Below are 227,197 nucleotides of genomic sequence, written 5' to 3' on the forward strand. Positions count from 1 at the left end.
CCTGGGCCACAGCCAGCAAAACATGTTGCTGGGCAGTGCGTTGCTGCTGTGCAGTGCGCTGGTTGGGGTGATCGGCTTGCTGCGCTACCGCCGCGCGCTCATGCGCCTCAACGGCAGGCTGCTGCAACGCCTGGGCGTGGCCGCGCCGCGCAAGCGCCGCTGGGCCCGCAAACTGCTGCACTTCATCGCCGCACTGGCGCAGACCTGGCAGTTGCCCAAGCGCACGCTGGCGCTGGTGTTTACCCTCACCTGCATCCACTGGGGGCTGCGCTACAGCGTGTTGTACCTGGTATTGCGCGGGTTGGGCGGGGAGCTGGCATGGATCCCCAGCTTTCTGGTGCAGATGCTGTCGCTCAGTGCCGGGCAATTCAGCCTGCTACCGGGCGGGGCAGGTGCGGCCGAGCTGACGTCTGCAAGCCTGCTGACGCCGCTGGTGGGCAGCTCCACCGCCGCCGCGGCGATCCTCATCTGGCGGGCAGTCACTTATTACTTTTACCTGCTGGCAGGCGGGCCGGTGTTCGTGTGCCTGCTGGCGCGTCCGTTGCTGACGCGCTGGCGGCGCCAGGCGGGTTGAGCCGCTGCCACAGTTCGGCGGCGCCGGGGAAATCGGTGCCGTCGGTGTCGGCCAGCGCTTGCGGGTCATAGCGCGCCAGGCAGCCTTCACCTACGGTGGGCGGGGCCGTGGCGGTGGGTTGGTTGCGCCGTTTGGCCATCGGTATGTTCCTCAAGCGTAGCGATAGGGCTGCCGAGCAGCCCCAAAGGCTTGCAGGCAACCCAACGGTATCAGTCGAAGACCACCGTCTTGTTGCCATGCACAAGCACGCGGTCTTCGAGGTGATAACGCAGGCCACGTGCCAGCACCATCTTTTCCACATCACGGCCAAAGCGAACCATGTCTTCGATGCTGTCGGCGTGGCTCACGCGCACCACGTCCTGCTCGATGATCGGGCCGGCATCCAGTTCTTCGGTGACGTAGTGGCACGTTGCACCGATCAGCTTCACCCCACGCAGCGCGGCCTGGTGGTAAGGCTTGGCACCCACGAACGACGGCAGGAAACTGTGGTGAATGTTGATGACCTTCTCCGCGTAGTCCCGGCACAGTTGCGGCGGCAGGATTTGCATGTAGCGGGCCAGCACCACGACATCGGCCGCGTGTTCTTCGACCAGGCGCGACACTTCGGCAAAGGCCGGGGCCTTGTCCTTGGGGTCGACCGGTACATGGAAGAACGGTATGCCGTGCCACTCGACCATGCTGCGCAGGTCGTCGTGGTTGGAAATGACACACGGGATCTCGCAGTCCAGTTCATCGGTATGCCAGCGGTGCAACAGGTCAGCCAGGCAATGCGACTCGCGGCTGGCCATCAGCACCACGCGCTTTTTCTGCGCCGAGTCGGTTATCCGCCAGGTCATGGAGAACTCTTCGGCAATCGGCGCAAACGCCTCACGGAAGGCTTCGATACCGAAGGGCAATGATTCGGCGCGGATTTCATGACGCATGAAGAACCAGCCGCTCTGCTCATCGGAATGATGGCTGGCTTCGTTGATCCAGCCATTGTACAAGGCCAGGAAATTACTGACTTTCGCCACGATCCCTACACGGTCGGGGCAGGCGATCACCAGACGATAGGTGCGCATGAATGAGACTCCAGAACTTCGCAAAGGCGCTTATTCTAGCGGCACGCAAGGAAAAGCGCAGTATTGATTGCAGCGGCCGCGGCCACTGTAGCAACCACGCTGGCAATGTGGACACTATCTGACACAGCCGGCGAAATGGCACACGCTAATGTAAATTTTTGTTCACCTGAGAAATATTGTCACAGCTTAATCAACAGTTAATTGCCCAACATTATGTTTACTTGCGAGTATCGGCTGTCTATTATTGCCCCACACATTTCTGAACACGCATTAAGGAACACTCCATGTCCCTGATCAACGAGTACCGCGCCACCGAAGAAGCCATCAAAGAACTTCAGGCTCGCCTGGCCAACCTGTCGCAGGACGACAAGCTGAAGAAAGAGCTGGAGTTCGAAGGCAAACTGCGCAACCTGATGGGCGAGTACTCCAAGTCCCTGCGCGACGTGATTGCCCTGCTCGACCCAGAGTCGAAACTGAGCAAAGCACCGCGTGGCACCGTCAAGGCTGTTGCTACCAAGCGTGCCCGCAAGGTCAAGCAATACAAGAACCCGCACAACGGTGAAGTGATCGAAACCAAAGGCGGCAACCACAAGACCCTGAAAGAGTGGAAAGCCAAGTGGGGCGGCGACGTGGTCGAGAGCTGGGCTACCCTGCTGGACTGATTGTTCAGCCCGGGCCTTTGCTTATCGCAAACAAAAACGCCGGCACATTGCCGGCGTTTTTGTTTGTCTGCCCTTCAGTCAATTGCAAACTGTTGTTGCAAGTTCCGGGCATGTAGTTGCCATGCCTCCAGCACCCGCCGCCCGGCCTCGTCGGCGCGCTCCCAGGCTTGCAGGCGCGCCTGCTCGAAATCACCCAATGTGTTCGGCGCCCCCCACTGCGGCTGGCTAAGGCGCTGCTGGCAGAACGCATACCACCGCTGGCGCTCCTCGGGGGTCAAGGTGTCCGGAAAGTTGCGCGCCCGGTAACGGAACAACAGCTCAGGCAAGCGCGGGTCATCGAACAGCCACTGCCCCCGGCCCAATTGCGCCGGCTCCAGCGCACGAACTTGCTCGCATAGACGCCGGTCACGGTCACCAATAAAACCGTTATACAACTGCTGCTCCGGGTCCTCACTCGGCGCGAAATCGTCCTTGCCGTAAATGTGCTCCAGCTTGTCCTGCCATTGCGCCTGTTGATCGGCCAACTGTTCACCGCGCGATTGTAACAACGTCAAGTCGATACCCAGCCGCTGTTGATCGGCAGGGCGTAATACCGACAGTGGCGCAAGTACCGGGCAGCGATTGATCTGTACCAGTTTAAGCGGCACCGGTAGTTCGCCCTCGGCCAAATCCTCGTGCCGGGTGTACAAGCGCTGACGCAATACTTCAGCACTTTCCCTGAGTAATGGCAGGGTTTCCTGATGCAGGTCGCAGACAATCAGTGCATTGCGATTGTGCGGGTGCCAGGCCAATGGCAAGACCACCCCCAGGTAATTACGCGCTGCTGAAAAACGCCCGGATACATGCACCAGCGGTTGTAGCAAGCGGATCTGTTCCATGACTTTATGCTTGCTGCGCAACTGGAACAGCCAGTCATACAACTTGGGCTGTTTTTGCCGGATCAGTCGCGCCAGGGCAATGGTTGCCCGCACGTCGGAAAGCGCTTCATGCGCATGCCCGTGATCAATGCCGTTGGCCTTGCTCAACAGCTCCAGACGCAGGCTGGTGCGCCCGTCCTGCTGCGGCCACTCGATGCCCTCCGGGCGCAGGGCGTAGGCCGTGCGCACGATGTCGATCAGGTCCCAGCGGCTGTTGCCGCCCTGCCATTCACGGGCATAGGGGTCGAAAAAATTCCGGTACAGGCTGTAGCGGGTCACTTCGTCATCGAAACGCAGGGTGTTGTAGCCCGCCCCACAGGTGCCTGGTTGGGCCAGCTGCGCATGCACGCGGGTCATGAATTCGGCTTCGCACAGGCCCTGCTCGGCCAGTAACTGCGGGGTGATGCCAGTCACCAGGCACGCAGCCGGGTGCGGCAGAATATCGTCGGCGGGGCGGCAGTAAAGGCTGATCGGCTCGTCGATCTCGTTGAGGTCGAAGTCGGTGCGCAGGCCGGCGACCTGCAGCGGCCGGTCACAGCGCGGGTTGATGCCGGTGGTTTCGTAGTCGTGCCAGAAAATGCTGGGGGTCACGGGGTCGTCCTGTCTTGCGAGGTCGACCCGATTCTAACGCGATTCCAGGGCGCCAAGGCTCAGGCAGAGGCGTTGGCCGGGCGGAAGCTGAAATAGTCGCGCAGCGAGCGCACGAAATCGTCGTACTCGCGCGGGGCCTGCAGCAGCATGAAGCCCGAATCGTAATGCCCAGGGGTCTGGTCCTCACTGCACCACAGGCAACTGGCGGTCAAGTTGACGAACTGGAACCCGCCGCCGGCCAGCGGCATGCGAAGTTGCAGTTCATAATCGGGCCCTATCAGCACGGGCAGTTGGCTGATGACCATCAGGCCGTCTTCCGAGGCGTTGCCGAGCAGGCCGATTTCCTGGTCGGTAAAGCGGTTGAACACCTTGAGGGCACAAGGGAGCTGATGGCGTTCGATGCGGCGTTTGTTGAACATGATGGCGAGTGTATTCCGTACCTGATGCCAGGAATACAAGGTACTGGCGGTTGTTGTAACAGCTGGGTTACAGATTAGCGCAGCACGCGCCGCGAATCCCGTGAAATAAACCACACCTTTGTATTAGCGCCAAGGTGCAGTAGTCGCCGGCCGGGCCACGGCCGCTTCGGTACCGCGCAAATGGCCGAGCTTCTCCAGCGTCTGCAGGCGGGCCTGGGCGCGATAGGCGTACTCGTTGCGCGGGTATTGCTGGATCAGGTACTGGTAGGTCTGGGCGGCGTCCACGTACAACGCCTGGCGCTCCAGGCACTGGCCGCGCAGCAGCGACACTTCGGGGTGGATGAACGGGCGCGCGCGGCTGGTACGGTCTACTTGTGACAGCTCCAGCATCACCCGCGCGCAATCACCCCGGTCATAGGCGCGATAGGCATTGTTCAGGTGGTGGTCCATGGACCAGCGGGTACAGCCGACAGCACTGGCGGCGAGGGCGAAAACGATCAGGGCTCGCATGGCAATCTCCTTTGATAGCAAACCTATCGGCCGCTGTCGGGTTTTCTTCAGCGGCGAGCGACAAGTGCCAGGCCGCCACGAGGGGCATGAATGCCGCACGCGCTTTTCTCTGTAGCTTACTGCTTGTAGCTTGCAGCTGCCCTACCCCGGAAGTCACAGGTAGTGCAACGGAACAATGACTACAGCGAGATTCAGGAGTAGCCTTTCGCTGCGCTTCACTATAGGAGTCTGTGCATGAGCATCCGCCGTACCAAAATCGTCGCCACCCTTGGCCCCGCCAGCAACTCGCCGGAAGTGATCGAACAGCTGATCCTCGCCGGTCTCGACGTGGCACGCCTGAACTTCTCCCACGGCACGCCGGACGAGCACAAGGCCCGCGCGCGCCTGATCCGCGACATCGCTGCCAAGAACGGCCGCCATGTTGCACTGCTGGGCGACCTGCAGGGTCCGAAGATCCGCATCGCGAAGTTCGCCAACAAGCGCATCGAACTGAAGATCGGTGACAAGTTCACCTTCTCCACCGCCCACCCGCTGACCGAAGGCAACCAGGATATCGTCGGCATCGACTACCCGGACCTGGTCAAGGACTGCGGTGTCGGTGACGAACTGCTGCTCGACGATGGCCGCGTGGTCATGCGCGTCGAAACCGCCACCGCCGATGCCCTGCACTGCGTGGTGATCATCGGTGGCCCGCTGTCGGACCACAAGGGCATCAACCGTAAAGGTGGCGGCCTGACCGCACCGGCCCTGACCGAAAAGGACAAGGCCGACATCAAGCTGGCTGCGGAAATGGACCTGGACTACCTGGCCGTGTCGTTCCCGCGGGACGCCAGCGACATGGAATACGCGCGCAAGCTGCGTGACGAGTCCGGTGGCAGCGCCTGGCTGGTGGCCAAGATCGAGCGCGCCGAAGCCGTTGCCGACGACGAGACCCTGGACAAGCTGATCCTCGCTTCTGATGCCGTCATGGTCGCCCGCGGTGACCTGGGCGTGGAAATCGGCGACGCCGAGCTGATCGCCATTCAGAAAAAGATCATCCAGCACGCTCGCCGCAACAACAAGGCAGTGATCGTGGCGACCCAGATGATGGAGTCGATGATCCAGAACCCGATGCCGACCCGTGCCGAAGTGTCCGACGTGGCCAACGCCGTGCTCGACAACACCGACGCGGTCATGCTGTCGGCGGAAAGTGCTGCCGGTTCGTACCCGATCGAAGCCGTACAGGCCATGGCCCGCATCTGCTCCGGTGCCGAGAAGCACCCGACCAGCCAGCGCTCCAGCCACCGCCTGCACACCACCTTCGAGCGCTGCGACGAAAGCATCGCCCTGGCGGCGATGTACACGGCCAACCACTTCCCGGGCGTGAAGGCGATCATCGCCTTGACTGAAAGCGGCTACACCCCGCTGATCATGTCGCGCCTGCGCTCGCACGTGCCGATCTTCGCGCTCTCGCCGCACCGCGCGACCCAGGCACGGGCCAACATGTTCCGTGGCGTCTACCCGATTGCCTTCGACCCCGCTTCGCTGCCCGCCGACAAAGTCAGCCAGGCAGCTGTCGACGAACTGCTCAAGCGTGGCTTGGTAGAACAAGGCGACTGGGTGATCCTGACCAAAGGGGACAGCTACCACACCATCGGTGGCACCAATGGCATGAAGATCCTGCATGTGGGTGATCCGCTGGTCGGCTGAGCCTGCCTCAAAGAGGGGCCGCTCTGCGGCCCTTCGCGGGCATGCCCGCTCCTACAGGTACAGCGTCAGCCTCACCCCTGTGGGAGCGGGCGAGCCCGCGAATAGGCCGGCACAGTCAACCTGGCTGCCTCAGGCATGTTCAACGAAGACGTCAGTAAATACTTGCCCCCGCGGCACGCCGGCAATGAACAGCCGCCGCGCAAACCGATCCACACTCCCCGCTGCCCCACACACCAGCGCCACCGTCTGCCGCGAAGGCGGGCGCAACCGCGCCAGCGCTTCATCCATCTGCGCTTCCAGCACCAGCTCGACCTGCACGCCTTGCAGCTGCATCAGGGGTTCAGCCAGATAGTGCCCGGCGCTGTTGCGCGCCACATGCAGCACCCGAATCTCGCCGCGATGCCCCTGCCGCACAGCCTCACGCAAGATCCCCCACAACGGCGCAAGCCCGGTTCCGGCTGCCAGCAGCCAGAGCGGCCGATCCTGCCAATCCAGGTCGTAGTGCAACGCCCCCCCCCTGAATTCGCCCAGGCGCAGCACATCTGCTACCTGCAAACCACGAGCCTTGTCGCAAAAGGCGCCGGGGCGCCGGCAATCGATGTGAAACTCCAGGAAGTCATCTTCCCCCGGCAGGCTGGCCAGTGAATAAGGCCGCGCTACCGAACCATTCCACAGCACCACATGCTGCCCCGCCTGGTAACGCACCGCCCGCTCGGGCCGTAGCCGTACACGCAACACGTCACCGTACCAGTCCAGCGCACAGACGTGCGCCGGCACACCATCGCGCTGCGGGTCGAACAGCGCCACATTCAAGTCCTCGATCACCCTGCACTGGCAAGCCAGGCGCCAGCCCAGGGCGTGCTGGTCCAGGGCCAGGGCCTCAGGCATGGCGTCCAGCGGCTGCCCGGCCTGGCAGTGCACCAGGCAGGCGTGGCAGCTTCCGGCGCGGCAGCTGTAGGGCACGTTGAGCCCGGCCTCGTTCAGGGCATCGAGCAGGTTGCTGCCGGTCGGCACCGCCCAGCGGTGCTCGCCTACGCAAAGTTCGGGCATCTTCAGGTATCTCTTCCCGCTTCAGGTTGTGGGGGGCGCTCTGCGCGCCCGTCGATAGTAAGGCCAACCACAGGCGTCAGCAGCAAAAAGGATGCCCAGCCCCAACCGACCAAGGTCCAGACCACTCGCAGGTGTGTCACGCGGTGAGGCACGCTATACTGCCGCGCCCTTTTGCGTCGGCCATGCTGCCGGCGCGCCTTTGCAAGGCGTCTCGACATGCTGGTCGGCACCGTCGAGCGTCTCTATGAATGTTCCCGTCTTTAAGAGGAGCGCGCTGCATGACCGTGATCAAGCAAGACGACCTGATTCAGAGCGTCGCCGACGCCCTGCAATTCATCTCGTACTACCACCCCGTCGATTTCATCCAGGCCATGCACGAGGCCTATCTGCGCGAAGAGTCGCCTGCTGCCCGCGACTCCATCGCCCAGATCCTGATCAACTCGCGCATGTGCGCCACCGGCCACCGCCCGATCTGCCAGGACACCGGTATCGTCACCGTGTTCGTGCGCGTGGGTATGGATGTGCGCTGGGACGGTGCCACCCTGAGCGTCGACGACATGATCAACGAAGGTGTGCGTCGCGCCTACAACCTGCCTGAAAACGTCCTGCGTGCCTCGATCCTGGCCGACCCGGCCGGTGCCCGCAAGAACACCAAGGACAACACCCCGGCCGTTATCCACTATTCCATCGTGCCTGGCGACAAGGTCGAGGTCGATGTCGCCGCCAAGGGCGGCGGCTCGGAGAACAAGTCGAAGATGGCCATGCTCAACCCGTCCGACTCGATCGTCGACTGGGTGCTCAAGACCGTACCGACCATGGGTGCTGGCTGGTGCCCGCCTGGCATGCTCGGCATCGGCATTGGCGGTACCGCCGAGAAGGCCGCGGTCATGGCCAAGGAAGTGTTGATGGAGTCCATCGACATTCATGAGCTCAAAGCCCGTGGCCCGCAGAACCGCCTGGAAGAAATCCGCCTGGAGCTGTTCGAGAAGGTCAACCAACTGGGCATCGGTGCCCAGGGCCTGGGTGGCCTGACCACCGTGCTCGACGTGAAGATCATGGACTACCCGACCCACGCCGCTTCGCTGCCGGTGTGCATGATCCCCAACTGCGCCGCCACCCGCCACGCGCACTTCGTGCTCGATGGCTCCGGCCCGGCCGAGCTGGAAGCGCCATCGCTGGACGCCTACCCGGAAATCGTCTGGGAAGCCGGCCCAAGCGCACGTCGCGTCAACCTCGACGATATCACCCCGGAAGAAGTCGCCAGCTGGAAGCCGGGCGAAACCATCCTGCTCAACGGCAAGATGCTGACCGGCCGCGACGCCGCGCACAAGCGCATGGTGGAAATGCTCAACCGTGGCGAAGCGCTGCCAGTGGACCTCAAAGGCCGCTTCATCTACTACGTTGGCCCGGTCGACCCAGTCGGTGACGAAGTGGTTGGCCCTGCCGGCCCGACCACCGCGACCCGCATGGACAAGTTCACCCGCCAGATCCTCGAGCAGACGGGCCTGCTGGGCATGATCGGCAAGTCCGAACGTGGCCCCACCGCGATCGAAGCGATCAAGGACAACAAGGCCGTATACCTGATGGCTGTGGGCGGCGCTGCCTATCTGGTAGCCCAGGCTATCCGCAAGTCCAAGGTACTGGCCTTCGCCGAACTGGGCATGGAAGCGATCTACGAGTTCGAGGTCAAGGACATGCCAGTTACTGTTGCCGTAGACAGCAACGGTGAGTCGGTGCACATCACTGGCCCTGCCCTGTGGCAGAGCAAGATTGCCCAGAGCCTGGCAGTCGAAGTCAAGTAAGCCTGATGTAACAGCGGCGCCGGCTTCGCGGGTGAACCCGCTCCTACAGGGACCTCATGTCCCCGGTGGGAGCGGGTTCACCCGCGAAGCAGGCGCCTCTGCTTTCAACGCACTCTGTCAAACTGCTCTGGCCAGTCCCTGCGGGTAAACACCTGCCCTTCCCGCCGCACCCGCCGTACTTCCTCAAGGTCCACGTCACACACCAGCCACTGGCTTCTGCCCGGCTCCAGCGCTGCGCTCAAGGCAACCACACCGTCCCCCGGCATGCCATGGTCCGGCGGTACGAACAACCCTGCCCGGCCAATATTCTCATCCAGCGCCGGCGACCAGGCCGCCAGCCCTACCGTCGGGCTCTGCAACACCGCTATCTGGTTCTCCAGCGCCCGTGCCTGGGCACCGATGCGCACCCGGTGATAGCCCGCCTCGGTGTCGGTGCAGCTCGGTGCCAGGATCAGGTCGGCACCCAACTCGGCCAACTGCCGGGCCAGCATCGGGAACTCATTGTCGTAGCAGATCAGAATGCCCACACGCCCCAGTGCAGTATCGAACACCCGCAGCCCCTGGCCTGCGCTGATGCCCCACTGCTCTCGCTCGAAGCGGGTCATCATCAGTTTGTCCTGGTAGCCCAGCGGCCCCTCGGGACCGAACAGCCAGGCGCGGTTGCGGTAGGCACCGTCATTGTCCAGCACCGGCACGCTCCCCGGCTGCAGGTAGATGCCCCAGCGCCTGGCCATGCTTTCACACAAGGCTGCCCAGGCGCCGATCAGCGGTTGGATCCCGGCAATCGAACCCAGCAGGTCGCCCCGCTGTTCACCTCTCAACTGGCCGCTGAGTACCAGCCCGGCATACTCGGGCAGCAACAGCAAACGGGCGCCCGCCGCCACCGCTTCGGCGCACAGGCCCTGCAGGTGGTCGGCGTAGGCGTCCCAGGTTTCATGCAGTTCGATGGCGTACTGGCAGGCCGCCAGGCGGATCATACCGGCAGTGCCTTCAGCCAGAACGACATCAGCTTGTCGGAGCTTTCCTGCTCGTCCAGGTCACGCCAGGCATAGCGGGTGCGCAGCGACGGGTCGTGCAGGAAGCCGCGGTTACGCCAGAAGCCATGCAACGGCTTGTAGTCTGCAGGCCGGCGCGGGTGTACACCGGGCCGCTCGACCGCACAGAACGCGCAGTAGTCGAACTCGGCCAGTTTGTGGGCATAAGACTCGCGCTCAATGAAGAAACGCACGCCCAAGCCTTGGCCGCGGTACTCCGGCAACACCAGCGACTCACCAAAGTAATAAACGCTGGCCGGGTCCCGCCCCTGGGCCAGGAACGGCTGCTGGAACTCCGGCGCCACGTCCACCAGCGGCAGGCCGGTAGATGCACCCACAACCTTGCCTTGGTCCAGCGCCAGCACCACCAGGCTGCGCCCGGAACGGGCATAGTTGGCCAGGTAGTCGGCTTCGTACTCCGGGGTGCCGTCGTACAGGTAGGGGAACTCGCGGAATACGGTAAGGCGCAAGCGAGCGAGGTCATCGATATAGGGCGCGATAGCGGCGCCGTGCAACAGGCGTATTTCCATGCTTGGCGGTCGTTTTGTCGATGTGGATGACGCGCTCGGCTAAGCCGGGCTTGAGGGGGAACCGTATCATCCGGGGCAACGACCCGCCTTTTCCCTACACGACAGGTATTGTTCCATGACCGCTACCGAACTGGTAAATGCGTACTACGCCGCCTTCAACGCCGGCGACATGCCGGGCTTTCTGGCACTGCTCAGCGAAGACGTGATCCACGACATCAACCAGGGCGAGCGGCAGATGGGCAAGGCCAGGTTTGCAGCGTTCATGGACAAGATGAACCGCTGCTACCGCGAGCGCCTGGCCGACATCGTGGTCATGCAGAACGCCGACGGCAGCCGTGCGGCGGCGGAGTTCACCGTGCATGGCCAGTACCTGGCCAATGACGATGGGTTGCCGCCGGCGAACGGGCAGACCTACGTGCTGCCGGCCGGGGCCTTCTTCTACATCCATTGCGGCAAGATTGCCCGCGTGACCAACTACTACAACCTCAGTGACTGGGTTGAACAGGTAGGTTGAGCCTGTACGGGCCTGTTCGCGGGTTCACCTGCGAACACGCCTGTCAGGCGATGCGGGTGCCCAGCACCTTGAGGAAGGCCGCCAGCCACGCCGGGTGCGCCGGCCAGGCCGGGGCGGTTACCAGGTTGCCATCCACATGGGCCTGGTCCACGGCGATGTCGATGAACGTCCCACCCGCCAGCCGCACCTCCGGCGCACACGCCGGGTAGGCGCTGCATTCGCGCCCTTCCAGCACCCCGGCCGCTGCCAGCAACTGCGCACCATGGCACACTGCTGCAATTGGCTTGCCAGCCTGGTCGAACGCCCGCACCAGCTCCAGCACCTTCTCATCCAGGCGCAGGTACTCCGGCGCCCGGCCACCCGGGATCAGCAGCGCGTCGTAGCGCTCGGGCCGCACCCGCACGAAATCGAAGTTCAGGGCAAAGTTGTGCCCGGGTTTTTCGCTGTAGGTCTGCTCACCCTCGAAATCATGAATCGCGGTACGCACGGTCTGCCCCGCCAGCTTCTCCGGGCACACCGCGTGCACCGTGTGGCCGACCATGCTCAGTGCCTGGAACGGCACCATTGCTTCGTAATCCTCGACGTAATCGCCGACCAGCATCAGAATTTTTTTCGCCGTCATCGCACACACTCCTTCGCTCGCCCGTGAACAGTCATTGCACGATAGCCGCTATCAGTCGCGGCGGTCGAGCAGGTTCACCACCAGCCGGTCGAGCCAGCCCCAGATGCGCTGCTTAACCCGCCGCCACAGCGGCCGGGCGTGCCAATGGGCCAGGTCGACTTCCTCGCTCAGGGCAAAATCGCGCTCGAAGCTGGCGACCACGGCCGCCGTCAGCGGTGGGTCCAGTGCCTCGATGTTGGCTTCCAGGTTGAAGCGCAGGTTCCAATGGTCGAAGTTGCAGGAGCCAACGCTGACCCAGTCGTCCACCACGGCCATCTTCAGGTGCAGGAAGCACGGCTGGTACTCGAAAATGCGTACACCGGCGCGCAGCAGGCGCGGGTAGTAGCGGTGCCCGGCATACCGGACCGAGGGGTGGTCGGTGCGCGGCCCGGTCAGCAGCAGCCGCACGTCCAGGCCCTTGCTGGCAGCCCGGCGCAAGGAACGGCGGACACTCCAGGTTGGCAAGAAGTAGGGTGTGGCCAGCCATACCCGTTGCTTGCCGCTGTTCAAAGCGCGCACCAACGCGTGCAGGATGTCCTGGTGCTGACGGGCGTCGGCGTAGGCAACCCGGCCCATGCCCTGCCCCTGCGCCGGCACCTTGGGCAGGCGCGGCAAGCCAAAGCCCTCGGCGGGGCGCCATGCGGTGCGGCGGTTGTTGGCATGCCACTGGCGGTCGAACAGCAATTGCCAGTCGGCCACCACCGGGCCTTGCATCTGCACCATCACCTCGTGCCAGTCACTGCGCGCCTGGCCGGGTGTCCAGAACTCATCGGTTACGCCCGTGCCGCCGACCACGGCCCAGCGCTCGTCCACCAACAGCAGCTTGCGGTGGTCGCGGTACAAGTTGCGCAGGCCGCGCTTCCAGCGCAGGGGGTTGTACCAGCGCAGCTCCACCCCCGCCGCCAGCAAGCGCTGGCGTAGCATGCTGTTGAAGGCCAGCGAACCGTAGTCGTCGAACAGGCAGCGCACTCGCACACCCCGCCGGGCCGTGTGCTCCAGCGCTTCGACCACCGCCTCGGCACAGGCCCCAGCCTCGACCAGGTAGAGTTCCAGGTCTACCTGCGATTCGGCGCGCTCGATCGCCGCAAGCATGCGCGGAAAGAACTCGGGGCCGTCGATCAGCAGCTCGAACTGGTTACCCTCACGCCAGGGAAATACCGGCCCCGGCATGTCAGCGCGCGGTGAAAATCAGCACCGCATTGACCGGCACCGACGGGTTGATGGATTTGAGCTTGGCAAACTTGCGCAGGTTTTCCAGCCCCGGCAGCAGGCCAAAGTCCTCGGCACGCAGCAGCAGTGGCTCGAGGGTGACCACCTGGAACCGTCGAGCATCCAGGCGGGTTGCCAGCAACAAGGCGTTGTAGCGGTGCGACTGCCCGTGCAAGGTGACCGTCAGCGGCAGGCGCAGCTCGATCTGGGCACCATCGGCCAGGTCATTGATCGGGCGCAGGTCGATTTGCGCCTTCACCGTGGCCTCGGCAAAGCGGCCGACCTCGAACAGCTGGTCACGCATCTGCTCGTCACGCAGGGGGATGCCACTGCTGACCGAATCCATCTCGATGCGCAAGCCCGCCACGCCCTTGTTGTCGACCGAACCATGCAGCACCAGGAAGCGATGCACTTCGGCGGTATCGCCGTTCTTGCCGGTAATGAACGACAAGCGCGAAGACTCGCCATCGAGGTGCCAGTTGGCATGGGCGGGCAGGCAAACAGCCAGCAACAGGGCGAAGAGCGCGGAGGGCAACTTGAACATGACAAATCTCAGAAAACCAAGCCGCCAACCTTACCCGCCCGCTTTACCGGCAGCAAGCGGCGTGCCCTGCTGGGGCTTGCGCACTCATGCAGAGCCCACAGCAGCCCAAGCCTTGTGCAGCCGTTTCTCCCGCGCCGCCGCGTCTACCTGCGGCCGCAGGGCCTGGAATGGCACGTACAAGCCCCAGGGGGTTGTCACGCAAGCATCACCAAAGCTTCACCGGGGTGACACCGCGTCTGCCTAGGCTGACTTTGCACAACAAAGCCGACCGGCCGCAACCCTTCATGGCTGGCTTATGGAGACTCGCAATGACTCGGATCGCTCACGCTGGCGACAACAGCACTGAACGCCGTCTGCAAGCCGAACGCCTGGTTGGCGCCAAGGCGCTGCAAGAAGCCCAAGCCTTGCGTTACCAAGTGTTCAGCGCAGAATTCAAGGCCAAACTCAAAGGTGCCGAGCACGGCCTGGACATGGACGACTACGACGTGCACTGCCGCCATATTGGTGTACGCGACCTGAGTACCGGCAAGCTGGTGGCCACTACCCGGCTGCTTGACCACCAGGCCGCCAGCAGCCTGGGGCGGTTCTACAGCGAAGAAGAATTCCGCCTGCACGGCCTGTTGCAGCTGCAAGGGCCGATCCTTGAACTGGGGCGCACCTGCGTAGCCCCCGCCTACCGCAACGGCGGCACCATTGCCGTGCTCTGGGGCGAGCTGGCCGAGGTCCTCAACGAAGGCCGCTACCGTTACCTGATGGGCTGCGCCAGCATCCCCATGCAGGACGGTGGCGTACAGGCCCAGGCCGTGATGCAGCGACTGCGCGAGCGCTACCTGTGCACCGAGCACTTGCGCGCCGAACCGAAGAAGCCGCTGCCGAACCTGGCGCTGCCCAACAACGTCATCGCCGAACTGCCACCGCTGCTCAAAGCCTACATGCGCCTGGGTGCAAAGATCTGCGGCGAGCCGTGCTGGGACGAAGACTTCCAGGTCGCCGACGTGTTCATCCTGCTCAAGCGCGACGACCTGTGCCCGCGCTACGCCCGCCACTTCAAGGCGGCAGTCTGATGCCCAGGCTGCGGGTGCTGGCCCGCGTCTGCAGGCTGCTGCTGGTCGTGCTGCTCGGCGTGCTGATGGCCAGCGTGATCGCCGTGGGGCAGCGGCTAGGCCTGAAGGCCTCGCTCGAAAGGCGCCAGCGCTGGACCTGCCTGTTCATGAAGCGCCTGGTCGCAGCCCTGCCCTTCGACGTGCAGGTGCGCGGGGCGCTGCCGCAGCGGCCGATGTTGTGGGTCAGCAACCATGTGTCGTGGACCGACATCCCCCTGCTGGGCATGCTGATGCCCCTGTCATTCCTGTCCAAGGCCGAAGTGCGCCAGTGGCCGCTGGCAGGTTGGCTGGCGGAACAGGCCGGCACCCTGTTCATTCGTCGTGGGGGCGGCGACAGCGAACGGCTGCGCGAGCAGATGGCCAGGCAACTGGGCCTGGCCAGGCCGCTGCTGATCTTTCCTGAAGGCACCACCACCAGCGGTCACGCCTTGCGCACTTTCCATGGCCGCCTGCTGGCAGCGGCCATCGACCGTGGCGTAGCGGTGCAGCCAGTGGCTGTCCAGTACCTGCGTGACGGTCAGATCGACCCGGTTGCGCCCTTTGTTGGTGACGATGACCTGGTGGCGCACCTGCTGCGCCTGTTCGCCCAGCCACGTGCGCAGGTGTGCATTCACCTGTTGCCGCCGATCGGGACCGTGGGCAAGGAACGTGCGCTGCTGGCAATGCAGGCACAGCAGGCGATTCACCTGGCGTTGTATGGGTTCGAAAACGTCGAGGCGGCGCCACGGCGGCCGGCGCGGGCTGCCTGATCTCTATCCCATGTTGCGGCACTATCGCCGGCAAGCCGGCTTTACAGGTACTGCATTGGCTTGCAAACCTGCAGTGAACTTGTGGGAGATTCTATGGTTTCTGGCAAGGGTAGCCGGAGCATCTTCAGCGCCTGTGAGATCGAGCGCCGCCCGCGCGGCGCAATCGCGAGCTGCGCTCGCTCCTACGTTTGTTTCGGGCCAGTAACGCCTGTGACAGGCGCGCGCGGCCGCCTTGTTTGTACGGCGAGATATTGAGGCATGCACCAAGGCGTTCGCGCGCAAATCCCACAGGAATAATTGGCCCGAAACAAACGTAGGAGCGAGCGCAGCTCGCGATTGCGCCGCGCGGGCGGCGCTCGCTCTAACAGGCGCTGCATAACTTGTGGCAAACACCGACAGCCCTGACGCGATCCCTGTGGGAGCTGGCTTGCCGGCGATAGGGCCGCAACAGGCAACCAACATCAGCCGCCTGACACCCGCCCCGCCGCTGCAAACGCCTGCAATTGCGGGTAGAACGCGCGAAAGTCCGCCAGCAGCGGCTCGTACAGCCGCTCCAGCTCCACCATCACCCCCGCCATCGCGTCTGGCCGCGACAGCCGCCGGCCGATGCCGTTGAACACCTGTTCCAGCGTGGCGAAGTCGCCATAAGCGCCCAACCAGTCATCGGCAGCCATGAACGGCGCAATGCGCGCCAGCCGCCCCGGCAGTTCAGGCTCCGCCAGCAATACCCGATAAAACGCGCCCGTGAACTGCGCCAAGGGCTGCTCGGCATAGTCGTGCCAATGCCGCGCCAGGCAGTGGTCGAAAAACACGTCCAGCACGATGCCGGCGAAGCGCCGCCGCTCACGCGGGAACCGCGCCAGCGCCGCCAGTACCAAGGGGTGCCGGTCGGTATAGCTGTCGATATGCCGGTGCAACCGGATAGCCGCCTCCAAGGCAGGCGGGAAGCGCCCGTGCAGCGAGCCTTTGACGAAATCGCCGTACAGGCTGCCCAGCAGTTGTTGCGGGGCCGGCCCGCCCAGGTGCAAATGTGCAAGGTAGTTCATGAGCGCAGTCTACCACCGCGGCGCCCAATATCGTTATAACGCGATATAGCGATTTGAACTCAGCTAAGCACCACTGGATATTTGGATATCGGCATTCAGCGATTTATATTTCGCCCTATCGCGATATACCGCTACAACGAGCCTCACGCCATGCCACTCGATCTCGACGAAATCATAAAAGCGCTGGCCCACCCGGTCAGGCGAGAAATTCTCAGCTGGCTGAAAGACCCGGCAAACCAGTTCCCGGATCAGTACCACAGCACCGAAAACGGTGTGTGTGCCGGGCAGATCGACCAACGCTGCGGCCTTTCGCAGTCGACCGTCTCCGCCCACCTGGCCACCTTGCAGCGTGCCGGGCTGATCAGCAGCCAGAAGATCGGCCAATGGCATTTCTTCAAACGCAACGAAGCCACCATCCAGGCGTTCCTGGAACAACTGCGCCAAGCGCTTTGACCAGCAGGTAACCGACATGACCACGCTTTTCGATCCGATCACCCTGGGCGACCTGCAGTTGCCCAACCGCATCATCATGGCCCCACTCACTCGCTGCCGTGCAGACGAGGGTCGCGTGCCCAATGCCCTGATGGCCGAGTACTACGTCCAACGCGCCAGCGCCGGGCTGATTCTCAGCGAGGCAACCTCGGTCACCGCCATGGGCGTCGGCTACCCGGATACGCCCGGTATCTGGAACGATGAGCAAGTCCGCGGCTGGACCAATGTCACCAAGGCCGTGCATGGCGCGGGCGGGCGCATATTCCTGCAGCTGTGGCACGTGGGGCGTATCTCGCACCCCAGCTACCTGAACGGCGAACTGCCGGTGGCCCCCAGCGCGATCCAGGCCAAGGGGCATGTCAGCCTGGTACGCCCGCTGAGTGACTACCCCACCCCGCGCGCACTGGAAACCGAAGAAATCAGCGACATCGTCGAGGCCTACCGCAGCGGTGCGGAAAACGCCAAGGCCGCCGGTTTCGATGGTGTGGAAATTCACGGCGCCAATGGCTACCTGCTCGACCAGTTCCTGCAAAGCAGTACCAACCAGCGCACCGACCGCTACGGCGGCTCGCTGGAAAACCGCGCGCGCCTGCTGCTGGAGGTGACCGATGCAGCCATCGAGGTGTGGGGGGCCAACCGGGTCGGCGTGCACCTGGCACCACGTGCCGACGCCCACGACATGGGTGACGCCGACCGTGCCGAGACGTTCACGTACGTTGCCCGCGAACTGGGCAAACGCGGCATCGCCTTCATCTGCTCGCGGGAGCGTGAAGCCGACGACAGCATCGGGCCGTTGATCAAGGCGGCGTTTGGTGGGCCATACATCGTCAACGAGCGTTTCGACAAGGCAAGTGCCAATGCAGCCCTGGCCGATGGCAAGGCCGATGCGGTGGCATTCGGGGTGCCGTTCATTGCCAACCCGGACCTGCCGGCACGCCTGGCAGCAGATGCACCGTTGAACGAGGCGCACCCCGAAACGTTCTATAGCAAGGGGCCGGTGGGGTATATCGATTACCCGCGCCTGTAACCCAGCGAACCCGCTGCTACCGTGCACCTGTAGCAGCGGGTTCAGGCCATTTCAGGGCCGAGCGTTGATTTGCTGCTGCAGGTTCTGGATCTGGCTCTGTAGGGTGTTGAGGTTGCGCGTGGTCTGCCCGCGGAACGCATCGAACTCCTGCACCGATGCGCCACTCGAGCCCGACGAGCCGCGGTTTTCCATTTGCGTCTTGAGCACCAGCACGTCCTGCTCCAGGCTTTCGATCGCCGCACTCGGGTTGCCCTGCTTCTTCAGCGCAGCCACCTCTTCGCTCAGGTTTTTGAGCTGCCCATCAAGCTTGCCACCGTCTACCTGGCCCGACTTCAACGCCGCCAGCTCGGCATTCACCGCCTTCAACTGCGCCTGCAGCTGGCCCTGCAATTCGGTCACGGCTTTCTGCTGCTCACGGGTATCGGCCAGCACCTGCTCCAGGCGCTTGCCCAGGTCGCCGGCCTGGCCAGCCACGCCTTGCTGCTGCTTGCTCTGCTCGGCCAGGCTGGCCTGCAACTGGCGGATCTGCAGCTTGAGCGCCTCGCTGCCGGTGTTGACCGACGATTCGCTGGCAGCGACCTTGCCACTGATTGCCTGCAAGCGCCCCGCTGCATCTTCGCTGATGCGGGCAAAGCTTTCCTGGGTGGCCACCAGTTGCTGCTCCATCAGCGAGATCTGCTGGAAGCTCCACCAGCCCAGCCCGGCCAGGGCTATGAACGAGGCCCCCAGCAGCACCCACAAAGGCCCGGTGCTGGCCGGCCTGGCCGCCTTCTGGCGGCTACGGGCCACGTGCGCCGGCAACAGTTCGTCATCATCAGGGGTGCCGGCCCGCAGGGTTGGCACATCATCGAAATCGTCGTGAGCATGGTTGCGCATGGGTGAGTTCAACCGCGGTAATAGCAAAGAAACAGGAGTATAAACCGCTCGCGCGGCGCACTGCTGACCCTAATCGGCGCGCCGCGTTCACTGCCCCGGGGGCTGATGTTTCCACCAGGCGCAGAATTCATCCAGCGCCGTCCACAGGCTGACCTTCGGCTGATAGTCCAGGTACTGCCTGGCGCGGCTGATGTCGAGGGTGAAATCACGGCTCATGACCTGCATTCCCAACCGCGACAAGGTCGGTTGCGGGCGCCCCGGCCATAGCATGCAGGCGGCTTCGTTGAGCGCAGCCAGGCTGTAGGCCAGGCCGTAGGAACGGTAGCGGGTCACCTGCGGCAACTGCATCTGGCGCATCACGTAGTTGACCACGTCCCACAACGGCAGCGGCTGGCCGTTGCTGATGTTGTAGGCCTGGCCCAATGCCCGGTCATCGGCGAACAGGGCGCTGAGCAGTGCCTCGTTGAGGTTGTGCACACTGGTGAAATCAACCTTGTTCAGGCCATTGCCGATGATCGCGACCCGGCCCTTGCGCTGCATCTGCATCAGCCGCGGGAAGATGCTGGCATCGCCGGCCCCGGTGACGAAGCGGGGGCGCAGTGCCAACACCTCGAGGCCGAACTCCTGCGCGCCGAACACTTTCTGCTCGGCCAGGTACTTGGTTTTCCCATAATGGTCATGGAACCGGCGCGGCAGCTGGTCTTCCCGGATGTCGAGGCGCGAGCGGCCGTTGAAGTACATGGACGGCGACGACAGGTGTACCAGGCGCCGCACGTGCTCCTTGAGGCACCCTTCGACCACGTTCTCGGTGACCACCACATTGGCTTGGTGGAAATCCTGATAACGCCCCCAGTGCCCCACCGCGCCGGCACAGTGCACCACCGCTTCGACGCCCTGGCAAAGGCGCCGGGCCAGCTCGGCATCGTTCAGGTCGCCGGGGATGAACTGGGCACCGCGCTTGACCAGGTGCTCCACCCCCTCCGCACGGCGGCCGCTGACCCGCACGTCCAGGCCCTGCTCCAGGGCGAAACGCGCAAAGCGCCCGCCAATGAAGCCACTCGCGCCGGTGACCAGAATTCGCATGTAACACTCCGTCTTGCCAGATTTCAGATGCAACTGACGCCAGCCGCGGCTACAACGGCACCAGCCATTGCCCTGCCGTATGCCGCAGATGCTCGGTCAGTTGCGCGAGCAATTGCCCGCCATTGCGCCAATGATGCCAGTACAGCGGCACATCGATGGGGGTATCGCTGCAAATTTCCACCAACTGCCCACCGGCCAGTTGCTCGCGGGCCTGCAATTCGGGCACCAGCCCCCAGCCCAGGCCCGCCTCGGTCATGCGCAGGAAGCCTTCGGATGACGGGCACAGGTGGTGCAGGAAACCATCCTCCATGCCCAGCGACGCCAGGTAGCGGTGCTGCAGGAAGTCGTCCGGGCCGTACACGATGGCCGGGGTGCGGGCCAGGCGGCTGGCGACAAAGCCTTGGGGAAAATGGCGCGCCATGAACCCGGGGCTGGCCAACGCCCGATAACGCATTGCCCCCAACGGCAGGCTGCGTGCCCCGGCCACAGGCCGTTCACTGCCACACAGGCAGGCCGCCACCTCACCCGCACGCATGCGCTTCAGGCCCACTTCCTGGTCTTCCACCACCAGGTCGGTCAGCACGTCCTGCTGCGCACAGAAGTTGCCCACCGCGCCAGCCCACCAGGTGGCCAGGCTGTCGGCGTTGAGGGCGATGCGCAGGCGCTCTGGCATGCCTTCTTCGTCCAGCGCCGGCACCTGGCGCTGCAGGTCACGTTCAAGCAGGCGTACCTGCTGCACATGGTTGAGCAACTGGCGGCCGACCTCTGTCGGGCTGGGCGGGGTAGCGCGCACCAGCACGGGCTGGCCGACCCGCGCCTCGAGCAGTTTGATGCGCTGGGAAATGGCCGATTGCGACAGGCCCAGCACTTGCGCGGCACGCTCGAAACCACCCTGTTCGATCACGGCCGCCAGGGCGGCAAGCAGCTTGTAGTCGAACATCGATTTTCCTAATGAGGGATCAGCTTTATTTGTTTTTCTTATACCGCCCTAACCCACACAATGGCCAGCATCTTTTATGACCTTTTCGGAGAGCCTGGCCATGTGGCAAAGCTATCTCAACGGCATGCTGGTGGCCTTCGGCCTGATCATGGCCATCGGCGCCCAGAACGCCTTCGTACTTGCTCAAAGCCTGCGCCGCGAGCACCACCTGCCGGTGGCAGCGCTGTGCATCGTCTGCGATGCCATCCTGGTGGCGGCCGGTGTGTTTGGCCTGGCCACCGTACTGGCACACAACCCGACCTTGCTGGCGATCGCCCGCTGGGGCGGTGCGGTGTTCCTCATCTGGTACGGGGCCAAGGCCTTGCGCAGTGCCTGTTCGAAACAAAGCCTGCAGCACCAGCAAGGCCAAGGCACACGTTCACGTCGTGCGGTACTGCTCAGTGCCTTGGCGGTGACGTTGCTGAACCCGCACGTGTACCTCGACACGGTGTTGCTGATCGGCTCGCTGGGCGCCCAGCAGACCGAGCCCGGGGCTTATGTGGCCGGGGCCGCCAGCGCTTCACTGCTGTGGTTCTCGACCCTGGCGCTCGGCGCGGCCTGGCTGGCCCCGTGGCTGGCGCGGCCGGCAACCTGGCGCATGCTCGACCTGATGGTGGCGGTCATGATGTTTGCGGTGGCGGCGCAGTTGATCTTCAACTGATCCCAAGGGCCCTGGCAGGCAGAGCCCGAGACCACCGGTCGGCATGGCTCGACCGCCGCGGAACCTCTATTCCCTATGTTTGTTGCGTGGTTATGCGCCGGACCCGGTGCTATGATCCAGCCCTTGCGTCGCAAAGAGTAAAAACTCGCCGACGCTGATCGGGCCGCCCGTGATCGGCCTTGCGCAAACCGCAAACAGACCTGAATCAGGAGATCCACCATGGCTTTTGAATTGCCGCCGCTGCCGTACGCCCACGATGCCCTGCAGCCGCACATCTCCAAGGAAACCCTGGAGTATCACCACGACAAGCACCACAACACCTATGTCGTGAACCTGAACAACCTGGTCCCAGGCACCGAATTCGAAGGCAAGTCCCTCGAAGAAATCGTCAAGGCCTCTTCGGGCGGCATCTTCAACAACGCCGCTCAAGTCTGGAACCACACCTTCTACTGGAACTGCCTGTCGCCAAACGGCGGCGGCCAGCCAACCGGCGCCCTGGCCGATGCCATCAACGCGGCCTTCGGTTCCTTCGACAAATTCAAGGAAGAGTTCACCAAGACTTCGGTCGGCACCTTCGGTTCCGGCTGGGGCTGGCTGGTGAAGAAAGCCGACGGCTCCCTGGCCCTGGCCAGCACCATTGGCGCCGGCTGCCCGCTGACCAGCGGCGACACCCCGCTGCTGACCTGCGACGTCTGGGAACACGCCTACTACATCGACTACCGCAACCTGCGTCCGAAGTACGTCGAGGCGTTCTGGAACCTGGTCAACTGGGCCTTCGTTGCCGAGCAGTTCGAAGGCAAGACCTTCAAGGCCTGAGTCACCCAGCCTTGAACAGAAAACCCGGCCATGTGCCGGGTTTTTTTGTGCCTGCCAGGGGCCGCCGCGCCGGTACACCGAGCCGCACGGTTTTGCTTGCTCAGGCGGCAGAGCGCGCTAACATCAAATCTTTGGAAGATTGAGACAGCGCACTCAAGTTGCAGGGGCAGGCAACCGATACACTGCTCATGGTAGGCCGATAGTGTATCGTCATCGTTGATGGCAAAATGATGCCATGCGCATGGATTAAGGAAACCCCATTGAAGCTGGAATTGCGGAACAGCTTGTCGGTCAAGTTGCTCAGGGTCGTGCTGCTGTCGGCGCTGGCGGTCGGCGTACTGCTCAGCTGTGCGCAAATTGTCTACGACACCTACAAGACCCGCCAGACCGTGAACAACGATGCCCAGCGCATCCTCGACATGTTCCGCGACCCGTCGACCCAGGCGGTGTACAGCCTCGACCGTGAAATGGGCATGCAGGTGATGGAGGGCCTGTTCCAGGACGAATCGGTACGCATGGCGTCCATCGGCCACCCCAATGAAACCATGCTGGCAGAAAAGTCCAGGCCGCTGCGGGACACCTCCATGCGCTGGCTGACCGACCTGATTCTCGGCCAGGAACGTACCTACACCACGCAACTGGTCGGCCGCGGCCCCTACAGCGAATACTACGGCGACCTCAGCATCACCCTCGACACCTCTTCGTATGGTGAAGATTTCCTGATCAACGCGGTCATCATCTTCATCTCCGGCGTACTGCGCGCCCTGGCCATGGGCCTGGTGCTGTACCTGGTCTACCACTGGCTGCTGACCAAGCCGCTGTCGAAGATCATCGAGCACCTCACGCAGATCAACCCCGACCGCCCCAGCCAGCACCAGATCCCGCTGCTGAAGGGGCACGAAAAGAACGAACTGGGCCTTTGGGTCAACACGGCCAACCAGTTGCTGGCTTCGATCGAGCGCAACACCCACCTGCGTCACGAAGCGGAAAACAGCCTGCAGCGCATGGCCCAATACGACTTCCTGACCGGCCTGCCCAACCGCCAGCAGCTGCAACAGCAACTGGACAAGATCCTGGTCGACGGTGGCCGCCTGCAACATCGGGTGGCGGTACTGTGCGTGGGCCTGGACGACTTCAAGGGCATCAACGAACAATTCAGTTACCAGGTGGGTGACCAACTGTTACTGGCCCTGGCCGACCGCCTGCGGGCGCATAGCGGCCGCCTGGGTGCCCTGGCGCGGCTGGGCGGCGACCAGTTTGCCCTGGTGCAAGCCAACATCGAGCAGCCCTACGAAGCTGCCGAACTGGCGCAAAGCATCCTGGATGACCTGGAGGTGCCATTCGACCTCGATCACCAGCAGATCCGCCTGCGCGCCACCATCGGCATCACCCTGTTCCCGGAAGACGGCGACAGCACGGAAAAGCTACTGCAGAAAGCCGAGCAGACCATGACCCTGGCCAAGGCCCGCTCGCGCAACCGCTACCAGTTCTACATTGCCAGCGTCGACAGTGAAATGCGCCGCCGCCGCGAGTTGGAGAAGGACCTGCGTGAAGCCCTGCCGCGTAACCAGCTGTACCTGGTGTACCAGCCACAGATCAGCTACCGCGACCACCGCGTGGTCGGCGTGGAGGCCCTGCTGCGCTGGCAGCACCCGGAGCTGGGCATGGTGCCGCCCGACCAGTTCATCCCGCTGGCCGAACAGAACGGCAGCATCATCAGCATCGGCGAATGGGTACTCGACCAGGCCTGCCGGCAATTGCGCGAATGGCACGACCTGGGCTTCAGCGACCTGCGCATGGCGGTCAACCTGTCTACCGTGCAGTTGCACCACAGCGAGCTGCCGCGGGTAGTCAACAACCTGTTGCAGGCCTACCGCCTGCCACCGCGCAGCCTGGAGCTGGAGGTCACCGAAACCGGCCTGATGGAAGACATCAGCACCGCCGCCCAGCACCTGCTGAGCCTGCGCCGTTCCGGGGCGCTGATTGCGATCGACGACTTCGGCACCGGTTACTCGTCGCTCAGCTACCTGAAGTCATTGCCGCTGGACAAGATCAAGATCGACAAGAGCTTCGTCCAGGACCTGCTTGACGACGATGACGACGCTACCATCGTTCGCGCCATCATCCAGCTGGGCAAGAGCCTGGGCATGCAGGTCATCGCCGAAGGCGTGGAAACCGCCGAGCAGGAAACCTACATCATTGCCCAGGGCTGCCACGAGGGCCAGGGCTATCACTACAGCAAGCCGCTGTCGGCGCGTGAACTGACTCACTTCCTCAAGCAAGCCCAACGTAATCAAGTCTCGATGCTCTGAACCTGCTCGCCCGGCCAAGCCAGCGACCTGGATTTGCATGAAATGCGCCCCCGCCCCTTTACAGCAAATGCAAATCTTTCGCATGATGTTGCCGTTTCGCATGCCTAGGCGCACTGTCCAACCACACGACGCAGGAAACCCATAATGATTCGAATGCCTCTGGCCTCCGCCAGTCTGCTGGCCATGGCCATCGCCCTCGCCGGTTGCGGCGAAAAAGACGACAAGGCTGCCGCTGCGCAAGCGCAGGCACCCGCTGCCGCCAGCACCACCGCTGCAGCGCCAGGGGCTGTCGACGAAGCCGCTGGCAAAGCCGTGGTCAAGCATTACGCAGAAATGGTCTATGCCGTGTACAGCGACTCGCTGAGCACCGCAAAAACCCTGCAGACCGCTGTCGACGCCTTCCTTGCCAAGCCAGACGATGAAACCCTGAAGGCTGCTAAGCAAGCCTGGGTTGCTGCACGCGTGCCTTACCTGCAGAGCGAAGCCTTCCGCTTCGGCAACACCATCATCGACGACTGGGAAGGCCAGGTGAACGCGTGGCCGTTGGACGAAGGCCTGATCGACTATGTCGACAAGAGCTACGAGCATGCCCTGGGCAACCCCGCCGCCAGCGCCAACATCATCGCCAACACCGAGATCCAGGTCGGCGAAGAAAAGATCGACGTCAAGGACATCACCCCCGAGAAGCTGGCCAGCCTGAACGAACTGGCAGGGTCCGAAGCCAACGTCGCCACGGGCTACCACGCCATCGAATTCCTGCTGTGGGGCCAGGACCTCAACGGTACCGGCCCAGGCGCCGGCGCCCGCCCGGCGTCGGACTACCTGGAAGGCCAGGGTGCTACCGGCGGCCACAACGAGCGCCGCCGCGCCTACCTCAAAGCCGTGACCCAGTTGCTGGTCACCGACCTTGAAGAGATGGTCGGCAACTGGGCTCCGAACGTCGCCGACAACTACCGCGCCAAGCTCGAAGCCGAGCCGGTCAACGATGGCCTGCGCAAGATGCTGTTCGGCATGGGCAGCCTGTCGCTGGGCGAACTGGCCGGTGAACGCATGAAGGTTTCCCTGGAAGCCAACTCGCCGGAAGACGAGCAGGACTGCTTCAGCGACAACACCCACTACTCGCACTTCTACGATGCCAAGGGTATCCGCAATGTCTACCTGGGCGAGTACACCCGCCCGGACGGCACCAAGGTCAGCGGCCCGAGCCTGTCGTCGCTGGTAGCCAAGGTTGACCCGGCGGCCGACGCCACCCTCAAGGCCGACCTGGAGGCCACCGAGGCCAAGATCCAGGTCATGGTCGACCATGCGCAGAAAGGCGAGCACTACGACCAGTTGATCGCCCCCGACAACGCTGCCGGCAACCAGATCGTTCGCGATGCCATTGCCGCCCTGGTCAAGCAGACCGGTGCGATCGAACAGGCTGCGGGCAAGCTCGGTATTGCCAACCTGAACCCGGATACCGCAGACCACGAGTTCTGATTCGGTAACGGCGCCTCACCCCGAACGCCCGGCCTTGTGCCGGGCGTTTGCGTTTGTGCTGCAGGTGCTGTGGTTCCAGATGCCTGTCCTGCCTTTCGCCCTTCATTCTGGCCCCATTCACGGGATCACCAGGCCGGAGGGCGCAGTGCTACAGATTCTTGATGTTTGGGGGGAAGGCCGAATCGTTCAGCGCGTGGGGGGCAAGGACATCATTACCGGCTTCACCCACGCCTATAACCTGAATAAAGTCGGCCAGCGCATTTCCAACGGGCCGCGCACAGGCGAGCGCATCCCCCACCTGTATCAGGTCGATGAATACGATGCGCCCCGTTTCCCGCTGGACACCCGCGCCATACCCCACCTAACCCTGATGGGCGCCCCCATCACTTACCACGTGGCCCTGGAGATGTGCAGGGTGCTTGCCCACTCCGGCAAGATCTACCTGTACGACCCCAACGAACCCGACCGCAAGATGTTCGAGGCTGTCGCCTTTGCCCAGGGCCTGCAGCTGCTGGGGCGCTTCGACCCCGCCGAACTGGACCCGCCTTTCAACGAGATCACCTTGCTTGGCGTTTACGTCTACCGCAGCCCGAGCAGCCCGCTACCCCGCCCAGAAACCCGACCGTAAAAGGACCTTCACATGGCCAGCGTCACCTACCTGTGCTCCATCGCCAACAACACCCCCTACACCCTGACCGTGGTCGACGGTGAGAACCGCAGCAAAAGCGTTGCAGTCGGCGCCCAGCACGCCTGGAACGGCGAACTGGCCGTACCGTGGATCGGCAATACCAATGAAAACCACAAAGCCTTGCGCCTCATTCTCGGCCCCGCTGCCGAAGCCAGCATCTGGGTCTTCCAGGATTACTGGAAACCGGCCCACGAGAATGCCATCAAACAGCTCGCTGCCCACACCATGGACTATGACAGTGACGAGGTCATCGAAGTGGCCGGCAACAATCGCAATGGTGGCCACAAGAACCTGATCGTCAGCCTGGTGAACCGCCAGTTCAAGCTGCATATCGCCTGAGGGCCACAAGCAACGACGATTTCATCGAGCAAACGCAAATTGCTCTTATTCAATGATCCTGGGCCTGCTAAGCTTGCACGCCGGTTTTTTGCTCAAGCCCAGGATTCTCGATGTCCTTGTCGCTGTTTCGACTCAGCCCCTTGCTGCTGGCCTTTGCCCTCGCTGCCTGTGACGACGCCCCGCGCTTCACCCAGGCCGAGCCCGGCGAAGCCTTGTCGGCTGGCCTGGCCACCGTACAGCGCAGTGACCGCAACGCCTACGCCCAGCCCTCGGCCAACCTTTCGCCGGAACGGCGGCTGGACTTCGCCGTAGGCAACAGCTTCTTCCGCAGCCCCTGGGTGATCGCCCCCTCTACCACGACTGCACGCGATGGCCTGGGCCCGCTGTTCAACACCAATGCCTGCCAGAACTGCCATGTGCGCGACGGCCGTGGTCATCCCCCAGCCGCCAATGACAGCAACGCCGTCGGCATGCTGGTGCGCCTGTCTATCCCCGACCAACCCTACCTGGCCAAGGTGATCGAGCGCATCGGCGTGGTGCCGGAACCGGTCTATGGCACCCAGTTGCAAGACATGGCCATCCCCGGCGTGGCCCCGGAAGGCAAGGTGCGGGTGAGCTATGCCCAGCACACGGTGACGTTCGAGGATGGCCATCAGGTGCAACTGCGCAAGCCAAGCCTGCAAATCACTCAGTTGGGCTACGGCGTGATGCACCCCGACACCCGGTTTTCCGCACGGGTGGCCCCGCCGATGATCGGCCTGGGCCTGCTCGAAGCCATCCCCGAAGCCGCCCTGCTGGCCAACGAAGACCCCGACGACCGTAACCACGACGGCATTCGCGGGCGAGCCAACCGGGTATGGGATGACGCCCAGGGCAAGACCGTGGTCGGGCGCTTCGGCTGGAAGGCCGGCCAACCCAACGTCAACCAGCAGAACGTGCACGCCTTCGCCGGCGACATGGGCCTGACCAGTACCCTGCAGCCCAAGGACGACTGCACGGCGGCACAAGCCGCGTGCCTGGCTGCGCCCAATGGCGATGGCGCCGATGGCGAGAAGGAAGTCAGCGACAACATTCTGCGCCTGGTCACCTTCTATACCCGCAACCTGGCCGTGCCGGCACGCCGCGACGTGGGCGCGCCACAGGTGCTGGCGGGCAAGAACCTGTTCTACCAGGCCGGCTGCCAGGGTTGCCATACACCGCAGTTCACCACCGCCGCCGATGCAACCGAACCAGAGCTGGCCAACCAGGTCATCCGCCCCTACAGCGACCTGCTGCTGCACGACATGGGGCCGGGCCTGGCCGACGAGCGCACCGAATTCGCCGCCAACGGCCAGGACTGGCGTACCGCGCCGCTGTGGGGCATCGGCCTGAGCGAAACGGTCAGTGGCCACAGCCAGTTCCTGCACGATGGCCGCGCGCGCAACCTGCTCGAAGCCGTGCTTTGGCATGGCGGCGAAGCCGAAGCGGCACGCAATTTCGTTCTCACCTTCAATGCCGAGCAGCGCGCCGCGCTGCTGGCGTTCCTGAATTCCCTTTAAACGCGCAAAGGAGCCGGCATGTTCCGACCCAAATTGTTGTTCACCAGCCTCGCCGCACTCGCCCTTGGCGCCTGCTCGCCGCAGGACCCGCAAGCAGTGACCTCCGCCGCCATCGCCAAACAGGTGATCCTGCCCACCTACAGCCGCTGGGTCGAAGCCGACCGTACCCTGGCCGCCAGCGCCTTGGCCTACTGCGAAGGCAAGGAAGACCTGGAAAAGGCCCGTGCCGACTTCCTCAACGCACAAAAAGCCTGGGCTGAACTGCAACCGCTGCTGGTGGGCCCTCTGGCCGAAGGCAACCGCGCCTGGCAGGTGCAGTTCTGGCCCGACAAGAAAAACCTGGTCGGCCGCCAGGTAGAGCAATTGGTCAACGGCGACAAGCCAGTCGATGTGGCCGCCCTGGGCAAGGCCAGCGTGGTGGTGCGTGGGCTGTCGGCCTATGAATACATTCTGTTCGACAGCAAGCCGGACATCGCCACAGCCGAACAGAAGGCCCGTTATTGCCCGCTGCTGGTCGCCATCAGCGAGCACCAGAAGCTGTTGGCCGAGGACATCCTCAAGAGCTGGAACAGCACCGACGGCATGCTCTCGCAGATGACCAAGTTCCCCAACCAGCGCTACGCCGATTCCCACGAGGCCATTGCCGACCTGCTGCGCTCCCAGGTGACCGCACTGGATACGCTGAAGAAAAAACTCGGCGCCCCCATGGGCCGCCAGAGCAAGGGCATCGCGCAGCCGCTGCAGGCCGAGGCCTGGCGCAGCCACAGCTCACTGAAAAGCCTGGAGGCCACCCTCAAGGCTGCCCAGACCGTGTGGGTTGGGGTCGACAACCAGGGTTTGCGCGGCCTGCTGCCCAGCGATCAGAAAGCGCTGGCAGACAAGATCGACGCCGCCTACGCTACCTCGCTCAAACTGCTGGCCGACAACCAGAAGACCCTTGGCGAGTTGCTGGCCGACGACGCCGGCCAACAAACCCTCAACCAGCTCTATGACAGCCTCAACGTGGTCCACCGCCTGCACGAAGGCGACCTGGCCAAGGCGTTGAACATACAGCTGGGCTTCAATGCCAACGACGGTGACTGATCATGCTGCGACGCCAGGCAATCAAACTCGGTAGCGTAATGCTCAGCGCCCTTACCCTGGGTGGCTGGAGCCTGTTCCGCAACAAAGGCAGCGAACCCTTGCTGCTCTCGGCGCGTGACGACGGCGACGGCAAGCACTATGCCGTGGGGTTCCGCCTGGACGGCACCCAGGTGTTCAGCACCCAGGTTGCCCAGCGTTGCCATGCCATCATCCATCATCCTGAACAGCCGATCGCCCTGTTCGTCGCTCGCCGCCCCGGTACCGAAAGCTACCTGGTCGACTTGCGCGACGGGCGCTTGCTGCAAACGGTGGTTTCGCAAGCGGACCGGCACTTCTACGGCCATGCGGTGGTGCACAAAAGCGGCGAATGGCTGTACGCCACCGAGAACGACACCCGTGACCCGGGGCGGGGCGTGCTAGGCGTCTACCGCTTCGAAGGTGCGCGCCTGGTACACACCGGCGAGCTCCCCACCCACGGCATTGGCCCGCACGAGGTGGCCTGGCTACCCGACGGCGAGACCCTGGTGGTGGCCAACGGCGGGATCCGCACCGAGGCCGAAAGCCGGGTCGAGATGAACCTCGATGCCATGGAGCCGAGCCTGGTGCTGATGCAGCGTGACGGCACCTTGTTGAGCAAGGAAACCCTCGCCCAGCAGATGAACAGCGTGCGCCACCTGGCAGTGGGCAGCGATGGCACCATTGCCGCCTGCCAGCAGTTCATGGGCGACGCCGATGAAACGGCCGAGTTGCTGGCCATCAAGCGCCCGAGCGAGCCGTTCAAGGCCTTTCCGGTGCCCGAGCAGCAACTGCAGGCCATGGCCCAGTACACCGCCAGTGTGGCTATCCACAGCGAGCTGCGGCTGGTGGCGCTGACCGCGCCACGGGCCAACCGCCTGTTCGTCTGGGACCTGGACAGCGGCGCTGTGCGGCTCGACGCCCCTATGCCCGACTGTGCCGGGGTCGGTGCCGTCAAGGACGGTTTTGTCGTGACCTCCGGGCAGGGCCGCTGCCGCTTCTACGATTGCACCAAGGCACAACTGGTCGGGCAACCGATGAGCCTGCCGTCCGGGTTCTGGGACAACCACCTGCATCTGGTCTGATTGATCCGTGACCTTCACCGGCCCAATCGCCGGCAAGCCGGCTCCCACATGGATTGCATCAGGGCTGGCAGATGTTCGTCAGAAGATATGCAGCGCCTGTGAGAGCGAGCGCCGCCCGCGCGGCGCATCGCGAGCTGCGCTCGCTCCTACGTTTGTTTCGGGCCAGTAACCCCTGTGCCAGGTGCGCGCGACCGCCTGGTTCATACGACGCGACATTGAGGCATGCGCCAAGGCGTTCGCGCGCAAATTCCACAGGCATAATTGGCTCGAAACAGCGTAGGAGCGAGCGCAGCTCGCGATGCGCCGCGCGGGCGGCGCTCGATCTCACAGGCGCTGAAGATACTGCGGCTACCCTTGCCAGCTGCTCGCCACAGCATCTATCAGCCCTGCGGCGATCCCTGTGGGAGCCGGCTTGCCGGCGATAGGGCCGGTGCAGACAATTTACTCCCCTTCAGACAAAAAACAGTCAATACTTCCCCCATCCACACGTGGGCAGGATCGCCCGTTGTCGTGCCAGAACGAATAACAACTGCATCCAAGGAACCGGACCTATGCTGCGCCGCCGCATGCTCATCATGTTGGCCGTGGTTCTGCTGATCGTGCTGGCCCTGGGGGGCTACAAGGCTTTCTCGATCTACCAGCAGATCCAGATGTTCACTGCCCCCAAGCCGCCTATCACCGTGGCGGCAGCCTTGGCCGAACAACGCCAGTGGCAACAGCGCCTGCCCGCGGTCGGCAGCCTCAAGGCGCTGCAGGGTGTCGAGCTGAGCCTGGAGGTAGAAGGCATCGTCAAGGCCCTGTATTTCGACTCTGGGCAAACGGTCAAGGCCGGGCAGCTGCTGCTGCGGCTCAACGATGACCAGGAAACCGCATTGCTAGGCACCGCCGTGGCCGACCTGGGCCTGGCCAAGGTCGACTTCGGCCGCGGGCGGCAACTGGTGGGTGACTCGGCGATCTCCCGTGGCGAATATGACCGCCTCAATGCCCAGTACCAGCGCAACCAGGCGGTGGTCGAGCAGCTCAAGGCTTCGAAGAACAAGAAAAGCATCAGCGCGCCCTTCAGTGGCACCCTGGGCATCCGCCAGGTGGATGTAGGCGATTATCTGGCGCCAGGCACCGTCATCGCGACCCTGCAGGACACCTCCGGCCTGTACGTAGACTTCAACGTGCCGGAACAGGCCTTGCCCCAGCTGAACCTCGGCCAGCAGGTGCTGGTGCAAGTGGCTGCCTACCCGGACCAGACCTTCCCCGCCCGCCTCAGCGCCATCAACCCCAAGGTCGATGAAACCACGCGAAACCTGCTGGTGCGCGCGACCCTGGCCAACCCCGACGGCAAATTGCTGCCGGGCATGTTCGCCAGCCTGCAGGTACTGCTGCCCGATCCGCAGTTGCAGGTGGTGGTGCCGGAAAGTGCCATTACCTACACCCTGTACGGCAACTCGGTATATGTCGCCACCGCGAAAAAGGACCAGCACGGCAAGCCGCAGCACGATGAACAGGGCCAACCCCAATGGGTCGCCGAACAGCGCACCGTGCAGACCGGCGAGCGCCGTGACGGCGTGGTGGTGGTCAGCAAAGGGTTGCAGGCCGGGGAACAGGTAGTCACTGCCGGGCAGCTGAAGCTGACCCCCGGCGCCGCAATCCGAATCGGCCAGGACCAGGCCGTCAAGCCCGCCCCGGGCGCCGCGACCAAGGACTGACTGGAGGCTGGCATGGCGTTCACCGACCCGTTCATCCGTCGCCCGGTGCTGGCCAGCGTGGTCAGCCTGCTGATCCTGTTGCTGGGTATCCAGGCCTGGCACACGCTGCAGATCCGCCAGTACCCGCGCATGGAAAACGCCCTGATCACCGTCACCACGGCCTACCCCGGGGCCAACGCCGAAACCATCCAGGGCTACATCACCCAGCCGCTGCAGCAAAGCCTGGCCAGCGCCGAAGGTATCGACTACATGACCTCGGTGAGCCGGCAGAATTTTTCCGTCATATCCATCTACGCGCGCATCGGTGCCGACAGCGACAGGCTGTTCACCGAACTGCTGGCCAAGGCCAACGAAGTGCGCAACAAGCTGCCGCAGAACGCCGAAGACCCGGTACTCAGCAAGGAAGCCGCCGATGCTTCGGCGCTGATGTACATCAGCTTCTACAGCGAACAGATGAGCAACCCGCAAATCACCGACTACCTGTCACGGGTGATCCAGCCCAAGCTGGCCACGCTACCCGGCATGGCCGAGGCAGAAATCCTCGGTAACCAGGTATTTGCCATGCGTCTGTGGCTGGACCCAGTGAAACTGGCCGGTTTCGGCCTGGCGGCCAGCGACGTGACCGACGCCGTGCGCCGCTACAACTTCCTGTCCGCTGCCGGCGAAGTCAAAGGCGAATACGTGGTCACCAGCATCAACGCCAGCACCGAGCTGAAGTCAGCCGAGGCGTTCGCCGCCCTGCCGGTCAAGACCAGTGGCGACAGCCGCGTACTGCTGGGTGACGTGGCGCGTGTGGAGATGGGGGCAGAGAACTACGACACCGTCAGCTCATTCGACGGCACGCCCTCGGTGTACATCGGCATCAAGGCCACGCCCGCCGCCAACCCGCTGGAGGTGATCAAGGAAGTGCGGCGGGTCATGCCCGACCTGGAAAGCCAGTTGCCCTCGGCGCTGAAGGTGTCTATCGCCTACGACGCCACGCTGTTCATCCAGGCCTCCATCGACGAAGTGATCAAGACCCTCGGCGAAGCGGTGCTGATCGTCATCCTAGTGGTGTTCCTGTTCCTTGGCGCCCTGCGCTCGGTGCTGATCCCTGTGGTGACCATTCCGCTGTCGATGATTGGCGTGTTGTTCTTCATGCAGATGATGGGCTACTCGCTGAACTTGCTCACACTGCTCGCCATGGTCCTGGCCATCGGGCTGGTGGTGGACGATGCGATCGTGGTGGTGGAAAACATTCACCGGCATATCGAAGAAGGCAAGTCGCCGTTCGATGCAGCCTTGGAAGGCGCGCGCGAGATCGCCATGCCGGTGGTGTCGATGACCATCACCCTGGCAGCGGTGTATGCGCCCATCGGCTTTCTCAGCGGGCTCACCGGGGCACTGTTCAAGGAGTTCGCCCTGACCCTGGCCGGCGCAGTGGTCATTTCCGGTATCGTCGCCCTGACCCTGTCACCGATGATGTGCGCCCTGCTGCTACGCCGCGAGCAGAATTCCAGCGGCCTGGCCCACTGGCTCGATCGGCAGTTCGCGCGCCTGAAGGTACGCTACCAGCGCCTGCTGCACGGCACGCTCGACAGCCGGCCGGTGGTACTGGTGTTTGCCGTGATCATCCTGTGCCTGATTCCGCTACTGCTGAAGTTCACCCAGAACGAACTGGCCCCCAACGAGGACCAGGGGGTGATCTTCATGATCAGCAGTTCCCCGCAGCCAGCCAACCTTGACTACCTCAACGCCTACACCAACCAGTTCACCCCTCTGTTCAAGACCTTCCCCGAATACTATTCGTCGTTCCAGATCAACGGTTTCAATGGTGTGCAGAGCGGCATCGGTGGCTTCCTGCTCAAGCCCTGGAACGAGCGCGAGCGTACGCAAATGGAGCTGCTGCCACTGGTACAGGCCAAGCTGGAAGAGGTCGCCGGCCTGCAGATCTTCGGCTTCAACCTGCCGTCGCTGCCCGGCACCGGCGAAGGCCTGCCGTTCCAGTTCGTGATCAACACCGCAGGCGACTACCCGGCACTGCTGGAGGTGGCCCAACGCATCAAGGCTCGGGCCCAGGCATCGGGCAAGTTCGCCTTCCTCGACATCGACCTGGCCTTTGACAAACCCGAGGTGGTGGTCGATATCGACCGGGCCAAGGCGGCGCAAATGGGGGTATCGATGGACGTTCTCGGCAGTACCCTGGCCACCTTGCTGGGTGAAGCCGAAATCAACCGTTTCACCCTCGAGGGGCGCAGCTACAAGGTCATTGCCCAAGCCGAGCGCGCATACCGCGACAACCCCGGCTGGCTGAACAACTACTATGTGAAGAACGACCAGGGCAAGCTGCTGCCGCTGGCGACCCTGGTCACCCTCACCGACCGCGCTCGCCCGCGGCAGCTCAACCAGTTCCAGCAGTTGAACTCGGCCATCATTCAAGGCGTACCGATGGTCAGCCTGGGCGAAGCGCTGAAGACCGTGCAGGACATCGCCCGCGAAGAGGCACCGGAAGGTTACGCCTTCGACTATGCCGGCGTGGCCCGCCAGTACGTGCAGGAAGGCAGCGCACTGTGGGTGACCTTTGGCCTGGCACTGGCGATCATCTTCCTGGTCCTGGCGGCCCAGTTCGAAAGTTTCCGGGATCCGCTGGTGATCCTGGTTACGGTACCGTTGTCGATCTGCGGGGCGCTGTTGCCACTGTTCCTGGGCCTGTCGAGCATGAACATCTACACCCAGGTCGGGCTGGTGACATTGATCGGGCTGATCAGCAAACACGGCATCCTGATCGTCGAGTTCGCCAACCAGTTACGTGATGAGCTTGGCCTGGGCGCGCGCGAGGCAATCGAAGAAGCGGCGGCGATTCGCCTGCGGCCGGTGCTGATGACCACGGCGGCAATGGTATTCGGCATAGTGCCGCTGATCCTCGCGACCGGGGCCGGGGCGGTAAGCCGCTTCGACATCGGTGCCGTGATCGCGACCGGCATGTCGATCGGCACGTTGTTCACCCTGTTCGTGCTGCCTTGTATCTACACCCTGCTGGCGCACAAGACGGTGGCCAAGGAACCTGCTGCCGCCTGAAACCCGCCCACCGAGGGCCACCTGCAGAAACGCCAGAGGCCTCGCGCTTGCGAGGCCTCTGGCATGTACAGCTCCACCGGTTTCAACCAAATGGCCGCAACCCTTGGCGCAGGCCGAACAGCAACAGCAACAGATCCTGATCCGGCTCTACCCTGGCCTTCTGCTGCGGTTTCACGTCCCGCGGCAGTGCGCACTGGGCGGCCATCTCAGCCTTGCTGAATACCGTCGGCCTCGGCTCTTCCCAGGCAGCCACCGCTACAGTGGTCACCGCCAGGCCCGCTACCAGGAACAAAGCTCGAGCTATTTCTAGTTTCATTACCCTAACCCTTTGACAGCGCTGCCAAACGCCACCTTGTAAAAGTAGAGTAGCGTCTGCCATTCCGCCTCGTTGAGCGACGAATGGCGGCGCAATTGGCGCAGGTCGTTACCCGCCGCGCGCTGGCAACTGAAACGTCGCCGACACTTCTCGAGGTCGAGCAGCGCCACTTCGACACGGGCTTGCTCGCCCTCGCCCAGCACCTTGACGAACACATGCTTGCCGTACAGGCAGCCGTGCTGCCAATGGCCCAGGTGCATGCGCGCCAGGTTTTCGGCAAGGTCCTTGAGCATGCGCTCGTGGACCACCTGTGGATAACGGTCTCGGGCACCTTGGGCATGCCAGGTGTCCAGCTCCACAAACCCGTCCAGTGCTTCGCTGACCAGCAGCGCCCGCCACTGGTGGTCGGCATCGCGCTGGGCACCACAGAACACCAGGCGCGGTACACGCACCCCGAGTTGCTCGAAGCTGTTCAGCGCATCGAGTTCACGCAGCACGGTTGGCCGGCCGAAGGGGTGCAACAGGCTGCGATAAATATGCCCGACCTGACGCTTTGCATACAGCAGTTTGCCGTTGGCATCGTTGAGCCGTTGCACACCACTTTCGCCACCCCGGCGCTGGTTAGGCTCCTCTACCCACTCGCCTTGCTGGCGCCAGTAAAAATCGAAGCGCGACTCCCCATTCTGGGCTACAGCCATCAAACACTACCCCTTACGCAATACATAAACCCGCCACATGGCATAGAACGGCAGGAAGTCGAGGCGTTCCTGGATCCTGAAACCGGCGGCGCGGAATTCTTCTTCGACCGTGTCGGCCGGTAACACAAACCGGTTCTGGTAATGGTTCTGCTCGGCTTTGGTGCTGCGGCGCTGTTCCAGTTTCCTGCGCCGCCAAGCCTTGAAGTTGCCGTCCACCCACAGTGACAAGATCACACTATCACGGCTAACTCGTTGAAATTCAGAAAGAATTTTCTTTCTGTGGGCTGCCTCGCCAATATGGTGAAACAGCCGCATGCAAAAAATGCTGTCGACGGAGTTGTCTGGCAAGTCGATGTCGAATGCCGATGTCTGCAAAGGCCGTACCCGCGCGACCACTTCTGGCGGTTGCGCAGCACAGGCGGTGTCGATCATCGCCTGGGAATTATCGGCACCGATGATGACCCGGTTGTTCTTTTCTGCCAGCAGCGGCCAGAAACGACCAGCGCCGCAGGGCAAGTCTAGGACCAGGCCAGGCTCACCCGCCAGCGCCAGTGCGCGGCGGGCCAGCTGCTCATCTCGCTTGTGAGACAGCCGGCGGGCCAAGCCATCCTGGTGCTTGAGAAAATACTCTCGGGCATGGTCTTTGTCGTACTTCTCGGAAAATTCAAGCTTGATAGGGCTACGCATTGAGCATCTCCTGATTCCATTGCGCTCACATTAGGTAAATGCGCGTAGGAATCAGGTCATGCTGATGTGAAAAAAGTGTTGGCCACGGTAACACGTGTAACAACACATTACCCAGCCACGACGTCCGGCTCTTCTTTCACCCGCGTATTGCTCAAGTCGACATGGAAACGGCAGCCATGGGGTACAGAAGAGGTCAAGGTCACCCGCCAGCCCTGGTCGTCGCAGATGCGCTGCACCAGCGACAAGCCCAGCCCAAGGCCCTCGCCGCGCCGCTCGTCACCGCGCACGAACGGCTTGAACATGGCTTCGCGCTGTTCTTCTGGTATGCCCACGCCACTGTCTTCCACGCTGAAGCCATGGCTTTCCAGGCTCAGGCGGATGTAGCCGGCATCGGTGTAGTGCGCCGCATTGCGCAGCAGGTTGCCCATCACCGACTGCAGGAAGGTCGCGTTGTACAGCACTGCGCTGGCACTGGCCTGGCCATCGAAATACAGGGTCAGGCCCTTCTGTTCGATGGTGTCGCGCCACACCCCGATCAGCTCGTTGGCCACTTCGCGCAGGGTCGCCCGGGAGGCTACTGCGCCTTCATCACGTTGCGCCCTGGCCAGCATCAGGAAGGTCTTGACCAGCTCGCGCATCTCTTCGGTTGCCCGCGCCACGCGCTCCACCTGGCTGCGCGCGCGGGTGTCGAGGTTGGGGTTTTCCTGCAGCAGCTCGCAGGACGTGGCCAGCACCATCAATGGGGTGCGCAACTCATGGCTGACGTCACTGGTGAACAGCCGTTCACGGGTCAGCGCATCGCGCAGGCGGCCCAGCGTGTCATCGAACGCCACCGCCAGCTGGCCAACTTCATCCGCCGCATAGTCCGGCGCCAACGGCGGCGCCAGGCCCAGCAGCTGGTCACGGTGGCGAACTTGCCGCGCCAGGCGGATCACCGGTGCCATCACCCGCCGCGCCACCAGCCAGCCCAGGATCACCGCCAGCACCAGGCTGAGCACGAAGCCCACCAGCACCACCGCGAACAGCACACGCTCGCGCTCCTCGAAGTCGCTTTGGTCCTGCAGCAATACATAGCGGCGGCCATCGACGATCTCGACCATCGCGTGGTAGGAAAGCTGGTCGCGGAATACTTCGTGGAAGCCACGGTCCAGATGGCGCAGGTCTTTGGGCAGCTCAAAGTCGTCCCGCCCGCCGCTGAAGTAGAACAACTGGTCGGGGCGCGGGCGGTGGCTCCAGTCGCTGACGCTGTCCATGCGCAGCAGGCGCTGCAAGTCACCGCCCAGTACCGATGAAATCAGCCGCTCTTCGACCAGGTGCACGGTGCCGACGATACCGAAGGCGAAGGCCCCGGCCACCAGCGCGCTCATCAGGGCAAAGGCGATGATGATGCGCTGGGCAAGGCTTTGCTTAAACTCCATCACGACCCTCGGCGAGGCGATAGCCGACGCCATGGACGGTATGCAGCAGCGGTTTTTCGAACGGTTTGTCGATCACCTGGCGCAGTTGGTGCACATGGCTGCGCAGGCTGTCACTGTCGGGGCAGTCGTCCCCCCACAGGGCTTCTTCCAGCACTTCGCGGCGCAGTACATGAGGGCTCTTCTGCATCAACACGGCCAACAGCTTGAGGCCGACCGGGTTGAGCTTGAGCATGCGGCCCTGGCGGGTGACCTCCAGGGTGTCGAGGTCATAGCTCAGATCAGCCACCTGCAGGCTGCGCCGCCCGCCGCCCTGGGCCCGGCGCAACACGGCTTCGATGCGTGCCGCCAGCTCGGACAGGGCGAAAGGCTTGAGCAGGTAGTCGTCGGCCCCGGAACGGAAGCCTTGCAGGCGGTCGTCCAACTGGTCGCGAGCGGTAAGCATGATCACCGGCGTGTCGCGGCGGGCGTCTTCGCGCAGGCGCTTGCACAGCGTGTAGCCATCGATACCGGGCAACATGATGTCGAGCACGATCAGGTCATAGTGCTCGGTGGCAGCCAGGTGCAGCCCGGACAGGCCATCCTGGGCGCAGTCGACGGTATAGCCCTTCATGCCCAGGTAATCGGCCAGGTTGGCCAGGATATCGCGGTTGTCTTCAACCAAAAGAATGCGCATCGGTTTCTCCTGTGCGGCGCTTCTCGCTGTGGTGCGCGGCAGGCGCAGCTTACGGCCTATGCCTGCAGGGTGCCAGCCCCCGGAAAAATTCACCGCACTTGACGGTTTTTTCACTGATCCTTCACGGACACAGGATAGCGGGCCGACGACAATGGCCGATCTTTTTTCCGCCCTGGAGCCGCCATGCAGCAAGCAACCCGCCCTCGCCCGATCAATTACTGGCTGTACCTGGGTATTCCGTTGGCGACCGCGTTGGCCCTGATTCTGCTGGAGCTGACGTCGATCGACATGGATCTCGCCAAGCTGTTCTTCGACCCTGTAGCCGGGCAGTTCATTGGCCGCCACAGTTATTGGCTGGAAAACATCCTGCATGACCGGGTCAAACAGGGGGTCATCCTGCTGGGGCTGATAGCGCTGCTGACCTTCGCCGCCAGCTTTTTCGTAAAGCGCCTATTTGGCTGGCGCCGCGAGCTGGGCTGCCTGGTGTTGGCGCTGGGTTTGTCCACCGCGTTTGTCACGCCCCTGAAGAAGGTGACGCAGGTGCAGTGCCCCTGGAGCCTCACCCAGTTTGGCGGTACCGAAACCTACAGCAAGCTGCTGCAACCACGGCCGGCCACCGACAAGCCCGGGCTGTGCTGGCCGGGCGGGCATGCCGCGACCGGGTTCTGCCTGTTCGGCCTGTTCTTCATGTTGCGTGACCGCAAGCCGCGCCTGGCGCGGGCGGCATTCGTGGTGGCCTTGCTGGCAGGTTCGCTGCTTGGCGTTGGGCGCATGCTGCAAGGGGCGCACTTCCTGTCGCACAACGTGTGGACGGCGGTGTTCTGCTGGTTGATCGGGTTGGGGTCGTATTATCTGGTGCTGTATCGCCGGGGCATGGCAGAAGTGCCCGCGGTCAAAAACAGCGTTGCCTGAAGCCGGGGCCGCTTAGCGGCCCAATGGCGCCCACAGGAGAATAAAAAAAGCCCCGGTTCTCGCGAACCGGGGCTTTCTCATGGTGCAGGGGGTAAGGCTGGCTTACATCATGCCGCCCATGCCACCCATGCCGCCCATGTCAGGCATGCCAGCAGCTGGCTTGTCTTCTGGCAGGTCGGCAACCATGGCTTCGGTGGTGATCATCAGACCGCCGATCGAAGCAGCAGCTTGCAGCGCCGAACGGGTGACCTTGGCTGGGTCCAGGATACCCATCTCGATCATATCGCCGTACTCGCCGGAGGCAGCGTTGTAACCGAAGTTACCCGAACCTTGCTTGACCTTGTCAGCGACAACGCTTGGCTCGTCGCCGGCGTTGGCAGTGATCTGGCGCAGCGGCGCTTCGACAGCGCGGCGCAGCAGGGCGATACCGACGTTCTGGTCTTCGTTGTCGCCTTTGAGGTCGATAATGGCTGCCAGGGCGCGAACCAGGGCAACACCACCGCCAGGCACCACGCCTTCCTCAACGGCTGCACGGGTAGCGTGCAGGGCGTCTTCAACGCGGGCTTTCTTCTCTTTCATTTCAACTTCGGTACCAGCACCGACCTTGATCACGGCAACACCGCCGGCCAGCTTGGCCAGACGCTCTTGCAGCTTCTCACGGTCGTAGTCCGAAGAGGTTTCTTCGATCTGGGCACGGATCTGCTTGACGCGTGCTTCGATCTCGGTGTCAGCGCCAGCACCATCGATGATGGTGGTGTTTTCCTTGGACAGGATCACGCGCTTGGCGTTACCCAGGTGCTCCAGGGTAGCGGTTTCCAGCGACAGGCCGATTTCCTCGGAGATGACCTGGCCACCGGTCAGAACGGCGATGTCCTGCAGCATGGCCTTGCGGCGGTCGCCGAAGCCAGGTGCCTTGACCGCAGCAACCTTGACGATGCCGCGCATGTTGTTGACTACCAGGGTAGCCAGCGCTTCGCCTTCGACGTCTTCGGCAACGATCAGCAGTGGGCGGCCGGCCTTGGCAACGGCTTCCAGCACTGGCAGCAGCTCGCGGATGTTGGAGATTTTCTTGTCAACCAGCAGCAGCAGCGGGCTTTCCAGCTCGGCAACCATGGTGTCTGGCTTGTTGACGAAGTAAGGCGACAGGTAGCCGCGGTCGAACTGCATGCCTTCTACGACGGACAGTTCGTTTTCCAGGCCCGAGCCTTCTTCAACGGTGATCACGCCTTCTTTACCGACTTTTTCCATGGCTTCGGCGATGATTTCACCGATGGAGCTGTCGGAGTTGGCGGAGATGGTACCGACCTGAGCGATGGCCTTGGAATCGGCGCATGGCTTGGACAGGCTCTTCAGCTCGGCGACAACGGCAGCAGTGGCCTTGTCGATACCGCGCTTCAGGTCCATCGGGTTCATGCCGGCAGCGACGGCTTTCAGGCCTTCGTTGACGATGGCCTGGGCCAGTACGGTAGCGGTGGTGGTGCCGTCACCGGCGGCGTCGTTGGCTTTGGAAGCGACTTCCTTGACCAGCTGGGCGCCCATGTTCTCGAAGGCGTCTTTCAGCTCGATTTCTTTGGCGACGGAAACGCCGTCCTTGGTGATGGTTGGCGCGCCGAAGCTCTTGGCCAGAACCACGTTACGACCTTTCGGGCCGAGGGTAGCTTTTACCGCGTCAGCCAGAACGTTGACACCAACCAGCATTTTTTTACGAGCGGAGTCGCCGAATTTTACGTCTTTAGCAGCCATGATCGTTTAATCCTTGGAAATTCTTTGGAGTAACGGGAAGTCGGGGAAATCAGCCTTCGATAACGGCGAGGATTTCATTCTCGGCCATGACCAGCAGGTCTTCGCCATCGACTTTCACGGTGTTGCTGCCCGAGTAAGGGCCGAAAACCACTTTGTCACCGACCTTGACGGCCAGTGCACGGACTTCGCCGTTTTCCAGAACGCGACCGGTGCCAACAGCAACGACTTCGCCGCGGTTAGGTTTTTCAGCGGCCGAACCCGGCAGGACGATACCGCCAGCGGTTTTCGATTCTTCTTCGCTGCGACGGATGACTACGCGGTCATGCAGAGGACGAAGCTTCATTGTCGATCTCTCCCAAATTGTGGTTTTCATCGGCCGGTATCGAAACCGGCGGGTTGAGGCTGTCCGGCGTTGCCGGAAGGTAGCCCGCCAAGGGCAAGCCACCTGAGTAATGTCTGGCGTTAATGCCAGAAACCTTGCGGTGACCACATACATGAGGCCGCCATATCCAATTACAAGGCTTGCCCTACAAAATTTTTCAGCTCCCGGAAAAAACGCGGGGCCGCATGTGCGGCCCCGTAGTGGAAAGCGGTGGTTACTTGTCGCGGCGCTCGTACTCGCCCTCGATCACGTTCGGCCGGTGGCCGCCATCGCGCGGCTGGGCCTGGAACGGGTCGTCCTGGAACGCGCGCTGGCGCATGGCCTGGGCCTCGGCGCGTTCGCGCAGCTTGCGCGCGGCCAGATGGCGGGTGAACGGCAGCAGGCACAGCAGGCCCAGCACGTCGCTGATAAAGCCCGGCAGCAGCAGCAAACCACCGCCCACCGCCAGCATCATGCCCTGGAACATGTCCTCGGCGGGCAGCTCACCGCGCTGCAGGCTTTCCCGGGCGCGCAGGGCGGTGGCCAGGCCAGCCACGCGCATGACCAGCACACCCAAGGCGGAACCGGCAATGATCAGCAACAGCGCCGGGAAGAAACCGATGGCCGCGCTGACCTTGACGAATACGAACAGCTCCAGCACTGGAAACAGCAGAAGCAACAGTAGAAAAGCACGCATCAAAGCATTCCTCGTCGGAAGAGAACCTTCCTTTAAGACCATCAAGTGGATGCAAGTGCACGCTTTTTCAACCCTCGCCCCCTGCCGGCATGGGCCACTGGTCGGCCCGCGCCAGCAAAACCAGGGCTTCGCGGACTTGTGTCGGCGTATTGCAAATATGCGGGAAGGGTAACCAGTACACCCCCTGGCCGATGCGCAGGTGCATACCTTCGCTGTCCACCCCGGCCAGTTGCGCTGTGGCATCGTTCGGCAGGCCGGTCAGTTGCACATAGTGGGCTATGGCATTGGCGTGGTCGCTGTTCATGTGTTCGACCATGCTGGCCTCGGCCGTGCCGGCGAACGGGTTGGCCAGGGTGACCTGGTCGAGCCAGTGGATCGCGCCGAAGCCGCCGATGTAACGGTGGCGTACCGGCTGCAGCACCCAGAAGTCGAAATCGTGAGCCTTATGGTAGCCGGCAGCGTCCGGGAAGTAGCGGTAGTAACGCTCGGCGGCAGCCTCGATGGCGTCTGCCTCGACCAGCTTGTGCGCTTCGGCCATTACCGTAAGGCGCCCCACCGCCTGCACATCCTCAGCTTCGCGCTCACCTACCAGCAGCGAGCACTTGGGATCTTTTTGCAGGTTGTGGGTATGCTGGGCAATGCGGCTGATGAGGATCAGCGGGTTGCCGTGAGCGTCCAGGCAGTACGGCACCACCGAGCCGAACGGGTAGCCGGGCATCGACTTGGAATGCGTCGAGAGCACGCCGCGGTATTCCTTGAGCAGCAGTTCCCGGGCTGGGCGAATGGCGTTGGTACTCACTGGGTGCGGCTCCTGGTGGCAAACGGGATGGGTGACAAGATAAGCATTATCACACCGGGTGCCAATGGGGCCGCGGTGCGGCCCGGCGGTTTACCAGGTCACGCCAAAGCCCGCGGTATAGCGCGTCTTCTCCAGATCACTTTCACTCGTGCCGCTGATGATGTCGCGCTCCGCCTTGAGGTTGAGCGAAGCCCATTCGGTAACCTTGTAGCGCAGCCCCACCTCGGCATCCAGCGAATAGTCGGCCACCCCACCCAGCGGTTTGGCGAGCTCGCCGTTGGTGAACAGCTGCACGTTCTTGCCGATCAGGTAACGGGTGTAGTCCCACTTCACGGCAGCGGAATAGAAGTTGTCTTTGCTGCCGTCCTGGTACTCGAAGTCGGTGCGGTTGATCAGCGACCCCAGCGAGAATGCGCCAAGTTCATTGTCCCAGAACTGGTAACCCGGGCCGGTACCGACGGTGCGCTGGCGGGCAAGGTCTTCGATGCGGTCACGCTTGTATTCCGCCCGCCCCTGCCAGAACCACTTCTCGGTAATGAAGCGGTCCAGCGCGTATTCGGCACTCCAGTTGTCGGTGGTGGTGACGTCGTCCTTGGTTTCGCGGTTGTACTCGCCTTCGGCGTTGTGCCGCCAGCGGCCGTGGCGGGCCGTGGTCTTGAAGCTGACATCGTAGTCGTCGGTATCGTTTTCGGCGCGCTTGTAGTCCAGCGCCACATCCACGTTGCCTTTCCACACGAAGTCTTCGACCAGGGGCTTGGGCTTAATGATTTGCTCGATGCTGGCCAGCTCCACGGTCTTGGGTGCCTCGCCGTTGGCCAAGGTCACCTTGCCCGGTTCAGCGGCCTTCAGCGACTTGGCCTTCTCGCCCGTGTAGGCATCCTGCTTGACCAGCAGTTCCTGGTCGCTTTCCAGGGTCTGCACCTGTTTCCAGTCCAGGGCAATGGAGCCGCCGTAGGGCGTTTCCAGCAGCAGCTTGCCGCCATCGAAAACTTTGATCTTGCCACTGAGCCGGTCACCGTTCTTCATCCACACGGTATCGGCCAACGCCGGTGAGGCGCACAGGGAAGCAGCGAGCAGGCACAACAGGGATCTAGAATGCATAGATGTAATACGGTTCGATTCGAAGAAAAAAGCCGGGCATTATCCAGCTACCGCCGACCAGAGCAAGCACAGACCGGCAGCCTGGCATTGAGTTCAATACGCATTTACCTGACCATTTGTCCGGTTTCATCCACAGCCCAAGGGGGGCGCCATGTCTGGGGGACCTGAGCACATGCCGGAATCGGCCGAAGGTCGACGAACGGCATTGTATTCGGTGCTTGGCCAAGTACCGGCGGGCAAAGTCGTGAGCTATGGCCAGCTCGCAGCGCTGGCCGGGCTTGGCCGCGCAGCCCGCTGGGTAGGGCGCACCCTCGGGCAACTGCCTGCGCAAACCCGCCTGCCATGGCACCGGGTGCTGGGCGCAGGGGGCCGCCTGAGCCTGGCGCTGGGCACACCGGCCGGGGATGAACAACGGGCGCGGCTGCGTGCAGAAGGCGTGAATGTGACCAACAATCGTGTGGATATGACGCGCCATGGCTGGCGCCCGACAGATCACAGCGGTTAGAGTGCGCGCTTTGTTTTCGAAAACTTGAGGCAGATGTTGGCCCATGCCCCGTAAAACCTGGCGCGCTGCGCTCGCTGCCTATGCCAGCCCGTCAACCCTGGTACTTTTGCTGCTCGGTTTCGCCGCCGGCCTGCCCTACATGTTGGTGTTCTCGACCCTGTCGGTGTGGCTGCGCGAAGCTGGGGTGGCCCGCGAAACCATTGGTTACGCCAGCCTGATCGGCCTGGCCTACGCCTTCAAGTGGGTGTGGTCACCGTTGCTCGACCAATGGCGCCTGCCGCTGCTCGGCGGCCTGGGGCGCCGGCGCTCGTGGCTGCTGCTGTCGCAGGCACTGGTGGTGATCGGCCTGGTCGGCATGAGCCTGTGCGACCCGCAACAACATCTATCCTGGTTGATCGCCATGGCCGTGCTGGTGGCTTTTGCCTCGGCCACCCAGGACATCGCGGTGGATGCCTACCGCCTGGAAATCGCCGACGACCAGCGCCAGGCCGCCCTGGCCGCCAGCTACATGGCCGGCTATCGGGTCGCCGCCCTGCTCGCCACCGCCGGCGCGCTGTTCTTCGCCGAGTGGTTCGGGTCTACCGGCTTCAGTTACCTGCATAAAGCCTGGGCCGGCACCTACGTGATGTTCGGGGTGATGATGCTGCCCGCGCTGTTCACGACCCTGGTCATGCGCGAACCGCCGGTGCCGCTGCGCACCCAGCTGTCGGCTGCGCGCTACGGCCTGGTGCACCAGATGGCCTCGGTGTTCGTGCTGATCATCCTGCTGGTGTCGGTGCCCGCCAGTTTCACCCAGATGTTCAATACCGGCTGGTCCACGGTCATCTCCGGGGATGCCACGCCGCTCGACCTGTTGCTCGAAGACCGCGCCTTCCTGCGCCTGATCCTCTATGTGCTGCTGACCTGGGCATGCCTGTCGAGCCTGGGCCGCCGCGGCCTGGCCCCGGTGCTGACCCCGGTCAACGACTTCATTGCCCGCTACCGCTGGCAGGCTTTGCTATTGCTAGGCCTGATCGCCACCTACCGCATGTCGGACACGGTCATGGGCGTGATGGCCAACGTGTTCTATATCGACATGGGCTTCACCAAAGACCAGATCGCCAGTGTCAGCAAGATCTTCGGCCTGATCATGACCTTGGTCGGTGCCGGTATCGGCGGGCTGCTGATCGTGCGCTTCGGCATCATGCCCATCCTGTTCATTGGTGGCGCGGCATCGGCGGGCACCAACATCCTGTTCCTGATGCTGGCGGACATGGGGCCTAACCTGGAAATGCTGGTGGTCACCATCTCGCTGGACAACTTCAGTTCCGGCATGGCCACTTCTGCGTTCGTGGCGTACCTGTCGAGCCTGACCAACCTGAAGTTCTCGGCCACCCAGTACGCGCTGCTCAGCTCGATCATGCTGTTGCTGCCGCGGTTGATCGGGGGGTACTCGGGGGTGATGGTGGAGAAGTTCGGTTACCACGACTTCTTCCTGATTACCGCCCTGCTGGGCGTGCCTACGCTGATCCTGATCGCCTTGCAGTGGCGCCACGAGGCTGGCCGCGGTAAACCGCTGGCAGAGCCAGGCGCGGCGGCCTGATGGGCAACGCGGGTAAAAAGCCACATTGCGATTGTGTGTGGCTGTCACAGCGTCAGTACGCCCGCCAGCCCCGCCTGTAGGAGCAACTGTCTTTCTCAGAATTTGAAAAGCCTGCGCGATTCATTGTGGGAGCGGGCTTGCCCGCGAAGCAGGCGACGCGGTGTCTGGCACCGGCTGCGCCGGTGTTCGCGGGCACGCCCGCTCCCACAGGAACCGTGAAATCTTCTAGTCCTGCATTTTAGCTGTTGATCTACCCCCTCTTCGGCTGAGGCAACACCAGATCCAGCCAAGGCTCGCCAGTCCTGAGCATGGCATTGAGTCGGACCAGGAAGACCCGCATGCAGGCCACGGTAGCGACATTGGCAAGTTACAGATCGACAAGGCACAGGTACTGCAGGTCAGTCAGCCACGGCCCCTTGCCCCGGCCGGCCGCCCACCACAAACCACAACGGCCACAGCGCCAGCGCGCCCGCCAGCCCCGCCGCCAGTGCGAAATGCAGCAAGCTGGCACCGGCGCCGATCATGGCCAGCAACGCCCCACCCAGCCCCAACAGGGCGATGGTGATCATCCCCAGCATGGCCGAGACCAGGCCTTTGCTTTGCTCGCTGGAAAACAGCGTCATGCGGTACAGCACCGCGTTGGCCACACCCAGGCCCAGTGCATACAACGACATGCCTGCCACCAGGCTGGTCACGCTCGGCCAATACCATGTCGCCAGCACCATCACGCTCAACCCTGCCAGGTACGGCCACAGGGCACCACGGACCAAGGCCGGCAGCGGGTAGCGGTCGGCAATACGGTTGATGATCAGGTTGCCCAGGATCACCCCCCCAAACACCGGCAGCTGCCACAGCGCATATTCCAGGGTCGTCAGGCCCTCATCGTGAATGAGCAATACCGGTGACAGGCCAATCCAGCCAATCAGCGGCAACCCGACCAGGCCCAGGGCGGCGCTGCCCGCGACAAAGCGGCGGTTGCCGAGCAATTGGCCGTAGCCTGCCAACAATGGCAACAGGTGGATCGGCGTGAACGCCAGGCGGGAACCGTCGCGACGCTCTACACCTAGGGTTTCGGGCATGAGCCGGTACAGCAGCCCCCAGCACACCACGGCCCCCACGGCGAAAGCCACGAACAGCCAACGCCAGTCCAGCCACTGCAACAGCAAGGCCCCGACCAGCGGGCCAAGCAGCGGCGACAGCAGGGCGATGTTGGCCAGCAGCGCCATCATCCGCACGGCATCCGCCTCGCTGAATGCCTCATTCAGCGCCGGGTAGCTGACCGTGACCACAAAGCCCAGGCCTATCCCCTGCAACAGACGCAGCAGGTTGAACAGGCCAATATCATGGGCCCAGAAGGTCGCCAGGCAGGCCAGGCCGAAGAACGCGCAGCCGGCCAGCAGCAACGGGCGCCGACCATAGCGGTCTGCCAGCGGGCCGATCAGCCACTGCAGCACAACGCCACCGAGCAAGTACAGGTTGAGGGCATGGGGGATGTATTCAGGGCTGGCGTTCAGGTCGCCGACCACGACCGGCATGGCCGGCATCACCGCGTCACTGGCCAGGTAGGTCAGCAGTTCGAACAGGGCCAGGGTCAGGCCAAACAGCAAGGCCCGCAGGGGGGTGATGTACAGCAGTGGTTTCATGATGGCATATGAGGGGGTGACAGGCAGGAACAGGGTATATGCCAGAAATTGCAGGGGTTTGCTGTGAACAAGTGTAATCGGGGCAAAAAAAGCGGGGCCGCTGTGCAGCCCCGGCGCTGATGCGCTGTTACTGGGCAGCAGTTTCCTGCACGACCCGAATGACCCGCTGCGGGAACGGAATGTCGATCCCTTCGGCCTTCAGGCGGTCACGCGCCTGCTCGTTGAGCATGAACATCACATCCCAGTAATCGGCGGTCTTGGTCCACAAGCGCAGCGACACGGTGATCGAACTGTCACCCAGCGTCGCCACCACCGCTTGCGGAGCGGGGTCGGCCAGCACGCGAGGGTCCTGGGCCAGCTCCAGCAACACATTGCGGGCCTTCTGCAAATCGGCCTCGTAATCCACGCCCACATCGAACACCACCTTGCGCGTGGGCTGGCGGTTGGTGTTGGTGATGATGCCATTGGACAGGCTGCCGTTGGGCATGATCACCGTCTTGTTATCACCGGTGCGCAGCACGGTGTGGAAGATCTGGATGCTGTCGACAGTGCCGGCAACGCCTTGTGCCTCGATCCAATCGCCGATGCGAAACGGGCGGAACATCAGGATCAGCACGCCGCCAGCGAAGTTGGCCAGGCTACCCTGCAGCGCCAGGCCGATGGCCAGGCCGGCGGCACCGATAGCCGCGACGAACGAGGTGGTCTCGATGCCGATCATCGACGCCACGCTGACCAGCAGCAGCACCTTCAGCACGATGTTGGCCAGGGTGCTGATGAAGCCCTGCAACGCCAGGTCGGCATTGCGCAGGCCGACCAGCTTGCCCAGGCGGGCGCTGACCTTGTTGATGATCCACCAGCCGACCGCCAGGGTCACCAGCGCCAGCAGCACACGGCTGCCGTATTGCATGATCAAGGGGATCCAGGTTTGCGACTGGCGAACCAGCTGATCGACTTCAGCGTTCAAATCCATATTCATCTCCTGATGCCGAACGGCAAGTACTCGGTAGAACAGACCGCGCTAACACACGGCCCCGGCCCCCATGGACATCATTGAGCCATGGGGGTTCCTGGCCAAACCCGCATCAGTCGCGGAAGTTGTTGAACTGCAGCGGCATCTCGAATTCCTTGGTCCGCAGCAAGGCAATGGCCTCCTGCAGGTCGTCGCGTTTCTTGCCGGTTACCCGTACCTGCTCACCCTGGATGGCGGCCTGCACCTTCAGCTTGCCGTCCTTGATGGTGGCGACGATCTTCTTGGCCAGGTCCTTGTCGATACCCTCGCGGAACTTGGCTTCCTGTTTCTTTTCCTTGCCGGACGCATACGGGTCCTTGGTTTCCAGGCATTTCACGTCGATCTTGCGCTTGACCAGCGCCAGGCGCAGGATTTCCAGCATGGCTTCGAGCTGGAACTCTTCCTCGGCGGTGAGCATCACGGTCTGCTCTTTGTCCTTGAACTCGAAGGAGCCCTTGCCTTTGAGGTCGTAACGGCGGTCCAGGTCCTTGATGGCGTTGTCCACCGCGTTCTGCACTTCGTGCTTGTCCAGTTCCGATACCACGTCGAACGAAGGCATGGTTGTTCTCCCAAAATAAAAGCGCGCTCAGGCTGACGATGGAGCGCGCCGGGTTTGACGGTTAAAATGCGGGCTCATTATAACGGGTTGCGAAACGCATATGAGCAGCACCTGGCATATTCTCGGCGCCGGCAGCCTCGGCAGCCTGTGGGCTTGCCGCCTGGCACGCGCGGGCAAGGCAGTGCGCCTGGTGCTGCGCGATCGGCAACGGCTGCAGGCCTATGAGCAGGCTGGCGGCCTGACGTTGATCGAGCAAGAACAGCCCCGGCACTACGCCATACCCGCCGAAACCGCCCAGGCTGACGGGCCGATCCATCGCCTGCTGGTGGCCTGCAAGGCCTACGACGCGGCCCCGGCGATTGCCGGCCTGGTACCACGCCTGGCCGAGGGCGCAGACGTGCTACTGCTACAGAACGGCCTGGGCAGCCAGGACGCGGTGGCAGACCTGCTGCCACAGGCGCGCTGCGTTTTCGCCTCCAGCACCGAAGGCGCCTTCCGCGAAGGCGACTGGCAGGTGCGTTTTGCCGGGCATGGCTTCAACTGGCTGGGCGACCCGCGCAACCCGGCGCTGCCGGCCTGGTTCGATGACCTGCACGAAGCAGGCATCCCTGCCGAATGGACGGTGGATATTCTCACCCGCCTGTGGCGCAAGCTGGCCCTCAACTGCGCGATCAACCCGCTGACCGTGCTGCACGCTTGCCAGAACGGCGGCTTGCTGGGCCACCTGGCGGAAGTACATGGCCTGTGCACCGAACTGGCCGCACTGCTGCGCCGCTGTGGCCAGCCGCAAGCGGCCGAGGGCCTGGACGAAGAAGTGCAACGGGTGATCGTGGCCACCGCAGCCAACTACTCTTCCATGTACCAGGACGTGCACGCAGGCCGACGCACCGAGGTGCATTACCTGCTCGGCCATGCCTGCCGGGTTGCCGCGCGGCACGGCCTGCAGCTGCCGCAACTGGAACACCTGCTGCAACGCCTGGTCGAACACCTGCGCTTACGTGGCTTGCCCTGCGACTGACGCAGCCCTATTACCTGGATACGGACACTGCCTAGCCCATGACCTTGCGCCATCGCCTGGAAAACCTCCCGGTCGGGCAGAAGCTGCTGGCGGCCCTGCTGGTATTGCTGGTGACCATCCTGCTGGTGGCCAACCTCACCTTCATCAGCGCGGCTTACTGGATCACCCAGGAGAGCATGGCACCCCAGGCCCTGCAGACCATCGGCCGGCTGGTGGCCAACCCGCAACTGGCCGAGCGCGCTGGCGACACCCCAGACACCGCCAGTGCCCTGCTCAAGGAGCTGGACAGCTACACCCCGCTGCGCGCGGCAGCCGTGTACGGGGGGGACGGTCGCATGCTGGCGCAACTCCAGCATGGCGACCCGTTGACCTTGCCCAAGCGCTTTCGCAACATCGACGGCTGGCGCCTGATGGAGTTTCGCAGCACCCAACTGATCCGCATCCCGCGCGAGGCCAACCCGCCGGCCCACCTGTTGCTGGTGGCCAGCAGCGAGCTGCCCACCGCGTTCTACACCGGCACGCTCAGTGCCAGCCTGGCTATCCTGGTGTTCAGCATCCTGCTGTGGATCTTCATCGCCCGCCAGATCAAACGCCTGATCACCCAACCGATCAACCAGCTTGAAGAACTCAGCCGCCAGGTCACCCGCGAAGAGAGCTACGCCCTGCGCGCCCGGCGTGGCAACGACGATGAGATCGGCAGCCTGGCCGACGCCTTCAACACCATGCTTTCGCGCATCGAGGCCCGTGAGCAGCAACTCAAACGCGCCCGTGACGAGTTCCAGGATGCCTATGACCAGGCCCAGGGTCTGGCCGAGGAAACCCGCCATACCAACCGCAAGCTGGAACTGGAAGTGCAGGTGCGCAGCAAGATCGAGAAAAAACTCACCGGTTTCCAGAACTACCTCAACAGTATCATCGACTCGATGCCTTCGGCATTGATCGCCCTGGACGAACAGCTCTATGTCACCCAGTGGAATCACGAAGCCACGGTCCTCTCCGGCACGCCGTTGCATGAGGCGCTGAACCAGCCGGTGTTCATCGCCTTCGAGCCGCTGAAGCCGTTCCTGCCGCAACTGAAGGAAACCGTGGAAAAGCACCGGGTGGCCAAGATCGAGCGGGTCACCTGGCCCAAGGGCGACGAGCTGCGCCATTACGCCCTCACCTTCTACCCGCTCACCGGCGGCGGCGGGCGCGGCGTGGTGATCCGCATCGACGACATCACCCAGCGCCTGTCGCTGGAAGAAATGATGGTCCAGTCGGAAAAAATGCTCTCGGTCGGCGGCCTGGCGGCGGGCATGGCTCACGAAATCAACAACCCGCTGGGCGCCATCCTGCACAACGTACAGAACATCCGCCGACGCCTGTCGGCAGACCTGCCCCGCAACCAGGAACAGGCCAGCGAGCTTGGCCTCGACCTGGCCATGATCAACCGCTACCTGGCCAGCCGCGAAGTGCCGCAACTGCTCGATGGCATTCAGCAGGCCGGGGCCCGCGCGGCGAAGATCGTCACCCACATGCTCAGCTTCAGCCGCCGCAGCAACCGACAGCTGGAGCCTTGCGAGTTGCCGGCGCTGATCGACCAGGCGGTGGAAATTGCCGGCAACGACTTCGACCTGGCGATCGGTTTCGACTTCAAGGGGCAGGCCATCGTGCGGCAGTTCGACCCTGAACTGGGTCCTGTGCCGTGCACTGCCAACGAACTGGAACAGGTACTGTTGAACTTGTTGAAGAACGCCGCCCAGGCCATCCACCTGCGCCCGCAACCGAGCGAGCCGGGGCGGATCACCCTGCGCACCCGGCTGAACCCGCCGTGGGCGGAGATCCAGGTCGAGGACAATGGCGTCGGCATGCCAGAGGCCGTGCGCAAGCGCACCTTCGAGCCGTTCTTCACCACCAAGGAAATCGGCCAGGGCACCGGGCTGGGCCTGTCGGTTTCGTACTTCATCATCACCAACAACCACAAGGGGCAGATGGAGGTGCACTCCACGCCTGGCCAGGGTACGTGCTTCACCCTGCGCCTGCCCCTCGGCCAGCCGGCAGCAGCGGTGCCGACCTTACCGGAGCAATGACATGGGCAACCGCCTATCGAAGATCTACACCCGTACCGGCGACCAGGGCGAAACCGGCCTGGGCGACGGCCGGCGGGTGCCGAAGAGCCACCCGCGCATAGAAGCCATTGGCGAGGTAGACAGCCTCAACAGCCAGCTTGGCGTGCTTTTGGCAGGCCTGGCCGAGCAAGGCCTGGAAGAGGTCACTACGGTGCTCGCGCCGTGTCAGCACCGCTTGTTCGACCTGGGTGGCGAGCTGGCCATGCCCAGCTACCAGGCCTTGAACCAGGCAGAAGTGGAGCGCCTGGAGGCGGTCATCGATGTGTGGAACGAAGAGCTGGGGCCGCTGAAGAACTTCATCCTGCCCAGTGGTTCGATGCTGGTGGCGCAGGCCCATGTGTGCCGCAGCCTGGCGCGCAGCGCCGAGCGGCGCTGCCAGCAGCTGCATGCGCTGGAACCACTGGAAGGGGTAGGTCTGGCGTACATCAACCGCCTGTCCGACCTGCTGTTCGTGGCGGCGCGGATCATCGGTCGGCGACAGGGGGTGGCCGAGGTGTTGTGGCAGCCTGCTGAAAAGCCGCAGGGCTGACAGGTTCGGGGCGGCCTGCGCGGTGTCGCGCAGGGCCGCCCCAATGGCTCAGGCCTCGGGCCAGAATGCCCGGATGCCGGCCACACCCTGGGCCCCGGCTTCCCAGGCTCGCTCGCGCTCACCCGGCCCTACCCCGCCCAGCAAGTACACCGGCTTGCTGAACCCGACCAGCAAACGTCGAGCTTCGTCCCAGCCCAACGGCGTCGCCTCGGGGTGGGTCTGGGTTGCCTGGACCGGCGACAGGGTGACGAAGTCGACGCCCATCTGCTCGGCCAGTGCCAGCTCTTCGGCGCAGTGGCAGGAAGCCGCCAACCACCGCTCGCGGGGAAACGGCCGACCTTTGGCGGCGTACTTGCGCAACTGCGCCGCGGTCAGGTGCCAGCCGGCCGAAGGGAAATCGCCCAGCCATTCCAGCGGCCCCTTGAGCATCAACTGCGCCTTGCCCGCACACAGCCCAACCGCATCCACCGCCACGTCGCGGTACTTGGGGTCGTACATGTCCGGGGCGCGCAACTGAATCAGGCGAATGCCACTGGCAACCGCCTTCTGTATGCCCTTGAGCAGTTGCGGCACTTCCAGGCCATCGGGGGTAATCAGGTACTGGTCCGGCAGGCGCGCGGCAGCCACGATCGGCTGGTTGGCCTCGGGAAATTCGTACTGCGGCAAATCGCGCGGGGCAACCCACGCCAGCGGCTGACCCTCGGCGCCATGCGCTTCGCCGGTAAAGGCCTGCACTTCACGCACGTCCAGCAACACCTGCTTGTCCGGGTAGTCGTGGCTGACCTTGATCAGCGCACGCGAACGGCTTACCTCGATACCCAGCTCTTCGCGCAGCTCGCGGGCCAGTGCCGCATCCACGCTTTCACCGGCTTCGACCTTGCCGCCGGGAAACTCCCACAGGCCACCCTGGTGCTGGGTGGCGGCCCGCCGCGCGATCAGAATGCGGCCATCGGCGCCACGAATGACTGCTGCTACAACATGAATCCGTTTCACACTTCACGCTCCGCCAAGCCAGCCTGCAACAAGGCGCGCAACGTGTCGCCGAAGTTCAGGTGATCGCTCATGGTTCGTCTCCTGGTTCTGGAATTGTGGGGCCGTTGCCCGACCCCATCACTGCATCAGGTACGGTATTCGGCGTTGATCTTCACATACTCGTGCGACAGGTCGGTGGTCCAGATGGTTTCGCTGCACTGGCCACGCCCCAGTTCGATCCGGATCGTGATCTCTTCCTGGGCCATCACTGCCGAGCCCTGGGCTTCGGTGTAGCTGGGGCTGCGGCCGCCCTGGCTGGCGATGCACACGTTATCCAGGTAGACGTCGATCAGGCTCACGTCCAGCTCCGGCACACCGGCACGGCCCACCGCGGCGAGAATACGGCCCCAGTTGGGGTCCGACGCGAACAGGGCGGTCTTGATCAGCGGCGAGTGGGCCACTGCGTAACCCACGTCCAGGCATTCCTGGTGGTTGCCACCGCCGTTGACCTGCACGGTCACGAACTTGGTCGCACCTTCGCCGTCACGCACGATGGCCTGGGCCACGTCCATGCACACTTCGAACACGGCTTTTTTCAGGGCCTCGAACAGCGCACCACGGGCTTCGGTGACTTCTGGCAGGTTGGCCTTGCCGGTGGCGATCAGCATGCAGCAATCGTTGGTCGAGGTGTCGCCATCGATGGTGATGCGGTTGAACGACTTGTTGGCGCCGTCCAGCATCAGGTCCTTGAGCACCGCCGGGGCAACCTTGGCGTCGGTGGCGATGTAGCCAAGCATGGTGGCCATGTTCGGGCGGATCATGCCGGCGCCCTTGCTGATACCGGTCACGGTCACGGTCACGCCATCGTGCTGGAACTGGCGGCTGGCGCCCTTGGGCAAGGTATCGGTGGTCATGATGCCGGTGGCCGCTTCGGCCCAGTTGTTCTCCGACAGGTTATCGAGGGCGGCCTGCAGCGCGCCTTCGATCTTTTCGACCGGCAGTGGCTCGCCGATCACCCCGGTGGAGAACGGCAGTACCGATTCGGCGGGTACGCCGGCCAGTTCAGCCAGCTTGGCGCAGGTGCGTTCGGCGGCTGCCAGCCCAGGGGCGCCGGTACCGGCGTTGGCATTACCGGTGTTGGTCAACAGGTAGCGCACGGTGCCCTGTACACGCTGCTTGGAGAGGATCACCGGTGCCGCGCAGAACGCGTTGAGGGTGAACACGCCCGCCACCCTGGAGCCTTCGGCGCAGCGCATGACCACCACATCCTTGCGCCCAGGACGCTTGATGCCGGCAGAAGCGATGCCGAGTTCAAAACCCGCAACCGGGTGCAGGGTGGGCAAAGGACCAAGACCAACAGCCATTAGAGCGCTCCTAGAAAATTCGGTGGATGTACAAAAAACGGGGCCGCAAAGCGGCCCCAGGATGTATCAGGTTACAACACCCAGCTCAGATCATTCGATCTGCCCGTGGCAATGCTTGAACTTCTTGCCCGAACCACACCAGCAAGGCTCGTTGCGGCCCAGCTTCTGCTCGTTGCGCACCGGCGCCGAGGCAACGGCCACTTCGGCCTCCTCCTCGCTCAGCTGCTCGCCTTCCAGGCCAGGGGCTGGGGCGTGCTCGAACTGCATGCGGCTGGCCAGCTCCTCGGCCTCGCGGCGCAGGCGGGCTTCCTCTTCGACCGGGTCTTCGCGGCGTACCTGAACGTGCGACAGCACGCGGATGGTATCGCGCTTGATCGACTCCAGCAGTTCCTGGAACAGGCTGAACGACTCGCGCTTGTACTCCTGCTTGGGGTTCTTCTGCGCATAGCCACGCAGGTGAATACCGTGGCGCAAGTGGTCCATGGTCGACAGGTGGTCTTTCCACAGGTCGTCCAGCACACGCAGCAGAATCTGCTTCTCGAAGGTACGCAGGGCTTCGAGGCCGGCCTGGTCTTCTTTCTCGGTGTAGGCCGTGGTGATCTCGTTCAGCAGCTTCTCGCGCAGCGTCTCCTCGTAGAGGTGATCGTCTTCGTCGAGCCATTGCTGGATCGGCAGCTTGATGGCGAAGTCGCTGGCCAGCGATGCCTCCAGGCCGGCCACGTCCCACTGCTCGGGCAGCGACTGCGGCGGAATGTGCTGGCTGATGGTAGCGTCCAGGACTTCCTTGCGGAATTCGACGATGGTGTCGCCAATGTTCTCGGCCGCCAGCAGGCTGTTGCGCATGTGGTAGATCACCTTGCGCTGCTCGTTGGCCACGTCGTCGTATTCAAGCAACTGCTTGCGGATGTCGAAGTTGCGGCCTTCGACCTTGCGCTGCGCCTTCTCGATGGCATTGGTGACCATGCGGTGTTCGATGGCCTCGCCCGCCTGCATGCCCAGGGCCTTCATGAAGTTCTTCACTCGGTCGGAGGCGAAGATACGCATCAGGCTGTCTTCCAGCGACAGGTAGAAGCGGCTGGAGCCCGGGTCGCCCTGACGGCCGGAACGGCCACGCAACTGGTTGTCGATACGGCGCGACTCGTGGCGCTCGGAGGCGATCACGTGCAGGCCACCGGCCTCGATCACCTGCTGGTGACGCTTCTGCCAGTCGGCCTTGATCTGGGCGATCTGCTCGGCGGTCGGGTTTTCCAGGGCGGCCACTTCGGCTTCCCAGTTACCGCCCAGCAGGATGTCGGTACCACGGCCGGCCATGTTGGTGGCGATGGTCAGGGCACCCGGCGCACCTGCCTGGGCGATGATTTCGGCTTCTTTCTCGTGGTACTTGGCGTTCAGTACCTTGTGGTCGATACCTTCTTTCTTCAGCAGGTTCGACATGTGTTCGGACGTTTCGATGGTCGCGGTACCAACCAGAATCGGCCGGCCCTGCTTCATGCTTTCCTTGATGTCGGCAATGATCGCGGCGTACTTCTCGTCGGCGGTCAGGTACACCAGGTCGTTGAAGTCCTTGCGCGCCAGCGGCTTGTTCGGCGGGATGACCATCACGTTCAGCGCGTAGATCGACTGGAACTCGAAGGCTTCGGTGTCGGCGGTACCGGTCATGCCGGACAGCTTGGTGTACAGGCGGAAGTAGTTCTGGAAGGTGGTCGAGGCCAGGGTCTGGCTCTCGGCCTGGATGTTCAGGTTTTCCTTGGCCTCGATGGCCTGGTGCAGACCTTCGGACAGGCGCCGGCCCGGCATGGTCCGGCCGGTGTGCTCGTCGATCAGCAGTACCTGGCCGTCCTGGACGATGTACTCGATGTTGCGGTGGAACAGCTTGTGCGCGCGCAGGCCGGCATACACGTGGGTCAGCAGGCCCAGGTTATGCGCCGAGTACAGGCTCTCGCCTTCAGCCAGCAACCCGGCCTGGGTCAGCATCTCTTCGATGAACTGGTGACCGGCCTCGTTGAGCTCGACCTGGCGGCTCTTCTCGTCGATGGTGAAGTGGCCTTCCTGAGTGACCTGGCCTTCGACTTCTTCGATGTGCTGGGTCAGGCGCGGGATCAGGCGGTTGATCTCGATGTACAGCTTGGAGCTGTCTTCGGCCTGGCCGGAGATGATCAGCGGGGTACGCGCTTCGTCGATGAGAATGGAGTCCACTTCGTCGATCACGGCGAAGTTCAGTTCACGCTGGAACTTCTCGTCCTGGCTGAACGCCATGTTGTCGCGCAGGTAGTCGAAACCGAATTCGTTGTTGGTGCCGTAGGTGATGTCGGCCGCATAGGCAGCACGCTTTTCTTCCGGCGGCTGGAAGGCCGATACGATACCGACCGACAGGCCGAGAAACTCGTACAGAGGGCGCATCCAGTTGGCGTCGCGGCGGGCCAGGTAGTCGTTGACGGTAACCACATGCACGCCCTTGCCGGACAGTGCGTTGAGGTACACGGCCAGGGTACCGACCAAGGTCTTGCCTTCACCGGTACGCATTTCTGCGATCATGCCTTCGTGCAGGGTCATGCCGCCAATCAACTGAACGTCGAAGTGGCGCATGCCCATCACGCGCTTGCCGGCCTCGCGGGCCACGGCAAAGGCTTCGGGCAACAATTGGTCCAGTGTCTCGCCTTTGGCCAGGCGCTCCTTGAACTCTGCAGTCTTGCCCCGCAGTTGCTCGTCGGAGAGGGCCACCATCTTCTCTTCGAAGGCATTGACGATACTCACCGTCTTGAGCATGCGTTTTACTTCACGCTCGTTCTTGCTTCCAAAAAGTTTTTTTAACAAAGGCGCAAACATATCGGCAGGATCTTCCACACGTAGGGATGGAGGGCGGCCCCATGAGTCGCCCGTGCAGCCCTGAGGCCGCATGCGAACGAGCATTCTACCCGGAAACGATGGTGAGGAAAGTGGTGGATTTCCACGATGCTGGCACAGCGCTTTGGCAGGGGCTTGGTTTAGATAGGGGCATTTTCCCTGAGTTCAAGGTTTGGCAACATGAAAGGTATCGAGAACCAGTCTTATCTTGCGTTGCCTGTGCTGGCCTCTTCGCGGGCACGCCCGCTCCCACAGGATCACTACAGGCCTGAGTGTTGCGCAATCCCTGTGGGAGCGGGCGTGCCCGCGAAGCGGCCAGCACAGGTTCTACAGGTGTTAAACTGCCGATCTTGTAACCTCATGCGTACCCCCATGGCCTACAAACCCTCCCCCGCCCAGCCACCCTCGGCCCTGCTGCGCCAGGTGCGCCCGCTGCGCCTGCTGCTGAACCACGCCGAACGCCTGGAACACCTGCAGCGCCTGCTGGAAAGCCAGCTGCAACCGGCTGCCCGCGAGCATTGCCACGTGGCCTCATGGCGCGATGGCACCTTGTTGCTGGTGGTGACCGATGGCCATTGGGCTACCCGCCTGCGCTACCAGCAGAAGCGCCTGCTGGCCGCATTGCAGGCCATGGAAGCCTTTGGCAACCTCCGGCGCATCCTCTACAAGGTGCAGCCGCCCCTGGTACCGGCCAAACGCGGCGGGCATGCTGCCGAGCTGTCCACCAGCGCCGCGGCAAGCCTGCGTGACACCGCCGAGGGCATCGCCGACCCCAAGCTGCGCGCTGCACTGGAGCGCTTGGCCGCCCACGCTGGCGACAAGCAATAAAAAAGGCCACCCGAAGGTGGCCTTGATTACAACACTAGAGAGAGTGTTCGAACTTACACGGCCGCAACAGGGCGCATGTACGAGATCGGTGCCGTACTGGCATCTTCGAACGTGACCACTTCCCAGGCATCGGTTTCGGCAATCAGCTTGCGCAACAGCTGGTTGTTCAGCGCATGGCCGGACTTGTAGCCCTTGAACTCGCCGATCAGGCTGTTGCCCAGCAGGTAGAGGTCGCCAATGGCGTCGAGGATCTTGTGCTTGACGAATTCGTCATCGGAACGAAGGCCGTCTTCGTTGAGCACACCTGTCTCGTCGACCACGATGGCATTCTCGACACTGCCACCCAACGCAAGGTTGTGCTTGCGCAGGTACTCGATGTCACGCATGAAACCGAACGTGCGGGCGCGGCTGACTTCCTTCACGAACGAGGTGCTGGAGAAGTCGACAACCGCGCTCTGGGTCTGGCCCTTGAGGACCGGGTGATCGAAGTCGATCTCGAAGCTCACCTTGAAACCGTCGAAAGGCAGGAAAGTGGCGCGCTTGTCGCCCTCTTCCACAGTCACCTCACGCAGGATGCGGATGAACTTCTTGGCTGCGTCCTGTTCTTCCAGGCCGGCAGACTGAATCAGGAATACGAAGGGACCGGCGCTGCCATCCATGATCGGCACTTCCGAGGCGGAGAGCTCGACGTAGGCGTTATCGATGCCCAGGCCCGCCATGGCGGAGAGCAGGTGCTCGACCGTATCGACCTTGACGTCACCGTTGACCAGCGTCGTCGACATGGTGGTCTCGCCGACGTTGGCCGCACGCGCAGGGATCTCGACCACAGGGTCGAGGTCGGCGCGGCGGAAGACGATGCCGGTGTCAACAGGTGCAGGCTTGAGGGTCAGGTAAACCTTCTCCCCGGAGTGCAGGCCGACACCTGTGGCACGGATGGTATTCTTCAGGGTGCGTTGTTTAATCATGGCATTGGCCGCTTCAGCGCAAATTGCGAACAGGTATCAACAAAGGCTGGGGATGATAACAGACCCAACCTTTGATGAATACCAATCACCTTTATACCCCTGATAAATTCCATTAATCAGCCTGACGACGCAGGAATGCCGGGATATCCAGGTAATCCAGGTCATCCTGAGGGTTCATTTTCGCGGCTGCCGCAGCACCGGCGTGGGCCTGGTTGCGCATTACGGTCGGGCGCTCCAGGTCACGGTAGTTCACGGCTGGCTGCTCCTGACGAACTGGCGCCGGGTTGGACGCTTCGTACGCCTGCTGGGCAGTCTGCAGGGTGTTGTCGACCACTTTCACAGGCTTCTCGATACGCGCGCCCAGGCCGGTGGCCACAACGGTCACGTGCAGTTCGTCACGCATGTCCGGATCGATCACGGTACCGACCTTGACCATGGCGTGGTCAGAGGCGAAGGCTTCGATGATGCTACCCACGTCGGAGTATTCACCCAGCGACAGGTCCGGGCCAGCGGTGATGTTCACCAGGATGCCGCGGGCGCCCTGCAGGTTGACATCTTCCAGCAGCGGGTTGCGGATGGCTGCTTCGGTGGCTTCGCGTGCACGGTTCGGGCCGCTGGCGCAACCAGTACCCATCATCGCCATGCCCATTTCACCCATGACGGTGCGCACGTCGGCGAAGTCGACGTTGATCATGCCCGGGCGCTTGATGATGTCGGAGATACCGCGCACGGCACCGGCCAGTACATCATCGGCTTTGGCGAAGGCGGACAGCAGGCTGGCATCCTTGCCCAGGATGGTCAGCAGTTTCTCGTTGGGGATGGTGATCAACGAGTCGACGCTTTCAGCCAGCATGCGGATGCCTTCATCGGCGATCTGCATGCGCTTGCGGCCCTCGAACGGGAACGGACGGGTCACCACGGCTACGGTGAGGATGCCCATTTCCTTGGCCACTTCGGCGATGATCGGTGCAGCACCGGTACCGGTACCGCCGCCCATGCCAGTGGTGATGAACACCATGTTGGTGCCTTGCAGTACTTCGGCGATGCGCTCACGGTCTTCCAGTGCGGCCTGACGGCCGACTTCCGGATTGGCGCCAGCACCCAGGCCCTTGGTCACGCCAGTGCCCAATTGCAGGATGGTGCGTGCACCAATGTTTTTCAGGGCCTGAGCATCCGTGTTGGCGCAGATGAATTCCACGCCTTCGATGCTGCTCTTGACCATGTGGTTGACGGCGTTGCCGCCACCACCACCAACGCCGATCACTTTGATGACCGGGCTTTGCGGGACGTTGTCTACGAGCTCGAACATTTTCCCTCTCCTTACAGTTCTCTAGTTGTTGCGCCTACCACTACTGCTTTGAAACTTAGAAGTTGCCCTGTACCCAGCGCTTGAAGCGTTCAAGCACTGGGGCCTTCGGTTCATCGCCATAGCTGTTGTTGCTGCTGTTGCTGCTGCCGGTCAGGACCATGTCCTCGGACTGCTTGAGCAGGCCGTAGGTGAGCAAGCCCACGCCGGTGGAATAAATGGGGTTGCGAACCACGTCGCTCAGGCCCCGAACGCTGTGCGGTACGCCCAGGCGTACCGGCATGTGGAAGATTTCCTCGGCCAGTTCCACGGCACCTTCCATCTTCGCGGTACCGCCGGTGAGGACGATGCCCGCTGGCACCAGGTCCTCGTACCCGCTGCGGCGCAGTTCGGCCTGGATCAGGGTGAAGAGCTCGTCGTAACGCGGCTCCACCACCTCGGCCAGGGCCTGACGCGACAGCTCGCGCGGTGGGCGGTCGCCCACGCTCGGCACCTTGATGGTCTCGCCAGCGCCCGCCAGTTTGGCCAGGGCGCAGGCGTAGCGGATCTTGATTTCTTCGGCGTACTGGGTCGGGGTACGCAGGGCCATGGCGATGTCGTTGGTCACCTGGTCGCCGGCAATCGGAATGACAGCGGTGTGGCGGATCGCGCCTTCGGTGAAGATGGCGATGTCGGTGGTACCGCCACCGATATCGACCAGGCACACGCCCAGTTCCTTTTCATCGTCGGTGAGCACCGAATAGGCCGAAGCCAACTGCTCGAGGATGATGTCGTCGATTTCCAGGCCGCAGCGGCGCACGCACTTTTCGATGTTCTGTGCCGCGTTGACCGCGCAGGTCACCACGTGAACCTTGGCTTCCAGACGCACGCCAGACATGCCCAGCGGCTCGCGGACGCCTTCCTGGTTGTCGATCACGTAGTCCTGCGGCAGGGTGTGCAGCACGCGCTGGTCTGCCGGAATGGCCACCGCCTGGGCCGCGTCCAGTACCCGCTCCAGGTCGGCCAGGCTGACCTCGCGGTCACGGATGGCGACGATGCCGTGGGAGTTCAGGCTGCGGATATGGTTACCGGCGACGCCCACGAACGCCGAGTGGATGCGGCAGCCGGCCATCAGCTGCGCTTCTTCGACGGCGCGCTGGATCGATTGCACGGTCGACTCGATGTTCACCACCACGCCTTTTTTCAGGCCGCGGGACGGGTGTGTGCCGATACCGACGATCTCCAGGGTGCCGTCTTCGCCCACTTCGCCGACCAGCGCCACCACCTTGGAGGTGCCAATATCCAGCCCGACGATCATTTTGCCGCTATGCGCGTTTGCCATGGTCCTGCCTCTCTCTAATTCTTCGCAACGGCGGGTTGGGCCGTCGTCGGTGCAATCGGTTCCCGCCAACCAACGGCAAGTCCGTTGGAATAACGCAGATCAATGCGGGCGATAGTGCTGATCTGGTCTTTGAGTGTCTTGTCGTAAATGGCAATGAAACGGCGCATCTTCTCCACCAGATGGTCGCGCCCCAGCAGCAGCTCGATGCCCGGCCCGGCGCTGCTCGCGCCAGTGGTCAGGAACCAGCTGCCTCGCTCGCGCAGCTCCAGGCGAGCGATGGAAAAGCCCAAGGGGCGCAGCATCTGGCTCAATACCTGATACTGCTGCATGACTTGTTGCTGGGCACGCTGCGGCCCGGCAAGCTGCGGCAGGTGCTCATAGTTGGCCAGCTCACGCGGGGTGAATGCCTGGCCCTGGTTGTTGAGCAAGGCTTCGTCGCCCCAGCGCGCCACCGGCAGCTGTTCTTCCAGGCGGATGACCACCTCGTCAGGCCACACCCGGCGCACTTCGGCGTGGGCGATCCAGGGCATCTGTTCGAGCTCCGTACGCATCGCCGGCAGGTCGACACTGAAGAAGCTCGCGGCCACGTAAGGGGCGATACGCTGCTGCACCGACTGCTGGCTGATGTAGGTGAGGTCGCCCTGCACATCGATCTTGGCGATGGGCCGGTCGGCATAAGGCATCAGGCGGATGGCCCCTTCGTAGGCACCGAAGCCTGCTGCCACCAGCAATACCGGCCACAGCAGGCGCTTCAGGCCGCCGAGGCTGGGCCGCGGCAGGCGCGCCGATACGGGCTCGTCGGCCACCAGCCTGCTGGCACCACGCGGCACCGGCTTGCTACGGCCGGTTACGGGTTGCTGCTGACGTATCATTGCGCCTTGCATGATGATTAACCTCGCGTCGCCACGCTTTCGGCCAGGATTGCCAGCACCAGTTGCTGGAAGTCCAGGCCAGCCGCGCGGGCCGCCATGGGCACCAGGCTATGATCGGTCATGCCGGGTGCGGTGTTTACTTCGAGCAGCCAGAACCGGCCTTGCTCGTCCTGCATCACGTCCAGCCGCCCCCAGCCCTCGATGCCAACGGCATCACAGGCACGGGCGGTCAGGTCGATCAGTTCCTGTTCCTTGGCGCTATCCAGGCCGCACGGAATGCGGTACTGGGTATCGTTGGCGATGTACTTGGCGTCGTAGTCGTAGAACACGTGCGGTGTACCCAGGGCGATCGGCGGCAGCACCTGGCCGCGCAGCACCGCAATGGTGAACTCCGGGCCGTGGATCCACTGCTCTACCAGTACCTGGGAATCGTACTGGGCAGCGTCTTGCCAGGCGGCGATCAGTTCCTCGGCGCTGTTCACCTTGGCCATGCCGATGCTAGAGCCTTCATGGGCGGGTTTGACGATCAGCGGGAAGCCCAGTTCCGTACTGGCCTGCAAACAATCGCTTTCACTCGCCAGCACCGCGTGGCGCGGGGTAGGAATGCCCAGGCTCTGCCACACCTGCTTGGTACGCAGCTTGTCCATGGCCAGGGCCGAAGCGAGGATGCCGCTACCGGTATAAGGGATGCCCAGGCACTCCAGCAGCCCCTGCATGCTGCCATCCTCACCGCCACGGCCGTGGAGGATGATGAAGGCGCGGTCGATCTTCTCGTTCTGCAGGCGGTCGAGCAGGTCGTCACCGACGTCGATGGCAACGACGTCCACACCGGCGGAGGTCAGCGCATCGATCACGGCGGCGCCGGACTTGAGCGACACTTCGCGCTCGGCACTCTTGCCGCCGTACAGCACGGCAACGCGGCCAAACGCTTTCACGTCGAGGGTAGAGTGCAGCTTGTCGTAGGCGCTGGTCATTTCGACTTCTCCTGCTTGGCGCCAGCGAACAGCGGGCTTTTCATCAGTTGCGGGGCCAGGCCGCCAACGTCACCGGCACCCTGGCAGAGCAGGATGTCGCCAGCGCGCAGCAACGGCTTGACCAGTGGCGCCAGCTCGGCGCCGCGTTCGATGTAGATCGGGTCGAGCTTGCCGCGCTGGCGAATGCTGTGGCACAGCTGCCGGCTGTCGGCACCGGGGATTGGCTCTTCGCCAGCCGGGTACACCTCCATCAGCAGCAGCACGTTGGCATCGCCCAGCACCTGAACGAAATCGTCGTACAGGTCGCGGGTGCGGCTATAGCGGTGCGGCTGGTAGACGATCACCAGGCGGCGGCTTGGCCAGCCACCACGCACAGCCTTGATCACGGCGGCCACTTCGGTCGGGTGGTGGCCGTAGTCATCGACCAGCATCACGCTGCCGTCTTCGACCGGCAGCTCGCCGTAAACCTGGAAGCGACGGCCAACGCCCTGGAAGCCGGAAAGGCCCTGCACGATGGCTTCGTCAGCGATGCCTTCGTCAGTGGCAATGGCGATGGTGGCCAGGGCATTGAGCACGTTGTGGTTGCCCGGCATGTTCACCGACACGTCCAGCGGCTCGCAGTCGCGGCGCAGCACGGTGAAATGGGTCTGCATACCCTGCTGGCGCACATTGATGGCGCGGATGTCGGCCTCTTCGCTGAAACCGTAGGTCACGGTCGGGCGCTTCACCTGCGGCAGAATCTCGCGTACCACCGGGTCGTCCAGGCACATCACCGCCAGGCCATAGAACGGCAGGTTGTGCAGGAATTCGACGAAGGTTTTCTTCAGTTTGTTGAAGTCGCCTTCATAGGTCGCCATGTGGTCGGCGTCGATGTTGGTGACCACAGCCACCATCGGCTGCAGGTGCAGGAAGCTGGCATCGCTTTCATCGGCTTCGGCGATCAGGTAGCGGCTGGTGCCCAGCTGGGCATTGGTGCCGGCCGCGGTCAGGCGACCACCGATGACGAAGGTCGGGTCCAGACCGCCTGCGGCGAATACCGAGGCCAGCAGGCTGGTGGTGGTGGTCTTGCCGTGTGTACCGGCGACTGCCACACCATGGCGGTAGCGCATCAGTTCGGCGAGCATCTCGGCACGCGGTACCACCGGAATGCGCCGCTCGAGGGCGGTGGCCACTTCCGGGTTGGCCGGGTTGATGGCGCTGGAAACCACCAGCACATCGGCAGTGGCAGCGTTCTCGGCACGGTGACCGACGAAGATCTCGGCACCGAATGACTCCAGGCGCTCGGTGACCGGCGAGGCTTTCAGGTCGGAACCGGACACTTCATAGCCCAGGTTCAGCAACACTTCGGCAATGCCGCACATACCCACGCCGCCGATACCGACGAAGTGAATGCGACGGATACGACCCATTTTCGGCTGGGGCATGGCTTTCTGGCTCTCAACCATGGGCCACCTCCAGGCAGATATCGACCACGGTGCTGGTTGCTGCAGGTTTGGCCAGGCGCCGAGCGGTACCTGCCATGACATTGAGTTTCTCGGGTTGCATCAGCACCTCATTCAGGCGTTCAGCGAGCTGCGCTGCGCCAGTTGTCGCTTGTGGCATCAGGAAGGCAGCACCTTCGCGAGCCAGATATTGGGCGTTGTGGGTCTGGTGATCGTCGATTGCGTGAGGCAACGGCACCAGCACCGAAGGCAGGCCTGCCGCCGCCAGCTCGCTGACGGTTAGCGCACCCGCCCGACACACCACCATGTCGGCCCAGCCATAGGCTTGGGCCATGTCCTTGATGAAAGGCTCGACCTGAGCCTCGACGCCGGCCTCGTGATAACGCTCGGCGGTGATCTGCGCGTGCTGCTTGCCGGCCTGGTGAAACACCTCGGGCCGCACGGCAGCAGGCACTTCGGACAGGGCCTTAGGCAACAATTTGTTCAATGGTTCCGCCCCCAGGCTGCCGCCCAGCACCAACAGCCGTGCCCGGCGTTCGGCCAGGGGCGCGCGCGGCGCATCCAGGAACAACTCGGGGCGCACCGGGTTGCCGGTGGTGCGGCGCTTGTCGCTGGCCTCGAAGGTGTTCGGGAACGCCTCGCAAACCCGCGCAGACAGCGGCACCAGCAAGCGGTTGGCGGTACCGGCGCGGGCGTTCTGCTCATGGATCACCAGCGGCACGCCACACAGCCGCGCGGCCACGCCGCCGGGGCCGGTCACATAACCACCAAAGCCAAGCACGCACACCGGCTTGAGCTGGCGAATGATCCGCCTTGCCTGGAGAACGGCCTTGACCAGGGTCAAGGGTGCCTTGAGCAACGACAGCTTGCCTTTGCCGCGCAGGCCGCTGACCTGGATCAGGTGCAGCGGCAGGCCGGCCTGGGGCACCAGTTCATTCTCGATGCCGCGCGGGGTGCCCAGCCAGTGCACGCTGTACCCGCGCGCCTGGAACTCACGGGCGCAGGCCAGGGCCGGGAACACGTGCCCGCCGGTACCGCCGGCCATGATCAGTACGTTCTTGCCGTCAGCGGCCATGACTGGTCTCCTCGGCAAAATCGCTTTCGCTGAATTCGTGCTCCTCGCTGCCCAGGTGCGTACGGCTTTCCCACTCGATACGCAACAACAAGCCCACGCAAGCACAACAGATGACCAGCGAGCTGCCCCCGTAGCTGAGGAACGGCAGGGTCAGGCCTTTGGTCGGCAGCAAGCCGACATTCACCCCGATGTTGATCAGGAACTGGCCGATCCACAGGAAGGCCAGGCCGAACGCCATGTACGCGGCGAAGAACTGCTTGGCCTTCTCCGCCCACAGGCCGATGTACAGGGCGCGGACGGTCACGAACACGAACAGGGCGATGGTCACCAGCGAGCCGACCACGCCCAGCTCTTCGGCCAGTACCGAGAACACGAAGTCGGTGTGCGCTTCAGGCAGGTAGAACTGCTTCTGCACGCTGTTGCCCAGGCCAACGCCCAGCCACTCGCCACGGCCGAACGCGATCAACGCCTGGGTCAACTGGTAACCGGAGCCGAACTGGTCGGACCATGGGTCAGTAAAGGTGATCAGGCGCGCCATGCGGTAAGGCTGCGCCTGCACCAGAACGAACACCGCCAACACTGCCAGCAGCACCATGAGGCTGAAGCGGAACAGCCCGACACCGCCAAGGAACAACATGGCCGCGGCCGCGCCCATCATCACCACGGTGGCGCCGAAGTCCGGTTCCATCAGCAGCAGCGCAGCCATTGGCAGCAACACGATGAAGGGTTTGAAGAAGCCCATCCAGGTCTCGCGGACTTCGGTCTGGCGGCGCACCAGGTACCCGGCAAGGTAGACCACCACGAACACCTTGGCGATTTCCGAAGGCTGCACGTTGAAGAAGCTGAAGCCGATCCAGCGCATGGAGCCGTTCACTTCGCGGCCGATCCCCGGCACCAGCACCAGCACCAGCAAGCCGAAGGCGCCCAGCAACATGAGGAAGCCCATGCGCTGCCAGGTGGCGATCGGGATCATCAGGGTCGCACCACAAGCCACCAGGCCCAGGAACACGTACACCAGGTGGCGGAACATGTGGTACAGCGGGTTGCCCGACTGCGCTGCAGCCACTTCCGAGGAGGCCGAGGTGATCATCACCAGGCCCAGGCCGAGCAAGGCCAGGCAGCCGGCCAGCATCGCGAAGTCGAGGTCGATGCCACGGCCGCTGATCAGCGGCGACGGATACGGCTTGAGCACACCGAAGATCATGCCAGGGCCCCCGCTGCCTGGGCGAACAGCCGCCCGCGTTCTTCGAAGTTCCGGAACATGTCGAGGCTGGCGCAGGCTGGCGACAACAGCACGGCATCTCCGGCCCGGGCCAGGTCGGCGCACTGTTGCACGGCGTCGTCGAGGGTTTTTACCCGCACCAGCGGCACGTCATCACCCAAGGCTTGGGCAAGGCGCTCGGCATCACGGCCCAGCAACACCACGGCGCGGCAAAACCGCTTGACCGGTTCACGCAGGGCGCCGAACTCGGCGCCTTTGCCGTCGCCACCTGCGATCAACACCAGCTTGCCCTCGATATCGGCCCCCAGGCCTTCGATGGCGGCCAATGCAGCACCGACATTGGTGGCCTTGGAATCGTCGTACCAGTTCACGCCGTCACGCTCGCGCACCCACTGGCAACGGTGGGCCAGGCCCGCGAATTCGCGCAGCGCTTCGAGCATCGGCTCGAACGGCAACCCGGCAGCATGGCCCAAGGCCAACGCCGCCAGTGCATTGCTCTGGTTATGGGCGCCGCGAATCTTCAGCTCGCGCACCGGCAGCAATGCCTGGAATTCGAACGCCAGGTATTTCTCGCCATCCACTTCGCGCAGGCCGAATGCCTTGAAGTCTGGTTGGTTGAGGCCGAAGGACCAGCAAGGTCGGCCTTCTACCGGCAGTGGCCGGCTCAGGGCGTCCTGGCGGTTCACGACCACCTGCCTGGCACCGCGGAAGATGCGGTGCTTGGCCAGGTGATAGGCCGGCAGGCCGCTGTAGCGGTCCATGTGGTCTTCGCTGATGTTCAGCACGGTGGCCACTTCGGCATTGAGCTGGTCGGTGGTTTCCAGCTGGAAGCTCGACAGCTCCAGCACGTACAGCTCGACGTCGTCGGCCAGCAGGTCCAGTGCCGGGGTCCCCAGGTTACCGCCCACGGCCACGCGCTTGCCGGCTTTGGCTGCCATTTCACCCACCAGCGTGGTCACGGTGCTCTTGGCGTTGGAACCGCTGATGGCGATGATCGGCGCCTTGGCATGGCGGGCGAACAGCTCGATATCCCCCGACAGCTGCACGCCCCGCGCTGCGGCCTGCTGCAGGGCCGGGGTAGCCAGGGCCAGGCCAGGGCTCACGTACAGCTCGTTGGCGCGGCACAGGAAGTCCACGTCCAGTTCACCACAACGCACTTCCACCTGCGGGTAATCACGGCGCAGGGTGTCCAGTTCCGGCGGTTGCTCGCGGGTGTCGGCGACCGCAAAGGCAATGCCCCGGCTCGCCAGGAAGCGAACCAGGGACATGCCGCTCTTGCCGAGGCCGACAACGATGCGGAATTGGTCGGAAGCGATCAAAGACACGCTCATCTACCTCAGTTTCAGGGTGGCAAGGCCGATCAGCACCAGGATCACGGTGATGATCCAGAAGCGGACGATCACGCGTGGCTCTGGCCAGCCCTTGAGTTCAAAGTGGTGGTGGATCGGTGCCATGCGGAACACCCGTTTGCCGGTCAGCTTGAACGAGGCGACTTGAATCACCACCGACAGGGTTTCCACGACAAAGATGCCGCCCATGATGAACAGCACGATTTCCTGGCGCACGATCACCGCGATGGTGCCCAGGGCAGCGCCCAGCGCCAGCGCGCCGACGTCACCCATGAAGACTTGTGCCGGGTAGGTGTTGAACCACAAAAAGCCCAGGCCGGCACCGATCAAGGCGCCACAGAACACGATCAATTCGCCCGAGCCAGGCACGTAGGGAATCAGCAGGTACTCGGCGAATTTCACGTTACCCGACAGGTAGCAGAAGATGCCCAGCGCGCCGCCGACCATCACCGTGGGCATGATCGCCAGGCCGTCGAGGCCGTCGGTGAGGTTGACCGCGTTGCTGGAGCCGACGATGACGAAGTAGGTCAGCACCACGAAGCCGACGCCCAGCGGAATGGTGACGTCCTTGATGAAGGGCAGGATCAGCGTGGTTTCGACGCTGGTCGGTGCGGTCTTGTACAGGAACACCGCCGCCGCCAGGCCGAACACCGACTGCCAGAAGTACTTCCAGCGGCTTGGCAGGCCCCGCGAATTCTTTTCGATCACCTTGCGGTAGTCGTCGACCCAGCCGATGGCACCGAAGGCCAGGGTGACGATCAGCACCACCCAGACGTAGCGGTTGCTCAGGTCGGCCCACAGCAGGGTGCTGACAGCGATGGCCGACAGGATCAGTGCGCCGCCCATGGTCGGGGTGCCGGACTTGGACAGGTGCGATTGCGGGCCGTCGTTACGTACGGCCTGGCCGATCTGGCGAATTTGCAGCGTACGGATCATCCACGGCCCCAGCCACAGCGCCAGGGACAACGCGGTCAGTACACCCAGAATCCCGCGCAGGGACAGGTACTGAAAGACCGCGAAGCCTTTGTGGAACTGTTGCAGATACTCGGCCAACAGCAGCAGCATTAATGTTTCTCCCCGCTGGCACCGCACAAAGCCGCCACGACGTTTTCCATCGCAGCGCTGCGCGAGCCCTTGATCAAAATAGTGGTGTCGCTGGCGTTTTCGGCACTAACCGCGTCGATCAGCTCAGCTTGAGTAGCGAAATGACGGCCATTGGCGCCGAACGCCTCGACCGCATGTTTCATGTTGGAACCCACTGCGTACAGGGCGTCGACCTTGCCGCGCGCGTAGTCACCCACCTGCCGGTGGCCTTCTTCCGCCCACTGCCCCAGTTCGCCGATATCCCCAAGCACCAGGACGGTGCGGCCGGAGAAGCCGGCGAGTATATCAATGGCCGCGCACATCGAGGTGGGATTTGCGTTGTAACTGTCGTCGATCACACGCACGCCACTGGGCGCGATCTGCGCCACGGTGCGGCCCTTGACCGGCTGCACCGCCGCAAGGCCAGCTGCAATGCCAGCCAGGCTCAGACCAACGGCATGGGCAGCGGCGGCAGCGGCCAGGGCGTTGCTGACATTGTGCTCACCGAGCACATTGAGCTGCACCTGGGCCACCTCGCCGGCGCCATGCAGCTGGAATGACGGGCAACCACGGGCGTCGCGCCCAATGGCGCTGGCATGGAAGTCGGCACGGGCGTCGCTGCGGGCGAAGCTGATGACCTTGTGCGCCCCGGCACGGGCCTTCCAAGTCGCGAAGGCCTTGTCGTCCAGGTTGAGAATGGCGATACCGCCCTCGCCCAGGCCTTCAAGGATCTCGCCTTTGGCTTCGACGATTTTCTCCGGGCCGCCGAACTCGCCAACATGGGCGGTACCGGCGTTGTTGATGACGACCACCTGCGGCCGGGTCAGGCCGACGGTGTAGCGAATTTCACCGATGCGCGAAGCGCCCAGCTCGATCACCGCAGCACTGTGCTGCGCAGCGATTTCCAGCAGTGTCAGCGGCGCACCGAGGTCGTTGTTGAGGTTGCCACGGGTGGCGTGCACAAGACCACGGGTGCGCAGGATGCTGGCAAGCATTTCCTTGACTGTGGTCTTGCCGCTGGAACCGGTAATGGCCACCACTGGCTTGTCATAGGCAGCACGGTTCAGTGCCCCGAGCTGGCCCAGGGCCAGGCGGCAGTAAGCCACGCGCAATTGCGGCAGGTCGACATCGGCCACCTCGCGCTCGACCAGCGCCGCGACGGCACCCTTGGCTTTGACATCGGCCAGGTAGTCGTGGCCGTCGAAACGCGGGCCGGTCAAGGCGACGAACAGTTGCCCGGCACTGACACTGCGGCTGTCGATGCTGACGCCGGTGAACGCCGCATCGGCGCCGATCTGCTGACCGTTCAGCAGCGGGACCAGCTGGCTGAGTGACATGGGCTTAAGCATGTGGAGCCTCCCAGGCTGCAAGTGCCTTTTCGGCTTCGATCAAGTCGGAGAAATCATGGCGCTCGCCGTTGATCTCCTGGTAATCCTCGTGCCCCTTGCCAGCCAACACGATCACGTCGTCGGCAGCAGCGGTAGCAATCAGGTGCGCAATGGCCGCGCCGCGGCCAGCGATGAATTCCACCTCGGCAGGCTTGGCAAAACCGGGGCGAATGTCGTCGAAGATACGCAGCGGGTCTTCGCTACGCGGGTTGTCGTCGGTAACCAGGACGCGGTCCGCCAGGCGCTCGGCCACTTCGGCCATCAGTGGGCGCTTGCCGCGATCACGGTCGCCACCGCAGCCGAACAGGCACAGCAGCTGGCCGTGAGCATGCGGGCGCAGGGCTTCCAGAACCTTCTCCAGCGCATCTGGCGTATGTGCGTAGTCGACCACCACCAGTGGCTTGGCGCCGCCACCCAGGCGCTGCATGCGGCCTACCGGCCCTTGCAGTTTGGGGATGACGCCGAGGATCTCGTCAAGGGCAAAGTCCATTGCCAGCAGGGTTGCCACCGCCGCCAGCATGTTGCTCAGGTTGAAACGGCCGAGCAACTGGCTGCGCAGAATGCGCTCACCCTGGGCAGTGACCAATGTGGCGCGCACGCCATCGTCATCGAACTTGGCCTTGGTGCAGAACAGCGCCGCGTCCGGGTTTTCCAGGCTATAGCTGAGCAGCCGTGACTCGATAGGATCTGCCGGCGCCCTATCCTCGAAAGCTTGAGCCAGGCGCCGACCGAACTCGTCGTCCAGGTTCACCACCTGGCAGCGCAGGCTCGGCCAGGCGAACAGCTTGGCCTTGGCCGCTTCGTACGCCTGCATGCTGCCGTGATAGTCGAGGTGATCGCGGGACAGGTTGGTCATCACCGCAATGTCGAAAGCCAGTGCAGCCACGCGGCCTTGTTCCAGGGCATGGGAGGACACCTCCATGGCCACGGCTTTGGCGCCAGCCTTTTTCAGGCCATACAGCGTCGACTGCACGGCAATCGGGTCAGGGGTGGTCAGGCGGCCACTTTGCAGTTCACCGTAGAACCCGGTACCGAGGGTGCCGATCAGGCCGCAGCGCTTGCCGAGCAGCTCCAACGCCTGCGCCAGCAACTGGGTGACACTGGTCTTGCCGTTGGTACCGGTCACGCCGACCAGGTCCAGCTGCCGGCTGGGCTCGCCATAGAAGCGGCCGGCAATATCCGACAGCTGAGCGATCAGGCCTTTGACCGGGATCAGCGGCACATCGGTCAACGGCAGCACGTTGGCGCCCTGCTCTTCATAAGCCACGGCGGCAGCACCACGGGCCAAGGCATCGGCAATGTGCCCACGGCCATCGACCTTGGCCCCCGGCACTGCCAGGAACAAGTCACCCGGGCGCACGTTGCGGCTGTCCAGGGTCAGTTCGCGGATCATCGGATCGCGGCTGGCGTGTGCGAACAGTTTGCTCAATGGCATTGTCATCACCCACGCCCTCCCTTGGCAGCGGCAGCATTGACTTGGGGTTGCCCGGCAGGTGCAACAGCAGCTGGCGGCGGCAGGTTGTCTGGCGGCACGTTCATCAGGCGCAGGGTGCCGGACATGACCTTGCTGAACACCGGTGCCGAAACCAGGCCACCGAAGTAGCCACCCTTGCCCGGTTCGTCGATCACCACGACGATGGCGTAACGCGGATCGCTCATCGGGCCGAAGCCTGCGAACAGCGAGCGGTAGGCATTTTCGGTGTACCCCTTGGAACCCACCGTGGCTTTACGTGCAGTACCGGACTTGCCGGCCACGTGGTAGAACGGCACCTGGGCGCGGAATACCCCACGCGGCGCCTCGATCACCTGCTGCAACATGCCCTGGATGGTTTCCGCGGTTTCCTTCGGAATGGCCTGCACGGCCTCGGGCGCCTTGTCCACCTTGAGGATCGACAGCGGGACCATCTTGCCGTCGTTGGCCAATGCCGCGTAGGCATGCACCAGCTGCAGGGCGGTCACCGACACGCCGTAGCCGTAAGACAGGGTGGCCGTCTCGGCCTTGCGCCACTCGCGGTGGTTCGGCAGGTTGCCGACACGCTCACCCGGGAAGCCAAGGCCGGTGTACTGGCCCAGGCCGACCTGGGACATCACGCGGTAGATGGCCTCGCCACCGATGTCGAAGGCGATCTTGCTCATGCCCACGTTACTGGAGTTGATCAGGATGCCGGTCAGGTCGAGGATCGGACCCTCGCTGCGCGACACGTCCTTGATGGTGTAGCGGCCGATCTGCAGGCTGCCGGGGTATACCTCGACCTTGTCGGTAGGTTTCCAGCGGCCGCTTTCCAGCGCTGCGCTCATGGAGATCGGCTTCACCGTCGAACCTGGCTCGAACACGTCGATGATCGCCCGGTTACGCATGGCCGCCGGGAACATGCTGCGGCGGTTGTTGGGGTTGTAGGTCGGCTGGTTGACCATGGCCAGGACCTCACCGGTCTTGACGTCCATGATCACCAGGCTGCCGGCCTTGGCGTTCTGTTCGGCAATGGCGTTGCGCAGCTCGCGTGTAGCCAGGTATTGCAGACGCAGGTCAATCGACAACGCCAAGGTCTTCCCGGCCTTGGCGTTCTTGGTGACCTGAATATCCTTGATCAGCCGGCCGCGCCGGTCCTTGATGACCTGGCGCTTGCCAGGCACGCCGGCCAGCCACTCGTCATAGGCCAGCTCGACCCCTTCGCGCCCGTGATCGTCCAGGTCTGTGAAGCCGACCATATGCGCAGTGACATCACCGGCCGGGTAGAACCGGCGGAATTCTTCCAGCCCGTACACGCCGGGCACTTTCAGGTCGAGCACATGCTGGCCCTGCTCCGGGGTCAGGCCGCGGACCAGGTAGATGAACTCTTTGTTGGCCTGCTGGGTCAGGCGCTCGTTCAGCTGCTGCGGGTTTTGCCCCAACGCTGCTGCCAATTGCGGCCAGCGCTCTTTGGAGGCCTGCATTTCCTTGGGGTTGGCCCACAGGGTCGTGACCGGGGTACTGACCGCCAATGGCTCACCGTTGCGGTCGGTAATCAGCCCACGGTGGGCCGGGATCGAGATATGGCGCAGGCTGCGCGCGTCGCCCTGGCCCTTGAGGAAGTCACGGTCGACCACCTGCAGGTCGATGATGCGCCAGCAGATGGCGCCGACCATGAGTGCCAGCAGGCCGATGACCACGCGGAAACGCCATGGGTACAGTGCGCCTTCGAGTTTCATCATGGCGCCACCATCCGCACTTCGTCAGCCGCAGGCACGCGCATCTTCAATTGCTCGGACGCAAGGTTTTCGATACGGCTGGCCGCGGTCCAGGTGCTCTGCTCGAGGATCAACCGGCCCCACTCGGCCTGGGCCTTGTCACGCTCGTTCAGCTCACCGTACAGGGTATTGAGCAACTGGCGGTTCCAGTGCGCGCTGTAGGACACCGCAATGGCCGAAACCAGCACGGCAACGAACAGCAGGAGCATCAGGAAGCTCCCGCCTGGCAAGGGCTTGGCGAACAGCCTGCTCACCGCAACTTCTCCGCCACACGCATCACGGCGCTGCGCGACCGCGGGTTGGCCTTGAGCTCGGCTTCGGAGGCGAACTGGGCCTTGCCGATGAGCTTGACCTTGGGCTCGAAGACCTTGTGCTGTACCGGCAGGTTGCGTGGCAGGTTGTCGGCCTCGCCCTTGACCAGCTTGCGCATGAACAGTTTGACGATGCGGTCTTCCAGCGAGTGGAAGCTGATGACCGCCAGCCGACCGCCAACTTCAAGTGCGTCGAGCGCGGCCTCGAGCCCCGCCTCCAGGTCACCCAGTTCATTGTTGACGTGAATGCGCAAGCCCTGGAAGGCGCGGGTAGCCGGGTTCTTGCCCTTTTCCCAGGCCGGGTTGGCCACCTTGAGCACCTCTGCCAGGTCGGCAGTGCGGGTGAACGGCTGCTTTTCGCGGCGCTCGACCACGGCACGCGCCATGCGCCCGGCAAAGCGCTCTTCGCCGTATTCCTTGAACACGCGGGCAATTTCTTCCACCGGTGCGGTGGCAATGAATTCGGCAGCGCTGACGCCCTGATCGGGGTTCATGCGCATGTCCAGCGGGCCATCATTGAGAAAGCTGAAGCCCCGCTCGGGGTCGTCCAGTTGCGGCGAGGACACGCCAAGGTCCAGCAACACGCCGCTGACCTTGCCATGCAGGCCGCGCTCGGCCACTTCTGCGCCCAGCTCGGCAAAGCTGCGCTGCACAATGACAAAGCGGCCGTCTTCGGCCGCCAGCGCTTGCCCTGTGGCAATCGCTTGTGGGTCTTTGTCGAAGCCCAGCAGCCGCCCTTGCGGCCCGAGCTTGCTGAGGATCAGGCGGCTGTGTCCGCCACGGCCAAACGTGCCGTCCAGATAGCAACCGTCGGCGCGCAAGGCCAATGCCTCGACAGCTTCGTCGAGCAGGACGGTAATGTGGTTGAAGCCGCTATCTATGGTCACAGGATCAGGTCACGCAATTCGTCGGGCATGGCGCCCGGTTGTTGAATAGCTGCAAGGTCGGCTGCCGAAACCGCGTTCCAGGCATCTTCATCCCACAGCTGGAATTTGTTCAGTTGCCCCACCAGCATCGCCTTCTTGTCGAGCTTGGCGTACTCACGCAAACGGGGCGGCACCAGGAAACGCCCACTGCCGTCTAGTTCCAGGTCTACCGCATTGCCAATCAGCAATCGCTGCAGGCGGCGGTTTTCCTCACGCAACGATGGCAAGGCACGCAACTTGGCTTCTATCTGTTCCCACTCATCGAGGGGATAAACACACAAACACGGGTCCACGGCGTCGATGGTCACGATCAGCTGACCGTTGCAACGCGAATCGAGCTCGTCACGGTACCGGCTCGGCATGGCGAGACGGCCCTTGGCATCGAGACTGACGGCGTTGGCTCCGCGGAACACGGCTGCGATTCCCCACAATGTTATCTTTTTTGTGCCAGAAAACCCACTTCATCCCACTTTCTGCCACTTGCGCACACTATAGGAATCCGCCGGAGGCACCGTCAAGGCACGTTCGGAAGGAAAAGCCTTACAGGACCGAGATTTAGCGCGTTAAAGGATTGTGAAAGGTATTTCACAATGAAAAAAACACGAGAAAAATCAAACCCGCACAAGCCACTGGGGCTTGAACTTAAAGTGATTTATTAAGAGTAAGATTTTTTCGGTATTACCAAAGGGGGGTCTGCTATCGAAAGATGCAGAAAAGAAAGGTGGAGAGTCGATCTGTAAGCCGGGTTTTGTCGAGGACAGTCATTCCTCTACGACGGCCATCACTGGACGCCTCTAGCAACCTACCCGGTTCCGACGCGGGCCACGCCTGATGGAACCCTATTTGGTCTTGCTCCGAGTGGGGTTTACCTAGCCACGAACTGTTGCCAGCCGTGCGGTGCGCTCTTACCGCACCTTTTCACCCTTACCGGCACCGAAGTGCTTAGGCGGTTATTTTCTGTGGCACTTTCCGTAGGCTCACGCCTCCCAGGCGTTACCTGGCACTCTGCCCTATGGAGCCCGGACTTTCCTCCCCCGAACTTTTGCGGAACAAAAGACGGCAGCGACTGTCCGATCGACTCTCCGCCGACAAGGTTAACGGCACACGCGCTCAAGAACAAGCGCCAGCAGCATTTATATCAATTTGCCACTACTGGGCCTTCTGTTTATCCAGGGCACGTTGATACAACAGGTTCTTGCGCACGCCGGTAATTTCCGAGGCAAGCGCCGCCGCCCGCTTCAGCGGCAACTCGGCCAGCAACAGGTCGAGCACGCGCTGGGCCTCGCTACTGATGGCCTGCTCGCCCTCCGGTGCAGTCCAGCCACCGACCAGCACCACGCACTCACCGCGCTGCTGGTTGCTATCACCGGCGACGAACGCACGCAACTCGGCCAGGGGCAAGCCCTTGAGCGTCTCGAAGGTTTTCGTCAGTTCGCGCGCCAGCAACGCCGGGCGCTCCCCGCCAAACACCGTTTCCATGTCCTCGAGGCACTCGAGGATACGGTGCGGCGCTTCATAGAAAATCAGCGTGCGCGGCTCTTCGCGCACTTGCTCCAGGCGTGCCAGGCGCCCCGCCTGCCTGGCCGGCAGGAAACCTTCGAAAATGAAACGGTCCGAGGGCAGGCCCGCCGCCGACAATGCCGCGATCAAGGCGCAGGCGCCCGGCACCGGCACCACGCTGACCCCGGCAGCCCGCGCCTGGCGCACCAGGTGGTAGCCAGGGTCGGAAATCAACGGGGTACCGGCATCGGAAACCAGCGCCACATCTTCGCCGGCCAACAGCTTGCCGAGAAAGCGCCCGCCTTCGTCCCGCTCGTTATGCTCGTGGCAGGCCGCCAGTGGTGTATCGATGCCAAAATGTTGCAGCAGGCGGATTGAATGGCGGGTGTCTTCGGCTGCGATCAGCGCCACGTCTGCCAGCACCTTGAGCGCTCGGGCGCTCATGTCATCGAGGTTGCCGATGGGAGTTGCCACCACATACAGCGTTCCCACGGTGGATTTAGAAGCCCCTGCCACATCAGTCACTGCGCACACCTGTCATTCGGATCAAAGGCGCCATTGTAGCCCGAGCGCCCGCAACAGGGCGCAAAGAACTTCATACGCGACCGGCGGCAAGCCACCTATAGTGAAGGATCGACACGGCAACATCGCGCCCCGGCCAGTGCTTGGGTACAATTGCCGGCCAACTTGATCGAGTAACAGGACCTTTACATGATCGCTTGCCTGCGGCTGCTCACAGCCCTCTGCCTCGCTGCCCTGCTGGCAGCCTGCGCCAGCTCGCCCTCATCCAGCCTGGGCGAACTGCCACGCACCCCGGATGCCAGCATCGAGCAACTGCTCGAGCAGGCTGCTTCCAGCAAGTCTGCGCAAGACGCCGCCCTGCTGCGCCTGAGCGCAGCCGACCTGGCCTACAAGCAGAAGGACTTCCCCCGCGCCGCACGCATTCTCGAGCAGGTCCCGCTGGACACGCTCAAGCCGGCCCAGCAGGTGTTCGCCAGCACCCTGGCGGCCGAACTGGCCATGAGCCGCAACCAACCCAAGGCTGCCCTGGCCGCCCTGGCCCACCCAAGCCTGCAGCACGTTCCCGAGCTGCCGAAGGAACAGCAGGCGCGCACCTACTACGTGCACGCCGCCGCGCTGGAGGCCGATGGCCAGGCCCTGGCCGCCGCGCAACAGCGCGTACTGCTGGCCCCATTGCTCAGCGACCAGGCCGCCAGCGCAAACAACGACGCCATCTGGGCCTTGGTCGCCTCGCTGCCGGCCGAGCAGTTGCAGCAGCCGGCCACTGACCAGACTCTGGCCGGCTGGACCAGCCTGGCCCTGGCGGTGAAAAGTGCCGGCACCCTTGAGCAGCAACAGAGCGCCATCGAGAGCTGGGTCAAACAGCACCCGGACCACCCGGCTGCCAAACAGTTGCCAGTGCCACTGGTCAAGCTCAAGGAACTGGCCAGCCAACCGCTGACCAAAATCGCCCTGCTGCTGCCCCAGGAAGGGCCACTGGCCGGGGTTGCCCGGGCCCTGCGTGACGGCTTCATGGCCGCCCACTTCCAGGCCCAGCAGGCTGGCCAAGCCGCCCCTGCGGTGCAGGTGTTCGACAGCTCGCGCATCGGCTCGCTCGACGACTTCTACCGCCAGGCCCAGGCCGCAGGCGTGCAGCTGGTCATCGGCCCGCTGGAAAAACCGCTGGTCAAGCAATTGGCCAGCAAACCGCAACTGCCGATCACCACCCTTGCGCTCAACTACGCCGATGCTGGCCAGGTGGCCCCACCGCAATTGTTCCAGTTCGGCCTGGCGGCCGAAGACGAAGCACGCGAAGTATCCCGTCGCGCCCGTGCCGATGGCATGGTCCGCGCCGTAGCCCTGGTGCCGAGCGGCGAATGGGGTGATCGCGTGCTGGCCGCCTTCCGCCAGGACTGGGAAGGCAATGGCGGCACCGTGCTCGCAGCCCAACGCATCGCGCAACCGGTTGCGCTGGCCCAGCAGATTGCCGACCTGTTCCAGCTGCGCCAGAGCGAAAGCCGCGCCAAGAGCCTGCAGAGCACGGTTGGCGGCAACATCGCCGCACAACCGTCGCGCCGCCAGGACATCGACTTCCTCTTCCTTGCCTCTACCCCTCAGCAAGCGCAGCAGATCAAGCCGACCCTGAATTTCCAGTACGCCGGTGACGTACCGGTGTACGCCACTTCCAACCTGTACAGCGCCAGCGGTGACGTCAACCAGTACAACGACATGAACGGCATCCGCTTCTGCGAAACCCCGTGGCTGCTCGATACCAGCAACAGCCTGCGCCAACAGGTGGTTCAGCAGTGGCCGCAAGCCGCCGGCAGCCTGGGCCGCCTGTACGCCATGGGCGTCGATGCCTACAGCCTGGCACCGCGACTGGGCCAACTGAAGGCGCTGCCGGATAACCGCGTCCAGGGCCTTTCCGGCAGCTTGAGCATCAACGCCAACCAGCGTGTGGAGCGCCAACTGCCATGGGCTGAATTCGCTGGCGGCCAGGTCAAGCGCCTGCCTGATACCCCGCGCTGATGGCTGCAGCATCACCGACCGGCGCCGGCCACGCTGCAGAAACCCAAGCCCTTGAGTACCTTCAGGGGCAAGGCCTGCGGCTGCTGGCGCGCAACTGGCGATGCAAAGGCGGCGAGCTTGATCTGGTCATGCTCGACGCCGATACAGTAGTATTCGTCGAAGTCCGCTACCGGTTGCACGCGGCCTTCGGAGGCGCCCTCGCCAGTATCGATGGGCGCAAGCAGAAACGGCTGGTGCATGCGGCCAGCCTGTTCCTGCTCAAGGAGCCCCAATGGGGCAACCACCCCTGCCGCTTCGACGTTGTCGCCCTGCAGGGTAGCCACCATGCAGGCAAACCGCTTCAGTGGCTGAAAAACGCCTTCGAGTGCTGAACCCTCTACGTTTTTTTTGCTCTATGTATCGCGGGCTGGTCGTTGTTGCGCGTAACAAAGGCCACCGCCCCATTTAAGGTCACCAGATGGACATGCAATCCCGAATTCGCCGGCTGTTCCAGGCCAGCATCGAAACCAAGCAACAGGCGATGGACATCCTGGCACCGCACATCGAGCAGGCCAGCCTGGTCATGGTCAATGCGCTGCTCAATGAGGGCAAGATGCTCGCCTGTGGCAACGGCGGCTCGGCCGGCGACGCCCAGCACTTCTCCTCGGAACTGCTCAACCGCTTCGAGCGCGAACGCCCGAGTTTGCCGGCCATCGCCTTGACCACCGACAGTTCGACCCTGACTTCGATCGCCAATGACTACAGCTATAACGAAGTCTTTTCCAAGCAGATCCGCGCACTGGGCCAACCGGGCGATGTTCTGCTGGCGATCTCCACCAGCGGTAACTCGGCCAACGTGATCCAGGCGATCCAGGCCGCGCATGACCGCGAAATGATTGTCGTAGCAATGACGGGGCGCGACGGCGGCGGCATGGCCTCGCTGCTGCTGCCAGAGGACGTGGAAATCCGCGTACCTTCGACAGTGACCGCGCGCATCCAGGAAGTCCACCTGCTGGCGATCCACTGCCTGTGCGACCTGATCGACAGCCAACTGTTCGGGAGTGAAGAATGACCCCTATGCGCCTTGGCCTGCTGGCCCTGACTCTGTGCCTGAGCGTTACCGGCTGCAGCTCGGTACTCACCTCTGCCCGCAATTCGCCCATTGAAGACGACCGCGGCACGCGCACCATCGGCAGCAAGATCGACGACTCGCTGATCGAAACCAAAGCCGCGGTCAACATCTCCAAGGCCAACCCGGACCTGGACAAGGGCTCGCACATCGTTGTCAGCAGCTACAACGGTATCGTCCTGCTCGCTGGCCAAACCCCACGCGCTGACCTCAAGAGCCTTGCCGAGCAAACCGCCAGCCAGGTACAACGGGTGAAAAAGGTGCACAACGAGCTGCAGGTCATGCAGCCGTCTTCGATTCTGGCGCGCAACAACGATGCCTGGCTGACCACCAAGATCAAGACCCAGATGCTGACTGACAGCGCCGTGCCCAGTTCGCGAATCAAGGTCATTACCGAGAACGGTATCGTCTACCTGCTCGGCCTGGTGACCCAGCAGGAGGCCAATTCCGCCACTGCCGTAGTGCAGGGCGTATCGGGTGTGCAAAAAATCGTCAAACTCTTCGAGTACATCGACTGAAGAACCCTGGGCCGGCAAGACAACAATCCCGGCCTAAAAAAGGCGACCCTTCAAGGTTGATGCCTGTCAGTTAAGCGTTATTGGGGCTGCTTTGCGGCCCCAAATTACTTAACTGCTGGCATTAATCCTACAAGGTCGCCTTTTTTACTACTTGACCACTTTCAGGCTTGGTCGACCAGTCGGGCGCGGCGGCTGGCCACCACCTTCTGGCGGGCCATCGTCATCCGGCTGCACATCATCGCCTTCCAGGTCATCGCTATCCGTCAGCGGCTGCTCCAGCTCGAAGACCATGCCTTGGCCATTTTCGCGGGCGTAGATGCCCAGGATGGCGCCAACCGGCACGAACAGCAAATGGGTCACGCCACTGAAACGGCCCTCGAAACTGACCGCGTCGTTATCCATGTGCAGGTTGCGCACAGCACTTGGCGAAATATTCAGGACAATCTGGCCATCATTGGCGAAACCATCCGGTACCTGCACCTGTGCGTATTCGGCATTGACCAGCATATGGGGCGTGCAATCGTTGTCGACGATCCACTCGTACAGTGCTCGAACCAGATAGGGGCGACTGGAGTTCATCAACGGCTCCTTAAAGCTTGCGCATTTCACGTTCTACAGAGGACAGGCTCGCCTGGAATGGCTCGCGGGCGAACTGGCGCTCCATGTAATCCAGCAGCGGTTTCGCTTGCCGGGGCAACTCGATGCCCAACACTGGCAGGCGCCAGAGTATGGGCAGTAGACAACAATCGACCAGGCTTTGCTCATCGCTCATGAAACAGGCGAACTCATTGAACAATGGCGAAACACCGGTCAGGCTTTCGCGCAGGGCCTTGCGCGCTTCACTTCGGGTAGCCTCGCTGCTGCGCGAATCGAGCACGCTATCGGCAAGAGCACACCAGTCGCGCTGAATGCGGTGTATCAGCAAACGGCTGTTGCCGCGCGCAACCGGGTATACCGGCATCAGCGGCGGGTGCGGGTAACGCTCCTCGAGGTATTCCATCACCACGGTCGATTCATACAACGCCAGGTCACGGTCGACCAGGGTCGGCACACTGCCATACGGGTTGACCTCGGCCAGCCTGGGCGGCAGGCGCGCCGGATCGACATCGATGACCTGCACGCTGACACCCTTCTCGGCCAGCACCAGACGTACCCGATGAGAATAATGGTCAGCGGGGTCGGAATAGCAGGCTAACCTGTTGGTTGCGCCCATGTAGCGGCTCCTCGCACGAGATGCTGTGCAACTTTAAATGAAAACGCGCCCGGGGCATCCTGGCATTTCTGCCAGGCGCCCCGGGCGCGTTCAACAACCAGAAATTACTGCGTGATCAGTGCACGTCCTTCCAGTATTCACGCTTGAGCAAATAGGCGAATACGAAGAAGAAAGCCAGGTACAGCAACACATAGGTACCGATGCGCTGGCTTTCCAGTTTGACCGGGTTGGCCGAATAGGCCAGGAAGGTCACCAGGTTCTTGACCTTCTCGTCGAACTGCTCGGCGGTCAGGGTACCGGATTTCGGCGTAACGGTCAGCTGGTCACAGGCTTCATGGGTAATCGGGCTACCGGTCAACGGGTCGAATTGCTTCTTCCCATCGGTCACCGTCTGCACCTGCTTGCAGCCGATTACCTGGTTGCCCTGCAGGCCGACCAGCACGTTGGGCATGCCGACGTTCGGGAACACCTTGTTGTTCACCCCATAAGGCCGCGAGGGGTCCTCGTAGAAACTGCGCAGGTAGGTGTACAGCCAATCGGTACCACGTACCCTGGCCACCAGGGTCAGGTCGGGCGGCGCGGCACCGAACCAGGTCTTGGCGTCTTCGGGCTTCATGCCGATCTGCATGTGATCACCGATCTTGGCCCCGGTAAACACCAGCTTTTCGAGCATCAGCTCGTGGGGGATGCCCAAGTCATCGGCCACACGCTCGTAGCGTTGAAACTTGGCACTGTGGCAGCCCATGCAATAGTTGGCGAACGTCCGCGCGCCGTCCTGCATGGCGGCCTTGTCGGTCAGGTCGATATCGACCTTGTCCAGTTCCAGCCCGTGTTCGGCAGCGAAGCAAAAGGCAGGCATCAGTGCCAGCAAAAATACTGCAATCAACTTTTTCATCAGCCAGTCACCCTTTCCGGAACCGGTTTGGTCTTCTCGAGCCTTGTGTAGAACGGCATCAACAGGAAGTAGGCGAAGTACAGCACCGTGCACACCTGCGACAACAGCGTGCGCCCAGGTGTCGGTGCCAGCACGCCCAGCACGCCGAGGATGACGAAGGCCACGCAGAACACCAGCAGGAAGAGCTTGCTGATCCAGCCTTTGTAACGCATGGAACGCACCGGGCTGCGATCGAGCCAGGGCAGTACGAACAGCACCGCAATCGCCGCCCCCATGGCGATCACACCCATCAACTTGTCAGGCACCGCACGCAAGATGGCGTAGAACGGTGTGAAGTACCACACTGGGGCAATATGCTCCGGCGTCTTGAAGGCGTTGGCCTGCTCGAAGTTCGGCTTTTCCAGGAAGTAACCGCCCATTTCCGGGAAGAAGAACACCACCGCACAGAATACGAAGAGGAACACCACCACGCCGACAATATCCTTGACGGTGTAGTACGGGTGGAACGGAATGCCATCGAGCGGAATGCCGTTTTCGTCCTTGTTCTTCTTGATGTCGATGCCATCGGGGTTGTTCGAACCCACTTCGTGCAGGGCAAGAATGTGCAGCACCACCAGGCCGAGGATGACGATAGGCAGGGCGACCACATGCAGGGCGAAGAAGCGGTTCAGGGTAATGCCGGAGATCAGGTAGTCACCACGAATCCATTGGGTGAGGTCGCCACCAATCACCGGGATGGCACCGAACAGCGAAATGATGACCTGGGCACCCCAGTAGGACATCTGGCCCCACGGCAGCAGGTAACCCATGAAGGCCTCGGCCATCAGCGCCAGGTAGATCAACATGCCGAACAGCCAGACCAGCTCGCGGGGCTTCTGGTAGGAGCCGTAGAGCAGGCCGCGGAACATGTGCAGGTAAACCACGATGAAGAACGCCGAAGCACCCGTGGAGTGCAGGTAGCGCAGAATCCAGCCGTATTCGACGTCACGCATGATGTACTCGACCGAGGCGAATGCCTCTTCTGCCGAGGGCGTGAAGCTCATGGTCAGCCACACACCGGTGACGATCTGGTTGACCAGCACCAGTAATGCCAGGGAGCCAAAGAAATACAGGAAGTTGAAGTTCTTGGGCGCGTAATACTTGCTCAGGTGATCTTCCCACATCTTGGTCGCGGGGAAGCGAGCATCAATCCAGTCCATGAACTTGCTCATCATGCTTTCTCCTGGTCGACGCCGATGACGATGATATCGTCCGACTCGTACGAGTGCGGCGGTACGGGCAGGTTGAGTGGCGCCGGCTGCGACTTGTAAACACGCCCAGCCAGGTCGTAGTGGGAGCCATGGCACGGGCAGAAGTAGCCACCCACCCATTTAGGGCCCAGGTCGGCTGGCGCAACCTCCGGGCGGAAGGTGGGCGAGCAGCCCAGGTGCGTGCACAGGCCGACGAGAATGAGGATTTCCGGCTTGATGGAGCGGACTTCGGGGTCGACATAGGTCGGCTGCACCGAAGATTTGGAATCGGGATCAGACAATTCGCCGGTAATTTTCTTCAGGTTACCGAGGATCTCCTCGGTGCGCCTGACGATGAACACCGGCTGGCCTCGCCACTCGGCTACCATCTGCTGCCCGGCCTCGACCTTGGCGATATTGACCTTCACCGGTGCTCCCGCGGCTTTCGCCTTGGCACTGGGAAACCATGACCCCACGAACGGTACCGCAGCCCCCACTGCTCCCGCTGCCCCGACCACGGATGTCGCGGCTACGAGGAAGCGGCGCCGGCCTGCGTTGACGCCGTCATTGCTCATTCAGTCCTCTCCCATCAGCTTGCTTGGCCTGTTGAACCAGGCCTGTACTTAGGTTGTGTCTGTGGCACTAAAATTTGGTCGCCATGGTAAGAAACAAATCCACACACTGACAAGGGATTAGCCGGGCAAGGGCCCAATACCAGCGCTTTGCTTGATCTGCGTCTATGCGACGAGCGGCCACAGACATGCTGACAGGTTAGTTCAAGGCAAAAAAAAAGCCCGGTTCCAAGGAACCGGGCTTTTTTCGACTGCCGAAGCGGTATTAACGCTTGGAGTACTGAGGACGCTTACGCGCTTTACGCAGACCCACTTTCTTACGCTCGACTTCACGAGCGTCGCGGGTGACGTAGCCAGCACGACGCAGAGCGCCACGCAGGGTTTCGTCGTATTCCATCAGCGCGCGGGTGATACCGTGACGGATCGCACCGGCCTGACCGCTGACACCACCACCGGAAACGGTGACGTAGATGTCGAACTTCTCAACGGTTTCGGTCAGCTCGAGCGGCTGACGAACAACCATGCGAGCGGTTTCGCGACCGAAGAACACGTCCAGAGAACGGTTGTTGATGGAGATGTTACCAGTACCCGGACGCAGGAATACGCGAGCGGTTGCGGTCTTGCGACGGCCAGTGCCGTAATTTTGAGTCGCCGACATAATGAACTATCCCGTTAGATCTTCAGTTCTTGAGGCTGCTGAGCAGTGTGTGGGTGAGCAGCACCCGCGTACACTTTCAGCTTGCGGTACATGTCGCGACCCAGCGGGTTCTTAGGCAGCATGCCTTTGACCGCGGTTTCGATAACACGCTCAGGGGCCTTGGCGATCAACTTCTCGAAGTTGATTTCCTTGATACCGCCCGGGAAACCGGAGTGGGAGTAGTACATCTTGTCGGAAGACTTGGCACCAGTCACACGAACCTGTTCAGCGTTGATAACGACGATGTAGTCGCCGGTGTCAACGTGAGGGGTGTATTCTGGTTTGTGTTTGCCACGCAGACGGGTAGCGATTTCGGTAGCCAGACGACCCAGGGTCTGGCCAGCGGCGTCGACTACGAACCACTCGCGCTTTACTGTTTCCGGTTTAGCAGTAAAAGTTTTCATTCTCTAAAGCCTCAGAGGCCGCCCAGCGAAAAATAGACGGCGAATCTTACTGGATAGTGCACAGCTTGCCAAGGGCAAGCGCGCAGCCGAACACTGACGCTTTTGGGGGCTCGGGTCGGGCACGCCAATATTCGACGGGGTTCTTCCTGCGTGATGGTGCATCACTTCCGCCACGCGGAGAGGGGCTGAATTATCCAGATTGCGCGAAAAATTTCAACCTGCTTTGATGAGCTTCCATTGCCAAGGAGTGTTTACCCGATGGAATACCGCCAGCTCGGCCGAACCGACCTCAACGTCAGCGCCCTGTGCCTGGGCACCATGACCTGGGGCGAGCAGAACGACCAGGAAGAGGCTTTCGGCCAAATTGCCCGGGCCAAGGCCGCGGGGATCAACTTCATCGACACGGCCGAAATGTACCCGGTGCCCCCACGCGCGGAAACCTACGCCGCTACCGAGCGCATCATCGGCAACTGGTTCAGGGCCAACGGTGACCGTGATGACTGGGTGCTGGCCAGCAAGGTTGCCGGCCCCGGCAACGGCATCAGCCACATCCGCGATGGCCAGCTCAAGCACAACCGCCAGCACATCGTCGCGGCGCTGGACGAGAGCCTCAAGCGCCTGCAGACCGATCGCATCGACCTGTACCAGCTGCACTGGCCGGAACGCAGCACCAACTTCTTCGGCAAACTCGGCTACCAGCACCTGCCGCACGATCACTTCACGCCGCTGGAAGAAACGCTGGAAGTGCTGGACGACCAGGTACGGGCGGGCAAGATCCGTCATGTTGGCCTGTCCAACGAAACGCCGTGGGGCACCATGAAATTCCTGCAACTGGCCGAAAGCCGGGGCTGGCCACGGGCGGTATCGATCCAGAACCCGTACAACCTGCTCAACCGCAGCTTCGAGGTGGGCCTGGCGGAAGTCGCCATTCGCGAGCAATGCGGTTTGCTGGCGTACTCGCCGCTGGCATTCGGCATGCTGTCGGGCAAGTACGAGAACGGCGCTCGGCCGGAAAACGCCCGCCTGACCCTGTTCAGCCGCTTTGCCCGCTACTCCAACCCGCAGACCGTGGCCGCCTGCAGCCGCTACGTGCAGCTGGCCCGCGAGCACGGCCTGGACCCGGCGCAGATGGCCCTGGCGTTCGTGACGGGCCAGCCGTTCGTGACCAGCAACATCATTGGCGCTACCAGCCTGCAGCAACTGGACAGCAACCTGGCCAGCGCCGAGCTGCACCTGAGCGACGAGCTGCTGGCGGCGATCGAAGCCATTCACCAAGCGCAGCCGAACCCGGCGCCTTGATCAGAGCTGCAAGCTGCAAGCTGCAAGCTACAAGCTGCAAGCTACAAGCTACAAGCTACAAGACAGAGCAGTCCGCATGCTGACCTGCTTTATCTTGTAGCTTGAAGCTTGAAGCTTGAAGCTTGAAGCTTGCAGCTCGACCAAAAAAATAAGACGATCCAGCCGGTGATTGACCACTCTACCCTATAAGAACAATGACAATGATGTTTACCCAACCCCCCGCGTCGCTGCGGCGCGTCAGCATCCTGGCCATTGACAAGGTGTTCGCTTCGACCTTGATGCAGGCCAAGGACTTCTTCCACCTCGCCAGCCTGCGCTACGGCAAGCAGCTGGGCCTGGGCTTGCAGCCCATGTTCGAGATCCGCCTGGTGAGCCCCGATGGCCTGCCCGTGGACAGCTTCAGCAATGTTCAGCTACCGGTCGACGGCGGCCTGGATGACGCCGATGTCATCATCCTGCCAGCCTACTGGGACGACTTCGACAACCTGCTGCAACGCTACCCACAGGTGCTGCCGTGGCTGCGTAGCCAGCACGCCCGCGGCACGGTGCTATGCGCCGAGGCCAGTGGCGTGTTCTGGCTGGCCGAAAGTGGCCTGCTCGACGGCAAGGAGGCGACCACCTACTGGCGCTTCTTCAGCAGCTTCGCCGAGCGCTTCCCGAAGATCCGCCTGAACCAGGACAAGCACCTGACCGACGCCGACAACATCTATTGCGCTGGCGGCGCCACTTCGGCGTGCGACCTGTACATCTATCTGATCGAGCGTTTCTGCGGGGCCAATGTGGCCCGTGCGGTGTCGCGCGACATCCTCTACGAAGTGCAGCGCAACTACACGCCGGGGCGCATGGGGTTTGGCGGGCAGAAGCTGCATCAGGACCTGATCATCCTGCAGATCCAGCACTGGCTGGAAGAGCACTTCGCGGACAAGTTCCGCTTCGAGGATGTGGCGCGCAACCACGGCATGAGCATTCGCAACTTCATGCGCCGGTTCCAGGGGGCGACCGGCGACAAGCCGCTGCACTACCTGCAACGGCTGCGGATCGAAACGGCCAAGGGGTTGTTGTCGAGCACGCGCAAGAGCATCAAGACCATCAGTTACGAGGTCGGTTACGACGATGCCAGTTTCTTTGCGCGGCTGTTCCGCCAGCATACCGAGTTGTCGCCGAACCAGTACCGGCAGCAGTTCATGCAGGAGGCTTGAGGGCTTTCAGCAGCGGCAAGTTTCTAGCTGCAAGCTACAAGACAAAGCAAAAAGCCGGAGCAGCTCGTGGCCTGCTCCGGCTTTTTTTTGAGGCTTGCAGCTAGAAGCTTGCCGCTGATCTCAGGGCTTGTGCGCCCGAGACAGGAACTCGTGCGACTGCATCTCCAGCAAGCGGCTCAAGGTACGCTGGAACTCGAAGCTCAGGCGCCCACCGGTGTAGAGGTCTTTTAGCTCCACCTCGGCCGAGATGATCAGCTTGACATTGCGGTCGTAGAACTCGTCCACCATGTTGATGAAACGCCGCGCGATATCATCGGTGGTCACCCCCATCTGCTCGACATTGCTCAGCAGCACCGCGTGGAAGATCTTGCCCAGCTCGATGTAGTCGTTCTGGCTACGCGGCCCGTCGCACAATGCCCGGAAGTCGAACCAGGCAACGTCGTCGCACGTACGCAAGGCATTGATCGGGCGGTTCTCGATCATCAGCACGTCATTTTCGACCGCCTGGGTGCATTCCGGGGTCAGCGCCTTGAAGCTGGCACGCATGCTTTCGTGCGCTGCCTCATTGAGCGGGTAGTGGAACAGTTCGGCCTGCTCCAGATGACGCAGGCGGTAGTCCACGCCGCTGTCGACGTTCACCACGTCGGTGTACTGCTTGATCATGGCGATGGCCGGCAGGAAACGCGCGCGCTGCAGGCCGTCCTTGTACAAGCCGTCGGGCACGATGTTGGAGGTGGCGACCAGCGACACGCCGTTCTTGAACAGCTCTTCCATCAAGGTGCCGAGGATCATCGCATCGGTAATGTCCGAGACGAAGAACTCGTCGAAGCAGATCACCTTGGCCTCTTCGCTGAAGCGCTTGGCAATGATGGTCAGCGGGTTCTTCTCACCCTTGAGGGTCTTCATTTCCTCGTGCACACGCTTCATGAAGCGGTGGAAGTGGGTGCGCATCTTCTGCTTGAACGGCAGCGCCTCGTAGAAGGTATCGACCAGGTAGGTCTTGCCCCGCCCTACTCCACCCCAGAAGTACAGGCCCTTGACCGGGGTCTGCTCCTTCTTGCCGAACAGCTTGCCGAATACCCCCGGCTTGTTGTTCTGCGCCTGTACCAGGTCGTCGTACAGACGCTGCAGGTGACGCACAGCAGTTTCCTGCGCCGCGTCATGGAAGAAGTCGGGACGTTTCAGATCTGCTTGATAGCGTTCTAAGGGAGTCATGATTCGTTAGCGAGGCAACAAAAAACGGGCCGTCACTGTAGCGACCGGCCCGCTTTATGGCAATTGGAGTTGCGGCGAATTGCCTCAGTCCTGTTGTGGGGCCAGGGCTTCGTGCAGGCTTCGAATGGCTGCATCCCGCGCTTCAGCGCTGGCGAACTGCGGCCCGTCGGCAACCTGTTCACCGTTGAGCCACAAGCCGAAACCCAGGCCCTGCACACGCACATCGGCCTCAGCACCCTGCTGCAGTTGCTTGCTCACCGCACCTGCACTCTTGCCGTCGGCAAAGCTGCGCGACAACAGCAGTTGCTCACCGTCGGCGGCCAGCAGGCGGAAGCGGAAGCTGCCGTCCTCATCACGGAAGCTGACGAAACGCGCGCTCTTGGCGGCCTTTTTCTTCACTTCGGTACTGGTTTGCACGCTGCTGCGGAACGAGCGCAGGCCAACCGCCTCGCGGAGTTGCTCCAGGAACGGGGTGGCAATCTTGCGGGCCTTGGCGGCCCCCGCCAGCAGGATATCCTCAAGGTCGGCCGGGCGCGCGATCAGCTGGTGGTAGTGCTCGCGTTTTTCCGCCAACTGGCCGTCCAGCAACTGGAACAGGCGCTGTTTGGCATCGCCCCAGCCCAGGCCCTGCAACAACTCGTCGCGGAACCCGGCGCACTGTTCTGGCGTAGCGAAGGCCTGGTAGAGGGTGAACAGGTGCGAAGTGTCCGGGTCCTTGGCTTCGCCAGGCGCACGCGAATCGGTCACGATGCGCGAGATGGCGTCTTTCATGTCCTTGGCGCTGGTGAACAACGGAATGGTGTTGTCGTAGCTCTTGGACATCTTGCGCCCGTCCAGGCCCGGCAGGGTCGCCACGCTTTCTTCGATCACCGCCTCTGGCAGGGCGAAGAAGTCCTTGCCTTGGCCGAACAGGTGGTTGAAACGCTGACCGATGTCCCGGGCCATTTCCACGTGCTGGATCTGGTCGCGGCCCACCGGCACCTTGTTGGCATTGAACATCAGGATGTCGGCCGCCATCAGCACAGGGTAGCTGAACAAGCCCATGGTCACGCCGGCATCCGGGTCTTCACCGGCTTCCACGTTCTTGTCCACCGAGGCTTTGTAGGCATGTGCACGGTTGAGCAGACCCTTGGCTGCAACGCAGGTCAGCAACCAGGTCAACTCGGGGATTTCCGGAATATCGGACTGGCGGTAGAAGGTCACCTTGTCGGCGTCCAGGCCACCGGCCAGCCAGGTGGCGGCGATTTCCAGGCGCGAGCGCTGGATGCGCAGCGGGTCGTCGCACTTGATCAGCGCGTGATAGTCGGCCAGGAAATAGAACGAGTCGACACCGGGCTGCTGGCTGGCACGGATCGCCGGGCGGATGGCGCCGGCGTAGTTGCCCAGGTGCGGAGTGCCGGTGGTGGTGATACCGGTAAGAATGCGCGTGGTCATGGGTGTTCGCTTATTCAGGCTTGGCTCAGTTCGAAAGGCGCGGCAGCAGCAGATCCTTGAGATCGGTCAGCTTGCCATGAAAGAAGTGTCCGCATTCTGCCACTTTCAGCAGCTCATGGGGGCGCGACAGGCTGTCGGACCAATCGTAAACCAGCTGCGGCGCGACCACTTCATCGGCCTCCGGCTGCACCACGGTGATCGGGCATTGCTGTGGCAGGGGGAATTCGTCGGTCAGGCGCATTACCGCTGGGGCAATCATGAACAAGTGCTGCAGGCTCACGCCGCCCGCCTCCAGGCGGCCAGCCAGGCTGGTGGCAACGAAGCCGCCGAACGAGAAGCCCATCAGCACCAGCGGCAATTGCGGGTGCTTATCGCGCAGCCAGGCCGCAGCAGCCTCGGCATCGGCCACTTCGCCTGCGCCCATGTCGTGGCTGCCAGCGCTCTGCCCAACGCCCCGGTAGTTGAACCGCAGGGTCACATAGCCGGCATCACGGGCGGTGCGCTGCAGGGTCGAGACCACCTTGTTGAGCATGGTGCCGCCCTGAACCGGGTTGGGGTGGCAGATCAGCACCGCGCCGCGGGCATCGGCCACGTCCAGGTACAAGGCTTCCAACTGACCACTGGGGCCATCGATGAACAAGGGGGTTTCGCGGACAAGCAAGGCACTACTCCGTGACCTCGGGGTGGGTCGTTTCGTCTAGGTGAGGAATTCTGTTCTGATTTGCGATCGCTCGCGGTATACAGCGCAGGTCTGAGCCGTTAACGTAAAGCAAAGCCGTTTATAGAGGAAGGACTCGTGGAACTCTCGCTCCTTGTTTGGTTGTTGCCGACCTTGGCCCTGGTCATTGGCGTGGTCGTCGGTTTCGTCGTGGCTCGCCTGCTGCCCAATGCCGCGCCCAGCAGCACGCAGCGCCAGCTGGATGAAATGCAGAAACGCTTCGACAACTACCAGAACGAAGTGGTTACCCACTTCAACAGCACTGCAGTACTGGTCAAGAAGCTGACCCAGAGCTACCAGGATGTCCAGGACCACCTGGCCGACGGTGCCAACACCCTGGCGCTGGACGAACTGACCCGCCAGCGCCTGCTGGCCGCCCTGCACTCCGAAGGTGCGCATGGCCCCCGTGATCGCCTGACCCCGCCGAAGGACACTGCCGAAGTGCCGCGCGATTATGCGCCAAAGGTGCCGAATTCCCCGGGCATGCTCGACGAGAGCTACGGGCTCAAGCGTTGATTCGCTGAACATGAAGGAGGCCTCGCGAGAGGCCTTTTTTGTGGGCAGCCCAGGTACGCCACAGCATTTGAAATCTGCGCAATATCTGTGGGAGCGGGCGTGCACGCGAACACCGGCGTAGCCGGTGCCAGCCACCGCGCTGGATTCTTCGCGGGCACGCCCGCTCCCACAGGACCCTGCTAAATCAATAAGTTATGTACTGTTCTATGAAACGGCCAGCCCAAACAACCTAGCTGCAGGCCTGCAATGCCTGCTCGACATCCGCCAGCAAGTCTTCCACATCCTCCAACCCCACCGACAAGCGCACCAACCCCTCCGATATCCCGTGATGCGCCCGCTCCTCTGGCGTATAGCTGGAATGGGTCATGCTCGCGGGGTGCTGCGCCAACGATTCGGCATCCCCCAGGCTCACCGCCCGGGCAAACAGCTGCAGTGCATTCATGAACTTGCGCCCGGCCTCGATGCCACCCTTGAGCTCAAAAGCAATCATCCCGCCCGGCAAACGCATCTGCCGCTGCGCCAGCTCGTATTGGGCGAACGATGGCAAGCCCGGGTAGTGGATAAGCTCGACCTGAGGCTGCCGAGCCAGGAACTGCGCCACCTGTAGCGCATTGGCGCAATGGCGGTCCATGCGCAGTGCAAGGGTCTTGATACCGCGCATCAGTAAAGCCGCGTCATGCGGGGATAGCACCGCCCCGGTCATGTCTTTCAACCCTTCCAGACGGATACGGTCGACCAGCGCCTTGCGCCCCACCACCAACCCCGCGGTGATATCACCATGGCCACTGAGGTACTTGGTCGCGGAATGCACCACCAGATCCGCCCCCAACGCCAATGGCCGCTGCAGGTAGGGCGTGCAATAGGTGTTGTCGACCACGATATGCAAGTCATGCCCACGGGCCACGTCGGCGACCGCCGCGATATCCACCAGCTGCATGTTGGGATTGGCTGGCGTTTCAAAGTAGATCATGCGTGTCTTGCGGGTGATGGACGCCCTTAAAGCCTTGCCGTCATTGAGGTCGACGTGACGGACCTTCACCCCGAACTGGCCAATGCCGTGATGCAGAAACGCAAAGGTGCACCCATACAAGGTATGCCCCACGATCAGTTCGTCGCCGGGGCGCAGCAGTGTCCAGATTGTCGAGGTAATCGCGCCCATCCCCGACGCCAGCGCCAAGCCTGCCTCACCACCCTCCAGCGAAGCCATGCGCTCCTCCAGCAGCGCCAACGTGGGGTTGGAGATGCGGCTGTAGAAATGCCCTGCCACGTCCCCGGCAAAGCACGCTGCGCCGTGTTCAACAGTGGGAAAGGCATAGGTGGCGGTCTGGTAAACCGGCGGCACCAGCGCGCCACTATGGGACAGCGGGTCGTAGCCGTGGTGGATGGCTCGCGTGGAAAAACCGGTGTTGTTATGGGAGTCGCGCATGGCAACAGCCTCTTGTGGTTTGCTATAAGCTTATGCCACCGAGCTGCCCGAATTTTTCCAAAGTAGCCCACACAGCGGCCTGCTTGGTGGAAAGAAAACAACAATCAAACAAGCAGGAGGGCAAAACATGCCTTCGAGCCTCGATCGCACCGACCGCGCCTTGCTGGCCGCCCTGCAGGACAACGCCCGCCTCACCGTTGCCGAACTCGCTGACCAGGTGGCACTGACCACCTCGCCCTGCTGGCGCCGCGTCAAACTGCTGGAGGACAACGGCTACATCACCGGTTACCAGGCCGTGCTCTCGCCCAAGTCACTGGGCTTCGGCGTCACTGCTTTTGTCAGCATCATGATGGACTCGCACACCAAGGACATGGCCCTGGCGTTCGAGCAGCGGCTGATGGAAATTCCCGAAATCGTCGCCTGCCACAACATCTCTGGGCGCTACGACTTCCTGCTGGAGATTCTGGCGAGGGACCTGGAATCGTTCGGCGAATTCACCCGCGAGGTGCTGCAGCGGTTGCCGGGGGTGAAGGAGATCTATTCGAGTTTTTCCTACAAGGCCGTCAAGGAGCGCCGGGTAATTCCTGTATCGGAACACCACATCTGAACGGCAAGCACGCCCCCCTGGCGCATCACCAGGCGTTAGACAACCTGCACAAAAAAAACCCGCCGAAGCGGGGTTTTTGGCAGTGCAGGCCAGCGCTTAGATAGCACCACGCTGACGCAGTACGTCCAACACCTGTTTAACGCCTTCGTCCACGCTGGTGGCCTGGGTGTCGATCACCAGGTCGGCATCCAGCGGCACATCGAACGGGAAGCTTTCGCCCGGGATGTTGTCGCCACCGGCAGCGTACAGGCCCTGTGGGTCACGCTCGCGGCAAACCAGTGGGGACGCCTGCACGTAAACCGTTACCAGGCGATCCTTGCCGATCAGCGCCTTGGCCTGTTCGCGGCCTTCGGCATCCGGGGCCACGAACGCTGCCAGGGTCAGCATGCCGGCTTCGTTGAACTGGCGCGCCACATGGGCGGCACGGCGCCAGTTTTCGGTGCGGCCAGCGCGGTCCTGCGGCAGGCCCTTGTTCAGGTCATGGCGCAGGTTCTGCCCGTCGAGCACGTACACTGCACGGCCCATGTCGAACAGCTTGCGCTCAACGGCATAGGCCAGGGTGCTCTTGCCGGCGCCAGAAAGGCCACTGAACAGCACGGTGGCTGGCTGCTGACCGAAACGCAGGGCGCGCTCCTCGGTAGACACGTGGGCCTGCTTGCCATGCTGGCCGGTGCTGCCATGCGGCAAGACTGGCTGGGCGATGATCATGCCGGCGCCGACGGTGCCGTTGGTGAGGCGGTCGATGACGATGAACGCACCGGTTGTGCGGTTGCTGTCGTAACCGTCCAGGGCAATGGCGCTGTCCAGGGATACCTTGACGCGGCCAATCTCGTTCAGCTGCAGGGCGCTGGCGGCGTCCTTCTCGAGGGTGTTCACATCAACCTTGTGGGTGATACTGGCAATCGAGCCCGGCACGTAGCTGGTGGCGCGCTTGATGTCGTACTTTTTGCCCGGGAGCATCGGCTCTTCGGCCATCCACACCAGCATGGCGTCGAACTGGTCAGTGACCGGCGGCACGTTGTCGGCATGCACCAGCAGGTCGCCACGGGAGATGTCGATCTCATCTTCCATGGTCAGGGTCACGGCCTGGCCTGGGCCGGCGCTTTCCAGTTCACCTTCATAGGTGACGATGGACTTGACCCGGCTGCTCTTGCCCGACGGCAGCACGACAATTTCGTCGCCCTTGTGCACCACGCCGCTGGCGAGGGTGCCGGCAAAACCGCGGAAGTTCAGGTTCGGCCGGTTGACGTACTGCACCGGGAAACGCAGGTCGGTGAAGTTGCGGTCAGCCGACACTTCGACGGTTTCGAGGATTTCCATCAGGGTCGGGCCGGTGTACCACGGCGATTGCTCGCTGTGGTTGACCACGTTGTCACCCTTGAGCGCCGACATCGGCACGAAGTGCAGGCTGCTCGGGGTCAGGTTGATGGCTTCGGCGAACTTCAGGTAGTCCGCCTTGATGGCCTCGAAGACGCCTTCATCGAAGCCCTTCAGGTCCATCTTGTTGACCGCGACCACGATGTGCTTGATGCCCAGCAGCGACGCGATGTAGCTGTGGCGGCGGGTCTGGGTCTGCACGCCATAGCGGGCATCGACCAGGATGATCGCCAGGTCACAGGTGGATGCACCGGTGGCCATGTTGCGGGTGTACTGTTCGTGGCCCGGGGTGTCGGCGATGATGAACTTGCGCTTGGCGGTGGAGAAATAGCGGTAGGCGACATCGATGGTGATGCCCTGCTCACGCTCGGCCTGCAGGCCGTCTACCAGCAGCGCCAGGTCGACCTCTTCGCCGGTGGTGCCAGACTTTTTCGAATCGCGGGTGATGGCCTCGAGGTGGTCCTCGTAGATCATCTTGGAGTCGTGCAACAGGCGCCCGATCAGGGTGCTCTTGCCGTCATCCACGTTGCCGCAGGTGAGGAAACGCAGCAGTTCTTTACGCTCGTGCTGAGCCAGGTAGGCGAGGATGTCCTCGCTGATCAGATCGGATTGATGACTCATTGCATTCAAGCTCCAAGCTGTAAGCTTCAAGCAGCAAGCTTGTCGGCGTACAGCTAGTTAGAAATTTTGTTGATCAACCCAGCAAGCATTCTGGATAGCTCACGGGTTTCAGTTATCCAGTCGTTGGCCAATTCGGCAGGCAAATAACCAATTTCACCGGCGATGATCAGTTGGGTCCGCAGTTCTGCGCAGGAAGCCTTCGCCACGCTCAGGAACCATGCTTTCTCCCGCATTCCTCTGCGCTCCATCCCCTCAGCGATATTGGAGGGGATTGAAACGGCTGCTCGAGTGATTTGGGACCTGAATCCAAAATCCCGACACCCAGCAAATGCCCGATATATCTCAACGGCTAAATTTTTACTTCTCTGCCAAACCAGCAACTTCTCAAAACCCACTGCAGGCACTCCCTGTGCGCCCGCAATGCAGGCGGCAGTCCACAAAAATCAGAAACTACTCGCTCCGCTTCTGTCTTGCAGCTTGCCGCTTGTAACTTGAAGCTTAGAAATAACCCTGACGTTTCTTGTCTTCCATGGAACCGGCGCCATCGTGGTCGATGACCCGGCCCTGGCGCTCGGAAGTGCGCGTCAGGAGCATTTCCTGAATGATATCGGTGAGCGTTTCGGCCTCCGACTCGACAGCGCCCGTGAGCGGGTAGCAGCCGAGGGTACGGAAACGCACCTTCTTCTTGACGATGCGGGCCTTTTCTTCCTCGGAGAGATGTTCGAGGATGCGCTCGTCGTCGATCATGATCAGGGTGCCGTTCTTCTCGATGACTTCACGCTCGGCAGCGAAGTACAGCGGCACGATCGGGATGCCTTCGAGGTAGATGTACTGCCAGATGTCCAGTTCGGTCCAGTTCGACAGCGGGAAGACGCGGATCGACTCACCTTTGTTGACCTTGCCGTTGTACACGTTCCACAGCTCGGGGCGCTGGTTCTTCGGGTCCCAGCGGTGCTTGCTGTCACGGAACGAGTACACACGCTCCTTGGCCCGCGACTTCTCTTCGTCGCGGCGAGCACCACCGAAGGCGGCGTCGAAACCATGCTTGTCCAGCGCCTGTTTCAGGCCCTGGGTCTTCATGATGTCGGTGTGCTTGGAGCTGCCATGGGTGAACGGGTTGATGCCCTGCGCCACACCCTCGGGGTTGACGTGGGTGATCAGCTCCAGGCCCATTTCCTCGACCATCTTGTCGCGGAACCTGTACATCTCCTGGAATTTCCACTGGGTGTCGACGTGCATGACCGGGAACGGCAGCTTGCCCGGGAAAAAGGCCTTGCGCGCCAGATGCAGCATCACGGCGGAATCCTTGCCGATCGAGTACAGCATCACCGGGTTGTCGAACTCGGCGGCCACCTCGCGGATGATGTGGATGCTTTCCGCCTCCAGCTGTTTCAAGTGCGTCAGTTTGTCGACCATGGCTACTCACGAAAAACGATCTTATGGACGGCCTGCGGGCCGTGTTCGAGCGGATCACTGTATCACAGCGGCTGCTTCTATTTAGGCGGCCAGCTAGATCGAAAAAGTCTAACGATATGACTGGGGGTTAGGCTAATGCCTGTCAGTCAAGCGTTAACTGGGGCTGCTTTGCAGCCCTTCGCGGGCACGCCCGCTCCCACACGTCTGGCGCTGAACTCAAGAAATGCGCGACCCTGTGGGAGCGGGCGTGCCCGCGAAGGGGCCAGTGAGGTCAGATCGGGTTAGGGCAATCGATGAACAGGTGTTCCACGGCAAACCGCCGCGCCAGGTAATCACCCAGCGCCTGCACCCCATACCGCTCGGTGGCATGGTGCCCGGCAGCGATGAAGCTGACGCCATTCTCCCGCGCACTGTGGTAGGTCTGCTCCGATGCCTCACCGGTCAGGTACAGGTCTACCCCGGCGGCAATCGCCGTGTCGATATAGCCCTGCCCGCCCCCGGTACACCAGCCGACCCGGCGGATCATTTCGTCGCCTTCGACCAGCAGCGGCTCACGCCCCAGCACCTCCTGCACGCGCCGGGCAAAATCGCGGGCGGTCACCGGTTCGGCCAGCGAACCGACCAGCCCGACCACCTTGGGGTTCTCCGGGTCAAGCGGCCCTTCGACGGTAATCTCCAGTTGCCGCGCCAGCTGCACGTTGTTGCCCACCTCAGGGTGTACATCCAGCGGCAAGTGGAATGCCAGCAGGCTGATGTCGTTGTTCAGCAAGGTTTTCAGGCGGCGCTGGCGGATGCCGGTGATGCAGGGGTTTTCGCCCTTCCAGAAATAGCCGTGGTGCACCAGCACCAGGTCGGCTCCGGCCTCGACCGCGGCATCCAGCAACGCCTGGCTGGCGGTGACACCGCTGACGATACGGCTGACCTGCGGCCGGCCTTCGACCTGCAGGCCATTGGGGCAGTAGTCCTGGATCCTGGCGCTGCCCAGGTAACGCTCGGCTTCTTCAACCAGGGTGTTTAGCGCGACGGCCATGAAAATCTCCTCGAAAACTGCACACTCCCCAGGCACAACGCACAGGGAACGCCCGTATAATGCCGGCCATTATGGGCCGTCGCCGGCACTGGGGGAACCGGTGTATGATCGCGCGCGCTCATGCCCCACCGCGCGGCCACTGGCCCCCGCCCTTTTCAGGACTCGTTCATGTTCAAGGCTTTGCGTTACTTTGGCTGGCCCCTGCTTACCGGCGTATTGATCGCCGTGCTGATCATCCAGCGGTTTCCGGAATGGGTCGGCCTGCCCAGCCAGGACGTCAACCTGCAGCAGGCACCGCAGACCACGAAGATCATGCAGGGCCCGGTATCCTACGCCGACGCCGTGACCCTCGCGGCCCCGGCGGTGGTCAACCTGTACACCACCAAGGTGGTCAACAAGAGCGCCCACCCGCTGTTCGAAGACCCGCAGTTCCGCCGCTTCTTCGGCGACAACCTGCCCAAGCAGCGCCGCTGGGAATCGAGCCTGGGCTCGGCAGTGATCATGAGCCCCGAGGGCTATCTGCTGACCAACAACCACGTCACCAGTGGCGCCGACCAGATCGTGGTGGCCTTGAAGGATGGCCGCGAGACCCTGGCCCGGGTCATTGGCAGCGACCCGGAGACCGACCTGGCGGTATTGAAGATCGACCTGAAGAACCTGCCCGCCATCACCATCGGCCGCTCCGACACCATCCATATCGGTGACGTGACGCTGGCCATCGGCAACCCGTTCGGCGTTGGCCAGACCGTGACCATGGGCATCATCAGCGCCACTGGCCGCAACCAGTTGGGCCTGAACAACTACGAAGACTTCATCCAGACCGACGCCGCGATCAACCCGGGCAACTCCGGTGGTGCGCTGGTCGATGCCAACGGCAACCTGGTCGGCATCAACACGGCCATTTTCTCCAAGTCTGGTGGCTCGCAGGGCATTGGCTTCGCCATCCCGGTCAAGCTGGCACTGGAGGTGATGAAGTCGATTGTCGAGCATGGCCAGGTGATCCGCGGCTGGCTGGGTATCGAAGTGCAGCCACTGAGCCAGGAACTGGCCGAGTCGTTCGGCATGAAGGACCGCCCAGGCATCGTGGTTGCAGGCATCTTCCGCGAAGGGCCGGCGGCCAAGGCCGGGCTGCAGCTGGGTGACGTGATCTTGAGCATCAACGGCGAACCGGCAGGTGACGGGCGCAAGTCGATGAACCAGGTGGCGCGGATCAAACCGAACGAAAAGATCACCATCGAGGTGATGCGTAACGGGCAGCAGCTCAAACTGGTGGCCGAGGTGGGGCTGCGGCCGCCACCGGCACCCGCTGCCCCACAAGAAGAGAAGTAAACATCGGGGCCGCTTTGCGGCCCCGGCTGTATCAATGCAGGATCTGACTGAGGAACAACTTGGTCCGGTCGCTGCGTGGCCGGTCGAAGAAATCATCCGGTGCCGCCTGCTCGACGATTTCACCTTTATCCATGAAGATCACCCGGTTGGCCACGGTGCGGGCAAAGCCCATCTCGTGGGTCACGCAGAGCATGGTCATGCCATCTTCGGCCAGACCCACCATGGTATCGAGCACTTCCTTGACCATCTCCGGGTCCAGGGCCGAAGTAGGTTCGTCGAACAGCATGATTTTCGGCTTCATGCACAACGCCCGGGCAATCGCCACGCGCTGCTGCTGGCCACCAGACAACTGCCCCGGGTACTTGCGCGCCTGTTCCGGGATACGTACCCGCTCCAGGTAATGCATGGCAATCTCTTCGGCCTTGCGGCGCGGCATCTTGCGCACCCACATCGGCGCCAAGGTGCAGTTCTCCAGAATGCTCAGGTGCGGGAACAGGTTGAAGTGCTGGAACACCATGCCCACTTCACGGCGGATTGCCTCGATCTGCTTGAGGTCGTTGGTCAGCTCCACGCCATCGACCACGATGCGCCCCTGCTGGTGTTCTTCCAGGCGGTTGAGGCAACGGATGGTGGTGGACTTGCCCGAGCCGGACGGCCCGCACAGCACGATACGCTCGCCCTGGCGAACATTGAGGTTGATGTCCTTGAGCACATGGAACTGACCGTACCACTTGTTCACACCCTGCATCTGGATGATCCCTTCGGGGCCGGCAGGCTGCTTGATCGCTTCACTCATTTCGAAACTCCTAACGCTTGTGGCCAGTGTCCAGCTTGCGCTCCAGGTGCATGGAGTAGCGGGACATACCGAAACAGAAAATCCAGAACACCAGGGCGGCGAAAACGTAGCCCTCGGTAGCCATACCCAGCCAGGCCGGATCGGCGGCGGCTTGCTTGACACTGTTCAGCAGGTCGAACAGGCCGATGATGATCACCAGGCTGGTGTCCTTGAACAGGGCAATGAAGGTGTTGACGATGCCAGGGATCACCAGCTTGAGCGCCTGCGGCAGGATCACCAGGCCCATCGCCCGCCAGTACCCCAGGCCCATGGCTGCGGCCGCTTCGTACTGGCCCTTGGGGATGGCTTGCAGACCACCGCGTACCACTTCGGCGACATAGGCCGACTGGAACAGGATCACGCCGATCATCGCCCGCAGCAGCTTGTCGAAGCTCATGCCCTCAGGCAGGAACAACGGCAGCATCACCGAAGACATGAACAGCACAGTGATCAGCGGCACGCCGCGCCAGAACTCGATGAAGGTCACGCACACCACCTTCACCGCCGGCATCCTCGAACGCCGCCCCAAGGCCAGCAGAATGCCCAGGGGCAAAGCGCCGACGATGCCCACGGTGGCGATCACCAAGGTCAGCATCAGCCCGCCCCACTGGCTGGTGGACACGTTGCTCAGGCCCAGCAGGCCACCGTGCAACAAGGTGTAGGCCAGCAGCGGGTAAAGCACCAGGAAGCCCAGGCCATAGAGGGCCTTGCGCGGGAAGCGCTTGATGAACAACGGCGCTGCGCCAAGCACCGCCAGCCATACCGTCAGGTCGACCCGCCAGCGCAGCTCGACGGGGTAGTAGCCGTACATGAACTGGCCGAAGCGCTGCTGCACGAACACCCAGCAGGCGCCGTCCTTGGTGCAGTCGGCGCGGGTGGTGCCAACCCAGTTGGCGTCGATCAGTGCCCACTGCAACAGCGGTGGCACGATCAGCCAGATCAAGTAGAGGGCAAACAGGGTCAACAGGGTGTTCAGCCAGCTGGAGAACAGGTTGGTACGCATCCATGCGAGTACGCCGACGGTTTTCACCGGTGGCGGCATATCGGGTTTGAAAACATGGGCATTCACAGGCGTATCCTCACCGCTCGATCAGCGCAATGCGCTTGTTGTACCAGTTCATCAGCAGCGAAATGCTGATGCTGATGGCGAGATAGACACTCATGGTGATGGCGATCACCTCGATGGCCTGGCCGGTCTGGTTGAGCACGGTACCGGCGAACAGCGAGACCATCTCCGGGTAGCCGATGCCGGCCGCCAGCGACGAGTTCTTCGCCAGGTTCAGGTACTGGCTGGTCAGTGGCGGAATGATCACCCGCAAGGCCTGGGGGATGATCACCTTGCGCAAGGTTGGCCCTTCGCGCAGCCCCAGCGAGCGCGCCGCCTCGGTCTGGCCATGGCTGACCGAACGGATGCCCGAGCGCACGATCTCGGCGATGAAGGCGGCGGTATAGATCGTCAGCGCCAGGGTCAGCGCCAGCAGTTCGGGGATCAGCACCCAGCCACCGACGAAGTTGAAGCCCTTGAGCTGCGGCGCCTCCCACGTGACCGGGCTGCCGAACAGCAGCACGCTCAGGCCTGGAATGACCAGCAACAGCGCCAGCGCGGCCCAGAACTTGTGGAACGGTACACCGGTCTCGTCGAAGCGTTTGTTGGCCAGGCGCACCATCAGCCAGACCGCCCCCACCGCCACCGCCAACGCCGCGACAAATGGCCAGAAACCGTCCGCCATGGAGGCACCAGGCATGTTCAGGCCACGGTTGCTGATGAAGAACAGGTCGTTGAGGTTGATGCTGCCCCGCGGTCCCGGCAGGGTCAGGAATACGGCGAAGTACCAGAACAGGATCTGCAGCAGCGGCGGGATGTTGCGGAAGGTCTCCACGTACACCGTCGCCAGCTTGTTGATCATCCAGTTCGGCGACAAGCGTGCCACACCGATGATGAAACCCAGGATGGTCGCCAGGATGACGCCAATGAAGGTGACCAGCAGGGTGTTGAGCAGGCCGATGACGAACACCCGTGCATAGCTGTCCGATTCCACATAGGGGATCAGGTGCTGGGCGATGCCGAAGCCGGCACTGCGATCGAGGAAGTCGAAGCCCGAGGTGATACCCCGGTGTTGCAGGTTGGTTTGCGTATTGTGAAACAGGTACCAGCCCAGACCGACCACGAAAACGATGGTGAGAATCTGGAACAGCCACGCGCGCACACGTGGATCGCTCAGGGATAAACCCTTTTGTGCGCCAATATGATTTTGCATGAAGTGCCCCGGAAAATAGGGATTCGAACAACCTGCGGCGGCCGGATGCCGCCGCAGGGTGCAGCCATCAGCGCACAGGTGGCGCGTACTGGATGCCGCCGTTGTTCCACAGGGCGTTCATGCCACGGTCGATCTTCAGGTCGGTACCTTGGCCCAGGTTCTTCTCGAACACTTCGCCGTAGTTGCCGACTTGCTTGACGATCTGCACTACCCAGTCTTTGGGCAGCTTGAGGTCCTTGCCGTACTCGCCGTCCGCACCCAGCAAGCGGGCCACGTCAGGGTTCTTGGTAGCTTTGGCTTCAGCCTCGACGTTCTTCGAGGTGATGCCCGCCTCTTCGGCGTTGAGCATGGCGAACAGGGTCCACTTGACGATGCTGAACCAGTCTTCGTCGCCTTTGCGCACCACCGGGCCGAGTGGCTCCTTGGAGATGGTTTCCGGCAGCACCACATATTCGGTCGGTGCGGCCAGCTTGGAGCGCTGGGCAAACAGCTGCGACTTGTCGGACGTCAACACATCGCAACGACCGGACTCCAGCGACTTGGCGCTTTCGTCAGAGGTATCGAAGGTGATCGGGGTGTACTTCAGGCCATTGGCCCGGAAGAAGTCCGACACGTTCAGTTCGGTGGTAGTCCCTGCCTGGATGCAGATGGTCGCGCCATCGAGCTCCTTGGCACTGGAAACACCGAGCTTCTTGTTGACCAGGAAACCGACGCCGTCATAGTAGGTGACACCGGTGAACACCAGGCCCATGCCGGCATCGCGCGAGCTGGTCCAGGTGGTGTTGCGCGACAGCACGTCAACTTCACCCGATTGCAGGGCCGTGAAGCGTTCCTTGGCGTTGAGCTGGCTGAACTTGACCTTGTTGGCGTCGCCGAACACGGCAGCGGCCACGGCGCGGCAGACATCGGCGTCGATACCGATGATCTTGCCTTGTGCATCAGGTACCGAGAAGCCTGGAAGACCGTCGCTCACGCCACACTGGACGAAGCCCTTCTTCTTTACCGCATCAAGGGTGGCGCCGGCCTGGGCATTGCTCACGGCGCCCAGCGCGGCGGCAGCGGTCAGGACTGCCAGGGTGGTTTTCAACACTTTCATTCACAACCTCCAAATCGCTCTTGTTGTATCGAGCCGGAATTGCACCGCACCCTTTTGAGGCATGTCCGACCCGTATTGGCTAGTTATTGGGTCAATTGGCGCAATGGGCTGTTCTATGACAGCCTTCGCGTACAAAGGGTGTTACCGCCACGGCCCGCCCTTTGCATCGCACCTTGAACTGCAAAGCGCGTACCAAATGTTTTGGCTGGAGCGTTTAAGCGTTCGTCAAGTAGGGAAAGTTGTATCGTTGCGACATTCTTTTTCAGGCAATCCTGTGCAGCGCTTTTTTTTAACGCACACAACACGATCACCCGCACTCTTTCGGAGCAGTCATGACCAACCCGCTGATTCTCGAACCACAGAAAACCGCTGATGCCTGTGTGATCTGGTTGCACGGCTTGGGAGCCGACCGTTACGACTTCCTACCCGTAGCCGAATTCATGCAGGAGCGTTTGACCAGCACTCGCTTCGTGATGCCCCAGGCACCCACCCGCCCGGTGACCATCAATGGCGGCTATGCCATGCCCAGCTGGTACGACATCAAGGCCATGACCCCGGCCCGCGCCATAGACGAGGCTCAGTTGGAGGAGTCGGCCGAGCAAGTGGTGGCGCTGATCAAGGCGGAGCAGGCCAAAGGCGTCAGCTTGTCGCGCATCTTCCTCGCCGGTTTCTCCCAGGGCGGCGCGGTGGTGTTGCACACTGCCTATATAAAGTGGCAAGAGGCGCTGGGTGGGGTCATCGCCCTGTCCACCTACGCCCCCACCTTCAATGACCAACACCAGCTCAGTGCCTGCCAGCAACGCACCCCGGCCCTGTGCCTGCATGGCGTGCACGACCCGGTGGTGATCCCGGCCATGGGCCGCACCGCCTTCGAGTACCTGAACACCTGGGGCGTAGCTGCCCGCTGGCACGAATATCCAATGGAACACGAGGTAGTGGTCGAAGAGTTGAGCGACATCCACGACTGGCTGGCAAAGCAACTGCAATGAGCCAAGGCCGCCTGTAGTTGTAGGGCTATTCCACTACGCCACGCCCGATTCTTGCATTACACTGCCCGGCGTACATTCCTTAATCAGTTGATGAGACGATCGTGCTCAAGGCACTCAAGAAAATATTCGGCAAGGGAGAGGCTGCACCACAGGCCGCCGCTCCTGCTGCCAGTGTGGCGCCGCCTGCGCCGGCACCCGCCAGCGAGGCGCAACCGGCGGCCCCACGCGCCAACCCTACCCCCAAGGCAGAATCGCCTGTTGCCGCAACGCCAGTGGCCGACAAGCCGGCCAAGGACAAACCACGTCGCGAGCGCAAGCCCAAGCCCCAGGCCAGCCTGTGGAAACTGGAAGACTTCGTGGTCGAGCCGCAGGAGGGCAAGACCCGCTTCCACGACTTCAAGCTGTCCAGCGAGGTGATGCACGCGATCCACGACCTGGGCTTCCCCTACTGCACGCCGATCCAGGCGCAGGTGCTGGGTTACACCCTGCGTGGCCAGGATGCCATCGGCCGTGCCCAGACCGGCACCGGCAAAACCGCAGCGTTTCTGATCTCGATCATTTCCCAGCTGCAGCAGACCCCTGCACCCAAAGAGCGCTACATGGGTGAGCCGCGGGCGCTGATCATCGCGCCAACCCGCGAGCTGGTGGTACAGATCGCCAAGGATGCTGCGGCGCTGACCAAGTACACCGGCCTGAACGTCATGAGCTTCGTCGGCGGCATGGACTTCGACAAGCAGCTCAAGGCCCTGGAAGCGCGCCACTGCGACATCCTGGTGGCTACACCGGGCCGCCTGCTGGACTTCAACCAGCGGGGCGAGGTGCACCTGGACATGGTCGAAGTGATGGTGCTGGACGAAGCCGACCGCATGCTCGACATGGGCTTCATTCCGCAAGTGCGCCAGATCATTCGCCAGACGCCGCCCAAAAGCGAGCGCCAGACCCTGCTGTTCTCGGCCACGTTCACCGAGGACGTGATGAACCTGGCGAAGCAATGGACCACCAACCCGGCCATCGTCGAGATCGAACCGGAGAATGTGGCCAGCGAAACGGTCGAGCAGCATGTCTATGCGGTGGCCGGCAGCGACAAGTACAAGCTGCTGTACAACCTGGTGACCCAGAACCGCTGGGAACGGGTGATGGTGTTCGCCAACCGCAAGGACGAAGTGCGGCGCATCGAGGAAAAACTGGTGCGCGACGGCATCAACGCCGCCCAATTGTCGGGCGACGTGCCGCAACACAAGCGTATTCGTACCCTGGAGAACTTCCGCGAAGGGCGCATCACCGTTCTGGTCGCCACCGACGTGGCCGGGCGCGGGATCCACATCGACGGCATCAGCCACGTGATCAACTTCACCCTGCCAGAGGACCCGGACGACTACGTGCACCGCATTGGCCGTACCGGCCGTGCCGGCACCAATGGCGTATCGATCAGCTTTGCCGGGGAAGATGACTCGTATCAGCTGCCGGCGATCGAAGAGCTGCTGGGGCGCAAGATCAAATGCGAGATGCCGCCGGATGAGCTGCTGAAGCCGGTGCCGCGCAAGCATCACTGACCCGTGGTTGGGAGTACATATCCCCCTGTAGGAGCGGCCTTGCGTCGCGATAGGGCCGCAAAGCGGCCCCGGCAATTGATGCATTCAAGCTGAAATCCTGGGGCCGCTTTGCGACCCCATCGCGACACAAGGCCGCTCCCACAAAAGGCGGGCGCAGCCTTGACTACCAGCGCCCTGCGGCATCCAGGTCACTCTGCCTGCCTTCCACCCACCTCGGCCCTTCCTGGGTATTTTCCTTCTTCCAGAACGGTGCCCGGGTCTTCAGGTAGTCCATGATGAAGTTGCAGGCATCGAACGCTGCCTGCCGATGGGCACTGGCCACGCCGACGAACACGATTGGCTCACCTGGCTCCAGCGCACCGATGCGGTGCAGCACCTGCACTTTCAACAACGGCCAGCGCTGCTCGGCCTCGGCCACGATCTTGGCCAGGGCCTTTTCGGTCATGCCCGGATAGTGTTCAAGGAACATGCCTGCCACTTCGCGGCCATCATTGAAGTCCCGCACATAGCCGACAAAGCCGACCACAGCGCCTACCCCCACGTTGGCCGCATGCATGGCATTGGTCTCGACGCCCGGGTCGAACACGTGTTCCTGCACTCGCACTGCCATGCTCAGCCCCCCGTCACCGGCGGGAAGAACGCCACTTCATCGCCCTCTTCCAACGGCTCATCCAGCTTGCACAGTTCTTCGTTGCGGGCGCACATCAGGTTCTGCTCGCCCAGCAGTTCATAGGCCCCACCCTTGACCAGCAATGCCCGGCGCACATCGTCGACAACCTTGAACTCACCCTCCATCCGCTCGGCATCCACGCCCAGCAACTCACGGTAACGCGCGAAGTACATCACTTTGACTTTCATCACGCCTGCACCTTGTAGTGGCCGCTCTTGCCGCCCAGCTTTTCCAGCAGGCGGACCTGTTCGATGACCATGCCTTTATCCACAGCCTTGCACATGTCATAGATCGTCAGCGCAGCGACGCTAGCGGCGGTCAGTGCCTCCATTTCCACACCGGTTTGCCCGGCCAGCTTGCAGCGGGCGAGGATCCGCACCGCGTCCTCGCCCTGCGCGCTGAGTTCCACCTTGACGCTGGTCAGCATCAGCGGGTGGCACAGCGGTATCAGGTCGCTGGTCTTCTTCGCCGCCTGGATGCCGGCAATGCGCGCCACGGCGAACACATCGCCCTTGGGGTGTTCGCCGTCGACGATCATCTGCAGGGTCTGCGGCAACATGCGTACCCGCGCCTCGGCGGTGGCCTCGCGCTCGGTCACGGCCTTTTCAGTGACGTCGACCATGTTGGCCCGCCCCTGGGAATCAAGATGTGTCAGCACTGCTCTGCTCCTGTGAAGGGAGCCTGCAGTGTAAACCTGTGGGTCAGGTTTGAGCAGAGGTATGTGTCGGCAGGTCTGGCCGCTGTATGAACACGCTCGTGGAGATGCCGGGCAGCGGGCTGCCCGGCGACAGGGTTTTACAGATGCGACTCGGCGTACTCGGCCAGTACCGAGCGTGGCACACCCTGCAGGGTGATGTGCACGCCATGGGGGAAGTCCTTGAAGCGCTCGGTCAGGTAGGTCAGGCCCGAGCTGGTCGCGGACAGGTAGGGGGTATCGATCTGCGCCAGGTTGCCCAGGCAGACCACCTTGGACCCAGAACCGGCACGGGTGATGATGGTTTTCATCTGGTGCGGCGTCAGGTTCTGGCACTCGTCGATCAGGATCAGGCTCTGCTGGAAGCTGCGGCCGCGAATGTAGTTCAACGACTTGAACTGCAGCGGCACGCGCTCGAGGATGTATTCGACGCTGCCATGGGTGCTTTCATCATCCATGTGCAAGGCTTCGAGGTTGTCGGTAATGGCGCCCAGCCACGGCTCCATCTTCTCTGCTTCGGTACCCGGCAGGAAGCCGATCTCCTGGTCCAGCCCCTGCACGCTGCGGGTGGCGATGATGCGCCGGTAGCGTTTGCTGACCATGGTCTGCTCGATAGCAGCTGCCAGGGCCAGGATGGTCTTGCCGGAACCGGCAGCACCGGTCAGGTTGACCAGGTGAATGTCCGGGTCGAGCAAGGCGAACAGCGCCAGGCTCTGATGGATGTCCCGCGGCTTCAGGCCCCAGGCCTCCTGGTGCAGCAGTGGCTCCTGGTGCAGGTCGAGCAGCAGCAACTCGTCGTCGCGGATACCCTTCACCCAGCCGACGAAGCCCTGGTCGTCAATGATGAACTCGTTGACGTGAACGGCCGGCAGGGTGTCGATCATGTGCACGCGATGCCAGGTCCGGCCGCGCTCCTGGCGGGTATCGACCTTGCTGACCCGGTCCCAGAACGAACCGCTGACCGAGTGGTAACCCTTGGACAGCAAGGACACGTCATCGACCAGTTGGTCGGTGCTGTAGTCCTCGGATGCGATGCCGCAAGCGCGCGCCTTCAAGCGCATGTTGATGTCTTTGGTGACCAGCACCACGTCCAGGTCGGGGCGCCGGCTGCGAACGTCCAGCAGGGTGTTGATGATGATGTTGTCGTTGAGGTGCTCCGGCAACAACTTGCCAGGCTCGTTGCGTGGGCTCATCAGGATCGAAAGAAAGCCTTTGGCCCCACTCTTGTTGCGCTGGATCGGCACGCCCTGCTCGACATCACTGGGCGAAGCGTCCCCGAGGGTCTGGTCGATCAGGCGGATGGCCTGCCGGCACTCTGCGGCGATGGTCTGTTTACCGGTCTTGAGCTTGTCGAGTTCCTCCAGCACCGTCATGGGGATAGCGACGTGGTGCTCCTCGAAGTTCAGTAATGCGTTGGGGTCGTGAATCAGGACGTTGGTATCGAGCACATAGAGGATTGGCTTGCTGGAGGAAGGGGTGCGTCCTTGGTCATCCATACTCGGTCACCTTATGTCGAAGCCGCACGGCGTGGTCTGTTACGCCGCAGAGTGACTGCCGTGTCCCCGTATCCGCGTTGTTACGGGCGGGGAGCAACCTGGCCAGGAGGGTCTGGATGACGCCACCTGTGCTGCAGGGATCGGCTGTCTGGTTTCTTCATACCGCAAAAGCCATGACCGGAAAAAGCATTTTTACGTGTTTTTGAAGTTTATTTTTCCGATTGACGATAAGGCCTTGGCGGCAGGCCCAGACACGACTACGCTCAGAAGTGGTACCTCTATTCGCTGTACCCATAGGCCCGGCAATCTTCCCAGCCGATACCGCTCTGGGCGGTACTGCGCAGCAACCACTCCACCGCCGGTTGCGCCTTGGCCAGGCTGTCATGCAGCTGGATAACCCCCTTGCGCCACAACAGCATCAGGGTCAGCACGCGTTGCGCCGAGGCTTCGGCAGTCAGTGCAGTGTCATCCTGCGCGTCGATATCCCACAACGACACCCGCAACTGCTGGCTGGCCATGAACGCCTCGCCATCGGCCCGGCGTTGCCCGTAAGGGGGGCGGAACAGCGGCACGTACTGCTCCGGCAGGTCGGCCTGCACGCGGGCCTGGCTGCGCCGCAGCGAGTCCTGCCAATCGACCCACTGTGCATGCGAGCGGTACTCCCAGCCCTGAATACCCACGCACTGGCCGCGATAAAGCCTGGCCACGGTGTTCGGCATGCCGGCATCCCGGCGCTGCTGCAGGCGGTTGCCAAGCACGAAGAAGGTACCCGCCAGCTTTTGCCGGCGCAGGTAATCGGCCAGCAGGTCGGTACTGCCGCCGTCAGGCCCCGGGCCACCGACGAAGGTCAGCAGGAACATACGATCGTTCAGGCGTTCACCATCGAGCTCCCGTGCAGATAGCCGCTCCACCTCGCTGCTGGTCTGGGGCAGCAGCGCAGCTTTGCGCAGCTGTTCGTCCAGGTAGCGGCTGTGGAACTGGTGGCTGGGCTCTACCCACCCGGCATAGAACGCGCCGACATCGGTGGCGAACGTCGCCGCCTGGGTACGTAGATCCGCCATGGACTCAACGGCATAGCAGAACGACGCATCCTGCTCGCAGCTGCGTTGCGCCTGTTGGTAGCCTGCCCATAACCGCTGCCACATGCGCGCCCGCAGTTGGCGAACCTTCTGCAGGTTGATCTGCCGCAAGCCCAGCCGCGCCGCCAGCGTCGCATCATCGAGCAACTCGCTTTCATGCAGTACCCGGGCGAACGACAGAATCTCCGCCCGCGAAGCCACATCGAACAACGCCGGGCTGTTCAGTTGCTCGGGCCACAGGCTGCGATCGAAACTGACCGCGGCTGTGGGGGCGGCTTGCACGGCCAGGCTCAATAGCGCGGCCAGCGCGGCAAAGGCGATGCGCACGGTAAAAGGCTCCGTCACGGCAAAACGCGAACTATAGCGTTAGAACCGGCCATGGTCTGTGACTATTGTCACCATAGTTTGGACTTGCACCGCCCAGCCCGTAGAATCCCAGGCCAACGATGCCAGGAGCCGACCCGATGCTGACGGTGATTTCCCCCGCCAAGACCCTCGACTACGATACCCCGCCGGTAACCGAGCGCTTCACCCTGCCCCAGTACCTGGATGATTCCCAGGTGTTGATCCAGCAACTGCGAACCCTGTCGCCGGCGCAAATCAGCGAGCTGATGCACCTGTCCGACAAGCTCGCCGGCCTGAACGCCGCACGCTTCGGCAGCTGGTCTCCGGACTTCAGCCCAGCCAATGCCAAGCAGGCGCTGCTGGCGTTCAAAGGTGACGTGTACACAGGCCTGGCTGCCGAAACCCTGGGTGAGGACGACTTCAGCTACGCGCAAGACCACCTGCGCATGCTCTCCGGCCTGTACGGCCTGCTGCGCCCCCTCGACCTGATGCAGCCCTACCGGCTGGAAATGGGCACCAAGCTGGCCAATGCCCGCGGCAAGGACCTGTACGCCTTCTGGGGTACACGCATCAGTGAATGGTTGAACCAGGCCCTGGCCGCTCAGGGCGATGACGTGCTGTTGAACCTGGCCAGCAATGAATACTTCAGCGCAGTGAAACGCAGCGCCCTCAAGGCGCGGGTGATCAATGTCGACTTCAAGGACTTGAAGAACGGCCAGTACAAGATCATCAGCTTCTACGCCAAGAAAGCCCGCGGCATGATGAGCCGCTTTGTCATCGAGCAGCGCATCAACGATCCAGAGCAGCTCAAGCAGTTCGATGTCCAGGGTTACTACTACTGTGCCGAACAGTCCAAGCCCGATCACCTGGTGTTTCTGCGCGATCACCCGGGCGAGTAGACCCGCCGATACCGCTTCGCGGCTTGAGCCGTTCCTGCAACCGCCACGCGGTACCCGCAGGACCGCTCCAGCCGCGAGCACCGGCAAGGCCAGGGCCAGTCTCCACCGCCTTCAGGGCAGCTGTACATAGCCGCTTTCCAAACCGATCGCTTCCACCCCCTCGGGCAAAGCCACCCCTGCCTTAACCAAAACCCGCCTCGCCGGCTGGCCGTCTTCGCCGCGCCATACGGCGTAATGTGCACTCGCATGATCCACCCGCGGCAGCAAGTTGAAACGCTGAAAGATAAACCGATCAGCTGATTGCGCATGACCGCACGGTGATCAGCACTGGTTGCTGTCACGTGTGTCATTTATCACGGCTCGGCCGCTGCACCGGCGGTCAAGCAGGCCGAGCAGGTTCAGCAAGGTGAGACTTCGTTATCGTCATTTTTATGACGCCAAAAAAACCTTACATCAACGTGTAAACACCGGCGCCGGTGCGACCGTTCGTACCTTTTCTGACGAAATCTGAAAAAATTTTCCGATGCTGGCATTAAAACATCTCGCAACAGTTTCGCCCTTGATACATCGGGGGCAAACCGGCGCGTGCTATCAAATTGAAATTGTCAGCAGCTTAATAAATATTTAGAAATCTTTCATCAAGACAAAACCCGTTCAGGAACTTCTCATATCAACTACCGCTCATAGAGCCGTAACGAATTTCCTGCCCACGGGTTGTGAGAGATGACTTACAGATGACAATGGCAAGGTATCCACTACCTGCCACAACATACAGACAGGCCGCCCGGCTAACGCCCAAGTGCCTGCCCTTACAGGAGACAAGCGTCCCGTACAACTCGTCCTAGTGGTTGATTTCAAAGGATTTATCCCACTTGAAAAACAAGCACAGCAAAGCGCCGAGTAGCGCCTTGCAATAACGACGGCTGCATGACAGGGCACGTTTTTACTACTTGGCTTTTAAATGCCTAATTTGAGTGCATAACTTTTCGTGCACTCCGGACTTATGTTGCCTGCGCTCGGTGAAGTGTGCATTCGCCATGAACCCGTGCGCCTGAAAACTGCTGTTAATCAACCCAGCCCGGCACTCCACGGAGGCGTCGGCGTGATAAACACATGAGGTGATAGCGATGCGTATTAGCATCTTTGGTTTGGGTTATGTGGGTGCAGTCTGTGCAGGCTGCCTGACGGCGCGTGGCCATGAAGTAATCGGTGTGGACGTGTCCAGCACCAAGATCGACCTGATCAACCAGGGCAAGTCGCCGATCGTCGAACCTGGCCTGGAAGCACTGTTGCAACAAGGCATCGCCAATGGTCGCCTGCGCGGCACCACCGACTTCGCCGAGGCCATTCGCGCCAGCGATGTATCGATGATCTGTGTGGGCACCCCCAGCAAGAAAAACGGTGACCTGGGCCTGGAATACATCGAGTCGGTGTGCCGGGAAATCGGCTATGTGCTGCGCGACACCACGCGCCGCCATACCATCGTGGTGCGCAGTACCGTGTTGCCAGGCACCGTCAAGAACGTGGTGATCCCGATCCTCGAAGATTGCTCGGGCAAAAAGGCCGGCGTTGACTTCGGCGTCGCGGTGAACCCGGAATTCCTGCGTGAAAGCACTGCAATCAAGGACTACGACCAGCCACCGATGACCGTCATCGGCGAACTGGACAGCGCCAGCGGCGACATCCTCCAGGCGCTGTACGAAGAACTCGACGCCCCGGTCATCCGCAAGCCGATCGAAGTGGCCGAGATGATCAAATACACCTGCAACGTGTGGCATGCCACCAAGGTCACCTTCGCGAACGAGATCGGCAACATCGCCAAGGCTGTCGGTGTGGATGGCCGTGAAGTGATGGACGTGGTCTGCCAGGACAAGGTGCTCAACCTGTCGCAGTACTACATGCGCCCCGGCTTTGCCTTCGGCGGCTCGTGCCTGCCGAAGGACGTGCGCGCCCTGACCTACCGTGCCGCCAGCCTGGACGTGCGTGCCCCGCTGCTCGACTCGCTGATGCGCAGTAACGAGTCGCAGGTGCAAAACGCCTTCGAACTGATCGAAGCCCACGACAAACGCAAGGTCGCCCTGCTTGGCCTGAGCTTCAAAGCCGGCACCGACGACCTGCGCGAAAGCCCACTGGTGGAGCTGGCCGAACGCCTGATCGGCAAGGGCTACCAACTGGATATCTACGACGAGAACGTCGAATACGCCCGCGTTCATGGAGCCAACAAAGACTACATCGAATCGAAGATCCCGCACGTATCGTCGCTGCTCAACGGTGACTTCCACAAGGTCATCGACAACGCCGACATCATCGTTCTGGGCAACCGTGACGAGCAGTTCCGTGCCCTTGCCCAGCAAGTACCGGCCGGCAAACAAGTAATCGACCTGGTCGGCTTCATGAGTGAACCGACCAGCGCAGCCAGCCGCACCGAAGGCATCTGCTGGTAAGCCCTGGGCCAGGCGGCGCAAGGTTCCCCACTTGCGCTGCCGCCCTTTCCCGAATTTTCCACGGATGCTGAACATGCAAAGGCTCCAGACAGTGCTGTTGCAGTGCGCCGGTTGGCTGCTCTACATGAGCCTGCTCATGCTGATCGCCCTGGCCCTGCCAGCCGATATCTTCGACTCGCAATCGAAGCACTTCATCTTCCTGGTCGGCGCCGTCGGCATCTGGCGCTACTCGATGGGCGCCACCCATTTCATCCGCGGCATGATCTTCCTCTACGGTGTGTACCCCTACCTGCGCCGCAAGGTGCAGAAAATGGGCAGCGCCGCCGACCCGTCGCACGTGTACCTGATGGTCACCAGCTTCCGCATCGAAGCATTGACCACCGCTCAGGTGTACAGCTCGGTGATCCGCGAGGCGATCAACTGCGGTTTCCCCACCACCGTGGTCTGCTCGCTGGTGGAAATGTCCGATGAATTGCTGGTGAAGAGCCTGTGGGCCAAGTACAACCCGCCGACCCACGTGAAGCTGGACATCGTCCGTATCGCCGGTACTGGCAAGCGCGATGGCCTGGCCTACGGCTTCCGTGCCATCTCCCGCATGCTGCCGGACGAAAACGCCGTGGTGGCGGTGATCGACGGTGACACCGTGCTGGCCGATGGCGTGGTGCGCAAGACCGTACCGTGGTTCAAGCTGTACCCCAATGTCGGCGGCCTGACCACCAACGAGTTCTGCGAAGTACGTGGCGGCTACATCATGAGCGAATGGCACAAGCTGCGCTTCGCCCAGCGCCACATCAACATGTGCTCGATGGCCCTGTCCAAGCGCGTACTGACCATGACCGGGCGCATGTCGATGTTCCGCGCCAGCGTGGTCACCAACCCCGAGTTCATTGCCGACGTCGAAAGCGACTCGCTGATGCACTGGCGCCTGGGCCGCTTCAAGTTCCTGACCGGTGACGACAAGTCCAGCTGGTTCAGCCTGATGCGCCTGGGCTACGACACCTTCTACGTGCCGGACGCTGCCATCAACACGGTCGAGCACCCGCCGGAGAAAAGCTTCTTCAAGGCCAGCCGCAAGCTGATGTACCGCTGGTACGGCAACAACCTGCGGCAGAACTCCCGTGCGCTGGGCCTGGGCCTGCGGCGCCTGGGGCTGTTCACCAGCATCGTGCTGTTCGACCAGCGCGTATCGATGTGGACCAGCCTGCTGGGCCTGACCGTGGCGGTGATCGCCAGCCTCAAGTTCGGCCTGGCATACCTGCTGGTGTACCTGCTGTGGATCGGCATTACCCGCCTGATCCTCACCGTGATGCTGCTGTGCTCTGGCCACAACGTCGGCCCGGCCTACCCGCTGATCCTCTATTACAACCAGATCATCGGCGCGCTGATGAAGATCTACGTGTTCTTCCGCCTCGACAAACAGTCGTGGACGCGTCAGCCCACTGCCCTCAAGCGTGACCTCGCCAGCTTTCAACAATGGTTCAACACCTGGTCCTCGCGGACCATGACCTTCTCGGCGGCCAGCATCTTCGTTGCTGTGCTGTTCATGGTCGTGTGAGCCCAACCCGGATCGGATCTAACAGGAACAAACCCCATGAATACCGCCGTGAATGTCAACGTCGTGCATGAGTCCGAAGCCCAGCGCCAGCACGCCCGGGTACGCATCCCCGCCAAGCTGCGCTTCATCGACGCCCAGCGCCAGGCCCACGATGTGAAAGTCGACGACCTTTCCGCCGGAGGCTTGAGCTTCCACACCAAGCAGCAACTGGCGGTGGGCGATGCGTTGCGTGGGCGATTGATGTTCACGGTCGACAACCTCGGCCTGTCGATGGACATCGAATTCCAGGTGCGCTCCTACCACCCCGACAGCGGGCGTACCGGTGCGCAATTCCAGAACCTGGAGCCCCGCGACATCGCCACCCTGCGCCATATCATCACCTCGCACCTGTCGGGTGAACTGATCACTGCCGGCGACGTGCTCAGCACCCTGCAGCGCGACAACTTCACCAAGGCGCGCAAGCAGAAGGACGGCGGCAGTGGCCTGAGCCCCTTCGGCCGGCTCAAGGCCGTTACCGTCACCCTCGGTGTGTTCGTGGTCGGCATCGCCGCCTTCGGTTTCGTCGCCAAGTCGTTGTACGGCATGTACTTCATCAGCCATGCCGAAGCCGGTGTGGTCGCAGTACCCACCACCAATGTCACCATGCCGCGCGACGGCACCGTGAACAGCCTGGTGGAGAGCGGTGGGCAGGTGGCCAAGGGCGCGCCACTGGCCAGCTTCACCACCAGCATGCTGGACATGCTCAAGGGCAACCTCGACGACACGCAACTGGAACCGGCGAAGATCGAGGAACTGTTCGGCAAGCAACTCTCCGGCACCCTCACCAGCCCCTGCGATTGCGTGGTCGCCCGCCAGTTGGTGGACGACGGCCAGTACGCGGCCAAGGGCCAACCGATCTTCCAGCTGATTCCGCGTACCACCAACCCGATGGTCGAGGCGCGTTTCAGCTACCGCCAGTTCGATGAGGTCAAGCCAGGCACCCGGGTCAATTTCCAGGTCGCCGGCGAAGACGAAGTGCGTACCGGCCAGATCGTCAGTAGCGCCAGCCTCAACAGCGAAGACCTGGCCTCCGACATCCGTGTGCAGATCAAGCCCGATAGCGGCCTGCCTGCCGAGCTGGCCGGCCGCCCGGCGGCAGTCAACAGCGACCGTGGCCCGTCGCTGAACTGGCTGATCGACAAAGCCGCGGCCCGTGGGCTGTAAGAGGATCGGACGATGATCGCTGATACCAACACCTGCCCCCACAGGTTCCGTGTGAACCTGGGTCTGTGTGGCCTGGCCATGGCCATCACCTTGGCCGGCTGCGCCGGCCTGCCCGACCAGCGCCTGGCCAACGAAGCCCTGAAGCGCGGTGACACGGCATTGGCCGAACGCAACTACAAGGCCCTGGCCGACCTGGGCTACAGCGATGCGCAAGTGGGCCTGGCCGACATCAAGGTGGCCAGCCGCGACCCGGCGCAAATCAAGGAGGCCGAGGCCACCTACCGCGCTGCCGCTGCGTCCTCGTCGCGCGCCCAGGCCCGCCTTGGCCGCCTGCTGGTGGCCAAGCCCGACAGCACCCAGGCCGAGCGTGAAGAAGCCGAAACGTTGCTGAAACTCGCCGCCCGCCAGGGTGAAGGCAACACCCTGATCCCGCTGGCGATGCTGTACCTGAGCTACCCGCAAAGCTTCCCCAAGGTCAACGCGCAGCAGCAGATCGACCAGTGGCGCGCCACCGGCAACCCGGAAGCGGGCCTGGCCCAGGTGCTGCTGTATCGCACCCAGGGCAGCTACGACCAGCACCTGGACGACGTGGAGAAAATCTGCAAGGCCGCCCTGAGCGCCACCGACATGTGCTACGTCGAACTGGCCACCGTGTACCAGAAGCGCGGCCAGACCGACCAGCAGGCCGCCCTGCTCGGCCAGCTGCAGGCGGCCTACGCCCGTGGTGCCGTGCCAGCCAGCCGGGTCGACAGCGTGGCCCGGGTGCTGGCCGATCGCAGCCTTGGCCAGACCGATGAAAAAACTGCCAAGGACTTGCTCGAACAGGTGGCACCGGCCAACCCGGCGTCGTGGGTCAGCCTGGCGCAATTGCTGTACGAGTTCCCCGAACTGGGCGACACCGACCAGTTGCTGGCCTACATCGACAAGGGTCGCGAAGCCGAGCAGCCACGTGCCGAACTGCTGCTGGGCCGCCTGTACTACGAAGGCAAGACCGTACCGGCCGACGCCAAGAAAGCCGAACGCCACCTGCAGGCGGCCGCCGACGCTGGCGAAACCAGCGCCCATTACTACCTGGGCCAGCTGTACCGCCGTGGTTACCTGGGCAACGTCGAGCCGCAAAAGGCTGTCGACAACCTGCTGGCCGCCGCCCGCGGTGGGCAGATCAGCGCCGACTATGCCTTGGCCCAGTTGTTCAGCGAAGGCCATGGCATTCGCCCGCAACCAGGCAATGCCTGGGTGTTCGCCCAGCTGGCACAAGCCAACCCCACGCCGCAGGCGGCAGAAATGCTGCAACGGCTCGAGCCGCAGCTGACCCCGGACCAGCGCCACCAGGCCGAGCAACTGCTGGCTCAGGAAAAGCAGGCCCGCGGCAGCATGAGCCAAGGCGCCAACAGCACCCTGGCCACCGAAGCCCTGCAAGACGACGAACCAGAAGTAGACGGTGAGGACTCGCTATGACGCTCAATCCCTTCGTGAAAGCCGGCATCGGCCTGAGCTTCGCCCTGCTGTGGTCCTGCCCGACCCTGGCGGAAATGACCGCTGAGAAAAATTTCGGCCTGGACGTGAAAATCACCGGCCAATCCGAAGACGACCGTGACCTGGGTACCCGCCCCGGCGGCGACGTCAACGGCCTGGGCCTGGACCTGCGCCCATGGGTGTACGGCGAGCGCGGCAACTGGAGCGCCTACGCCATGGGCCAGGCGGTCGCAGCCACCGACACCATCGAAACCGACACCCTGCGCCAGAACGACGACGGCACCACCACCGACACCGGTGACGACAGCCGCAAGCCAGACAAAAGCTACCTGGCCATGCGCGAATTCTGGGTCGGCTACAGCGGCCTCACCGCCTACCCTGGCGAGCAACTGCGCCTGGGTCGCCAGCGCCTGCGCAGCGATGACGGCATGTGGCGCGACACCAACATCGAGGCGCTGAACTGGACCTTCGACACCACCTTGCTCAAGGCCGACCTGGGCGTGGCCCAGCGCTTCAGCGAATACCGCACCGACCTCACCGAGCTGGCGCCCGAGGACAAGGACCGTACGCACGTCTACGGCAACATCGCCACGCAATGGACGCCCGGCCACTGGGTTGGCCTGCGCGCCCACCACACCCATGACAGCGGCAGCCTGAACCAACCCGGGGAAACCGTCGATGCACTGGACAAGACCCGCACCGGCGACCTCACCTGGCTGGGCCTCGAGGCCAACAGCGACGCCTACAACTGGCGCAATGACCACACCGTCAACTATTGGGGCAGCGTCACCTGGCTGACCGGCGACCGCGACAAGCTCACCACCCAACAGGTGGGTGACGATCAGGTGGCCACCGGCAAGCAGAGCGGCAACGTCAATGCCTGGGCCACCGACCTGGGTATCCGCCTGCGCCTCGACCCGCAATGGCAGGTGGGTGCAGCCTACGCCCGCGGCAGCGGCGGCGGCGGTGACGATGGTTCGAACAACTTCGAGCAGACCGGGCTGGAAAGCAACCGCTCCAACTTCACCGGCACCCGCTCGCGGGTACACCGCTTCGGTGAGGCCTTCCGCGGCGAGCTGGGCAACCTGCAGGCGGCCACGCTGTTCGCATCGTGGCAACTGCGCGATGACTATGACGCCAGCCTGATCTACCACAAGTTCTGGCGCGTCGATGGCAACCAGAACATCGGCTCCAGCGGCATCAACGCCGTGGTCGACGACAACGGTGTGAACCGCCAACTGGTCGACGGTGAAAAAGACCTTGGCCAGGAGATGGACGTGGTCGTGACCAAGTACTTCAAGCAAGGCCTGCTGCCCGCGTCCATGAGCCAGGCCATCGACGAGCCGTCTGCCCTGGTGCGCCTGCGCGCGGGTGTATTCAAGCCGGGCGACGCCTATGGCAAGGAAGCGGACTCGTACATGCACCGCGCCTTCGTCGACGTGATCTGGCGCTTCTGAGGCCGGGAGAAACCTGATGAACCTTCACCCGCACCTACGTCACAGCCTGTTGGCCAGCGCCTTGTTGCTGGCCTCGGGCCTGGCCGTCGCCGCAGAGCCCAAGGTCATTGCCAAGGAGCTGCAGCAGGCCAAGACCTACACCGTGGCCAGCGCGCCGATCGAGCCCCTGCACATGGACCCGCCCAAGCTGCCCGACCTGAGCGGCTACACCGCCCAGGCCGTGCAGAAGAAGATCGACCGCAGCCACAAGGGCAAGGTCAGCCTGCGCCGCATGTTCCAGGAGGACACCCTCAAGGAATTTGTCGGCGGCGACAACAAGGCGGCCGAGTGGGTCCAGCGCCAGCACGGTATTCCGCAGGCGATCTTCATCGATGACGGCCATGTCGACCTCGTCGAGCTGAGCAAGCAGGTGCCGCGACAGTACCTGCGCGAAGTCGAGCCGGGCGTGTACCTGGCGCGCCTGCCGATCGTGGTCGGCCGCAAGGGCATCCTCGAGATCGATGGCAAGGTCAAGCAATTGCGCCTGTCCCAGGAGGGCGGCGCGTTCCTGGTCAACGACGGCAAGCTGTTCGTCACCGACACCCAGGTGACTGGCTGGCGGGAAAAAGACAACGGCCCGGCGACCTTCCGCTCGCCCAAGGAGTTCCGCCCGTTCCTGCTGTCGTGGGGCGGTACCGAGACCTATATCGTCAATACCAGGATGGCCAGTTTCGGCTATGCCAAGTCCAAGTCGTACGGCGTGAGCATTTCGCAGTACACCCCGAACATGGCCAAGCGCATGGGCCGCCCGGAACCCACCGGCTGGATCATCGGTTCGCAGTTCAGCGACATGTGGTACGGCTTCTACTGCTACGAAACCCAGGACTTCGTGGTCAAGGACAATACCTACAACGACAACATCGTCTATGGCATCGACCCGCACGACCGCTCGCACCGCCTGATCATCGCCGGCAACACGGTCTACGGCACCAAGAAGAAGCACGGCATCATCATTTCGCGTGAGGTCAACGACAGCTGGATCATCAACAACAAGAGCTACGACAACAAGCTCTCCGGCGTGGTGATCGACCGTAACAGCGTCAACAACCTGGTGGCCTACAACGAGATCTACCGCAACCACACCGACGGCATCACCCTGTACGAAAGCGGCGACAACCTGATCTGGGGCAACAAGCTGATCAACAACCGCCGCCACGGCATACGCGTACGTAACAGCGTGAACATTCGCCTGTACGAGAACGTGGCCATGGCCAACGGCCTGGTCGGCGTGTACGGCCACATCAAGGACTTGTCCGACACCGACCGCGACATCGCCCTCGACCCGTTCGACACCAAGGTGTCGCTGATCGTGGTGGGCGGCGAACTGGCGGCTAACGGCTCAGGCCCGCTGTCGATCGACTCGCCGCTGTCGGTCGAGCTGTACAAGGTATCCATGCTCGCCCCGCGCAAGGCCAGCGGCATCAGCCTCAACGGCGTGCTGGGCGAGCGCCAGGACGAAATCCTCGACCTGCTGGTCCGCCAGCAGAAGGCTGTGCTGATCGACCCGGTCGAGCGCCAGACCGAAATGATCGATTAAGGAAGCCCAGACCATGACTCCACACCTGATGAAACTGCTGGGCCTGTCCGCTGCCCTTCTGGCAATCAGCCAAGGCGTGCGCGCCGATGAAGTCAAGGCCCCGACCTTCACGGCCGAACCCTGCTGCCAGCTGTGCCCCGAAGCGCACGATGCCAGCCGCTACACCACCCGCTACCAGCAGAACTTCACCACCCTGGTGCAAGCCAAGGGCGACTGGCTGTTCCGCACACGCGAAGACTTGCGCACCGAGTTCAGCACCACGCCGGCCGGCTACAAGCGCCTGCAACAAGTGCACGACGCGTTCAAGAAGCGTGGCGTGGAGCTGGTGATGGTGTACCAGCCCACCCGTGGCCTGGTGAACCGCAACATGCTCAACCCGGCCGAGAAAGCTGCGTTCAACTACCAGAAGGCACTGGGCAACTACCAGGCCATGCTCAAGCGCTTCGCCAGCATGGGCTACAACGTGCCCGACCTGTCGCCGCTGACCAACGAGCAACTGGCCGCCGCCGACCAGGGCAAGGACTTCTACTTTCGCGGTGACCAGCACTGGACACCGTACGGTGCCCAGCGCGCCGCCAGGATCGTCGCCGACACCGTGCACAAGATGCCGGCTTTCGAGGGCATCCCGCGCAAGGAATTCGAAACCAAGAAATCTGGCCGCATGGGCAAAACGGGCACCCTGCACAACGTAGCCGGCCAACTGTGTGGCACCAGCTATGCGATCCAGTACATGGACCAGTTCGTCACCGAGCCGAAAGGCTCCAGCGGCGGCGGCGACGACCTGTTCGGCGACAGCGGCAACGCACAGATCACCTTGGTCGGCACCAGCCACAGCGGCAAGAACTACAACTTCTCCGGTTTCCTCGAGCAGTACATCGGCGCCGATGTGCTCAACGTCGCCTTCCCCGGCGGTGGCCTGGAAGGCTCGATGATCCAGTACCTGGGCAGCGAGGAATTCCGCAAGAACCCGCCCAAGATCCTGATCTGGGAGTTCTCGCCGCTATACCGCCTGGACCAGGAAACCATCTGGCGGCAAATCCTTGGCCTGCTCGACGATGGCTGCAATGACCGCCCGGCGCTGATGAGCGCCAGCACCACGCTCAAGCCCGGCAACAACGAGCTGATGGTCAACGGCAAGGGCGGCGTGGTGAAACAGCTGATCAACCGCAACCTGCAGATGGATGTCAGGTTCGACGACCCATCGGTGAAGGTGCTGCAAGCCACCCTGTGGTACCTCAACGGCCGCCACGAAGACATCAAGCTGGAAAAACCGGAAACCTCCGACACCGACGGCCGCTTTGTCTTCCAGATGCGTGAGGACGAGGACTGGGCCGACCAGAGCCTGCTGGCGTTCGAGGTGCAAGGCCCGGAAAGCGGCACCCAAAAAGTCGAAGCCAAACTCTGCAAACGCAACAACTTCGCCGTGCCTGCGCAAACCGCGCAAGCCGGCCAGTGAGGCGACCATGACCGTATTCAAGCAAATCTTTCGCCCTGCCCTGCTCGCCATGGCGCTGTTCGGCAGCGCCGCGCATGCTGCGCTGGTGCCACCCCAAGGCTATTACGAGGGCATCGAGAAACCCAAAACGGGCGACGGCAATTTCCGCTGCGAGCCGGCACCAAAACCCTACACCGGTCCGCTGCAATTCCGCAGTAAGTACGAAGGCTCCGACAAGGCCCGTGCCACGCTCAATGTCGCCTCGGAAAAGGCCTTTCGCAAGTCGACCGAAGACATCACCACGCTGGAAAAGGGCGTGAGCAAGATGGTCGGCCAATACATGCGTGATGGCCGCCCGGCGCAACTCGACTGCACCTTGGCTTGGCTGGGGACCTGGGCGCGGGCCAATGCGCTGCTGTCCACCGACTACAACCACACCGGCAAGTCGATGCGCAAATGGGCCCTGGGCAGCATGAGCGGCTCGTGGCTGCGCCTGAAGTTCTCCACTGCCCAGCCGCTGGCCGCGCACCAGGCCGAAGCCGAGCTGATCGAGAAATGGCTGGACCGCCTGGCCGAGCAGACCGTGCAGGACTGGAGCAACCTGCCGCTGGAGAAGATCAACAACCACAGCTACTGGGCCGCCTGGTCGGTGATGGCCACCGCCGTGGCCACCGACCGCCGCGACCTGTTCGACTGGGCGGTGAAGGAATTCAAGGTGGGTGCCAACCAGGTCGACGAGCAAGGTTTCCTGCCCAACGAGGTCAAGCGCAAGCAACGTGCCCTGGCCTATCACAACTACGCCCTGCCGCCGCTGGCGATGATTGCCAGCTTCGCCCAGGCCAATGGCGTGGACCTGCGCAGCGAAAACAACTTTGCCCTGCAGCGCTTGGGCGAAGGTGTGCTCTACGGCGCCCGCGACCCCCGTCACTTCGCCGAACGAGCCGGTGAGAAGCAGGACATGAAAGACCTCAAGGTCGACAACAAGTACGCCTGGCTCGAGCCTTGGTGCGCGCTGTACCACTGCGTCGGCGACACGCTGGAGCGCAAGCACGGGATGCAGCCGTTCAACAGCTTCCGGCTGGGCGGCGATGTGACCCGGGTCTATGACCCGAGCGCAGCAAGCAAGAAGTGAACTGACTCCCATTGTGGGGTCGGTACCTGTGGGAGCGGGCCTGCCCGCTCCCACAGGGATCTAAGTTGCCCTCCAGCTTTTTGCTGGGGGGTTTGGGGGGCGCTGTGCCCCGGATGCTGTGAACAATAAGGAGAACCGGGATGGTCTTCTCGTCCAACGTGTTCCTGTTCCTGTTCTTGCCGATATTCCTCGGCCTGTATTACTTGAGCGGGCAACGTTATCGCAACCTGCTGCTGCTGGTCGCCAGCTACATCTTCTATGCCTGGTGGCGGGTGGACTTCCTGGCGCTGTTCGCCGGGGTCACCCTGTGGAACTACTGGATCGGCCTGAAAGTGGGTGCCGCCGGCGTGCGCACCAAGCCGGCACAGCGCTGGCTGCTGCTGGGGGTCGGTGTCGACCTGGCCATTCTCGGCTACTTCAAGTACGCCAACTTCGGTGTCGACAGCCTGAATGCGATCATCACCTCGTTTGGCCTGGAGCCCTTCATCCTCACCCACGTGCTGCTGCCGATCGGTATCTCGTTCTACATCTTCGAGTCGATCAGCTACATCATCGACGTGTACCGCGGCGACACCCCGGCCACGCGCAACCTGATCGACTTCGCCGCATTCGTGGCCATCTTCCCGCACCTGATCGCCGGCCCCGTGCTGCGTTTCAAGGACCTGGTCGACCAGTTCAACAACCGCACCCATACCCTGGACAAGTTCTCCGAAGGCTGCACCCGCTTCATGCAGGGTTTCATCAAGAAGGTGTTCATCGCCGACACCCTGGCAGTGGTCGCCGACCACTGCTTCGCCCTGCAGAACCCGACCACCGGGGATGCCTGGCTCGGCGCCCTGGCCTACACCGCGCAGTTGTACTTCGACTTCAGCGGCTACAGCGACATGGCCATCGGCCTGGGGCTGATGATGGGCTTCCGCTTCATGGAAAACTTCAAGCAGCCATACATCAGCCAGTCCATCACCGAGTTCTGGCGGCGCTGGCACATCAGCCTGTCGACCTGGCTGCGCGACTACCTGTACATCACCCTGGGCGGTAACCGCAAAGGCACCTTCAACACTTACCGCAACCTGTTCCTGACCATGCTGCTGGGCGGCCTGTGGCATGGCGCCAACTTCACCTACATCATCTGGGGCGCCTGGCACGGCATGTGGCTGGCGATCGAGCGGGCGCGGGGCATCGACACCAACCCGCAGCGTTTCAACCCGGTGAAATGGGCCTTCACCTTCCTGCTGGTGGTGGTCGGCTGGGTGATCTTCCGCGCCGAAAACCTGCACGTCGCCGCACGCATGTATGGCGCCATGTTCAGCTTCGGCGACTGGCAACTGTCGGAACTCAACCGTGCCCAGCTCACCGGCCTGCAGGTCGCCACCTTGGTGATCGCCTACCTCACCCTGGCGTTCTTCGGCCTGCGCGACTTCTACCGCAACGCCAAACCCACGCCCAAGGCCACCCCGGTGCAGGTCAACAGCGACGGTTCGCTGGGCCTGGACTGGACCCGGGTCATGACCCGCGCGCTGGTGTTGCTGCTGTTCGTGGCCTCGATCCTCAAGCTTTCGGCGCAGAGCTACTCGCCGTTCCTCTACTTCCAGTTCTGAGGTGGCTGACATGACCCGAACGTTACGCATTACCTATTCGCTGTCCTTCATCGGCCTGTTGGTGGGCATGGGCGTCTGGTCCACCGGTGGGCTGGAAAGTTTCCAGCGCACCGAACAGATGACCCTGCTCAACGGCAAACTGGCCAAGGCAGCCGAAACCCATTACGACGACCAGTTCCCGATCAAGCGCCTGGGCACCAACCTGTGGGCGGCGATGGACTTCAAGCTGTTCCACGAAGGCCGCCCTGGCGTGGTGCTGGGCCGCGACCAGTGGTTGTTCAGTGACGAAGAGTTCAAGCCCACCGCCGGTGCCGAACACCTGATGCAAGAGAACCTGGCGCTGATCCGCGGTGTACGCGACACCCTGCAGCAGCACGGCGTGCACCTGGTGCTGGCGATCGTCCCGGCCAAGGCGCGGGTGTATGCCGAATACATCGGCAAGCAACAACCGGCCAGCTTGCATGACGACCTGTACAACCAGTTTCACGCCCAGGCACGCCAGGCCAACGTATTTGCGCCCGAGCTGATGGGCCCACTGGCGCAGGCCAAGGCCCGCGGCCAGGTGTTTCTGCGTACCGACACCCACTGGACGCCGATGGGTGCCGAAGTGGCGGCGCAGGCGCTGGCTGACGCCGTGCGCCGGCAGAACCTGCTCGACGGCGCCCCGCAGGCCTTCATAACCGAAGCAGGCAGCACAGCCCCGTACAAAGGCGACCTGACCAACTTCCTGCCACTGGACCCTTTGTTCAGCAACCTGCTGCCCGCCCCGGACAGCCTGCAACAACGTACCACCCGGGCCGCCGAGGCCGAGGGTGACGGTGCTGACGCGCTGTTCGCCGACAGCCGCATACCGGTGGCACTGGTTGGCACCAGCTACAGCGCCAACCCGCACTGGAACTTCCTTGGCGCCCTGCAGCAGGCGCTGCGCAGCGACGTGGCCAATTACGCCGAGGACGGCCACGGCCCGTTGGTGCCCATGCTCAAGTACCTGCAAAGCGATGCCTTCAAGAACGCCGCGCCACAAGTGGTGGTGTGGGAATTCCCAGAACGATATCTGCCAATGAAGAACGACCTCAGCAGCTTCGACCCGCACTGGGTCGCGCAGCTGAAGAACGCCCGTAAATCCGAAGAAAACCTGGCCTTGTCGTCCACCCGGACGAACCACTGACTGAAGAGAGGAACACGCACATGACTACCAAGACTTCCATTGCCAAAGCCCTCACCCTGGCGGCCGGCCTGTCCCTTGCCTCCATGCAGGCCTTCGCCGGCGCCGACGCCGCCCTGTATGGCCCCAGCGCGCCGAAAGGCTCCACGTTCGTGCGGCTGTACAACGCCACCAGTGCACCGGCTGCCGCCAGTGTGGGCAACACTCAGATCAAGCAGGTTGGCGCCCAGGCCAGCAGCGATTTCAGCTTCCTGCCTGGCGGTGACTACACCGCCCAGGTCGGCGGCAAGAGCGTGCCGGTCAAGCTGGCCTCGGACAAGTACTACACCCTGGTCAACAGCAGCAGCGGCAACCCGAAGCTGATCGAAGAACCGCCGTTCAAGAACAAGCAGAAAGCCCTGGTGCGCGTGCAGAACCTGAGCGACCAGCAGCTGACCCTGAAAACCGCCGACGGCAAGACCGAAGTGGTCAAGCAGGTGGCCGCCAACGGCCGTGGCGAGCGCGAGATCAACCCGGTCAAGGTGAACCTGGCGCTGTACCAAGGTGACAAGAAAGTGGGTGACGTGAAGCCAGTCGCCCTTGAGCGCGGCGAAGCCGCAGTGCTGTACGTAACGGGTTCCGGCAACGCCTTGTCGCCGGTGTGGGTAACTCGCCCCGTGGCTAGCAACTGATTCCCCTGCCTCTCAACGACTATTGGAGAAACATGATGATCCCGGTAATTCTTTCTGGTGGTAGCGGTTCGCGTCTGTGGCCTTTGTCGCGCAAGCAGTTCCCCAAGCAGTTCCTGGCCCTGACCGGTGAACATACGCTGTTCCAGCAAACCCTCTCGCGCCTGGCGTTCGAGGGCATGGACACGCCGATCGTGGTCTGCAACAAGGACCACAAGTTCATCGTGCAGGAGCAGCTGGCTGCCCTGAAGCTGGAAACCCAAGGCATCCTGATGGAGCCGTTTGGCCGCAATACGGCGCCCGCGGTGGCCATGGCCGCGATGAAACTGGTCAACGAAGGCCGCGACGAACTGATGCTGGTGCTGCCTGCCGACCATGTGATCGAGGACCAGAAGGCCCTGCAACGTGCCCTGGCCCTGGCCACCGTCGCGGCAGAGCGCGGCGAGATGGTGTTGTTCGGGGTACCGGCGACCAAGCCGGAAACCGGCTACGGCTACATCCGCTCCAGCCAGGATGCATTGCTGCCCGAGGGCGTGGCGCGGGTCGCGCAGTTCGTCGAGAAGCCCGACGAGAAGCGCGCCACCGAGTTTGTCCAGGCCGGTGGTTACTTCTGGAACAGCGGCATGTTCCTGTTCCGCGCCAGCCGCTTCCTTGAGGAGCTGAAAAAGCACGATGGCGATATCTACGACACCTGTGTACTGGCCTTGGAGCGTAGCCAGGAAGACGGCGATGTGCTGAGCATCGACCCCGCCACTTTCGCCTGCTGCCCGGACAACTCCCTCGACTACGCGGTGATGGAAAAAACCCAGCGCGCCTGTGTCGTGCCGATGTCGGCCGGCTGGAGTGACGTGGGCTGCTGGTCGTCGTTGTGGGAGGTGCATGAGAAGGACGACAATGGCAACGTCACCAAGGGCGATGTGGTGGTGCAGGACAGCCGCAACTGCATGATCCACGGTAACGGCAAGCTGGTGTCGGTGATCGGCCTTGAGAACATCGTGGTGGTCGAGACCAAGGACGCCATGATGATCGCCCACAAGGACAAGGTTCAGGGCGTGAAGCAGATGGTCAAGACACTGGACGAACAGGGCCGTAGCGAAACCCAGAACCACCTGGAAGTGTATCGCCCATGGGGTTCTTACGACTCGGTGGACATGGGCGGCCGCTTCCAGGTCAAGCACATCACCGTCAAGCCAGGCGCCAGCCTGTCGCTGCAGATGCACCACCACCGCGCCGAACACTGGATCGTGGTGTCCGGCACTGCCGAGGTGACCTGCGACGAAAACGTGTTCCTGCTGACCGAGAACCAGTCGACCTACATCCCGATTGCGTCGGTGCACCGCCTGCGCAACCCGGGCAAGATCCCGCTGGAGATCATTGAGGTGCAGTCCGGGAGTTACCTGGGCGAAGATGATATCGAGCGCTTCGAAGATGTGTATGGGCGCACCTCTACGCCGGTCGAGCGTGGGGTTTCGGTGAAGACCATCGCGCAGTAAAGCGGCAAGCGGCAAGCGGCAAGCGGCAAGCGGCAAGCGGCAAGCTACAAGAAACAGCGGGGCGGCGTCGAATCTAAAATTGTGGGTTCTCCACCGCCCTGCTTTTTCTAGTAGCTTGTAGCTTGTAGCTTGTAGCTTGTAGCTTGTAGCTTGTAGCTTGCAGCTTGCAGCTTGCCACTCCAAGATGTGCCGAGACTCGAACGGAATCCGCACATCATGATCATCGGTGCCGTCCTTATCCTCACCTGGCTGGTGCTGCTGTTGCGCTACCCGGCCAAGGCCCTGCCCATTTCCCTGGCCGCCGTGTGCGGCCTGGGCCTGGTGGCCCTGTTCGTTGCCTGGCAGGACACCCGCGAAGCCTCGCAACTGGCCCGCCTGGACCTGCGCCTGCGCTACGCCCCAGACAAGTGCCCCGCCGACCGAACCCTGCAGGTGCACATGAAGAACGGCAACCCGGTACCCCTCACCGAACTGCGTTGGCGCGTAGCCGCCTATGCACCGGGCGATACCGTGAACCTCGCCGAAAATACCTACAACGCGCCGCGCTACCGTGGCCCTGGCGAACTGCAGCCGGGGGCCGAGTGGATAGACTGCTTGCCCTTGCCACCCCTGCGTTCCGGTTACCGACCACAAACCCTGGAGTTTCGGGCCGAGCACCTGCAAGGTACATTTGCCAATTGATTCATTGACTGTACTGGCGACACACCTCTCACCTTGATCAAAGGCCCCCACCATGCCCACCGTCCTGATCACCGGTTGTTCCAGCGGCATTGGCCGCGCCCTGGCCGACGCCTTCCGCGATGCCGGCCACCACGTCTGGGCCACCGCCCGCAAGCCTGAAGATGTCGAACAACTGAGTGCCGCCGGCTACACCGCCCGGCAACTGGACGTGAACGACAGCGATGCCCTTGCCCGCCTGGCCGAGGAACTGGACAGCCTCGATATCCTGATCAACAACGCCGGCTACGGCGCCATGGGCCCGTTGCTCGATGGCGGCGTGGATGCGCTGCGCCAGCAGTTCGAAACCAATGTCTTCGCCGTGGTAGGCGTCACTCGCGCGCTGTTCCCGCTGCTGCGCCGCTCACGGGGCCTGGTGGTGAATATCGGCAGCGTATCCGGCGTACTGGTCACCCCGTTCGCCGGCGCCTACTGCGCCTCTAAGGCCGCCGTGCATGCCCTGAGCGATGCCCTGCGCCTTGAGCTGGCACCGTTTGGCGTGCAGGTGATGGAAGTGCAACCCGGGGCGATTGCCTCGCAGTTCGCCAGCAACGCCCAGCGCCAGGCCGAGCAGGTAGTGGGGGCGGATTCGGCGTGGTGGCCGTTGCGTGAACAGGTGCAGGCGCGGGCGCGGGCTTCGCAGGACAAGCCGACTTCGGCGGCGGTGTTTGCCAAGGGCGTGCTGGCGGCAGTGAGCAGGTCACCGGTACCGGCTGTGGTGCGCTTGGGCAATGGCAGTACGGCGTTGCCGTTGATGGCTCGGTTGCTGCCGCGGCGTTTGCTGGATTGGGCGTTGCGCAAGCGCTTTGGCCTGCTGCGACCGCTTTGATTCTTTGCTTGCCTGTACCGGCCTCTTCGCGGGCTTGCCCGCTCCCACAGGTATGGCACCCGCTTCGGAATCACACTACTCCTGTGGGAGCGGGCAAGCCCGCGAAGAGGCCGGTACAGGCAGTAGACAATCAGGCAATGGACCGCAGCACCCCGCCGTCCACCCGCAACGCCGCCCCGGTGGTAGCACTGGCCTGCAGCGATGCCAGGTACACCACCATGTTGGCCACCTCTTCCACTGTCGCCAGCCGCTTGATCAACGAACTGGGCCGGTGCTCGGCCAGGAAGCTGGTTTCCAGCTCAGCAGTCGTCACCCCCTGCTCCTCGGCCAGCTTGGCGAAGAAGTCACCCACGCCTTCAGAGCGCGTCGGCCCAGGCAGCACGGCATTCACCGTTACCCCCGTGCCCGCCAGGGTCTCGGCCAGCCCTCGTGACACCGCCAACAGCGCGGTCTTGGTCATGCCGTAGTGAACCATCTCGGTCGGGATCTGCAGCGCCGACTCACTGGACAGGAACACCACCCGCCCCCATTTGCGCTCGGCCATGCCTCGGGCATAGTGGCGCGACAGGCGCACCGCGCTAAGCACGTTGACGTCGAAGAAGCGCTGCCAGTCTTCGTCTTCGATCTCGAAGAACGGCTTGGGCTCGAAGATGCCCAGGTTGTTGACCAGGATGTCGGTATGCGGCACCTGGTCGAACAGCTTTTGCGCACCTTCCTGGGTGCCGAGGTCGGCAGCGATGCCGATGATGCGCGCTTGTGGCAAGCGTTCGCGCACGGCGTTAAGCGCTTCGTCGACGCGGGATTGGGTGCGGCCGTTGAGGACCACTTCGGCGCCGGCTTCGGCCAGACCTATGGCGATGGCCAGGCCAATGCCGGCGGTGGAACCGCTGACGATCGCGCGTTTGCCGTTCAGGGAAATGTGCATCTTTGCCTCCTCATCTGTCTGGGAAATCGCCGGGGCTGCTTTGCAGCCCTTCGCGGGCAAGCCCGCTCCTACAGGTATTGCGCTGTACCTGAGACCTGCGCTGTACTTGTGGGAGTTGGCTTGCCGGCGATGGGCTGCAAAGCTTTCTTCACCGGTTGCTGATCAAACGCCTGCCAGCCACCCCCCAAGGCCTTGTACAGCGCCACCAGCGCCTGCGACACCGCCGCCGAGCTGTCGATCCACTGTTCCTCGCTGGCCAGCAAGGCACTCTGCACCGTCAGCACGTTGAGAAAATCCACCGCCCCTTGCACGTACTGGCGCTGGGCGGTTTCCAAGGCGATGCGGTTCTGCCGCACGGCCTCGGCCAGGTGATCACGGCGCAACTGACTGGCGTTGTACAGGCGTAGCACATCGTCAATCTCATGCCAGGCCCCCAGCACCACCTTGCGATAATTAAGCGCCGCTTCCTGCTGCTGCGCCTCGCGCAACTCCAGGGTGCCCTTGAGTCGGCCGCCCTCGAAGATCGGCAATGAAAGCTGTGGCCCAAAGGCAAACCGGCGCGCGTCCCAGGCACCGAAATCGGACAACTGCATGGCCTGGAAGCCGACACTGCCAGACAGCCGGATGCTCGGGTAGAAGTCGGCCTTGGCCACGCCGATGCTGGCGGTGGCAGCGTGCAGGCGAGCCTCGGCCTGGCGGATGTCCGGCCGGCGCTCGGCCAGCTCGGACGGCAAGCCGATGGCGAACTTCTGCCGCGGCGCAGGCAGTTCGCCGCCCTGTAGCAACTGGGCCTGCAGGCTGCGCGGGGGGTCGGCGGCGAGCAGGCTGAGGGCGTTGATCAGGTCATCGCGCCGGGCTTCGAGGCTGGGCAGACGCGACTCGATGGACGCCACCTGGGCACTGGCCTGGGCTACGTCGAGGCGGGTAGCGACGCCTTCGGCCTGGCGGCTTTCCGAAAGCTTCAGACTGTGCTGGGCGACCTTGAGGTTGTCGCGAGTGACATCGATGGTGTGCTGCACCGCACGCAACTGGATGTAGTTGCCGGCAGTTTCCGACAGTAATGCCAACAGCACCCCGCGGCGGTCGTTCTCCGCCACTTCGACCGTGGCATCGGCCGCCTCGACCTGGCGCCGCACGCGGCCCCACAGGTCCAGCTCCCAACCCGCTACCAAGTCGCCCTGCCAGAGGTTGAAGGCTTGCTTGCCCGCCTTGCCAGACGGGTCGCTCAGGCCTTCGGCGCTGTTGCGGGCACGGCTGTAGCCGGCAGCAGCATCCACCGCCGGCATTTCATCGGCGGCCACGGTGCTGCGCAAGGCCCGGCTTTGTACCAGCCGGGCACTGGCCATCTGCAAGTCGAGGTTGCGCTCGGCAACGCGCTGGATCAATGCGCTGAGCTGGGCATCGTGGAAACTTTCCCACCAGCGCAGCTCCAGCGGTTCGGCCTGCGGCTGGCTGGCCGCCGCCTCACCTTGCAGCGGCGCCCATTGTTGCGGTGCCTGGCTGTCGGGGCGCAGGAAGTCCGGGCCCATGCTGCAGCCAGCCATCAGGACGGCCAGCAGTAATGGGCTCACGCGTAATGCCGCTTTCATCGTGCGCTGACCTCTTTGCCGTTCAGCTTGTCGCCACGGGTATCGATGGTCGCTTCCACCGACATGCCCACGCGCAAGCGGGCGAGCAGCGGCTGGCCATCATCGAAAACGATCTTCACCGGAATGCGCTGCACCACCTTGGTGAAGTTGCCGGTGGCGTTGTCCGGCTTGACGGCGGCGAAGGTCACGCCGGTGGCCGGGGCGATACTCTCCACATGGCCTTGCAGCTTCTCGCCGGAGAAGGTGTCGACGCTGATGCTCACCGGCTGGCCCGGCTGCACGTGGGTCAGCTGGGTCTCCTGGAAGTTGCCGACCACATAGGCCTGTTGCAACGGCACCACCGACAGCAGGCGAGCGCCCGGGTTGACGTAGGCGCCGACCCGCAGCGCGCGCTCGCCGACCATGCCGTCCACCGGCGCGGTGATGCGTGTGTAGGACAGGTCAAGCTGGGCTTTTTCCAGGCCCGCTTCGGCGCGTTTGAGCTGGCCATCGGCACTGGCTACCTGGGCGGTAAGGATGTCCACTTGCTTGCGCGCCGCCACCAGCGCTGCTTGGGAATTGGCCAGCCGCGCGCGGGCCTGGTCGACCCTGCTGCGTGCCTGCTGGGCATTCTGCACGGTACCGGCGCCCTGCTCGGCCAGGCGGCTGTAGCGGTTGACCTCATGGTCGGCGAACGCCGCTTCGGCCTGGGCCGCTTTCACCGCAGCTTCGGCCTGGGCAATCAGCGCGGCCTGGCGTTCGAGGGTGGCGCGGGCATCGGCGCTTTGCGCCTTGGCCACCAGCAATTGCGCCTGCGCCGCATCCAGCGCGGCCTGGTAGTCACGGGCATCGATGGTCGCCAATAGCTGGCCAGCCGTGACCTGCTGGTTGTCCTCTACCAGCACCTCTTTGATAAAGCCGGCTACCTTGGGCGCGACCACCGTGTAGTCGGCGATCACATAGGCGTCATTGGTGCTCTGGCGGTGGTCGCTGCCGAACAGCCAGGGGCCGACGATGCCAGCCAGGACAGCCACGGCGAGCACCGAGCCGATGAACAGGGTTTTGCGGTTGTTGGTCATATCAGCGGTTCTCGAATTCATCCAGGGTTCAGGCCACCGCGCGCGGCGGGTAGACCCGAGTGGGCACGAAAGGAATCAGGCAGATCAGGGCCACGGCGATGCAGGCCATAACCAGGTAAAGGTCGGCCGAGGTCAGCACCAGCGCCTGATCGTGGATGCGCCTGGCCAGGCCAGCGGCGTTATCGTCGACCAGCGGAGCGTTGCCCAGGCTGTCCACCAGGTGGTTGGAATGGAAGTGCCGGCGCAGGGTGCCAAGCGCATCCAGCAGGCCACCGGCGATCACCGCGGCCAGGCCCTTGACGGTGTTGAACCAGCTGGAGGCGAACGGGCCTTCCTGCGGGGTCATGCCGTTGGTGGACAGCATCAGCAACGGCAGCACCGCCATCGGCTGGCCGAACACCTGCAGCAGGTAGAACGGGTAGAAGTCGCCACGGATCCATTCGCTGGTCAGCAGGCTGCTGCCAACACAGGACACCGCCAGCATCGCCAGGCCGATGCCCAGCACCCAGCGGCAGTCCACCGCGCGGATGTTGCACAGCGCTGCGGTCAATGGCAGGGCGATCAACTGCAGCATCGCCACCAGCATCATCAGCGGGCTGGTCTGCGCCGGCCGGTAGCCCTGGATCTGCGCCAGGTAGGCCGACGGAATGCTGCCGACACCCGACAGCACGACCAGCACGCCGGCCAAGGTCATCAAGGCGAAACTCAGGTTGCGCCGCGACAGCATGCGCAACTGGAAGAACGGCAGCGGCTCGGACCATTCGTTGAACATGAACAGCACCAGCAACAGCAGCCCACCCCCGAGCAGCCAGCAGATCAGCGGCGAGTCGAACCAGCCCCAGCGGTCCCCCAGCGACAAGCCCAGGACGATACTGCTGATGGCCGGCAGGCCAAGCACCACGCCACGCCAGTCGAACTGCCTGAAACGCTCCAGGCGCAGCGGGTCCTGCGGCAGGCCCCAGCCCACACAACACATGGCCAGTGCCGACGGCAGAATGATCTGCCAGAATGCCCATTGCCAGCCCACGTATTCAGTCCACAACCCGGCCAGCGGGGTACCGAGGTTGGGGCCGAACGTGGCGGTCAGGGCGTAACAGGCCAGGCCGTACACTTTGATGCCCGGCGGTAGGAAACGCAGGGCCACGCTCATCAGCATCGGTGGCAAGGCGCCGGCGGCAAAGCCCTGCAGCACGCGCAGCAACATCAGGCTGTGCAGGTTGGGGGCGAACGGCTGCAGCAAGCCGAGCACGGCGAACAGGCCAATGGCGCTCAGGGTGAAGCGCCGCAGCGAGAAGGTGGTGGCCAGCCACGGCGCAAAGGCCATGGCCGAGACCGAAGCGGCGCTGTACACCGCCAGCAGCCAGGCACCTTCGTCGGCCCCGATGCCCATGGCGCCGCGGATATCGGCCAGGGAAATCTTGGTCACCGACTCGTTGAGGCCCGCACACAACACGGCCAGCAATACACCGAACAGTCCGACCACTACCTGCAGGCCGAACGCCGTCTGCGCAGGCGCAGCCGGCGCGGGGGCGCCGACGATGGCAGCAGACGGGGCGGACAGGGAACTCATGCAACGACATCTCCAGCAACAATTTTCGACTGGAGCAAGTCTAAGAAGGTGGAATGCTGACGAAAACTGACTTCTCGGTAGTTTTATGTTGCGCCAGGCGCAATCCACTTTTTTGCAGATCTGGCCCTATCGCCGGCAAGCCAGCTCCCACAGGGATCGCATCAGGGCTGACAGGTGTTTGCCACAAGGTATGGCAGCGCCTGTTAGAGCGAGCGCCGCCCGCGCGGCGCAATCGCGAGCTGCGCTCGCTCCTACGTTTGTTTCGGGCCAATTATTCCTGTGGGATTCGCGCGCGAACGCCTTGGTGCATGCCTCAATATCGCGCCGTACAAACCAGGCGGCCGCGCGCGCCTGTCACAGGCGTTACTGGCCCGAAACAAACGTAGGAGCGAGCGCAGCTCGCGATTGCGCCGCGCGGGCGGCGCTCGATCTCAAAGGCGCTGAAGATGCTCCGGCTAGCCTTGCCAGAAACCATAGAATCTCCCACAGACTGGAAGCTGGCTTGCCAGCGATGAGGCCCTTACAGGCAATCAAGGATCAACACTGCAGCAAGCCTTCAAGGTCTGCCGCAACCACCTATGTGCAGGGTCGTTGTGAAACCGCGGGTGCCAGGCTTGCAGCACCGTCACCCGCTCCAGCGGTACCGGGATCTCGAACGATCGCAGTGGCAACCCGAGCTTGTGCACGCTGTTGAGGATATTCGCCGGCATCGGCAGGATCAGGTCCGAATCCGGTAGCGAGAACAGCGCCGAGTGAAAACTCGGGGTAATCAATGCCACCCGCCGTTGCACCTTGAAGTTGGCAAGCTCGACATCAATCGGCCCGTTGGCCCGGCCACGGCGGGATACGCTGATCTGTGGGTAACTGGCAAAGCTGGTCGGCGTGATCGGCTGCTCGAAGATCGGGTGGTCGCGCCGGGCCAAGCCTACATAGTAGGTCTGGAACAGGCTCTGCACCTTGATCTCCGGTCCCAGATCCACGGTCGAGCTGATGATCAGGTCGGTGCGCCCGTCGCGCAGCACGCTGTCGTCGTCACCGCCGGGGCTTTCCGGCACGAAGCGCAGCACCGTGCGCGGTGCCTGCTCGTGCATGCGGCGCAGCAGCTGGGCACCATACAGGGCGATGAACAGGTCATTGGTGCGAATGTTGAAGGCACGGTCGAGCTTGGGCAGGTCGACTTCATCGGCGCTGCGGAACACTTCGCCGGCCTGCTCCACCAGCGCCGCCACCTGCTCGCGCAAGGCCAGCGCCCGTGGCGTCGGCACCAGCCCACGGCCCGCGCGCACCAGGATCGGGTCGCCCAACGCATCGCGGATACGACTCAGGGTCCTGCTCATGGCCGCGGGGCTCAGGTTCATGCGCTGCGCCGCGCCGACCACACTGCCTTCGTCGAGCAGCGCATCGAGGGCGACGAGCAGGTTCATGTCCGGGAGTTGCATGGCCGTGTTCCATTACAGCTGGGGGAGTGGCGATGGTAGCAGGTTGGCCGATTGCACCAGACGCAATGCGCTCGTACGTGGTGGGGTATTTATTCTGGACGGTGATTGGGTCATAACAGTTGCAGTGCCTGCACCGACCCTATCGCCGGCAAGCCGGCTCCCACAGGGATCCCACAATGCCCAAGGGATGTGTTGAACGAGTGGGAGCAGGGTTGGCCGGGATAGGGGCGGTGCAGGCAAATGACTAGCCAGCCAGAAGCAAGGATCCTGCATGTCCAGCCCCGTCCTGATCGCCATCGACGCCTCCCCCGCCGCCACTGCCCTGCTCACCCTCGCCCGCCGTTACTGTCGCCCCGGCGAACACGAATTGCACGTGCTGCTGGCCATCGACTCTACCTTCGCCGTGCACGAGCAACCCGCGCCCTACACCACCGAAGAGCTGGAGCAATACCCCGCCGCCTGCAAGGAACAGCACCAGGCCGACGACGCGGTGGCCAAGGCGGTAGGCGAGTTGCAACAGGCCGGCTTCGCCAGCCAGGGCTGCATGATCGCGGGGCAACCGGTCGAGGCGATCGTAGCCAAGGCGCAGGAACTGAACTGCGAACTGATCATCATGGGCCACCGCCACCTGTCACGGCTGGGCCGGTTGCTGGACCCATCGATCAGCGCGAAGGTGATCGACCGGGTGAAGGTGCCGGTATTGGTGGGGCCCGCCTGAACGCCAGGTTGTCGATGCTGGCAGGCGCACAGCGTACCCTGTGGGAGCGGGCGCGCCCGCGAACACCGGCGCAGCCGGTGCCAGCCACCGCGTTGGATTCTTGCCGGGCATGCCCGCCACCACAGGTCCAGCGCTGTATCTAAAGGCAGTGCAGTGACTGTGGGCCAGAATGGCGCCGCAGGTCACCCCTCGCTCGGCTTCACCACCACCGTACAAGTCGTCCCCGCCGCCAGCAAGAACCCGTCCGGCACTTCATCGATGTGAATGCGCACCGGCACCCGCTGCGCCAGGCGTACCCAGTTGAAAGTAGGGTTCACGTCGGCAATCAGCTCACGGCTTTGCGGGTTGTCGCGGTCGTAGATACCGCGGGCGATGCTCTCCACATGGCCCTTGATGCGCTCGCCGCTCATCATCTGCAGCTCGGCCTGGTCACCTACCTTCACATGCGGCAGCTTGGTCTCCTCGAAGAAGCCATACACCCAGAACGAGTTTTCATCGACCACTGCCATCACCGCTTCACCGGTACGCGCATAATCGCCCCGGTGGATATTCAGGTTGGTCACGTAGCCGTCCACCGTGGCTACGATATGGGTGCGCTTGAGGTTCAACTCGGCTGCTGCCAGTTCAGCCTGGGCCTGCTGGTAGTCGGCCAGCGCCGAGTTGGCGATGTTACTGGCATCGTCACGGTTTTCCTTGGAGATCACCAGGTTGTCCATGTCGGCACGGCGCTTGGCGTTGACCTTGCGCATCTCCCAGGTGGCCTTGCGCGACGCGACCAGCGCCTTGGCCTGGTCGACAGCGAGCTGATAGTGCTCGGGGTCGATCTGGATCAACAGGTCGCCCTTCTTCACCCGCTGGTTGTCCTTGACCGGCACGTCCACCACATAGCCAGGCACGTCGGCGGCCACGTTGATGATATCGGCACGCACGCGGCCGTCACGGGTCCACGGCGTGGTCATGTAGTGCACCCACAACTGGCGACCGATGGCCACGGCAGCGACCAGCACCAGCAGGGTGGCGATCAGGCTGAAGAACTTTTTCATCGAAGGTTTCTCACCAGTAGACAGTAAGCGCCATGGCGCCGAACAGGCAGACGAACAGGCTCAGGCGCAGCAACGCCGGGTGCCAGAAGAAGCGGTAGCCATCATGGCTGGCGATGAACCGGTCCAGGCCCCAGGCCAGGCCCAGCGCAAACAGGAACATCAAGGTCATGGTGGGCATGTACACACCATGGAAGGCGATTTCGCGGGGCATGCTTTCACGCAGCATCTGGCAGTCCTTTCGCCGGCACCAGCGGCGACTGTGGGTCGAGCAGGGAAGAACGGATGAAGTGCAGGTAGCTTTGCGCACGGCGCAGCACCGAGGTATCGAAGTGCCGGGCGAATGGCTCGTCAGTGGCCTGCACCCGGGCAATGGCATGGTCCACTGCTACCAGCGCGCGTTCGTGGTTGCTGGCACTGGGCTGCAGAAACAGCCGTGCCAAGGCCCGGCCCATCACGCGGATGGCCTGGCGCCACGGTTGCGACTCGGCATACGCCGGGTGCACCGGCGCGCGGGCCTGCTCCTTGCGCAGCTCGATGACCGCGTGGCCGACCTCCAGTACGGTGAACATCCAGCCCATCAGCTCGCTCTGAACCTTCGGTTTGCCGGCTGCCAGGCCGTAGGCCTGGTGCAGCAGGTCGCGGGTGCGGCTTTCGAACGCCGTGCCGATGCCACGCAGGCGGCCGCTGATGGCAAACAACACCTGCTCGCGTAGCTCCTGCTCCAGGCGGCTCCACAACCAACGGCTGTTGGGTGGCAGGATGATCGCCCCGGCGGCGGCACACACGCACATGCCCAGAATCATGCCGATGTAGTCATTGATGAAGCTGTAGGGGTCGTACACGGTCAGGTTGTTGGGTACCGAGCCGATGGCGAAAAACACCAGCAGGCCGATGCCGTAGCCCGCGTAGGCCGGCCGTGACGAGAGAAACGCGCCGAGCACGAACACAGGCGCCAGCACCATGCACAGCAATGGGAACCCATCGATCCAGGGGAACACGAAGAAGGTCTCGAAGAAGCCGACCAAGGCCCCCAGCGCAGTGCCGCAGGCCATCTGGAACGACATGCGCTTTGGGTTGGGCGAGGCCGCCGACAAGCCCACGGTCACCGTGGCGATCAGGGTCATCATGGCGCCACTGGGCCAGTCGCTGAGCAGCCAGTAGCTGCCCAGCAGCAACAGCACCGCCGAGGCGCGCACACCCGCTGCCAACGACACCAGCCAGCTGGTCAGCGCCACATAGGGCTCGTCCCATTGCTCGCGCTCGTGCTTGTGTGCGGCCAGCGAGGCGTGGGTTTCGGCGTAGCTGAACATTTCGTCGATGAAGCGGTACAACAGCTCGAACACCGTGTGGAAGTCGAGCTGGTCGGCCGCGCTAGGCCCGGTTGCCAGGTACTCGGCCCGCAGGCTACGCACCTGGGTTTGCAGGCCTTCCTTGTAGGCACCCAGCTCCAGGGTCAGGCGCAGTGCATCGGCGTCGGTCAGCGCCCGGCCCACGTAAGGCTGCAACAGCTCCACCAAGGTGTTCAGGCCCGGCTCGATGGCGGTGACGATCTGCCGCGGGCCACGTGCACGCAGCCGCTCCAGCAGGCGGTGCAGGGCGTTGAAGCGTGTGGTGATGGCCATGAACTCGCTGTTCATCCGCACCAGCCGGCCACTGCGCCGGCGCATGTGCGGGTCTTCGAAGGCGGTGACATTACGCAGGCTTTCCAGGCCCACCGCCTCGGCCACGAAGCGCACGTTGCTGCTCTCGAAACGGTCACGCTGGCTGTCACCGCGCAAGGCCTCGACCACCACCCCGGCGAACACACCAAAGCGCTGGTACAGGGCGTTACGCATGGCGGCGCTGGCCGACTGCGGCAGGATCGCGGCACTGACGAAAGTCGACACCAGGATGCCCAAGGCAATTTCCAGCACCCGCCACACCGCAGCCATGAACGCCTGGTCGGGGTGCTGCAGCACCGGCAGGCCGATCATGGCCGCGGTGTAGCCGGCCAGCACGAAGCCATAGGCGCGGAAGGTGCGGTAGCGCATGGCACCGGCCGAGCACAGCCCAACCCACAGCGCCAGGCTGGGCAGGAACAGCTCGGTGTTCTGCGGAAAAATGGCAATCAACGCCACCATCATCGCCGAGCCGGCCAGGGTGCCGAGCACCCGGTAGAAGCTCTTGGCGAACACATGGCCGCTTTGCGGCTGCATGACGATGAACACGGTGATCATCGCCGTGCGCGGTTGCGGCAGCTCCAGGCGCATGGCCAGCCACAGGGTAATGAACGCGGCTGCCAGTACCTTGAAGATGTAGACCCAGGTCACGCCATCGGTACGCGCCCAGGCGAAGAAGCCGCGACGCCATTCCAGGCTTTGCAGCCAGCGCACAGGCAAACTGGAAGTGCTCATTCAGCGTTGTCCGGCCGGGTATCGAAAATGGCCAGGGCCGTCGGGGTGTTCGGCGCAGCCTGGCGTTCTTCCTGGGGTACGTCCTGGCCAGCCTGCAGGCCACCGCCCAGCGCGGTGACCAGCTCGGCATGGGCGATCAGGCGTGCCGCCTGCACCTGCTGCTGCACCTGCTGCTGGCGGAACAGCAAGGTCTGCGCATTGAGCACGTTGAGGTAGTCGGTAAGGCCACGCTGGAAGGCGACCATGGCGATGTCGTAGGTTTTCTGCGCGGCGGCCACCGATTCAGCAGCGAAATGCGACTGCTGCTGCATCGACTCGCGGCGGATCAACTGGTCGGAAATGTTCTTCAGCGCACCGACCACGGTCTGGTTGTAGCGCGCCACGGCCACGTCATAGCCAGCCGAGGCCACGCCCAGCTGCGAGCGCAGGCGCCCGCCGTCGAAGATCGGCAGGCTGATGGCCGGGCCAACGTTGTAGTTGAACTTGCGCCCGGTCAGGAATTCCAGCGGCCCGCCGCCCGTGGCCATGAAGCCCAGGCTGCCGACCAGGTCGACGTTGGGGAAGAAGCCGGCGTGCGCGACGTCGATGCCGCGTGCCTGCGCAGCCACCTGCCAGCGGCTGGCGACCACATCCGGGCGCTGGCCGACCAGTGCCGCAGGCAGGTTGGACGGCAGCTTCAGTGGTGCGGCCAGGGCCAGAGCCGGGCGCTGCAACTGCGCGCCCTCCCCCGGGCCTTTGCCGGCCAGGGCGGCCAGCTGGTTGCGGGCCAGGGCGATTTCTTCGTCGAGGCTATCGAGCTGGCGATGGGTTTCCGGCAGCGGCGCTTCGGCCTGGCTGACTTCGAAATGGGTGCCGATACCGGCCGCCAGGCGGCGCTTGGCCAAGGCCAGGATCTGTTCTTGCTGTGCCAGCTCGGCCTTGACGATATCGCGCTGGGCAAAGTGCAGGCTCAGCTGGATATAGGCACGCACCACGTTGTTCTGCAGCTCCAGCTGCGCCTGGCGCGCTTCAGCCACGCTCATGTGCGCCTGGTCCACGGCCTGTTCACTGGCGTTGCGTTCACGGCCCCACAAGTCCAGCGCGTAGCTCAAGCCAATGGCCGCGTTGTTGTCCCAGGTGTTGGCACCCGACAACGCGCCAGGCCCATAGAACTGGTCTTCAGGCCAGTTGTGGCGCTTGAGCGTGGCCTGGCCGTTGGCCTGGAGCTTTTCAGCCGACTCGACCACACCGGCCATGGCCTTGGCTTCACGCACCCGCGCGGCGGCCATGGCCAGGCTCGGGCTGCCGGCCACTGCCAGGGCAACCCAGCGGTCCAGTTGCGGGTCGCCATAGGCGTGCCACCACTGCTGGTCGGGCCAGTGAGCATCGCTTGCGGCTTCGCGAATGGCCGCGTCGGTGGTCAGGGTATTGGCTTGCAGCGTCTTGCTTTGCGGGGCGATGCCCCAGGTTCCGATACAGCCGCTCAAGGTGAGGGCAAGGGCACAGGCACTGAACGCACTGAGCGTTCTGATGATGCGACGCGGCACAGCTGCGATTTCCCGAGGAAGAGGTGGAGGGGCCGAGCAATTCTAGGGGGCGGCAGCACTGGCGATAAGCGTAGATTCCTGCGAATCTTTGTTACCAAAATGGCGATAATCCGCCTTTGGTCGAAGGTAAGTTTTCATAACTTTTGCGTTGCTTCGTGACACAATTTTGTCCTCTACCTAGAGAGTGACCCATGGACACCCTGCAAAACATGCGTGCTTTCAGTTGCGTGGCGCAATTAGGCAGCTTCACGGCCGCTGCGGCGCAACTGGACACCACCACCGCGAACGTGTCGCGGGCGGTCTCCAACCTGGAAGCCCATCTGCAAACAAGGCTGCTCAACCGTACCACCCGCCGCATTGCGCTGACCGAGGCCGGCAAGCGCTACCTGATGCGCTGCGAACAGATTCTGACCTACGTCGAGGAAGCCGAGGCCGAGGCCAGCGACGCCCATGCGCGCCCCGCCGGGCAATTGAAGGTGCATTCGATGACCGGGGTGGGCCAGCATTTCGTGGTGGATGCGATTGCCCGCTACCGTGAATCGCACCCCGACGTGACCTTCGACCTGACCATGGCCAACCGCGTGCCCGACCTGCTTGACGAGGGCTATGACGTGTCCATCGTGCTGGCCACCGAGCTGCCGGACTCAGGGTTCGTTTCGCAGCGCCTGGGCATCACCTACAGCATCGTCTGCGCGTCGCCGACCTACATCGCCCGCTATGGCCTGCCGCACAAACCTGCCGACCTGCTCAAGCACGCCTGCCTGCGCATGGTCAGCCCGGTGATCCCGCTGGAAAAGTGGCTGTTCGATGGCCCGGAAGGCCAGGAGATGGTCAACATCACCAGCTCACCGTTCATGGTCAACACCGCCGACGCCATGAAGACCGCGATCCGCAGCGGCATGGGCGTAGGCGTGCTGCCGATTTATTCGGCCATCGATGGCCTGCGCGACGGCAGCCTGGTGCGGGTGCTGCCCGAGTACCGCCTGCAGGAACTGAACCTGTACGCCATCTACCCGTCGCGCCAGTATCTGGATGCCAAGATCAAGACCTGGGTCGAATACCTGCGCAACTCGCTGCCGGAAATTCTTGCCGCGCATGAGGCCGACCTGAAAACCCATCAGGTGCTGATCGCCGACTGAGGGCAGCTGCAAGTAGCAAGTAGCAAGTAGCAAGAAAAAGCAGATCCGTTCACGTGCTGCTTTTTCTTGTAGCTTGTAGCTTGCAACTTGTAGCTTGTAGCTTTCCCCCCTTGGAAGCAGCCCGATGAAAAAGACCGTCCTGGCTTTCAGCCGAATCACCCCGGCCATGGCCGAGCGCCTGCAGCAAGATTTCAACCTGATCCAGCCCAACCCCAAGTTGGGCGACATCGCCGCCCAGTTCAACGAAGCCCTGCCCGAAGCCCACGGCCTGATCGGGGTCGGGCGCAAGCTTGGCCGGGCGCAGCTGGAAGGTGCGGCCAAGCTCGAGGTGGTGTCCAGCGTGTCGGTCGGTTACGACAACTATGACCTGGACTACTTCAACGAACGCGGCATCGCCCTCACCAACACCCCGGACGTGCTCACCGAAAGCACTGCCGACCTGGGCTTTTCGCTGATCATGGGCTGCGCACGGCGTACCGCCGAACTCGACGCCTGGACCAAGGCCGGCAACTGGCAGGCAACCGTGGGCCCGGCGCACTTCGGCAGTGATGTGCATGGCAAGACCTTGGGCATCGTCGGCCTGGGCAACATCGGCGCAGCCGTGGCCCGCCGTGGCCGCTTCGGCTTCAACATGCCGATCCTGTACAGCGGCAACAGCCGCAAGAACGCGCTGGAGCAGGAGCTGGGCGCGCAGTTCCGCAGCCTTGAGCAGTTGCTGGCCGAAGCCGATTTCGTGGTCATCGTGGTGCCCCTGTCGGACGCGACCCGCAAACTGATCGGCAGCCGCGAGCTGAAGCTGATGAAGCCAAGCGCGTTCCTGATCAACATTGCACGCGGGCCGGTGGTCGATGAAGCCGCACTGATCGAAGCGCTGCAGAACGGCACCCTGCGCGGCGCAGGCCTTGATGTCTACGAGAAAGAGCCACTGAGCGATTCGCCGCTGTTCAAGCTGCCCAATGCCCTGACCTTGCCGCACATAGGCTCGGCCACCGCCGAAACCCGCGAAGCCATGGCCAACCGGGCGCTGGACAACCTGCGTGCGGCGCTGCTGGGTGAGCGGCCGCGGGACCTGGTGAACCCGCAGGTGTGGAAGGGCTGATCCCCCCGGTTATCCCTGTACCGGCCCTATCGTCGGCAAGCCAGCGCCCACAGTTTCGGTAGCTGGTCGCTGATAGGGCCATGACTCATCTGGCCTCCACAACCCCCTCAGCTACCCGTGCCCTGGGCTTGCGAAACACCAGCACATTCCCGGCCATCACTGCGACAAGGGTTTGCCAGTGCCAGCCATTTCAGCAATCGGTTCCGCCAGGCCGTTGGCGCCACACCGGGCGAGTACCGCCTGGCCTTCAACCTGTGACATCGGGGCTGCTTTGCAGCCCATCGCAGGCAAGCCCCACAGGGATCGCCTTAGGGCTGACAGGTGTTTGCCACAAGGTATGGCAGCGCCTGTTAGAGCGAGCGCAGCTCGAGATTGCGCCGCGCGGGCGGCGCTCGACCTCACAGGCGCTGAAGATGCTCCGGCTACCCTTGCCAGGAACCATAGAATCTCCCACAGGGATTGCATCAGGCCCGGCCTCCATGCAGTACCTGTAGGAGCTTGCCTGCGATGGGCCGCGAAGCGGCCTCTGCTCCCTAAAACTCAAAGGTACTGGACAGGCTCACCTGCCGCGCATCCCCAATCGCCACAAAGTACTGGTTCACCGCCGAGCTGTAGTACACCTTGTCGAACAGGTTCTTCACGTTCAGCTGCAACAACACCTTGTGCTCATCGAGCTTGGTCTCGTAGGTCGCAAATGCGTCAGCCACGGTGTAGGACGGCAAGTCGAAGGTGTTGGTCGCGTTGCCGCTGCGCTCACCCACATACCGTGCCCCGGCACCAAAGCGCAGGCGGTCGCCGCCGAACAGGCTGCCGTAGTCGTACACCGCCGACAGCGAGCCGCTGTGCTTGGCCACGTTCTGCAGGCGGTTGCCCTTGAGGTCGGGGTCCTCGGTGACCTTGGCATCGGTGAAGGCATAGCTGCCGATCAGGCTCCAGCGCTCGCTGAGCTGGCCGGTCAGGTCCAGCTCTACCCCGCGTGAATTGACTTCACCCGCATTGCTGTAAAGCGTATCGCCGGTGCGCGTGTCGAAATTGGCCACCAGCACGTTGCGCTTGGTGATGTCGAACAGCGCCAAGGTACCGGTCAGGCTGCCCGGCATGTCGAGCTTGGCGCCCAGCTCCCACGACTTGCCCTCTTCCGGCGCCACCGACGAGTCCAGTACCACCCCCCCGGTGAGCGGCGCGATGCTGGAGTTGGGCTTGAACGATTCGCTGTAGCTGCCATAGAACGACAGTTGCTCATCGACCTTGTAGACGATACCGGCATGCGGCACCCAGGTCTGGCCGTTGGTATCGGTGTTGGCCGTGAACGGGCGACCGCGGCCGGCGTACTGGTCGTACTGCTGGAAGCGTGCACCGGCCACCAGGATCCAGTGATCGTCCAGGTGCAGCGCGTCCTGCAGGAACAGCGCGTCGGTGCGCAGCTTGTCGGTCTGGTCACTGTCGCTGGCACGCACGGTGGTGCCTTCCACTTCCCGCCCGTACACCGGGTTCACGTAGCTGAAGCTGGACCGCGCGGCTTGCCGGATCAGGTCAGCGCGGTAGACCTTGCGGTCTTCATGGTCGGCGCCCAGCAGCAAGTCATGCTGCATGCCGGCCAATTGCACGGTGCCGGTCAGGCTCAATGTTGCGAACTGGTCACGGCTCATGGCGCCGTGGGTGCCATCGATACTGCGGGCCAGGGTGCCATTGGCTTGGTTCACCCCCGTGACGCGAACCTGGCTGGCGTCGTAGGTCTCACGGTTGAAGCTGTAGCCAACGTGCAGCTTCCAGTCATCGGCCAACTGGTGGTCGACCTCCAGACGGTACAGGTCCGAGCGCCCTTCCATGTCGTTGAAGGGCTCGTCCAGGCGCCGGGTGGCGGGAATGTCCAGCGGGTGGCCATTGCTGCCAAAGGCCGTGCCCCGATCGAACGGCGAGAGAAACTCGCGGTGCTCGTAGGCCAGCACCACCTGGGTGTCTTCGCCCAGCCAGGCCAGCGACGGCGCGACCAGCGATTCACGATGCACCCCGAAGTTGCGCCAGTAATCTTCGTCTTCGTGGTCGACGATCATGCGGTAGGCTAAGTTGCTGTCGCCCAGCGCGCCGGTGCTGTCGAAGCCTCCGCCGCTGCCGTTCTTGCCGCTGCCGTAGGTGGAACCCCGCAGGTTCAGGGCATTGTACTGCTCGAGCTGGGGGCGCTTGCTGACCACGTTGATGACCCCGCCCGGGTCCTGGATACCGTATAGCAGCGAGGCCGGCCCCTTCAGCACTTCGACCCGTTCGGTACTGGCATTGAGGCTGCGGCCCTGCACGATGGGCATGCCATCGCGCATGATCGAGCCGTCGCGGTTGTCGCCGAAGCCGCGCTTCATCACCGTGTCGGAGGTGCCGCCGAAGTTGTTGCCCTGGGTAATGCCGCTGACGTTGGCCAGGGCATCGTCAAGGTTGCGCGGCGCCTGGTCACGGATGACCTGCGCCGGGACCACGTTGATCGCCTGGGGAATGTCCTGGTTGGCGCCCTGGCCACGCATGATCGACGCCGTGGCTGGGGGTTGGTAGCTGTAGTCGTCCCGTAGCGAGGTCACCGTGGTGGCCTGCAGGTTGAGGGCACCGGTAGTATCCAGCGCGTCCAGGGTAAGGGTCCGCGCGTCCAGGCGCCGCCAGGTCAGCCCGCTGCTTGCCAGCAGCTGTTGCAGCGCCTGTTCGGCACTGTAGGTGCCGGTCAGCGCCGGCGCCTGCACCCCGGGCAACGCTACGGTGTAGACCACGCTTTGGCCCGTGGTCCGGCTGAAGGCGCTGAGGGCCTGGGCCAGCGGTTGCGCCGGCTGGGCGAAGGCGTAGGCCTGCTGTTGCTCGGCAGCGCTGGCCTGGAGAGCCACGGCAACGGTCGGGAGCATGGCAAGGCCGAACCAGAGGGGGACGCAACGCGGGGAGAACTTCATGGACGCTGACCTGTGAGAGGAATATGAGTACGAATGAATCGCACTTCCACTCATTACACGGATGCCACGGTCGGTTACCTCATGCGCTTTTGAAAATATTTTCCCGGTGCTGCCGGTTCGCGGGCAAACCCGCTTCCACGGCAGGCGCCAACGGCGGCCGATACAGGGGCTAGCGGATCAGCGTCAAACGGCCCAGCACGGTCTGCCGTGAAAAGCCCATCACCTTGCCCATCGAATCCAGTGCCAGCAGCGGCTCGGCCAAGGGGAAGCTGCCACTGACCTTACGCTGCCCGAGTTCCTCATCCAGCAACAGGATCCGCCCTGGGTAGTAGCGCCCCAGGTCTTCGATCACCTGCGCCAACGGCACCTGGTAGTAATTCAGCCAGCCCTGGCGCCAGGCCAGGCGGTTGTCGCTGTCCACCGCCAGGGTTGCGCCGGCCCGGCCGGCACCGTAGCTCACCTGCTGGTTGGCCGTCAGCTCCCTGGCCGTGGCCCCCGCGGCCGGGCTCACCGCCACCCGCCCGCTGCGCACCGTGACCTGCGTGCCGTCCCCCTGCTCACGCACCTCGAACTGGGTACCGAGTACCCGCACTTCACCGCCGTTGGCCTCGACCAGGAAGGGCTCGCCGGTATGCGTGACCTGGAAGAACGCCGCGCCATGCAGCAGGCGCACGCGACGCTGGCCATGGGCAAAATCGACCGCAATTGCACTGCCCGCATCCAGGGTCACCTGCGAGTTGTCCTGCAGGGTAACCTGGCGAATCTGCCCGGTACTGCTGTAGTCGGCCTGCAGGTCCTGCAGCCAGTAGCCTGGGTGCCAGCCCCCGGCGCCCCCAATGGCCAGCACCAGGCAGGCCGTCAGCCCGATTGCCGTCAGGCGCGCGCGGCCGGGGCGCCTGGCAGCCGGGCGAGCCATGGCGGCCAGGTAGGGCTGCAGGCTGGCATGCTCTTCGGCAGCCAGCCGCGACGCCGCCACACCACTGTTGCGCCACAGCGCCTGGGCCTGTTCGTACGCGGCGCGGTGCCTGGGCTCGGCCAGCAGCCAGCGCTTGAACGAGGCCCCCTGGGCCACTGCAGGTTGCTCGCTGATGCGGCTGAGCCAGCGCAACGCGGCCTGCGCCTGCGCCTCGGTAATCGGCGGTATAGAACTCATCGGCAGGCTCTCCCAGGCCGGCGCGGGGTGGACGCGGGCTCGGCAACACTCGCCTTGCACGCTTCCAGGGCGCGCATCATATGCTTTTCCACCGCGCTCTGGGACAGCTGCATGGCCTTGGCGATCTCGCCGTACTTGCAGCCGTGAATGCGGTTGAGCAGGAAGATCTGCCGGGTGCGCTCGGGCAAGGCGCGCAAGGCAGCCTCGATACGCTGCAGGCCATGGTCCACTTCCACGGCCTGCTCCGGCGCATGCGCCATGCTCGCCTCATCCACCGCCAGCGCGGCTTCGGCAATGCGTTCGCGGCTGCCCTCACTGCGCAGGTGGTCGATGGCCAGGTTGCCGGCACAGCGCAGCAGGTAAGTATCCAGCGCCTCGACTTTCACCTCGGGGCGACGCCAGAAGCGCAGGAACAACTCCTGGACCAGGTCCGACGCCGTGGCGCGGCAACCCACGCGCCGGCTGACCAGTGCCTCCATGCGTGCACGCTGGGCCTGGAACACCTGGACAAAACGCGCACGCCCGCCTGCGCTGTCGGCATCCGGCCCGAGGGTATCGCCCTGCTCGCTCATGCTGTCACACCGCAAAAAGGGCGAGCACCGGGCCCAGCAGCACACTGCCGGCAGCCAGGCCCAGCAACAGCCGCGGCTGGTACGGCAGGGCGAAGACCCACACGGTGACCGCCGCCATCATCACCGCCGCCCACTCCACCAGGCCATGGGCCCAGCCACGCAGGTGCACACTGAACGCCAGCGACAGCACCAGCAACGACCAGCCCGCCACGCGCAACAGGCGCAGTTGGCCTGGGTGCGGCTTGCGCCCGAGCAGGCCGGTAAAATGTTTGTCCATGGCCAGGCACAAGGCAACGAAGCCTGCGTAGGCGAGCAATGCGTTCCCCAGCATCAGCGTGCCTGCGCCGCTTCGGCGCGCGGCTTGTCTGCCACCCGCGGCGCGCGTTTGGCCAGCGGCGCGGGGCTGCGCAGCATCTTGCCGGCCAGCCAGCCCAGGAACAGCCCGGTACCCAGCGCGGTCAGGTCCAGGCCTGCCATGGCCCAGTCACCTGCCGCCAGCGAATGGTTCAGGCCACGGTCGGTGGTCAGCCCATTGAGCAGTGGCAGCAAGGCGAAGGCCAATGCGCCCAGCGCCAGCTGCTCGCCCCAGGCCCGGCGCCCACTGCGCAGTACGGCGTGGGCCAGGGACAGGCCCCAGACGATGAAGAAGACATTCACCTCCCAATCGGCACGGCCGGCGGCAGCGGCCGGGATCAGCCGGTTGGCCCAGAAGAAGCCCGCCACTGCCAGCAGCAGGCCGCTCATGCTGGCGATATTGAGTACCTCGACCAGGCGCAGCTCGCCGGGCATGTGCGCGCGCTGGGCATGTTTGAGCTGGCGCTTGCCCAGCCACATCACCAGCCCTGTGCCAATCACCGCAGTACCGGCAATGCCAAAGCAGAAATACAACCAGCGCAGCCAGGGCCCGGCAAAGTTGCCCATGTGCAGGCCGGCAAAGCTGAAGGACGTCATCATGGCCCCGCTCTCCGGCTTGCCCTGGCTCAGCAGCGTGCCGCTGGCGCCATCGAACGTCCAGTTGGCGCTACGCCGGTAGGCCACATGGTCGGCCGCCGATTGGGTGAAGGTGACACGGGCATTGCGGTCGCCCGGGTTCTGCACCTGGATGTTGCCAATGCGTGCCTCGGGTTGCAGCGCCTGCACCTTGGCATACAGGCTGGGCAGCGCGACCAGCGGCGTGGCCACCTGGGCCGCCTTGGGTGCATCGTTGCGCCCGAACAGGTCATTGAAGTACTTGCCGGTGTCGTTGCCATAGCTGGCCATGATCCCCGCCGGCATCACCATGTACATGAACAGCACCAGGCTGCTGTAGCTGATCATCAGGTGGAACGGCAGCACCAGCACGCCGATCGCGTTGTGCCCATCCAGCCACGAGCGCTGGCCCTTGCCGGGGCGGAAGGTGAAGAACTCCTTGAAGAGCTTCTTGTGGGTAATGATGCCGGTGACCAGCCCCAGCAGCATGATGAAGGCGCAGAAGGTCGACAGCCAGCGGCCATAGGGGTACGGCATCTGCAGCTGGAAGTGGAAGCGGTAGAAGAACTCGCCGCCGCGGCTGTCGCGTGCCTCTACCGGTTGCCCGGTCTGGGTATCGAGGGTCTTGCTGACAAAGCCGCGCGGCCCGCCGTTGGGGTCGCGATAGCCCACGCTCAAGCCCGCTTCGCGGGCGTTGGGCAAGCGGATGAACCAGGTGCCCGAATGCCCGGCATTGTCCTGCAGGTAACGCTGTGCCAGGGCCAGGCTATGGGCCGGGTCCAGTGCATGGCTGCGCACTTCAGGCTGCGACCACTGGCTGATCTCTTCCTTGAAATACGACAGCGTGCCGGTAAGGAAAATGGCGAACAACAGCCAGCCGAAGATCAGGCCGGTCCAGGTATGCAGCCAGGCCATGGCCTGGCGGAAGCCGTCTTTCATGCGGTTTTCATCCAGTAGGCAATACCACTGATCACGCCAAGCAGCAGGCTTGGCGCCAGCACGCCCAGCCACGCGCGCCAGGCACTGCGGCAGGCGAAGCACCAGATGAACGCCAGCAGGTAGAAAACGAACGAGAGCATCAGGCCGATCAGCGTGGCGTCGACCTTGGGCAACGGTGCCACCACGGCGATGCAGACGCTGGCCGCAGACGCCAGCAAATAGCCGCCCAGCAGCGCAGCCAGGCTGCGTGAGGCCACGGCCAGGCGGTAGCTGAGCGGAAGGCCGGCGGTTTTGCGCGTCATGGCGAAGGTCCGGGCGGGTTCGGGGCTGCAATACTAATGATTTCAATTCTCATAAGCAAAGCTTCAACGACAAGCTGCCGGTGCGCGCAGATATGCAACAAGAAATTTATTTTCCGAAAGGGCTTGAATTCATCCCGCGGTTGCCTGACCTTAGAGTCAAGAGGCGCAGAATTTCCAACGGTCTCAAGGACCTGGCCGCGCCTCCATGCGAGCAAGCTGAATAAGGATTGAATCATGCAAATCCAGGTCAACAGCAGCAACCATTTCGAAGGCAACGCCCGGCTCGACCAGTGGGTCCGCAGTACACTGGAAAGCTCACTTGAACGTTACGAGGACGACCTCACCCGCATCGAGGTGCACCTGCGCGACGAAAATGGTGCCAAGCCCGGACCGCATGACAAACGCTGCCAGATGGAGGCTCGCCCCAAAGGCCACCAACCGATTTCCGTGACCCACACTGCCGCTTCGCTGGACCAGGCAGTGGATGGTGCCGCCACCAAGCTGAACCACGCGCTGGAGCACTTCTACGGCAAGCTGCGCAGCAAGCGCGGCGCCCTGGAGCTGAGTGACCCCGACGCCTGATCGCAACAACCGAAACGCCCGGCCAAGTGCCGGGCGTTTTCGTTCCCGCCCGGGTCAATTCAATTGACGACGCGCAGGCGTGATACGGGGAACAGGTTGTCCAGGGTTTCCAGCAAACGGGCCTGGTAGATCGGCTTGCGGAAGAAGTCCAGTACCTGCAATTGCACCAGTTCGCTGACGTCATCCAGATCGGCTTGTGCCGACATGACGATCACCGGCAAATGCAGGCGGGCAGTGTGCTCGCGCAGGCGCTTGATCAACCCGATGCCACTTTCGCCCGGCATGCGCACATCAGTGATCACCAAGGCTACGTCCGGGTGACAGGTCAGCTGGTGCAAGGCCGCCTTCACCGAGGTGGCGGTCAGGCAGGCGAAGCCTTCGTTTTCGAGCAGCTCCGCCAATTCCAGCAGAACGTCCTGCTCGTCATCCACCAGGAGGATCTGCTGACGCGCGCAAGCGTTCTGCATGCCGCTGGCTCCCTTCCAGATATCAAAGCGCATCTTTTATGGTGGTGAACGTTCCTTTGACAGCACTGGCTATTTCTGGAACGAAACCCGCCAGCACCACTGCAACCATGGTTGCGATGACGGCGTATTCGATACCGGATGCACCGTCCTTGCGATGCAGGAAATTCATGCAGTGCAGAATGAACAGTTTCATGCTTCAGCTCCTTGCGGCATGGCTGCCGGCGGCGGTGGTATCAAAATGACACCCATCTGCCATCAAAGAATTGCCAACCCGGTGCGAACTGCAAATGTATTAAAGGGTTATTCAGAAAGTATTAGCCCGCCTAGGTTAACCACCCGCCACTCGCTAACTCTTTGTTTTCACGCGACCTGCTCCGCACCCTGAAAAAAACTGCCCGGGCTCATGGCAAATGGCGATGGCTGCGCTAACTTGCTATAGCGAAATAGTGACTTTTCGCCATCATCCAACGCGTGCAGGGAGGCCGAGATGAGCAGCCGCTTGACCCTATTCCTGGCCGCGTTTTTCTTGCTGGCGGCGCTGTTGGCAGGCTACTGGGGCGTGGTGCTCAGCCGCCCGCCGGCCGTCCCTGTCGCCCCCGCGCCTACCGTTGCACCGCCGAGCGTGGCCACAGCGCCAGCGCCCAGCGCGCCAGTGGAAGCGCCGCGCACGGCGGTGGTCGTGCTGCGCAAGTCCGTGCCAGCCAATACCCCACTCACTGAAGACGATGTGCTGGTTGAGCGCCTGCAGGTCGCCCCCGCCGGTGCTTATCAACAGGTCGCCCAGGTGATCGGCCGCAGCAGCGCCCGGCCCCTGGCGGCAGGCACCTGGCTGGAAGAAGCCAGCTTTCAGGCCGGCGGGCCGCTGGCACGGATGATCCGCGCGCACGAGCGGGCGGTGGCACTGGGCGTGGATGAAGTGGTCGGTGCCGCTGGCCAACTGCGCCCGGGTGACTACGTTGACGTGCTGCTGTTCCTGCGCGAAGAGCCCAACAACCCGCAAGCCTCGGCCCAGGTGGTACTGCCGGCCCTGCGTGTGCTGAGCGTCGGCGAGCAAACGGGGTTGGCCAACGATGGCCGCCCGGCGCAGAGCCCCGAGGAGCAAAAGGCCCGCCGCGACCAGAGCGGGCTGGGCAACGGCGCGGGCACCCGCACGGTGGCAGTGGCCGTGCCCGAAGCCATGGCCAGCCGCTTGATGCTGGCCGCCCAGGCCGGCACCTTGCGCCTGGCAGTGCGCAGCGCCGATGAACAGCGCCTGGCGCGCTACTGGAGCGAGGCCGATGCGATACCTCAGGTGGAGGCCGCCAACCGCGCGCTCTACCGCTTCAGCCAGCTGGCCCAGGCGCCGGTGGCCAGTGTGGCGAGCCCGGCGCCCAGCCACGCCGCGCCCACCATGCACATCATCCGTGGCGCCACGGCTGAAGCAAACGCCAAGAACCCCTGAACCGGCAAGGATGCAGTGATGCGAAGTTCCTTCTTCAGACAAGCATGTTGGACCGGGCTGCTGGCCGCGCTGTTGCCCCAGGCGCAGGCGGCACCCAAAGGCTGCGAAGCGTTCGGCCAACTGCCTGCGATCATCGAGATCGACCAGGGCCTGCAGCAGGAGCTGCGCTTGCCGGTGGCGATCGAGCGGGTTGCGGTTGGCGAGCCGAAGGTGGCCGATGTCCAGGCCAGCGGTGAGCGCGGGGTGGTGATTACCGCGGTGGGCCAGGGCAATACCAGCCTGATGGTGTGGACAGCCTGCACGCCGTCACCGCACAAGGCGATGGTGTTCGTCCGCGGGCGGGCCAGCGCCGATATGGCCCAGGACAGCTTCCTGCCGTCGCAGGACACGCAACTGCCCAGCCAGGTGCAAGCCGATATCCGGTTTGTCGAAGTGCGCCGCAGCAAATACAAGGAGGCAGGGGCACGGCTGTTTTTCAAGGGGTCGAACAATAGCCTGATTGGCTCGCCTGGTACGGTGCCCAATTCGACCGTGTCTCCCGGATCAGTACCGGTTGCCGCGCCTCAGATCCCCCTTGGGGAAAACGTTTTCAACTTCGTGTGGGGTGGCGGCAGCAGCCGCTTCTTGGCCATGATCAACGCACTGGAAACCAGTGGCTTTGCATATACCCTCGCACGCCCGAGCCTCACCGTCCTAAGCGGCCAAACCGCAAGTTTCCTAGCGGGCGGTGAAATTCCGATCCCAGTGCCCAGTGCAGGCAGCGACAACGTATCCATTGAATACAAAGAATTTGGTATACGCCTTGCGCTGACTCCGACCATTGTCAATGAAGGCCGAATTACCCTCAAGGTTGCTCCCGAAGTCAGCGAGCTGGATTACACAAACGCAGTGACGATTGCAGGCACTGAAGTACCAGCGTTAACAGTCAGACGGACCGATACCAGTATCGCCTTGGCGGATGGAGAAAGCTTCATCATCAGCGGTTTGGTCAGCAAAAGCACGCTATCCAAGGTGAATAAACTGCCTGGCCTGGGCAATCTTCCCATACTCGGAGCTTTGTTCCGACAGTCCAACCTCACACGCGACGAAACCGAACTGCTGATGATCGTCACCCCGCACCTGGTGCAACCCTTGGCGGTCAATGCAAAGCTGCCGCCCTTGCCGGGCGAGCACCTGCGCAACTACGACCCCAGCTGGGGCCGCCTGTTCTTCCTGGAGAACGGAAACTTCGATGGCAAGGGCGGGCTGTCGCAATGAACGAGAGCCTGAACCCGACCTTCCTCGCCATCACCCGCACCGAAGAGGACCTGCACTGGCTGCAGGGCGCCTTGGCACCGCAAGGCCAGGTGATCGGCGCCAACGGTGGCAGCCTCGACGAGCTGCTGGCCCTGGTCAATGCCACCTTCAGCAACCTGATGTTCATCGGCCTGGACCGCGAGCAACTGATCAACCAGTGCGCCTTGATCGAGGGCGTGCTGGAGGCCAAGCCAATGCTGGCGATCGTCGCCCTCGGCGATGGCCTGGATAACCAGCTGGTGCTGCATGCCATGCGCGCTGGCGCCCGCGACTTCGTCGCCTATGGCTCGCGCGCCAGCGAAGTGGCCGGGCTGGTGCGGCGCCTGGGCAAACGCATGCCGGCGGTGGCCAGCAACCCCAGCCTGGGCGGGCTGACGGTGCTGTTCGGGGTGCAAAGCGGTGCCGACGGCGCATTGCTCACTACCCACCTTGCCCGTGTGGTGCAGCAGAGCGGCCAGCAAACCCTGCTGCTGGACCTGGGCCTGCCGCGTGGCGACAGCCTGGCACTGCTGGGCCTGGAGGCATCGTTCTACTTCGGTGACGCCCTGCGCCACCTGCGCCGCCTCGACACCACACTGATCGACAGCGCATTCACCCGCGACAACACGGGCCTGCGCCTGCTGACCTATGCCGAAACCGATGAGCCACTGCAACACACCAGCGCTGCCGAGTTGTACATGCTGCTCAGCGCCCTGCGCCAGCACTTCCAGCACATCGTCGTCAACCTCGCCGGGCATGCCGACAGCGAAGCCCTGCGCACGTTGGTCAGCCACTGCGACAAACTGATCATCTACACCGACCAGAACATTCTCGAGTGCCGGCGCAACCTGGAGGTGCTCGACCTGTGGCGTGATCATGGCATCAAGCTGGAACACGCCAGCCTGTTGGTGGACCGCTACCTGAGCAACGTGGCCCCCGACGCCGACACCTTGGCCAAGCGCTACGCGCTGCCTTTGCTCAGGGCCCTGCCCTACAGCCCTGAAGTGCGCCTGAACGTGAAAAACCAGGGCCTGAGCCTGTTCGAACTGGCCCCCCGTGAGCCGCTTACGCAAGCCTTGCGCAGCCTGGGCGAACGCCTGGCCCGGCGCTCGGAAAACCTCGCACCGCCGGCCGTCACCTGGCTGCGCCGGCTTTGGGGCAGCAAATGAACAACGATCAACCGTTTGGTGGCCCGCAACCGGCCGCGGGCGACCCCTACGCGCTCAAGCGAGCACTGCACCGCTTTGCCATCGATGCAATCGAGGACAGCGGCCGCAACCTGCTGGAGGGCGCACGGCCGGCGCTGACCCAGTTCGTGCTGGAGCAGGTTGGTGACTACGTTGCGCGCCTGCGCCTGGCGCTGTCGCGGTATGAAATGGAGCGGCTGGCCGAAGAGCTGGTGGACGAGTTGACCGGCTTCGGCCCGCTGGAAGTATTGCTGCGTGACCCCAGCGTCACCGAAATTCTGGTCAATGGCCCCCATCGGGTGTTCGTCGAGCGGGCCGGCCTGTTGCAGCAGACCGACCTGCGGTTCATCGACGCCCACCATGTAGAGCGGGTGATGCAACGCATCCTCGCCCCGCTCGGGCGACGCCTGGACGAGTCCTCGCCCATGGTCGACGCCCGCATGCCCGACGGCAGCCGGGTCAATGCGATCATTCCGCCCGTGGCGCTGGACGGCCCGTGCCTGTCGATCCGCAAATTCCGCCAGGACATGCTCAAGAGTGCCGACCTGCTGGCCACCCGCGCTATCGACCAGCCTATCTTCGACTTTTTTGAACGCGCCGTGGGCAAGCGCTGCAACATTCTGGTCAGCGGCGGCACCGGCACCGGCAAGACCACCCTGCTGAATATCCTCAGCCAGATGATCGCCCCTCGCGAGCGCCTGGTCACCATCGAAGACGTTGCCGAACTGCAACTGCACCACCCCCACGTGGTGCGCCTGGAAACCCGCCCGCCCAATGCCGAAGGGCACGGTGAGATCAAGGCCAGCGAGCTGATCCGCAACGCCCTGCGCATGCGCCCGGACCGCATTATCCTCGGCGAAATCCGCGGCAGCGAAGTGCTCGATGTGCTGACCGCGATGAACACGGGCCATGATGGCTCGATGAGTACCGTTCACGCCAACAGCGCAGCGGACGCACTCTTGCGCCTGGAGACACTGGTCGGCCTGAGTGGCCGGCAAGTTGCCGAAAAGACCTTGCGGCAAATGGTCTGTGCAGCGCTGGACGTGGTGATCCAGCTGACCCGCCTGCCCGATGGCCGACGCTGCGTCAGCGAAGTGCTGGAGGTGGTTGGCGTGCGCGATGAGGTGTATGTCACCAACACCTTGTTCCGCCTGGACCGCCGGGGCGGTGACAGCTTCCTGCGCGAGGCGCTCCACCCGGCCGGCAGCAAGCTCAAGGCAGAGGGCCTGCTGTGACCGGCCCGCTGCTGCTGGCGCTGTGCCCGCTGTTGCTGGGCCTGGCCCTGCTGCTGTTGCGCCGCGGCCTGTACAAGCGGCACGAAGAGCGCATCTTGCAACGCCTCGGGCGCGCGTTCAGCATTGTGCGCAATGGTACGGCACGGCGCAGCTGGCTCGACCCGCTGCTGCAACGTGCCGGCTTGACGACTGTCGAGCTGCACCCCCAGCGCTGGCTGCTGGCCTGGCTGGGGCTGGCGCTGTTGGCGCTGGTCGCGCTTGGCTGGGTCGCTGCGCTGATGCTGCTGACCGGTCTGCCGGCCATTGCCTACCTGCTCATCAGCTGGCAGAGCCGTCGGCACATGCGGCACGTGGTCGAGCAACTGCCCGGCCTGCTGGACTACAGCGTGCGCAGCCTCAAGGCCGGGCGCACGCTCAATGATGCGGTACTGGGCGCTATCGACAGCAGCCGCGAGCCATTGCGCACTACGCTGGCGAGGGTCCGGCGCAATGTGCAACTGGGCGTGCCGCTGGAGGACGCCATGACCGAACTGGCCGAGTTGCACCAGCAAGACGAATTGCGGCTGTTCGCCCTGGGCTTGCGCATCAACCAGCGCCATGGCGGCAACGCCAGCGAGCTGATGGAGAACCTCATCAAGCTGATCCGCGAGCGCGAGCAAGGGGCACGCCAGCTCAAGGCCATGACCGGCGAAACGCGCATCACGGCCATCATTCTCGGGGCGTTGCCACTGGCGATGGTCGGTTACTTCCTGCTGGCCAACCCCCACTACCTGCTGGCCATGTGGCGTGACAGCAGCGGCCAACTGATGCTGTTGCTGGCCTTCGCCTTGCAGGTACTCGGCTGCCTGGTGTTGTGGCGCATGATGAGGAGCTTGTGAACATGGCCATGCTGATCTGCGCCCTGTGCCTGCTGATCGCCGCCGGCCTGTTTGCCCGGCAGGCCATTCGCCAATGGCGGGCGCGGGTGCTGGTGGCGCGAAGGCTACAGGGGCGCCTGGCCCGTGCCGAGCGCCTGGAGGGCTGGCTGCACTGGCTGGGCAGTAGCCCCTGGGGGCAGCGGCTGCAGAAGTTCGACGGTGAAAGCCAGGCCCTGCTCGAGCGCATCGGCTGGCGTCGCAGCCGCCAGCGCGCGCTGTTCGCCGCCGTGCAACTGGGCCTGCCACTGCTGGCGGTGGTACTGACGCTGCTATTGCAGCAAGGCTTCAAAGGCGCTGCCGCCGCCCATTGGGTGGTCTGGCCATTGTGTGCCCTGGGCGCCGCTTACCTGCTGCCCAAGCGCCTGCTGGCCCTGGCTGCCGCCCGGCGCCAGCAGCGCATTGCCGCAGAGGTTGGCCTGATGATCCCCATGCTGCGAATCCTGTTCGAAACCGGGCTGACGGTCGAGCAGGCACTGCGCCTGCTGAGCCAGGAAGGGCAAACGCTGATCCCGAACATCAGCGAAGAACTGCGCCAGGTACTGCAGCGGGTGGATTCGGGGCTGGGGCTGGGCCCGGAGCTGGACAAGGCCGCACAGGTACTGGCGGTGGACGAATTCACCGACACCTGCGTGATCCTGCGCCAGTTGCTGGCCCAAGGCAGCGGCGCAATGAAGTCGTTGCTGGCCCTCAAAGCCTTGCTCGATGACCGCCGCCTGACCCGCCTGCAAGAACGGGTGTCGATGATGTCGGCAAAAATGTCGGCGGTAATGATGGTATTCCTGTTCCCGGCCCTGCTGATCGTGCTTGCCGGGCCAGGCTTCTCTGCATTGGCGCGGGCGTTGAGCCCCTGAGGAAAGCGGGATGAAGACAGTCGTATTGTGCGCATGCCTGGTGTTGCTGAGTGGCTGCGCCGGGCAACAGCCGCAGGGCCTGCGCTCGTTATTCACTGCCGCCGGTTGCAGCAAGCCGGACGCCGACCAGCAACTGGCCCTGAACCTGGCGGACGAGATGCTCAATGACGGCCGCCCGCATGCCAGCCTTGCGCACCTGCAGCAACTGCCGGATACCCTCGACCAAGTGCGCCTGCGCAAGGCCAAAGTGTCCCGGCTGCTTGGCCTTGGCGAGGCCGAACCCTTGTACCGCAGCCTGCTGGGCGGCTGCCTGGCTGCCGAAGGCGAGCATGGCCTGGGCCAACTGGCCGCGGCACGTGGCGACGACATCCAGGCCTTGCAGAACCTGCAGCGTGCTGTACGCCTGGCGCCTACCGATGAACGCGTACGCAATGACCTGGGCGTGGTCCTGATGAACCTGGGGCGCTATGAGCAGGCTCGCTTCGAGTTGCTGACGGCCATCGAGCTGAAAGACGACAACCCCCTGCCTGCAATCAATCTGGTGACCTTGGCGCTGCTCCAGGACAACTGGCAACAGGCGACCGACCTGGTCGACCGCTTGCAGCTTGAGCCCCGGCAGTTTGCCGCGGCCAAGGCGCGGGCCGGGCAGATCAAGGCCGGTGGCCGAGGCCCGGTCGCCTCGGCCCAGGCATCGCAGCCGATGGTCAATTGAAACTGGGAGGTGAACATGATCAGGTACGTGATGGTGCTGGCCTGCTGCATGGGTAGCGCGGCGCTGCACGCCGAGCAATACCCGCGCCCGAGCCCTCAGGACGAAACGGCCACCGAGCGGCTGCTGCGTGTGCAGTCCAGCGGCGCACAGGCCTCGCGCCACCTGCAGGTACAAACGGCGCGGGAACGCGACCAGTCCATGCAGCGCTGGCTGGATACCTACAAGTACGAGATCCCCGACTTCTACCGCTGGACCAAGATGACCGAGCGCAACAATTAGCGGGGCTTGCCGTGCCGTCAACGCTCAGCCTAGGCAGGCCAGTGAGACGGCAAAGCCTGCCAGCAGACAGGGCGCGAACGGCCTTTTTTGCCGCGGCTGTCGCGCACCTCGGCGGACCAGCTGCCAGGCCACCAGCACCACACCCGCAGCAATGAAAGTGACCAGCACATGGGCAACGCTGCTGGCCAGCGCCAACGCACCGAGCAGCTTGACGTCACCGGCCCCGAACTGCCCCAGCGCGTAGCCCGGCAGCGTGAGCAGCAGCACGATGAACAACGCCAGCGCCGCATCACTGCCCTGGGCACCGAGCCAACTGCGCCCTGTGGCCAGCAACCAGGCCAGCGCAAGGGTTGCGGCACCCAGCGTCAGTACATTGGCTATCTGCCGTTCGCGGGCATCCTGCCCGGCGCACAGCGCTAGCCACACCAGCAATGCAAGGCTGTGCATGGGCAATTGGCCATCCCTGTTCGTCGATCGGTTCTATGCTGTTGTTCAGGACACATGGTCAGGGTAGACGCAATCATGAAAGCAGGCCCGGCAAAACGGCAGCACGGTGCGGCAGCCATCGAGTTCGCCGCGGTGTTCATGATCTTCTTCGCCGTGTTCTACGGCCTTGTCAGCTATTCCCTGCCCATGCTCATGCTGCAATCGTTCAACCAGGCCAGCGCCGAGGCGGTGCGCCGGTGCGTGGCGCTGGACCCGGACAGCCCCAGCTACACCAACGATGTGCAGAACCTGGCCCGCCAGGTCATCAGCCAGCAGTTGCAGTGGCTGCCTGCTGCCTTCGACTTCCAGCCGGCCAGCGACGCACAGGTTACCTTGGGCACCGACAAGCTGCTGACGGTAGCCATCGATTATCCCAAGGCAAAACTCACCCATGTGCTGCCCATGCTGGTGCTGCCGTTGATTGGCGAGGTACCGCGCCTACCCGACCGGCTGCGTGCCGAAGCGAGCCTGCAACTGTGAACGGCCTGTTCGAACGCTGGCTCGGCGGCCAGGCCCCGCTGCCGGCAGAACAGCACCCTCCAGCCACCGGGTTGCAATTGTGGCTGGATGATCAAGGCCACGTGCTGCGCCTGGCCGGGCCGCTGCGCACGCTGCTGCCGGCAAGCCCGCACCACGCCGCGCGGGTGCATGACTACCTGCAACGGCATAGCTGGCTGGTACTCGAAGGCGCCCCGGCGGACTGGCAGGGGCAGCCGCTGGACCTGGACTTCGTGACCGTGCATGGCACTGCCCTGCACACGCGCGGCTGGCTCCTGCGCCAGGCTGTCGGGTGGCTGCTGCAGGTGTTCGATATCGGCGACCTGCTGGGTGAGCGCGAAAAACACGCCCATGACCTGGCGCAGCACCACCTGGCCTTGGCGCTTGGCCGCGCCATGCGTGACTGCGACGAACAGCACCTGCTGCCGACCACAACCGCTCAACTCCAACACTTGGCCGAGTACTGGCAGGCGGGGGCCCTGCGCCTGCTGCTGCCAGGTGACAGCGGCTGGTACAGCTACGCCAGCAGCGATGCCGTTTGGCCCTGGGCAGACGACGAGCGCCTGCGTGCCTGGCTGCATACGTTGCCAGCCGCCGCTCGGCAGCTGACGGCCGAGCACCCGCTGCTGCAGTCGTCGGCTGCCGGCCTGCCGCTGGTCGCCCTGCCCTACCAGCACGGCCACTGTGTTCAGGCCTGGTTACTGTGTGCTGGGGCACCAAGGCCACCCACACCCCAAGCGCAGGCTACCCTGCTGCCCGCGCTGGTCGAACCGCTGCTCAGCCGCCTGCGCCAGCAGCAGCTGCAGCAGCGCGCCTGCCACCTGGATGAACTGCAGCAGCAACTGGGCGCTGGCTGGTGGTCATGGCCCTTGCAGGGGCCGCTGGCATTCGACCCGGCCCTGGCATCACGCCTGGGCCTGCCGCGGGATGCCAGCTGCGAACAATGGTTCGGCCGTTTGCACCCGGCCGACCGCGAAGCTGCACGCATGGCGCTGGCGCAACTGCGCGACGGCATCGCCTTGAACCTGAACCTGCGCCTGTTGCCCGCCGACGACCTGGCGGGCCCACGCTGGCTGCAGTGGGTCGGCCAGCTGCGGGGGCGCCAGGTTCAGGGCTTCGTGCTCGATATCAGCGCCTTGAAAGCCCAGGAGCTACAGGCCGGGGCGGCCCGCGCCCGGCTGGAAAACCTGATCGCCAGCTCGCCAGCGGTGATCTACATCCAGCGCTACGCCGACGGGGCGCTGCACAGTGTTTTTTTCAGCGCCAGCCTGACCCCGCTACTGGGCTGGCCCAAAGACGGCGAATTGGCCCAGCAGCCCGGCCAGGCGGTGCACCCGGACGACCGCACGCTATGGCTGGAACGTACGCGCACGCTACTGCGCGACGGCCAGGTTCGCAGCCGCTACCGCTTGCGTGATGAGCGCGGCGGCTATCACTGGATACTGGACGAGGCCCGCCTGCTACGTGACGACCTGGGGCAACCGGTCGAGGTCGTGGGCCTGTGGCTGGATGTCAGCGAGGCCACCGAGGCTGCCGAACGCGTGCGCCAGAGCGAAGAGCGCTACCGGGCGCTGGTGGAAGACTCGCCCGCGCTGATCTGCCGGTACACGCCTGCGCTGCAATTGCTGTTCGGCAATCGGCCGCTGGCCGAGCTGCTGGAGTGCCCGCCACAGCAGCTCGGCGCAATGAACCTGGGCCAGTGGATGAGCGACAGTCAACGCACGGCGTTCGTGCAGCGCCTCGCCACGCTGAGCCCGCAGCAGCCGTTGAGCAGTGCCGAGGTCTGCCTGCAATTACCGGGGCGCCGCAACGCCTGGTGGGTGTGGGCCGAGCGTGGCCTGTTCGATGAGCACGGGCAACTGGTGGAGATCCAGGCAGTTGCCCGCGACAACACGGCAGTGCGCCATAGCCAGCAGCAACTGCTGCAAGCAGCCAAGATGGCCACCTTGGGCGAACTGGCAACGGGGCTGGTGCATGAAATCAACCAGCCGTTGACCACCATGCGCCTGGCGGTGGTCAACGGGCTGAAACGCCTGGAAAGCGGTGCCGCCGATGTTCCGTACCTCACAGGCAAGCTGCAGCGCATCGACAACCAGCTGGAGCGCGCCATTCGCCTGGTCGAGCATTTGCGCACCCATGGGCGGCGGTCCGAGGTGGAACAGCAGGTGTTCGCCGCCTGGGTGGCGGTGCTCGGTGCGCAGGGGCTGCTGGCCGAGGGTTTGTGCGGCAAAGGCGTGACGCTGGCCATCGAGGAGCCCGAGCAGTGCCCGCACGTGCTTGGCCATCAGGACCAGCTCGAGCAGGTGCTGATCAACCTGGTGGTCAATGCGCGGGACGCCTTGCTGGAACGGCGCGTTACCCACCCAAACATCCGCGTAGGCCAACGCATCGAGCACGGGCAGTTGTGCCTGCTGGTGGAAGATAACGCCGGCGGTATCGACCCGCGCCTGCTCGAGCGCATTTTCGAGCCGTTCTTCACCACCAAGCCAGCAGGGGTCGGCACCGGGCTCGGTTTGTCGGTGAGCCACGGCATCGTCGATGCCATGGGCGGCAGGCTGGCGGTGCACAACCGCAACGAAGGCGCCTGCTTCGAAGTGTGGTTGCCGATCTACAAGGCCAACTGAGCGCGGTTGGCACAGGTGAGGTTGGCGCCGACCTCGGCGTTGACCAGGTCGATGCCAAGGGCCTTGAGCAGCACGTTGAGCAAAGGGTCGAGCAACGGGCTGAGGAGGTTCCTGATCAAGGGCTCGACGATACCTTTGACCGTGCCGAGCACGTTGCCAACCAGCACCAGCACATCGCCGAGGCCGCTGTTCACGGTGGGTTTGTAGGCTTCCAGCTGTATGCCCTGCAAGGTCTCGGCCAGGCTGCCGACGACCGTGCTGTTGGCGGTTTGCATGCTCTGGTAGGCAGGGCTGAGGCCGATGTTGGGCAGCACGCTGTCGGGCGCCTGGAACACCAGTGGGCGCTCGACGGCCCCGCTGCCCAAAACCTTGCTGTTGACGCGCACGCCCAGCCCGCCAGCGGCAAAAGGAACACGCGCCTGGCACGTGCCAATGCCCAGCAACCGGGTACACCGCTTGGTACCGATGTCCACCAATGGCAATGCTTTGACCACCGTGGTGCCGCTCATGAAGAACGCATTGCTGGACTCGAAACGCCCCACCGCAACCTTGGCCGCCGAGCTTTGCGCTTGCGTGACAAGGCGCTTGGGTGAACAACTGAAGGTGCCTGGGGCCTGCGGGTCGAGGCGCGTGGTCGCTTCCGCCACCTCAAGGCCGATATCCAGCGACAGCTTGTCCGGGACCAGGATGATATCGGTGACAGTGCACGGCACGCCGACCAGACACAGTACCGATTGCAAGGTACTGGCGAGGTTCAGGCTCAGCAGGTTGTTGAGCACATTGGTGATCGGCCCGACCAGGTCGAGTACCGCGTTGAGCAAGCCGAACACCGAGTCGAGCAGCGGCAGGTCGAGCGAAATCATCGCCCGCACCTGCGCGGTATGTACCCGCAATTCATCGGTGCGCGGGTCACCCACCGCAGAAATCTGCTGCGGCTCGATCACTTTCAGGCGGACCCGGCCATTGACCAGCCCCAGCACGCTGACCGGCAAGTCCACCGTTGCCGCACTTTCACTGACCGCCAGCTGGATAACGCCCTGCACCAGTTGCAGCAACTGGATACTGGCATCCAGCCCGGCCTGCGTGGTGCCGTTCTGTATGTCGAGCAAATCGCCCAGCTGCAGCAAGGTGCTGTTGCTGGCGCCCAGTGCCAGCTTGCCCAGGTTGGTCACCACGTTGGCGGCCGCGCCGCTCTGCTGCAGTACCTTCACCGCCGCCTGCAGCAGTTGCGTAGCGGTAGCATCGGCGCTGAGCAGTTGCCGGTAGTCACCGGCCTTGAGGTTGAGGTCGATGGCCAGTTGGTCCAGGTAGCGCAGCACGTTGAGCTGGGTGCTGGCAATGCCTTGCCAGCCGGCCACATCAAGCTGCACGTTACCGCCCAAGGCACCAAGCAGGGCATTGAGCAACACCGACTGTCGCGAATCGACGGTGGCCAGGGTGGTTCGGATACTCAGCATGGCCTGCGGTGGAACAGGCGACGAAGCCACCGCATGGGCGTGCAAGGTGGTGGTCAGCGGCACCCCTGTGCCCTGTGCCAGGCTATACACCCCCGCCGCGACGCTGGTGGGGACTGTGTTGCTCACGTCCACCCGAATCGCCTCGGTGCGGTTGTTGTCCGTGGTGAACGTGCGCAGGCTGTTGGCGCCGGTCTGCAAGTAGCCGCAGCTGGCCGCCAGCGGGTTGCCGGGCGCATGGCCGTTGCGGGTGGCCGCCGCCCGGGCAACCACCGTGGCCTGCGGCCCGCTGCCGGTGCAAACGGCATACTGGCCGGCCGCCTCCAGCGCGGCCATGTCGGCAATGCGTTGCAGCTTGCGCTGCTCCAGGTACAACCGGCCGCTGTCGATCACCAGCAGCATGAACAACAGCGCCAGGCCCAGCGTAACCACGGCCATGAGGCCGATTGCGCCACGCTGGCGGGCAGCGAATGAGGGAAGCACGGGCACTCCTTTGCCGGCCATTGGCCATGCGTCGCGGCTGCGATGCAAGGAGTGTAGATGCGCTAATGGCCAATTGCCCTACTTGAACGAACCGGGTGCGGGCCGGTCAATTTCTGCAGTCCACCTTTGCAGGCTTCTGGCATGAACAATCCATTCGAGCAGATCAGCGCCGCTTTCGCCCCCGAATACCGGGTCAACCTGAGCATTGCCAACCTTGACGGCAGCATCATGCTGACCCTTTCCGATGACGCAGGCGTGGTTGCCAAGCGCCTGATCACCCGAGCCCAGCGCAACGACCCGGTGCGCCTGCAGCGGGTGATCGACAGCATACGCCTGGGCCTGGCGATCGAGCTGGGCCAGAACCCCTTGCAGGTGCTGGCTGCGCTGACTCGCGACGCCCGTCACGAGCCCCGTGCGTTCCTGGCCCATTGAGGGTTAGTTGCGCTGCTACCGGTGCTAGGCACTTGCGATAGCTTGTCTGCTGGCAAGGTCTCGGCAAGCTGGCAGGCCTTGCGACTCATGGCGTCATACCGAAGCAGCTGGTGAGCTTGCTCAGGGGGCGGTAGACCTCGCGGTGGAGGTCGTCGCGCTCCATGTCGCTGATCACCTGACCGTCCAGGTTCAACTGGTGCAGGCGACCGCTGCCGTAGTACAGGTGGTTGACCTTGCGGCCATCTGGCAGCGTCAGCGTGGTCAGGTTGCTGAGCGGATCGTACTCGTAGGCTAGCGTCCCATCGGGGGTGATTTCTTTCGTTATCCGGCCGAGCAGATCGTAGGTGTACTCAAGCTTTTCTTCCGTTATCCCAAGCTGCTTGCCGATCTCGGTTGGTTGCCGCTCGATGCTCAGCAAGCGGTCACCGTCGTCGTAGACGAAGTCTTGCCGCGCATCGCTATTGAGCTTGGCAACCAAACGGCCAATGGCATCACGCTCGAACAGCGTGTGCCGCTCTGGCCGTTCGGCATGCTCGCCATAGCCAATCTCATCCAGTCGCGTCAGATGGCCACCGACGTTGTAGCTGAAGCGCCGGGTCAGGTTATCTACCCGCACCTCTTCAATCAGCCGGTCCGAAGCGTCCGCCGGTGGCGCTGATGTCGGTCAGCGTGCCATCGGGTGTGCGGGTGAAGTGCAGGAAGGGGCCGAGGACGTTCTCGATGCGTTGCAACTGTACTTTAGTGTTGGTGTTTGGCACTTCGCCAAAGTAGAAGAACAGGTTGTCGAGGGATGTAGTGGCCGCCCTCGGTGCACACCAGATACACCTGCTCGTGGGTTGTATCTACCCGGTCATTACCAACTCAAGATTAACGGCTCAGGCGCTTTAATTGATAAAGTACAACATAACTACTGGGCAAAGCTGACGTCTTCCGTCAGCCGCCTACATTTCCTCTGCCAAAGAGCGCTTTCTTCAAACTAACAGACGTCTCGCCACCTCACCAAACCTTCCATCAAACCCTAAGCACCTAGCCTTATCGAATCTGTTAAAGCATTCCTAAATTTATTAGATGGCGAGAAAGCCAAACAAATCCCCCCATCCTCGACCTTGTAGCCCATATAATAACTTCCTGCTTCGAGACTGATAAACTCACCTTGTACTGCATCCGAACCGTCAGGCTCTAGCCCCCCTCCAGATGTGTCTTCTCCGGCGCCTATGAAAACTTGACCAGAAGGAACCTTCAAATAAACGCCACCACTTGGAGCAACCAAATTATCTACAATTTTTACTTGATACCGCCCATCCGCACCCAAATTCAAAAAAGCAATATTACCCTCGTTCATTTCAGAAATTTCATCACTTTGAATACTCCACCAATCAAATGTATCACTCGTTCGATGGCGTATTGCTTGCAAATCAAACACCGCCAGGGTCGCAGTATCTGTAACAACATCAAACTCGATAGCCATGCTTTACTCCCATATTATCTCGCTAATCATATCACCGGGCTTTAACCCAGCACGCCTACCAGCACCTTTCAGGGAGCTACCCACACTTTTATTGATTGTCTCATTAAGCATTTGCAAGCGTTGGCTAGCAGCCCCACCAACAATCAAATCAACAGGATGATCGGCATTGAACCTTGAAAGATCAGGTGCTTCCCCGAACATTCTTTCGTAACGCTCGGTGACTGCTTTTCGATACGACGCTTGAAGCGAAGAAATTCGGATATCATGCGTTCCAGGTGACCAAACCAGCTCACCTCGCTTAGCAGCCCGGTTGAGTGCATTTTTCTTTTTCATAAACTGCTTCTCTAAAAAAGTCTTTTCCGCACTAGAAAGCCCCGGGCTTGACAATGCTTTGGGCTTACTTACTGTCAAGGCAGTTGAGCACGTCCACCCTAGAGGGTCAACCCAGTTTTGCGGGTTAGGTCCGTACTGATAGAGATTCAATCCTCCAGCCAACCCTACTGGATCCTGGGTAATGAATCTCCCCGCTTCCGCATCATAGAATCGGAAAGTGTTGTAATACAGCCCGATTTCGCCATCAAAATACTGGCCTTGAAAGCGTAGGTGCTGATCGACCTCATTGATGGGCAGACTCTCTATTGCACCCCATGAGCGATACGACGCCTGCCAAACGATCCTGCCATCTCTATCCGTCAGTTCCAACGGTGTACCAATCTGATCCGTGTGGAAGTAGTAGAGCTTCTGTTCTTCTCCTTCGGCCTGATCAACCCGCGCCAACGGCGCATAGCTACCCGGTTCATACAGGTACAGGATGCTCTGCCCTGGTGTTTCCTCACGCAGCATCCTCAGCCCTTGCCAAAGAAAGCGCTTGTGCTCGACTTCACCATTGATCTCAGCCCGCTTGGCCACTCGCCGCCCAAGGCTGTCGTAACGATATTCACCTCCGCTCTCCAGCTTGCCATTGACCACCGTCTCAGCCCTAACCAGCCGGTTCTCGCAGTCATAGGTAAAGTACTGCAGCTTGCTGTGCCCCGAGCGCTTCTCGATCAGGTTGCCCCATGGGTCGTAGCGGTACTCCTGGTCCCGCCACTGTTTGATGCGGTTGTCCTTGACCTTGGCAAACTGCCGCGCATTGAAGTCCAACCGGTTGGCTGCCGGGTCGTAGCGGAATTCCTCGCTGCCCACCAGCGAGCCGGTATCACGACTGCGCAACTGGCCATTGGCTTCATACTCGTACTTGATCTCGCCACGCAGCTTGTCCAGCGTACGCACCAGTTCACCCGCCGGGTCGTACTGGTAACGGCGGTGGATCGGGTTGTAGGCGTGCTCGACCAGCAAAGAGGTGTTGATGCCGGTGTTGTGCACTTGCGAGAGCTTGTCGGCCGGCAAGGTCGAGGCAAACTGCCAGGCCTTGCGCCCCATGGCGTCATAGCCAAAGCAACTGGTGAGCTTGCCTTGGGTCCGGTATACCTCGCGGTGCAGGTCATCGCGCTCCATGTCGCTGATGACCTAGCCGTCCAGGTTCAACTGGTGCAGGTGGCCGCTGCCGTAGTACAGGTGATTCACCTTGCGCCCATCCGGCAGGGTCAGCGTGGTCAGGTTGCTGAGCGGGTCGTACTCGTAGGCTAGCGTCCCATCGGGGGTGATTTCTTTCGTTAGCCGGCCTAGCAGATCGTAGGCGTACTCAAGCTTTTCTTCCGTGATCCCAAGCTGCTTGCCGATCCCGGTTGGTTGCCGCTCGATGCTCAGCAACCGGTCGCCATCGTCATAAGCGAATGTCTGCGTTGCATCGCTGTTGATCTTGGCGATCAAGCGGCCAATGGCATCACGCTCGAACAGCGTATGGCGCTCGGGCCGTTCGGCATTCTCGCCATAGCCAATCTCATCCAGTCGCGTCAGATGGCCACCGACGTTGTAGCTGAAACGCCGGGTCAGGTTATCTACCCGCACCTCTTCAATCAGCCGGTCCGACACGTCGTAGGCAAAGCTGTAGGTCGCATTGTTCTCGTTGACCAGCGACGTCAGTCGCAAGGCCTTGTCATAGCCGTAGCGAACCATCTCTCCTTTCGGGTCCTGACGGTTACTGGGCAAACCACGGGAAGTGCGCAGCAGGCGGGTGGTCTGGCCTTTGCCATCGGTGTGGCTGAGCACCTGGCCAAGGCCGTTGTAAGTGAAGGTTTCCGCCGTGCCATCCGGATGGTGGATGCGCAACACTTCCCCATCGGGCTTGCGCTCCAGCGTGGTGGTCTGGTTCAGCGCGTCGGTCACTGCAATGAGGTGCTGGCGCTCGTCGTAGCGATAATACGTGCTCTTGCCTGAGCAATCCTGGTAACGCTCGACCTGGGCCAGGGTGTTCCACCACAGGTACTTGGACTTGTAGGTCGCATCGATGATGGTGTGCGGCAGGCCGTCATCGCTGTTCAGGTACTCGGTCATCTGGCCGAGGGCATCGAATTCGGCGAGCAGGTTGCCCTTGTCGTCGTAGCGCGCTCGCCAGGTGCTGCCGTCCGGGTAGCTGACCTGGGTCACCAGTGTAGTCAGGTGGTGATATTCGTAGGTGGTCTTGCGGCCCAGCGGGTCGGCCTCTTCGAGCAAGCGGGAGAACTCGTCGTACTTGAATTGCAGGCGGTTACCGTCCGGCAAGGTCAGGCCAACCATATTACCGTTTTCGTCCAGCTCGATGGCGTAACGCTCGCCACCATAATCGCGACTGGCGACCACGCGGTGGTCGGCGTTGTACTGCACTTCCAGTTCCCGGCCAAGCACGTCGGTGGCCCAGCTGGTGCGGGCGTCGAGGTCGTAGCGGAAATGGTAGTGCTCGCCATCGCTGGTCCAGTGCTCGACCACACGCGGTTTGCCGCCGAGGGTTTCCCAGCGGTAGTGGCAGCCCAGGCCCAAGGCGTTGCTGTGGGTCACCATCAGGCCTTCGACATAGCTGAAACTGCGCACGCTGTCGCCGTTGCGGTTGCGCACCGCGCTCAGCTGGCCATGCTCGTCGTAACGGTACTGGGTGAGCGTTTCGACCGCATGGTTGTCCACCACGCGCTTGATATCGGTCAGGCGGCCCAGCGGGTGGTCGTAGTGCAAGTGCACGCGGGTGCCGCCGGTGGCGCTGATGTCGGTCAGGGTACCGTCAGGCGTGCGGGTGAAGTGCAGGAAGTGGCCGAGGACGTTCTCGATACGCTGCAGCGGCACTTCGGTGTTGGTGTCTGGCACTTCACCGAAGTAGAAGAACAGGTTGTCGAGGGTCTGCAGGATGTAGTGGCCGCCCTCGGTGCACACCAGGTACACCTGCTCGTGCGGGTTGTAGATCCGCTCACCCGGTTGCAGGGTCACGAACGGGATTTCGCGGCCCTGGTTGTCGGTGAGGTAGATGAAACTGCCGCTGCGACGCAGGCTCTGTTCCCACGGCAGTATCCAGCCGCGGCCGAGCACGCTGTCGACGGTCAGGTCGCTGACGTAGAAGCGCGACCACTCGATCGGCATCAGGCCCGGCAGGCTGAAGTCGATTTCATCGGGGATCAGCTTGCGGCCCGTCGTGAGGTCGACGGGGTTGCCGACCAGGCCACCGATGGCTCTGCGCGCCACGGGTTCGACCACGTAGCGGCTGGCCACCTCACCTGCGATGAAGCCTGCGGTGAACTTCAGGGCGCAAGGCATGATGGCTTTCATGCCGGCTTGGGTGCCGACCTTGATCAATTGGGCGATCATGCCGGCGGCACCGGCGACGGCCATCAACGTATCCACTGTGGTGCGTAGCCATTCAGGGACTTCGTCGTCCACCGGCAGGTAACGGTAAGTGCCGCCGCCGATGTAGACATTGTTCGAACCACCGGAAATGGTCGCGCCGCAAGTCAGCTTGTCGCCCTTGCGCGCGGCCGCCACGCCATTGATGAAGACGTTGGTCGAGCCCTCGGCGATCTGCACCTAGCCGGGGTGCTTGCTGCAAGCGCCCAGGCTCTTTTCGACGCGGGCGGCCTTGCGGCTGTTGATGAAGACGTTGGGCGAGGCAGTCAGTATCGTCCCTGAGGGGGATGAAAACAGGCCGCCCAACGCCTCGCCGGCAGCGGTCAGCAAGCTGCCGCCAACCCCCGCCGCGAGACCTGCCAGCAAAGCTACGCCGAACCCGCAGGTGAAGGTGGCAAAGGCCACGGTGGCCACGCTGGCCACCAGTGCGATGCCCAGAGCGGCCCCCAACAGGAAACCGCCCAATGCGCCGGTGTGTGAAATATCGTCGCCGAACCTGGCTGCTTCGAACATGAGGGATTACTCCTGTTCGCCAGGTACGGAACGGCTTGCGATAGCGTCAAGACGCGCCATGATCATCAGCATCTCCCTGTAAACGCTCGGCATGAATCAAGTCATGTGCCGGGTTACCCTCCTTGAGAGCTGCTGAGTTAATAGGCTTGTGCGCCATGGTGTCAACCGTGCGCAGGCCACGCCCTCCGTGGGTTACAGCCCAGGGAGGGCAATATCAAAAAGCCATAACCCAGGGATTTTCCGGGTTTGGACAACAGGGTGCCATACGTTGGCGTGATGCGCGTTCTTTGGATTTTCAGAGGCGTCTGTAAGAAAAAGCCGCAGCTTTCCGCGACCTGCGGTGTTGTGCTGCTCACCTATGCCGCTGAGGCCTACTTGCCCTCTTCCACTTGCTTGCCGTTGGCATCCAGCACCTTGGTCGAGGGGTAGCGGTACGAGGCGTAGCGCACCACCAGGATCGAGAACGCCAGCAGCAGAATGCCCCCGCACAGGTACAGCAGCCCTTCATCCGGCGCCTTGTGGTGCGAAACATCGCCGATCAGCAGGCGGGTGAGCGCGGTGATTGCCACGTACAAGAGGAAGCGGATGGGCATGTGGTTGGTCTTGAAGTAGATCCCGACCATGGCCCCCAGCTCCAGGTAGATGAACAGCAGCAGGATGTCATCGACGCTGATCCCGCCCTTGCCGAGCATGTCCAGGAAGGTGACCACCGCCGCATAGGCGGTGATGGCGCCGATGCCGAACAGGGCAAGGTAATGGAAGGCTTCGACGCACAGGTTGCCCAGCGAGTCGGCCGAGCCGTGCAGGCCCTTGCGCAGTTTTTCTGCCCATTTGATGTTCACGATGTTTCATTCCCCACTACGACTTTCAAGGATGATGCGCCACGGGTGTGACGTTTCTGCCATGCAGTTAAAGGGCCAAGCCCCTGCCATGGGAAGGCGGCCGATTGCCGCAAGGCACTTTGTGGCATGGCAAGCTGCAGAAAATAAAATGGCATTGCGCCAGCGGAAAATCAGATTTAAGCCCTTTCTTGTAGGGCATTTCCCAAAGATACTCCCTGCCATTGTGGTGTTCGGTGGTGCGCACTAGTCTCGGGCGGTCGTTGCCAATCAACGACCGGCTTTGACAGGCCGCCCTGAACTAACCACATGGCTTAGCCGTTATGGCAGCTGTCATGGGGCACCTCGTGTGCGCCGGCTTTTGGTTCTGTTCACCGGTCTGTCAACCCATGTACAGCTGCCGCCTTGATGTTTGACAGCAGAAGGTGGTGGCCCCAATTTTGAACAGGCCTACATCATGCTGAGAGTTATCCCCGATCCGCCCCGCTACATCCATTCCCTCGAATACACCCTGATTCCAAAGGCACATCAGGGGACTGACCAATGACCACAGAAGACACCCAGTTCACCGTCGGCAAGACCACTTTCTACCAGGGCGAAAACGGCACCCACCCGCTATTCCGCATCGAGCCCGGGATCCCGTGCAGGGATGCCCGCGAACAGTCTTCGGAGTTGATGGGGTATGTGCGCGAATTGACCATCACCGGGTTGATGGATGGGAAGCCGATGATGATATGGGCTGCGCATTACTTGAGTGCGATGGCCAAGGCGCTGATGGATGATGCCGAGCTGGGGATGAAGCAGTGAGGGTTTGGCTCTAGGTTGCAGGAGGGCTGGCAGGGGGTTGCCGCAGCATTTTCAGCGCCTGGGAGATCGAGCGCCGCCCGCGCGGCGCATCGCGACGCAAGGCCGCTCCCACATCTGTTTCGGGCCAGTATTGCCTGTGCCGGACGCGCGCGACCGCCTTGTCTGTACGACGCGATATCGTGGTGGGCGCCAGGGCGTTCGCGCGCAAATCCCACAGGCATAACTGGCCCGAAACAGATGTGGGAGCGGCCTTGCGTCGCGATGCGCCGCGCGGGCGGCGCTCGATCTCACAGGCGATAAAGATGTTGTGCCGGACGCCCCCGCAAAACACCCCACTGCAATTTCTGCTTGCGAACCAGCCCACACTGCCATTACTGTATATAGATACAGTGAATTGCAAACCAGCAAAAAGGCATAGAGGTGATGAATGGCCGTCGAAGTGGTGTACCGCAGCAGCCGCGACCCGGAGCGCTTGTTCATGGATAAGGCAGAAGCCGACCGTCACGACAAAATGCTCGAACTGGCAGAGCGCCTGGCTGAAGTGCTGCATAAGGCAGTGCCATCGCTGACCGAGCAGCAGGTTGAAGAAGCCGGTATCTACATGGCCAAGAACCGCGATGTGTTCGCCCGGGCGTTCAAGAGCCAGCCGGATGCGTTGGCCGAGTTGCTCGACGGGCAACCAGCCGAGTGATTACCTGCACCGGCCTCATCGCTGGCAAGCCAGCTCCCACAGGTACCGCAAATCTTGAGAATTGTGAGAAATCTGTGAGGATTTCCACAGGTACGCACAAGTCTTGAAGGTTGTGGGGTATCTGTGGGAGATTCTATGGTTCCTGGCAAGGGTAGCCGTTGCATCTTCAGTGCCTGTGAGATTGAGCGCCGCCCGCGCGGCGCATCGCGAGCTGCGCTCGCTCCTACGTTTGTTTCGGGCCAGTAACCCCTGTGCCAGATGCGCGCGGCCGCCTTGTTCGTACGACGCGATTTTGAGGCATGCGCCAAGGCGTTCGCGCGCAAATCCCACAGGAATAATTGGCCCGAAACCAACGTAGGAGCGAGCGCAGCTCGCGATGCGCCGCGCGGGCGGCGCTCGCTCTAACAGGCGCTGCATACCTTGTGGCAAACACCTGTCAGCCCTGATACGATCCCCGTGGGCTCGCTTGCCAGCGATGAGGCCGGTGCATGCAACACAAACCCCGTCAGCCATACAACAACCGCTCCGCCAACATCTGCGCCACCCGCGCCGGCGAGCGTTTCTCTGCTTGGGCATGGCCGAACACTTCGGTCAGCCGCGAAGGTATGCGTGCCAGGTGCGAGGTGATGGTGCCCAGGTCTTCGCCACGGTGGGTGAGCGCCACGTAAATCAAGCCACCGGCATTGATCACGTAATCGGGCGCATACAGTATCCCGCGGGTCTCCAGCTGGTCAGCCACCTGCAAGGTGGTCAGCTGGTTGTTCGCCGCCCCCGCCACTGCCGCGCAGCGCAGTTGCATCACGCTCTGCCCGTTCAGCACGGGCCCCACACCGCACGGGGCAAAGATGTCGCAGGGGGTGCTGATCAACGCATCGTGGGTCACCGGGTGGGCATCGAGCTGCTCAACAGCCAGCCGTACCCGCCCTGTGTCCAGGTCACTCACCAACAGTTCCGCCCCCGCCGCATGCAGTTGTTCGGCCAGGGCGTAGCCAACATTACCCAGCCCTTGCACCGCTACCCGCAGGCCTTCGAGGTTGTAGCTGCCCAAGCGGGCATAGGACGTGGCGCGGATGCCGGCGAATACCCCCATTGCCGCATGCGGTGAGGGATCACCCGAGGCCGTGGTACTGGTCACATGCGGCGTGCTCTGGGCGATGCAGTCCATGTCCAGGGTCGAGGTGCCACTGTCCACGGCAATGATGAAACGCCCTTGCAAGGTATCGACGAAGCGGCCGAAGGCCTCGAACAAAGCTGCGCGGTTTTCCACATGCGGGTTGCGCAAGATCACCGCCTTGCCGCCCCCAACGGGCAAGCCCGCCAGTGCCGCTTTGTAGCTCATGCCCTGGGCCAGGCGGATGGCGTCGGCCATGGCGCTTTCGTCATCGGCGTACGGCAGGTAGCGGCAGCCACCCAGCGCCGGCCCCAACTGCTGGCTGTGGATCGCCACCACCGCTTTCAGGCCCGTGGGCGGGTCGGTGAACAAGTGCAGTGACTGGGTACGGGTGCTTTGCATCAGCGCGAACATCGACAGGCTCCCCAACAGGTGCTGCACCCAGTATAAGCCCGGCCTCATGTTTGCAGCCGCCGGCAGACCACTGGACGAAACCCCGCACGGCAGCTAATACTCAAGCGAGTGTGGAGAAGCCCCATGAACCCACGTCAAGCCTGCCTGGCCTGCCTGGAACGCGAGCCCGTCGCCCTGCTGGAAGCCGCATTGTGGGTTGCCGCCGAGCACGACCCTAACGTCGCGCCTGCCGCCAGCCTTGCCACCGTGCACGACCTGCAGCGCGAAATCAGTGCCCACCTGCCCATGCTACCGTTGAGTGAACTGGCACAGCCTCTGCTGCGCCAACTGAATGCACTGGGGTTTGTGCAAGACGAATACCTGCCGTTGCGGCCACATGCCGCCATGCTGGACAAGGTGCTGCAACGCCGCCGAGGCCAACCGCTGGCCCTGGCCATCCTCGCCCTCGAGCTGGCCAGGCGTTTGTGCATACCGCTGGAGGGCGTGGGTTTTCCCGGGCACTTCCTGTTGCGCGTGCCGGGTGCCGACCACCTGCTCGACCCCTGTGGCGGCAGGCGCCTGTACCCCAGCGACTGTCGCGAGCTGCTGGCACGCCAGTTTGGCCCCGACCTCCCGCTGACGGCAGAGCACCTGCGCACCGCCAGCGCGCAGCAGATGCTGCAGCGCCTGTCGCGCAACCTGCGCCAACTGCATATCAGCAATGACAACCACCTGGCGGCGTTGATCGACGCCGAACGGGTCATGCAATTAGGGCCGGTGCAGGTCGCGGACTACATGACCCGCGCCTCGCTTTACCAACACCTGGACTGCCCCCAAGCCGAACGCTACGACCTGGAGCATGCCCTGCTGCTGACGGAAGACCCGGTCCAGCGCCTGAAGCTGTGCGAGCGCATCGGCAAGCTTCCGGCGGCGAACCGCTCACTTCACTGAGCCGGGGTGTCCGGCTGCCGGGCCGGGTGGGCCTGGGCGAATGCCGGGTGCGCGGCTGCCAGTGCGGCAACCCGTTGAATGCGCGGGCAACCGCCAAGGTCGACAGCGAAACGCTCAGCCGCGTACAACTGCGGAATCAGGTACACATCGGCCAGGCCCGGGGTATCGCCAAAACAGAAACCCTCATCGCCAATCAACTGTTCCACGGCCGCCAGCCCCTGGCTGATCCAGTGTGCGATCCAGTCGTTCACCTGGGCCTCGTCCTGACCGCCCTGGCGCAGCCGGTTCAGCACGCTGACATTGTGCAGCGGGTGAATGTCGCAACCGATGATCGCCGCCACACCGCGCACCTTGGCCCGCCGCTCGGCATTGGCCGGCAGCAGGGCGGGCTGTGGGTACACCTCTTCCAGGTACTCGATGATCGCCGGCGACTGCACCAGCACTTCACCGCCGTCATTGCGCAAGGCTGGCACGCGGCCCTGCGGGTTGACGGCCCTGTAGCCGGCGCCACGCTGTTCACCTTGCAGCAGGTTCACCGGCAAGGCCTGGTAGGCCAGGCCCTTGAGTGCCAGCGCGATGCGCACCCGGTACGACGAGGTGGAACGGTAATAGGTGTACAGCTCCATGCCCTGCCCCCTCAGTTGGCCGCGACTACCGTGCCACGGCATTCGCCGAAGCCGATGCTGGCCACGCCGTCACGCTGGCAGCGGGCGCGCAGGATGATCTCGTCACCGTCTTCGAGGAACTTGCGCACCTCGCCACTGGCCAGCTCCACCGGCAGTTTGCCGCCTTCGGTGATTTCCAGCAGGCTGCCGTACGAGCCAGGGGTGGCACCGGAGAGGGTGCCCGAGCCGAACAGGTCGCCCGGCTGCAACTGGCAGCCGTTGACGCTGTGGTGGGCAACCAGTTGGGCCACGGTCCAGTACATGCTGCGGGTGTTGCTCAAGGTCAGGCGGTGCGGGGCAAGGCCCTGCTCACGCATGCGCGCGGTCAGCAACAGCACTTCCAGCTCGATATCGAACGCGCCCGCAGCCTGGTCGCGCTCGTCCAGCAGGTACGGCAGTGGCTGCGGGTCGCCTTGCGGCCGGGCCGGCTGGGCGCAGCGGAACGGCGCCAGCGCCTCGGCGGTGACCACCCACGGCGAAATACTGGTAATGAAGCTTTTCGACAAGAACGGCCCCAGCGGCTGGTATTCCCAGGCCTGGATGTCGCGCGCCGACCAGTCGTTGAGCAGGCACAGGCCGGCCACGTGTTCGGCAGCATCACCTACCGCAATCGCTTCACCCATGGCGTTGCCCTGGCCTACCCAGATACCCAGTTCCAGTTCGTAGTCCAGGCGCGCACAGGGGCCAAAGCTGGGCTCGGTGTGCCCGGCCGGCAAGGTCTGCCCCTTTGGCCGGCGCACCTCGGTACCCGAGGGGCGGATGGTCGAGGCACGGCCGTGATAACCGATCGGCACGTACTTGTAGTTGGGCAGCAACGGGTTGTCGGGGCGGAACAGCTTGCCGACGTTCTTGGCGTGCTCGATACCCACGTAGAAGTCGGTGTAGTCACCGATCTGCGCCGGTACGTGCAACTGGCAGTCGCCGGCGTTGAGCAGGGCCGGCTTCAGCGCCGCCTGGTGTTCGCTGTGTTCACCCAGCAATGCCTGCAAGCGTTCGCGCAGGGCCACCCGCGCGCTGCGCCCCAATGCGAAGAATGCGTTCAGTGCCCCACCCCGGGTCGCCTCGACGGCAGCCTTGGCTGCGCCGTCGAACAGGCCGGCGGCCAGCACCGCCTCCAGGTCGAGGATTGCGTCGCCAATGGCCACGCCACAGCGCTTGGCTTCACCTGGCCGGCTGAAGATGCCCATTGGCAGGTTCTGCAGCGGGAAGTCGCTGTGCCCGTTGGCGTGCTCGACCCAGCTACGGGCAATGGCAGTGTGGTTCATGGGTTATCTCCGGTTCGGGTTGAAGGTGCTCGGCAAGGTGGCCCAGCAACTATCGTAGTCGGCCTGCAATTGCGGGCATTGCAGCGCTTGCACGCTCGGGCGCAGCACCTGGCTGGTCTCGAACATGAACGCCATGGTGTTGTCGACCTTGTGCGGGGCCAACTCGGCGGCAATGGCTTTTTCGCAGGTTTCGGCATCGGGCCCATGGGCGCTCATCACCCCGTGCAACGACGCCCCACCCGGCAGGAAGCCCTCGGCCTTGGCATCGTAGGCACCCTGGATCAGGCCCATGAACTCGTTCATCAGGTTGCGGTGGAACCACGGTGGGCGGAAGGTGTTCTCGGCCACCATCCAGCGCGGCGGGAAGATCACGAAGTCCATGTTGGCCAGGCCATGCACGCTGGTGGGCGAAGTCAGCACGGTGAAGATCGACGGGTCCGGGTGGTCGAAACTGACCGTACCCAACGTGTTGAAGCGGCGCAGGTCGTACTTGTACGGCACGTTGCTGCCATGCCAGGCAACCACGTCCAGCGGCGAATGCTGCAGTTCGCAGGCCCAGTGCTCACCCAGAAACTTCTGCACCAGCTGCTGCGGGCCGGTGGTTTCTTCGTAGTGCGCCACCGGGGTGAGGAAATCCCGCGGGTTGGCCAGGCCATTGCTGCCGATCGGGCCCAAGTCCGGGAGGCGCAAGGGGGCGCCGTGGTTTTCGGCGATGTAGCCGCGGGCCTGGCCGTCGAGCAACTCGACACGGAACTTCATGCCACGCGGGATCACCGCAATCTCCAGCGGCTCGACCTGCAGCACGCCCAGCTCCGTGGCAATGCGCAGGCGACCCTGTTCCGGCACCAGCAACAGTTCGCCATCGGCGTTGAAGAACACCCGTTCCATGGAGCGGTTGGCGCGATAGATGTAGATGCTCACGCCGCTCGGTTTGTCTGCCGTGGCGTTGGCCACCATCGGCAGCCAGCCTTCGATGAAGTCGGTGGGTTCGGCGGGAATCGGCTGGGGGCTCCAGCGCAGGCGATTGGGGTTGATGCCCCCCAGCGGGCCCTGAAGCGGTTGGCGCGCCAGGCGCTCGAAACGTGGGTGCAAGGCAGAGGGGCGGATACGGTACAACCAGGTCCGCCGCAGCTCGCTGCGGGCCATGGTGAACGCCGTGCCGGACAGCAGTTCGGCGTACAGCCCGTAGGGCGCCTGCTGCGGCGAGTTCTGCCCGACCGGCAAGGCACCGGGCAGCGCTTCGCTGGCAAACTCGTTGCCGAAGCCGCTGAGGTAGTGAAGGTCGGGTGATGGATCGCGATTCATCGGTGCCTCCGGGCTCTGGCCGAGCCGTTGCGGGCAGTTGGCTGCAGGCCCTGGGGTGGGCGGCAGCGGGTCTGCATTGTTTTTATCGTAATCAGATTACGAATAACGTAATTTGCTCCACGCATGGCGTCAAGCTATAAAGGCCCGACTGAAGAATCCGGAAGCAGCTGTCCATGGCCAAAGCCAGTACCACCGCCGACAACGGCAAGCAGAAAGTCCGCTCTGCGGAGGTCGGCACCGACATCCTCAAGGCCTTGGCTGAATTGGCCCCTTCCACCTCGTTGTCACGCCTGGCCGAGCATGTGCAGATGCCGGCGAGCAAGGTGCACCGCTACCTGCAGGCATTGATCGCCAGCGGGTTTGCCGAACAGGATGCTGCCACCAACCATTACGGCCTGGGGCGTGAGGCATTGCGGGTGGGGCTGGCGGCGCTGGGCAGCATCGACGTGCTGAAAATTGCTGCATTGCCCCTGTCGCAACTGCGCGACGAACTGAACGAAAGCTGCTTCATCGCCGTATGGGGTAACCAGGGCGCGACCGTGGTCAGCATCGAGCCCGCGGTGCGGGCGGTGACCGTGGTGACGCAGATCGGTTCGGTGCTGCCGCTGCTCAGCTCATCGACCGGGTTGGTGTTCGCTGCCTACCTGCCCGAGCGGGAAACGGTGGACCTGCGTGATCGTGAACTGGCCGCCCTGCAGCACTCTGCCGACGATTATCAAGCGCTACTGGCCGGCATACGCGAACGTGGCCTGCACCATGTACACGGCTTGTTGATGCCGGGCGTGGATGCATTGTCGGCCCCGGTATTCAATGCCCTGGGGCAGGTTGCGGCGGTGATGACCGTGGTCGGGCCTACATCGATCTTCCATGCCGACGAGCATGGCCCGGCGGCACAGCGGTTGCTGGCGGCAACGCGGGAAACCAGCTGGCGAATGGGCTACTCGCCCGCGGCTTGAACAGTTGCGCAACTGTTGCCCGAAACGTAAAGGTGAATGTCATAAGCGGCTATTTTTCCTACGGGATCAAGCGCTTATTCTTTACTCACTGGCCGGCATGAAGGGCTCTCCCCCCCGCCTTTCAGGCCTGCGAGGTGCACTGACGTAGATTTTGAAGCTCCTTGATCTAACGTCTCGATTGGCCGCTGCGGCTTGCAGCGGCTTTTTTTTGCGCTGAATAATGACGCCCGCGGACACCGGCAAAGCCTCAGGGCCACGCGACACCTCAACCTGTAGGAGCAACTGTCTTTCCCAAAATTTGAAAAGCCTGCGCGATTCATTGTGGGAGCGGGCTTGCCCGCGAAGCAGGCGACGCGGTGTCTGGCACCGGCTGCGCCGGTGTTCGCGGGCACGCCCGCTCCCACAGGAACCGTGTGATCTTCGAGTCCTGCATTTTGGCTGTTGATCTACACCCTCTTCGGCTGAGGCAACACCAGATCCAGCCAAGGCTCGCCAGTCCTGAGCATCGCATTGAGTGGCACCCTGAGGATGAATTTTAATGCCCTGTGGCCGCACCAGCGCATCGAGTGAAAGACTGGAAACATCGATATCCAAGAAGCGGTGAGAGGACTTTGGCTTGGCCCACGCTTGTGATTCGAGATCAGAGCCGCATCCAACTGTTCGGGCTCTCGCCAAAGTGGAACGGTGAATGACAGCTTCTGCTCATACTCGTGCTCTAGGCACCTGCGGCATTCAGCTTGTCATTCACCGCTCTCACTCCAGATGCTAATCCTCTCCCAAGACACAAGCGGCCTTACAGCGGGTATTTCTGCAGGTTGGCCATCATCTGCTGCAGCGCCTGCAAGCTGTCCTGCGGGTGCACTGCCCCTTCGAAATCACCAATGTGCTCCCACTGCTGCGCGACCTGCTCGGGCGTGAAGCCTTCGCGCGGGTCGAAACCCACCCCCAGGCTACGCTCCCAGCGCACCTTGCCGATCCAGCCCCCGCCCACCTCGAACAGCTCGCCGCTGCCCTGGCACTGCTCGCTGCCCAGGTACACCACCAAGGGGCTGACCAACTCCGGCTTGAGCCGTTCGAACACCTGCGGGGGAATCAGCCCTTCCGTCATGCGCGTACCGCCGGTTGGGGCAATGGCGTTGACCAGGATACCGTGCTTGCGCCCTTCGATGGCCAAGGTACGGGTAAGCCCGTACAGGCCCAGTTTGGCCATGCCGTAATTGGCCTGGCCAAAATTACCGTAGATACCAGAGGTGGATGCCGTGAATATCACCCGCCCCCAGTTCTGCTCACGCAGGTGTGGCCAGGCCGCGCGGGTAACTTTGTAGGCGCCTTCGACATGCACCTGGTAAACCTGCTCCCAGTCGCTGTCGTCCATCTTGTGGAAGGTCTTGTCACGCAGGATGCCGGCGTTGTTCACCACGACATCGACGCGGCCATAGCTGTCCAGGGCCTGCTCGACAATGCGGGCACCCTGGCTGACCGAGTCATGGTTGGCAACCGCACTGCCCCCGGCGGCGCGAATCTCCTGCACCACCCGGTCGGCAGCGCTGGCGCTGGCGCCCTCCCCGTGGGTGGAACCGCCGAGGTCGTTGACCACCACCTTGGCCCCGCGCGCGGCGAACAGCAGCGCGTGGGCACGGCCCAGGCCGCCACCGGCGCCGGTAACGATCACCACACGATCTTGCAGAAGAACAGGCTCGCTCATGCCGAGGGCTCCAGGCAGGTTCAGGTCAGCCGAGTGTCTGCCGCCGGCGGCAAGCAGACAATCAAGCTCACGCAGGCTGAATGCCTGGTAATAACGCCGGGCCATGAGGCCCGCTCAGGACCACGCCACTTTCGCCTGGCAAAAACTCAGCGGTTGCTCACGAAAGGCCAGGTAATGCCGCAGCACCTGCACCGGTGCCTCGGTGTGCGGGTAGTGGCCTATACCCTGCAGTTGCACGGTGTCTGGCTGTGGCACCAGTTGCCGGTAACGCTCAAGCATGTGCGCGCCGGACAATGGGTCGACCATGCCGTTGATCAGCCGCAGGGGCACACCTGGGCACTGCATGGCCGCAACCCAGCGCTCACGGTGCAGGCGGCGCTCCAGCAGGTAGCCCACCAGTTTATGCAGCACGCGCGTACCGCGGTTGGCGGCGATCAGGCTCCAGAAGTCGTCCAGGGCACTCTCGCTCGGGTGGGTGCAGGGGCCATGGACCTGGGTCATGTTGCGCACCAGGTCGTCACGCCCGAAGGAGCGACCCACCAGCCAGCCGAAACGGCTCAGCAGCAATTTCTGGATCAGGAGCAGGTGACAGCTTTCGGCGAACAGGCCACTGTTGAGAAATACGCAGCTGGCTACCTCGGCGCGCTGCTCATGGTGCCGCGCCAGCAACTCCTGAGCGACGCTGCCGCCATAGTCGTGAGCCAGCAGGTGCACCGGTTGGTCCACCTGCAAGTGGGCGAGCAGCGCCTGCTGCAGGTCGGCTTGCTCGATCAGGCTGTAGGCGTGGTCGACCGGTTTGGCCGAATCGCCAAAGCCGAGCATGTCGCAGGCAATCACCCGAAAGCGTTGCGTCAAAGGCCCCCACAGGTAATGCCAGTCCCAACTGGCGGTGGGGAAGCCGTGTAAAAGAAGCAGGGGCTCTCCTTGCCCTGCGGTCCAGTAGCGGATGCTCTGGCCCCGGAATGTGAAGCTCTGTCCCCGGGTACGCCAGACGCACAATGGAATTTCGGCCAAAGGCATCAGAAGTAACCCGGTTAAGTGGTGTGGACTGGATAGGGCAAGGCTGCGGTCATTGCATGTCACCTCGGCACTTTCATGTGCTCTCTATGTCGAGGGTGAGTCTAGCCAGCCCTACCAGGGGTGGAACTTGCGTTGCCAGCCAGCTTGATGACTGAGCGAGTCAGTGGCACGAACGGTCAGAGCAACATGGCCAGCAGCGGTGCAGCGAACAGGTTCAGCAGCCCGGTCAGGACCATGACCAGGCCGGCCACCGAGCCTTCCTCGCGGCCCACTTCCTGGGCCCGGCTGACCCCGGCACCGTGCGCGCCCACGCCGAACAATGCCCCCCGGGCCAACGGCGTGCGCAGCGGCAACCAACGCAGCAGCACGCCACCGAACATGGCACCGAGCACCCCGGTGAACATCACGAACACCGCCGTCAGCTCGGGCACACCGCCCAGGTCATGGGCCAAGGGCATGGCAAAGGGCGTGGTGATGGAACGCGGCACCAGCGATAGGCTGGTCGCACTGTCCAGCGCCAGCAGGTGCGCCAACCCCCAGGAACTGGCGATGGACGCACTGCTGCCCGCCAGCATGCCGACCAGCAACGCCGGCCAATGCCGGGCAAGCATGGCCCGCTGCTGCCAGATCGGCACGGCAAAGGCCACGGTCACCGGGCCGAGCACGCCCATCAGCCAGTGGGTATTGCGCGCGTACTCGGCATAGGCGGTGTGCAGCGGCACAGCCACCGCCAGCAGCAACACCGGCACCAGAATCAGCGGCGACAGCAGGTAGCGCTTGCTGCGCCGGTACAGCCAGCGGCTGCCCAGGTAAGCCAGCAACGTCAGCGCCAGCCAGAACAACGGCATGGGTTCAAGGCTCATGGCGCATGCTCCAGCGGCACACAAGTTCGACGGTCAGGGCCGTCACCACCATCACCATCAGCGTGCTCACGGCGATCACCAGCAGGATGCGCCAGCCCTCGTCCCGGATCAGCGCGCCATAGTCCAGCAGGCTCATCAGTGCAGGAATGAAGAACAGCAGCATTTCGGCCATCAACCAACCGGCGCCCAGTTGCAGCATGGCTGGCTTCAGTGCCCCCACGGCGAACAACAGCAACAACAGCGCCAGGCCCATGACCCCGCCGGGAATAGGCCAGCCCAGCCAAGTGGCCAGTTGGCCACCGAGTGCAAACAGGGCATACAGGGTGGCCAGCTCGGCAAGCAGGCGCAGCAGTTTTTTCAGTAACGCGGGTTTCATGGCGGTGTTCCTCGACAGGCCCTCATTTTAAGTTTTGGCTGCCTAGGCCAGAAGCGAATTGTTAGACTTGCTACCATTCCATAATGGAATTGGCACATGGAATTCAAACAGCTGCGCAGCTTTATCGAAGTGGTGCACCGAGGCGGCTTTACCCAAGCCGCACAGACCCTGCACATCAGTCAGTCGGCCGTCAGCAAGCAAGTGGCGCAGCTTGAGCAAGATGTGGGCCAGCCGCTGCTGGAACGCCAGGCATCACACCTGCACCTGACCGCCGCCGGGCGCATCGTGCTTGAGCGCGGCGAGGCCCTGCTGCGCCAACGCCAGGCGCTGCTCAACGAATTGGACGATCTGAGCCAGATGGAGCGTGGCGAACTGCGCCTGGGCTTGCCGATGCTGGGCAGCGATGCGCTGTTCGCCGGTTTGTTCGCCGAATACCGGCGGCGCCACCCGAACATCGCCATCCAGTTGGTTGAGGGTGGCAGCCGCAGCATCGAGCAGGCCGTCAGAAGTGGCGAGCTGGAGCTCGGTGGCAGCCTTACGCCCAGCGACGACGGGTTCGAATACCAGCCGTTCTGCAATGAGCCGCTGGATGCCCTGCTACCGGCGGGGCATGCGTTGGCAGGCCTGGGCGGGGTGCACCTGAAGCAATTGGCCGCAACGCCGTTCCTGCTCTACCAGCGCAGTTTCGTGCTCAATGACCGGTTGGTGAAAGCCTGCCAGCAGCAGGGCTTCACCCCGACGGAAGGCGGGCGCAGTGGCCAGGCGGATTTCCTGGCAGCGTTGGTCGCGGCAGGCCAGGGCGTGGTGCTGCTGCCCCGGGTGGTGGCAAAAGCCCTGGAACGCCCTGGTGTGGTGCGTATGCCCCTGCGCTCACCGGGGGACCTGCGCTGGGACATTGCCTTCATCTGGCGGCGTGGCGCGTATTTGTCGCGGGCCGCGCAAGCGTGGTTGGCGCTGCTGCGCGAGTGGCCGGTACCCGGCAGCGAGGCATGAATCGGGGTCTGGCTGGCAGGTCTGCCCGGACACTCCCTGCGGCAGGCCCATAATTGCTGAACCTGACCGTCAGCCTTTCAAGGCATCAGCCAACTCGGCCAGCCACGGCTCGGCATCCGTTTCCGGGGTCACCGTCTCGCTGGCATCCAGTTGCAGCATCGGCTGCACCTCGCGCACGCCCAGCTCGGCAAACAGCTCGCGCAGCTGTTCGCCACCCCCGCAGTAGGTATCGCCATAGCTGGAATCGCCCAGCGCAATCACTGCACCCGGCAGGCCACGGAAGGCCGCTGGCAGGCTGTCACGCAGGCTGCTGTACAAGGGCATCAGGTTGTCCGGCAGCTCACCCATACCGGTAGTCGATGTCACGGCCAGCAGGGCCTGCGGGGCAAAACCTTCAAGGTCCTGCAAAGTGGCACGTGCGGCGTGCCAGGCTTGGTAGCCGGCGGCCTTGAGCTTCGTTTCTGCATGACGGGCGACTTCTTCGGCGGTGCCATAGACCGATCCGGAAATAATGGCGACTTTCATCGGGTAGAGGATTCCGAAACTGAGTGAAAACGTAGGATACTAGCATTCACCGCTGGCAAAAGGCCGCCTCTGCCAAAGCCGCCTGCTACAGCGCGTCCGTTTTTACTGCCTGCCGCATGGCCTGAACATGATCAACGCAAAACTGCTGCAATCGATGGTTGACGCATCCCATGACGGTATCGTGGTTGCCGAACAGGAAGGCGACGACACCATCCTCATTTACGTCAACGCCGCGTTCGAACGCCTGACCGGCTACAGCCGGGACGAAATACTCTACCAGGATTGCCGCTTCCTGCAGGCTGACGACCGTGACCAGCTCGCGCGTGCGCGCATTCGCAAAGCCTTGGCCGAACGCCGCCCGTGCCGGGAAGTGATGCGCAACTACCGCAAGGATGGCACTGCCTTCTGGAACGAGCTGTCGATCACGGCGGTAAGGAACGACGCCGAGCGACGTACCTACTTCATCGGCATTCAGAAGGACGTCACCCGCCAGGTGGAAATGGAGCGAGAGCTGGCCGAACTGCGCGCTCGTCTGAAAGCCGACGAACGCACCTGAACCAAGCCCCCCGGTTACGGTCAACTACGTTGAAGAAATCGCCACCACCGAGTTCGATCATGCAAGCAGACGCCCTTCTTACTCAGGACGAGCTGGATTTCATTCAGAGCATGCAGCATTCGCCCAACCTGAACCTGGCCGACTCGATGTCGAGCCTGCAGGTCAATGGCGACCGCCGCATCCAGAGCTTGCTCACCCGCTTGGTGGCCAATGAACAAGTGACCTTGCAGGCGCAATTCAACAACCAGCAAATCAGCTTCCCGCTGCAACTGGTGGAAGATGAATTCCACGCTTTGCACCTGCAAGTCGGCTCCCCGGAAATCTACGAGGACGGCCCCATGCTGCGGCCATGGCGCCTGTCGCTGGAGCAGCCCAGCGCCCTGCTCGACGGCCATGGCGCGCCTGGCGGGCTGTGGGTACGGGAAATTTCCTTCAAAGGCGTGCTGGTGGAGCTGCGTGGCCTGCCAAGCGCGCCGGCACATTTCGACCTGCGCTTCGCCCCCGGCAACATCCAGCCGATCGAACTGCAGGGTGTGCTGGGCCGGCTTATTGGCCCGGACCTGGCAGCGTACGACCTTGGCCAAAGCCCAGCGGAAGAAATCGAACGCCTGCGCGACTACATCCTGCAGGCCCATTGCCGCGCCCACCCCGAACTGCACACTCAGGTGTCCAGCTGACCTGCCAGGCACTGGCGCAGACGCTGACGCATCATCCCGCCCTGTGCCCCCAGGCAAACCAGGGGGCTGCCCGCCAGGCCGCCGCTGGCCTGGTCCGTTGCCTCTCCCGCCAGCAATAACGCGCAGCCCAGCACCGACGCCAGCCGCTTCAGATAGCGGCTGACCTCTGCAGTGAGCGGCTGGTGGGAAAACAGCACGAGGGCGTCTGGTTTCATGCGTTCGCAGACCAGCGCCAGCTCTTGCAGGGGCTGCCCACACACCAACGGCGTCACGCCAACCTCGTCACTGCCCAGCAGCAGGCTGGTGACCAGCAGTTCAAGCTCATGGCATTGCCCCGGCAAGGGCACCAGCAGCACGTTGTGGCGACGCGGCGCGGCCGCCAGCTGCAAACGCGTGAACACCCGCCCGCGCAAAAACTGGTCAAAAAACAGCCACTCGCTGGTCTGGCCGTAGCCGCCATGGCGCACGGCCAGGTCGTGCCACACCGGCATGAAAACATCGGCGAAAACCTGATCGAGCGTGCTGGCGGCAAACACCTCCTCATAAAGGCGGCCCAGCCCTGGCAGGTCAAAGCGTTGCACTGCCAAGCGCACCTGCTGCTGCCAGCCTAGCGAGTTGTCCACTGCGCGCGTGGCCTGCCCGGCAAGCGCCTGGCTGCGGGCAAGGATGCTGCCCACCTTGCTGACCGCCACGCCGCGCTCCAGCCAGCCGAGGATATTGCGGATATCGTCGACGTCCTCCTGGGAATACAGGCGGTGGCCGCTGTCGGTGCGGATGGGCTGGATCAGACCGTAACGGCGCTCCCAGGCGCGCAGGGTCACCGCATTGACGCCAGTCAGGCGGGACACTTCACGGATCGGAAACAGCACTTGCTGCTCGAAACTCGCATCGGCCCCCGGCTTGCGTCCCAGTTCGCTCATCTGCACGGCATCCTGTGTGCTGGAATAGAGGGCCTAGTCTACTACGACAGCGCCGGGCACAGGTTGCGACCATTTGCCGGCAGACAGTTGCCACACAGCACAACTGCGCGATAATCCGCGCCCGATTCTTGCATGTCTGCCTGCGTTGCCCACCACCCCGGGCCACGCAGCCAAGGGGCCGGCTACCCGCCAGCCCCGTTGCCAGGAGATACACAATGTCTACCCCACCCGTTACCCTGATGGTGTCGCGCCGCGCCGCACATGGCCGCTACCAGGACCTGTTGGCCTGGCTGCATGAGGGCGAACAGCTGGCCACTGACTTCCCCGGCTACCTGGGCTCGGGCATTCTCGCCCCACCCCACGATGGCGACGAGTTCCAGATCATTTTCCGCTTCAGCGATGAGCCCACCCTGCATGCCTGGGAGCATTCGGCCTCGCGGCGGGCCTGGTTGCAGCGCGGCAATGGCCTGTTCGAGCGCCCCAAAGAGGCGCGCGTCAGTGGCATTGACGACTGGTTTGGCGCCAGTGCGGTGCAGAAACCGCCGCGCTGGAAACAGGCCGTGGCCATCTGGCTGGCGTTCTTCCCGGTGTCGTTGGCGTTCAACACGGCGTTCGGCCACTGGCTGGCCGCACTCGACCTGGTACCACGGGTACTGCTCAGCACCCTGGCCCTCACGCCACTGATGGTGTACCTGTTCATCCCGTTGTCCACCCGCCTGCTGGCCGGTTGGCTACAGCCCTCTTCGGCCACCGCGAGCGCCCTGCGCAGCCGCTGAGGCCAGGCCGTACAACGGGCAAACAGTTCGGGTATGCTGGGCGGCAACCACAGGACAGACAAGTTGACCGCCCCGAACATGAACAGCCCAATTCTCGTTACCGGAGCCAGCCAGCGCGTCGGGCTGGCCCTGGCCCTTGAACTGGCACAGGCCGGCCATACGGTGGTCAGTGCCAGCCGTACCGTACAGCCACAGGCGGCCCACCCGAACATCGTGCAGTTCCAGGCAGACCTGTGCCGGGCAGACGACCGCCAGGCGCTGATCGACTACCTGGTCGAGCATTACGACGGCCTGCGCGCCATCATCCATAACGCGTCGTTGTGGCTGGACGATGGCCTGGACAACCTCGAGACCATGTTCCGCCTGCATGTAGAGGCGCCCTACCACCTCAACCTGGCCTTGGGCGAAATGCTGGCCAAGCAGGACAAGGCCGACATCATTCACATCTGCGACGAAACCTCCTCGCGCGGCAGCAAGAGCCACATTGGCTATGCCGCCACCAAGGCCGCGCTGCAGAACATGGTGCTGTCGTTCGCCGAAAAATATGCGCCCAAGGTGCATGTGAACGGTATCCTTCCCGGGCTGCTGATCCTCAAGGAAGGGGGTGACGAAGCCTACCGCCAGCACACCTTGAAAAAGGCCCTGCTGGAGTTCGAACCCGGCGCCGGGCCACTGATCGAGACGGTCAAGTACCTGCTCGCCAGCCAGTACAGCACCGGCAGCCAGGTGGTCATCAATGGTGGCCGCCACCTGAAGAACCGCATGACGTGAGAGCCCACATGACCCCACAGCAACAGCTTGAACTCGAAGCCGCCGCGTTCCGGCGCCTGGTCGACCATTTGCAGAAACGCACCGACGTGCAGAACATCGACCTGATGAACCTGTCCGGCTTCTGCCGCAACTGCCTGTCCAAGTGGTACAAGGCTGCGGCTGACGAGCGTGAGCTCGACCTGAGCCTGGATGACGCCCGCGAAGCGGTGTACGGCATGCCTTATGCCCAGTGGAAAGCCCAATACCAGAAAGAAGCCAGCGCCGAGCAGCAAGCGGCGTTCGAAAAAGGAAAACCTCGTGACTGATCTAGATACCCTGCGCGCCAGCCTGGCCAGCGGCCAACATGCCTTTGCCGACACCCTGGCGTTCATTGCCGAGCACTACAACTATCAGCCGCAGGCGTTCAACAATGGGGGTGTCGAGAATGCCGCCGGGCAGAACGAAGGTTCGTGCAAAACCTTGGGCCTGGCCGTGCTTGAAGGGCTGAGCGATCAGGAAGCGTTGCTAGCTTTCGGCGAGCACTACCGGGATGTGCTGGCCACGCCTGAGGGCAGTGACCATGGCAATATCCGGGCGCTGATCAAGCACGGCCTGGCCGGTGTGACGTTTGCTGCGCCGCCACTGTCGCGCAAGGCTTGAGATTGCCGGGGCTGCTTTGCAGCCCATCGCCGGCAAGCCAGCCCCGACACAGGCCTTGAAGGCACCGCTGTCGAAATGGGAGCTGGCGTGCCAGCGATGAGGCCAGCACGGTGTGAAATTACAGCTCGACGCAGTCGAACTTCACATCGGTGGCTACATCTTCGTCGTAGTTGACGTCAGCGCGCTCAAAGCCGAACAGGTTGAGGAACTGCTTCTTGTAACCGGCGTAGTCGGTCAGCTGGAACAGGTTCTCGGTGGTCACCTGCGGCCACATGGCCTTGCAGGCATCCTGCACGTCGTCGCGCAGTTCCCAGTCGTCCAGGCGCAGGCGGGCCTTCTCGTCCACTTCGGCCGGGGCGCCATCGGCACGGTACATGCGGTCGCGGAACATGCGGTCCAGTTGGTCCTGGGTACCCTCGTGCACACCCTTTTCCTGCATGATCTTGAAGACCATCGACAGGTACAGCGGCATCACCGGAATGGCCGAGCTGGCCTGGGTCACCACCGACTTCAACACCGCCACGTTGGCGCCGCCCTTCACTTCAGCGGCCAGCTTCTTGTCCAGGCGCAGCGCGGTTTCATCCAGGTCCTGCTTGGCCTGGCCCAGGGCGCCGTGCCAGTAGATTGGCCAGGTGATCTCGGTGCCGATGTAGCTGAAGGCCACGGTACGCGCACCCTCGGCCAGTACGTCGGCGCCCGCCAGGGCGTCGATCCACAGTTGCCAGTCCTGGCCACCCATGACGGTAACGGTGTCGGCGATTTCCTGCTCGGTGGCCGGCTCGATGCTGGCCTCGATGATGGTGTCCTTGTTGGTGTCGATGGCAGTCGACTTGTACGGCTGGCCGATCGGCTTGAGTGCCGAGCGGATCACTTCACCGGTCTGCGGCAGCTTGCGCACCGGCGAGGCCAGCGAGTAGATGACCAGGTCGACCTTGCCACCCATTTCGTTCTTGATCAGCTCGATGACCTTGGCGCGGGCTTCGTCGGAGAAGGCGTCACCGTTGATCGACTTGCTGTACAGGCCCTCTGCCTTGGCGAACTTGTCGAAAGCCGCAGCGTTATACCAGCCAGCGGTGCCGGCCTTGGTTTCGGTGCCTGGCTTTTCGAAGAATACGCCCAGGGTGTCAGCCTTGAAGCCGAACGCTGCAGTAATGCGTGCTGCCAGGCCATAGCCACTGGAAGCACCGATGACCAGGACCTTCTTCGGACCATCCTCGCGCACGCCCAGCTTGCGGGTGGCTTCGATCTGGTCACGGACGTTGAGCTCGCAGCCCTTCGGGTGAGTCGTGGTGCAGATGAAACCGCGAACCTTAGGATGAATGATGGCCAATGTCTGTACCTCGTCAGGTTTATGCTGGGGAAGCGCCACATGGGCGTTTCCTGTTGATCAGAGGGTGAGACTACCCCCGCAGGTTATCCGACACATATTACGGGGTGATCCGGGCGATGCAAAACCGGGGTGGACCGCTGCGCGGCCATTCATTTGCTTTTCACATCAATCTCGAAGAAAAACAAACTTAACAAATGAGCCCAGGGCACCGATGCTTGAAGCCTTACGCCCACCGCACGGAGAACAACAACATGAACGACGTGGTCATCGTCGCCGCAACCCGTACCGCCATTGGCAGCTTCCAGGGTGCCCTGGCCAGCATGCCTGCGGTTGACCTCGGCGCCGCCGTGATCAAGCGCCTGCTGGAGCAGACCGGGCTGGACCCGGCGCAGGTCGACGAAGTCATCCTTGGCCAGGTGCTGACCGCCGGCGCCGGGCAGAACCCGGCGCGCCAGGCCGCGATCAAGGCCGGCCTGCCCTTCAGCGTACCGGCGCTGACCCTGAACAAGGTGTGCGGCTCGGGCCTGAAAGCCCTGCACCTGGCGGCCCAGGCCATCCGCTGCGGTGACGCCGAGGTGGTGATTGCCGGTGGCCAGGAGAACATGAGCCTGGCCCCCTATGTGATGCCCTCGGCCCGCACCGGCCAGCGCATGGGCCATGGCCAGCTGATCGACAGCATGATCACCGATGGCCTGTGGGATGCCTTCAACGACTACCACATGGGCATCACTGCCGAAAATCTGGTGGACGAGTACGGCCTCAGCCGTGAACAGCAGGATGCCTTTGCCGCCGAGTCGCAACGCAAGGCACTCGCTGCCATCGAGGCCGGCCGCTTCGATGCGGAGATCACCCCTGTCGTGCTGCCGCAGAAGAAGGGCGAGCCGAAAGTGTTCGCCCGTGATGAGCAGCCGCGCCCGGACACCACTGCCGAGTCGCTGGGCAAGCTGCGCGCAGCGTTCAAGAAAGACGGTAGCGTCACCGCTGGCAATGCCTCCAGCCTGAACGACGGCGCTGCCGCCGTGCTGCTGATGAGCGCCACCAAAGCCGAGGCCCTGGGCCTGCCGGTGCTGGCGAAGATCGCCGCTTATGCCAGTGCCGGGGTAGACCCGGCGATCATGGGCATCGGCCCGGTTGCGGCAACGCGGCGCTGCCTGGACAAGGCCGGCTGGCAGCTGAGCGAACTGGACCTGATCGAAGCCAACGAAGCCTTTGCTGCACAGGCACTGGCCGTGGGCAAGGCGCTGGAGTGGAATGCGGCACGGGTCAATGTGAACGGTGGGGCGATTGCCCTGGGCCACCCGATTGGTGCGTCCGGCTGCCGGGTGTTGGTGACCTTGTTGCACGAGATGATCAAGCGCGATGCCCACAAAGGCCTGGCGACCTTGTGCATTGGCGGTGGCCAAGGTGTTGCACTGGCTATCGAACGTTGAGCGGCGTTTGAGTTGAGCAGGCCCGGCCTGTTCGCGGGCTTGCCCGCTCCCACAGGGTAGTGCAGGTTTCAATACATGCGCTGTACCTGAGGGAGCGGGCAAGCCCGCGAACAGGCCGGCACAAGCAGCAGATGATCAAGCCGCGACTCGGTACTGCTCCAGCGAGGCGGCCAGCGCAGCCACTTCGCGGCACTTCTGCACAGCCACCTCTACGGTGCCATGCGCCAACGAACAGGCCGGCGCCAGCCACAGCCGCGCCCCCAGGCGCTCATGGGCGTCTTGCAACAGCCCCAGGGCATTGTCCAGTTCGCAAGGCGCGCCATCGCGGCCATCAACCAGCCCCAGCGACAGCACTTTGTAGGCCGGCAGGCGGTCAAGGATGGCCTGATACTGTGCGGGCGCCTGCACCAGATCGATGTGCAGGCCATCGACTGGCAGGTTGGCGGCCAGGCCAAGGTTGCCATCCAGGCCACCGGCGTACGTGGCAATCAACTTCTTCAACGGTGCACGCTGCAGGATGTTGTAGACGCGCTCGAAGGCGTTTTTCCAGTCCTGGGGCAGGTCGTGGGCGAGGATCGGTTCGTCGATCTGGACCCATTCGGCGCCCAGCGCAGCCAAGCGGTTGAGGGCCTGATCATACAAGGGCAGCAGGCGATCGAGCAGTTCCAGCTTGTCGAAGTCGGCGTTGCGGGCCTGGCCCTGCCACAGGTAGGTCAACGGGCCAATCACGACAGGCTTGATGGCATGGCCCAGCGCGTTGGCATGCTCCACCTCTTCGAACAAGGGTTCCCAGTTGAGGGCAAATGGCTGGTCATCGGTACCCGGCAGGTGACCACATTGGCCGGTTTCACCGACGGGCAGCAGTTCGATACCGGCGTCTTTCTGCACTTGCCAATGGCGGGCCCGCAGTTCGCGGTCGCCGCCAATGTGTGGAAAGCCCAGGTTGTGTGCCAGTGCCATGTGTCGCCCCTCAGCATGCTCAAATTGATGAGGGGATTTTCCAGTGGATCGTGGGGTTGAGACAAACTCATAAAATTTAAGATGAACCCAAGAAATTCTCATGATCCTGAGGGCGCAGGGGCCGCCCCATGTCTTGTTCAGAGCACCAGCCTGCGCATCCGGACATGACCTCCTGCGCCTTCTGCCGCACAATGCCACCCTGACCATACCAGGTGCCCGGCCTCATGAGCCTGCTGAAAACCGCGCTGCGTGAACACCATTTCGTCTGTGTCATGGAGTTTGTGCCCAAAGCCTCTGCAGAACGCTTCGCTGCGTTGCAAGCGATCATGGACCGTGCGCAGCTGTGCGGCTGGCCAATGACCGTGGCCATCGGCGACCGCGTCGGCAGCCCGCTGGACATGTCGCCGCTGGACGCCCTGGCCTCGTTCGACCGCCCGGTGCCTGCCCTGCCGCATTTCTCCGGCAAGGACCGCGAACGCCACCACTTGCTCGCGCAATTGCAGCGCATGGAGGCGGCCGGCCTCGACCAGTTGCTGCTGCTGACCGGTGACCGTTTGCCTGGGCATGAACCCGGCCAGCGCCCGGTGCGCTACCTGGAGTCGGTGGCCGCGCTGCAGATTGCCCGCCAGGCCTGCCCGCACTGGTTGCTGGGCGCGGCGCTGAACCCGTTCAAGTACCACGAGGAAGAAGGCGGCGCGCAGTACTTCAAGGCCGAGAAAAAACTGGCTGCGGGGGCCGACTTCCTCACCTTGCAACTGGGCTTCGACGCAGCCAAACACCAGGAAGCCATGCACTGGATGCGCCGCCAGGCCGCGCCCAAACCCATGCTGGCCTGCCTGATGAGCCTTACCCATGGCCGTGCAGCGATGCTCGACCACGTCGCCGGCGTGACCGTTACCCCCTCCATGCGCGAGATGCTCGAGGCGGAAACGGCGCAGTCCAAGGCTTTTGCCCAGTCGCGCAGCGTTGACCGCCTTGCCTTGCAGATCATCGGTACGAAGCTGATGGGTTACGCGGGCGTGCACCTGTCGGGCATTCATGACCTGAAGCAGCTGCTTGCCCTTGAAGCGCGACTGGCGTACTGGCAAACGCACGTCCACACCCTGGAGCAATGGGCGCCCGCCTGGCAAGCCAGTTGGCAGATGCCGGGGCTGCCGGCAGTCACCTTCCATCCCCCCCAGGCCAACTGGCGCAAGGGCGAATCAAGGGTCGATGCCTCGTTCAAGGAAAAAGCCCGCTACCACCTGATGCATGGCATGCATGGGCTGCTGTTCAGCCGCCGCAACAGCCTGAGCAAGGCGTTTGGCTGGGCGGTGCGCCAGCCACTGTGGACTACCCGCCTTGGCGCACAGGTGCTGCACACCCTGGAGCGCAGCGTTAAGCGCCCGTTGGTTGGCTGTGATACCTGCGGCCGCTGCCGCCTGGAAGACACCTTGTACACCTGCCCGGAAACCTGCCCCAAGGGCCTGGCCAATGGCCCCTGTGGGGGCACCGCGCTCAACCGCTGCGAGTTCGGCGACCGCGAGTGCATCCACAGCATCAAGTACCGCACGGCCAAGGCCGTGGGGCAAACCGCCGTGCTGAGGGAGCGGCTGATCCCCTGCATCGAGGAGCAAACGCGCCACCGCAGCTCGTGGCCGCAGTGGTTCGCGCCACCCTCGCCGCGCCGGGTCAGCCCTCAGCCAGCGCCTCGAACCCAGCCCGAATCGTAGCCTCAGGCAGGTCATCGGCAATGAAGACCATCACGCTTTCGCGGGTTTCGCCTTCGGCCCACTCGGCGTCCCAGTCGAAGCCATACAGCTTGAGCACACCCTGGAACACCAGCTTGCGGTCCTCGCCGGCAATGTTCAGCACGCCCTTGTAACGCAGCAGCTGCTTGCCATGGGTTTCCAGCAAGTCGTTCATGAAGCCGCTGAGGCGGTCGATATCCAACGCGGCTTCGGTACGCAACACCAGGGTGCCGATGCGGTCGGGGGTGGCCGGCTTGAGCACCGGGCGCAGCGAGGGTTTCAGGTTTGCGCCCAGGTCGGGGTTGAGGTTGAAGCCGCGCACGTCCAGCAACTCTGCCAGGTCGATGCAACCGTGCTCGACCACTCGGATCGCCGCCCGCCCGTTGATACGGGCCAGGCGTTCGCGCAGGGCCTGGACCGCAGCCGGCTCGACGAGGTCGGTCTTGCTCAGCAACAGGCGATCGGCAAAGCCAACCTGGGCCTGGGCGATGGTCTGGGTCAGATGCAACTCGGCATGCTTGGCATCGACCAGGGTGATGATGCCGTCGAGGATGTAGCGCTCGCGCAGTTCCTCGTCGATGAAGAAGGTTTGCGCCACCGGCGCCGGGTCGGCCAGGCCGGTGCATTCGATCACCAGGCGGTCGAAGGCGATTTCGCCGGCATCCAGGCGCTCGAGCAGCAGGTACAAGGCGCGGGTCAGGTCGCCATGGATGCTGCAGCACACACAGCCGTTGGCCAGGGTCATCACCTGCACCGGCTGGTCGCCCAGCAACTGGCTGTCGATGCCGGCGTCACTGAATTCGTTTTCGATCACCGCCAGCTTCAGACCATGCTCGGCCTTGAGCATGTGTTTGAGCAAGGTGGTCTTACCGGCACCGAGGAAGCCGGTGAGGATGGTTACGGGAATGGGCGTCTGCACGCAGAACATCTCCTGTGCGGAAAAAACACTGGCCACATCGCCGGCAAGCCAGCTCCCACAGGTACCGCGCAAACCTTGACGCCTGGGCAGTACCTGAAAGAGCGCCCCAAAGGCACCGCACAAACCTGGAGGCCTGTGAAGTGCCTGTGAGAGCTGGCTTGCCAGCGATGAGGCCGGTACAGGTTAACGCTTGAGACTCAACAGCACTTGGGCCCGGACTTGCCGCCATAACGTGCTTCCTGACGTTCGCGGAAGAACTGCTCATACGTCATGACCGGCTTGTCCGGGTGTGTCTTGTGCATGTGCTCGACATAGTTGTCGTAGTCGGGCATGCCGACCATCAGGCGGGCGGCCTGCCCCAGGTACTTACCCAGTCGACCCAGGTCGTTGAACATGACAGCGGTCCTCTCAAGCGTCAGGCAGGGCCTGGAACGGGGTTTCCTTGTCGCTGCGTTCTTTGCGGCCGAGGGCGGCGTAGCCGACCTTGATGGCAAAGAACAGCACACTGAACACCACCAGCAGGAACAGAATGGTCAGGCCGGCGTTGGTGTAGGCGTTGAAGATCACGTGTTGCATCTGCCCGATGTCCTTGGCCGGGGCCAGAACCTGGCCGGCGTCCAAGGCGGTGCTGTATTTCTTGGCCAGGGCCAGGAAACCTACAGCCGGGTTCGGGTCGAACAGCTTGATCAGGCCCGCCGCCGTGGTGCAGATCAGCAGCCAGGCTGCCGGCAGCAGGGTGACCCAGATGTAGCGCTCGCGCTTCATCTTGATCAGGACCACGGTGCCCAGCATCAGGGCAATACCCGCCAGCATCTGGTTGGAGATACCGAACAGTGGCCACAGGGTGTTGATACCGCCCAGCGGGTCGATCACGCCCTGGTACAGCAGGTAACCCCACAACGCTACACAACCGCCGGTGGCCAGCAGGTTGGCACCCCACGACTCGGTGCGTTTCAGGGCTGGTACGAAGCTGCCCAGCAGGTCTTGCAGCATGAAGCGCCCGGCACGGGTACCGGCGTCGACCGCGGTGAGGATGAACAGCGCCTCGAACAGGATCGCGAAGTGGTACCAGAACGCCATGGTGTTTTCACCCGGCAGCACCTGGTGCAGGATTTGCGCGATACCTACCGCCAGCGTGGGTGCACCCCCGGCACGGGCCAGGATGGTGTGCTCGCCAATGTCGCGGGCCACCGCCTCCAGTTGTTCGGGCGTAATCAGGAAGCCCCAGCTGCTCACGGTCTGCGCGACCGACGCCACATCGGCGCCGACCACCGCTGCCGGGCTGTTCATGGCGAAGTACACGCCAGGTTCGATCACCGACGCAGCCACCATGGCCATGATGGCCACGAACGACTCCATCAGCATGCCGCCATAGCCGATGTAGCGGGCGTTGATTTCGTTATCCAGCAGCTTGGGCGTAGTGCCCGAGGAGATCAGCGCGTGGAAGCCAGACACCGCACCACAGGCAATGGTGATGAACAGGAACGGGAACAGGGTGCCCTTCCATACCGGGCCAGTGCCATCGGTGAACTGGGTCAGCGCCGGCATTTTCAGCTCGGGCATGGTCACCAGGATGCCGATGGCCAGGGCGATGATGGTACCGATCTTGAGGAAGGTCGACAGGTAGTCGCGCGGCGCCAGCACCAGCCACACCGGCAGCACCGCAGCCACGAAACCGTAACCGACCAGCATCCAGGTGATCTGCACGCCGGTGAAGGTGAACGCCGGGCCCCATACCGGATCGGCCGCAATCTGGCCCCCCAGCCAGATCGAGGCCAACAGCAGCACCACGCCGATGATCGAGATTTCACCAATGTGGCCCGGGCGGATGTAGCGCATGTAAATGCCCATGAACATCGCGATCGGGATGGTCGCCATTACCGTGAACATGCCCCATGGGCTTTCGGCCAGGGCCTTGACCACGATCAGCGCCAGCACCGCCAGGATGATGATCATGATCAGGAAGCAGCCGAACAGGGCGATGGTGCCCGGAATGCGACCCATTTCCTCGCGCACCATGTCGCCCAGCGAGCGGCCATTGCGGCGGGTAGACAGGAACAGGACCATGAAGTCCTGCACTGCACCGGCCAGCACCACACCGGCAATCAGCCACAGCGTGCCGGGCAGGTAGCCCATTTGCGCGGCGAGCACCGGGCCCACCAGTGGGCCAGCGCCGGCGATGGCGGCGAAGTGGTGGCCGAACAGAATGTGTTTGTTGGTCGGAACGTAGTCCAGGCCGTCGTTGTTGAGCACCGCCGGGGTGGCACGGCGCGGGTCGAGTTGCATCACTTTGGTGGCGATGAACAGGCTGTAGTAGCGATAGGCGACCAGGTAGATGGCCACTGCCGCGACCACGATCCACAAGGCATTGATCGCCTCACCGCGACGCAGGGCAACAACACCCAGCGCGCAGGCCCCTATGACTGCCAGCGCCAGCCACGGTATGTGGCGTAGCAGGCTATTATTGTTGTTCATGGTTAGCTTCCAGCTGTTGGATTGGAAAGACCGCCCACCGAGTCTAGGGCGAGTCAGGCGGCATTGCCACACTTGCTTTGGTCTAGAGCCTCTGCGGCCAGATTGCAGTACCTGATGCACAAACCCTTCATCACCCTGATCAGGATGCCACCCGAGGGCCTTACCCCATGAGCGATCACGACGAACGTAGGCGTTTCCAGCGAATCTGCTTCGACGCCCCTACCGAACTTCACCAAGGCTCCCGATGCTGGTCGCCCAAGCTGCTGGACATTTCGCTCAAGGGGCTGCTGGTGGAACGCCCGCAGCAATGGGATGCCGACCTGAGCCAGAACTTCGACGCAATCATCACGCTGGACGAGCAAACGCAGGTGACCATGCAGGTCGAACTGCGCCACGAGGAACCGGCCCGGCTTGGTTTCATCTGCCTGTACATCGATGTCGAATCGATGACCCATCTGCACCGTCTTGTGGAATTGAACCTGGGTGACGGCACCAGAATGATGCGTGAGCTGCGCGAATTGATCGAAGAATGGAATCTCTTAGCTAGCTAAGGGCCTTCCCACTTTGTGTTTCCTGTCTACTCAGACAGCTTTAGGGCTGGGTAGCAGGACTTTGTACACACCCCTCTAGTACAGCTTTAGACAAGTTGGTACGGCTCATGCATTGGGTTTTGACACACCCTGATGCCGCACTTGTGCGCGCTCCGATCAAAATATTGTATACAATTCTTGTGGCAATCAATCACGGGAAGTGTCTACAGTAGCGCCACAACAATAAACAGAGAGCCTGCTCCATGACTACGTCCCCTAGCACGTCTCCCGCTCAACGCCCCGAGGACGAAAACCTCGGGCTGGGCGCCAACCTGGCCTATGGTCTGCAACACGTGTTGACCATGTACGGGGGGATCGTCGCGGTGCCCCTGATCCTGGGGCAGGCCGCTGGCCTGAACGGTGGCGAAATCGGCATGCTGATCGCCGCCTCGCTGTTTGCCGGTGGCCTGGCCACCCTGCTGCAGACGTTGGGTCTGCCGTTTTTCGGCTGCCAGCTACCGCTGGTGCAGGGCGTGTCGTTCGCTGGCGTGGCGACCATGGGCGCCATTCTCAGCAGCGAAGGTGGCGGTGGCTTGCCGGGGGTGCTCGGTGCGGTCATGGCGGCATCACTGATCGGCTTTCTGATCACCCCGGTGTTCTCACGCATTACCAAGTTCTTCCCGCCCTTGGTGACCGGTATCGTCATCACCACCATCGGCCTGACCCTGATGCCGGTCGCCGCGCGCTGGGTAATGGGCGGCAACAGCGCTTCGCCCGAGTTCGGCAGCGTGGCCAATATCGGCCTGGCGGCGCTGACCTTTGCCATTGTGCTGCTGCTGAGCAAACTGGGTAGCGCGAGCATCTCGCGGCTGTCGATCCTGCTGGCCATGGTGGTCGGCACATTGATCGCCTGGGCGCTGGGCATGGCCGACTTCAGCAAGGTCACCGAAGGCCCGATGTTCGCCTTCCCCACGCCGTTCCATTTCGGCATGCCCGAGTTTCACATCGCGGCCATCCTGTCGATGTGCATCGTTATCATGGTGACCCTGGTGGAAACCTCGGCCGACATCCTTGCCGTGGGCGAGATCATCGATACCAAGGTCGACTCCAAGCGCCTGGGCAACGGCCTGCGTGCCGACATGGCGTCGAGCATTCTGGCGCCGATCTTCGGCTCGTTCACGCAAAGCGCATTCGCCCAGAACGTCGGCCTGGTGGCCGTTACCGGCGTCAAGAGCCGTTATGTGGTGGCTACCGGTGGCCTGATCCTGGTGGTTCTCGGCCTGCTGCCGATCATGGGCCGGGTCATTGCCGCCGTCCCTACCCCGGTACTGGGCGGTGCAGGCATCGTGCTGTTCGGCACCGTGGCGGCCAGTGGTATCCGCACTTTGTCCAAGGTCAGCTACAAGAACAACGTGAACTTGATCATTGTCGCGGCATCGCTGGGCTTCGGCATGATCCCGATCGCCGCGCCGACCTTCTACCACCACTTCCCGAACTGGTTCGAGACCATTTTCCACTCGGGCATCAGCTCGGCGGCGATCATGGCCATCCTGCTGAACCTGATCTTCAACCACTTCACCACCGGCAACTCGGAAAACCAGTCGGTGTTCGCTGCGGCCTACGAGCGCACCATCCAGTATTCGGACATTTCTGCACTGCGCGATGGCGACTACTTCAAGGATGGCAAGTTGTTCGATGCCGAGGGTAACGAGGTGCCGATGCTGGAGCTGGATGAGCATGGCAATGAAACGGTCAGACGCCCTGCGGCGGTGGCCGAGCATTGAGGGTTGCCTGAGCGGTGAGGTGGGGGGCCGATGCGCATCATCGGCCCCCTTTTTCGTTTGCCTGGGCTGACCCTGTCGCCGGCAAGCCACACAGGGCTCGCATCAGGGCTCACGGGTGTTTGCCACAAGGTATGCAGCGCCTGTGAGATTGAGCGCCGCCCGCGCGGCGCATCGCGAGCTGCGCTCGCTCCTACGTTTGTTTCGGGCCAGTAACGCCTGTGACAGGCGCGCGCGGCCGCCTTGTTTGTACGGCGCGATATTGAGGCATGCACCAAGGCGTTCGCGCGCGAATCCCACAGGAATAATTGGCCCGAAACAAACGTAGGAGCGAGCGCAGCTCGCGATTGCGCCGCGCGGGCGGCGCTCGCTCCAACAGGCGCTGCCATACCTTGTGGCAAACACCTGTCAGCCCTAAGGCGATCCTTGTGGGAGCTGGCTTGCCGGCGATAGGGCCAGTACAGGCTACGAATTACTCGAACAATGCATCCAGGGCCTGCTCCAGCCGGGTCACGGCAATGACCTGCAGCCCCGCTGGCGGCTCCTTCGGCGCATTGCCCTTGGGCACGATCGCCCGCTTGAAGCCGTGCTTGGCCGCTTCCTTCAAGCGCTCCTGCCCGCTTGGCACCGGGCGTACCTCGCCCGACAAGCCGATCTCGCCGAACACCAGCAGACCATGGGCCAGTGGCCGATTGCGCAGGCTGGACATCACCGCCGCCAGCAGCGCCAGGTCCGAAGCGGTTTCCAGCACCTTGACCCCGCCCACCACATTGAGGAACACGTCCTGGTCGTGGGTGGGTATACCGCCGTGGCGGTGCAGTACCGCCAGCAGCATGGCCAGGCGGTTCTGGTCCAGGCCCAGGGTGACCCGGCGCGGGTTGGCCAGGTGGCTGTCGTCCACCAGCGCCTGCACCTCGACCAGCATGGGCCGGGTGCCTTCCCAGGTGGCCATCACCACGCTGCCCGGCACTTCCTCCTGGGTACGGTTGAGGAAGATCGCCGACGGGTTGGATACCTCCTTCAAGCCGCGGTCGGTCATGCCGAACACGCCCAGCTCGTTGACGGCGCCGAAGCGGTTCTTCACCGCCCGCAGCAAGCGCAGGCGGCCGTCGGACTCGCCCTCGAAATACAACACGGTATCGACCATGTGCTCCAGCACCCGCGGGCCGGCCAGCGAGCCCTCCTTGGTGACATGGCCGACCAGGAAGATGGCCGTGCCGCTCTGCTTGGCATAACGCACCAGCAACGCCGTGCTTTCACGCACCTGGGCAACGCCACCAGGGGCTGACTGCAACTGCTCGGTGAAGATGGTCTGGATGGAGTCGATCACCATTACCCGCGGTTTTTCGACACGTGCCGTGGCAATGATCGTCTCGATGCAGGTTTCGGTCATGACCTTGAGCTTGTCCTGGGGCAGGCCCAGGCGGCGCGAGCGCATGGCCACCTGTTGCTGCGATTCCTCGCCAGTGACATACAGTGCCGGCATGCCCACGGCGATATTGCACAGGGTCTGCAACAGGATGGTCGACTTGCCGATACCAGGGTCGCCACCAATCAGCACCACCGAGCCGTCTACCAGGCCGCCACCCAACACACGGTCGAGCTCGGTGCTGCTGGTGGTGAAACGGGGGATCTCCTCGACGCTGACTTCGGCCAGGGTCTTGATCTGTGCCTGCTGCCCGGTCCAGCCGGCGCGGCCACTGCTGGGCGCAGCGGCACCGCCGCTTTCGATCATGGTTTCGACCAGGGTGTTCCAGGCCCCGCATTCACCACACTGGCCGGCCCATTTGGGGAAGGTCGCGCCGCACTCGGTGCAGCCATACATGCGCTTGGCCTTGGCCATGGGTTGGGGTCTCCTGGAAAAATCGCCATGATAGCCGAGCCGCACGTGCCTCGAGCGCTTCGGGATGCGACAAAACTATTCGTTCTAACCGCAGTCAGTTGCCCTGAACACAACGCATGAAGCGTTCAAGTGGCTTACACTGCGTTTACCTCACCTTTTGTTACAAGGATCTAAACATGGGCATGCTCAATGAGTTCAAGGCCTTCGCGGTCAAAGGCAACGTCGTCGACATGGCGGTTGGTATCATCATCGGCGCAGCCTTCGGCAAGATCGTCTCGTCCTTCGTCGGCGACGTGATCATGCCTCCGCTGGGCCTGTTGATTGGTGGTGTGGATTTCAGCGATCTGGCCATTACCCTGAAAGCCGCTCAAGGTGACGTACCGGCGGTGGTGCTGGCCTATGGCAAGTTCATCCAGACCGTGATCGACTTCCTGATCGTGGCCTTCGCCATTTTCATGGGCGTGAAGGCCATCAACCGGCTCAAGCGTGAAGAGGCCGTGGCACCGACTGCCCCGCCAGTGCCTACCCCCCAGGAAACCCTGCTGACCGAGATTCGCGATTTGCTCAAGACGCAGAATCAGAACCGTTTGCCTTGAGGTTGCCGGGCTGCCTTGCAGCCCGCTCTTGCTCGCCGGCACCGGCAGCGCCGGTGCCCAGGCCCAGCGCCTTACCAGTAATTCTCGACCGCCACCTGGCCGGGCCGCTTGCTCAGGCTCAACTGCAGGTCGCGTGCCTTGAGCACCTTGCGTGTCTCGTCGATCATCTCCGGGTTGCCGCACAGCATCACCCGCGAATGCTCGGGGGACAGTTCCAGCCCCGCCGCCTTCTCCAACTCACCGTTCTCGATCAGCGTGGTAATGCGCTGGTTCAGCGCGCCAGGGTGCTGCTCGCGGGTCACCACCGGAATGAATTGCAACTTGCCAGCAAACTCGGCCAGATAATCGCGCTGTTCCAGCCCGGCAATTTCATCCACATAAGCCAGCTCTCTGGCCTCGCGCACCGAATACACCAGTTTGATGCTGTCGAACCGCTCCCAGGCCTCGAAGTCCTGCAGGATCGACATGAACGGCGCAATGCCGGTACCGGTAGCCAGCAGCCACAGGTCGCGGCCGCCGACGAACCGGTCGAGGGTGAGGAAGCCAAACGCCTGGCGGTCTATCAGCAAGGTATCACCTGCCCCCAGGCGGCTCAGCTCACTGGTGAACTCGCCGCCCGGCACCACGATGGAGAAGAAATCCAGGTGCTCGTCATGGGGCGCACTGACCATGGAATAGGCGCGCCATACCACGCTGCCATCGGCCTTGGTCACGCCCAGCCGGGCGAACTGGCCGGAACGGAATCGGAACCCGGCATCGCGCGTAACCCGCAGGCTGAAGAGGTTCGGCGTCAGCGGCTGAACATCGAGCAGGGTCTGGCGGGTGAACTTTTCGGCGCTAGCGGTCATATCGGGCTCCAGGGTTGGCGTGTGCACAGTGTCGCCTAAAGTGCTCGGGATAAAAACCACCGCTTTGTAGGGCCTCACGCCGGGTGCCGGTATGAAAGTCGCAGAGAATGCGGTTGGCTATAGCAAAAAATCCCAACACAACGGTAGGTCTTTTCCTACACTAGTCCTGATTCTCAAACGGATTGAATCCCGCGCCTCAAGGAGTGTTTCAGATGCTTCACTGGAAACCTGAACATCTTGATGCGTTCGTCAGCGAGCGCAGCCCAAAGAAGCTGTTCAACATCGCAGTGCATCTGGCGCAGGACCTGGCCATGCAGTACCTGGGGCTGAACCTGCGCATTCAGATCGCGACCCAGACGCCCAGGCTCTACCTGTACAGCAACTATCCGGATGAATGGATCAGTTGCTATCAGCGCGACGACTTCTACAAGCAGGACTGCGCCGCCCACCTCAGCCACCAGTCGACCCTGCCGGTGCTGTGGACCGACGAGCTCTATCATGAGGCCCCGCACTTTCGCGAAGCAGCCTGCCATCATGGCCTGCGTCACGGTTGGACGCAGTCGCTGCACGACCTGCAACACAACGAGAGCCAGATCAGCGTGGCCCGCCCGGCGGGCAGCATCGACATCAACGAGCTCTACGAGAAGGCCGGCAGTGTGCAGTGGCTGTGCCACACGCTGCATGCCGTGCTCAGCGAACACCACCTGAACGCGTTATGCCCGCCACAACCGAAGATGAGCGCGCGTGAGCTGGAAGTGCTGAAATGGTCCGCCGCTGGCAAGACCGCTGCCGACGTTGCCTGCATTCTGTCGTTGTCGCAAAGCACGGTGAATTTCCATATCCGCAGCGTGATCACCAAGACCAATGCCGCCAACAAGGCTGGCGCCATCGCCATTGCCGCGTTGCGCGGCTGGATCTGACCTTCAGACCTGCGACCCGGGGCAAAGCCCTGTAGAATCGCCTGGCAAAGCCCGGGGCGAACCGCAACGGGCAGTTTCATACCCGAGCCAGACGCCATGCCCCTGTTGACCACCCCTTACGCCGAACTCGACCTGATCCGCCAGCCCGAACAGGCCAACGACCCTTTGCAGGCTTTCGATGCCGCCGACGAATACCTGCTCGCGCAGTTGCACGCGCAGGCACCTGACGCCAACTGCCGGGTGCTGGTGCTCAACGACAGCTTCGGGGCCGTGGCCGCCAGCCTGGCTGGCAAGGTGCAGGTGACCAGCAGCGGCGACTCCCACCTGGCGCACATGGCCCTGGAAAAGAACCTGGCGCGCAATGGCCTGCCGTTCGACAGCGTGCCGTTCGTGCCAGCCAGCGAGCACTGGCAGGGCCCGTTCGACCGGGTGCTGCTGCGCGTGCCTAAAACCCTGGCCCTGCTCGAAGAGCAACTGATTCGCCTGCAGGGGCAGCTGGCCCCCGCTGCGCAGGTGATTGCCGGGGCAATGGTCAAGCACTTGCCACGCGCGGCCGGTGACCTGTTGGAGAAATACATCGGCCCGGTGCAGGCTTCGCTGGCGCAAAAGAAGGCCCGCCTGCTCACCGCGACGCTGGCAGAGCGCCCCCTGGCCCGCTCGCCCTACCCTAGCCGTTACCGCCTGGACACCCCGGCGCTGGAATTGCTCAACCATGCCAACGTGTTCTGCCGTGAAGGCCTGGATATCGGCACCCGGGCGTTCCTGCCGCACCTGCCACGCGACCTCGGCCGCGCGCGGGTAGCAGACCTGGGCTGTGGCAACGGGGTGCTGGCCATTGCCAGTGCCCTGGCCAACCCGGATGCCGAGTACACCTTGGTCGACGAGTCGTACATGGCGGTGCAATCGGCACGGGAGAACTGGCGCGCCGCCTTGGGTGAGCGGCCGGCCACCTTCGAAGCAGCCGACGGCTTGGCCGGGGTCGAAAAACAGTCGCTGGATGTGGTGCTCTGCAACCCGCCGTTCCACCAGCAACAGGTGGTTGGCGATTTTCTTGCCTGGCGCATGTTCCAGCAGGCACGCGAAGCGTTGGTGGTGGGCGGGGCCCTGTACATCGTGGGCAACCGCCACCTGGGCTATCACAGCAAGCTGGCGCGGTTGTTCCGTGGGGTGGAGCAGATAGCGGCTACGCCCAAGTTTGTAATCCTCAAGGCGCGCAAGTAAGCCTGTACCGGCCCTATCGCCGGCAAGCCGGCTCCCACAGGTACTGCACGAGGCGCGAGGCAGATGCGACCCTGTGGGAGATGCTATGGTTTCTGGCAAGGGTAGCCGCAGCATCTTCAGCGCCTGTGAAATCGAGCGCCGCCCGCGCGGCGCATCGCGAGCTGCGCTCGCTCCTACGTTTGTTTCGGGCCAGTAACCCCTGTGCCAGATGCGCGCGGCCGCCTTGTTCGTACGACGCGATTTTGAGGCATGCGCCAAGGCGTTCGCGCGCAAATCCCACAGGAATAATTGGCCCGAAACAAACGTAGGAGCGAGCGCAGCTCGCGATGCGCCGCGCGGGCGGCGCTCGCTCTAACAGGCGCTGCCATACCTTGTGGCAAACACCTGTCAGCCCTAAGGCGATCCCTGTGTGTGGCTTGCCGGCGATAGGGCCAAAGCAGGCTGACCTTAATGGGTGGTCAGGCCCGCAGCCCCCATGAACAAGCGCATCACCCAGGCCGCCACACCCAGTGCGGCTACGCTCAACGCCCAGATCAGCACCAGCCAACCCAGCCGCTGCCACAACGGTTTCTTTTCTTCCAGGCCATGCTTGCCAGTCATCATGCGGGCCTCCTAGTGGTAGCCGTCGTCATGGGTCACCTTGCCGCGGAACACGTAGTAGCTCCAGAAGGTATACCCGAGAATGAACGGCAGGATGAACAGGGTGCCAACCAGCATGAAGCCCTGGCTTTGTGCTGGCGCTGCGGCATCCCAGATCGAGATCGACGGCGGGATGATGTTCGGCCACAGGCTGATGCCCAAGCCGCTGTAGCCAAGGAATATCAGCACCAGCGTGAGCAGGAACGGCGTGTAGTGCGCGTTGCGGGCCACGGCCTTGAGCAAGCCATAGAACGTTACCAGCACCAGCAACGGCACCGGCATGAACCACAGCAGGTTAGGCATGCTGAACCAGCGGTCGGCGATCTGCGGGTAGGCAATCGGCGTCCACAGGCTGACGATACCGATCACCACCAGCAGCACCAGCGCCAAGGGCCGGGCGATTTCGTGCATTTTCTGCTGCAGCGGACCTTCGGTCTTCATGATCAACCAGGTGCAACCCAGCAGCGTGTAGGCCACGATCAGCCCCACCCCGCAGAACAGGCTGAACGGGGTCAACCAGTCGAGGGTGCCCCCGGCAAAATGCCGGTCGACCACCTTGAACCCTTCCAGGAACGCGCCCAGCGCCACCCCCTGGAAGAAGGTGGCGATCAGCGAACCCCAGATGAATGCCTTGTCCCAGATGTGCCGCTTGCGGGCGGTGGCCTTGAAGCGGAATTCAAAGGCCACCCCCCGGAAGATCAAGCCGATCAGCATCAGGATCAATGGCAAGTACAACGCTTCGAGCACCACCGAGTAGGCCATCGGGAAGGCCCCGAACAGCCCCGCCCCCCCGAGCACCAGCCAGGTTTCGTTGCCGTCCCACACCGGGGCGACGGTGTTCATCATCACATCACGGTCATGCTCGCCCTTCACGAACGGGAAAAGCATGCCGATGCCCAGGTCGAAACCATCCATCACTACGTACATCATCACGCCGAAGATGATGATCACCGCCCAGATCAGCGGAAGGTCGATACCCATGGCTCAGTTCCCCTTGTTCAGGCTGGCGGTGTTGGCCTCGTGGCCATCATCGGCGGCGGACAGCGGCCGCGCCGGGGTGCGTTTGGTGCCGGGGCCACCTGGGTTGATTTCATCACCCTCACCGGTCTGCGGGCCCTTGCGCACCAGGCGCAGCATGTAGCCAAGGCCGGTGCCGAACAGGGCGAAATACACCACCACGAACGCCACCAGGGTAAAGCCAAGCTGCGCATAGCTGTGGTTGGACACCCCGTCTGCGGTGCGCAGCAGGCCATACACCACCCAGGGCTGGCGGCCAATTTCAGTGGTGAACCAGCCGGCCAGCAGCGCCACCAGGCCGGAGGGCCCCATCCACACTGCCATGTGCAGGAACGGCCGCGAGGTGTACAGCGTGCCCCGCTTGCGTAGCCAGAGGCTCCACAGGCCAACGAAGATCATCAGCAGGCCCAGGCCGACCATGATGCGGAACGACCAGAACACGATGGTCGAGTTGGGCCGGTCTTCTGGCGGGAAGTCCTTCATCGCCGGCACCTGCTTGTCCAGGCTGTGGGTCAGGATCAGGCTGCCAAGCGCCGGGATTTCAAGCTTGAAGCGGGTGGTTTCGGCCTGCATGTCAGGAATGCCGAAAAGGATCAGCGGCGTCGGCTCACCGGGCACGTTCTCCCAGTGGCCTTCGATCGCGGCGATCTTCACCGGTTGGTGCTTGAGCGTGTTGAGGCCGTGGAAGTCGCCGATCACCGCCTGGATCGGCGCGACGATCAGTGCCATCCACATGGCCATCGACAGCATCTTGCGCACCGCCGGGTTGTCCCGCCCGCGCAGCAGGTGCCAGGCCGCCGAGGCGCCGACGAAGAACGCGGTGGACACGAACGCGGCCGTGGCCATGTGCATCAGGCGGTACGGGAACGAGGGGTTGAACACCACGGCCAGCCAGTCTACCGGCACTACCCGGCCATCGATGATCTCGTGGCCTTGCGGGGTTTGCATCCAGCTGTTGGAGGCCAGGATCCAGAACGTGGACACCAGCGTACCCAGTGCCACCATCAGCGTGGAGAAGAAGTGCAGCCCTCTGCCCACACGATTCCAGCCGAACAGCATGACCCCGAGGAAACCGGCTTCGAGGAAGAAGGCGGTGAGCACCTCGTAGGTGAGCAGTGGGCCGGTAACCGCGCCGGCGAAGTCGGAGAAGCGGCTCCAGTTGGTACCGAACTGGTAAGCCATGACCAACCCCGAGACCACCCCCATGCCGAAGTTCACCGCGAAGATCTTCGACCAGAAATGGTAGAGGTCGCGGTAGACCTGGTTGTGGGTGCGCAACCACAAGCCTTCGAGCACCGCCAGGTAGCTGGCCAGGCCAATGGTAATGGCCGGGAACAGGATGTGGAACGACACGGTAAAGGCGAACTGCATTCGGGCGAGCTCTAAGGCTTCTATTCCGAACATGGTGCTTCCTCTTCAGATAATCCGGCGTACGGGCTCGTGGCACCGTCGCCCACTGCCCCCACTGGGTCGAGTACGGCGCGTTGGAATTGTTCTGTTCGATCGCAGGGATTCCGGCCCACTGGGCCCATTCGTTAGTTCTGGAACGATTGATCCAGATCAACGACTGCTAGGAAGCATAGTCCTGAATGCACGGTTGGGCCGTGCGGTGAATTGCCGCGTGACCGGTTGCCCCACCGGCTTTCATGACGCGCGAAAAAGTGCTGGCCCGGGCAAACAGTAACTGTTTGTTACAAACAGATGATACGCTGCGCCCCCCTCCACTGCGCCGAGGACCCAGGGTACCGATGTCCGATTCCGCACCGCAGTTGTTGCGCCAGCACCGCCCGTTTCTGGCCTTCTGGCTGGCCCGTGTATTCACCGCCAGTGGCTTCCAGATGCTCACCGTGGCCATTGGCTGGCACCTCTACCAATTGACCGGCAATGTCCTGGACCTGGGCCTGGTAGGCCTGGTCGAGTTCGCCCCTCGGGTGCTGTTCATGCTGCACACCGGGCATGTCGCCGACCGCTATGACAGGCGCAAGGTCGCAGCGCTGTGCCAGAGCCTGCAGGGGCTGATTGCCCTGGCGCTGGCCGTGGGCAGCGCCACCGACAACGTTACCCGGGAACTGATTTTTGCCCTGGCCTTCCTGCTGGGCGCCACGCGCTCGTTCGAAATGCCAGCCACCCAGGCGCTGCTACCCAACGTGGTACCGCCAGGGCTGTTCCCACGGGCGGTGGCCGCTTCGGCCTCGGCCACCCAGTCGGCGACCATCGTCGCCCCGGCGGTGGGCGGTTTTCTGTACGCATTTGGCAGCATCTGGGTGTATGGCCCGACGGTGGCCCTCTACGCCATCGCCTGCATCCTGACCCTGAGCCTGCAGGCACGCGGCCAGGTTACCCAGCGTGGGCGTGCGAGCATCGAGTCGCTGCTGGCAGGGATCCGCTTCATTCGTAGCCGCCCGGACATTCTTGGGGCCATTTCGCTGGACCTGTTCGCTGTGCTGCTGGGCGGTGCCACGGCGCTGCTGCCGGTGTTCGCCAAGGACATCCTGCTCACTGGCCCGCTGGGCCTGGGCCTGTTGCGCTCGGCGCCAGCGGTGGGGGCGTTGCTGATGTCACTGTGGCTCGCGCGTTTTCCATTCGAGCGCAATGTCGGGCGGACCATGTTCACCGCAGTGGGTATTTTTGGCGTGGCCACCATTGCCTTCGGCCTGTCCACCTCGTTCTGGTTTTCGCTGGCGGTGCTGGTGGTACTGGGCGCGGCAGACATGATCAGCATGGTCATCCGCAGTTCGTTCGTGCAACTGGAAACCCCCGATGAGATGCGCGGGCGGGTGAGCGCGGTGAACGGGCTGTTCATTGGTGCCTCAAATCAGCTCGGCGAGTTCGAGTCGGGGGTGACGGCGCACTGGTTTGGCACAGTGCCGGCAGTGGTGATGGGTGGGGTGGGCACGTTGCTGGTGACCGGGGTATGGATAAAACTGTTCCCTACACTGGCCCAGCGGGATCGGTTGCACAGCGGTTGATGGGTTGCCGGCCACAGGGCCAATACAGGCTACAGCGAACCCATTCCCCAACGGCCATAGGCCACCGCCGAGCATGCTGGTATGATGCGCGGCTTTTTTCCGCCCCACACAAAACCACGGCAAGCGGTACGGTCTGTGCTTTGCTGTTGGGGTCGATATATTCGTGGCGCCGGGCGCCTTGGGAGCGGGAATGCTGGAAAGGCTGTTTCAACTAAAAGCACACAACACCAACGTGCGCACCGAGATTCTTGCGGGCGTCACCACCTTCCTGGCCATGGCCTACATTCTGTTCGTCAACCCGAGCATCCTCGGCGAGACCGGCATGGACAAGGGGGCGATCTTTGTCGCCACCTGCCTGGCAGCCGCCATCGGCTCCACCACCATGGGCCTGATCGCCAACTACCCGATCGCCCTGGCCCCAGGCATGGGCCTGAACGCGTTCTTCACCTACACCGTGGTGCTGCACATGGGCCACACCTGGCAGGTGGCACTGGGTGCAGTGTTCCTGTCGGCGGTGATGTTCTTCCTGCTGTCGATCTTCCGTATCCGTGAATGGATCGTGAACAGCATCCCACTGCCGCTACGCTCGGCAATTGCTGCCGGTATCGGCCTGTTCCTGGCGCTGATCGCCCTGCATAATGCCGGCATCGTCGTCGATAACCCGGCAACTCTGGTGGGCTTGGGTGACCTCAAGCAACCGGCCCCGATTCTCGCCACGCTGGGCTTCTTCCTGATTGTCGGCCTGGAAGCACTGAAAGTGCGCGGCGCCGTGCTGATCGGCATCCTGGCGGTGACCGTCGCGGCGATCGTGATGGGCGTGACGCCGTTCGGCGGCATCGTCTCCATGCCGCCATCGCTGGCCCCGACCTTCCTGCAGCTGGATATCGCCGGCGCGCTGGATGTGGGCCTGGTAAGCGTGATCTTCGCCTTCCTGTTCGTCGATCTGTTCGACAACTCCGGCACCCTGATCGGCGTGGCCAAGCGCGCCGGGCTGATGGGCAAGGACGGCCACATGCCGAAAATGGGCCGTGCGCTGATCGCTGACAGCACCGCGGCCATGGCCGGTTCGCTGCTGGGCACCTCGACCACCACCAGCTACATCGAATCCGCTGCCGGCGTCAGCGCCGGCGGCCGTACCGGCCTGACGGCCATCGTGGTCGCCGTACTGTTCCTGCTGGCGCTGTTCTTCGCACCGTTGGCCGGCAGCGTGCCGGCCTTCGCCACGGCCCCGGCGCTGCTGTTCGTTGCGGTGCTGATGGCCTCGGGCCTGGCGGAGATAAACTGGGACGACGTGACCGAAGCCGCACCGGTGGTGGTGACTGCCCTGGCCATGCCGCTGACCTACTCGATTGCCAACGGTATTGCCTTCGGCTTCATCGCCTGGACTGCAGTCAAGCTGATTTCCGGCCGCTACCGCGACCTGAACCCGGCGCTGGTGATCCTTTCCATCCTGTTCGTCATCAAGCTGGGCTGGTTCAACGCATGAGTGCTGCTTTCGACCCCTCCTCCTACGCCACCCAGCTGGACGCCAAGGTCGCCCGGCTGCGCGAGCTGCTGGCACCGTTCGGCGCACCAGAGCCGGCTGTTTTCGACTCGCCACGCGAGCACTACCGCCTGCGCGCCGAGTTTCGCCTGTGGCGCGAGGATGGCCAGCGCCACTACGCCATGTTCGCCCCGGGCGAGAAGCACAAGGCGATCCTGATCGACGACTTCCCGATTGCCAGCCTGCGCATCAACGAACTGATGCCGCGCCTGAAGGCAGCCTGGCAGGCCAGCGAAGCACTGGGCAACCGCCTGTTTCAGGTGGAGTTCCTTACCACCCTAGCTGGCGACGCCATGATTACCCTGTGCTACCACCGCCCGTTGGACGAGGCCTGGGAAGTGGCTGCACGGCAGTTGTCCGAGGCGCTGGGCGTGAGCGTGATTGGCCGCTCCAAAGGCAAGCGCCTGGTGATCGGCCGCGACTACGCGGTGGAAGAACTCGACGTGGCTGGCCGTGTGTTCAGCTATCGCCAGCCAGAAGGCGCGTTCACCCAGCCTAACGGTGCCGTGAACCAGAAGATGCTGAGCTGGGCGTTCGAGGCAATGGGCGAGCGTGAGGACGACCTGCTGGAGCTGTATTGCGGCAACGGCAATTTCACCCTGCCACTGGCCACCCGCGTGCGCCAGGTGCTGGCCACCGAGATCAGCAAGACGTCGGTCAATGCCGCGTTGAGCAACCTCGACGAAAACGCTGTGGATAACGTGCGGCTGGTGCGCTTGTCGGCTGAAGAGCTGACCCAGGCGCTGAACGAGGTGCGGCCGTTCCGCCGGCTGGAAGGCATTGACCTGAAAGCCTATGACTTCGGTACGGTGTTCGTCGACCCGCCGCGTGCGGGTATGGACCCGGATACCTGCGAGCTGACCCGGCGTTTCGAGCGGATCCTGTACATCTCGTGCAACCCGGAAACGCTGGCGCAGAACATCGCTCAGCTGCAAGATACCCACCGTATCGAACGCTGCGCGCTGTTCGATCAATTCCCGTACACGCACCATATGGAAAGCGGCGTGCTGCTGGTCCGGCGCTGATCCGCGCTGCACTGGGGCCTGGCTGGCCCCAGCGCAGCTTGCCAGGAGAGTGATGCCGATGGACCAGTTCAGTGCCATGCAGTCTTTCCGCCGGGTGGTCGATCTCGGCAGTTTCAGCGCCGCTGCCAGTCAGGCGGGGGTCTCGCATACCGTCCTGTCACGCCAGGTAAAGCAGCTTGAACGCCACCTCGGCGCGCAATTGCTCACCCGAACCACGCGCCGCTTGCACCTCACCGAAGCCGGCGCATTGTTCTATCGCCATTGCGTGCAGATTCTCGAACAGATGCAGGCGATGAGCCTGGAATTGTCGGAGCATCAGCAACAGCCCACTGGCACCTTGCGCCTGGGCGTGGCCACAGCCTTTGGTGAACTGGAGCTGGGTCGCTGGCTACCGGATTTCGTCGAGCGCCATCCCCTGTTGCAGATCGAGCTGCACTGCAGCGACCGCTTCGTCGACCTTCTCGAGGCGGAAATTGATGTGTGCTTGCGGGTCACCGACCAGTTACCGAACTCCAGCCTGGTGGCGCGCCGGCTGACGGGCAGCGAGGTGTTGCTGGTAGCAGCCCCGGGTTATCTGCAGCGACACGGCACACCGGCTACGCCCGACGAACTCACTGGCCACCCCCTGCTCGGCTATAGCCAGCTACCGCACCCACAGCGCCTGCAACTGACCAACACCCAAGGCGAACAGCGCGACATACTCATGCCCCGACGCCTGAGTGCTAATTCGCCGATGGCCCTGCGCGCTGCCGCCATAGGCGCCCTCGGCATCGCCAGCTTCGACCGCTTCATCGTCCACGATGCCCTGCTGAACGGGCGGCTGGTACCGGTGCTGGATGACTGGAAACTGCCAGCACGCACGCTTTACGCGGTTTATCCACAGAGCCGCTACCTGCCGCCCAAGGTGCGCGCGTTGCTGGATTACGTACAGGCGTACTATTCACAAGCGAGGTGGGAAAATTGATTTGTGCGCGATTGACACAAGTCATGGCTGGTTCTGCCCGTATTTGTGCCCTGAACGGTGAGTTAGCCTTTCGTTGACCATCACTCAACAAAGGTACTCCAGCATGAAAGCAGTGCAGGCATTCATCGCAGCGTTGGCACTCGGCACCTTGCCAGTTGGCGCCAACGCGGCACAACCAGTCGTTTCAGTCACCGACCACACGGCCTTGAACTGGCAGGACGTGCCCAATACCAATGGCGCTGTCAGCTTCGCCAACGTTGAAGGCGATATCTTCGGCAAGGGGCCCTACTCGGCCTATGTGAAATTCAGCAAAGGCACCGACAACGGCCTGCACCAGCACAGCCAGGCACTGCCGACGGTCGTGCTGAAGGGGACCTTCTATGCGGTGATCGACGGCAAGCGCATCGAGTATCCGGCAGGCGCCTATTACAATCTGCCGGCCGGGTTGATACATGAAAGTGGCTGCACGGCGGCTGCCGATTGCCTGCTGTTTCAACATCAGGCGGGTGCGTTCGACCTCAAACCCGTTGCAGGCTGAGGCATCGGGGCCGCTTGGCGGCCCCCGACGTCTACATCAAAAGTCGAAGAACACCGTCTCGCCTTCCCCCTGAATACGGATATCAAAGCGATACGCCGTTTTCCCGTCCACTTCACAGCGCTTGGCAATCAGCGTCTCGCGGCGCTGCGGCTGCTCGATCAGGTTGAGCACCGGGCACTTGGCATTGAGGGGCGCTTCATCATCGAAATACAGGCGCGTGTGCAGGTGGATGTTGATGCCACGGGCAAACAGGCTGATGTTGATGTGCGGCGCCATCGGTACGCCAGCGGCATTGTTCACCACGCCGGGCTTGACCGTGTACAGCGTCCACTCACCGGCGTCGAAGGTGGTGGCGGTGCGGCCGAAGCTGTTGAACGCGTTTTCCAGGTTGTAGGCATCCTGATACTCGCCGTTGGCGTCGGCTTGCCACACTTCCAGGAACGAGTCGCGCACCAGGTGGCCGTTGCCGTCGTAGACATGGCCGATCAGCTGAATGTGCTCACCCGGGGCGTCGGGCTTGGCCAGGCGGTTCCAGATTTCCTGGTCACGGGTAGGGTTGCCGGCCGCTTCCAGGGCCAGGCCGATGTGCACGTAGGGGCCGGCAGTCTGCGAAGGGGTTTCCGGCAGCAGTTCGATTGGCATGGCGGGGTCCTCAGCAGTTTTCGAAGTGGGTCTTGCGCTGGCCGCGCAGCACGATGTCGAAGCGGTAGGCCAGGCAGTCCATCGGGTTGGCGTTGCTCATGTCGAGCTTGGCAATCAACTGCTGCACGGCTTGCGGGTTGGCGATCGACTTGACGATCGGGCACATCGGGATCAGCGGGTCGCCTTCGAAATACAGCTGGGTGATCAGCTTGGTGGCGATCGACGGGCCGCTGATGGCGAAGTGGATGTGCGCCGGGCGCCAGTCGTTCGGGCCGTTGCGCCACGGGTACGGGCCCGGCTTGATGGTGCGGAAGCTGTAGTAGCCGTCACGGTCGGTCAGGCAGCGGCCGACACCGCCGAAGTTGGGGTCCAGCGGTGCCAGGTAGCGGTCGTTCTTGTGGCGGTAGCGGCCACCGGCGTTGGCTTGCCACATTTCCACCAGGGTATTGGGCACAGGCTTGCCGTACTGGTCCACAACGCGGCCGGCAACGATGATGCGCTCACCGATCGGCAGGCCGCCGTTATTGAAATTCAGCAGCAGGTCATGGTCATGGGCACCGAAGCCCAGGTGGGAAAAATCCGGGCCGGTGGTTTCGCTGATCGATTGCGGAATGCTGACCAGCGCCTGGCGCGGCGAGCGGGCAACGGAGGTCTTGTAGTCGGGGGTGAGGGCTTTGGGGTGCCAGTTGCGATCACGGATCACGAAGCGGCTGTTGTCCTGGGCGGGCATGCCGGTTTCCTCTCTTGGAATTATGGAGATGCACAGGCGGGCTTATTGAACCCTTCGCGGGCAAGCCCGCTCCTACATACAGTTTCCGGCATGTCGCGCGCGGTGAATATTGAAATGAGGCACTTCAAACATATCCATTTGGTTATGCATGACCACCTGGACCTAACACCCGCTGCTGTCGTGAACTAATCTTTCACTTCTTGTTTCACGCTCGGGAGAGCACTCATGGAATGGCGAAAAGGCCGACGCAGCGACAACGTGGTCGATGCCCGGGGCGAAGGTGGCGGTGGGGGCGGCATGCGCTTTGGCGGCGGCAAGGGCCTGGGCCTGGGGGCGATCCTGCTGATCGTCGGCATCGGCTGGTTGACCGGGCAGGACCCGCTGCAGATCCTCGGCCAGTTGGCCGGCCAGGTGGAGCAGCAGCAGACCCAGACCGCGCCAAGCGGTGCTGGCGCCAAGGCGCCACCGGCCAACGATGAACAGGCCCAGTTCGTGGCCTCGATCCTGGGCGATACCGAGGACACCTGGAAGGCATTGTTCGCCGAAGCAGGCAAACAGTACCGCGACCCCAAGCTGGTGCTGTTCAGTGGCCAGGTCAATTCGGCCTGCGGCGCTGCCTCTGCGGCCGTGGGGCCGTTCTATTGCCCGGCCGACCAGCGCGTGTACCTGGACATGTCGTTCTTCCGCGAAATGGAAACCCGTTTCGCCGCGGCTGGCGACTTTGCCCAGGCCTACGTCATCGCCCACGAAATTGGCCACCACGTACAGACCTTGCTGGGGGTGTCGGCCAAGGTCGACGCCGCCCGCCGCAGTGGTCAGCGCATGGAGGGCGACAATGGGTTGCTGGTACGCCAGGAACTGCAGGCGGACTGCCTGGCGGGTGTCTGGGCCTACCAGGCACAGAAGCGCCTGAACTGGCTGGAGCCGGGCGATGTAGAGGAGGCGCTGAACGCTGCCAACGCCATTGGCGATGACCGCCTGCAACAGCAAGGGCGCGGCCGTGTGGTGCCGGACTCATTTACCCATGGCACCTCGGCCCAGCGCGTACGCTGGTTCAAGACCGGGTTTGCCGAAGGTGAAGTGGACCGCTGCGACACCTTCAGTGCCCGTAGCCTCTGATACCTCGCCAACAGGCTGCTGCGTCACCGCTGGAACCCTGGGGCCGCTTCGCGGCCCTTTCCCACCGGTCCGGCGCACCGGCAAGGCCGCGCCTACAAAAACCCGCACGCTTTTTTTTGCTGAAAAAGCGTTTCAGCTTCCCGCAGCATTGCCGATAACCCCTGCATGAATCAGCGGGCATCCAGAACAATAACGCCTGGCGATCGAACATCAAAAGAGCGAAAACTATTTCTGGAGTGCGTGCATGAACAGCTGGTTTGCCAACATCAGCGTCAACCTCAAACTGGGCCTGGGCTTCGGCCTGGTGCTTGTCCTCACCGGCCTGCTGGCCCTGACTGGCTGGACCAGCCTGGGCAGCCTGATCGACCGTAGCAACTGGATGAGCGACATCGGCCAGTTGAACAAAGACCTGACCGACCTGCGCGTGGCCCGCCTGCAGTACATGATCGCCAATGGCGACGATGCCGCGGCCGCCAACACCCAGGCCAAGCTGAACGCCTTCAGCAAGCAGCAGGCCTACCTGGCCAGTACCTTCAAAAGCCCCGAGAACGTCAAGCTGCTGGGTGAGCTGGGGGAAACCATCAGCGCCTACAAGCTGTCGCTGAACAAGATGCGCCAAGGCTACGACGCCACGCGCGCAGCGCGTAGCACCATGGACAGCTCGGCCGCCGGCGCCGACCAGGCCATGGACCTGCTCAGCCAGGAAGTCATGGCCCGCCCGGAAGCCGACAGCGTGCGCCTGGCCCAGTACCAACTGATCAGCCAGGCGCGCCAGCAGTTGCTGCAGGTGCGCATCGACGTGCGCGGCTACATTGCCGACAACAGTGCCAGCAACGAGCAGGCCGCCCTGCGCCAGCTGGATGCAGCACTGGCCAATGTCGACAACCTCAAAGGCCAGATGCCGGGTGAAAGCACACGCCTGCAGCAGCTGGAAAGCGCGGTACGGGCCTACCGTGATGCCGTACGCCAGTTCCGCGATGCGGTCGCCAGCATCACCACCGCGCGTGCGGAAATGACCGTACAGGGTGCCGATATCGTCAAGCGCAGCGATGCGCTGTACCAGATCCAGCTGCAGCGTCGCGACGTCGAAAGCAGCCAGGCCCGCAGCCTGCAGGCCATCGCCACGCTGCTGGCGTTGCTGGTCGGCGTGCTGGGCGCGGTGTTGATCACCCGGCAGATCACCCGCCCGTTGCGCGAAACGCTGCTGGCGGTGGAAAAGATCGCCAGTGGCGACCTGACCCAGCAACTGCGCGTCACCCGCCGCGACGAATTGGGCGTGCTACAGCAAGGCATCGCGCGCATGGGTACCACCTTGCGCCAGCTGATCAGCGGCATCCGCGACGGCGTGACCCAGATCGCCAGCGCTGCCGAAGAACTGTCGGCAGTGACCGAACAGACCAGTGCCGGGGCCAATAGCCAGAAGGTCGAAACCGACCAGGTGGCCACCGCCATGCACGAAATGGCCGCCACCGTGCAAGAAGTGGCGCGCAATGCCGAACAGGCTTCGCACGCCGCCACCGGTGCCGACGAGCAAGCCCGCGCCGGCGACCGTGTGGTCGGTGAAGCGATCGGCCAGATCGAGCGCCTGGCCCAGGACATGCACCGCTCCACTGAAGCCATGAGCCTGCTGCAACAGGAAAGCCAGAAAATCGGCAGCGTGATGGACGTGATCAAGTCGGTGGCAGAACAGACCAACTTGCTGGCGCTGAACGCGGCGATCGAGGCGGCGCGGGCGGGTGAAGCCGGGCGCGGCTTCGCCGTGGTGGCCGATGAAGTCCGCGGCCTGGCGCAGCGTACGCAAAAGTCCACCGAAGAAATCGAAGAGCTCATTGCTGGCCTGCAGCAGGGTACCCAGCAAGTGGCCAGCGCCATGCAAGGCAGCCGCACCCTGACCGACAGCAGCGTGGAACTGGCGCGCAAGGCCGGGGCCTCGCTGGAGAGCATTACCAGCACGGTGTCGGGCATTCAGTCGATGAACCAGCAGATTGCCGCGGCCGCAGAGCAGCAGAGTGCGGTGGCCGAGGAGATCAGCCGCAGCATCCTCAATGTGCGCGATGTGTCTGAGCAGACGGCGGCGGCCAGCAATGAAACGGCAGCATCCAGCGTCGAACTGGCGCGCCTGGGTGGGCAGTTGCAGACGCTGGTCAGCCAGTTCCGCGTCTGACTGCAAGCCCTGGGGCCGCTGAGCGGCCCAGCGCCGGCAAGCCAGGCTGCCACAGCAACGGTGCAGGATCAGAAACAGCGCCGTACCTGTGGGAGATTCTATGGTTCCTGGCAAGGGTAGCCGCTGCATCTTCAGTGCCTGTGAGATTGAGCGCCGCCCGCGCGGCGCATCGCGAGCTGCGCTCGCTCCTACGTTTGTTTCGGGCCAGTAACCCCTGTGCCAGATGCGCGCGGCCGCCTTGTTCGTACGACGCGATTTTGAGGCATGCGCCAAGGCGTTCGCGCGCAAATCCCACAGGAATAATTCGCCCGAAACAAACGTAGGAGCGAGCGCAGCTCGCGATGCGCCGCGCGGGCGGCGCTCGCTCTAACAGGCGCTGCATACCTTGTGGCAAACACCTGTCAGCCCTGATGCGATCCCCGTGGGAGCTGACTTGCCGGCGATCAGGCCAGCACAGGCGGCAGCTTATTTGACGATCATGCCCACCCCACGCCCCCGTGGATCAGAGGCCGTCTCCAGCTTTGCCCCTTCTACCCGGATCGCCTGGATATCCCCCATCTCCCAGCCCTGGTCTTCCAGCACATACCCCATCTTCTTCAGGCCGTCAGCCACAGGCCCGGTCAACGGTGCATAGCTGTCGAAGTAGATGGTGTCCTTGGGCAGCAACTGATGGTGCACACGCTGCGCCGCCACCGCCTTGTCCAATGGCATGCCGTAGTCATACAGGTTGTTCATCACCTGGAAGATCGAGGTAAAGATCCGCGAACCACCCGGGGTGCCGATCACCAGCTCGACCTTGCCGTCACGGGTCATCAGGCTGGGGCTCATCGACGACAGCATGCGCTTGCCCGGCTCGATCGCGTTGGCATCACCGCCGACTACGCCAAAGGCATTGGCCGCCCCCGGCTTGGCGCTGAAATCGTCCATCTCGTCGTTCAGCAGGAAACCCGCCCCTTTTACCACCACGCCGCTGCCGTAGTCGAGGTTGAGGGTGTAGGTGTTGCTGACCGCGTTGCCGTGCTTGTCGACGATGGAAAAGTGCGTGGTCTGGTGCGGCTCCAGCCCGGGCTTGACCTTGTCGGTGTCGGAAATGGCTTTCGGGTTGACCTGCGCAGCGCGCTTGGCCAGGTAGTCCTTGGCCACCAGTTTATCCACCGGCACTTGGGTAAAGGCCGGGTCACCGAGGTAGTCGGCGCGGTCGGCGAACACGCGCTTCTCGATCTCGGCCAGCAGGTGGATGTACTGCGCCGAGTTGTGCGCCACCCCTTTGAAGTCCGCCGCGCGGTCTTCCTTGATGCCCAGCAACTGAGCCAGGGCTACACCGCCGGAGCTCGGTGGTGGCGCGGTATACACCACGTTGCCACGCCAGCTGACGGCCATCGGCTCACGCCATACGGCCTTGTAATCCTGCAGGTCTTGCTTGGTGATCAGGCCCTTGTCGGCCTGCATCTGCGCCACCAGCAAATCGGCGGTCTTGCCCTGGTAGAACTCGCTGACGCCTTTGTCGGCGATGCGCTCCAGGGTCTGGGCCAGTTCGGGCTGCCTGAACAGCTCGCCAACCTTCATGTTGCCGAAGTAATCGTTGAAGTTGGTCGCAGTCTTGAACATGCCCTGTGCATCGTTGCGGTACTGGTACTGCTTTTCCGCGACCTTGAAGCCATTTTTCGCATAGCCGATGGCCGGGGTCAGCAGCTCGCTCCAGGGCAGCTTGCCAAACTTGCGATGCGCCTCCCACAAGCCCATCACCGTGCCGGGTACGCCAGCGGCGCGCACCCCGACCAGGCTGAGGTTCTCGATGACCTCACCCTTGTCGTCCAGGTACATGTTGCGCGTGGCGGCCTTCGGCGCCACTTCGCGGTAGTCGAGGAAATACGGCTTGCCGTCGACGAACAGGGTCATGAAACCGCCGCCGCCGATATTGCCGGCCTCGGGGTAGGTCACCGCCAGGGTGAAGGCCGTGGCCACGGCGGCATCGACTGCGTTGCCGCCCTTTTTCAGGATATCGGCGGCGACCTGTGCACCATATTGATCGGGGGCAGCCACTGCACCGCCTTCCAGATCCGCAGCGTAAACCGAGGAACAGCTCAGGATCGCGGTTGCGAGAGCCAGGTACTGAAACGGGACAATACGCATGACACTTCCTTGGTGTTGTTTTTGTCGAGCAGTCAGTAAGGCCGATGCGCCTGAACTGTGCAATCAGCCGCAGGGCGTTTCGCCGCCCGTGGGCAGGCTTTGTCGCGTTCAGGCAACTCAGCAGGCGTACATGGCCAGCTTGCGCTGGATGAAATCCAGAAAGCACTGAATACGCAGGGCCAGCTGCGTGTTGCGGTAGTACACCGCGTGAATCGGTTGCCGGTAACCGTTGTTGGCTTCACCCAACAGCACCTGCAAGCGCCCGCTGCGAATGTCTTCGTGGGTCATGAAATGCGACAGGCTGACGATGCCCTCCCCGGCCAGCGCCAGCTGGCGCAGGGTCTCGCCGCTGGAAGCGAGCAACGCGGGGCGGATGCCGAAGCGGTCACCCTGGGCATGGCGCAGCGGCCATTGGTTGAGCGAGTCGGGCTGGCTGAAGCCAAGCAGGCAGTGGTTGGCCAGGTCCTCGACACGCTGGGGCGTCCCATGCTGCGCCAGGTAGGCGGGGCTTGCCAGCACCTGGACCGGGCTGCAGCCGAGGCTGCGTGCATGCAGGCTGGAGTCGGCCAGTTCGCCGATGCGAATCGCCACATCGGTGCTGTGCTCCAGCAGGTCGATGATCAGGTCGTCGGTATTCAGCTCCAGCTCTATGCCCGGGTACTGGCGGCGGAACTCGCCGATCCACGGCACGATGGCATGCAGCATGAAAGGGGCGGCAGCGTTGATGCGCAGGCGCCCGGTAGGGGTCTGGCGGTTCATCGACAGGCGCTCTTCCATGTCGTCCATCTGCTGCAGGATCAACCGCGCGCGGTCGAGGAAAAAACGCCCTTCCTCGGTGAGGTGCATACGCCGGGTGGTGCGATTGACCAGAGTGGTGCCCAGCTTGCCCTCCAGGCGCGACAACGTGCGGCTGACGGCGGACGGGGTCTGGCCCATCTGCTCGGCAGCGGCGGAGATCGAGCCGCAGTCGATGACGGCGACGAACACCTGGAGTTCTTCGGATCGGGTTTTCACATTCGGGCCTGTGATGGGTCTGTGCAAGGATCAGATAATCGCATGTACAGGCCAACTGCGGCTGCTC

General features: G+C 63.1%; 208 protein-coding genes, 1 other RNA gene and 6 pseudogenes (1 of these 215 running past the window's edge). 94 read left to right on the forward strand and 121 right to left on the reverse strand.

Annotated features, from left to right (window positions below; all coding sequences use genetic code 11):
• Positions 1–574, forward strand: partial view of a lysylphosphatidylglycerol synthase transmembrane domain-containing protein gene (locus L1P09_RS20290; RefSeq protein WP_235768042.1) — the 3' portion only. 419 nt of this gene lie to the left of the window's left edge; only the last 574 of its 993 coding nucleotides appear in the window; its start codon lies off the left edge, out of view; it ends in the stop codon at positions 572–574.
• Positions 575–783: 209 nt separating this feature from the next.
• Here the strand turns inward: L1P09_RS20290 and purU are convergent, their stop codons facing one another.
• Positions 784–1,635, reverse strand: coding sequence for a formyltetrahydrofolate deformylase (purU, locus tag L1P09_RS20295; RefSeq protein WP_047149623.1), 852 nt, complete (start codon positions 1,633–1,635; stop codon positions 784–786).
• Between the two features lie 284 nt (positions 1,636–1,919).
• On the opposite strand from purU, the gene mvaT reads away from it, so the two are divergent.
• Complete coding sequence (mvaT, locus tag L1P09_RS20300; protein ID WP_009685634.1) at positions 1,920–2,297, forward strand: histone-like nucleoid-structuring protein MvaT; 378 nt, start codon at positions 1,920–1,922, stop codon at positions 2,295–2,297.
• A 74-nt stretch (positions 2,298–2,371) separates the two neighbouring features.
• Here mvaT and sbcB read toward each other — a convergent pair whose 3' ends face one another.
• The 3 genes from sbcB to L1P09_RS20315 all read right to left on the reverse strand — a co-directional run bounded on the left by sbcB (position 2,372) and on the right by L1P09_RS20315 (position 4,734).
• Positions 2,372–3,805 (reverse strand): exodeoxyribonuclease I, encoded by a 1,434-nt coding sequence (gene sbcB, locus L1P09_RS20305; protein ID WP_235768043.1) that lies wholly within the window; start codon positions 3,803–3,805, stop codon positions 2,372–2,374.
• A 59-nt stretch (positions 3,806–3,864) separates the two neighbouring features.
• Complete coding sequence (locus L1P09_RS20310) at positions 3,865–4,224, reverse strand: PilZ domain-containing protein (RefSeq protein ID WP_054905766.1); 360 nt, start codon at positions 4,222–4,224, stop codon at positions 3,865–3,867.
• Positions 4,225–4,347: 123 nt separating this feature from the next.
• Positions 4,348–4,734 carry a tetratricopeptide repeat protein gene (locus tag L1P09_RS20315; RefSeq protein ID WP_009685638.1) on the reverse strand — a complete coding sequence of 129 codons (387 nt, stop codon included), beginning with the start codon at positions 4,732–4,734 and terminating at the stop codon, positions 4,348–4,350.
• Between the two features lie 234 nt (positions 4,735–4,968).
• On the opposite strand from L1P09_RS20315, the gene pyk reads away from it, so the two are divergent.
• Positions 4,969–6,423 carry a pyruvate kinase gene (gene pyk / locus L1P09_RS20320; RefSeq protein ID WP_009685639.1) on the forward strand — a complete coding sequence of 485 codons (1,455 nt, stop codon included), beginning with the start codon at positions 4,969–4,971 and terminating at the stop codon, positions 6,421–6,423.
• Between the two features lie 129 nt (positions 6,424–6,552).
• On the opposite strand, the gene L1P09_RS20325 is transcribed toward pyk, so the two are convergent.
• The gene (locus L1P09_RS20325; protein WP_054905765.1) at positions 6,553–7,473 is read right to left on the reverse strand and encodes an iron-sulfur-binding ferredoxin reductase; all 921 of its coding nucleotides are present in this window, start codon (positions 7,471–7,473) and stop codon (positions 6,553–6,555) included.
• Between the two features lie 278 nt (positions 7,474–7,751).
• Between L1P09_RS20325 and L1P09_RS20330 the strand changes: the two genes are divergently transcribed.
• The gene (locus tag L1P09_RS20330) at positions 7,752–9,275 is read left to right on the forward strand and encodes a fumarate hydratase (RefSeq protein WP_009685641.1); all 1,524 of its coding nucleotides are present in this window, start codon (positions 7,752–7,754) and stop codon (positions 9,273–9,275) included.
• Positions 9,276–9,379: 104 nt separating this feature from the next.
• On the opposite strand, the gene L1P09_RS20335 is transcribed toward L1P09_RS20330, so the two are convergent.
• Positions 9,380–10,252 (reverse strand): carbon-nitrogen hydrolase family protein, encoded by an 873-nt coding sequence (locus L1P09_RS20335; RefSeq protein ID WP_054905764.1) that lies wholly within the window; start codon positions 10,250–10,252, stop codon positions 9,380–9,382.
• Positions 10,249–10,839 (reverse strand): GNAT family N-acetyltransferase, encoded by a 591-nt coding sequence (locus tag L1P09_RS20340; RefSeq protein ID WP_235768044.1) that lies wholly within the window; start codon positions 10,837–10,839, stop codon positions 10,249–10,251. Before L1P09_RS20340 ends, L1P09_RS20335 begins: the two co-directional genes overlap by 4 nt.
• Before the next feature lie 115 nt (positions 10,840–10,954).
• On the opposite strand from L1P09_RS20340, the gene L1P09_RS20345 reads away from it, so the two are divergent.
• Positions 10,955–11,353, forward strand: coding sequence for a nuclear transport factor 2 family protein (locus L1P09_RS20345; protein WP_232892870.1), 399 nt, complete (start codon positions 10,955–10,957; stop codon positions 11,351–11,353).
• 43 nt (positions 11,354–11,396) lie between these two features.
• Here the strand turns inward: L1P09_RS20345 and L1P09_RS20350 are convergent, their stop codons facing one another.
• From L1P09_RS20350 to L1P09_RS20360, 3 genes are read right to left on the reverse strand one after another with little or no spacing between them, the layout of a single operon-like run.
• The gene (locus tag L1P09_RS20350; protein WP_009685645.1) at positions 11,397–11,975 is read right to left on the reverse strand and encodes a DJ-1/PfpI family protein; all 579 of its coding nucleotides are present in this window, start codon (positions 11,973–11,975) and stop codon (positions 11,397–11,399) included.
• A 51-nt stretch (positions 11,976–12,026) separates the two neighbouring features.
• Positions 12,027–13,184 carry a phospholipase D-like domain-containing protein gene (locus tag L1P09_RS20355; RefSeq protein WP_054905763.1) on the reverse strand — a complete coding sequence of 386 codons (1,158 nt, stop codon included), beginning with the start codon at positions 13,182–13,184 and terminating at the stop codon, positions 12,027–12,029.
• A gap of 1 nt (position 13,185) precedes the next feature.
• Entirely contained in the window at positions 13,186–13,767 is a 582-nt protein-coding gene (locus L1P09_RS20360) for a YceI family protein (protein ID WP_009685647.1), read from the reverse strand.
• Between the two features lie 308 nt (positions 13,768–14,075).
• Between L1P09_RS20360 and olsB the strand changes: the two genes are divergently transcribed.
• Positions 14,076–14,831: an L-ornithine N(alpha)-acyltransferase gene (olsB, locus tag L1P09_RS20365; RefSeq protein ID WP_029887338.1), complete on the forward strand. Its 756-nt coding sequence runs from the start codon at positions 14,076–14,078 to the stop codon at positions 14,829–14,831.
• A complete protein-coding gene (locus L1P09_RS20370) occupies positions 14,831–15,619 on the forward strand; it encodes a lysophospholipid acyltransferase family protein (RefSeq protein ID WP_054905761.1) in 789 nt (262 codons plus the stop codon). The genes olsB and L1P09_RS20370 overlap by 1 nt, the downstream gene beginning before the upstream one ends.
• A 461-nt stretch (positions 15,620–16,080) precedes the next feature.
• Here L1P09_RS20370 and L1P09_RS20375 read toward each other — a convergent pair whose 3' ends face one another.
• Positions 16,081–16,665 carry an acyl carrier protein phosphodiesterase gene (locus L1P09_RS20375; protein ID WP_054906129.1) on the reverse strand — a complete coding sequence of 195 codons (585 nt, stop codon included), beginning with the start codon at positions 16,663–16,665 and terminating at the stop codon, positions 16,081–16,083.
• 150 nt (positions 16,666–16,815) lie between these two features.
• Between L1P09_RS20375 and L1P09_RS20380 the strand changes: the two genes are divergently transcribed.
• Both L1P09_RS20380 and L1P09_RS20385 read left to right on the forward strand, forming a co-directional pair.
• Positions 16,816–17,118 (forward strand): ArsR/SmtB family transcription factor, encoded by a 303-nt coding sequence (locus L1P09_RS20380; protein WP_054906130.1) that lies wholly within the window; start codon positions 16,816–16,818, stop codon positions 17,116–17,118.
• A gap of 16 nt (positions 17,119–17,134) precedes the next feature.
• Positions 17,135–18,184 carry an alkene reductase gene (locus L1P09_RS20385; RefSeq protein ID WP_009686830.1) on the forward strand — a complete coding sequence of 350 codons (1,050 nt, stop codon included), beginning with the start codon at positions 17,135–17,137 and terminating at the stop codon, positions 18,182–18,184.
• A 51-nt stretch (positions 18,185–18,235) separates the two neighbouring features.
• Here the strand turns inward: L1P09_RS20385 and L1P09_RS20390 are convergent, their stop codons facing one another.
• From L1P09_RS20390 to L1P09_RS20400, 3 genes are all read right to left on the reverse strand, one after another.
• The gene (locus L1P09_RS20390) at positions 18,236–19,060 is read right to left on the reverse strand and encodes a hypothetical protein (protein ID WP_054906131.1); all 825 of its coding nucleotides are present in this window, start codon (positions 19,058–19,060) and stop codon (positions 18,236–18,238) included.
• 87 nt (positions 19,061–19,147) lie between these two features.
• Positions 19,148–20,143 (reverse strand): NAD-dependent epimerase/dehydratase family protein, encoded by a 996-nt coding sequence (locus L1P09_RS20395; protein WP_054906132.1) that lies wholly within the window; start codon positions 20,141–20,143, stop codon positions 19,148–19,150.
• Between the two features lie 49 nt (positions 20,144–20,192).
• Positions 20,193–21,083, reverse strand: coding sequence for a LysR family transcriptional regulator ArgP (locus L1P09_RS20400; protein WP_232893100.1), 891 nt, complete (start codon positions 21,081–21,083; stop codon positions 20,193–20,195).
• A gap of 100 nt (positions 21,084–21,183) precedes the next feature.
• Between L1P09_RS20400 and L1P09_RS20405 the strand changes: the two genes are divergently transcribed.
• The 11 genes from L1P09_RS20405 to L1P09_RS20455 all read left to right on the forward strand — a co-directional run bounded on the left by L1P09_RS20405 (position 21,184) and on the right by L1P09_RS20455 (position 35,895).
• Positions 21,184–21,783, forward strand: a complete 600-nt coding sequence (locus L1P09_RS20405) for a LysE/ArgO family amino acid transporter (RefSeq protein ID WP_054912090.1) — start codon at positions 21,184–21,186, stop codon at positions 21,781–21,783.
• A gap of 219 nt (positions 21,784–22,002) precedes the next feature.
• On the forward strand, positions 22,003–22,599 hold the full coding sequence (locus L1P09_RS20410; RefSeq protein WP_009686825.1) for a superoxide dismutase: 597 nt from the start codon (positions 22,003–22,005) through the stop codon (positions 22,597–22,599).
• A 260-nt stretch (positions 22,600–22,859) separates the two neighbouring features.
• On the forward strand, positions 22,860–24,911 hold the full coding sequence (locus L1P09_RS20415) for a putative bifunctional diguanylate cyclase/phosphodiesterase (RefSeq protein ID WP_029887117.1): 2,052 nt from the start codon (positions 22,860–22,862) through the stop codon (positions 24,909–24,911).
• Between the two features lie 144 nt (positions 24,912–25,055).
• Positions 25,056–26,390, forward strand: a complete 1,335-nt coding sequence (locus L1P09_RS20420; protein ID WP_009686823.1) for an imelysin family protein — start codon at positions 25,056–25,058, stop codon at positions 26,388–26,390.
• A 145-nt stretch (positions 26,391–26,535) separates the two neighbouring features.
• Positions 26,536–27,018: a hypothetical protein gene (locus L1P09_RS20425; protein ID WP_054906135.1), complete on the forward strand. Its 483-nt coding sequence runs from the start codon at positions 26,536–26,538 to the stop codon at positions 27,016–27,018.
• 12 nt (positions 27,019–27,030) lie between these two features.
• Positions 27,031–27,417: a hypothetical protein gene (locus tag L1P09_RS20430; protein WP_029887115.1), complete on the forward strand. Its 387-nt coding sequence runs from the start codon at positions 27,031–27,033 to the stop codon at positions 27,415–27,417.
• A gap of 110 nt (positions 27,418–27,527) precedes the next feature.
• Positions 27,528–28,955 (forward strand): di-heme oxidoreductase family protein, encoded by a 1,428-nt coding sequence (locus L1P09_RS20435; protein WP_054906133.1) that lies wholly within the window; start codon positions 27,528–27,530, stop codon positions 28,953–28,955.
• Positions 28,956–28,973: 18 nt separating this feature from the next.
• Positions 28,974–30,038: an imelysin family protein gene (locus tag L1P09_RS20440; RefSeq protein WP_009686819.1), complete on the forward strand. Its 1,065-nt coding sequence runs from the start codon at positions 28,974–28,976 to the stop codon at positions 30,036–30,038.
• A 2-nt stretch (positions 30,039–30,040) separates the two neighbouring features.
• On the forward strand, positions 30,041–31,138 hold the full coding sequence (locus L1P09_RS20445) for a DUF1513 domain-containing protein (protein ID WP_235768045.1): 1,098 nt from the start codon (positions 30,041–30,043) through the stop codon (positions 31,136–31,138).
• A gap of 551 nt (positions 31,139–31,689) precedes the next feature.
• The gene (locus L1P09_RS20450; protein WP_054905808.1) at positions 31,690–32,838 is read left to right on the forward strand and encodes an efflux RND transporter periplasmic adaptor subunit; all 1,149 of its coding nucleotides are present in this window, start codon (positions 31,690–31,692) and stop codon (positions 32,836–32,838) included.
• A gap of 12 nt (positions 32,839–32,850) precedes the next feature.
• The gene (locus L1P09_RS20455) at positions 32,851–35,895 is read left to right on the forward strand and encodes a multidrug efflux RND transporter permease subunit (RefSeq protein ID WP_235768046.1); all 3,045 of its coding nucleotides are present in this window, start codon (positions 32,851–32,853) and stop codon (positions 35,893–35,895) included.
• Between the two features lie 82 nt (positions 35,896–35,977).
• Here L1P09_RS20455 and L1P09_RS20460 read toward each other — a convergent pair whose 3' ends face one another.
• From L1P09_RS20460 to colR, 5 genes are all read right to left on the reverse strand, one after another.
• Complete coding sequence (locus tag L1P09_RS20460; RefSeq protein ID WP_029887498.1) at positions 35,978–36,211, reverse strand: hypothetical protein; 234 nt, start codon at positions 36,209–36,211, stop codon at positions 35,978–35,980.
• Positions 36,211–36,909, reverse strand: coding sequence for a lipopolysaccharide kinase InaA family protein (locus L1P09_RS20465; RefSeq protein ID WP_009684388.1), 699 nt, complete (start codon positions 36,907–36,909; stop codon positions 36,211–36,213). Before L1P09_RS20465 ends, L1P09_RS20460 begins: the two co-directional genes overlap by 1 nt.
• A gap of 6 nt (positions 36,910–36,915) precedes the next feature.
• Entirely contained in the window at positions 36,916–37,596 is a 681-nt protein-coding gene (locus L1P09_RS20470) for a class I SAM-dependent methyltransferase (RefSeq protein ID WP_009684389.1), read from the reverse strand.
• Positions 37,597–37,703: 107 nt separating this feature from the next.
• A complete protein-coding gene (locus L1P09_RS20475) occupies positions 37,704–39,014 on the reverse strand; it encodes a sensor histidine kinase (protein ID WP_054905810.1) in 1,311 nt (436 codons plus the stop codon).
• Positions 39,004–39,687: a two-component system response regulator ColR gene (gene colR / locus L1P09_RS20480; RefSeq protein ID WP_009684391.1), complete on the reverse strand. Its 684-nt coding sequence runs from the start codon at positions 39,685–39,687 to the stop codon at positions 39,004–39,006. Before colR ends, L1P09_RS20475 begins: the two co-directional genes overlap by 11 nt.
• 183 nt (positions 39,688–39,870) lie before the next feature.
• Here colR and L1P09_RS20485 point away from each other — a divergent pair, with 183 nt between their 5' ends.
• Positions 39,871–40,599 (forward strand): phosphatase PAP2 family protein, encoded by a 729-nt coding sequence (locus tag L1P09_RS20485; RefSeq protein ID WP_232892373.1) that lies wholly within the window; start codon positions 39,871–39,873, stop codon positions 40,597–40,599.
• 102 nt (positions 40,600–40,701) lie between these two features.
• Here L1P09_RS20485 and groL read toward each other — a convergent pair whose 3' ends face one another.
• From groL to L1P09_RS20510, 5 genes are all read right to left on the reverse strand, one after another.
• Entirely contained in the window at positions 40,702–42,342 is a 1,641-nt protein-coding gene (gene groL / locus L1P09_RS20490) for a chaperonin GroEL (RefSeq protein ID WP_054905812.1), read from the reverse strand.
• Between the two features lie 49 nt (positions 42,343–42,391).
• Positions 42,392–42,685, reverse strand: coding sequence for a co-chaperone GroES (locus L1P09_RS20495; protein ID WP_009684394.1), 294 nt, complete (start codon positions 42,683–42,685; stop codon positions 42,392–42,394).
• A gap of 253 nt (positions 42,686–42,938) precedes the next feature.
• Positions 42,939–43,400 carry an FxsA family protein gene (locus L1P09_RS20500; protein WP_009684395.1) on the reverse strand — a complete coding sequence of 154 codons (462 nt, stop codon included), beginning with the start codon at positions 43,398–43,400 and terminating at the stop codon, positions 42,939–42,941.
• Positions 43,401–43,467: 67 nt separating this feature from the next.
• A complete protein-coding gene (locus L1P09_RS20505) occupies positions 43,468–44,199 on the reverse strand; it encodes a HugZ family pyridoxamine 5'-phosphate oxidase (RefSeq protein ID WP_235768047.1) in 732 nt (243 codons plus the stop codon).
• Positions 44,200–44,289: 90 nt separating this feature from the next.
• Positions 44,290–45,300 (reverse strand): DUF481 domain-containing protein, encoded by a 1,011-nt coding sequence (locus L1P09_RS20510; RefSeq protein ID WP_054905813.1) that lies wholly within the window; start codon positions 45,298–45,300, stop codon positions 44,290–44,292.
• Between the two features lie 151 nt (positions 45,301–45,451).
• Here L1P09_RS20510 and L1P09_RS20515 point away from each other — a divergent pair, with 151 nt between their 5' ends.
• Both L1P09_RS20515 and L1P09_RS20520 read left to right on the forward strand, forming a co-directional pair.
• Complete coding sequence (locus tag L1P09_RS20515; RefSeq protein WP_029887494.1) at positions 45,452–45,805, forward strand: MGMT family protein; 354 nt, start codon at positions 45,452–45,454, stop codon at positions 45,803–45,805.
• Between the two features lie 43 nt (positions 45,806–45,848).
• Positions 45,849–47,387 (forward strand): AmpG family muropeptide MFS transporter, encoded by a 1,539-nt coding sequence (locus L1P09_RS20520; protein ID WP_054905814.1) that lies wholly within the window; start codon positions 45,849–45,851, stop codon positions 47,385–47,387.
• 250 nt (positions 47,388–47,637) lie between these two features.
• Here the strand turns inward: L1P09_RS20520 and L1P09_RS20525 are convergent.
• From L1P09_RS20525 to L1P09_RS20540, 4 genes and pseudogenes are all read right to left on the reverse strand, one after another.
• Positions 47,638–47,751 (reverse strand): annotated as a pseudogene (locus L1P09_RS20525) (IS110 family transposase); the annotation flags it as partial.
• A gap of 34 nt (positions 47,752–47,785) precedes the next feature.
• Complete coding sequence (locus tag L1P09_RS20530) at positions 47,786–49,030, reverse strand: MFS transporter (RefSeq protein ID WP_235768048.1); 1,245 nt, start codon at positions 49,028–49,030, stop codon at positions 47,786–47,788.
• Positions 49,031–49,157: 127 nt separating this feature from the next.
• Positions 49,158–50,000 carry a mechanosensitive ion channel family protein gene (locus L1P09_RS20535; RefSeq protein ID WP_009682793.1) on the reverse strand — a complete coding sequence of 281 codons (843 nt, stop codon included), beginning with the start codon at positions 49,998–50,000 and terminating at the stop codon, positions 49,158–49,160.
• Positions 50,001–50,112: 112 nt separating this feature from the next.
• Positions 50,113–50,598 carry a YajQ family cyclic di-GMP-binding protein gene (locus tag L1P09_RS20540; RefSeq protein ID WP_009682794.1) on the reverse strand — a complete coding sequence of 162 codons (486 nt, stop codon included), beginning with the start codon at positions 50,596–50,598 and terminating at the stop codon, positions 50,113–50,115.
• Between the two features lie 100 nt (positions 50,599–50,698).
• Here L1P09_RS20540 and L1P09_RS20545 point away from each other — a divergent pair, with 100 nt between their 5' ends.
• From L1P09_RS20545 to L1P09_RS20555, 3 genes are read left to right on the forward strand one after another with little or no spacing between them, the layout of a single operon-like run.
• Positions 50,699–51,616, forward strand: coding sequence for a putative 2-dehydropantoate 2-reductase (locus L1P09_RS20545; RefSeq protein WP_054905815.1), 918 nt, complete (start codon positions 50,699–50,701; stop codon positions 51,614–51,616).
• Positions 51,617–51,654: 38 nt separating this feature from the next.
• Complete coding sequence (locus L1P09_RS20550) at positions 51,655–53,685, forward strand: sensor histidine kinase (protein WP_054905816.1); 2,031 nt, start codon at positions 51,655–51,657, stop codon at positions 53,683–53,685.
• A 1-nt stretch (position 53,686) separates the two neighbouring features.
• Positions 53,687–54,253, forward strand: coding sequence for a cob(I)yrinic acid a,c-diamide adenosyltransferase (locus tag L1P09_RS20555; RefSeq protein WP_054905817.1), 567 nt, complete (start codon positions 53,687–53,689; stop codon positions 54,251–54,253).
• 48 nt (positions 54,254–54,301) lie between these two features.
• Here the strand turns inward: L1P09_RS20555 and L1P09_RS20560 are convergent, their stop codons facing one another.
• The 3 genes from L1P09_RS20560 to secA form a co-directional block, all read right to left on the reverse strand.
• A complete protein-coding gene (locus tag L1P09_RS20560) occupies positions 54,302–55,246 on the reverse strand; it encodes a Nudix family hydrolase (RefSeq protein ID WP_232892378.1) in 945 nt (314 codons plus the stop codon).
• A gap of 125 nt (positions 55,247–55,371) precedes the next feature.
• The gene (gene argJ / locus L1P09_RS20565) at positions 55,372–56,589 is read right to left on the reverse strand and encodes a bifunctional glutamate N-acetyltransferase/amino-acid acetyltransferase ArgJ (RefSeq protein WP_235768049.1); all 1,218 of its coding nucleotides are present in this window, start codon (positions 56,587–56,589) and stop codon (positions 55,372–55,374) included.
• A 90-nt stretch (positions 56,590–56,679) separates the two neighbouring features.
• Complete coding sequence (gene secA / locus L1P09_RS20570; RefSeq protein ID WP_235768050.1) at positions 56,680–59,415, reverse strand: preprotein translocase subunit SecA; 2,736 nt, start codon at positions 59,413–59,415, stop codon at positions 56,680–56,682.
• A gap of 390 nt (positions 59,416–59,805) precedes the next feature.
• Here secA and L1P09_RS20575 point away from each other — a divergent pair, with 390 nt between their 5' ends.
• Entirely contained in the window at positions 59,806–60,261 is a 456-nt protein-coding gene (locus tag L1P09_RS20575; RefSeq protein WP_054905335.1) for a DUF721 domain-containing protein, read from the forward strand.
• Positions 60,262–60,314: 53 nt separating this feature from the next.
• Here L1P09_RS20575 and lpxC read toward each other — a convergent pair whose 3' ends face one another.
• The 18 genes from lpxC to rsmI all read right to left on the reverse strand — a co-directional run bounded on the left by lpxC (position 60,315) and on the right by rsmI (position 79,748).
• A complete protein-coding gene (gene lpxC / locus L1P09_RS20580) occupies positions 60,315–61,226 on the reverse strand; it encodes a UDP-3-O-acyl-N-acetylglucosamine deacetylase (protein WP_003260771.1) in 912 nt (303 codons plus the stop codon).
• A 112-nt stretch (positions 61,227–61,338) separates the two neighbouring features.
• Positions 61,339–62,535, reverse strand: a complete 1,197-nt coding sequence (gene ftsZ, locus L1P09_RS20585) for a cell division protein FtsZ (protein ID WP_009684407.1) — start codon at positions 62,533–62,535, stop codon at positions 61,339–61,341.
• Positions 62,536–62,590: 55 nt separating this feature from the next.
• Positions 62,591–63,853 (reverse strand): cell division protein FtsA, encoded by a 1,263-nt coding sequence (ftsA, locus tag L1P09_RS20590; protein ID WP_009684408.1) that lies wholly within the window; start codon positions 63,851–63,853, stop codon positions 62,591–62,593.
• Between the two features lie 14 nt (positions 63,854–63,867).
• On the reverse strand, positions 63,868–64,737 hold the full coding sequence (locus L1P09_RS20595; protein WP_173890965.1) for a cell division protein FtsQ/DivIB: 870 nt from the start codon (positions 64,735–64,737) through the stop codon (positions 63,868–63,870).
• Positions 64,738–64,742: 5 nt separating this feature from the next.
• Entirely contained in the window at positions 64,743–65,699 is a 957-nt protein-coding gene (locus L1P09_RS20600) for a D-alanine--D-alanine ligase (RefSeq protein WP_009684410.1), read from the reverse strand.
• On the reverse strand, positions 65,696–67,144 hold the full coding sequence (gene murC / locus L1P09_RS20605; RefSeq protein ID WP_054905336.1) for a UDP-N-acetylmuramate--L-alanine ligase: 1,449 nt from the start codon (positions 67,142–67,144) through the stop codon (positions 65,696–65,698). Before murC ends, L1P09_RS20600 begins: the two co-directional genes overlap by 4 nt.
• Positions 67,137–68,216, reverse strand: a complete 1,080-nt coding sequence (murG, locus tag L1P09_RS20610) for an undecaprenyldiphospho-muramoylpentapeptide beta-N-acetylglucosaminyltransferase (protein ID WP_029886558.1) — start codon at positions 68,214–68,216, stop codon at positions 67,137–67,139. The genes murC and murG overlap by 8 nt, the downstream gene beginning before the upstream one ends.
• Entirely contained in the window at positions 68,206–69,417 is a 1,212-nt protein-coding gene (gene ftsW, locus L1P09_RS20615; protein ID WP_177331337.1) for a putative lipid II flippase FtsW, read from the reverse strand. Before ftsW ends, murG begins: the two co-directional genes overlap by 11 nt.
• Complete coding sequence (murD, locus tag L1P09_RS20620; protein WP_054905348.1) at positions 69,417–70,763, reverse strand: UDP-N-acetylmuramoyl-L-alanine--D-glutamate ligase; 1,347 nt, start codon at positions 70,761–70,763, stop codon at positions 69,417–69,419. Before murD ends, ftsW begins: the two co-directional genes overlap by 1 nt.
• A gap of 6 nt (positions 70,764–70,769) precedes the next feature.
• Positions 70,770–71,852, reverse strand: coding sequence for a phospho-N-acetylmuramoyl-pentapeptide-transferase (mraY, locus tag L1P09_RS20625; protein ID WP_003251852.1), 1,083 nt, complete (start codon positions 71,850–71,852; stop codon positions 70,770–70,772).
• Positions 71,852–73,219, reverse strand: a complete 1,368-nt coding sequence (locus tag L1P09_RS20630; protein WP_235768051.1) for a UDP-N-acetylmuramoyl-tripeptide--D-alanyl-D-alanine ligase — start codon at positions 73,217–73,219, stop codon at positions 71,852–71,854. Before L1P09_RS20630 ends, mraY begins: the two co-directional genes overlap by 1 nt.
• A complete protein-coding gene (locus L1P09_RS20635; RefSeq protein WP_154211298.1) occupies positions 73,212–74,699 on the reverse strand; it encodes a UDP-N-acetylmuramoyl-L-alanyl-D-glutamate--2,6-diaminopimelate ligase in 1,488 nt (495 codons plus the stop codon). Before L1P09_RS20635 ends, L1P09_RS20630 begins: the two co-directional genes overlap by 8 nt.
• Positions 74,699–76,447: a peptidoglycan D,D-transpeptidase FtsI family protein gene (locus L1P09_RS20640; RefSeq protein ID WP_166524950.1), complete on the reverse strand. Its 1,749-nt coding sequence runs from the start codon at positions 76,445–76,447 to the stop codon at positions 74,699–74,701. The genes L1P09_RS20635 and L1P09_RS20640 overlap by 1 nt, the downstream gene beginning before the upstream one ends.
• The gene (gene ftsL, locus L1P09_RS20645; protein ID WP_009684421.1) at positions 76,447–76,740 is read right to left on the reverse strand and encodes a cell division protein FtsL; all 294 of its coding nucleotides are present in this window, start codon (positions 76,738–76,740) and stop codon (positions 76,447–76,449) included. Before ftsL ends, L1P09_RS20640 begins: the two co-directional genes overlap by 1 nt.
• Positions 76,737–77,684, reverse strand: coding sequence for a 16S rRNA (cytosine(1402)-N(4))-methyltransferase RsmH (rsmH, locus tag L1P09_RS20650; protein WP_009684422.1), 948 nt, complete (start codon positions 77,682–77,684; stop codon positions 76,737–76,739). Before rsmH ends, ftsL begins: the two co-directional genes overlap by 4 nt.
• Positions 77,681–78,136, reverse strand: coding sequence for a division/cell wall cluster transcriptional repressor MraZ (gene mraZ, locus L1P09_RS20655; protein ID WP_004575120.1), 456 nt, complete (start codon positions 78,134–78,136; stop codon positions 77,681–77,683). Before mraZ ends, rsmH begins: the two co-directional genes overlap by 4 nt.
• A 308-nt stretch (positions 78,137–78,444) precedes the next feature.
• Positions 78,445–78,805, reverse strand: an RNA gene (gene rnpB, locus L1P09_RS20660) — RNase P RNA component class A.
• A 67-nt stretch (positions 78,806–78,872) separates the two neighbouring features.
• A complete protein-coding gene (rsmI, locus tag L1P09_RS20665; RefSeq protein ID WP_054905341.1) occupies positions 78,873–79,748 on the reverse strand; it encodes a 16S rRNA (cytidine(1402)-2'-O)-methyltransferase in 876 nt (291 codons plus the stop codon).
• A gap of 186 nt (positions 79,749–79,934) precedes the next feature.
• Here rsmI and L1P09_RS20670 point away from each other — a divergent pair, with 186 nt between their 5' ends.
• From L1P09_RS20670 to L1P09_RS20685, 4 genes are all read left to right on the forward strand, one after another.
• Positions 79,935–81,752 (forward strand): penicillin-binding protein activator, encoded by a 1,818-nt coding sequence (locus L1P09_RS20670; RefSeq protein ID WP_009684425.1) that lies wholly within the window; start codon positions 79,935–79,937, stop codon positions 81,750–81,752.
• Positions 81,752–82,123 (forward strand): YraN family protein, encoded by a 372-nt coding sequence (locus L1P09_RS20675; protein ID WP_054889886.1) that lies wholly within the window; start codon positions 81,752–81,754, stop codon positions 82,121–82,123. Before L1P09_RS20670 ends, L1P09_RS20675 begins: the two co-directional genes overlap by 1 nt.
• 86 nt (positions 82,124–82,209) lie before the next feature.
• Positions 82,210–82,803, forward strand: a complete 594-nt coding sequence (locus L1P09_RS20680; protein ID WP_029887793.1) for a phosphoheptose isomerase — start codon at positions 82,210–82,212, stop codon at positions 82,801–82,803.
• Entirely contained in the window at positions 82,800–83,378 is a 579-nt protein-coding gene (locus L1P09_RS20685; RefSeq protein ID WP_009684429.1) for a BON domain-containing protein, read from the forward strand. The genes L1P09_RS20680 and L1P09_RS20685 overlap by 4 nt, the downstream gene beginning before the upstream one ends.
• Positions 83,379–83,525: 147 nt before the next feature.
• Here the strand turns inward: L1P09_RS20685 and L1P09_RS20690 are convergent, their stop codons facing one another.
• From L1P09_RS20690 to rplM, 7 genes are all read right to left on the reverse strand, one after another.
• Positions 83,526–83,957: a ClpXP protease specificity-enhancing factor gene (locus L1P09_RS20690; protein ID WP_235768052.1), complete on the reverse strand. Its 432-nt coding sequence runs from the start codon at positions 83,955–83,957 to the stop codon at positions 83,526–83,528.
• A gap of 10 nt (positions 83,958–83,967) precedes the next feature.
• Positions 83,968–84,591, reverse strand: coding sequence for a glutathione S-transferase N-terminal domain-containing protein (locus L1P09_RS20695; protein WP_054905343.1), 624 nt, complete (start codon positions 84,589–84,591; stop codon positions 83,968–83,970).
• Between the two features lie 115 nt (positions 84,592–84,706).
• Positions 84,707–85,486: a cytochrome c1 gene (locus L1P09_RS20700; RefSeq protein ID WP_029886542.1), complete on the reverse strand. Its 780-nt coding sequence runs from the start codon at positions 85,484–85,486 to the stop codon at positions 84,707–84,709.
• Positions 85,486–86,697 carry a cytochrome b gene (locus L1P09_RS20705; protein WP_029886541.1) on the reverse strand — a complete coding sequence of 404 codons (1,212 nt, stop codon included), beginning with the start codon at positions 86,695–86,697 and terminating at the stop codon, positions 85,486–85,488. Before L1P09_RS20705 ends, L1P09_RS20700 begins: the two co-directional genes overlap by 1 nt.
• Entirely contained in the window at positions 86,697–87,290 is a 594-nt protein-coding gene (petA, locus tag L1P09_RS20710; RefSeq protein WP_009684434.1) for a ubiquinol-cytochrome c reductase iron-sulfur subunit, read from the reverse strand. Before petA ends, L1P09_RS20705 begins: the two co-directional genes overlap by 1 nt.
• A 262-nt stretch (positions 87,291–87,552) precedes the next feature.
• Entirely contained in the window at positions 87,553–87,945 is a 393-nt protein-coding gene (gene rpsI, locus L1P09_RS20715; protein WP_003260797.1) for a 30S ribosomal protein S9, read from the reverse strand.
• Positions 87,946–87,959: 14 nt separating this feature from the next.
• Entirely contained in the window at positions 87,960–88,388 is a 429-nt protein-coding gene (gene rplM / locus L1P09_RS20720; protein ID WP_003251819.1) for a 50S ribosomal protein L13, read from the reverse strand.
• Positions 88,389–88,646: 258 nt separating this feature from the next.
• Between rplM and L1P09_RS20725 the strand changes: the two genes are divergently transcribed.
• Positions 88,647–89,687 carry an NADP(H)-dependent aldo-keto reductase gene (locus tag L1P09_RS20725; protein WP_009684435.1) on the forward strand — a complete coding sequence of 347 codons (1,041 nt, stop codon included), beginning with the start codon at positions 88,647–88,649 and terminating at the stop codon, positions 89,685–89,687.
• A gap of 278 nt (positions 89,688–89,965) precedes the next feature.
• Positions 89,966–90,886: a GlxA family transcriptional regulator gene (locus L1P09_RS20730; protein WP_235768975.1), complete on the forward strand. Its 921-nt coding sequence runs from the start codon at positions 89,966–89,968 to the stop codon at positions 90,884–90,886.
• Between the two features lie 120 nt (positions 90,887–91,006).
• Here the strand turns inward: L1P09_RS20730 and zapE are convergent, their stop codons facing one another.
• The 3 genes from zapE to L1P09_RS20745 all read right to left on the reverse strand — a co-directional run bounded on the left by zapE (position 91,007) and on the right by L1P09_RS20745 (position 94,196).
• Complete coding sequence (zapE, locus tag L1P09_RS20735; RefSeq protein WP_029886538.1) at positions 91,007–92,101, reverse strand: cell division protein ZapE; 1,095 nt, start codon at positions 92,099–92,101, stop codon at positions 91,007–91,009.
• 84 nt (positions 92,102–92,185) lie between these two features.
• Positions 92,186–93,535, reverse strand: coding sequence for a tryptophan--tRNA ligase (locus L1P09_RS20740; protein WP_161893092.1), 1,350 nt, complete (start codon positions 93,533–93,535; stop codon positions 92,186–92,188).
• A gap of 25 nt (positions 93,536–93,560) precedes the next feature.
• Entirely contained in the window at positions 93,561–94,196 is a 636-nt protein-coding gene (locus L1P09_RS20745; RefSeq protein ID WP_054905345.1) for an alpha/beta hydrolase, read from the reverse strand.
• Positions 94,197–94,331: 135 nt separating this feature from the next.
• On the opposite strand from L1P09_RS20745, the gene L1P09_RS20750 reads away from it, so the two are divergent.
• On the forward strand, positions 94,332–94,769 hold the full coding sequence (locus tag L1P09_RS20750; RefSeq protein WP_009684440.1) for a YhcB family protein: 438 nt from the start codon (positions 94,332–94,334) through the stop codon (positions 94,767–94,769).
• Positions 94,770–94,998: 229 nt separating this feature from the next.
• Here L1P09_RS20750 and L1P09_RS20755 read toward each other — a convergent pair whose 3' ends face one another.
• Positions 94,999–96,195 carry a methionine gamma-lyase gene (locus L1P09_RS20755; protein WP_235768053.1) on the reverse strand — a complete coding sequence of 399 codons (1,197 nt, stop codon included), beginning with the start codon at positions 96,193–96,195 and terminating at the stop codon, positions 94,999–95,001.
• 127 nt (positions 96,196–96,322) lie between these two features.
• On the opposite strand from L1P09_RS20755, the gene L1P09_RS20760 reads away from it, so the two are divergent.
• Complete coding sequence (locus L1P09_RS20760; RefSeq protein WP_009684443.1) at positions 96,323–96,802, forward strand: Lrp/AsnC family transcriptional regulator; 480 nt, start codon at positions 96,323–96,325, stop codon at positions 96,800–96,802.
• A 96-nt stretch (positions 96,803–96,898) separates the two neighbouring features.
• Here the strand turns inward: L1P09_RS20760 and cysN are convergent, their stop codons facing one another.
• The 4 genes from cysN to L1P09_RS20780 form a co-directional block, all read right to left on the reverse strand.
• Complete coding sequence (cysN, locus tag L1P09_RS20765; RefSeq protein WP_009684444.1) at positions 96,899–98,800, reverse strand: sulfate adenylyltransferase subunit CysN; 1,902 nt, start codon at positions 98,798–98,800, stop codon at positions 96,899–96,901.
• Between the two features lie 53 nt (positions 98,801–98,853).
• Positions 98,854–99,195 carry a four helix bundle protein gene (locus tag L1P09_RS20770; RefSeq protein ID WP_029887200.1) on the reverse strand — a complete coding sequence of 114 codons (342 nt, stop codon included), beginning with the start codon at positions 99,193–99,195 and terminating at the stop codon, positions 98,854–98,856.
• 103 nt (positions 99,196–99,298) lie between these two features.
• Complete coding sequence (gene cysD, locus L1P09_RS20775; protein ID WP_009684445.1) at positions 99,299–100,216, reverse strand: sulfate adenylyltransferase subunit CysD; 918 nt, start codon at positions 100,214–100,216, stop codon at positions 99,299–99,301.
• 271 nt (positions 100,217–100,487) lie between these two features.
• Positions 100,488–101,246 carry a Nif3-like dinuclear metal center hexameric protein gene (locus L1P09_RS20780; RefSeq protein WP_054912045.1) on the reverse strand — a complete coding sequence of 253 codons (759 nt, stop codon included), beginning with the start codon at positions 101,244–101,246 and terminating at the stop codon, positions 100,488–100,490.
• A gap of 168 nt (positions 101,247–101,414) precedes the next feature.
• On the opposite strand from L1P09_RS20780, the gene algW reads away from it, so the two are divergent.
• Entirely contained in the window at positions 101,415–102,575 is a 1,161-nt protein-coding gene (algW, locus tag L1P09_RS20785; protein WP_009684447.1) for a Do family serine endopeptidase AlgW, read from the forward strand.
• Positions 102,576–102,606: 31 nt separating this feature from the next.
• Here algW and L1P09_RS20790 read toward each other — a convergent pair whose 3' ends face one another.
• The 4 genes from L1P09_RS20790 to L1P09_RS20805 form a co-directional block, all read right to left on the reverse strand.
• Entirely contained in the window at positions 102,607–103,371 is a 765-nt protein-coding gene (locus tag L1P09_RS20790) for an amino acid ABC transporter ATP-binding protein (protein ID WP_235768054.1), read from the reverse strand.
• Positions 103,372–103,381: 10 nt separating this feature from the next.
• The gene (locus tag L1P09_RS20795) at positions 103,382–104,479 is read right to left on the reverse strand and encodes an amino acid ABC transporter permease (RefSeq protein WP_009684448.1); all 1,098 of its coding nucleotides are present in this window, start codon (positions 104,477–104,479) and stop codon (positions 103,382–103,384) included.
• Between the two features lie 10 nt (positions 104,480–104,489).
• A complete protein-coding gene (locus tag L1P09_RS20800; protein ID WP_029887285.1) occupies positions 104,490–105,668 on the reverse strand; it encodes an amino acid ABC transporter permease in 1,179 nt (392 codons plus the stop codon).
• Positions 105,669–105,735: 67 nt separating this feature from the next.
• Complete coding sequence (locus L1P09_RS20805; RefSeq protein WP_009684450.1) at positions 105,736–106,764, reverse strand: amino acid ABC transporter substrate-binding protein; 1,029 nt, start codon at positions 106,762–106,764, stop codon at positions 105,736–105,738.
• 332 nt (positions 106,765–107,096) lie between these two features.
• On the opposite strand from L1P09_RS20805, the gene L1P09_RS20810 reads away from it, so the two are divergent.
• On the forward strand, positions 107,097–107,753 hold the full coding sequence (locus L1P09_RS20810) for an alpha/beta hydrolase (protein ID WP_009684451.1): 657 nt from the start codon (positions 107,097–107,099) through the stop codon (positions 107,751–107,753).
• 101 nt (positions 107,754–107,854) lie between these two features.
• A complete protein-coding gene (rhlB, locus tag L1P09_RS20815) occupies positions 107,855–109,306 on the forward strand; it encodes an ATP-dependent RNA helicase RhlB (RefSeq protein ID WP_054905658.1) in 1,452 nt (483 codons plus the stop codon).
• A 163-nt stretch (positions 109,307–109,469) separates the two neighbouring features.
• Here the strand turns inward: rhlB and moaE are convergent, their stop codons facing one another.
• The 5 genes from moaE to L1P09_RS20840 all read right to left on the reverse strand — a co-directional run bounded on the left by moaE (position 109,470) and on the right by L1P09_RS20840 (position 113,572).
• Entirely contained in the window at positions 109,470–109,916 is a 447-nt protein-coding gene (gene moaE, locus L1P09_RS20820) for a molybdopterin synthase catalytic subunit MoaE (RefSeq protein ID WP_054905659.1), read from the reverse strand.
• Between the two features lie 2 nt (positions 109,917–109,918).
• Positions 109,919–110,164 carry a molybdopterin converting factor subunit 1 gene (moaD, locus tag L1P09_RS20825; RefSeq protein WP_054905660.1) on the reverse strand — a complete coding sequence of 82 codons (246 nt, stop codon included), beginning with the start codon at positions 110,162–110,164 and terminating at the stop codon, positions 109,919–109,921.
• Complete coding sequence (gene moaC / locus L1P09_RS20830) at positions 110,164–110,634, reverse strand: cyclic pyranopterin monophosphate synthase MoaC (RefSeq protein ID WP_029887281.1); 471 nt, start codon at positions 110,632–110,634, stop codon at positions 110,164–110,166. Before moaC ends, moaD begins: the two co-directional genes overlap by 1 nt.
• A 137-nt stretch (positions 110,635–110,771) precedes the next feature.
• Positions 110,772–112,166 carry a PhoH family protein gene (locus L1P09_RS20835; protein WP_009684456.1) on the reverse strand — a complete coding sequence of 465 codons (1,395 nt, stop codon included), beginning with the start codon at positions 112,164–112,166 and terminating at the stop codon, positions 110,772–110,774.
• A 278-nt stretch (positions 112,167–112,444) separates the two neighbouring features.
• Positions 112,445–113,572 (reverse strand): polysaccharide deacetylase family protein, encoded by a 1,128-nt coding sequence (locus L1P09_RS20840; RefSeq protein WP_009684457.1) that lies wholly within the window; start codon positions 113,570–113,572, stop codon positions 112,445–112,447.
• Positions 113,573–113,709: 137 nt separating this feature from the next.
• Here L1P09_RS20840 and yaaA point away from each other — a divergent pair, with 137 nt between their 5' ends.
• The 15 genes from yaaA to L1P09_RS20915 all read left to right on the forward strand — a co-directional run bounded on the left by yaaA (position 113,710) and on the right by L1P09_RS20915 (position 133,237).
• Positions 113,710–114,489, forward strand: a complete 780-nt coding sequence (yaaA, locus tag L1P09_RS20845) for a peroxide stress protein YaaA (RefSeq protein WP_009684458.1) — start codon at positions 113,710–113,712, stop codon at positions 114,487–114,489.
• A 1,127-nt stretch (positions 114,490–115,616) separates the two neighbouring features.
• Positions 115,617–116,933 carry a nucleotide sugar dehydrogenase gene (locus L1P09_RS20850; protein WP_009684459.1) on the forward strand — a complete coding sequence of 439 codons (1,317 nt, stop codon included), beginning with the start codon at positions 115,617–115,619 and terminating at the stop codon, positions 116,931–116,933.
• 73 nt (positions 116,934–117,006) lie between these two features.
• Positions 117,007–118,488, forward strand: coding sequence for a glycosyltransferase family 2 protein (locus tag L1P09_RS20855; RefSeq protein WP_235768055.1), 1,482 nt, complete (start codon positions 117,007–117,009; stop codon positions 118,486–118,488).
• A gap of 36 nt (positions 118,489–118,524) precedes the next feature.
• Complete coding sequence (locus L1P09_RS20860) at positions 118,525–119,691, forward strand: PilZ domain-containing protein (RefSeq protein WP_054905662.1); 1,167 nt, start codon at positions 118,525–118,527, stop codon at positions 119,689–119,691.
• A 12-nt stretch (positions 119,692–119,703) separates the two neighbouring features.
• Positions 119,704–121,149 carry an alginate biosynthesis TPR repeat lipoprotein AlgK gene (gene algK / locus L1P09_RS20865; protein WP_054905663.1) on the forward strand — a complete coding sequence of 482 codons (1,446 nt, stop codon included), beginning with the start codon at positions 119,704–119,706 and terminating at the stop codon, positions 121,147–121,149.
• The gene (locus L1P09_RS20870; protein ID WP_054905664.1) at positions 121,146–122,624 is read left to right on the forward strand and encodes an alginate export family protein; all 1,479 of its coding nucleotides are present in this window, start codon (positions 121,146–121,148) and stop codon (positions 122,622–122,624) included. Before algK ends, L1P09_RS20870 begins: the two co-directional genes overlap by 4 nt.
• Positions 122,625–122,640: 16 nt before the next feature.
• On the forward strand, positions 122,641–124,200 hold the full coding sequence (gene algG / locus L1P09_RS20875; RefSeq protein WP_054912057.1) for a mannuronan 5-epimerase AlgG: 1,560 nt from the start codon (positions 122,641–122,643) through the stop codon (positions 124,198–124,200).
• A 13-nt stretch (positions 124,201–124,213) separates the two neighbouring features.
• Positions 124,214–125,656 carry an alginate O-acetyltransferase gene (locus L1P09_RS20880; RefSeq protein WP_235768056.1) on the forward strand — a complete coding sequence of 481 codons (1,443 nt, stop codon included), beginning with the start codon at positions 124,214–124,216 and terminating at the stop codon, positions 125,654–125,656.
• 7 nt (positions 125,657–125,663) lie between these two features.
• A complete protein-coding gene (locus L1P09_RS20885) occupies positions 125,664–126,767 on the forward strand; it encodes a mannuronate-specific alginate lyase (protein WP_054905667.1) in 1,104 nt (367 codons plus the stop codon).
• A 140-nt stretch (positions 126,768–126,907) separates the two neighbouring features.
• Positions 126,908–128,365, forward strand: coding sequence for an MBOAT family O-acyltransferase (locus tag L1P09_RS20890; protein ID WP_235768057.1), 1,458 nt, complete (start codon positions 126,908–126,910; stop codon positions 128,363–128,365).
• A gap of 10 nt (positions 128,366–128,375) precedes the next feature.
• Entirely contained in the window at positions 128,376–129,533 is a 1,158-nt protein-coding gene (locus L1P09_RS20895) for an alginate O-acetyltransferase (protein WP_054905668.1), read from the forward strand.
• A 20-nt stretch (positions 129,534–129,553) separates the two neighbouring features.
• A complete protein-coding gene (locus tag L1P09_RS20900; protein ID WP_029887405.1) occupies positions 129,554–130,201 on the forward strand; it encodes an alginate O-acetyltransferase AlgF in 648 nt (215 codons plus the stop codon).
• A gap of 35 nt (positions 130,202–130,236) precedes the next feature.
• Entirely contained in the window at positions 130,237–131,691 is a 1,455-nt protein-coding gene (locus L1P09_RS20905; protein WP_009684471.1) for a mannose-1-phosphate guanylyltransferase/mannose-6-phosphate isomerase, read from the forward strand.
• A 216-nt stretch (positions 131,692–131,907) separates the two neighbouring features.
• Positions 131,908–132,372 carry a multidrug transporter gene (locus tag L1P09_RS20910; protein WP_192440920.1) on the forward strand — a complete coding sequence of 155 codons (465 nt, stop codon included), beginning with the start codon at positions 131,908–131,910 and terminating at the stop codon, positions 132,370–132,372.
• A gap of 52 nt (positions 132,373–132,424) precedes the next feature.
• Positions 132,425–133,237 carry an SDR family oxidoreductase gene (locus L1P09_RS20915; RefSeq protein ID WP_192440922.1) on the forward strand — a complete coding sequence of 271 codons (813 nt, stop codon included), beginning with the start codon at positions 132,425–132,427 and terminating at the stop codon, positions 133,235–133,237.
• 130 nt (positions 133,238–133,367) lie between these two features.
• On the opposite strand, the gene L1P09_RS20920 is transcribed toward L1P09_RS20915, so the two are convergent.
• The 5 genes and pseudogenes from L1P09_RS20920 to L1P09_RS20940 all read right to left on the reverse strand — a co-directional run bounded on the left by L1P09_RS20920 (position 133,368) and on the right by L1P09_RS20940 (position 139,818).
• The gene (locus tag L1P09_RS20920) at positions 133,368–134,162 is read right to left on the reverse strand and encodes an SDR family NAD(P)-dependent oxidoreductase (RefSeq protein ID WP_235768058.1); all 795 of its coding nucleotides are present in this window, start codon (positions 134,160–134,162) and stop codon (positions 133,368–133,370) included.
• A 152-nt stretch (positions 134,163–134,314) separates the two neighbouring features.
• Positions 134,315–135,751, reverse strand: a pseudogene (locus L1P09_RS20925) (efflux transporter outer membrane subunit); the annotation flags it as partial.
• Positions 135,748–136,809, reverse strand: coding sequence for an HlyD family secretion protein (locus L1P09_RS20930; RefSeq protein ID WP_009685812.1), 1,062 nt, complete (start codon positions 136,807–136,809; stop codon positions 135,748–135,750). The pseudogene L1P09_RS20925 and the gene L1P09_RS20930, both read right to left, overlap by 4 nt.
• 28 nt (positions 136,810–136,837) lie before the next feature.
• A complete protein-coding gene (locus L1P09_RS20935; protein WP_235768059.1) occupies positions 136,838–138,379 on the reverse strand; it encodes an MFS transporter in 1,542 nt (513 codons plus the stop codon).
• A gap of 530 nt (positions 138,380–138,909) precedes the next feature.
• Entirely contained in the window at positions 138,910–139,818 is a 909-nt protein-coding gene (locus L1P09_RS20940) for a LysR family transcriptional regulator (RefSeq protein WP_009685043.1), read from the reverse strand.
• Positions 139,819–140,089: 271 nt separating this feature from the next.
• On the opposite strand from L1P09_RS20940, the gene L1P09_RS20945 reads away from it, so the two are divergent.
• Entirely contained in the window at positions 140,090–140,536 is a 447-nt protein-coding gene (locus tag L1P09_RS20945; RefSeq protein ID WP_054906227.1) for a universal stress protein, read from the forward strand.
• A gap of 182 nt (positions 140,537–140,718) precedes the next feature.
• Here L1P09_RS20945 and L1P09_RS20950 read toward each other — a convergent pair whose 3' ends face one another.
• Genes L1P09_RS20950 through L1P09_RS20965 form a run of 4 tightly spaced genes read right to left on the reverse strand, consistent with a single transcriptional unit; the run spans position 140,719 to position 145,498 of the window.
• A complete protein-coding gene (locus L1P09_RS20950; protein ID WP_054906228.1) occupies positions 140,719–141,579 on the reverse strand; it encodes an efflux RND transporter periplasmic adaptor subunit in 861 nt (286 codons plus the stop codon).
• 10 nt (positions 141,580–141,589) lie between these two features.
• Positions 141,590–141,790, reverse strand: a complete 201-nt coding sequence (locus L1P09_RS20955; RefSeq protein ID WP_009685040.1) for a DUF1656 domain-containing protein — start codon at positions 141,788–141,790, stop codon at positions 141,590–141,592.
• Between the two features lie 4 nt (positions 141,791–141,794).
• Positions 141,795–143,972 carry an FUSC family protein gene (locus tag L1P09_RS20960; RefSeq protein WP_235768060.1) on the reverse strand — a complete coding sequence of 726 codons (2,178 nt, stop codon included), beginning with the start codon at positions 143,970–143,972 and terminating at the stop codon, positions 141,795–141,797.
• Positions 143,969–145,498, reverse strand: coding sequence for an efflux transporter outer membrane subunit (locus tag L1P09_RS20965; protein WP_235768061.1), 1,530 nt, complete (start codon positions 145,496–145,498; stop codon positions 143,969–143,971). Before L1P09_RS20965 ends, L1P09_RS20960 begins: the two co-directional genes overlap by 4 nt.
• Before the next feature lie 191 nt (positions 145,499–145,689).
• Here L1P09_RS20965 and L1P09_RS20970 point away from each other — a divergent pair, with 191 nt between their 5' ends.
• Both L1P09_RS20970 and L1P09_RS20975 read left to right on the forward strand, forming a co-directional pair.
• Positions 145,690–146,637 carry a LysR family transcriptional regulator gene (locus L1P09_RS20970; protein ID WP_235768062.1) on the forward strand — a complete coding sequence of 316 codons (948 nt, stop codon included), beginning with the start codon at positions 145,690–145,692 and terminating at the stop codon, positions 146,635–146,637.
• Between the two features lie 124 nt (positions 146,638–146,761).
• Positions 146,762–147,736, forward strand: coding sequence for a 2-hydroxyacid dehydrogenase (locus L1P09_RS20975; RefSeq protein ID WP_054906231.1), 975 nt, complete (start codon positions 146,762–146,764; stop codon positions 147,734–147,736).
• Positions 147,737–147,821: 85 nt separating this feature from the next.
• Here L1P09_RS20975 and L1P09_RS26420 read toward each other — a convergent pair.
• Positions 147,822–147,923: pseudogene (locus L1P09_RS26420) on the reverse strand (EamA family transporter); the annotation flags it as partial.
• Between L1P09_RS26420 and L1P09_RS20980 the strand changes: the two are divergent.
• Positions 147,893–147,994 (forward strand): annotated as a pseudogene (locus tag L1P09_RS20980) (AraC family transcriptional regulator); the annotation flags it as partial. The pseudogenes L1P09_RS26420 and L1P09_RS20980 sit on opposite strands and share 31 nt — an antisense overlap.
• A gap of 275 nt (positions 147,995–148,269) precedes the next feature.
• Here the strand turns inward: L1P09_RS20980 and L1P09_RS20985 are convergent.
• The 6 genes from L1P09_RS20985 to L1P09_RS21010 all read right to left on the reverse strand — a co-directional run bounded on the left by L1P09_RS20985 (position 148,270) and on the right by L1P09_RS21010 (position 154,595).
• Positions 148,270–150,660 (reverse strand): TonB-dependent siderophore receptor, encoded by a 2,391-nt coding sequence (locus tag L1P09_RS20985; protein WP_232893005.1) that lies wholly within the window; start codon positions 150,658–150,660, stop codon positions 148,270–148,272.
• 169 nt (positions 150,661–150,829) lie between these two features.
• Positions 150,830–151,813 carry a FecR family protein gene (locus L1P09_RS20990; RefSeq protein ID WP_235768063.1) on the reverse strand — a complete coding sequence of 328 codons (984 nt, stop codon included), beginning with the start codon at positions 151,811–151,813 and terminating at the stop codon, positions 150,830–150,832.
• Positions 151,810–152,385, reverse strand: coding sequence for an RNA polymerase sigma factor (locus tag L1P09_RS20995; RefSeq protein ID WP_235768064.1), 576 nt, complete (start codon positions 152,383–152,385; stop codon positions 151,810–151,812). The genes L1P09_RS20990 and L1P09_RS20995 overlap by 4 nt, the downstream gene beginning before the upstream one ends.
• Before the next feature lie 4 nt (positions 152,386–152,389).
• The gene (locus L1P09_RS21000; RefSeq protein WP_054905409.1) at positions 152,390–152,716 is read right to left on the reverse strand and encodes a DUF3325 domain-containing protein; all 327 of its coding nucleotides are present in this window, start codon (positions 152,714–152,716) and stop codon (positions 152,390–152,392) included.
• Positions 152,716–154,293: a PepSY-associated TM helix domain-containing protein gene (locus L1P09_RS21005; protein WP_235768065.1), complete on the reverse strand. Its 1,578-nt coding sequence runs from the start codon at positions 154,291–154,293 to the stop codon at positions 152,716–152,718. The genes L1P09_RS21000 and L1P09_RS21005 overlap by 1 nt, the downstream gene beginning before the upstream one ends.
• On the reverse strand, positions 154,290–154,595 hold the full coding sequence (locus L1P09_RS21010) for a DUF3649 domain-containing protein (protein ID WP_054905411.1): 306 nt from the start codon (positions 154,593–154,595) through the stop codon (positions 154,290–154,292). Before L1P09_RS21010 ends, L1P09_RS21005 begins: the two co-directional genes overlap by 4 nt.
• Before the next feature lie 234 nt (positions 154,596–154,829).
• On the opposite strand from L1P09_RS21010, the gene L1P09_RS21015 reads away from it, so the two are divergent.
• A complete protein-coding gene (locus L1P09_RS21015) occupies positions 154,830–155,177 on the forward strand; it encodes an HPF/RaiA family ribosome-associated protein (RefSeq protein ID WP_009685023.1) in 348 nt (115 codons plus the stop codon).
• A 59-nt stretch (positions 155,178–155,236) separates the two neighbouring features.
• Here the strand turns inward: L1P09_RS21015 and L1P09_RS21020 are convergent, their stop codons facing one another.
• On the reverse strand, positions 155,237–155,644 hold the full coding sequence (locus L1P09_RS21020; RefSeq protein WP_054905432.1) for a response regulator: 408 nt from the start codon (positions 155,642–155,644) through the stop codon (positions 155,237–155,239).
• A 22-nt stretch (positions 155,645–155,666) separates the two neighbouring features.
• Positions 155,667–155,837 (reverse strand): Flp family type IVb pilin, encoded by a 171-nt coding sequence (locus L1P09_RS21025; protein WP_054905413.1) that lies wholly within the window; start codon positions 155,835–155,837, stop codon positions 155,667–155,669.
• A gap of 294 nt (positions 155,838–156,131) precedes the next feature.
• On the opposite strand from L1P09_RS21025, the gene cpaB reads away from it, so the two are divergent.
• From cpaB to L1P09_RS21065, 8 genes are read left to right on the forward strand one after another with little or no spacing between them, the layout of a single operon-like run.
• Positions 156,132–157,085 (forward strand): Flp pilus assembly protein CpaB, encoded by a 954-nt coding sequence (gene cpaB / locus L1P09_RS21030; RefSeq protein ID WP_235768066.1) that lies wholly within the window; start codon positions 156,132–156,134, stop codon positions 157,083–157,085.
• A gap of 18 nt (positions 157,086–157,103) precedes the next feature.
• Positions 157,104–158,342, forward strand: a complete 1,239-nt coding sequence (locus tag L1P09_RS21035) for a type II and III secretion system protein family protein (RefSeq protein WP_054905415.1) — start codon at positions 157,104–157,106, stop codon at positions 158,340–158,342.
• Entirely contained in the window at positions 158,339–159,529 is a 1,191-nt protein-coding gene (locus L1P09_RS21040) for a pilus assembly protein (protein ID WP_054905416.1), read from the forward strand. The genes L1P09_RS21035 and L1P09_RS21040 overlap by 4 nt, the downstream gene beginning before the upstream one ends.
• Positions 159,526–160,782: a CpaF family protein gene (locus L1P09_RS21045; RefSeq protein ID WP_029885794.1), complete on the forward strand. Its 1,257-nt coding sequence runs from the start codon at positions 159,526–159,528 to the stop codon at positions 160,780–160,782. Before L1P09_RS21040 ends, L1P09_RS21045 begins: the two co-directional genes overlap by 4 nt.
• A complete protein-coding gene (locus L1P09_RS21050; RefSeq protein ID WP_009685015.1) occupies positions 160,779–161,660 on the forward strand; it encodes a type II secretion system F family protein in 882 nt (293 codons plus the stop codon). Before L1P09_RS21045 ends, L1P09_RS21050 begins: the two co-directional genes overlap by 4 nt.
• Positions 161,661–161,662: 2 nt before the next feature.
• Positions 161,663–162,550, forward strand: coding sequence for a type II secretion system F family protein (locus L1P09_RS21055; protein ID WP_235768067.1), 888 nt, complete (start codon positions 161,663–161,665; stop codon positions 162,548–162,550).
• Between the two features lie 10 nt (positions 162,551–162,560).
• Positions 162,561–163,262: a tetratricopeptide repeat protein gene (locus tag L1P09_RS21060; RefSeq protein WP_054905419.1), complete on the forward strand. Its 702-nt coding sequence runs from the start codon at positions 162,561–162,563 to the stop codon at positions 163,260–163,262.
• 15 nt (positions 163,263–163,277) lie between these two features.
• Positions 163,278–163,541, forward strand: coding sequence for a DUF3613 domain-containing protein (locus tag L1P09_RS21065; RefSeq protein WP_182390383.1), 264 nt, complete (start codon positions 163,278–163,280; stop codon positions 163,539–163,541).
• Positions 163,542–163,565: 24 nt separating this feature from the next.
• On the opposite strand, the gene L1P09_RS21070 is transcribed toward L1P09_RS21065, so the two are convergent.
• Positions 163,566–163,988 carry a prepilin peptidase gene (locus L1P09_RS21070; RefSeq protein ID WP_054913938.1) on the reverse strand — a complete coding sequence of 141 codons (423 nt, stop codon included), beginning with the start codon at positions 163,986–163,988 and terminating at the stop codon, positions 163,566–163,568.
• Positions 163,989–164,063: 75 nt separating this feature from the next.
• On the opposite strand from L1P09_RS21070, the gene L1P09_RS21075 reads away from it, so the two are divergent.
• Positions 164,064–164,507 carry a TadE/TadG family type IV pilus assembly protein gene (locus L1P09_RS21075; RefSeq protein WP_033690841.1) on the forward strand — a complete coding sequence of 148 codons (444 nt, stop codon included), beginning with the start codon at positions 164,064–164,066 and terminating at the stop codon, positions 164,505–164,507.
• Complete coding sequence (locus L1P09_RS21080) at positions 164,504–167,149, forward strand: PAS domain-containing sensor histidine kinase (RefSeq protein WP_235768068.1); 2,646 nt, start codon at positions 164,504–164,506, stop codon at positions 167,147–167,149. The genes L1P09_RS21075 and L1P09_RS21080 overlap by 4 nt, the downstream gene beginning before the upstream one ends.
• Here L1P09_RS21080 and L1P09_RS21085 read toward each other — a convergent pair.
• On the reverse strand, positions 167,134–169,086 hold the full coding sequence (locus tag L1P09_RS21085; RefSeq protein ID WP_235768069.1) for a pilus assembly protein TadG-related protein: 1,953 nt from the start codon (positions 169,084–169,086) through the stop codon (positions 167,134–167,136). The two genes, L1P09_RS21080 and L1P09_RS21085, sit on opposite strands and share 16 nt — an antisense overlap.
• A 141-nt stretch (positions 169,087–169,227) precedes the next feature.
• On the opposite strand from L1P09_RS21085, the gene L1P09_RS21090 reads away from it, so the two are divergent.
• Complete coding sequence (locus L1P09_RS21090) at positions 169,228–169,518, forward strand: DUF3509 domain-containing protein (RefSeq protein WP_054905422.1); 291 nt, start codon at positions 169,228–169,230, stop codon at positions 169,516–169,518.
• Positions 169,519–169,535: 17 nt separating this feature from the next.
• On the opposite strand, the pseudogene L1P09_RS21095 reads toward L1P09_RS21090, so the two are convergent.
• From L1P09_RS21095 to L1P09_RS21110, 4 genes and pseudogenes are all read right to left on the reverse strand, one after another.
• Positions 169,536–170,161 (reverse strand): annotated as a pseudogene (locus L1P09_RS21095) (RHS repeat domain-containing protein); the annotation flags it as partial.
• A gap of 375 nt (positions 170,162–170,536) precedes the next feature.
• Positions 170,537–170,986 carry a DUF6386 family protein gene (locus L1P09_RS21100; RefSeq protein WP_235768070.1) on the reverse strand — a complete coding sequence of 150 codons (450 nt, stop codon included), beginning with the start codon at positions 170,984–170,986 and terminating at the stop codon, positions 170,537–170,539.
• 408 nt (positions 170,987–171,394) lie between these two features.
• Positions 171,395–175,246: pseudogene (locus L1P09_RS21105) on the reverse strand (RHS repeat-associated core domain-containing protein); the annotation flags it as partial.
• Positions 175,247–175,617: 371 nt separating this feature from the next.
• Positions 175,618–176,088 carry a phosphate-starvation-inducible protein PsiE gene (locus L1P09_RS21110; protein WP_009681701.1) on the reverse strand — a complete coding sequence of 157 codons (471 nt, stop codon included), beginning with the start codon at positions 176,086–176,088 and terminating at the stop codon, positions 175,618–175,620.
• Positions 176,089–176,628: 540 nt separating this feature from the next.
• On the opposite strand from L1P09_RS21110, the gene L1P09_RS21115 reads away from it, so the two are divergent.
• The gene (locus tag L1P09_RS21115) at positions 176,629–176,892 is read left to right on the forward strand and encodes a DUF3077 domain-containing protein (RefSeq protein ID WP_009681699.1); all 264 of its coding nucleotides are present in this window, start codon (positions 176,629–176,631) and stop codon (positions 176,890–176,892) included.
• 427 nt (positions 176,893–177,319) lie between these two features.
• Positions 177,320–177,583 (forward strand): YebG family protein, encoded by a 264-nt coding sequence (locus tag L1P09_RS21120; protein ID WP_029886905.1) that lies wholly within the window; start codon positions 177,320–177,322, stop codon positions 177,581–177,583.
• Between the two features lie 505 nt (positions 177,584–178,088).
• On the opposite strand, the gene L1P09_RS21125 is transcribed toward L1P09_RS21120, so the two are convergent.
• Positions 178,089–179,108, reverse strand: a complete 1,020-nt coding sequence (locus L1P09_RS21125; RefSeq protein ID WP_009682681.1) for a Leu/Phe/Val dehydrogenase — start codon at positions 179,106–179,108, stop codon at positions 178,089–178,091.
• Positions 179,109–179,231: 123 nt separating this feature from the next.
• Between L1P09_RS21125 and L1P09_RS21130 the strand changes: the two genes are divergently transcribed.
• A complete protein-coding gene (locus L1P09_RS21130) occupies positions 179,232–180,038 on the forward strand; it encodes a SirB1 family protein (protein WP_054906056.1) in 807 nt (268 codons plus the stop codon).
• Here the strand turns inward: L1P09_RS21130 and maiA are convergent.
• Genes maiA through hmgA form a run of 3 tightly spaced genes read right to left on the reverse strand, consistent with a single transcriptional unit; the run spans position 180,032 to position 183,273 of the window.
• Positions 180,032–180,664: a maleylacetoacetate isomerase gene (gene maiA / locus L1P09_RS21135; protein WP_054906055.1), complete on the reverse strand. Its 633-nt coding sequence runs from the start codon at positions 180,662–180,664 to the stop codon at positions 180,032–180,034. The two genes, L1P09_RS21130 and maiA, sit on opposite strands and share 7 nt — an antisense overlap.
• Before the next feature lie 11 nt (positions 180,665–180,675).
• Complete coding sequence (fahA, locus tag L1P09_RS21140; RefSeq protein ID WP_235768071.1) at positions 180,676–181,968, reverse strand: fumarylacetoacetase; 1,293 nt, start codon at positions 181,966–181,968, stop codon at positions 180,676–180,678.
• Positions 181,969–181,971: 3 nt separating this feature from the next.
• Entirely contained in the window at positions 181,972–183,273 is a 1,302-nt protein-coding gene (gene hmgA, locus L1P09_RS21145; protein WP_192440947.1) for a homogentisate 1,2-dioxygenase, read from the reverse strand.
• A gap of 173 nt (positions 183,274–183,446) precedes the next feature.
• On the opposite strand from hmgA, the gene L1P09_RS21150 reads away from it, so the two are divergent.
• Positions 183,447–184,229: an IclR family transcriptional regulator gene (locus tag L1P09_RS21150; RefSeq protein ID WP_009682676.1), complete on the forward strand. Its 783-nt coding sequence runs from the start codon at positions 183,447–183,449 to the stop codon at positions 184,227–184,229.
• 793 nt (positions 184,230–185,022) lie between these two features.
• Here L1P09_RS21150 and L1P09_RS21155 read toward each other — a convergent pair.
• The 4 genes from L1P09_RS21155 to L1P09_RS21170 form a co-directional block, all read right to left on the reverse strand.
• Positions 185,023–185,934 carry an SDR family oxidoreductase gene (locus L1P09_RS21155; RefSeq protein WP_009682675.1) on the reverse strand — a complete coding sequence of 304 codons (912 nt, stop codon included), beginning with the start codon at positions 185,932–185,934 and terminating at the stop codon, positions 185,023–185,025.
• A gap of 114 nt (positions 185,935–186,048) precedes the next feature.
• Positions 186,049–186,954 carry an alpha/beta fold hydrolase gene (locus L1P09_RS21160; protein WP_054913570.1) on the reverse strand — a complete coding sequence of 302 codons (906 nt, stop codon included), beginning with the start codon at positions 186,952–186,954 and terminating at the stop codon, positions 186,049–186,051.
• 176 nt (positions 186,955–187,130) lie between these two features.
• Complete coding sequence (locus L1P09_RS21165) at positions 187,131–187,817, reverse strand: LrgB family protein (RefSeq protein WP_054906051.1); 687 nt, start codon at positions 187,815–187,817, stop codon at positions 187,131–187,133.
• Positions 187,807–188,193 (reverse strand): CidA/LrgA family protein, encoded by a 387-nt coding sequence (locus tag L1P09_RS21170; protein ID WP_009682672.1) that lies wholly within the window; start codon positions 188,191–188,193, stop codon positions 187,807–187,809. The genes L1P09_RS21165 and L1P09_RS21170 overlap by 11 nt, the downstream gene beginning before the upstream one ends.
• 96 nt (positions 188,194–188,289) lie before the next feature.
• Here L1P09_RS21170 and L1P09_RS21175 point away from each other — a divergent pair, with 96 nt between their 5' ends.
• Positions 188,290–189,186, forward strand: coding sequence for a LysR family transcriptional regulator (locus tag L1P09_RS21175; RefSeq protein ID WP_029886899.1), 897 nt, complete (start codon positions 188,290–188,292; stop codon positions 189,184–189,186).
• Between the two features lie 69 nt (positions 189,187–189,255).
• Here the strand turns inward: L1P09_RS21175 and L1P09_RS21180 are convergent, their stop codons facing one another.
• Complete coding sequence (locus L1P09_RS21180) at positions 189,256–189,711, reverse strand: flavodoxin (protein WP_009682669.1); 456 nt, start codon at positions 189,709–189,711, stop codon at positions 189,256–189,258.
• 127 nt (positions 189,712–189,838) lie between these two features.
• On the opposite strand from L1P09_RS21180, the gene L1P09_RS21185 reads away from it, so the two are divergent.
• Both L1P09_RS21185 and L1P09_RS21190 read left to right on the forward strand, forming a co-directional pair.
• Positions 189,839–190,267 (forward strand): PAS domain S-box protein, encoded by a 429-nt coding sequence (locus L1P09_RS21185; RefSeq protein ID WP_009682668.1) that lies wholly within the window; start codon positions 189,839–189,841, stop codon positions 190,265–190,267.
• A gap of 59 nt (positions 190,268–190,326) precedes the next feature.
• Positions 190,327–190,944, forward strand: coding sequence for a hypothetical protein (locus L1P09_RS21190; protein ID WP_192440950.1), 618 nt, complete (start codon positions 190,327–190,329; stop codon positions 190,942–190,944).
• Here L1P09_RS21190 and L1P09_RS21195 read toward each other — a convergent pair.
• On the reverse strand, positions 190,929–191,864 hold the full coding sequence (locus tag L1P09_RS21195; protein ID WP_192440952.1) for a MerR family transcriptional regulator: 936 nt from the start codon (positions 191,862–191,864) through the stop codon (positions 190,929–190,931). The genes L1P09_RS21190 and L1P09_RS21195 overlap by 16 nt on opposite strands.
• A 215-nt stretch (positions 191,865–192,079) precedes the next feature.
• On the opposite strand from L1P09_RS21195, the gene L1P09_RS21200 reads away from it, so the two are divergent.
• From L1P09_RS21200 to L1P09_RS21215, 4 genes are read left to right on the forward strand one after another with little or no spacing between them, the layout of a single operon-like run.
• The gene (locus tag L1P09_RS21200) at positions 192,080–192,640 is read left to right on the forward strand and encodes a hypothetical protein (RefSeq protein ID WP_054906047.1); all 561 of its coding nucleotides are present in this window, start codon (positions 192,080–192,082) and stop codon (positions 192,638–192,640) included.
• A gap of 33 nt (positions 192,641–192,673) precedes the next feature.
• The gene (folM, locus tag L1P09_RS21205; protein ID WP_009682663.1) at positions 192,674–193,411 is read left to right on the forward strand and encodes a dihydromonapterin reductase; all 738 of its coding nucleotides are present in this window, start codon (positions 192,674–192,676) and stop codon (positions 193,409–193,411) included.
• Positions 193,412–193,419: 8 nt separating this feature from the next.
• Positions 193,420–193,716, forward strand: a complete 297-nt coding sequence (locus L1P09_RS21210) for a DUF1244 domain-containing protein (protein WP_009682662.1) — start codon at positions 193,420–193,422, stop codon at positions 193,714–193,716.
• A complete protein-coding gene (locus L1P09_RS21215) occupies positions 193,709–194,050 on the forward strand; it encodes a HopJ type III effector protein (protein WP_054906046.1) in 342 nt (113 codons plus the stop codon). The genes L1P09_RS21210 and L1P09_RS21215 overlap by 8 nt, the downstream gene beginning before the upstream one ends.
• 118 nt (positions 194,051–194,168) lie before the next feature.
• On the opposite strand, the gene fabV is transcribed toward L1P09_RS21215, so the two are convergent.
• Entirely contained in the window at positions 194,169–195,380 is a 1,212-nt protein-coding gene (fabV, locus tag L1P09_RS21220; protein WP_029886896.1) for an enoyl-ACP reductase FabV, read from the reverse strand.
• A gap of 251 nt (positions 195,381–195,631) precedes the next feature.
• On the opposite strand from fabV, the gene L1P09_RS21225 reads away from it, so the two are divergent.
• Positions 195,632–196,810: an acetyl-CoA C-acetyltransferase gene (locus tag L1P09_RS21225; protein ID WP_235768072.1), complete on the forward strand. Its 1,179-nt coding sequence runs from the start codon at positions 195,632–195,634 to the stop codon at positions 196,808–196,810.
• A gap of 135 nt (positions 196,811–196,945) precedes the next feature.
• Here L1P09_RS21225 and L1P09_RS21230 read toward each other — a convergent pair whose 3' ends face one another.
• Positions 196,946–197,770, reverse strand: coding sequence for a 5-methyltetrahydropteroyltriglutamate--homocysteine methyltransferase (locus L1P09_RS21230; protein WP_235768073.1), 825 nt, complete (start codon positions 197,768–197,770; stop codon positions 196,946–196,948).
• Between the two features lie 224 nt (positions 197,771–197,994).
• On the opposite strand from L1P09_RS21230, the gene L1P09_RS21235 reads away from it, so the two are divergent.
• Entirely contained in the window at positions 197,995–199,482 is a 1,488-nt protein-coding gene (locus tag L1P09_RS21235) for a methylenetetrahydrofolate reductase C-terminal domain-containing protein (RefSeq protein ID WP_235768074.1), read from the forward strand.
• On the opposite strand, the gene yjiA is transcribed toward L1P09_RS21235, so the two are convergent.
• The 3 genes from yjiA to L1P09_RS21250 form a co-directional block, all read right to left on the reverse strand.
• Complete coding sequence (yjiA, locus tag L1P09_RS21240; RefSeq protein ID WP_054906238.1) at positions 199,442–200,419, reverse strand: GTPase; 978 nt, start codon at positions 200,417–200,419, stop codon at positions 199,442–199,444. The two genes, L1P09_RS21235 and yjiA, sit on opposite strands and share 41 nt — an antisense overlap.
• 197 nt (positions 200,420–200,616) lie before the next feature.
• The gene (locus tag L1P09_RS21245; RefSeq protein WP_009682654.1) at positions 200,617–200,814 is read right to left on the reverse strand and encodes a YbdD/YjiX family protein; all 198 of its coding nucleotides are present in this window, start codon (positions 200,812–200,814) and stop codon (positions 200,617–200,619) included.
• 13 nt (positions 200,815–200,827) lie between these two features.
• Positions 200,828–202,894 carry a carbon starvation CstA family protein gene (locus tag L1P09_RS21250; RefSeq protein ID WP_235768075.1) on the reverse strand — a complete coding sequence of 689 codons (2,067 nt, stop codon included), beginning with the start codon at positions 202,892–202,894 and terminating at the stop codon, positions 200,828–200,830.
• A gap of 167 nt (positions 202,895–203,061) precedes the next feature.
• On the opposite strand from L1P09_RS21250, the gene L1P09_RS21255 reads away from it, so the two are divergent.
• Complete coding sequence (locus L1P09_RS21255) at positions 203,062–203,445, forward strand: PilZ domain-containing protein (RefSeq protein ID WP_029886891.1); 384 nt, start codon at positions 203,062–203,064, stop codon at positions 203,443–203,445.
• Between the two features lie 242 nt (positions 203,446–203,687).
• Positions 203,688–205,208: a nucleobase:cation symporter-2 family protein gene (locus L1P09_RS21260; protein ID WP_054906235.1), complete on the forward strand. Its 1,521-nt coding sequence runs from the start codon at positions 203,688–203,690 to the stop codon at positions 205,206–205,208.
• A 469-nt stretch (positions 205,209–205,677) separates the two neighbouring features.
• Here the strand turns inward: L1P09_RS21260 and radA are convergent, their stop codons facing one another.
• Entirely contained in the window at positions 205,678–207,048 is a 1,371-nt protein-coding gene (gene radA / locus L1P09_RS21265; protein WP_009681282.1) for a DNA repair protein RadA, read from the reverse strand.
• A gap of 176 nt (positions 207,049–207,224) precedes the next feature.
• On the opposite strand from radA, the gene mscL reads away from it, so the two are divergent.
• Positions 207,225–207,644, forward strand: a complete 420-nt coding sequence (mscL, locus tag L1P09_RS21270) for a large-conductance mechanosensitive channel protein MscL (protein WP_029888025.1) — start codon at positions 207,225–207,227, stop codon at positions 207,642–207,644.
• Between the two features lie 71 nt (positions 207,645–207,715).
• Here the strand turns inward: mscL and L1P09_RS21275 are convergent, their stop codons facing one another.
• Positions 207,716–208,492, reverse strand: a complete 777-nt coding sequence (locus L1P09_RS21275; RefSeq protein WP_110679786.1) for a ferredoxin--NADP reductase — start codon at positions 208,490–208,492, stop codon at positions 207,716–207,718.
• A 212-nt stretch (positions 208,493–208,704) separates the two neighbouring features.
• On the opposite strand from L1P09_RS21275, the gene L1P09_RS21280 reads away from it, so the two are divergent.
• Both L1P09_RS21280 and L1P09_RS21285 read left to right on the forward strand, forming a co-directional pair.
• Positions 208,705–209,412, forward strand: a complete 708-nt coding sequence (locus L1P09_RS21280; RefSeq protein ID WP_235768076.1) for an autoinducer binding domain-containing protein — start codon at positions 208,705–208,707, stop codon at positions 209,410–209,412.
• A gap of 96 nt (positions 209,413–209,508) precedes the next feature.
• Complete coding sequence (locus L1P09_RS21285) at positions 209,509–210,633, forward strand: methyltransferase (RefSeq protein WP_054906272.1); 1,125 nt, start codon at positions 209,509–209,511, stop codon at positions 210,631–210,633.
• 447 nt (positions 210,634–211,080) lie between these two features.
• On the opposite strand, the gene L1P09_RS21290 is transcribed toward L1P09_RS21285, so the two are convergent.
• Genes L1P09_RS21290 through L1P09_RS21300 form a run of 3 tightly spaced genes read right to left on the reverse strand, consistent with a single transcriptional unit; the run spans position 211,081 to position 213,693 of the window.
• The gene (locus tag L1P09_RS21290) at positions 211,081–211,236 is read right to left on the reverse strand and encodes a DUF2474 domain-containing protein (protein WP_009682264.1); all 156 of its coding nucleotides are present in this window, start codon (positions 211,234–211,236) and stop codon (positions 211,081–211,083) included.
• 9 nt (positions 211,237–211,245) lie between these two features.
• On the reverse strand, positions 211,246–212,253 hold the full coding sequence (cydB, locus tag L1P09_RS21295; RefSeq protein WP_009682263.1) for a cytochrome d ubiquinol oxidase subunit II: 1,008 nt from the start codon (positions 212,251–212,253) through the stop codon (positions 211,246–211,248).
• Positions 212,254–212,256: 3 nt separating this feature from the next.
• Positions 212,257–213,693 (reverse strand): cytochrome ubiquinol oxidase subunit I, encoded by a 1,437-nt coding sequence (locus L1P09_RS21300; protein WP_009682262.1) that lies wholly within the window; start codon positions 213,691–213,693, stop codon positions 212,257–212,259.
• Between the two features lie 344 nt (positions 213,694–214,037).
• On the opposite strand from L1P09_RS21300, the gene L1P09_RS21305 reads away from it, so the two are divergent.
• The 5 genes from L1P09_RS21305 (at position 214,038) to L1P09_RS21325 (ending at position 219,328) form a co-directional block, all read left to right on the forward strand.
• Positions 214,038–215,258, forward strand: coding sequence for an MFS transporter (locus L1P09_RS21305; protein ID WP_054906158.1), 1,221 nt, complete (start codon positions 214,038–214,040; stop codon positions 215,256–215,258).
• A gap of 190 nt (positions 215,259–215,448) precedes the next feature.
• On the forward strand, positions 215,449–216,744 hold the full coding sequence (locus L1P09_RS21310) for an NCS2 family permease (protein ID WP_009682260.1): 1,296 nt from the start codon (positions 215,449–215,451) through the stop codon (positions 216,742–216,744).
• Positions 216,741–217,826 carry a tRNA (uridine(54)-C5)-methyltransferase TrmA gene (trmA, locus tag L1P09_RS21315; RefSeq protein WP_235768077.1) on the forward strand — a complete coding sequence of 362 codons (1,086 nt, stop codon included), beginning with the start codon at positions 216,741–216,743 and terminating at the stop codon, positions 217,824–217,826. The genes L1P09_RS21310 and trmA overlap by 4 nt, the downstream gene beginning before the upstream one ends.
• Positions 217,827–217,884: 58 nt before the next feature.
• On the forward strand, positions 217,885–218,790 hold the full coding sequence (locus tag L1P09_RS21320) for a LysR family transcriptional regulator (protein WP_235768078.1): 906 nt from the start codon (positions 217,885–217,887) through the stop codon (positions 218,788–218,790).
• Positions 218,791–218,893: 103 nt separating this feature from the next.
• A complete protein-coding gene (locus L1P09_RS21325) occupies positions 218,894–219,328 on the forward strand; it encodes a cupin domain-containing protein (RefSeq protein ID WP_235768079.1) in 435 nt (144 codons plus the stop codon).
• Positions 219,329–219,364: 36 nt separating this feature from the next.
• On the opposite strand, the gene pcaG is transcribed toward L1P09_RS21325, so the two are convergent.
• Both pcaG and pcaH read right to left on the reverse strand, forming a co-directional pair.
• The gene (pcaG, locus tag L1P09_RS21330) at positions 219,365–219,970 is read right to left on the reverse strand and encodes a protocatechuate 3,4-dioxygenase subunit alpha (RefSeq protein WP_009682256.1); all 606 of its coding nucleotides are present in this window, start codon (positions 219,968–219,970) and stop codon (positions 219,365–219,367) included.
• A 10-nt stretch (positions 219,971–219,980) separates the two neighbouring features.
• On the reverse strand, positions 219,981–220,700 hold the full coding sequence (gene pcaH, locus L1P09_RS21335; protein ID WP_009682255.1) for a protocatechuate 3,4-dioxygenase subunit beta: 720 nt from the start codon (positions 220,698–220,700) through the stop codon (positions 219,981–219,983).
• Between the two features lie 225 nt (positions 220,701–220,925).
• Between pcaH and ypfJ the strand changes: the two genes are divergently transcribed.
• Positions 220,926–221,819, forward strand: coding sequence for a KPN_02809 family neutral zinc metallopeptidase (gene ypfJ, locus L1P09_RS21340; protein ID WP_009682254.1), 894 nt, complete (start codon positions 220,926–220,928; stop codon positions 221,817–221,819).
• A 244-nt stretch (positions 221,820–222,063) separates the two neighbouring features.
• Positions 222,064–223,983 (forward strand): methyl-accepting chemotaxis protein, encoded by a 1,920-nt coding sequence (locus tag L1P09_RS21345; protein ID WP_235768080.1) that lies wholly within the window; start codon positions 222,064–222,066, stop codon positions 223,981–223,983.
• Between the two features lie 465 nt (positions 223,984–224,448).
• Here the strand turns inward: L1P09_RS21345 and ggt are convergent, their stop codons facing one another.
• Complete coding sequence (ggt, locus tag L1P09_RS21350; protein WP_029887178.1) at positions 224,449–226,116, reverse strand: gamma-glutamyltransferase; 1,668 nt, start codon at positions 226,114–226,116, stop codon at positions 224,449–224,451.
• 117 nt (positions 226,117–226,233) lie between these two features.
• Complete coding sequence (locus tag L1P09_RS21355; RefSeq protein ID WP_235768081.1) at positions 226,234–227,130, reverse strand: LysR family transcriptional regulator; 897 nt, start codon at positions 227,128–227,130, stop codon at positions 226,234–226,236.
• Positions 227,131–227,197: the final 67 nt, after the last annotated feature.

This window comes from Pseudomonas juntendi, from assembly GCF_021560075.1.
Lineage (GTDB): Bacteria > Pseudomonadota > Gammaproteobacteria > Pseudomonadales > Pseudomonadaceae > Aquipseudomonas > Aquipseudomonas juntendi.

Excerpts from the sequence above, each read along its gene's own strand:
- purU (WP_047149623.1), bottom strand. The coding sequence starts at position 1,635 with ATGCGCACCTATCGTCTGGTGATCGCCTGCCCCGACCGTGTAGGGATC.
- mvaT (WP_009685634.1), top strand. The coding sequence starts at position 1,920 with ATGTCCCTGATCAACGAGTACCGCGCCACCGAAGAAGCCATCAAAGAA.
- L1P09_RS20310 (WP_054905766.1), bottom strand. The coding sequence starts at position 4,224 with ATGTTCAACAAACGCCGCATCGAACGCCATCAGCTCCCTTGTGCCCTC.
- L1P09_RS20315 (WP_009685638.1), bottom strand. The coding sequence starts at position 4,734 with ATGCGAGCCCTGATCGTTTTCGCCCTCGCCGCCAGTGCTGTCGGCTGT.
- pyk (WP_009685639.1), top strand. The coding sequence starts at position 4,969 with ATGAGCATCCGCCGTACCAAAATCGTCGCCACCCTTGGCCCCGCCAGC.
- L1P09_RS20325 (WP_054905765.1), bottom strand. The coding sequence starts at position 7,473 with ATGCCCGAACTTTGCGTAGGCGAGCACCGCTGGGCGGTGCCGACCGGC.
- L1P09_RS20330 (WP_009685641.1), top strand. The coding sequence starts at position 7,752 with ATGACCGTGATCAAGCAAGACGACCTGATTCAGAGCGTCGCCGACGCC.
- L1P09_RS20335 (WP_054905764.1), bottom strand. The coding sequence starts at position 10,252 with ATGATCCGCCTGGCGGCCTGCCAGTACGCCATCGAACTGCATGAAACC.
- L1P09_RS20340 (WP_235768044.1), bottom strand. The coding sequence starts at position 10,839 with ATGGAAATACGCCTGTTGCACGGCGCCGCTATCGCGCCCTATATCGAT.
- L1P09_RS20345 (WP_232892870.1), top strand. The coding sequence starts at position 10,955 with ATGACCGCTACCGAACTGGTAAATGCGTACTACGCCGCCTTCAACGCC.
- L1P09_RS20350 (WP_009685645.1), bottom strand. The coding sequence starts at position 11,975 with ATGACGGCGAAAAAAATTCTGATGCTGGTCGGCGATTACGTCGAGGAT.
- L1P09_RS20355 (WP_054905763.1), bottom strand. The coding sequence starts at position 13,184 with ATGCCGGGGCCGGTATTTCCCTGGCGTGAGGGTAACCAGTTCGAGCTG.
- L1P09_RS20360 (WP_009685647.1), bottom strand. The coding sequence starts at position 13,767 with ATGTTCAAGTTGCCCTCCGCGCTCTTCGCCCTGTTGCTGGCTGTTTGC.
- olsB (WP_029887338.1), top strand. The coding sequence starts at position 14,076 with ATGACTCGGATCGCTCACGCTGGCGACAACAGCACTGAACGCCGTCTG.
- L1P09_RS20370 (WP_054905761.1), top strand. The coding sequence starts at position 14,831 with ATGCCCAGGCTGCGGGTGCTGGCCCGCGTCTGCAGGCTGCTGCTGGTC.
- L1P09_RS20375 (WP_054906129.1), bottom strand. The coding sequence starts at position 16,665 with ATGAACTACCTTGCACATTTGCACCTGGGCGGGCCGGCCCCGCAACAA.
- L1P09_RS20380 (WP_054906130.1), top strand. The coding sequence starts at position 16,816 with ATGCCACTCGATCTCGACGAAATCATAAAAGCGCTGGCCCACCCGGTC.
- L1P09_RS20385 (WP_009686830.1), top strand. The coding sequence starts at position 17,135 with ATGACCACGCTTTTCGATCCGATCACCCTGGGCGACCTGCAGTTGCCC.
- L1P09_RS20390 (WP_054906131.1), bottom strand. The coding sequence starts at position 19,060 with ATGCGCAACCATGCTCACGACGATTTCGATGATGTGCCAACCCTGCGG.
- L1P09_RS20395 (WP_054906132.1), bottom strand. The coding sequence starts at position 20,143 with ATGCGAATTCTGGTCACCGGCGCGAGTGGCTTCATTGGCGGGCGCTTT.
- L1P09_RS20400 (WP_232893100.1), bottom strand. The coding sequence starts at position 21,083 with ATGTTCGACTACAAGCTGCTTGCCGCCCTGGCGGCCGTGATCGAACAG.
- L1P09_RS20405 (WP_054912090.1), top strand. The coding sequence starts at position 21,184 with ATGTGGCAAAGCTATCTCAACGGCATGCTGGTGGCCTTCGGCCTGATC.
- L1P09_RS20410 (WP_009686825.1), top strand. The coding sequence starts at position 22,003 with ATGGCTTTTGAATTGCCGCCGCTGCCGTACGCCCACGATGCCCTGCAG.
- L1P09_RS20420 (WP_009686823.1), top strand. The coding sequence starts at position 25,056 with ATGATTCGAATGCCTCTGGCCTCCGCCAGTCTGCTGGCCATGGCCATC.
- L1P09_RS20430 (WP_029887115.1), top strand. The coding sequence starts at position 27,031 with ATGGCCAGCGTCACCTACCTGTGCTCCATCGCCAACAACACCCCCTAC.
- L1P09_RS20435 (WP_054906133.1), top strand. The coding sequence starts at position 27,528 with ATGTCCTTGTCGCTGTTTCGACTCAGCCCCTTGCTGCTGGCCTTTGCC.
- L1P09_RS20440 (WP_009686819.1), top strand. The coding sequence starts at position 28,974 with ATGTTCCGACCCAAATTGTTGTTCACCAGCCTCGCCGCACTCGCCCTT.
- L1P09_RS20445 (WP_235768045.1), top strand. The coding sequence starts at position 30,041 with ATGCTGCGACGCCAGGCAATCAAACTCGGTAGCGTAATGCTCAGCGCC.
- L1P09_RS20450 (WP_054905808.1), top strand. The coding sequence starts at position 31,690 with ATGCTGCGCCGCCGCATGCTCATCATGTTGGCCGTGGTTCTGCTGATC.
- L1P09_RS20455 (WP_235768046.1), top strand. The coding sequence starts at position 32,851 with ATGGCGTTCACCGACCCGTTCATCCGTCGCCCGGTGCTGGCCAGCGTG.
- L1P09_RS20460 (WP_029887498.1), bottom strand. The coding sequence starts at position 36,211 with ATGAAACTAGAAATAGCTCGAGCTTTGTTCCTGGTAGCGGGCCTGGCG.
- L1P09_RS20465 (WP_009684388.1), bottom strand. The coding sequence starts at position 36,909 with ATGGCTGTAGCCCAGAATGGGGAGTCGCGCTTCGATTTTTACTGGCGC.
- L1P09_RS20470 (WP_009684389.1), bottom strand. The coding sequence starts at position 37,596 with ATGCGTAGCCCTATCAAGCTTGAATTTTCCGAGAAGTACGACAAAGAC.
- L1P09_RS20475 (WP_054905810.1), bottom strand. The coding sequence starts at position 39,014 with ATGGAGTTTAAGCAAAGCCTTGCCCAGCGCATCATCATCGCCTTTGCC.
- colR (WP_009684391.1), bottom strand. The coding sequence starts at position 39,687 with ATGCGCATTCTTTTGGTTGAAGACAACCGCGATATCCTGGCCAACCTG.
- L1P09_RS20485 (WP_232892373.1), top strand. The coding sequence starts at position 39,871 with ATGCAGCAAGCAACCCGCCCTCGCCCGATCAATTACTGGCTGTACCTG.
- groL (WP_054905812.1), bottom strand. The coding sequence starts at position 42,342 with ATGGCTGCTAAAGACGTAAAATTCGGCGACTCCGCTCGTAAAAAAATG.
- L1P09_RS20495 (WP_009684394.1), bottom strand. The coding sequence starts at position 42,685 with ATGAAGCTTCGTCCTCTGCATGACCGCGTAGTCATCCGTCGCAGCGAA.
- L1P09_RS20500 (WP_009684395.1), bottom strand. The coding sequence starts at position 43,400 with ATGCGTGCTTTTCTACTGTTGCTTCTGCTGTTTCCAGTGCTGGAGCTG.
- L1P09_RS20510 (WP_054905813.1), bottom strand. The coding sequence starts at position 45,300 with ATGCATTCTAGATCCCTGTTGTGCCTGCTCGCTGCTTCCCTGTGCGCC.
- L1P09_RS20515 (WP_029887494.1), top strand. The coding sequence starts at position 45,452 with ATGTCTGGGGGACCTGAGCACATGCCGGAATCGGCCGAAGGTCGACGA.
- L1P09_RS20520 (WP_054905814.1), top strand. The coding sequence starts at position 45,849 with ATGCCCCGTAAAACCTGGCGCGCTGCGCTCGCTGCCTATGCCAGCCCG.
- L1P09_RS20530 (WP_235768048.1), bottom strand. The coding sequence starts at position 49,030 with ATGAAACCACTGCTGTACATCACCCCCCTGCGGGCCTTGCTGTTTGGC.
- L1P09_RS20535 (WP_009682793.1), bottom strand. The coding sequence starts at position 50,000 with ATGGATTTGAACGCTGAAGTCGATCAGCTGGTTCGCCAGTCGCAAACC.
- L1P09_RS20540 (WP_009682794.1), bottom strand. The coding sequence starts at position 50,598 with ATGCCTTCGTTCGACGTGGTATCGGAACTGGACAAGCACGAAGTGCAG.
- L1P09_RS20545 (WP_054905815.1), top strand. The coding sequence starts at position 50,699 with ATGAGCAGCACCTGGCATATTCTCGGCGCCGGCAGCCTCGGCAGCCTG.
- L1P09_RS20550 (WP_054905816.1), top strand. The coding sequence starts at position 51,655 with ATGACCTTGCGCCATCGCCTGGAAAACCTCCCGGTCGGGCAGAAGCTG.
- L1P09_RS20555 (WP_054905817.1), top strand. The coding sequence starts at position 53,687 with ATGGGCAACCGCCTATCGAAGATCTACACCCGTACCGGCGACCAGGGC.
- argJ (WP_235768049.1), bottom strand. The coding sequence starts at position 56,589 with ATGGCTGTTGGTCTTGGTCCTTTGCCCACCCTGCACCCGGTTGCGGGT.
- secA (WP_235768050.1), bottom strand. The coding sequence starts at position 59,415 with ATGTTTGCGCCTTTGTTAAAAAAACTTTTTGGAAGCAAGAACGAGCGT.
- L1P09_RS20575 (WP_054905335.1), top strand. The coding sequence starts at position 59,806 with ATGGCCTACAAACCCTCCCCCGCCCAGCCACCCTCGGCCCTGCTGCGC.
- lpxC (WP_003260771.1), bottom strand. The coding sequence starts at position 61,226 with ATGATTAAACAACGCACCCTGAAGAATACCATCCGTGCCACAGGTGTC.
- ftsZ (WP_009684407.1), bottom strand. The coding sequence starts at position 62,535 with ATGTTCGAGCTCGTAGACAACGTCCCGCAAAGCCCGGTCATCAAAGTG.
- ftsA (WP_009684408.1), bottom strand. The coding sequence starts at position 63,853 with ATGGCAAACGCGCATAGCGGCAAAATGATCGTCGGGCTGGATATTGGC.
- L1P09_RS20595 (WP_173890965.1), bottom strand. The coding sequence starts at position 64,737 with ATGCAAGGCGCAATGATACGTCAGCAGCAACCCGTAACCGGCCGTAGC.
- L1P09_RS20600 (WP_009684410.1), bottom strand. The coding sequence starts at position 65,699 with ATGACCAGCGCCTACGACAAGCTGCACTCTACCCTCGACGTGAAAGCG.
- murC (WP_054905336.1), bottom strand. The coding sequence starts at position 67,144 with ATGGTTGAGAGCCAGAAAGCCATGCCCCAGCCGAAAATGGGTCGTATC.
- murG (WP_029886558.1), bottom strand. The coding sequence starts at position 68,216 with ATGGCCGCTGACGGCAAGAACGTACTGATCATGGCCGGCGGTACCGGC.
- mraY (WP_003251852.1), bottom strand. The coding sequence starts at position 71,852 with ATGCTGCTGCTGTTGGCCGAGTATCTGCAACAGTTCCACAAAGGCTTC.
- L1P09_RS20630 (WP_235768051.1), bottom strand. The coding sequence starts at position 73,219 with ATGCTTAAGCCCATGTCACTCAGCCAGCTGGTCCCGCTGCTGAACGGT.
- L1P09_RS20635 (WP_154211298.1), bottom strand. The coding sequence starts at position 74,699 with ATGACAATGCCATTGAGCAAACTGTTCGCACACGCCAGCCGCGATCCG.
- L1P09_RS20640 (WP_166524950.1), bottom strand. The coding sequence starts at position 76,447 with ATGAAACTCGAAGGCGCACTGTACCCATGGCGTTTCCGCGTGGTCATC.
- L1P09_RS20670 (WP_009684425.1), top strand. The coding sequence starts at position 79,935 with ATGATCGCTTGCCTGCGGCTGCTCACAGCCCTCTGCCTCGCTGCCCTG.
- L1P09_RS20675 (WP_054889886.1), top strand. The coding sequence starts at position 81,752 with ATGGCTGCAGCATCACCGACCGGCGCCGGCCACGCTGCAGAAACCCAA.
- L1P09_RS20680 (WP_029887793.1), top strand. The coding sequence starts at position 82,210 with ATGGACATGCAATCCCGAATTCGCCGGCTGTTCCAGGCCAGCATCGAA.
- L1P09_RS20685 (WP_009684429.1), top strand. The coding sequence starts at position 82,800 with ATGACCCCTATGCGCCTTGGCCTGCTGGCCCTGACTCTGTGCCTGAGC.
- L1P09_RS20690 (WP_235768052.1), bottom strand. The coding sequence starts at position 83,957 with ATGAACTCCAGTCGCCCCTATCTGGTTCGAGCACTGTACGAGTGGATC.
- L1P09_RS20695 (WP_054905343.1), bottom strand. The coding sequence starts at position 84,591 with ATGGGCGCAACCAACAGGTTAGCCTGCTATTCCGACCCCGCTGACCAT.
- L1P09_RS20700 (WP_029886542.1), bottom strand. The coding sequence starts at position 85,486 with ATGAAAAAGTTGATTGCAGTATTTTTGCTGGCACTGATGCCTGCCTTT.
- L1P09_RS20705 (WP_029886541.1), bottom strand. The coding sequence starts at position 86,697 with ATGAGCAAGTTCATGGACTGGATTGATGCTCGCTTCCCCGCGACCAAG.
- petA (WP_009684434.1), bottom strand. The coding sequence starts at position 87,290 with ATGAGCAATGACGGCGTCAACGCAGGCCGGCGCCGCTTCCTCGTAGCC.
- rpsI (WP_003260797.1), bottom strand. The coding sequence starts at position 87,945 with ATGTCGGCGACTCAAAATTACGGCACTGGCCGTCGCAAGACCGCAACC.
- rplM (WP_003251819.1), bottom strand. The coding sequence starts at position 88,388 with ATGAAAACTTTTACTGCTAAACCGGAAACAGTAAAGCGCGAGTGGTTC.
- L1P09_RS20725 (WP_009684435.1), top strand. The coding sequence starts at position 88,647 with ATGGAATACCGCCAGCTCGGCCGAACCGACCTCAACGTCAGCGCCCTG.
- L1P09_RS20730 (WP_235768975.1), top strand. The coding sequence starts at position 89,966 with ATGCAGGCCAAGGACTTCTTCCACCTCGCCAGCCTGCGCTACGGCAAG.
- zapE (WP_029886538.1), bottom strand. The coding sequence starts at position 92,101 with ATGACTCCCTTAGAACGCTATCAAGCAGATCTGAAACGTCCCGACTTC.
- L1P09_RS20740 (WP_161893092.1), bottom strand. The coding sequence starts at position 93,535 with ATGACCACGCGCATTCTTACCGGTATCACCACCACCGGCACTCCGCAC.
- L1P09_RS20755 (WP_235768053.1), bottom strand. The coding sequence starts at position 96,195 with ATGCGCGACTCCCATAACAACACCGGTTTTTCCACGCGAGCCATCCAC.
- L1P09_RS20760 (WP_009684443.1), top strand. The coding sequence starts at position 96,323 with ATGCCTTCGAGCCTCGATCGCACCGACCGCGCCTTGCTGGCCGCCCTG.
- cysN (WP_009684444.1), bottom strand. The coding sequence starts at position 98,800 with ATGAGTCATCAATCCGATCTGATCAGCGAGGACATCCTCGCCTACCTG.
- cysD (WP_009684445.1), bottom strand. The coding sequence starts at position 100,216 with ATGGTCGACAAACTGACGCACTTGAAACAGCTGGAGGCGGAAAGCATC.
- L1P09_RS20780 (WP_054912045.1), bottom strand. The coding sequence starts at position 101,246 with ATGGCCGTCGCGCTAAACACCCTGGTTGAAGAAGCCGAGCGTTACCTG.
- algW (WP_009684447.1), top strand. The coding sequence starts at position 101,415 with ATGTTCAAGGCTTTGCGTTACTTTGGCTGGCCCCTGCTTACCGGCGTA.
- L1P09_RS20790 (WP_235768054.1), bottom strand. The coding sequence starts at position 103,371 with ATGAGTGAAGCGATCAAGCAGCCTGCCGGCCCCGAAGGGATCATCCAG.
- L1P09_RS20800 (WP_029887285.1), bottom strand. The coding sequence starts at position 105,668 with ATGCAAAATCATATTGGCGCACAAAAGGGTTTATCCCTGAGCGATCCA.
- L1P09_RS20805 (WP_009684450.1), bottom strand. The coding sequence starts at position 106,764 with ATGAAAGTGTTGAAAACCACCCTGGCAGTCCTGACCGCTGCCGCCGCG.
- L1P09_RS20810 (WP_009684451.1), top strand. The coding sequence starts at position 107,097 with ATGACCAACCCGCTGATTCTCGAACCACAGAAAACCGCTGATGCCTGT.
- moaE (WP_054905659.1), bottom strand. The coding sequence starts at position 109,916 with ATGGCAGTGCGAGTGCAGGAACACGTGTTCGACCCGGGCGTCGAGACC.
- moaD (WP_054905660.1), bottom strand. The coding sequence starts at position 110,164 with ATGAAAGTCAAAGTGATGTACTTCGCGCGTTACCGTGAGTTGCTGGGC.
- L1P09_RS20835 (WP_009684456.1), bottom strand. The coding sequence starts at position 112,166 with ATGGATGACCAAGGACGCACCCCTTCCTCCAGCAAGCCAATCCTCTAT.
- yaaA (WP_009684458.1), top strand. The coding sequence starts at position 113,710 with ATGCTGACGGTGATTTCCCCCGCCAAGACCCTCGACTACGATACCCCG.
- L1P09_RS20850 (WP_009684459.1), top strand. The coding sequence starts at position 115,617 with ATGCGTATTAGCATCTTTGGTTTGGGTTATGTGGGTGCAGTCTGTGCA.
- L1P09_RS20855 (WP_235768055.1), top strand. The coding sequence starts at position 117,007 with ATGCAAAGGCTCCAGACAGTGCTGTTGCAGTGCGCCGGTTGGCTGCTC.
- L1P09_RS20860 (WP_054905662.1), top strand. The coding sequence starts at position 118,525 with ATGAATACCGCCGTGAATGTCAACGTCGTGCATGAGTCCGAAGCCCAG.
- algK (WP_054905663.1), top strand. The coding sequence starts at position 119,704 with ATGATCGCTGATACCAACACCTGCCCCCACAGGTTCCGTGTGAACCTG.
- L1P09_RS20870 (WP_054905664.1), top strand. The coding sequence starts at position 121,146 with ATGACGCTCAATCCCTTCGTGAAAGCCGGCATCGGCCTGAGCTTCGCC.
- algG (WP_054912057.1), top strand. The coding sequence starts at position 122,641 with ATGAACCTTCACCCGCACCTACGTCACAGCCTGTTGGCCAGCGCCTTG.
- L1P09_RS20880 (WP_235768056.1), top strand. The coding sequence starts at position 124,214 with ATGACTCCACACCTGATGAAACTGCTGGGCCTGTCCGCTGCCCTTCTG.
- L1P09_RS20885 (WP_054905667.1), top strand. The coding sequence starts at position 125,664 with ATGACCGTATTCAAGCAAATCTTTCGCCCTGCCCTGCTCGCCATGGCG.
- L1P09_RS20890 (WP_235768057.1), top strand. The coding sequence starts at position 126,908 with ATGGTCTTCTCGTCCAACGTGTTCCTGTTCCTGTTCTTGCCGATATTC.
- L1P09_RS20895 (WP_054905668.1), top strand. The coding sequence starts at position 128,376 with ATGACCCGAACGTTACGCATTACCTATTCGCTGTCCTTCATCGGCCTG.
- L1P09_RS20900 (WP_029887405.1), top strand. The coding sequence starts at position 129,554 with ATGACTACCAAGACTTCCATTGCCAAAGCCCTCACCCTGGCGGCCGGC.
- L1P09_RS20905 (WP_009684471.1), top strand. The coding sequence starts at position 130,237 with ATGATCCCGGTAATTCTTTCTGGTGGTAGCGGTTCGCGTCTGTGGCCT.
- L1P09_RS20910 (WP_192440920.1), top strand. The coding sequence starts at position 131,908 with ATGATCATCGGTGCCGTCCTTATCCTCACCTGGCTGGTGCTGCTGTTG.
- L1P09_RS20915 (WP_192440922.1), top strand. The coding sequence starts at position 132,425 with ATGCCCACCGTCCTGATCACCGGTTGTTCCAGCGGCATTGGCCGCGCC.
- L1P09_RS20920 (WP_235768058.1), bottom strand. The coding sequence starts at position 134,162 with ATGCACATTTCCCTGAACGGCAAACGCGCGATCGTCAGCGGTTCCACC.
- L1P09_RS20930 (WP_009685812.1), bottom strand. The coding sequence starts at position 136,809 with ATGACCAACAACCGCAAAACCCTGTTCATCGGCTCGGTGCTCGCCGTG.
- L1P09_RS20935 (WP_235768059.1), bottom strand. The coding sequence starts at position 138,379 with ATGAGTTCCCTGTCCGCCCCGTCTGCTGCCATCGTCGGCGCCCCCGCG.
- L1P09_RS20940 (WP_009685043.1), bottom strand. The coding sequence starts at position 139,818 with ATGCAACTCCCGGACATGAACCTGCTCGTCGCCCTCGATGCGCTGCTC.
- L1P09_RS20945 (WP_054906227.1), top strand. The coding sequence starts at position 140,090 with ATGTCCAGCCCCGTCCTGATCGCCATCGACGCCTCCCCCGCCGCCACT.
- L1P09_RS20950 (WP_054906228.1), bottom strand. The coding sequence starts at position 141,579 with ATGAAAAAGTTCTTCAGCCTGATCGCCACCCTGCTGGTGCTGGTCGCT.
- L1P09_RS20955 (WP_009685040.1), bottom strand. The coding sequence starts at position 141,790 with ATGCCCCGCGAAATCGCCTTCCATGGTGTGTACATGCCCACCATGACC.
- L1P09_RS20960 (WP_235768060.1), bottom strand. The coding sequence starts at position 143,972 with ATGAGCACTTCCAGTTTGCCTGTGCGCTGGCTGCAAAGCCTGGAATGG.
- L1P09_RS20970 (WP_235768062.1), top strand. The coding sequence starts at position 145,690 with ATGGACACCCTGCAAAACATGCGTGCTTTCAGTTGCGTGGCGCAATTA.
- L1P09_RS20975 (WP_054906231.1), top strand. The coding sequence starts at position 146,762 with ATGAAAAAGACCGTCCTGGCTTTCAGCCGAATCACCCCGGCCATGGCC.
- L1P09_RS20985 (WP_232893005.1), bottom strand. The coding sequence starts at position 150,660 with ATGAAGTTCTCCCCGCGTTGCGTCCCCCTCTGGTTCGGCCTTGCCATG.
- L1P09_RS20990 (WP_235768063.1), bottom strand. The coding sequence starts at position 151,813 with ATGAGTTCTATACCGCCGATTACCGAGGCGCAGGCGCAGGCCGCGTTG.
- L1P09_RS20995 (WP_235768064.1), bottom strand. The coding sequence starts at position 152,385 with ATGAGCGAGCAGGGCGATACCCTCGGGCCGGATGCCGACAGCGCAGGC.
- L1P09_RS21000 (WP_054905409.1), bottom strand. The coding sequence starts at position 152,716 with ATGCTGGGGAACGCATTGCTCGCCTACGCAGGCTTCGTTGCCTTGTGC.
- L1P09_RS21005 (WP_235768065.1), bottom strand. The coding sequence starts at position 154,293 with ATGAAAGACGGCTTCCGCCAGGCCATGGCCTGGCTGCATACCTGGACC.
- L1P09_RS21010 (WP_054905411.1), bottom strand. The coding sequence starts at position 154,595 with ATGACGCGCAAAACCGCCGGCCTTCCGCTCAGCTACCGCCTGGCCGTG.
- L1P09_RS21015 (WP_009685023.1), top strand. The coding sequence starts at position 154,830 with ATGCAAATCCAGGTCAACAGCAGCAACCATTTCGAAGGCAACGCCCGG.
- L1P09_RS21020 (WP_054905432.1), bottom strand. The coding sequence starts at position 155,644 with ATGCAGAACGCTTGCGCGCGTCAGCAGATCCTCCTGGTGGATGACGAG.
- L1P09_RS21025 (WP_054905413.1), bottom strand. The coding sequence starts at position 155,837 with ATGAAACTGTTCATTCTGCACTGCATGAATTTCCTGCATCGCAAGGAC.
- cpaB (WP_235768066.1), top strand. The coding sequence starts at position 156,132 with ATGAGCAGCCGCTTGACCCTATTCCTGGCCGCGTTTTTCTTGCTGGCG.
- L1P09_RS21035 (WP_054905415.1), top strand. The coding sequence starts at position 157,104 with ATGCGAAGTTCCTTCTTCAGACAAGCATGTTGGACCGGGCTGCTGGCC.
- L1P09_RS21040 (WP_054905416.1), top strand. The coding sequence starts at position 158,339 with ATGAACGAGAGCCTGAACCCGACCTTCCTCGCCATCACCCGCACCGAA.
- L1P09_RS21045 (WP_029885794.1), top strand. The coding sequence starts at position 159,526 with ATGAACAACGATCAACCGTTTGGTGGCCCGCAACCGGCCGCGGGCGAC.
- L1P09_RS21055 (WP_235768067.1), top strand. The coding sequence starts at position 161,663 with ATGGCCATGCTGATCTGCGCCCTGTGCCTGCTGATCGCCGCCGGCCTG.
- L1P09_RS21060 (WP_054905419.1), top strand. The coding sequence starts at position 162,561 with ATGAAGACAGTCGTATTGTGCGCATGCCTGGTGTTGCTGAGTGGCTGC.
- L1P09_RS21065 (WP_182390383.1), top strand. The coding sequence starts at position 163,278 with ATGATCAGGTACGTGATGGTGCTGGCCTGCTGCATGGGTAGCGCGGCG.
- L1P09_RS21070 (WP_054913938.1), bottom strand. The coding sequence starts at position 163,988 with ATGCACAGCCTTGCATTGCTGGTGTGGCTAGCGCTGTGCGCCGGGCAG.
- L1P09_RS21075 (WP_033690841.1), top strand. The coding sequence starts at position 164,064 with ATGAAAGCAGGCCCGGCAAAACGGCAGCACGGTGCGGCAGCCATCGAG.
- L1P09_RS21090 (WP_054905422.1), top strand. The coding sequence starts at position 169,228 with ATGAACAATCCATTCGAGCAGATCAGCGCCGCTTTCGCCCCCGAATAC.
- L1P09_RS21100 (WP_235768070.1), bottom strand. The coding sequence starts at position 170,986 with ATGGCTATCGAGTTTGATGTTGTTACAGATACTGCGACCCTGGCGGTG.
- L1P09_RS21115 (WP_009681699.1), top strand. The coding sequence starts at position 176,629 with ATGACCACAGAAGACACCCAGTTCACCGTCGGCAAGACCACTTTCTAC.
- L1P09_RS21120 (WP_029886905.1), top strand. The coding sequence starts at position 177,320 with ATGGCCGTCGAAGTGGTGTACCGCAGCAGCCGCGACCCGGAGCGCTTG.
- L1P09_RS21125 (WP_009682681.1), bottom strand. The coding sequence starts at position 179,108 with ATGTTCGCGCTGATGCAAAGCACCCGTACCCAGTCACTGCACTTGTTC.
- L1P09_RS21130 (WP_054906056.1), top strand. The coding sequence starts at position 179,232 with ATGAACCCACGTCAAGCCTGCCTGGCCTGCCTGGAACGCGAGCCCGTC.
- maiA (WP_054906055.1), bottom strand. The coding sequence starts at position 180,664 with ATGGAGCTGTACACCTATTACCGTTCCACCTCGTCGTACCGGGTGCGC.
- fahA (WP_235768071.1), bottom strand. The coding sequence starts at position 181,968 with ATGAACCACACTGCCATTGCCCGTAGCTGGGTCGAGCACGCCAACGGG.
- hmgA (WP_192440947.1), bottom strand. The coding sequence starts at position 183,273 with ATGAATCGCGATCCATCACCCGACCTTCACTACCTCAGCGGCTTCGGC.
- L1P09_RS21150 (WP_009682676.1), top strand. The coding sequence starts at position 183,447 with ATGGCCAAAGCCAGTACCACCGCCGACAACGGCAAGCAGAAAGTCCGC.
- L1P09_RS21155 (WP_009682675.1), bottom strand. The coding sequence starts at position 185,934 with ATGAGCGAGCCTGTTCTTCTGCAAGATCGTGTGGTGATCGTTACCGGC.
- L1P09_RS21160 (WP_054913570.1), bottom strand. The coding sequence starts at position 186,954 with ATGCCTTTGGCCGAAATTCCATTGTGCGTCTGGCGTACCCGGGGACAG.
- L1P09_RS21165 (WP_054906051.1), bottom strand. The coding sequence starts at position 187,817 with ATGAGCCTTGAACCCATGCCGTTGTTCTGGCTGGCGCTGACGTTGCTG.
- L1P09_RS21170 (WP_009682672.1), bottom strand. The coding sequence starts at position 188,193 with ATGAAACCCGCGTTACTGAAAAAACTGCTGCGCCTGCTTGCCGAGCTG.
- L1P09_RS21175 (WP_029886899.1), top strand. The coding sequence starts at position 188,290 with ATGGAATTCAAACAGCTGCGCAGCTTTATCGAAGTGGTGCACCGAGGC.
- L1P09_RS21180 (WP_009682669.1), bottom strand. The coding sequence starts at position 189,711 with ATGAAAGTCGCCATTATTTCCGGATCGGTCTATGGCACCGCCGAAGAA.
- L1P09_RS21185 (WP_009682668.1), top strand. The coding sequence starts at position 189,839 with ATGATCAACGCAAAACTGCTGCAATCGATGGTTGACGCATCCCATGAC.
- L1P09_RS21190 (WP_192440950.1), top strand. The coding sequence starts at position 190,327 with ATGCAAGCAGACGCCCTTCTTACTCAGGACGAGCTGGATTTCATTCAG.
- L1P09_RS21195 (WP_192440952.1), bottom strand. The coding sequence starts at position 191,864 with ATGAGCGAACTGGGACGCAAGCCGGGGGCCGATGCGAGTTTCGAGCAG.
- L1P09_RS21200 (WP_054906047.1), top strand. The coding sequence starts at position 192,080 with ATGTCTACCCCACCCGTTACCCTGATGGTGTCGCGCCGCGCCGCACAT.
- folM (WP_009682663.1), top strand. The coding sequence starts at position 192,674 with ATGCTGGGCGGCAACCACAGGACAGACAAGTTGACCGCCCCGAACATG.
- L1P09_RS21210 (WP_009682662.1), top strand. The coding sequence starts at position 193,420 with ATGACCCCACAGCAACAGCTTGAACTCGAAGCCGCCGCGTTCCGGCGC.
- L1P09_RS21225 (WP_235768072.1), top strand. The coding sequence starts at position 195,632 with ATGAACGACGTGGTCATCGTCGCCGCAACCCGTACCGCCATTGGCAGC.
- L1P09_RS21230 (WP_235768073.1), bottom strand. The coding sequence starts at position 197,770 with ATGGCACTGGCACACAACCTGGGCTTTCCACACATTGGCGGCGACCGC.
- L1P09_RS21235 (WP_235768074.1), top strand. The coding sequence starts at position 197,995 with ATGAGCCTGCTGAAAACCGCGCTGCGTGAACACCATTTCGTCTGTGTC.
- L1P09_RS21245 (WP_009682654.1), bottom strand. The coding sequence starts at position 200,814 with ATGTTCAACGACCTGGGTCGACTGGGTAAGTACCTGGGGCAGGCCGCC.
- L1P09_RS21250 (WP_235768075.1), bottom strand. The coding sequence starts at position 202,894 with ATGAACAACAATAATAGCCTGCTACGCCACATACCGTGGCTGGCGCTG.
- L1P09_RS21255 (WP_029886891.1), top strand. The coding sequence starts at position 203,062 with ATGAGCGATCACGACGAACGTAGGCGTTTCCAGCGAATCTGCTTCGAC.
- L1P09_RS21260 (WP_054906235.1), top strand. The coding sequence starts at position 203,688 with ATGACTACGTCCCCTAGCACGTCTCCCGCTCAACGCCCCGAGGACGAA.
- radA (WP_009681282.1), bottom strand. The coding sequence starts at position 207,048 with ATGGCCAAGGCCAAGCGCATGTATGGCTGCACCGAGTGCGGCGCGACC.
- mscL (WP_029888025.1), top strand. The coding sequence starts at position 207,225 with ATGGGCATGCTCAATGAGTTCAAGGCCTTCGCGGTCAAAGGCAACGTC.
- L1P09_RS21275 (WP_110679786.1), bottom strand. The coding sequence starts at position 208,492 with ATGACCGCTAGCGCCGAAAAGTTCACCCGCCAGACCCTGCTCGATGTT.
- L1P09_RS21280 (WP_235768076.1), top strand. The coding sequence starts at position 208,705 with ATGCTTCACTGGAAACCTGAACATCTTGATGCGTTCGTCAGCGAGCGC.
- L1P09_RS21285 (WP_054906272.1), top strand. The coding sequence starts at position 209,509 with ATGCCCCTGTTGACCACCCCTTACGCCGAACTCGACCTGATCCGCCAG.
- L1P09_RS21290 (WP_009682264.1), bottom strand. The coding sequence starts at position 211,236 with ATGATGACTGGCAAGCATGGCCTGGAAGAAAAGAAACCGTTGTGGCAG.
- cydB (WP_009682263.1), bottom strand. The coding sequence starts at position 212,253 with ATGGGTATCGACCTTCCGCTGATCTGGGCGGTGATCATCATCTTCGGC.
- L1P09_RS21300 (WP_009682262.1), bottom strand. The coding sequence starts at position 213,693 with ATGTTCGGAATAGAAGCCTTAGAGCTCGCCCGAATGCAGTTCGCCTTT.
- L1P09_RS21305 (WP_054906158.1), top strand. The coding sequence starts at position 214,038 with ATGTCCGATTCCGCACCGCAGTTGTTGCGCCAGCACCGCCCGTTTCTG.
- L1P09_RS21310 (WP_009682260.1), top strand. The coding sequence starts at position 215,449 with ATGCTGGAAAGGCTGTTTCAACTAAAAGCACACAACACCAACGTGCGC.
- trmA (WP_235768077.1), top strand. The coding sequence starts at position 216,741 with ATGAGTGCTGCTTTCGACCCCTCCTCCTACGCCACCCAGCTGGACGCC.
- L1P09_RS21320 (WP_235768078.1), top strand. The coding sequence starts at position 217,885 with ATGGACCAGTTCAGTGCCATGCAGTCTTTCCGCCGGGTGGTCGATCTC.
- L1P09_RS21325 (WP_235768079.1), top strand. The coding sequence starts at position 218,894 with ATGAAAGCAGTGCAGGCATTCATCGCAGCGTTGGCACTCGGCACCTTG.
- pcaG (WP_009682256.1), bottom strand. The coding sequence starts at position 219,970 with ATGCCAATCGAACTGCTGCCGGAAACCCCTTCGCAGACTGCCGGCCCC.
- pcaH (WP_009682255.1), bottom strand. The coding sequence starts at position 220,700 with ATGCCCGCCCAGGACAACAGCCGCTTCGTGATCCGTGATCGCAACTGG.
- ypfJ (WP_009682254.1), top strand. The coding sequence starts at position 220,926 with ATGGAATGGCGAAAAGGCCGACGCAGCGACAACGTGGTCGATGCCCGG.
- L1P09_RS21345 (WP_235768080.1), top strand. The coding sequence starts at position 222,064 with ATGAACAGCTGGTTTGCCAACATCAGCGTCAACCTCAAACTGGGCCTG.
- ggt (WP_029887178.1), bottom strand. The coding sequence starts at position 226,116 with ATGCGTATTGTCCCGTTTCAGTACCTGGCTCTCGCAACCGCGATCCTG.